Source organism: Variovorax monticola (assembly GCF_051216855.1).
In the GTDB taxonomy this organism is placed as follows: domain Bacteria; phylum Pseudomonadota; class Gammaproteobacteria; order Burkholderiales; family Burkholderiaceae_C; genus Variovorax.
Genome location: NZ_JBPJZP010000008.1, coordinates 56928 through 283379, shown reverse-complemented (window position 1 = coordinate 283379; position 226452 = coordinate 56928). Strand labels below are relative to the sequence as shown.

Here is a 226452-nt window from a genome sequence, read left to right as displayed (position 1 = left end):
TACTCCACCACCGCGCCAGAACTCTTCACGATCGCGGCCCACTTCCCGCTCTCCCGGGCAATGAGCGCCGCATATTCAGCCGGCCCGCCCAGCAGCGGCACGGCCCCTTCCACGTCCAGCCGCGACTGAAACTCCTTTTCCCCCGCCACCTTCAGCATCTGCGCCGCCAGGTCGTTGACGAACGCGGCAGGCGTGCCGCGCGGCGCGAGGATGCCGTAGGTCAGCGTGCTCTCGAAATCCGCAAGCGCGGGCAAGCCCGACTCCATCACGGTCGGCACGTCGGGCAACGAAGGCAGCCGCTTGGCGCTGGTGACGGCAATGGCGCGCAGCCGGCCGCCCTTCACCAAGGCCAGCGCGGGCGGGATCACGCTGAACATCATGTGCACCTGCCCGCCCGCGAGGTCGGTCAACGCGGGGTTGGTGCCCTTGTAGGGAATGTGGGTGAGCCTGGTGCCGGTGCGCTCGGCGAAGAACTCGCCGCTCAGGTGGCCGCCGGTGCCGCTTCCGCTCGATGCGTAGTCGATGGCGCCGGGCTTCGTCTTCGCCTCGTTCACCAGGTCGGCGAGGGTGCGGATCTTCGAGCTGGCGGGCACCACCAGCACCAGGGCCGACGACGCGAACATGGCGACCGGCGCCAGGTCTTTGCGGGGGTCGAACTTCAGGCCCTTGTAGAGCGCGGGGTTGATCGACACGGTGCCGGTGTGGCCCAGCAGCAAGGTGGCGCCGTCGGCGGCGCTGCGCACCACTTCGCCGGTGCCCAGGTTACCGCCGGCACCGGGCTTGTTGTCGACGACGACGGCCTGCTTGCGCAGTTCGCCCAGGCCCTTGGCCATCTGGCGCGCGAACACGTCGTTGCCGCCGCCGGGGGCGAAGGGAACGACGATGCGGATGGGTTTGGTGGCGTCGCCCTGCGGCCCCTGCGCGAAGGCCGGCAGGGCTGCTGCGGACAGCATGCCCAGCAGCATCTCGCGCCGGGTGGTTGAAGAAGCAACAACGACGCGGCGCGAGGGGAAGGTCATGCCTTGCGCGTCAGACGCGTTCGAGAATCAGCGCAATGCCCTGCCCCACGCCGATGCACATGGTGCACAGCGCATAGCGCCCGCCGCTCTTGTGCAGCTGGTTGATGGCGGTGGTGGCCAGGCGCGCACCGCTGGCGCCCAGCGGATGGCCCAGCGCAATGGCGCCGCCGTTGATGTTCACGCGGGCGTCGTCGTCCTTCAGGCCCAGCAGGCGCAGCACGGCCAGGCCTTGGGCGGCGAAGGCTTCGTTCAGCTCGATGACGTCGATCTGGTCGATGGTCAGGCCGGTCAGCGCCAGCACCTTCTGCGTGGCCGGCGCGGGGCCGATGCCCATCACGCGCGGCGCGACGCCGGCCGTGGCCATGCCGACCACGCGGGCGCGCGGCGTGAGGCCATGCCTGGCGGCGCTGGCTTCGTCGGCCAGCAGCAGCGCGCAGGCGCCGTCGTTCACGCCGCTGGCGTTGCCGGCGGTCACGGTGCCGTCGGGGCGCACGATGGGCTTGAGCTTGGCCAGCGCCTCCAGCGTGGTGTCACGCGGATGCTCGTCCTTGTCGACGACGAGGGCGTCGCCCTTCTTTTGCGGCACCGACACGGGCACGATTTCAGCGTCGAAGAAGCCCGACTTCTGCGAGGCCACGGCGCGCAGCTGCGAGTTGAGCGCCATCAGGTCTTGCGCCTCGCGGCCGATCTTGTAGTCGGTGGCCACGTTCTCGGCCGTCTCGGGCATGGAGTCGACGCCGTACTGCGCCTTCATGAGCTTGTTGACGAAGCGCCAGCCGATGGTGGTGTCGTACACGGCGTTGTTGCGGCTGAAGGCGCTCTCGGCCTTGGGCATGACGAAGGGCGCGCGGCTCATGCTTTCGACGCCGCCGGCGATCATGAGGCCGGCTTCACCGGCGCGAATGGCGCGTGCGGCGGTGCCCACGGCGTCCAGGCCCGAGCCGCACAGGCGGTTGATGGTGGCGCCGCCGAGTTCGATCGGCAGGCCGGCCAGCAGCGCGGACATGCGCGCGACGTTGCGGTTGTCTTCGCCGGCCTGGTTGGCGCAGCCGTAGAGCACGTCGCCCACGGCCTGCCAGTCGACGTTCTTGTTGCGTTCCATCAGCGCGCGCAGCGGCACGGCGCCCAGGTCGTCGGTGCGCACGCTGCTGAGCGAACCGCCGTAGCGACCGAAGGGGGTGCGAACGGCGTCGCAGATGAAGGCTTGATTGGTCATGGTGTGTCTCTGTGATGTCTTGAAATGGAATCAGGCTGCGATCGGCAGGCCGACGAGCTTCTCGAGTTCTTCGCGGGTGAGGCCTTCGACGAGGTCGACGAGCTTCAAACCTTGCGGCGTGCATTCGAGCGTCGCGAGGTCGGAGTACACGCGCTTCACGCAGCCGATGCCGGTCAGCGGGTAGGTGCATTCCTTCACCAGCTTGCTTGCGCCCTGCTTGGTGAGCAAATCCATCATCACCCAGGTCTGCTTGGCGCCGATGGCGAGGTCCATCGCGCCGCCGACGGCGGGAATGGCGTCTTTCTCGCCGGTGTGCCAGTTGGCAAGGTCGCCGGTGGCCGAGACCTGGAACGCGCCGAGCACGCAGATGTCGAGGTGGCCGCCGCGCATCATCGCGAAGCTGTCGGCGTGGTGAAAGAACGAGCCGCCCGGCAGCAGCGTGACGGGTTGCTTGCCGGCGTTGATGAGGTCGTAGTCTTCTTCGCCGGCCTCGGGCGCGGGGCCCATGCCGAGAATGCCGTTCTCGCTCTGCAAGATGACCTCGCGGCCCTGGGGCAGGTGGTTGGCCACCAGCGTGGGCTGGCCGATGCCGAGGTTGACGACGGCGCCGTCGAAGATGTCCTGCGCGACGCGGGCAGCCAGTTGGTCCTTGGTGCGACGGGTGTAAGTCATGGTCATGCTGCCTTCTTGAAACCGCCGGCCTGGGTCGCCACGCGTTCGATGCGCACCACCTGGTGCACGAAGATGCCCGGGGTCACGATGGTCTCGGGGTCGAGGGTGCCGAGCTCGGCAATGTCGTGCACGGTGGCAACCGTCTTCTTCGAGGCCATGGCCATCACCGGGCCGAAGTTGCGCGCGGCCTTGCGATACACGAGGTTGCCCCAGCGGTCGCCGCGCTCGGCCTTGATGAGCGCCACGTCGCCGTGAATGGGGTACTCCAGCACGTACTGCTTGCCGTCGATCTCGCGGGTCTCGCGGTTGCCCGCCAGTTGCGTGCCGTAGCCGGTGGGGCAGAAGAAGGCGCCGATGCCGGCGCCCGCGGCGCGAATGCGCTCGGCCAGGTTGCCCTGGGGCACGAGCTCCAGCTCGAGCTTGCCGCTGCGGTAGAGCCCGTCGAACACCTGGCTGTCGGCCTGGCGCGGAAAGCTGCAGATGATCTTGCGCACGCGGCCCGCCTTCAGCAGCGCCGCGAGGCCGGTCTCGCCGTTGCCCGCGTTGTTGTTGACGACGGTGAGGTCGCGGGCGCCCTGCTCGACGAGGCCGTCGATGAGTTCGTTGGGAATGCCGGCGGTGCCGAAGCCGCCGATGAGAACCGTGGCGCCGTCTGGAATGCCTGCCAGGGCATCCGCGACCGAGCGCGCGATCTTGTTGATCATGAAGCTTGTCTCCGGGTGAGGGGAAAGAAGAAGAAACCCAACCGCAGCCTGCGAACTGCCAGATTCTGCGAAGGCTCGATTTGTTCGTCTAAAGAACATTTGTTCGTATAATGAATTCTAGAGAGGAACGCTCACCATGGCAACCCACGCGACACGACCCGGAACCATCGGCAAAGCCGACACACCCGCCCCCGGCGACACCTACGTGCAGTCGTTCGCGCGCGGCCTGCAGGTCATTCGTTCGTTCAGCGCCAGTGCGCCGCACCAGACGCTCAGCGAGGTGGCGGCCGGCAGCGGGCTCACCCGCGCCGGCGCGCGCCGCATCCTGCTGACCTTGCAGACGCTGGGCTACGTGGTGACCGACGGCAAGCTGTTCACGCTCACGCCGCGCATCCTCGACCTGGGGTTCGCGTACCTGTCGTCCATGCCCATCTGGAACCGCGCCGAGCCGGTGATGGAGGCGCTGGTGCAGCAGGTGCAGGAGTCTTGCTCGGCGGCCGTGCTGGACGCGACCGACATCGTCTACGTGCTGCGCGTGCCCACGCAGAAGATCATGCGCATGAGCCTGGGCGTGGGCTCGCGCCTGCCGGCCTACTGCACGTCGCTGGGCCGCCTGCTGCTGGCCGACCTTGAAGACGACGAGGTGCGCGCGCGCCTCGAAGCCTCGAACATCGAGGCCATGACCAAGCACACCGTGACCGACGTCGACGCGCTCATGGCCAAGGTGGCGCAGGCCCGCAGGCAGCAGTGGTGCCTGGTGAACCAGGAACTGGAAGAAGGCCTCATCTCCGTGGCCGCGCCCATCGTCAACAAGCAGGGCCGCATGGTGGCGGCGCTGAACATCAGCGGGCAGGCCAACCGCACCAGCGCGAAGGTGATGCAGGAGACGATGCTGCCCGCGCTGGTGAGCGCGGCGCAGCGGGTGTCGCAGCTGCTGTAGCTGCGGTACACCGCTCAGCTGTTCGAGTGAATGCCCTTCATGATGATCACGCCGCCCAGGCGCGTGGTGTCGGCGCGCATGCGCTTGGCCAGCGTGTCGGGTGAACCGGGCTGCGCCTGCCAGCCGGTCTTGAGCAGGGCCTGGCTCACGTCGCTGGAGCTGATCACTTCGACCAGCGCCGCGTTGAGCCTGGCAACGGCGGCGGGCTTCATGCCGGCGGGCGCGGCCAGCGCGGTCCAGATCTCCAGGTCGGCGCCGCGCACGTCGGCGTCGCGAAGGGTGGGCAGCTCTTGCGCCAGCGCGCTGCGCTCGGGCGATGTCACGCCGATGGCCTTCACCTTGCCCGACTTGATGTGCGGCAGGGCCAGGCCCGGCGGCAGCAGCGCCAGCTGGACCTCGTTGGCCAGCAGGCCGGCAATGACCTGCGGGTTGCCGGTGTAGGGCTTGTGCTGCGCCGTGATGGCGGCGCGGCTCTTGATGAGCTCCATGCCCAGATGGCCCACAGTGCCCACGCCCGGCGTGCCGTACTTGCCGGCGCTGCCGAGGTTGCGCACCCACAGCAACTGGTCGGCCGCGGTCTTGCCTTCGGCGCTGCCCGACACCACCAGCACCAGCGGCGCGGTGCCGATGAGGCCGACGGGGGCGAAGTCTTTCTCGGGGTCGAAGGGCAGCGACGGGTTGAGCAGCTTGGCGATGGTGAGGTTGCCGTTGATCAGCGCGCCGATGGTGTGATCGTCGGTGGCCTTGGCCACCAGGTTGGCCACGGTGTTGCCGCTGGCGCCGGGCTTGTTCTCGACCACCACCGGCTGGCGCAGCAGTTTCGACAGCGGTTCGGCCACGGCGCGGGCAGCGAGGTCGGGCGATGCACCAGCGGGAAAGCCCACGAGGATGCGCACGGGCTTGGTCGGCCAGGCGATGTCGCCGCTGGAAGACGAGGGCAAAGAAGCGGAAGAGGAAGCGGCGCGCTGCGCCCAGGAGGCCTTCGCCAGCAGCGAGGCGGCAACGGCTGCCGCGCCGCCTTCGAGCAGGCGGCGTTTGGTGATCGTCAAGATGACTCCAGAGAGTGAAACACCGGCGAATGCCGGTGCGTAGGCTGACGGCGAACTGACCGCAGCACTTACAAGACGTTACGGGATCGGGCGGCGCCGCGCAAGTCAGGCAGAAGGCTTCAACGCAGCTCTCACAGAGGCCGGGCGTGCTGCAGCAATTTGCGCTGCGTGGGAAACAGCGACCAGCCCCAGCGCTGCTGCGCGTAGCCCCACAGGCCCTGCTTGAAGAACAGCGTCACCAGGATGGCGAGCAGGCCCAGGCCCAGCAAATACCACGTGCCGTAGTCGCTCAGGAACTTGTTGAGCGCCCAGAAGATGAGCGCGCCCACCAGCGGCCCCTCGATGCGGCCGATGCCGCCTATCACCACCATGAAGATGGCGAAGGCCGTCCAGTTGACGCTGAAAGCCGCGTCGGGGCTGATGCGCAGGTTGCCCACGAAGTACAGCGCGCCCGCCAGGCCCGCGCCGAAGGCCGCGACCACGTACACCGCGAGCTTCATGCGCGCGACCGGAATGCCCTGCGATTCGGCCGCCACCTCGTTGTCGCGAATGGCCAGCAACGCCAGCCCGCGCTTGCTGCGCAGGAACAGGTACACCAGCGCGACGGCCGCGACCACGCAGGCCAGCGCCATCCAGTAGGTGGTGCTTTCGCGCGTGGCCTTGTCGATGCCGCGCAGCGCGGTGAGCGTGGTGCCCGAGCCGCCGCCCACCGCCGACACGTTGGCGAAGCTCAGTCGGAACACCTCGGCGATCACCCAGGTGCCGATGGCGAAGTAGCCGCCCGACAGGCGAAAGGCGACGAATGACACGGGTATGGCAACGAGCCCCGCGGCCAGTGCGCCCAGCGGTATCGCCACGAAAGGGTTGAGGCCCGCGAAGTTGCCGAGCATCAGCATCACGTAGCCGCCGAAGCCGAAGAAGGCCTGCTGCCCGATGCTGACCATGCCGCCGTAGCCGGCGAGCAGGTTCCACATCATCGCGAAGATGAAGTAGCAGGCAATTTCGACGAACTCGCGCATCCAGCTCGACTCGCTCCAGAACGGCAGGCTGGCCGCGACGAGCACCAGGGCGATGCCCACGACCAGCGCGGCGCGGCTCGCGGCGGTGGCACGTTCGACGGCGATGAGGGGCGGGGGCATGTTCGTCATCGGGTTCTTCCGCGTGTTCATCCACGTGTCTTGGGAAACAGCCCCTGCGGGCGCAGCACCAGCACCACCAGGAACACGATGTGCCCGGCCCAGATGCCCCAGCCCGGGTCGAGCCGAAAGCCGATCTGCTGCGTGACACCGAGGATCATCGCGCCGGCCAGCGTGCCCCAGAAGGAGCCCATGCCGCCGATGATCACGGCCTCGAAGGCGAAGAGCAGCAGCAGCGGGCCGTCCGAAGGCGACACGGTGGTGCGCATGCCCTGCAGGGCGCCTGCGATGGCGATGAGCACGAACGCGATGGCCGTGGCAAAGGCGTAGACCTTCTTCGCGTCGAGCCCCATGAGCTCGGCGATCTCGCGGTCGTCGGACACCGCGCGAAATGACCGACCCAGCGCCGTGCGCGCGAAAAGCCATTGCAGCGCGCCCGTTGCGACGACCGCGATGGCCAGCACGATGAGCGGCAGCACGCCGAGCGAGAGCGAATCGCCGAGCGCCACGCCCTGCGTGTTGAGCCCGCCGGTCTCGATAGCGCGCGGGTCGGCCGAGAACAGCTCGAGCAGCAGGTTCTGGATGACGATCGACAGCCCGAAAGTAACGACCAGCGAGGGCAATGGGTCTTTGCCCAGCGTGCCGTTGAGCACGTAGCGCTGCAGCGCGTAGCCGAAGCCGAAGGCCACCGGCAACACCGCGAGCGCGACCAGCCAGGGCGCCACGTCGCCGCCGAGCGACACACCCGCGATGACCGCGAACGCCCCGAGGATGATGAAGTCGCCCTGCGCGGTGTTGGTGAGCCGCATGACGCCGAACATCAGCGACTGGCCCAGCGCGAACAGCGTGTAGAGGCCGCCGAGCAGCACGCCTTGCACGAGGGTTTCAAGCATGGGCGGCCTCGATGCCGAAGTAGGCCTGCGAGATCTGCTCGCGCGTGAGCTCGCTCGACTTTCCTTCGAGCGACACGCGGCCTTCCTGCAAGCAGTAGATGCGCTGCGAGACCTGGCGCGCCATGGTCACGTCCTGCTCGACGATGACGACGGTCATGCCTTCGCCGGTGATGGTGGGCATGGCGGCGTAGATCTCGCGGATGACGATGGGCGCGAGGCCGAGCGACAGCTCGTCGCACAGCAGCACCTCGGGGTTGCTCATGAGCGCGCGGCCGAGTGCGACCATCTGCTGCTGGCCGCCCGACAGCGACGTGCCCGGCTGCTGGCGCTTCTCGGCAAGGATCGGGAACAGGGCATACAGGCGCTGCAGGTTCCACGGGCCCTTGCGCTTCGCGGTGGCGCCCATGAGCAGGTTCTCCTCGACGCTGAGGCTGGGGAACAGGCGGCGGCCCTCGGGGACCATGGCGAGGCCACGGCGCACGATGTCGCCCGGTGCGAGACCGCCGATGGGTTCGCCCTTGAAGCGGATCGCTTCAAGGGGGGCGCGCACCAGGCCCGTGAGGCTCTTGAGGAAGGTGGACTTGCCCGCGCCGTTGGCGCCGATGATGGCGACGAGCTCGCCCTGCGTCAGGGTGAAGTCGATGCCGAACAGGGCCTGGGCGTCGCCGTAGAAGGCCTTGAGGGTGTGGGTGTCGAGCAGCGGCGAGTTCATCTGTACGGCCCCTCCCTTCTTGCTCCCTCTCCCCTTGGGGAGAGGGTTGGGGTGAGGGTCGGCGGCACTGGCAAGGCACGCAGCACGTCGAACGCCGCCGCCCTCACCCTGGGCCTCTCCCGCAAGCGGGAGAGGGAACAACACCGGAGGCAAGACGGCGCGCTCATGCCTCCATCCCCATGTACACCCGCCGCACTTCCGCATCGTTCATCACCGCACGCGGCTCCCCCTCCGCCAGCTTCTGCCCGAAGTTGATGACGAACAACCGGTCCGCCAGCGACAGCAGCGCATGCACCACATGCTCGATCCAGATCATGGTCACGCCCCGCGCCTTGATGCGCTTGAGTTCGTCGACAAGCACCGCCGCCTCGGGCTCCGTGAGCCCCCCCGCGATCTCGTCGAGCAGCAGCAGTTGCGGCCGCGTCGCCAGCGCGCGCGCCAGCTCGAGCCGCTTGCGGTCCAGCAGCGTGAGCCCGCCGGCCGGCTTGTTGGCATGCGCCATCAGCCCCGTCTGCTCCAGCACTTCATGCGCGGTCTTCCACGCCTCGCGCTCGGTCTGCTGCCCGCCGAAGCAGGCGGCCGTCACGAGGTTCTCGAACACGCTCATGTTGCCGAAGGGCTGCGGCACCTGGTAGCTGCGGCCGATGCCCGCGTGGCAGCGCTGGTGCGGCTTGAGCCGCGTCACGTCGCGCCCCGCGTACTCGACGCGCCCCGCATCGACGCGCGCATCGCCCGAGATCAGGTTGAACAGCGTGGTCTTCCCCGCGCCGTTGGGCCCGAGAATGCCCAGCGTCTCGCCCTCGGCGACCGCGAGCGTGATGCCGTCGGTGACCTTGAGCGCGCCGTAGGACTTGCTCACGCCATGCAGTGCCAGCAGTGCCATGGCGTTCTTTTCAGAGCAGCCGCAGCGTGCCGCCGGTGGGAATGTTCGTGGCCGCCTCGTTGTTCACGATGGTGAGCTCGACCTTGTACTTCTTGCCCTTGCCCCACTGGCCGAGCACCAGCGGCGTCTTGCTGACGTTCTTGAAGGGTCCTTGCCCGCCCCACTTCACCGGGCCGACAACGGAATTGATCGACGTCGAGGCCACGGCGTCGCGCACGTCGCTTGCCTTGAGCGACTTCGACCGCGACAGCGCATTCGCCGCCACCTCGAACAGCGCATGCGCGAAGCCGATGGGCTGCGTCCACTGCTTCTTCACGCCGGCCTCATAGGCCTCGGCCAGCGCCTTGGCGCTCTGCTGCGTGAGGCTGGACGTGAACGGGTGCGACGGGCTCCACCACACCTCGGTCGACAGGCCGTCGCCCAGCTCGCCCAGCGCCTCGATCGCGCCGGGGAACAGCAGCGCCTTGCCCAGCGTGATGATCTTCGGCTTGAAGCCCTGCTGCCGCGCCTGGGTGAGGAAGGTCTTGGCGTCGGGCGGAATCACCACGCCGGTGACGATTTCCACGCCCGCGCTCTTGAACGCCGCGATCTGCGCGCTGAAGTCCTGCGTGCCGTTCTGGAAGCGCCCCGGGTCGGTCAGCGTGAAGCCCATCGCCGCGAGCGGCTTGGGAAAGCCCAGCTCCTTGTCGCCCCACGCGTTGCCGTCGCCGTCGTTCGGGAACAGGCCGCCCACCTTCTTGTTGGTGGCCAGCGTCTTCCAGCCGTTGGTGTAGCTGGCGATGACGTCTTCCAGGCCCCAGAACATGTGGTACGTCCAGTTGAAGCCCTTGGCCGGATCGCCCTTGCGGCCGAAGAACCACGGCTGCCACGGCACCACGCTGGAGATGCAGGGCACCTCGTTGAGCTCGCAGGCGTCGCTCACCGGGTTGGCGGTTTCGGGCGTGCCGGCCGTGAGCACCAGCGCGACCTTGTCTTTCAGGATGAGGTCGTTCGCCACCTCGCCCGCGCGGTTGGGGTTCGACTGGCTGTCCTTCAGCACGATCTGCACCGCGTACTTTTTTCCGCCCACGCTGATGCCGTCCTTGAACGCGCTCTTCATCTGCTCGATGACCCATTTGTCGGCCTCGCCGAAGGGCGCGAGCGGGCCGGTCTGCGGCGACACGTAGCCGATCTTGAGCGTGTCGGCCGCGAACACCAGCGGTGCCGTGCCCGATGCCACCAGCGCGGCCGTGGCCTGAGTGAACTGTCTGCGATTGAATGTCATGGTTGTCTCCGTCTCTTGTGTTTGTGGTGCCGCCCGACAGGGGTGGTCAGCGTGCGAAGTGCGGCGGTATCTGCGCGTCGACGTTCACCCACACGCTTTTGACCTGCGTGTATTCGCGCATCGCGTCGAACCCCATCTCGCGGCCGTAGCCGCTCTGGCCGACGCCGCCGAAGGGCGAGCCGGGGTTCACGCGCTTGTAGCTGTTGATCCAGACCATGCCGGCGTGCAGGTCGCGCGCCACTTTGTGGGCGCGTTGCAGGTTGTTGGTCCACAGGCCGCTACCCAGGCCGTAGTCGGTGCCGTTGGCGATCTGCATCGCCTCTTCGTCGTTCTTGAAGGTGAGCACGGTGACGAAGGGGCCGAAGACTTCTTCCTGCGCCACGCGGTCCTTGTACGACCTGGCGCGCATCACGGTCGGCTCGACGTAGCAGCCCTTGGCCAGGTCGCCACCCGGTGACTTGCCACCCGCGAGCAGTTCACCGCCCTCGCCTTTCGCCACCTCCACGTAGCCCAGCACGCGCTCCTGGTGCTGGGCACTGGTGAGCGGCCCCATTTCGGTGGTGTCGTCGAGCGGGTTGCCCAGGCGAATGGATTGGGCGAGCGGAATGAACTGCTCCAAAAACGCATCGGCGATCTTCTCGTGCAACATGAGCCGCGAGCCCGCGATGCACGCCTGCCCCTGGTTGTGGAAGATGGCCCACGCGCTGCCGTTCACGGCGGCTTGCAGGTTCGCATCTTCGAACACGATGTTGGGGCCCTTGCCGCCGAGCTCGAGCTGCACCTTCTTCAGGTTGCCCGCGCTGGCCTGCACGATGCGCCGGCCGGTGGCGGTGCTGCCGGTGAAGGCGATCTTGGCGATCTCCGGGTGCTCGGCGATGTACTGGCCCGCCACGCTGCCCAGGCCCGGCAGCATGTTGACCACGCCGGGCGGCAGGCCCGCCTCGGCCATCAGCTCGGCGATGCGCAGCGAGCTGAGCGGCGTGATTTCGGCCGGCTTCATCACGATGCAGTTGCCGGCCGCGAGCGCGGGCGCCATCTTCCAGCTGGTGAACATCAGCGGAAAGTTCCACGGCACGATCTGCCCGACGACGCCCACGGGCTCGCGCAGCGTGTAGTTGAGAAAGCCTTCTTCCACCGGAATGGTCTCGCCCTGGAACTTGTCGGCCATGCCGCCGAAGTAGCGAAAGCATGCGGCGGTGCGCGGCACGTCGAGGCGGCGCGAGTCGCGAATGGGGTGGCCGGTGTCGAGCGACTCCAGTCGGGCGAGTTCTTCTGCGTTGGCCTCGATGAGGTCGGCGAGCTTCAGCAGGATGCGGCCGCGGTCTGCGGCGGCCATGCGGCTCCACTTGGGGAAGGCACGCTTCGCCGCGGCCACGGCTTTGTCGACGTCGGCCTTGCCGGCCAGCGCGACATGGGCGATCGGCGTGTTGTCGTGCGGGTTGAGCGTGGCCAGGGTCTCGCCGGATTCGGCGTCGACGAAGCGGCCGTCGATGAAGAGTTGGTGGCGGATGGATGGAGCAGGCATGGGCGTTCCTCTCCCTCCCCCTTTGGGGGAGGGCTGGGGTGGGGGCTTCTTCAAAGAGGGCGCGGGCCTGGAGAGCCCCCACCCCGACCCTCCCCCGGAAGGGGAGGGAGAAAGGCAGTTCAGAACTGCACGGGAATCTCCGGCGACTCGCCCTTCTGGATCTCATGCACCAGGCTCGGCGACCCGTTCTCCCACACCAGCAGCATCGAGCGCTTGGGGCTGAAGCCCTGGTGCCGGCAGTAGGCGGGCATGGCGGCCATGTCGCCCGCCTTCATGATCACGCGGGCCATCGGGCGGCCGGTGTTCTTGTCGCCGCAATCCCAGTGGATCTCGTCGGTCATCTGGAAGAACCACTCGACGCGGTCGTTGCCGTGAATGATCGGCAGGATGTGCTCCTCGGTCGTCGGGCACATGTAGCTGTGCTTGACCACCGAGGTGAAGCTCGGGTTCCACGTGACCTGCGAGCGGCTCAGGAAGCCGAAGAGGTTGAAGCCGTGCACCTCGTTCTCGAAACCGGGCTCGGGGTGCAGCTCGGGCTGGCCTTGCGGCACGTCGGCGAAGGCGCGGTTCACCGGTGCGCCGCGTTCGTCGCTGCGCAGGTCGAGGTCGCCCTTCAGGCCCACGCAGCGCTTGGCGAGTTCGCGGGCGCGGGTGATCCTGGCGGTGTTGTTGCCGCTCTTGCGGCCGTAGGGCGAGCCTGTTTCCTGCGGCGCGGCGAAGGGGTCGAAGGCTTCGTTGGTCCAGTCGTCGAGCATGGCCTCGAAGGTGGCGCGGATCTGCGCGGTCGGAAAGTTCTCCAGCAGGTCGATGCCCGCGTCCTTCATGGTGCCGTTGAAGCTCCCGGCGTACAGGTCGACCGACTCGTAGTGGTTGACGGTACCGAACACGTCGTCGAAGTTGACCCAGCCGTAGAAGAAGCCCCAGGCCACGTCGCGCATCAGTGCGCGCAGGTAGCTGCCGGCGTCCATGGTGTGGCTCATGGGTCGGCCGTCGCGGGTCTTCCAGCCGATGTGCACGAAGTATTCGTCGCGGCGAAAGCTGAAGCTGCCGAGCGAAAAGTCCTTGTAGCCGAGCGTGGCGTCGGGCTGCGACGCGATCACGCGGGCGAGTTCTGCGGGGGCGTTCATGGTGCGGGGCTCCTGTTCGATGCGGTCAATGGGTCTGGCAGATGTCGGCCCACTTCTCCACCGAGAGCTCGCCCTTGCAGCTCTGCAGCACGATCACGCCCGGCTCGCCGGCGCTGCGGAACTGGTAGGCGGTGTTCTTCGGCAGCAGGCCCTGGTGGCCGCGCGAGAGCTTCATCCAGCCCATCTTCCTGCCCTGCGGTTCGCCCTTCACGAGCACGGCGCCGTTCTTTTCCTTGTCGGCCACGGTCTGCGCCGCGTCGAGCTGCACCAGGTGCACCTCGACATCGCCGTCCATCACCAGCGCGAACTCGTCGTGCGCGCAGGTGAACCAGGGCGAGGCGCCTTCGGCGCGCAGGGTTTCCAGCACGTAGATCTGGTTCTGGCCGAACACGACCTTCTCGTAGGGCTTGCTGAGGCTGGCGATCTCGAAGCAGTTGGAAAACGCGTAGTGGCGCACGTCGTCGTCGATGGGTTCGACGTGGCCTTTCTCGAAGTGCTTGAGCGACCCGAAGCGGGTCTTGTAGGCAGTGGACGGGGTGGAAGGGGCGGAAGCGGCGGCTGTCATGGGGGTGTCTCCTGTTGTCTCCAGCGATGGGCGAACTCTAGGAGTCATCCGGCCCCGCCGGTAGGGACCAGTTTGGAAGAGGATTGTTCGGCGTCTCCGAACAATCGGCCGGGTTTACCCCCGTTCGCGGCTCAGCCGCTGGAGCGGCTGAACTCGATCAGTTCGGCCGGGATCAGGCCGCGCTCGATCAGCGTGGCGTCCCACGGCGGCACCCGCGTGAAGCGCGTGGCGATGTGCTCGATGAACAGGCGCAGCTTCAGCGCATTGCGCGAGGTGGCGGCGTACACGGCGCTCAGCGAGAACGACGACAGCTGGTGCTCCGGCAGCACCACGCGCAGTTCGCCGCGTGCAATGGCGTCGCCCGCCACCAGCGTCGGCAGGCACACGATGCCCGCGTGCTCCAGCGCGTACTCGCGCAGCAGGTGCACGCTGTTGGTCAGCAGCGCGGCGGCCAGGTAGATGGTGATCTGCTCGCCCTGGTGATGAAAGGTCCAGCGGTCGCGCGTGGGGTAGCCCGAGTACAGGCCCAGCTTGTGGCGGTGCAGCTCGCGCGGCGAGGCCGGCGTGCCGTGGGCCTCCAGGTAGGCCGGCGTGGCGCACAGCACGCGCCGCACCGGGAACAGCGGGCGCGACACCAGCTCCTGCGAGGTCGCCGGGAAGATCTGCAACGCGCAGTCGACACCGGCCTTGACCGGGTCGGCCACCGCGTCGCTCACGATCAGCTCGAGGTGGATGTCGGGGTAGGTGGTCTGGAACTCGCGCAGCAGCGAGGCGAAACGCCCCAGCACCATGCCCGTGAGCGCATGCACGCGCAGTGTGCCCGACGGCGTGCCGCGCGCGTCGCGCATCTGGTCGACGATGTCGTTGGCACGGCCCACCAGCTCGGTGCAGTCGCGCAGGAAGGCCTGGCCCATGTCGCTGAGGCGGACCACGCGCGTGCTGCGGTGGAACAGCGGCGCGCCCAGGAACTCCTCGAGCTGCTTGACGCGGGTGGTGACGACCGAGTTGGCCACGCGCAGCTGGCGTGCGGCTTCCGCAAAGCTCTGGGTCTGCGCGACACGAACGAAAGTTTCAATGCTTTGGAGGCGATCCACGGCGCCACTGTACTGCGGGGGCGGGCAATGCGGCACTGGGGGCATCGCGTAGAGGCGAAACGCCACCAAAGGAAGTTATCCCTGTGTCTGAAGGTTAACCACCCCACTTACAATGCCTGCCGCATCACCACCCCCCTACGAGGTCTCGTCCGCAATGCCCAAGAGCCCCTGGCCGCGCGCCCGTTTCAGCTTCTCCCCCACCGTGCGTGCCCTCGTGCTGGCCGCCGCGGCCTGCGGCATGTCGGTTTCCGCCCTGGCGGCCGTCGAGCATGAAGACGTCGACAAACTCATGCAGGCCGGCAAGCTCGACGAGGCCATGACCCGCGCCGACGCCTTCCTCAAGGACAAGCCGCGCGACCCGCAAATGCGCTTCCTGAAGGCCGTGATCCAGCTCGACACCGGCAAGCGCGCCGAGGCCATCGCCGCCTTCACGCAGCTCACGCAGGACGCGCCCGAGCTGCCCGAGCCGTACAACAACCTGGCGGTGATCTACGCGAGCCAGAACCAGTTCGACAAGGCGCGCGCCGCGCTCGAAAGCGCCATTCGCACCAACCCCAGCTACGCCACCGCCCAGGAAAACCTCGGCGACGTGTATGCACGGCTGGCCAGCCAGGCCTACAGCAAGGCGCTGCAGCTCGACCAGAACAACACGGCCGTGCAGCCCAAGCTGGCGGTGATCCGCACGCTCTTCACGCCGACCCCGCCGGGCGGCAAGCCGACGACGCTGGTCGCCTCTGCGGCGCCTGTACCTGCTCCCGCACCCGCGCCGGCGGCCAAAGCTGCGCCGGCACCTGCGCCCGCCCCTGCCGTACCTGCAGCACCGCCGCCGGCCAAGGTCGCGGCCGCACCCGCGCCGGTCGCCGCCGCGCCCAAGGCACCCGAGGCCACGCCAGCGCCGGCACCCGCGCCGGCGGCCAGCGCGGCAGCAAACGCGGAAGTCGAATCGGCCGTGCGTGCCTGGGCCGCGGCCTGGGCCGGGCAGGACATGGACCGCTACCTCGCCGCCTACGGGCCCGACTTCGCGCCCGCCGGCGGCCAGGGCCGCAAGGGCTGGGAAGAAGACCGTCGCGCGCGCATCGTGGGCAAGAGCAGCATCAGCGTGAACATCGAGAACCTCGTCATCAAGGTCGACGAGCAGTCGGCCACCGCCAAGTTCCGCCAGATCTATCGCGCCGACAACCTCAACGTTTCCAGCCGCAAGACGCTGGACCTGCAGCGCTCGGGCAATCATTGGCACATTCGCAAGGAAAGCGTCGGCGGCTAGTGGCAGACATCGTCCGGCATGGCCGGCTTCAGAATCCTTTGTTCCGTCCGCGCAGCGGACACCTGCTCGCAGCGCTGATGACCGCGTCGGCGCTGATGCTGGCGACGCCCGGCGCGGCGCTGGCATCGGGCACCGCGAAGCCGAACAGCGCGAAGACCGGCGCCGCCGCCAAGGCCAGGCCCGCGAGCAGCGCCGCAGCGGGCGCACGGTCTTCCGCCAAGGAAGCCAAGGGCAAGGGTGCCTCGGCAAAGGCCCAGGCCCAGATCAAAGGCAGAAAAAACTCAGCCGCCGACACCCGGTCGGCCGCAGCAAAACCGGCGCGACGGAGCGCACCCGCCGCCATCCAGGAAGCCAGCGGCGCCGAAGCACGCCTGATCGCGGTCTACGAGATGTTCGGTCGCGGCCAGGCCCGCCCCGCGCTGGCCAAGGCCCGCGACCTCGTGCGCGACTACCCGAACTTCCAGCTGGCGCAACTCGTCTACGGCGACCTGCTCGCCGCGCAGGTGCCGCCGACGAACGCGCTGCCCGACACCGCCAGCATCGCCAAAATGCGCGGCAACCCCGCCATGAGCGACCTGCACGAGGAATCGAAGCGCCGCCTGCAGGCGCTGCGCGACAGGCCGCCGCCGAACACCGTGCCGTCGCAGTTTTTGGCGCTCTCCACGCGCAGCCGCTACGCCATCGCGGTCGACGCCTCGCGCTCGCGGCTGTACCTGTTCGAGAACACCGACAAGGGCCTGAAGCTCACGGCCGACTACTACATCTCGGTGGGCAAGTCGGGCACCGACAAGCTCGCCGAGGGCGATGCGCGCACGCCGCTGGGCGTGTACTACATCACCAGCAGCCTCGACCCGAAGTCGCTGAAAGACTTCTACGGCGCCGGCGCCTTGCCCATCAACTACCCCAACCCGTACGACGCGCGGCGCGGGCGCACCGGCGGGGGCATCTGGCTGCACGGCACCCCGCCCCAGCAGTTCGCCCGGGCGCCGCTGGCCAGCGACGGCTGCGTGGTCATGGCCAACCCCGACCTGAAGCAGCTTTTGCGCAAGGTGCAAATCGGCGCCACCCCGGTGGTGACCGCGCGCAGCCTGCAATGGATTTCGCAGCCGCAGGCCGAAAAAGAAACCCAGTCGATTGCCAGCGCAATCAATGGCTGGAAAGAAGCCCGGGCTGCCGGAAATGAAGCGCAATTGAAGAAATTCTATTTGCCCGAATTCCAGCGCAGCAGCAAAAAGGCGACCGAAGGCATTTCGGCCATCGACGACGAAGTCAAATACGCGCAGGGCAAGCGCGTGCAGCTCAAGGACCTGTCGTACCTTCACTGGCGCGACGGGGACGACACCATGGTGGTTACCTTTGGTGAGGTTTTCGAAGGCGACAGGAGCGGGCGCTCACGGCGCCAGTACTGGCTGCGCCAAGGCAGCGAGTGGAAACTCTTCCACGAAGAAATCCTGGGCTGAGGCCCGGCTGACGCCCCGTTGAAGCCCTGTAGACGACGCGGGCACCCGCCGAATTCGTGACTTTTTGCGCATGATTTTTGGCTTTCTCAGCTGTTACATCTCGCCCTTTGTGGCCCCGTGCTACGTAACACGTAACACGTTTACCCCGTAACACGACCCTTCTGGACGTTCCGTGTGACGTAACGTGCCCTCCCATCTTCATGGGAGGTGGGACATCGCCTACAGAGGGAAGATTTCGTTTCAGAACTGTCAACCAGCTGACCAGGCGTGCCCTGGCTCCGGCTGGCAAGAGCCTTGCGATCGGCCGTTTGGTCTCTCCCCGTACCACGGCAAGTGGGTGCAACTTAGGGGTAAGTGGTGTTGATACACAGAGTTACTGGGGATAACATTCACATCGCCAGCCTTTGTTAACACTTCCGAAAGGGGAAATCATGCTCAGCTCTATTACTCGTTTTTTGCGCGATGAAGAAGGTGCGACCGCAATTGAATATGGAATTATTGCCGGACTCATTTCGGTCGTGATGATCACCGCGATCACCGGTGCCGGCGGGATCGGAGCAAAACTGACCACTATCTGGACCAACATCAAGACGGCCATTGCTGCCACATAAGGTGCGCGTTCAAGCAATAGCATCGGTGTATTTGATGTGGTTGCTCCTCATAGCCACCTATGACTTCAGACAACGCCGTGTTCCCAACTGGCTCGCGCTTGCAGGCGCCGTCTTGGCGCTCGCAACGCTTGCTTCGGGGGGTGGGCCATTCGAGAACGGCTGGAAGACCGCCTTGCTCGGAGCGGGCGTCGCATTTGGCACGTTGCTGCTTTTTTATGCCTTCGGGCTCATGGGCGCCGGAGACGTGAAATTCGCCGGTGCCCTTGGACTTTGGGTAGGCCTCGGGGCGCTCCTGCCCATCTGGATCATCGGCAGCATCCTGGCCGGCCTGCATGCCGTGCTCTGGCTGGTTCTTCAACGTTGGCCCGTTTTCCCGAGGCTTTCGCAAATGCTTTTCAGCTCGCAGTTATCGGCGGCTGTCCATCCGTCGTCAACGCGGGTGCGCTTCATTCCCTATGCGGCCTATCTCGCGCTGGCCGCAGTGGTCTGGATGGTTTGGGGTCGACAGAGCGGGTAGTCGCGCTGTCACCACGAGTTGCTCATTGAGAGCTCACCCGATCCTTCACCCTCGACACGCCGTTCATGATCAATCTCACCAAAATCATCGCAGCCATCCTTGTGCTCCTGGCCCTGGCGCTCGGCGGCTACGCATGGCTGCTGAGCCGCCAAGCCCCGCCGCCCGTTGCAGCCGTTCCTGCGTCTGGGACCGCTCCCGCGGCAAAAGCAGCGCAGAGCGAAACCTTCGCCGTGGTTATCGCGGCCAAGCCGCTGTACGCCGGCCAGCCGATTCCAGCCGATGCGCTCCGTGTGGAGCGTTTGACGATCAACCCTGCGGGTGCTTTTCAAGAAGCAACGCCTGTTGTCGGGCGTGTGCCGGTGATCGACCTGGGCGAAGGTGCGCCGCTTCTGGAGGCCCAACTGGTCTCGGGCCTGGCTCTTCGCATTTCCGAAGGAGAACGTGCCGTGGCCATCAAGGCCGATGAGACGATGGGCGTCGGAAACAGAGTGCAACCGGGCGACTTCGTCGACGTCTTCCTGATGCTCAAATCCGACGGCAAGGACATTGATCGCAGCCAAGCCCGTTTGCTTCTGTCGCGCAAGCGCGTACTGGCCTACGGCAGCGTATCGGTGGATGGTCTTGCGTCGAAGACAGACAAGAACGCTGCGACGCAAGCCCAGCGTGTGGAGCCGGCCCGTACCGCCGTGCTCGCAGTGCCAGTGGACGACATCAACCGCCTGACGCTCGCCGAGAGCAGCGGCCGACTGGTGCTGGCGCTGCGCAATCCCACCGACATGTCGGAACCCGATCCGAAGCTCTTCGCCCAGTTGCCCACGGCCCTGCAACCGGCGCCGCAAAAGGCGGGCGAGCAGCGTCGATCGCCGCTCGAAGGTCTGGACCGCGCGCAAGCCGGCGTCACTGCAGCCGACTTCGTGACGGGTGGTCAGCCGAGCGCCGTACGCGTGCCTTCCATCGCTGGGGCGCGAGCGCCAACGACCAGTACCGGCAGCGCCCGACGCGGACTCCAGGTCGAAGTCATTCGCGGCGATCGCAGCGAAACCGTCAATTACTGATCAGCGCAAACCATGCATGCCATGCAGGAAACGAACAAGATGAAGCTCGCACCTCGCGCGAAAGCAACCGCTCCGGCACGCCCTCTGCGCTCCACACTCGCAGTGCTGTGTCTGCTGGCACCGGGCGCATGGCCCATGGTGTCCACGGCGGCCGACGCGGAAACAGTGGCTTCGCGTCCTGCGCTTCAACTGCGGGTCGATGCAGGCACGCAGAAAGAACTTCTGATTGCCAAGGGCATCGAGCGCATGGCCCTCGCCGATGAAACGGTTGCCGGTGTTTCGCTCACCCGCCAATCGCCCAACTCCCCGGCCGCGCGCCTCATCGTCACAGGCAAGGCCGCGGGCAGGACAACGCTCATGGTCTGGGAAAAAGGCCAGTCGAACGCTACGGTGTATGCACTCGAAGTGCGGCGCCGTGTCTCCGCGCTGACCGGCTCACTCAGCAGCATGGAAGCGCACCAGGACGCCCGCGAAGCAGCCATGGCTGCAGGCGGCGAGAAAACAGCACTCGTCGACCGGTCCGTCGTCAACGTACGAAGCAACACCGTGCAGGTCGAGGTCAAGATCGTCGAGTTCAACCGCAGCGTGCTCAAGCAGGCCGGCCTCAACATCTTCAGCACCCGTGCCAACTCCAACGGCTTCAGCTTCGGTGTCTTCACGCCGTCGTCGCTGGGCTCCGTGTCTTTCGCCTCAAACGGCGCAATCACTGGTGAATACAACAACCCGCTCGCACAGGCCTTCAGCCTGCTGTTCAACTTCGGCAAGGCCGGCCTCGGCCTGAACGTAGGCTTCCTCGAAGGCAACGGCATGGCACGCGTGCTCGCCGAGCCCACGTTGGTCGCCCTGTCCGGCCAGAGCGCAAGCTTCCTGGCCGGTGGCGAGTTGCCAGTGCCGGCACCGCAAGGCCTGGGCACGACGAGCATCGAATACAAGCCGTTCGGCATCGGCCTCACGCTCACGCCCACCGTGCTGTCGAACGACCGCATCGTGCTCAAGGTGGCGCCCGAGGCCAGCGACCTCGACTACACCAACTCGCTGAGCATTGGCGGGGTCGCGGTCCCGGCCATCAGCACGCGGCGCGCCGACACCACCGTGGAGCTCGGCGACGGCGAAAGCTTCATCATCGGCGGCCTCGTGAGCCGCACCACCACCTCGAATGCCGACAAGGTTCCGCTGCTCGGCGACATCCCTGTGCTCGGCGCCTTCTTCAAGCAGAACAAGTACCAGATGAGCGAGAAGGAACTGGTGATCCTCGTCACGCCGCACCTGGTGAAGCCGATCGCGCGCGGCACCGATCTCGCACCGTACCTGCCGGGCGGCGCGGAGCAGCGCGACGGCCCTGTATGGCGCGCGCACCTGCTGGGGCCGGCCTCGGGCACGACCGTGCCGGGCTTTTCGCGTTGACCACCAAGAACGAGCACAGCCGGTGTCCGACACCATGAACGCTCCACGCGACAACCTTCCCGAGACGGGCACGGAGACCTATCTTTTCGCCTCGTCCAGCGGCAGCCACATCACGTGGATGACCGACGCGCTCAGCCGGCTGGGGACCGTGGTCGTGCTCGCGCCCGACACCAAGTCCATCGACGAACGCATCGCGCTGCTCGGCCCGGTGGCGGTCTTTCTCGACTTCTCGGGGAACAACGCCGGCGCCGCCAGCGAACTCCACCAGCGCCTGAAACGCGACTGGCCGACGCTGCCCGTGCTGGCCGCGGGCGTCTCGGCCGAGCCGGCTTCCATGCTTGCCGCACTGCGCGCCGGCGTGGACGATTTCATCGACATGGGCGAACCGCCGGCCGAAGCCGTCAGCACGCTGCGCAAGCTGCTGGACCGACGCAGCACCATTCAGGGCGGCACGCGCGGATGCACGCTCTCCCTGCTCGGCGCGCGGTCGGGCATCGGCGTGACCACGCTCGCTGCCAGCCTGTCGCTGATGCTCAACGACATGTTGTCGCAGGCACCGCCGCGCCCGCAGGGTCGCAGCGCACGCCGCGGGGTCGCGTTGCTCGATCTCGGCTTGCCGGCCCGCGACGGGCTTCTTTATCTGGACACCCAGAGCGGCTTCAGCTTCGTCGACGGCGTGCGCAACCTGCGGCGGCTGGACCAGACGCTGCTGCACACCGCGCTGGCCCATCACACGAGCGGCGTTGCCGTTCTTCCCTTGCCCGCCAGCCTCGCGCAAGTGCGCGAGATCTCGCATGCCGACTCGGTGTCCCTGATCAAGCGGCTCGGCGACTTCTTCGACTTCCAGGTCGCCGACCTCGGCGGCTTCTCGACGATCGACTTCATCGCGCAGACCGTTCAGGCCGCACAGCGCAGCTGGGTCGTCTGCGACCAGAGCATCGGCGCGATCGTCTCCACGGCCAACATGCTCAAGGAACTGCGCGCGCGCGGTATCGAGACGGAACGGCTGTCGCTCGTGGTCAACAAGTTCGACAGCCACGTCGGCCTGTCCGCCAAGGACATTGCCGACCGGCTCGAGCTGCCGCTGCGCCATGTGCTGCCCGCGCGCAGCACCCAGCTGCTGGCGGCCGCAAGCCGCGGAGAGATGCTGGTGCGCACCTCGCGCAGCGACGCGTACTCGCAGGCCGTGACCGGTCTGGCGCGCGGGCTGCACCAGGAGTACATGTCGGAGTCGGGCCAACCACCGGCCAAGGATCCACGCTGGGTTGCGCTCATGTCGCAAGTCACCGGCCTGTGGAAGAGTTCACACGAAGGTTGAGGCCCATGTCCACAGATATCGAATTTGCCGACGACGACCAGGCGTTCATCAACTCCCAGCAGTTCCAGGACATCAAGAGCTGGACGCATGACCATCTGCTGAGCCGCATCGAAGAACTGGGCGCGGAGTTCGGGCGCTGGTCGCGTGCCTCTATCCAGCAGTTCGTCGAACTGGAAGTCGACAGCTTCGTGCGCCTTCGCCGCGTGCCGATCAACGACCGCGAGATGCAGCTCATCTCCGACGCGCTGACGAAGGAGCTCGCGGGCTTCGGCCCGCTGGAAGACCTGCTGAACGACCCGGCGGTCGAAGACATCCTGATCAACGGCTACCAGAACGTGTACGTGTCGCGCCACGGCATGCTGGAGCGCGAGACGGTGCGCTTCGCCGACTCCGAGCACGTGATGCGCATCGTGCGGCGCATCCTCGCGCCGCTCGGGCGTCGGCTGGACGAGTCGAACCCGATGGTCGACGCGCGGCTGCCGGACGGCGGGCGCATCAACGTGATCATCGAGCCGCTGGCCATCGACGGGCTGTCGGTGTCGATCCGCAAGTTCCGCAAGGAGCCGCTCACGCCGGCCGACCTGGTGAAGCTGGGCACCTTCGACGCAGGCATGGCGCAATTGCTGGAAATTGCCGTGCGCGCGCGCTGCAACATTCTTGTGAGCGGGGGCACCAGCTCGGGCAAGACCTCCTTGCTCAACGCGCTTGCCAGCTTCATTCCGGCGCGCGAACGTGTGATCACCATCGAAGACACGGCCGAACTGTCGCTGGGCACCAGCCACGTGGTGCGGCTCGAAAGCCGCCCTGGCGGCTTCGACGGCACGGGCGTGGTGTCCATCCGCGACCTGCTGCGCAACAGCTTGCGCATGCGCCCCGACCGCATCGTGGTGGGCGAAGTGCGCGGCGCCGAAGTGATCGAAATGATGCAGGCCATGAACACGGGCCACGAAGGCTCGATGGGCACCATCCATGCCAGCTCGCCGCGCGAGTGCCTCTACCGTCTGGAGATGCTTGCGGGCTTCGCGGGCTACCAGGGCAGCGAAGTGAGCCTGCGCAGGCAGATTGCCAACGCCATCGATTTCATCGTGCAGATCGGGCGCCTTTCCAACGGACAGCGCCGCATCATTTCGCTGAGCGAGGTGACGGGCGTGAACGACAACGTGGTGGCCATGCAGGAGCTGTATCGCTACGAGCCTGTTGCATCGCCCGACGGTGAAGAGCGTGACCGCTGGGTGTCGCTGGGCATTGCGCCGCACTCGCCGAAGATCACGCGCTTCAGGCAGTCGCTGGCGCGCGCGCAACAGGGAGAAAACCGTGCGTGAAGGCCTGCTCGTCGTTGGTTGCGTTGCGCTGGTGCTTGCGGCTGCGGGCCTGATGCTGTGGCAATGGGCGAAGGCGCGACAGGTACGTCAAGCGACGGAGCGGCACCTGAACCAGCAGATTCTGGCCAGTGGAGCAGGCGCAGCGGCGGCAGCAAAACCATTGCGAGATATGCCGAACGAGGGCTTTGTCGCTGGCGTGATGAAAGACCCATGGCTGGAAAGCGAGGCCAACGCGGCGGCAAAATCTGCACCCACCGGACTTCTGGAACGGGCCCTCCCTGACCGGCTGGTCGGAGTGATCGAGCCGCGCTCGGCTGCCTTGACCATCGGCGCCATCTTGGCGCTTGCGTCATTGGCCGGCCTTTTCGGCGGCTGGTTGGCCGCGTTGAGTGCGCTCTTCGCTCTGGTGCTCGCCGCGGCCTTTGTCGTATGGCTCAAGCTCCAGAAGTTCCGCCGCAAGCTGGTCAGCCAGCTGCCCGCCTACATCGACGCAATGGTGCGGTTGATCACGATCGGCAACTCCACGCAAGCGGCATTCCAGCTGGCGATCGCCACCACGTCCGCACCCCTGCGAGGTCAACTTGAACGCTCGGCATCGCTGGTTCGCGCGGGCGTGGATCTGGACCGTGCCCTGCATCAAACTGCCAGCAATGTGCGCGTCGAAGAGATGTTCCTTCTCGCGTCGATCCTCGGTCTTGGCGTGCGCTACGGCGGCCGCGCCGACCTGCTGCTGGAGCGCGTTGGCAACTTCATGCGCGACCGCGAACAAGCCGAACATGAACTGATTGCAATGTCGTCCGAGACGCGGCTCTCGGCGTGGATTCTGGGTTTGATGCCGGTGGGCGTCGGCGCGTTCTTCATCATTACCAACCCCAGTTATTTCATGGGAATGTGGAACGACGAGACCGGCCGCAACATGGTTCTTTTTGCAGCAGGGTTTCAGTTGTTCGGCGCCGCACTTCTCTACCGCCTGGCGAGATTGACATGACATTCACGTCCAATCAACTGGCAGCCCTGAGCCTTGGACTTCTCGCTCTGGGCCTGATGGCCGGTGCGGGCGCGCTGATAGCGGCCGAGTTCCGGCGTGCGCGCAGCGGAAAGGTCATTGGCCGGGCAATTGACCAAGCTGTGTCGGTGACAACGCCCAACGTCGCTACCGACGAGCCAGCGTCGACGAAATCGGATGTCGACCTCCCTTTTCACTGGCTCAACTCCAGGTTCGGCCGTGCGCTGGTCGCGGACGAGGACCGAAATCTCATTGACCAGTGCGGGCTGTCCTCAAAGCGCACACAGTTGATTTTTTTGGTGACCCGCGTTCTGTTCGCCTTCCTGCTCCCTTCGCTGACCTATGCAGTGTGGAGCGAAGGGCATCCGCAACGCACCGTGATCATGGTGCTGGCCGCCGCATTCGTGATCGGCTTCATGGCACCCAAATGGATACTCGGTCGCGTCGCTGCAAAACGCAGAGACCGCGCGGCACAGGAACTGCCGCTGTTCATCGACCTGCTGCGTCTTCTGCAAGGCGTAGGGCTCAGCCTGGACCAAAGCCTGCAGATCATGTCCAGCGACTTCTCGCATGTTCTGCGTGTTCTGGGCTACGAGCTGTCGTTGGCGAACGCCCAATACAGCCAAGGCCGCAGCCGCGAACACTCCTTGCAACGACTCGCCACGCTGCACAAGAACGAGAACCTCAATGGCCTCGTGTCGCTTCTGGTGCAAGTCGACAAGCACGGCGGCGCCGTCCAGGAACCGCTGCGCGTCTTCAGCGATCGACTTCGCGAACACCGGCGCTCCGAGATGAAAGAACGCATAGGAAAGATCACCGTGAAGATGACCGCGGTCATGGTGAGCACGTTGCTGCCGGCACTCATCATCGTCACGGCAGGACCTGCTTTTCTTTCTGTCTTCCGCTCACTGGGAATCGCCGCCAAATGAAAAACTTCACTGTTTTCGCCATTGCGCGCCTCACCCTGGTTTCAACATGTCTGTCGGGTGCCGCATTGGTCATCTCAGGTTGTGCCAGCGTCAAAGACCAATATGCAGCCAGTGCCGACGCGCAACAGCGCATGGCTGCGGAAGCCGCTGCAGACACAAAAGCGGGGGCAGCCGTCGACACCCAAGCCACCTATCTGCGACTCGTGGAGCAAATGCAGCAGCAAGCGCTCTGGTTTGCTTCGCTTGCACACATCGATGCCCTTGAACAGCGCTGGGGCGTGTCGCCGGATTCGACGCGCGTGCGCGCAGAAGCGCTGCGGCAGACGGGTCAGGCAGCCCCGGCGGAAGCTGCGTACAAACGCCTGATCGGTACGCCGCTGGAGAGCGCAGGCTACCGAGGCCTGGGACTGCTGGCAGGAATGCGCGGTGACTACGCTGAAGCAGCACGCAACCTTTCCCAGGCACAACGTCGTACCCCGACCGATCCATTGCTGCTCAGCGATCTGGGCTACGCAAACCTGCGCGCCGGTCTGGTCGAGGAAGCACGGTTGCCGCTCATGCAGGCGCTGCAACTGAAACCCGACAGCACCCAAGCACAGGCCAATCTCGCGCTCTACCTGGAAGTGACCCAGCAACGGGAGCAAGCCACGGCGCTGATGGACGCAAATCGCATGTCCGAAACCACACGCCTCGCGATACGAGAAGCCGCGCAGCAGATGCGCCTGCCTGGCCGCCCGGCCGCCCCTGTTGCCGCTGGAGTGCCTGCTGGTTCGCTGGCATCCAGTCGTGACGAACCGATCATTTCGCCCCTCGCGCTCAAGCCGTCCCGTTGGTCGGAAACCATCAGCATCAGGACTGCCAGCCAGGCTGGTTCACCGAGCTTGTCCGCGGACCCACCTCTTTCATTGAACTCGACCTCACGAGGTATCCCATGAGCAAAACATTTTTGTGCGCATTCTTGAGCTTGCCTGTCAGCGCTCTGACCGCTGTGCTCTTGCTCGCCACCACAAGCGCGGCTGCACAGGTGCAACAGAAGGCCAGCGAGCCAGACGTCAAATCCATCGCGACGACACAGGCGCCGGAGCCTTCGAGCAGAAGTGCTGACTCGGAAATGCAATCCAGCGAGCTGGAAGAGTTCGACTTGGAGCCGCTTCGGGTCGGCGATGCCACGCAGAGTTTGCTTGCATGGCAACGCAGCGGCGAGATTGCTTCAGCGTCGCCCCGTCCCATCGCCGGGACTGTCGCCAACCGGAGCTATGAGCGTTATCTCAAGAGCTTTGAATTTTCGATCCCTGAGCGCCTCGGCTCGACAGTGACGAAGTCCAACAGCGGCGCGGGCGGAGCTTCGTCCGGGTCTCGCTGACTGCGCAATCCCTGCCGTATCGCGAACCCAATGTCATACATGCGCAAGCCCGTGAATCACCGGCGCCGCCAACGCGGCGTCTATGCGATCGAGTTCGCGTTTGTGTTCGTCATCGTCTTCACGCTGCTCTATGCGGTCATTTGCTATGGGTTTCTGTTGACGGCACGTATGGGGTTGCAGAACGCGGCAGAGGAAGGCGCAAGAGCCGGATTGCGTTATCAAGTCGATTTGGAGGCACGCAAGGCAGCAGCAAGTGCGGTAGCAACTCAGCGTGCGAGTTGGTTGCCCGTGGCCTTGAAAGCAAGATTGAACATCCAAACCACCGTATGCATGGCGGGGGCAGATGACTGCCTCCAAGCTGCGACCTGCGGTCCCGACTGGAACAACCGCTGTCAGATGGTGGTCACAGTCACGGTAAGTGACATCGGAACGCTGCTCCCCCCTCTACCAAGCTTCGCCTTGCCCGGCCAGATCGCCGGCAAGGCCGGCATGTTGCTTGATGGAAGGTCACTATGAAAACCGATCGTTTCAAGTGGGGCAGCAATGTCAGGCAACGGCGACAGCGAGGCGTCGCCGCGATCGAGTTCGCCGTAGTCTTCAGTGTGCTATTTCTGGGCGTTTACGGTCTCATTACGTTTTGTGGTGTTCTCTACGTTCAGCAAGTTGTCTCCAGGGCAGCGGAGGACGGAGCGCGCGCCGTCCAACTCGCCAACAACAACACGGCGCCTGCTGACCTGCAGAAAAATATACAGACAGCGGTTTACCGTTCACTGGCACTGTCGATGATCACGCCTGCCTCTGCTGGCAGCGCGTCTTCCTCGAAAGAGGCATGGCTCCGAGCGACGTTGATCGCAACCCCGCCGGACGTAGATCTTTCACCCGGGCTGGTCACGGTGAAGGTGACTTACCCCTACCGCGCGAATCCGGTGCTCCCACCTCTTCCTCTCACCGGGAGTTGGATGCCGGACCGTTTGTCAGGCAAAGCGACAGCTGCCAGACCCTCTTTCTAGGGACAAGAAATGCGTCCTTCAAATCAAAGAACTGCACGGCGGCAATTCGGGTCTGTGGTCATCAATGCGACCATTGCTTTGAGTCTTCTGGTGATTGTTTTGGTAGGAACCGAACTCGGCTACCTCTTCTTCATGAAGAGAGAGCTCCAGAAGACAGCAGACCTCGCAGCGATCGCGGGTGCCCAGTCCCTGGGACCAGCCGATTGCGGCGCTGCCCAACAGGCTGCGGTCATCAATGGAAATTCGAACATTCCTATCGGTCTCGATGCAGTGACGACACAAGAGGTAGTCTGCGGACACTGGGATTCCGAAAAGCGCGACCCGCCTCTGCACTTCGGCACCCCCGGGATCGGACAGAAGCTCAATGCCGTTCATGTCACCCTTACCCGGCGGCCGGCGCTCCTGCTTCCGTCGCTACCTGGCAATGAGCAACGCCCCATCACAGTGGAAGCACTTGCTGCTCAGCAACAGCCAATGGCGTCGCTCACCATTCGCAACACGCTCGTGGCCGTCGACGACACCAAGTCCCCGCTTCTGAACGCGATTTTTGGAGGACTTCTCGGGGGCAGCCTCAACGTGTCGGCGCTCGGCTGGAATGGTCTGCTCACCAGCGACATCAAACTCCTCGATTTCCTCGATCAACTGAAGATTGCCCTCACCATCAGTGCGGGTGGCTACGACCAGGTTCTGAACACCCAGGCTGACGTCGGGACGCTTCTTCAGGCCATGGTCGTCGCGCTTCAGAAAAGCGGGCAAACCGCGCAGGCAACGATCACGGCACTGCAGCAGCTACAGGCTGCAGCACAGATTTCAGCGATCAAGCCGATGCTTAAGGTTGCCGATCTGCTCAACATCGAAACCGGGACGACCGCTGCAGGATTGAAAGGCGATCTGCAACTGTTTCAGTTGGTCAGCGGTGTTGTCCAACTTGCCAATGGAAAGAATGCCGCCGCCATCGCACTCGATATCCCTTCATTGGCCGGCATTACCGCAAGCGTCAAAATAAAAATTGTCGAACCTCCACAGGTCTCCGCCGTGGGCAATCCGAACCTTATCGACCCCGGCGCCGGAATCACCGACCCCAACAAGATCTATGTGCGTACTTCGCAGATCCGCACGCTGATCTCGGTGAACCTTAGCAGCCTCACCAATGTCATCAGTCAAATTACATCGGCGGTCACTGCTGCGCTATCTCCGATCATCAGTTTCCTGAACTCGGTGGCCACACTCAATCTTGGAACCATCGTGACCAATCTTGTAGGGGGGATCATCTGCGCCGGCAATTGCCCGATTTCTCAAGTGATCTACACCAGCGTCCTGCCAGCGCCCATTGACATAAGCGTCAGTTCGGGCAACGGCGCGGCCTACGTGACGGACCACTCCTGTGCCGAAGACAACAGCAAGTCGCTCAGCGTGCAAGCCACCACCAGCATCGCCCAGTTGAACATCGGCAAAGTCTCCGACACGGTGTTTTCGTCCTCCGACCCAGTCATTACCGCCGCGCCGGTTCCTGTCGTCGAGATTGGCTATCAAGAAGCGCGCTATGACGTCTGCATCCTCAACATACTTCTCGGTTCAATTGGATGCTCCAGTCCAAAGTGGAAAGATGCAAGCGGCACGTTCGTCGCTGGGCAGGCCAACGGTGCAAAGCACGTCATATCTGGACTCGGCTTGCAGATCAACTCGTCTGTCGGCGGCACCAGTACCAGCACCCCCCTCATCTACCGCGCTCCTGCGCCTGAAAACCTGCCGGAGATAGACGCGCCCCCTTTCGATGGCGCAGTTGATCCGTCATATAAAGCCATAACGTCCCAGTCCATCGTGGGAAGCCTGGGGGCCACATTGGGTGGCATTCAGTTGCAGCCTTACGCGAGCAACAACAGCGGCGTCCTCGGAACCCTTCTGAGCGGCACGTTCAGTCTCATCAGCGGCCTGCTCAACACTTTGCAGACCGTCATCAAGAACGCACTCTCGCCACTGCTCGACCCAGCGCTCAATTCGTTGCTGAACTTGCTGGGTATCGACCTTTCGAAAACTGAAGTTTCTGCCCGGCTTTCGTGCAGCAGAGGTGCCGTCCTTGTCTACTGACAAACACCAGTTGATGCGACATCTTCGAAGAGTTTTTTTCTCGCCCCTGCCCGCCATCTACTAGCATGAGTTCCCCGCCAAATTTCGACGAACTCGACCTCTTCGTCTACGAAGGCAAAGCCGACATCCTCGAGCGCATCGCGCGGTGCATGGCGAGCTTCGACGTGGAGGTGATCCGGGCCGACGGCCTGGCCACCCCCGAACCGGAGCGCGGCGTGGCGCTTCGCCCCTGCGTCGCAGTCATCAGCGTCACCGTCATCGACGGCGGTGGCCTTGCACAGGCCAGCGAACGGCTGCAGGGCATGCCCGTGATCTGGGTGGCCGCGGGTTCGCGTGAGCGCGACTCGCGCACGTATCCGCCCGAATACCTGCACGTGCTGCCCTACGACTTCACCTGCGCCGAACTGCGCACGATGGTCGCCAAGCTGGTGCGCCAGCTGCGCGCGCGGGACGTGGCGCCGCAGGCGCCCGACGTGCTGGTCGCGCACTCCGAAGCGATGAAGTCGCTGCTGTCCGAAGTGGGCGCCTTCGCCGACTGCAACCACCCGGTGCTGGTGCGCGGCGAAACCGGGGTGGGCAAGGAGCGCATCGCGCAGCAGCTGCACCTGGGGCACCAGCACTACTGCAAGGGCGCGTTCGTGGCCGTGAACTGCGGCGCGATTCCCGACGGGCTGTTCGAGTCTCTGTTCTTCGGCCACAACAAGGGCTCGTTCACGGGCGCGGTGCACGCGCACCGCGGCTACTTCGAGCAGGCCACGGGCGGCACGCTGTTCCTCGACGAGATCGGCGACCTGCCGCGCTACCAGCAGGTGAAGCTGCTGCGCGTGCTGGAAGACAGCGCGGTGACGCGGCTCGGCGCCACGGCGCCGATACGGGTCGACTTCCGCCTGGTGGCGGCCACCAACCGCAACCTTCGCGAGATGGTGGCCAGCGGCGAGTTTCGCGCCGACCTGTTCTACCGGCTCGCGGTGATCGAGCTGCACGTGCCCAGCCTCGAGGAGCGCGGCGAGGTCGACAAGATCGCGATCTTCAAGGCGCTGCTGACCAACGTGCTCGGCGACGAGCTCGAGGCGCTCGGCGAAACCCCGCACTGGCTGAGCGACGCGGTGGCCGAGACCTACTTTCCGGGCAACGTGCGCCAGCTGCGCAACCTCGCGGAGCGCGTGGGCGTGATCGCGCGGCAGCTGCACAGCTGGGACCAGAACCTGATCCAACGCGCGATTGCGCTGACGCGCGGCACGCCCGCGGTGGCCATCTCGGCGGAGCGCAACGGCGCGGGCGGCGGCGGCGTCGCGCTCGACGGCAGCAGCGAGCGCAAGGGCTGGAACAGCAGCGAGCGCAACCGCATCATCGCGGCGCTGGAGATCAACGACTGGAAGCGCCAGGACACCGCGCAGCACCTGGGCATCAGCCGCAAGGTGCTATGGGAAAAAATGCGCAAGTACCAGATCCTGGACGGCGAACCCGGCATCCCCGAAGACGCCTGACCTCAGGGCGTCGACAGTCGCAAGGTCCTGCGCAGCGGCGCGCTGGCGTCGCCCACGCCGACCGTGCGCTCGGCCACCGGCTCGCTTGCGCACGCCGTGTTGCTCGAGATGCACAGCGCGCCCAGCAAGCCGTCTTCGGTCAGCACCTGGCGGCTCGGCGCGCCGAAGAGGCGGTCGATCCAGCCGTTGGTGCCGGCGGGGTCGATGCGCAGTTCACCGGTGGTGCGCGCCAGGCGCAGCTCGGACACGCGCAGGTCGAACACGCCGTCGATGTAGTCGAACAGCAGCGTGTAGTAGTCCAGCTGCGCGTCGAGCACCTTGGGCAGGGTCTCGCGGCCGAACTCCATCAGGCGGCGGCGCCCGCGAAAGGCCTGGCCGGAGGTGCTGACGGCTTCCATCAGCTGCCGCTCGCGTTCGCGCCCGGCCACGGTGCGCGACCATGACGCCGAGGTGAGCTCGAACAGGTTGAGCTTCACGCCTTCGAGCTTGGCCTCCTGGCTGGCGATTTCGGACAGCGCAGACTTCAGGCGCAGCTGCCGGTCGAAGCCGTTGCCGAAGTTCCAGTTGAGCTCGAAGGCGGCGCGCGTCGGGTCTTGCGGCGACACGCCGCGCGGGTCCTTGCTTTTGACGAGCACGGCGTCGAGCGTCGGGTAGAGGCTGGCGTCCTGCTGGTCGGCCAGCGCCCTGGCGCGCTCGATGCGGCCCTGGGCCTCGGCAATTTCGGTGCTGCGCGCCTCGGCGCGGCGCAGCGCCTCTTCCTGCGAGGGAATGCGCCACTGCGCGGGCGCGGCAAGCACGGGCAGCGACTCGGGGTTGGGCGAGAACTTGAAGTAGTTGCGGAACTTGGCGAGCGCCTCGTCGCGCTGGGCCGCAAAGTCCGACTCGCGCGCAGCCACCAGGGCGCGCCGCGAGGCGGCCATGTTGAGGTCGTTGTCGCCGGTCACGCCCAGCGCCACGCGGCGGGCCTCGGCCTTCGACAGCTCGGCCACCACCTCGGTGGCGCGGTGTGCAATCTGCTTCTTCAGATCGAAGCGCTGCACCTGCAGGTAGGCCGTGAGCGCGTCCAGCACCACCTTCTGCGAGGTGGTGACCACGGCCTCGTCGTCGGCCTGGTTGGCGGCTTCGGCGGCGCGCTGCGCGGCGTTCATGGCGCCGCCGTCGAGCAGGCTCACGCGGGCCTCGGCGGTGAGCACGGTGTAGCCCTGCGTCTTGGCGTTGTCCGCGCCGCTGTTGTAGTTGCCCGACGAAGTGCCGAGCTTGAAGCGCGGGTAGCGTGCCTGCCTGGCGGCGTCCACGCTGTAGCTGCTGGTGTTGGCGGTGGCCTGCGCGGTCTGCACCTCGGGGTAGTCTTGCGACAGCAGGATGAGCGCCTGCTTCACCTGCTGGGTGTAGGTGGTGGCGCCCAGCGAGGGTGGCGACAGCCGTCGCGCGAGCATGAGCGCGGGGCCGGCTTCCTGCAGCGCCGGTTGCTCCTGCGCCAGGGCAGCGGGAGGCAGCGCGAAGCTCACGCACAGCACTGCGCAGACAACACCGGGGCCTGCGCGGCGCCGGTCGATCGATGGGCGTTGCTTCATGGTTCGCGGAAGGCTTCGCGCCGCAGCTTGAGCACGGGCCGCAGGATGTACCAGATGAACGGGTCGGTGCCCACGCGCAGGTCCACCTCCGACTCCATGCCCGCGGTGATGCGGTTCTCGTTGCGGCCCACGTGCGACTGCGACATGCTGATGAGCAGCCGGTAGTAAGGCGCACCGCTGGAAACGGCCGGGTCGCGGTCGGCGTCGGCCGCCACCAGTTTCACCTTGCCGTCGACGGCGCCGTAGCGCAGGTAGTCGTAGGCGGTGATCTTCACGCGCGCCAGCTGGCCCACCTCGATGAAGCCGCGGTCGTTCGGGTTGAGCCGCGCCTCGACCATGATCTCGTCCTCGTCGGGCACCACTTCCAGAATGGCCTCGCCGGGCTTCACGACCCAGCCCGGGCTGGAGTTGCGCAGGCCCTTGACGATGCCGTCCGACGGCGCCTTCACCACCGTGCGCGAACGCTGGGTGCGCGCGCGCGCCAGGTCTTCGCTCAGGCTGGCGAACTGGCGCTCCACGGTGGCCAGTTCGTCCGACGCGCGGCGGCGGTAGCGGCCTTCGGCCTCGGCCATCTTGGCCTGCGCCTCGGTGATGGCGGCGTTGGCCGAAATCACGCCCTGGCGCGTCACCGCGAGCTCGCTGCGCACGCCCTCGGCCTGGCGCCGCTTCTCGAGCACCTCGACCTGGCCGACGAGTTTTTCGCTGAGCAGCTGCTCGGAGATTTCGAGCTCCTTCTGCATCAGCACGAGCCGGTCGCCCAGGCCCTTGACCTTGGCTTCCTGCTCCAGCTTCTTGCTGCGCGCCTGCTCCAGGCCCGACACGGCGCCGGCCATCACGCCGCGCTGTTCGAGCGCGCGCGCCTGGTAGGCCCCGCTCTCACCTTCGAACACATCCTTGTCGATGTCGGTGGCGAACGAATCGCGGCTGAGCGGCTGGCCCCGGCTCTCGGCGATGAGACGCACGCGCGTGGCCTGCGTGGCCGAATAGCGCGCCGTGAGTTCTTCGAGGTTGAGCCCGCTGCCGCCCAGGTCGATCTCGACCAGCGACTGGCCCGCCTTGACCTTGTCGCCCTCCTTCACCAGCACGTTGCTGACGATGCCGCCCTCCAGATGCTGGATGGACTTGACGCGGTCCGACGGGATCACGCGGCCCGGCGCCACCACCACGGTTTCCATGGGAAAGCCGAGGCCGACCAGGGCCAGCACGCCCACGAGGCCGCCGACGATCCACTGTCGGCGCCGACCTTGCGGTGAGTTGCGCGCCGCGCGCTTCTCGTTCTCGTCCTGAAGAATCTGCGGCAGGTCTGATTTCAAGTCTCGTCCTCGATCGCTCGTCATGTGCCGAGCGCTGTCACGCGATGGAGCGGGAGGCCGCGGCCGCCGCACCGTCTTCCGAATCGCCCACCGCCACCAGCGGCTTGCGCACGCCGAACAGCTTGGGCACCATCTCCGCGGCCGAGCCCTGCTCCACATTGCCCTGGCCGGTCACGTGGTAGACCACGCTGGCGGCCGAGACGATGCGCAGCGAGTGCGTGACCACCACCACGGTGCGCACCTTGGCCACCGCGAGCAGCGTGGCGAGCAGGTTGCGCTCGCTTTGAAAGTCCAGGTCGTTGCTGGGCTCGTCGAGCACCAGCACCGAGGGCTTGCGCAGGAAGCTCATGGCCAGCGCGAGCTTGCGCCGCTCGCCCACCGACACGCCCGTGCCGCCCTCGCCCACGATGGTGCGATAGCCGTCGGGCAACCGCGAAATGAAGTCGTGCGCGCCCGAGAGCCTGCAGGCCGCGACGATCTGCTCGTCGCTCTGGCCCGGCGCCGTGCGGCGCATGACGTCGATGAGCGGACCGCCGAACCAGTAGACCTCTTGCGACAGGTAGCTGATCCAGCGCGACAGCTCTTCGCGGCCGAACTGCGACAGGTCGTACTCGCCGATGCTGATGATGCCGCGCGTGGGGCTGTACAGGCCCGACAGCAGCTTCACCAGCGTGGACTTGCCCGCGCCGTTGCGTCCGACGATCACGTGCAGCCCGCCGGGCCCGATGTCGAGGTCGACGTTTTCCAGCACCGGCTGCTGCGCGGTCTCGGTGAAGCTGAAGCTCACGTCCCTCAGCGTGATGCGGCCCAGCGGCTGCGGCAGGGTCATGCCGGTGGGCGGCTTTTCGACCGGCTCGCCCAGCACGGTTTCGAGCCGCTTGGCGGCTTCCTTCGCGGTGGCCAGCGAACGCCAGTTCGACACCAGCCCGGCCACCGGCTGCAGCGCCTTCAACGCCAGCATGTTCGAGGCGACGAGGCCGCCCACGGTCATCCATTGCTCCATGACCGAGATGGCGCCAACGGTCACCACGACCACCGAGAACACGGTGAGCAGCACGGTGGTGCCGTCGCGCGCGGTTTCGATCTGGCCGTTCTTGCTGAAGCTCTCGGTGAGCCAGGCGTTGTAGGTCTGGCGCCACATCTCGACGGTCGGGCCGTCGTTGGCCTGCGTCTTGAGGGTTTCGCGCGCGTTGCAGATCTCCGACGTCATGCGCTCCAGGCCGCGGCCGCGCTGCACTTCCTCCACGCGGCCGGAGCGCACCTCGTCGGCCCACCACCACGCCAGGAACGACATCACGGCCAGGAACAGCGCCACCACCGGCAGCACCGGCAGCGCGACGATGCCGATCACGATGAGCGCGAAGATGGCCATCGGCAGGTCGAAGATCGATTGCGCGAGGCCGCCTGTGACGGTGCCGCGCACCGAGGCCACGTCGCGAAAGTACAGGTGCCAGGCCGAGGCCGGTCGCGCTTCCAGCGCACGCAGCGGACGCCCGAGCATGGAGTGCAGCAACGCACCGGACACCCCGTGGTCGATGATGGCGCCGGCATTGCGCAGCATGCGCGAGCGGCGCGTGCGCAGCCAGAACTCGATGCACAGGAAGAACAGGATGCCGCTCACCAGCGCGGCGAGCGTGGAGAAGCCGCTGCGCGAGAGCACGCGGTCATACACCTGCAGCAGGAAGATCGACGGCAGCAGTCCGAACAGGCTGATGGGCAGCGAGCGCCACGCGGCGCTCTTCACGAGCGGATACGCATCGCGAAACGCCGCGTTCAAAGCACCGGCATAAGGACTGGCTCCGGGCTCTTCGGGTTTGTCGGCGACCAGCTGGCTGGGCAAGAGAAACTTGATCATGGGAAAGGGCCGATCCGTCGGGCAATGACGCCTGCGTCATTATTAACTGTTACCCGATTGTTACAAGGCAAAATTTCACATCTTGTGCACTTCAGCACGGCGATGTGTGCCCCTTCACCGGACCGGCCCGCTCCGCGCGCACCGGTCCGTGTTGCGCGGGGCTTCCCGTGACCGCGCAACCGACCGGTTTCCCTGACCTGACTGCTTTCGTTGACTGGGGCAGACCCTCGGCGAACGCCAACGCGATGTTGGCGCACAGCAGCATGCAGAGCACCCATGCGAACAGCAGCTGGAGCCAGCCCAGCCACCAGCGGTTCGGCTGCTGAAGCGGCGCCGCGGCCTCATGTTCGACGCGATGTTCGAAGCTGTGTTCGAAGGTCGGTTGCGCAAGCGCGTTCCATCTCATGGCAGTGCTTTCAAAACCCGGGCGAGCCGGGACAGGCCGATGCCGGCGGAACTCTTCGCGAGCACCCAGTCGCCTGGCTGCAGGAGTCCACCGAGCGCGGTCGACAGATCGGACACATCGACGAACCAGTGCGAGCGCACCTTGGTGCGAATGCGCGCATGCAGCGCGCGCATCATCGGACCGCACAGCAGCACGCGGTCGGGCTGCGAGGCCAGCAGTTCGGCCTCCAGGTCGAGGTGATGGCGTTGGGCGGCGGGGCCGAGCTCCTGCATGTCGCCCAGGATCGCCACGCGGCGCGCCGGCTCGCAGGGCGCCTGCGACAGCATCTCGAGCGCCGCGCGCATCGAGCTCGGGTTGGCGTCGTAGGTCTCGTCGATCAGCTTGAAGCTGCCGCCGCCGATGTGAATGGTGTGCAGCGCACCGCGTCCGCCCGGCGGTTCGAAGTGCGCGAAGGGTTCGACCGCGGCGCCCAGCGGCAGGCGCAGCGCCTGCAAGGCCGCGAGCGCGGCGACGGCGCTCGCGCCCATGTGGCGCCCCGGCGCGTTCAGCCGCAGCTGAAAGGGCTCGCCCGCCACCAGCGCCTGCACCTCGCCATGGTCGAACGCGAGCAGGCGCACGTCGGCGTCCCTGTGCTCGCCGTAGGTGAGGACCTGCAGTTGCCGCACCGCCGCTGCTTCGGCGAAGGTCGCGAACTCGGGCATGTCGCGGTTCAGCACCACGCTGTCGCCCGGGGCCATCGACTGGAAGACGCGGGCGTCCATGCGCGCGGCCGCGTCCGAAGGGGCGCGCAGTTTCTGCGACGCCACCGACAACCCCGTCACCACCATCAGCGAAGGCCGCACGAGCTGGGCCGAAGCAGGCATTTGCGCGCTGCCCATCTCCAGCACCCAGTAGGCGGCGTGCCGCGGCATGCAGGTCATGTTCCATGCAATGCCCGAAGGCAGGCTGACGTTGCCCTCGGGCAGGCCGACTTCGCCCCATACGGTGAGCGCGCCGGCCAGCATTGCGGCCACGGTGCCGCTCGATGCGCCGCTGGATGTTGCGCTCGATGCCCCGCCCGCCGTGCCGCTTCCGAGCACACCGCACACGCGGCCCGTGAACTCGGCGCGCGCATGGTCGCCCAGTTGCAGCACGGCCTGCAGCACGTTGTCGACCTTGAGCACCGGCACGCGCTTGTCCAGGTGCGGCTTGGGGTCGGTGCACAGCACGGCGGCGGCCGGCTGCAGCACGCCCTTGAGCGTGACGGCCGCCAGCGGCGTCTTCGACGCGCGCGTCTGGTGGTCGAACACGACGCGGCCCTTGCGCATGTAGGAACGCTGCGCCACGCCGGTGGCGCGCCAGCCGTCGTCGGGCCTGACCACCCATTCGCCGCCGGTGACGCGCGCCATCTCGCTCGCGGTCCATGCGGGGCCGTCGTCGCGTCCGCCGCCGATGCCGCCCATGCCGGCATTCACGCCACCGCCCCCGCTGCCGTTCGCCGCCGGCAACGCGCGGCGCTCGACCAGGTAGCGGTGGTACGCCGCAAGGCCGGACACGTACTGCTCGACGTCGTCGATGCGCACGCGAAACGAGTGATGGCGGATGAAGAACGCGCCCACCACGCTCGACGGCCGGCGGAAGTACATCGCCACCTCGGGCCAGAAGAAGCCGTTGAGCAGGTAGTGCGCGCGGTAGTCGAGCGCGCGATAGAACTTCTCGATGTCGAGCTCGTCGAGCAGGTGCCGCATCGCGGGCATGCCTTCGAGCCGCTGCAGCATCTGCTGAGCGGCCAGCATGAGCTCGAGCAGCGTCGGGAAGGTGGTCTTGCGGTCGAGCACGAAGTCGAGGTACCCCGCCACGTTCTGCATCCCGAAGCGAAAGTACTTCTCCTGCGGGCTCCAGCGCGTGAGTTCGTTGACGCAGCAGCTCAGCCAGTGGTCGTGCGCCTGCCAGTGCTGGCTGGCAATGAAGTGGTCGAAGGCCTTCTCCACCGCGGCCAGCCATTGCGGCTCGCGCGTGAGGCCGTACAGCCGCATGAGCCCGAAGGCCGCCTCGCCGTCGTAGTAGATGGTGCGCGAGGCCTGCTTGACCGTGAGGTCGTTCGCATGCAGCACGTGGTTGAAGCGGCCGGTGGCCGGGTCTTGCAGCGACACCATGCCCAGGGCGAGCTTCTCCAGCAGCGCCAGCCAGTGGCGCGTGTCCATCAGCTCGCAGTACTTCACCAGCGCGAGCACGCAGGCCGCGTTGCCGCCGAGCTTGATCTCGCCGCCGGTGTCGACCAGGAACGCCACGGCGCGCCCGTCCGCCAGCGTGTAGTCGCGGATCAGCGCGGTGGTGAGATGGTCGAGCGCGCGGTCGATGGCCGCGCGCAGCGTTTCGTCGCGCGTGAGCTCCCACGCCTCGAGCATGGCGTGGAGCGCGCTGGCATGGCGCATCGCGTCGTAGGTCGGAATGCGGCGGTCGAAGCATGGGAAGTAGCCGTACACGAAGAGGCCGTCGCTGTGCACCTGGCGCGCCAGGTACGACGAGCCGCTGCGCACCAGGTCGAGCACGGCCTGCGGGCTCAACGCCGGCAACTGCCGGCGCCCCGCGTCGAGCCCCGTGCCGACGAGCTTGTGCACCACGCCGTCGGGCTGGCAAAACACGCCCACCGTGGCCAGCAGGTACACCGGCTGGTCCGGCGGCATGTCCAGCGGCGGCATGCCTTCGAAGCGGGTCTGGCTGTAGACCTCGAAGTTGCGCGGGTTCACCACCGAATGCGGAATGGTCGAGTCGCCGCACAGCATGGCGTTGGCGTTGAGCTCCTGCTCGGTGAAGGCGAGCGCGAAGTCCTTGTCGAAGGCCAGGCCGAGGCGAAAGTAGTTGCGCTTGACGGCGGTGAGCTGGGTCTTGAACTGGGCCCAGTCCATCGGGCTCGCGCCCTCGACCCAGTCGATGCGCAGCCACGGCGCGACGATGCCGCGCTCGCGCACCCATCGCTCCACGCGCCCGGCGCCTTCGCGCCAGGCGGTTTCGAATTCGGCGGCTCTCGCGTGCACCACGTGCGCACGCTGCGAGCCGTCGCCGATCGAGAAGAACAGCGTGAACGCCGGGTACGGCGCCGGCAGCGCCGCGCACACCGACACCAGGCGTTCGTGGCAGGCGTGGAGCTGGTCTGTGAAGGACATCATTCGGCCCCGGTCGAGTGCGGGAGTCCGGCCGCGCCCGTCATCTGCTCTCGCTTTGATGGCGTGCGCGCGGTGCGGAAACGGCCGTCGAAGTCATCGCGTGCGTCCGGTTCAGCGGTAGCTGAATTCGGCGCGGCGATTGAGCTGATAGCCCTCCTCGGTGGTGGCGAGCGACGCGGGTTTTTCCGTGCCCCAGCTGATGGCCTCGACGCGCTCTGCAGGCACGCCGAGCTGCGTGAGCGCGCGCTGCACCGACTCGGCACGGCGCTGGCCGAGCGCGAGGTTGTATTCGCGTCCGCCGCGCTGGTCGGTGTTGCCTTCGATCACCACCCGGCTGGCCGAGCGGTTCCTCATGTAGCTCGCGTGGGCCTCGACGATCTGCCGGTCCTGCGGCCTGATGTTGTATTTGTCGAAGTCGAAGTACACGATCTTCGACACGCCGGCCGGGCCGTTCTGCGCCGGCGGCGGCGGTGCAGGCTCCACCTTTGCCACGGCCGATTTGGCCTTGTTGGAGTAGTAGTAGGTCGCGTCGTCGCGGCCGCTCTTCGGGGCCACGCAGCCCACGAGGGCTGCGCCGAGGGCGACGATGGCCAGTGCCTGGAAATTCTTTTTCATATCGATCCTTTGCGGGGCAGGCCGGTGGTGGCCTGCCCCTGGTGCTGCAACTCCCTCACCCTTCCTGCGATGTTCTGGTTCAGCCCAGCAGGCCGTGCAGGATGTTCGTCACGGGCGACACGGTGCTGCCGGCCGGGCTGTGGTCGACCAGGCTCGTGATGGGCGTCACGACATCGGTCAGCAGCGGTGCGACTGCGTGCTGGACGCTGCCCACCAGGTCGGTCACCGGAGACGACGCACCCGAGGAGCCGGCCAGGATGTCGGTCACCGGCGCAAGCGCTTCGGACGCCGCGTGCGTCACGGTGGAAACAACCGGCGAGACCGCATCGGTCCCGCCCGTGACGGGCGCCAGGATGTTGGCCACCGGGCTGGCGCCGCCGGTCAGGCCGCCGAGCAGGCTGCCGACGAGGCCTTCATTGCCGAGCACGCCGTCGAGCAGGCCGCCGGTGCCGCCACCGGTCGCGCCGCCGAGCAGGTTGCCGACGAGGCCTTCGTTGCCGAGCACGCCGTCGAGCAGGCCACCGGTGCCGCCACCGGTCGCGCCGCCGAGCAAGCCACCGACGAGGCCTTCATTGCCGAGCACGCCGCCGAGGAGACCACCGTCGCCGCCGAGCACGCCGCCGAGCAGGCCACCCGTGTCGCCACCGGTCACGCCACCGAGCAAGCTGCCGACGAGGCCGTCGTTGCCGAGGACGCCGCCGAGCAGACCGCCGTCACCGCCAAGCACGCCGCCGAGCAGACCACCATCGCCGCCCAGCACGCCGCCGAGGAGACCACCATCGCCGCCCAGCACGCCGCCGAGCAGACCACCGTCGCCGCCCAGCACGCCGCCGAGCAGACCGCCGTCGCCGCCGAGCACGCCGCCGAGCAGACCACCGTCGCCGCCCAGCACGCCGCCGAGCAGACCACCGTCGCCGCCGAGCGCGCCGCCGAGCAGACCGCCGTCGCCGCCCAGCACGCCGCCGAGCAGACCGCCGTCGCCGCCCAGCACGCCGCCGAGCAGACCGCCGTCGCCGCCGAGGACGCCGCCGAGCAGACCGCCGTCACCGGTCAGGCCACCGAGCAGGTCGCCACCGAGCAGGCCACCGACGAGGCCGTCGCTGCCGAGCACACCACCCAGAAGGCCGCCGTCGCCGCCGAGCACACCACCCAGCAGACCACCGTCGCCGCCAAGCACGCCGCCGAGGAGACCGCCGTCGCCGGTCAGGCCACCGAGCAGGTCGCCACCAAGCAGGCCGCCGACGAGGCCGTCGCTGCCGAGCACACCGCCCAGGAGGCCGCCGTCGCCGCCGAGCACGCCGCCCAGGAGGCCACCGTCACCACCGAGCACGCCGCCCAGGAGGCCACCGTCGCCGCCGAGCACGCCGCCCAGGAGGCCACCGTCGCCGCCGAGCACGCCGCCCAGGAGGCCACCGTCGCCGCCGAGCACACCACCCAGCACGCCGTCGCCGGACACGAGATTGGCCACGCCGTCCGTCAGATAGTCGACCTGCGTCGTGACGCCATTCAGCAGCGCGCTCGTCGTTCCCGTGCCGAGCAGCTGGTCGGTCAGCGGGCTCACCAGGCCGCCCGCGCCGCTCGTCACCTGGCCCACGAGGCCGTCGACCGGGTCGAGCACGTTGGGGTCGTTCGGCGTGAAGCTGGTGCCGAGCACCGGGCCCAGCAGGCCGTCGACCGTGTCGGTCACGCTGTCGGTGAGGCCGACCACCGGGCCGAGCACGTTGCCCAGGCCGAGGCCGCCCAGCACGCCGGTGTTCAGGCCGTCGACCAGGTTGCCGACCACGCCATCGACCGGATCGAGCAGCGCCGCGCCGGTGCCGGGGGTGCCGCCACCGCCGATGCCGCCCACCACACCGCCGAGCAGGCCACCCAGCAGGCCGTCGTCACCCAGCAGGCCGCCGACCGGGCCTTCGTTGCCCAGCACGCCGCCCACGAGACCGTCGGGGCCGAGCAGGCCGCTGCCGCTGCCGCCGAGCACGCTGCCCAGCGGGCCGTCGCCGCCCAGCAAACCGCCGAGCAGGCCGTTGTCGCCCAACAGGCCACCCACGGGGCCGTCGCTGCCGAGCAGGCCGCCGACCGGGCCGTTGTCGCCCAGCAGGCCGCCCAGCAAGCCGCCGTTGCCGAGCAGGCCGCCGACGGGACCTTCATTGCCCAGGAGACCGCCGACCGGGCCGTTGTCCCCCAGCAGGCCGCCCAGCACGCCGTCGTTGCTCAGCAGGCCGCCGAGCGCGCCGTCGTCGCCGAGCAAGCCGCCCACGATGCCGTTGTCACCCAGCAGGCCACCGACCGCGCCGCCCAGCAGCCCGTCGTCGCCGCCGAGCAGGCCGCCCAGCGGGCTGCCGGCGATGAGGCCGGAGATCGCACCGTCCTGGCCGAGCAGGCTGTCGACCAGGCCGCCGTGACCGAGCAACTGGCCCGTGAGGCCGTCGCTGCCGAGCACGCTGGCCAGGGCGCCGTCGCCGCCGAGCAGGCCGCCCACGAGGCCGTCGTCACCCAGCAGGCCGCCTAGGGCGCTGTCGTCGCCGAGCAGGCCGCCCAGCAGGCCGCCTTCACCCAGTGCGCCACCCACCAGGCCGCCCAGCGCACCGTCGTCGCCAAGCAGGCCGCCCACGACGCCGTCATGGCCCAGCACGTTGCCCAGCAAGCCGCCCAGCGCGCCGTCTTCGGCGAGCAGACCGCCGACGAGGCCGTCTTCACCCAGCAGGCCGCCGACCAGGCCGTTGTCGGCCAGCAGGCCGGCCACGAGGCTGTTCTGGCCCAGCGCGTTGTTCAGCAGGCCGCCAAGGGCGCCGTTCTCGCCGACCAGCTGGTCGGTGACGCCGCCGAGGCCGAGCGCATCGGTCAGGCCGCTGACGATGCCGTGGTCGCCGACCAGGTTGGTCAGGCCGTTGTCCAGCGCGTCGGTCAGGTAGTCGACCTGATGCAGCGCCGAGCCGAGGATGGCGGCGGTGCCGCCGGCGCCCAGCAGGTTGTCGAGCGCGGGGCTCAGGGCGCCGCCCAGCAGATGAGTGACGCTGCCGACGGTGTTGTCGATCGGGTCGAACTGGTTGGGGTTGTTCTCGGTAAAGGTCTCGCCGAGCAGCGGGGCCAGCACGTCGTCGACCACATCGGTCAGGCCGTCGACCACGTGGGTGACCGGCGTGAGCGCACCGCCGAGGCCGAGCGCGGCGCTGACGTCGTCGATGACGTGATGGACGAGGCCGTCGCCTGGATCGAGGAGGTGGTCGCCGTCTGCGTCTGCGTCGGCATCTGCATCTGCATCTGCATCTGCATCTGCATCTGCATCTGCATCTGCATCTGCATCTGCATCTGCATCTGCGTCAGCGTCAGCGTCAGCGTCAGCGTCGGCATCTGCATCGGCATCGGCATCGGCATCGGCATCGGCATCTGCATCGGCATCGGCATCGGCATCGGCATCGGCATCGGCATCGGCATCTGCGTCTGCATCTGCGTCGGCATCGGCATCGGCATCGGCATCGGCGTCGGCGTCTGCATCGGCATCGGCGTCTGCATCACCATCTGCGTCTGCATCCGCATCGGCGTCCGCATCCGAATCGGCGTCCGCATCGGACTCCGGCGTGGTCGGTGTCGTCGGGACCGTGGGCGTGGTCGGATCGCCCGAGCCGACGAGCACGGGGAACGCGCTGTCGCTGCCGCCACCGCCGCCGCCGCCGAGCGCGGCGCCCAGGGCGGCCGCGCCCAGGGCGCCCAGTGCGAATTCACCCAGCCCGATGCCGCTGCCGGCCGCGAGCTTCTTGGTGACGGCCAGGGCGGCGGCGTCGGCGTCGCTGTCCGGCGGGGTCACCTGCAGGTCGCCCGAGGCGACGTCCACGTTCACTTGTTCGAGGCCGCCGGGCAGCTTGGTCGAGCCGATGGTGGCGTCGGTGCCGCCGGTGAACACACCGGCCAGCGGTGCCTTGTTGGTGGCCGAGCCGGGGAAGAGCACGTTGGCATGGCCGTCCTGCGGCACGATCACGCGGTCGCCGGGCAACAGCGTCTGATTGCCATCGACGGGAATGCTGACACCGTCGCGCATCACTGCAACGCCGGGCGTGGCATTCGATAATGTGCCGACGCTGGTCGGGCCAGCTGCGGCGGGTGCCGCCGAACTCAGCGAGGCGGGGGCGCCCAGCGGAGTGACGGTGGCTTGAGCGAGAACCACAGGAGCTGCGCCAGCGGCGGCAAATCCTTCGGTCGAAAGGGTCGATGCTTGTTGAGCGGTCATGGCAGCCTCTGTGAGAAAAGATGTCTCTACAGGGGCAACATGCGTGCCTCGTTTTTCCGGCCTTTTTCCAGCCGCGTGGCCTCGCTTTCAAGTTGTTGATTTTTATAGGTATTTTTGAAAAAACACGGGTTTACACGGGGCCGTGAAAAGAGGCTGGAAGTACCTCATTCAGCGTTTCGTTACGTAACGATGTAACGCTCTGTACCCGGAACGTCCGACACATCCTGCGGCCCTGAAGCGGCTTGCGACGCGGCTGACAAGGCGGCTTTTCCGGCGCCACTTTTTTCCGCACGCCGCACACCCTCTTCGTCGCTTCTTCGCTTTTTCTCTTCTTTCTTTATCTCCACATGTTCAATCCCTCCCAGGAAGACGTACGCCGCTTCTTCTGCGACGTGTACGCCAAGCACCGCCAGGGCCTGCCGATGGAAGCCCTCGAGACCATCGCCGCCGGCTGGATCGACGCGCACCCCGAGTACCACGAGGACCTGGCCGACGCCGACGCGGCGGTGGCGCGGGTGTACGACGGCGCGAACGGCCGCGAGAACCCGTTCCTCCATCTTTCGATGCACCTGTCGATCAGCGAGCAGTGCTCCATCGATCAGCCGCGCGGCATCCGCCAGGCCGTCGAGCTGCTGTCCGCGCGCCGCGGCTCGCTGCTGCATGCGCACCACGAGGCGATGGAATGCCTGGGCCAGATGATGTGGGAGAGCCAGCGCGCGGGCCGCCCGCCCGATGGCGACGGCTACGTGGCCTGCGTGCAGCGCCGGGCCACCAAAGACTAGCTACCCCCGAGGCGGCTTGCGGGCCTTCGGCGGCAACGCCCCCTGCTGCTTCGCCGTCTCGCGCAACAGCGCGGCCATGGCCAGACGCAGCGCCGAAGGCTCCGCATCGCTGCGCTGCAACAAGCCCACCGGCTCCTCGGTGCCGGCGGTATCGATGCGCAGGCGCACCATGCGCCCTTCCACCAGCTCGCCGCGCGCGGCGCCCAGCGGCGTGATCCACACCGCGTCGGACACCGCCACCAGCGCGCGCGCCACGGCCACGTCGAGCGTCTGCAGCGCGTTGGTCGGCAGCACGAGGCCGCGCGCCGACAAGAAGCTCTCGGTGTTGTGGCGCGGGATGGTGCCCTCGCCGTACACCACCAGCGGGTAGCCCAGCACCGCCTGCACCGACGCGGCTTTCAGCGCCAGCGGGTGGCCCGCGCGCACGGCGAACACCAGCGGCTCGGTCTGCAGCAGCTCGAAGCTCAGGCCGCCCATGAGGCGCGGGTCGCTCATGCGACCGACCACCAGGTCGAGCTCGCCGGCGCGCAGTTCGTCCAGCAGTGCGGCGTTGGCCGCGCTCTTCACCACGATCTGCGCCTGCGGCCAGCCGTGGCGCAGCCGGACCAGCGCCAGCGGCAGCAGGGCCGGGGCCACGCTGGGCAGCGCGCCGATGCGCAGGCGCTCGATGCGGCCGCCCTCGGCCGGCGCCACCGCCTGCGCGCTGGCGTCGAGCGCCTCCAGCACCCGCAAGGCGTGGGCCAGCAGCTGCTCGCCGGCGGCCGTGAGCCCCTGCACGCCGCGACGGCCGGCGTTGCTGCGCTCCACCAGCCGCGTGCCGACGATGCCCTCCAGCTCCGAAAGCGTCTTGGACACCGCCGGCTGGCTCAGCGCCAGCCGCTCGGCGGCGCGCGCCAGGTGGCGCTCCTGCGCCACGGCCACGAAGCAGCGCAGGTGGCGCAGCTGCACGTTGCGCAGGAAGTCCTGGCGGAGGTCGCGAATGGCGGTAGGGGTCTTCAATTACTTCTGGTTATGGAGAACGCATCAATCTTCAATTTACATCATCGAACGGCGCTTCTAAAGTGGCGGTTTCCGGATTCGTCCCACGACAGGAGACAACGTTCATGCTGACCAAGACCCAAGATCTCGCGGGCCCCACGCCCGTCCTCACCCCGCGCGACTGGGAAGCCCACCCCAGCTACGTCTACCCGGGCTACAAGTCCACCATGAAGCGCGGCCCGCAGAAGCCGCTGATTCCGCTGAAGGCCTCGCTCGGCGAACTGCAGCAGCCGGTGTACGGCCACGACAGCATCGGTGAACTCGACCACGACCTCACGCGCAACGCGCGCAAGAACGGCGAGCCGCTGGGCGAACGCATGATCCTCACCGGCCAGGTGCTCGACGAGCACCGCCGCCCCGTGGCCCACACGCTGGTCGAGCTGTGGCAGGCCAATGCGTCGGGCCGCTACGTGCACAAGGTCGACCAGCACGACGCCCCGCTGGACCCCAACTTCCTGGGCGCGGGCCGTTGCCTGACCGACAGCGAAGGCCGCTACCGCTTCCTCACCATCAAGCCCGGCGCGTACCCGTGGGGCAATCACCCGAACGCCTGGCGTCCGCAGCACATCCACATGTCGCTGTTCGGCCAGAGCTTTGCGAGCCGGCTGGTCACGCAGATGTACTTTCCCGGCGACCCGCTGCTGCAGTACGACCCGATGGTCACCGGCACGCCCGAGCGCTACCGCAACCGGCTGATTGCCGACTTCAGCCTCGACATCACCGAAGAGGGCTACGCGCTGGGCTACCAGTTCGACATCGTGCTGCGCGGCGCCGACGAAACCCCTTTCGAAAACCGCTGAGCACAAGAACGGAAGAAGGACACACACCATGTCATTGATGACCGCACAGGAAGCCGACTTCGGCCAGACCCCCTCGCAGACCGTGGGCCCCTACTTCGCCTACGGGCTCACCGCCACGCAGTACGGCTACGACTTCGACCAGCCCTTCGACGCGGTGCTCGCGCTGGACAACGCCAGCGGCGAGCGCATTCGCCTGGAAGGCCGCGTGATCGACGGCGACGGCAACCCGATCAACGACGCGCTGGTCGAAATCAGCCAGCCCGACGGCGAAGGCCGCTACCCGCAGACGCCCGAAGAGGCACGCGCCATCGGCTTTCGCGCGTTCGGGCGTGCAGGCACCGGCACCACCGAAGGCAACCGCTTCGTGTTCCACACCGTCAAGCCCGGCGCGCAGTCGCACGGCGAGGCGCCGCACATCAACGTGATCGTGCTGATGCGCGGCCTGCTGCTGCATGCGTTCACGCGCGTGTACTTCGGCGACGAGGCCGCGGCCAACGCGACCGACGACGTGCTGCAGAGCGTGCCGGCCGATCGTCGCCACACGCTGATTGCAGAACGCGTGGTGCAAGGCGGCGCGGTGAGCTACCGCTTCGACATCCGCATGCAGGGCGCGGACGAGACGGCGTTCTTCGACGTCTGATTCGCGCAGGACTCGGGGAAAACCCGAGGCACAAAAAAACCCGCTGCGAGCGGGCTTTTTGATGTGCGTTGGAACGCGTGGTCAGTCGACGCGGTGGTGAATGCGCGATTCGGGCACCGTCTTCAGTTCGCCGGGCAGCGAGCTGATGTAGGTGGCCAGCGTCTTCAGCTCGGCGGTGGTGAACTTCTTCTCTTCGACCTGCTGGCCCATCACCGCGTTGGAGCGGCCCAGGTGCGCGTTGTTCTTCACGCGGTACGACTTGAGCGCGACGAACAGGTAGTCGGCATGCTGGCCGGCCAGCTTGGGCACGGTGCCGTCGTTGGGCGTGTTGAAGTTGGCGCCGTGGCACTTGGTGCAGCTGTTGTCGGCGTTGCGGGTGATGAGCCCCTCGACGTTGGCCGGCGTGGCCTTGGCCAGCGCGGCGGGCGGGGCGCCGCCGTCCTTCAGGCCGAGCTGGCTGTAGTAGGCCGCGAGGTCGGCAATGTCCTGCTCGGTGAGCGAGTCGGCAATGGCGCGCATGGTGGGGTGCTTGCGGTCGCCGCCCTTGTACGCGGTGAGCGCGGACGTGATGTACGTGGCGCTTTGCCCCGCGATCATGGGCACCTTGTGAATCTCGGGGAAGCTGGCCTGGTAGCCGATGATGCCGTGGCAGCCCACGCACATTTGCACCTTCTTCGCCCCGTCCTGGGCCTTGCCAGCGACTTGCTGGGCTTGGGCCGAGAGCGTCACGCAAGCGACACCAAGGGCAAACATCGTGGTCAACAACTTGTTCATTTTGCGCGCACAATCTCGTGGAGAGTACAGTTTTTCGAATCAGCGTTCGATTATATGCAGGGGTCCCCCGGATCCCTGTGCAGGCCAACCCTGAGGCTGCACAACGCGTGTCGAGTGTGTTCTTTTCTCCACCCCCAGCTTCCGTCTCACTCATGAAATTCCAGGGCTCAGACAACTACGTCGCCACGCGGGACCTGATGCTCGCGGTCAACGCGGCCATCACCCTCCAACGTCCGCTGCTCGTCAAGGGCGAGCCCGGCACGGGCAAGACCATGCTGGCCGAGGAAGTGGCCCAGTCGCTCGGCCTGCCGCTGCTGCAGTGGCACATCAAGTCGACCACCAAGGCGCAGCAGGGCCTGTACGAATACGACGCCGTGAGCCGCCTGCGCGACTCGCAACTGAAAGACGTCGACGGCGGCGAGCGCGTGAAGGACATCCAGAACTACATCATCAAGGGCGTGCTGTGGCAGGCCTTCACGGCCGAGCAGCCGGTGGCGTTGCTGATCGACGAGATCGACAAGGCCGACATCGAATTCCCGAACGACCTGCTGCGCGAAATCGACCGCATGGAGTTCTACTGCTACGAAACGCGCGAACTCATCCGCGCCAAGCACCGCCCGGTGGTGTTCATCACCTCCAACAACGAGAAGGAACTGCCCGACGCCTTCCTGCGCCGCTGCTTCTTTCACTACATCAAGTTCCCCGACGCCGAGACGATGAAGAGCATCGTCGCCGTGCACTTCCCCGGCCTGAAGCAGGAACTGCTCACCGCCGCCATGAAGACCTTCTATGACGTGCGCAACCTGCCGGGCCTGAAGAAGAAGCCCTCGACCTCCGAGCTGCTCGACTGGCTCAAGCTGCTGGTGGCCGAAGACATTCCGCTCGAGGCGCTGCAAAGCAAGGAAGACAAGGTCGCCGTGCCGCCTCTGGTGGGTGCGCTGCTGAAGAACGAACAGGACGTGACGCTCTTCGAGAAGCTCGTCTTCATGCAACGCAACAACCGCTGAGCCACCGAGCCCATGAGCCGCACGCCGCACCCCACCGGGCAACTGATGAAGCTGGGCATCGCCCAGGCCGTGCTGTTCGTGGTGGGTGCGCTGCTCGGCCGCGGGCTGGGCCTGCTGCTGGGGCTCGATGCCTTCGGCGCCGCCGGCTACGGCAACCGCGAGATCTTCGGCATCCTGCTGATCGGCCTGGGCGGCGGCGGCGGGGTGCAACTGGCACGCGCCTGGTACGTGCGCAAGTACGGCAACCCGCGCGGCTGAAGAGTGCACGGCTGAAAAATCACCCAAAGAGTTTTGAAGATGGCTTTCGTCGAACCCGTCACGCTGAAGGCCCTCGGCATTGCGCTGGTGCCACTGTCCCTCGCGCATGAAGAAGGCCTGGGCGCCGCGGCCGCCGACGGCGAGCTTTGGAGGCTGCGCGTCACCTCCGTGCCCGAGCCGCAGGACACGCGCGCCTACATAGACACCGCGCTGAAAACCGCCGACCGCTTCGCCTTCGCCGTGACCGACGAAGCCACCGGCACCGTGCTCGGCAGCACCAGCTTCCACGACATGCTGCCCGCGGTGAAGCGCGTGGAAATCGGCTACACGTGGTACGCCGCGCGCTGCCAGCGCACGCACGTCAACACCACCTGCAAGCTGCTGATGCTCACGCATGCGTTCGACGCGCTGGGCTGCCACGTGGTGGGCTGGCGCACCGACAACTTCAACTTCGCCTCGCAGCGCGCCATCGAGCGGCTGGGCGCGAAGAAGGACGGCGTGATCCGCGGCAACGCGATGCGCCGCGACGGCACCATCCGCGACACCGTCATGTACAGCCTGCGCGCGGGCGAGTGGCCCGAGGTGCGCGCCCAACTGCTGTACCTGCTCGACAAGCACGCTGGCGCGCCCTCGCGCTCCTGAGCAAAATCGCGCTCATCGCCTCGGAGAGAACCCGTGAACGCCGTACTGAACGATCTGAGCCATCTTGGCACGCACGAAAAACTGCAGCTCGTCGAAGATCTGTGGGACAGCATCGACCAGGCACTCGTCCCCGCCATCAGCGATGAAGTCCATGCCGAGCTGCAGCATCGTGCCGCCTGGAACGACGCCAATCCAGGTCACGAACTCACGCTGCAGCAGATCGCCGACAAGCTGGGCGTGCGCTTGTGAGTTTCGGCCTCAAGTTCGAGCCAGCCGCCGCACGAGAAATCGAACTGGCTTTCGAATGGTATGAATCCCGTCGTACCGGCCTTGGCGCCGAGTTTCTTTCCGTTGTCGCAGCAGCGCAGGAAATCCTGATGCGCGACCCACTTCAATTTCCCGAGACGCGCGCGCCCTTTCGGTGGTTCAAGCTGCGCAAGTTCCCCTATGGCCTGCACTATCGGATCCGGAACGACGAAGTCATGATCGTCGCCTGTCTGCACTTTCGCCAGAGCCCCGCGCACTGGCCGGGAATCTGACCATGCTCATCGACTTCTTCTACACCCTGCGCTCGGCCAAGCTGCCCGTGTCCGTCAAGGAATACCTCGTGCTGCTGGAGGCCCTGAAGGCCGACGTGGTGGGGCCCAACTCCGACGGCGCCTACGGCATCGACGACTTCTACTACCTCTCGCGCACCGCGCTCGTGAAGGACGAGAAGCACTACGACAAGTTCGACCGCGCCTTCGCCGCCTACTTCAAGGGCGTGGAGATGCTCACCGACTTCACCAAGGACGTGCCGCTCGACTGGCTCAAGAAGACGCTGGAGCGCGAGTTCACGGCCGAGGAAAAAGCCAAGATCGAGAAGATGGGCTGGGACGAGCTCATGGAAACGCTCAAGAAGCGCTTCGAGGAGCAGAAGGAACGCCACGAGGGCGGCAGCAAGTGGATCGGCACCGGGGGCACCTCGCCCTTCGGCAACGGCGGCTACAACCCGCAGGGCATCCGCATCGGCGGCGCGGGCAAGAACAAGAGCGCGGTGAAGGTGTGGGACCAGCGCGCCTACAAGGACTACGACGACACGCAGGAGCTGGGCACGCGCAACATCAAGGTGGCGCTGCGCCGCCTGCGCAAGTTCGCGCGCGAAGGCAACGTCGAAGAACTGGACCTGGACGACACCATCCACTCGACCGCGGCCAACGCCGGCTACCTCGACATCAAGATGCGGCCCGAGCGCCACAACAACGTGAAGGTGCTGCTGCTGATGGACGTGGGCGGCACCATGGACGAGCACATCGCACGGGTAGAAGAGCTGTTCTCGGCCGTGAAGACCGAGTTCAAGCACCTGGAGTTCTTCTACTTCCACAACTGCGTGTACGACTTCATGTGGAAGAACAACAAGCGCCGCTTCTCCGAGAAGTTCGCCACCTGGGACATCCTGCGCAAGTACAACAAGGACTACAAGCTCATCTTCGTGGGCGACGCCACGATGAGCCCTTACGAAATATTGCAACCGGGCGGCAGCGTCGAATACAACAACGAAGAGGCCGGCGCCGAGTGGATCCAGCGCCTCACGCACACCTTCCCCAAGTTCGCGTGGATCAACCCCGAACCGCAGGGCGTGTGGCAGTACCGCCAGAGCATCGCGGTGATGCAGCAGCTCATGTCCAACCGCATGTACCCGCTGACCTTGCGCGGCCTCGAAGAGGCTATGCGGATGCTCTCCAAGTAACGCCCTTCGGGTAGGACGAAGCCGGCGATCTGCCAGGGCCTTCGGGAACGGCCGGTGCTTGCTGTCAGAATCCGCCCATGGTCAGGGCGGTATCCGTTTCTTCGCCGGCGTGGTGGCCGGCTTTGTTTTTTTCAGGCGTCCTGCTTTTGCAAGGCTGCAGCCTGCTGCCGAAAAAAGACAAGGACCCGGCCGAGGGCCAGCCCGTGGCGGGCCTCGTGCGCAGCGATTCGGCCGCCGACGACGAGGGCAAGGACGAAAAGGCCAAGGCGGACAAGCGCGACGCCTTCACCGTCGACGTGCGGGGCCCCGAAGACGTGCGCGACTACCTCAAGCTGCACCTCGAAATCCAGCGCTACCGCGAGCTCGACGACCTGGGCGCCACCGAAATCTCCCGCCTCATGGTGGCCGCGGAGGCCAATGCGCGCGAACTGCTCGGCACCCTGGGCTACTTCACGCCCACGCTGACGCTCGATCTCGTCGAGACGCCGCAAGGCACCAAGGCCCCGCGCGAGATCGTCATCACCGTGGCGCCGGGCGACATCGCCCAGGTGAGCAACGTGCAGATCAGCTATGCCGGCCCCATCGCCGATGACGCGAGCGCCGAGGCGCAGCGCGACGCCATTCGCACCAACTGGGCCCTGCGCGCAGGCCTGCCCTTCACCCAGGGCGCCTGGGACGAGGCCAAGACCACCGCGCTGCGCAGCCTCACGGCCAAGCGTTTCCCCACCGGCAACATCGAGGTCAGCCGCGCCGAGGTCGATGCCGACCGCCACGAGGCGCGCCTGAGCGCCACCTACCAGTCCGGCCCGGCCTACAAGTTCGGCCCGCTGGTGCTGCGCGGCATCCAGCGCTACGACCCCGACGGCGCACGCCGCATCGCGCGCCTGCCCAGCGGCCAGGACTACGACCAGCAGAAGCTGCTCGACGCGCAGCAGCGCCTGGCCAGCAGCGGCTACTACGACTCGGTGTTCCTCACGCTCGACACCGAAAGCGGCAACCCGCTGGCCGCGCCCGTCATCGCGCAGCTGCGCGAAGCGCCGCTGCAGAAGGTGGTGGCCGGCGTGGGCTTCACCACCGACAACGGCCCGCGCCTGTCGCTGGACCACATTCACAACCAGGTGCCGCTGCTGGGCTGGCGCGCCGTCTCGCGGCTGTCGGTCGACAGCGACATCAAGTCGCTGAGCACCGAGCTCAAGGCCATTCCCGATGACCGCGGCTGGCAATGGTTCACCGGCGCCGAGCTCAAGAGCGAGCAGTCGGGCAGCTACGTGGTCGACAGCGGCCGCTTGCGCGGCGGGCGCAGCAAGTCGAGCGACCACATCGACCGCAGCTACTTCCTGCAGTACGACTACGCGCAGAACCGCGGCATCGACGCGCCGCCCTCGGCCTCGGCCGTCACCGCCAACTGGGGCTGGACCGGGCGCTACTTCGACGACAACGCGGCCCCCTCGCGCGGCTACGGCCTGGCGCTGGAAGTGGCCGCGGGCTACACCCTCACCGGCGAGCAGGTGCCGTTCACGCGCACCTACGCGCGCTGGCTCGGTGTGGTGCCGCTGGGCGGGGCCGAAGACAAGGAAAGCCGCGCGCGCCGCAGCCGGCTGCAGCTGCGCGTGGAAGCCGGTGCCGTGTCCGCGAAAGACAGCGCGCAGATTCCCTCCACGCTGATGTTCCTGACCGGCGGCGACACCACCGTGCGCGGCTACAGCTACAAGCAGATCGGCACCGTGCGCGCCGACGGCCAGACCGTGGCGGGCCGCTACCTGGGCGTGGCCAGCGTCGAGTGGCAGCGCCCCTTCGTCTACAACAACAAGCTCACCGCCTGGGAGAGCGTGATGTTCGTCGACGCCGGCGCCGTGGCCGACAAGCCCGGCGAGCTCAAGCCCAAGGTGGGCGTGGGCGTGGGCGCGCGCTGGCGCAGCCCCGTGGGGCCGGTGCAGGCCGACCTGGCCTACGGCGTGGACACGAAGAAGTTCCGCCTGCACTTTCGCCTCGGCTTCACCTTCTGATTTTTCCGATGCAGACAGACGCCGACCCCACGCCGATGCCGACGCCCCCGCCCGTGCCGCCCGCCGTGCGCCGCTCGCGCGCGCGCCGCGCGATGCGCGCCCTGGGCTGGACCGTGGCCGGCTTGCTGCTGTTGGTGATGCTGCTGGCCGCGGGCGCGTGGTGGTACCTGGGCTCCAACACCTCGTTGGCCTTCGCGCTCGCGCAGGCCGCGCAACGGCTGCCGGCCGGCCAGACCCTGGAGAGCCGCGACGTGAGCGGCTCGCTGCGCACCGGCGGCCACATCGGCTGGCTCAAGTACCAGAGCGAGAGCATCGCCGTCGAGGTGAACGACGCCACCATCGGCTGGCAACTGGCCCCGCTGTTCCGGCGCAAGGTGCAGCTCGGCGAAGTGCATGCGAAGCAGGTGCTCATCGAGAAGCGCGGCGCGCCGAGCACCGAGCCCGCGAAGCCGCTCGAACAGATCGTGCTGCCGGTGGAGGTCGAACTGCCCTTTCGCATCGACGAAGTGCGCTGGGCCGGGCCGCCCGTGCTGCAGGCGCTCAACCTGTCGGGCACCTATAGCTACAACAAGGCCTCCGAGCACGCGCTGGAGATCAAGGGCGTGGACATTGCCGACGGCCACTACGGCGCCCGCGTGAAGCTGCAGGGCCCCGCGCCCATGGCCATCGACGCTTCGCTCGACGGCCGCGTGAAGGCGCCGCTGGCCGAGGACCACCACATCGACGTGGTGGCCACAGCCACCGTGAAGGGCACGCTCGCCGGCACCGGCGCGCGGCTGCAGGTGGCGGCCGAACTCAAGCCCGCCGAAGAGAACGCCGACGCGCCGATGGAAGCCACGCTGCAGGCACAGATCGCCCCGTGGCTGCCGCAGCCGGTGATCGACGCCAAGGCCGACCTGCGCAACGTCGATGCATCGAGCCTGTGGCCCGGCGCGCCGCAGACGCAGCTGACCGGCACCGTCGCGCTGCAACCCGACGCCGACACCGGCCCCGCCGCATGGAAGGCCTCGGCCGACATCCGCAACGCCCTGCCCGGCCCGTGGGACGAACAGAAACTGCCCGTCGAACAGGTGCAGGCCAAGGTCGGCTTCGACGGCACCCACTGGACCCTTCCCGAAGCCACCGTGCGCGCGGGCGGCGGGCGCATCGACGCGGCCGGCCAGTGGAGCCCCGCGCCCTTGCCCTGGCAGGCCCAGGCCACCGTGCGCGGCGTGCGGCCCGGCGCGCTGTACACCGAGCTTTCGGGCGCGCCGGTCAGCGGCACGCTCAAGGCCGAACAGAAGGAAAGCACCATCACCTTCGACGCCGCGCTGCGCGCCGAAGGCGGCGCGGGCAGCAAGGCCCTGCCCGGCTTCGCGCTCGACCGCGCGCTGGCCCAGGGCCAGTGGAAAGACCAGGTGCTCGACCTGCGCACGCTGCGCATCGAAGCCCAGCGCGCCAGCATCGACGGCAAGCTGCAGGTGCGCGTGGCCGAGCAGGCCGCCAGCGGCAAGCTCGCCCTGGTGCTGCCCGGCGGCAGCGCGCAGGTGGAAGGCCGCATCGCCCAGACATCGGGCGGCGGCGACATCAAGGCCAGCATCGACGACGCCGACACCATGCAGCGCTGGGTGCAAGGCCTGCCGGGGCTGTCGGGCGTGTTCGCCGGCGCCAGCGCCAAGGGCTCGGCCAGGCTGGACGCCAGCTGGCAAGGCGGCTGGCAGACCATTCAGCGCCGGCTGGAGAACGCCAACGCCCCCGCGCAGCGCGGCATCACCGAACCGAGCCTGAAGGCCGTGCTCGGCGTCCCGCGTCTCGACCTGACGTTGCCTGCGGCCCCCTCTGCAGGCACATCCGCGGGCCCATCTGCCGGCACCGGCGGCACCAGCGGCACGGCCACCAACGTGCAACTGCGCGACCTGCGCGCCGACCTTTCCGGCAGCCTGGCGCAGGCCACGCTCACCCTGAAGGGCGAAGCCGCCACCGGCACGCAGAAGATCAACATCGACACCCGCGCCAGCGGCGGCATTTCGGGCCCCGGCCAATGGCGTGCCGCGCTGGCCAGCCTGAAGCTGCAGGCACAAGACAGCGCCCGCCCCGGCGACCCGTGGGTGGTGGAACTGAGCCGCGAAGTGACGGCCACCATCCGCAGCACCAGCGGCAACGCGCCCCGCCTGGACGTGGAGGCCTCCGCCGCCGCGGCCACGCTGCGCGGCCCCGTGCCCGGCACCGTGCGCATCGACTGGCAGCCGCTGCGCTTCAGCCAGAGCGGCGCGGCGCCCAACCGCGTGTTCCGCCTGCAGTCGAAGGGCGAACTCAAGGGCCTGCCCATGGCCTGGGCCGGCGCGCTGGGCGCCAACACCACGCTGGGCGAATACGGCATCAGCGGCGACCTGATGTTCGACGGCGACTGGGACATCGACGCCGCCGACGCCCTGCGCGCCAAGGTGCGCATCGCGCGCCAGAGCGGCGACATCCGTGTGCAGGCCGGCGAGGCCGCGCTGGTGACGCACATCGTCAGCACCGGCACGGGCACCGCCAGCGAACGCACCATGAACGCGGCCACCGCCAATGGCGAGGCGCCCAGCACCCCGGCCGGCCTGCGCCAGGCCGAGCTGCGGCTCGACGCCGAGGGCGACGCCGTGCGCGCCACCCTCGCCTGGGACAGCGAGCGCGCCGGCAAGATCAACGCCGACATCAACACCCGCGTGCAGCAGCGCGCGGGCGGCTGGCAGTGGGCGCCCGACGCACCGCTGGGCGGCACCATCAAGGCCGCGCTGCCCAACCTGGGCGTGTGGTCGATGCTGGCGCCGCCGGGCTGGCGCATAGCCGGCACGCTGGACGCCAGCGCCACCCTGTCGGGCAACCGCGCCGTGCCGCGCTGGAACGGCACGCTGGGCGCCGACAAGCTCGCGCTGCGCGCACCGGTCGAAGGGCTGGACCTGCGCGACGGCCGGCTGCGCGCCACGCTGAACGGCGACAGCGTGCAGATCACCGAATTCACCCTGAAGGGCGGCGCCGGCAGTTCCGCGCGCATCGCCGGCCAAAGCGGCAACCGCAGCACCGCGGCCAGCGAGGCCCGCGCCGACGGCGGCACCCTCTCGGCCAGCGGTAGCATGAACTGGGGCCCCGCCAGCGGCACCGCGTCGGGCATTCGCATGGCCCTGCAAGGCCAGTTGCGCGCGCTGCGCGTGCTGGTGCGCACCGACAGGCAGGTCACGCTCTCGGGCGACCTGCAGGCCAGGCTGGACAACGGCCAGTTCAGCGTGCGCGGCAAGCTGCGCACCGACCGCGCCGTCATCATCCTGCCCGACGAGACCGCGCCCAGCCTGGGCAGCGACGTGGTCGTGCGTTCCGCCGCCAAGGACCGCGAGGCCGCCGAGGCGGCAAAGCGCGAAGCCGCCCGCGCCGACGCACAGGCGGCCCAGGACGCCAAGGCACCGACCGCGCAGACCCTGAAGCCGCCGGACATCGTCGTCAACTTCGACCTGGGCGACGACTTCGCGGTGCAGGGCCGCGGCATCACCACGCGGCTGGAAGGCGACCTGGAAATCCGCAGCACCAAGCTCAATGCCCCGCCGCGCATCACCGGCGAGGTGAAGACCGTGAAGGGCCAGTACCGTGCCTACGGCCAGCAGCTCGACGTGGAGACCGGCGTGGCGCGCTTCAACGGGCCGTTCGACAACCCGGCGCTCGACATCCTGGCGATTCGCCCGAACCTGTCGCAGCGCGCGGGCGTGCAGATCACGGGCAGTGCGCAGTCGCCGCGCGTGAAGCTGTATTCGGAGCCCGCGCTGTCGGACGCCGAAACGCTGTCATGGGTGATCCTGGGCCGCGCGTCGGCCACCAGCGGCGGCGAGTCGGCGCTGCTGCAGCAGGCCGCGCTGTCGCTCATCGGCAAGATCGGCGGCAGTGGCAGCGGCGGCAGCCTGGCCAGCCGCTTCGGGCTGGACGAACTCGGCTTCAAGGGCCCGGGCAGCGGCGGCGACCTGAAAGAGTCCGCCGTGACGCTGGGCAAGCGGCTGTCGAAGGATTTCTACCTGACCTACGAACGCAGCCTGGGCGGTGCCTTCGGCACGATCTTCATCTTCTACGACCTGACGACGCGGCTCACGCTGCGGGGGCAGGCGGGGCAGACGAGCGGCGTGGACTTGATCTACACGGTCAAGTACGACTGAAGCGCGGGGAAGACAGCCTCAAGCTGGTAAAGTGCGGGCCGCTGTCTGCCCCAATACGTCTTCGTCCATGGGGCAACGCCTGCCACCGCAGGCCACACACCGCGTCCATAGTTCAACGGATAGAACGGGCCCCTCCTAAGGGCCAGATGGGGGTTCGATTCCCTCTGGACGCACCAGGAACAAACGCTCCCGCGGGAGCCTTCACGCTGCCCAGCCGCCGTCTCGCCTGGCTGCTGTTTCAGCAAAGTGTTTCACGAGCGCGTCACGCCACCCTTGCCGCCTGAGCAGGGATAGTTCGCCGCTGCGGCAGGACAAGCGCCAGGCGCATGGCGAATTCTTTCTCGCGGCGAGTTGCCGGAAACACAAACCCTGCGGCCGCAGCATGCGCAACAACGGCCTCGTTCCGTCTACAAAAGTCAGGCTTTGTGACCCCGCCCGATCACGCGGCACTTACCCGCGCATTTCGAGAACTACTGGGCATTTCCATTTTCCGCATCGCGCCGTTCGTCTCTACAGTGAATGCCCTCATCACCCGAAGCCTCACTACGAGGGCAAGGAGCGCATCACCCTCGAGAGCACATCAACGAACGAACCGCCTGCCTCGCAGCGCGTCGTCGATTGCCCACCGGCAAAGACGCAAATGCGAGGTATCAAAAGGCGACGGCCGGGGTGATACGAACACCCCAGCCGTCTAACCAGTGAAGTGCCCAAACCTCTAACGGAAGCACCCCATGGCTACCCCAAATATAGCCCGCCCCTCCACGCCCGTACCTCCCGCCGCAGACCCCCCCGACCCCTGGACCGCGCTCGAGGAAAAGAGCACCCAGCTCCATTCGCTGCTGTGCTACTGCCACGGCAACGGCACGCCGGGCGGAGAAGACGCGGGCCCCGTGCACCGCGACAACGTGTTCTGGCTGGCGTCCGAACTCGCGAAGGAAGTGGTGGACCTGATTCAGGTCTGCATGCCGCGACAGCGGTAGGTGCCCCGGCAGCCTTCACGCGCCTTGGTTCATGGCCCTGAAGGCTCTCCCCGTCCCGTCTCGAAAAACGAGGGGTCGGGGAGTTTCAGAACCCGAAGTTCATCGACCGCAAAAGGCTCGCACAAGGCCGCAGAGGCCCGCAGAGCCCCGCATTCAAGCCCGCTGCCGCCACGGCTTGTGTGCCCCGTTTTCAGACCGCACACTCACGAACTGGCTGGCCCGCAGCTTCACGCGCGCCACGGCGGCGTCGAGCGAGGGCTGCGCCATGATCACCAGCTCCCCGTGCCGAAAACCATTCAGCGCGATCTCGGCCACGCCGGCATAGCCGCCGCTGGCGCCCTGCTTGAAGTGGAACGAACAAGACCAGCCGCCCTGCAGGTCGACGGAAATGGGGGGTGAAGTCAAAACGTGGGAAAGGCTCGGGGACCGCCCGCCGCAAGGGGCGTGGGCGAGCCCATGGGTTGATTTTTTTCTCGGCCCAGTGTCGCTGCGGCACATGCAGCGTCAATCCCATGAACGGGCTATTCGCGGAGGCGGCCGCCCCCGCGGCGCCGAGCCCTAGTCGATGGCTGCCGCCGTCTCGCGCGCCCCGAGCCGGAACACAAAACGCTGCTCCCGCGGCTTGCTCAGCTGGGGCCTGGCGACGCGGTCCGCGTGTTCGTGCGCGTAGAGCCATCGCTTGGCCGACTCCAGCTGTTCGTCGCTCATAGGGCCCGGGCCATCGGCGGCCTCGGCCATGGCGGCCCTGAACGACGAGATCAGGTCGAGCGCGTTGTCGAACTGCTCTTCGAGCAGCGACAGGTAGACCTGGGCGGCAACCATGTAGTCGCGCACGGTGGCGGCCTCGCCCTCCACCAGAACAAAAAAAATCCGTCCCGCGGACGTGATCGCAGCTCTCATGTTTTTCGGATCGTTGAAATTTGCGCTTGCTTTTCAATGGCTTCGACCCGCCTGGGCTGGCCTTGCGCGGTCACGCCGTGCCGCACTGCTTCCCGGCATGTCGCACGCCTCTTGCAAAACTACGTGCGGGCCGGGGAAATGGATGTGATGGTTTGAAGAAATTTATCAAACTCGGGTCGCCACCCACATCGCTCGGCTGTGGCCGTCGGCTGCTTCGCCCTCCCCTGTTCCAGCGATGTCCCGACAGCGCCAAAGCCGCTCCAATCGGCCCGCACACGCTGTGGTGCCAACCCACGCGGTTCCCTGCTTCGCCTTTTCCTCATTCACGGAGACGGCATCGTTCGCGCTCGCCGCTTCGGCGCGCCGCGATGGAGCCGCCGTCGAAAAATCAACGAGGAGATGGATCATGGACCGAAGACGATTTGCGCTCACGGCAGTGGGCGTGGCGGTAGTGAGCGGCTGCGGAGGTAGCGGGGGCGGCGGCGCCGGGGGCGTGTTTTTTCCGCCGATCGACGCAGCCCCGCCGCCACCCGGTGCCCTTCCTGCGGCACCTGCGGCACCTTCCGCGCCGGCGCCCGACGCACCCGTGCCCAACCCGCCCGCAGTGAACCCGCCCGTGCCCGCGCCACCGGCGCCGCCCGCCGGCCCCGAGCTGGCAACGCCCACATCGCTGCCCGCCTCGACGACCTTTGCGCAGTGCATCGCCAACCGCGACAACGACCGCAGCGTCGGTCCCGGGCAGGCCAACTTCTGGGACCTGAACCCCTACTTCGGCATCCAGTCGGGCTCGAACGACCAGTTCGCAGGCGCCCTGTCGCTGAGCGTGAAGGTGGGCAGCCGCTCCGCAGGTTTCAACGGTGACCAGACCTTCGCCGAGCTGACGGCGCTGGGCCCGGAGATGACCGCAGCCGACGGCCTGAAGGTGGTGTCGATCACCACGGACCCGCCGTTCATGGCGAACGACGACACGGCGTTCCTGCACGCCGTGCCGGACGCGCGCCTGCAGCAGACCATCGACCTGAGACTGGCCACGGGCCGGGTGAACGCCAGCTGGAGCGGCATGTACGGCAGCACGCTGCTGCGCAACTTCAACGACGAGGACACTTTCATGCAGGTGGTCTTGCGCGACACAGGCGGCACCCTGCTCAGCACGCTCTACAGGGTCGACAGCAACGGCCCGGTGGGCACCTGGGGCTTCGCCTGGATCACGGCCTACACGGGCCGGGTGATCGTGCTGTCGTTCGAGCAATCGGGCCGCGGCATCGGCACCAGCATCGACGACGTGACCGTGAGCGACTCCGCGCCGCGCGCCAGGGAGTTCATCGTCAACGGCGACTTCAGCGCGGGCCTTGCGGGCTGGACGGTGTCGCAGGCCAGGGTCGCGCAGAACATCCGCTCGGGCATGCGCACGTTGCGCGGGCTGGAGGTTCAGCGCACGTTCTACGCGCAGCCCAACCTGCTGTGGGCGCGGCTGACGGACACGTTCCACAACCCCGGCGCATCGTCCGTCACGGCGGTGGCGACGTACACCAGCTTCCTGGGCTCGTACGGCGCGGGCGTCATCTACCCGACGCCGGGCGCGCCGCAGAAGGGGCTGACGGTGTGGGACGGCATGGGCGGGGGCCGCGACGCAGGCTTTGTCTTCGGCTCGGCGGACGCGGTCGACTTCACGTCCGCGTCGGCACTCAACACCTCGGACGGCAGCAACAGGGTCGACATGCGGTTCAACATCACGGTGCCGGCCGGCGGCACGGTCACGCTGGCCAACTTCGTGATCCTGACGGGAGCGAACACGTGGATCGGCGCCACCGACACCACGGCCCGCGCCACCGACGTGGACACACAGGCCGCAGCCATCGCGGCCAGTTTTCGCACCGACGTCGTGTACCAGCGCGGGCTGACGCAGGTGCAGCTGGACACCTTGCAGAACTTCTGAGAGCAAGGTGGCGCCGCGGCGCCGCAGCGGGGCGGTGAACGCAACCCAACGCACGGGGCCGAAGCAGTCAATGCCCGGTCACACGGCGCCGCTGTAATGCGTGGCGGGAAACCTCCCTGCTTCATCACTGCCCCCGGTCAACGCCGCGGGGTCCTGCCCGTGACCATCGACACCCGCACTCCCCGCCCCCGCCCCCGCAACACGCTCGGCCGCCGCCTGCTGGGCACATTCGGCGTGGTGCTGCTGCTGACCCTGGCGGGTTCGGGCATCGGCATCTGGTCGCTGGCCAAGGTGGACGAGGCCACGCGCGTGGCCATTCAGGAGCACGGCGTGTCCGAGCGGCTGGTGGTCGACGCCTACCGGCTGCAGGCCATCAACGCCGAGCGCTACAAGGCCATGGCGCTGAGCTCCGAGCCCGAGGTGGGCGAGATTCTCTCGGCCGACATCCAGGCGACGGCGCAGAAGTACGACGCGCTGCTGCAGCAGGTGGGCCAGCGCCTGCAGACCGACGCCGACCGCGCACTGCTCGCGCAGGCCGACGCCGCGGCCAAGGACTTTGCGGCGGCCGTGAAAGAACTGGTGGCCGCGCGCGACTCGGGCCTGACCGAGCGCATCCGCAACGTGTATGCGCAGCGCTTCCAGCCCAGCTCGGCCGCGCTGCTGGCCGCGGTGGCCGGCCTGGCGCAGGCCCAGCGCGAGGCCATCGACGCGGCCGGCGCGCACATCGCCGAACTGAGCGCCTCGGCGCGGCTGGCGCTGGTGCTGTTCAGCGCCGCCGCCCTGCTGCTGGGCGCGGCGCTGGCCCAGTGGCTGGTGCGCAGCATCAGCCGGCCCATTCGCGCCGCCAACGAAACCGCCGAACGCGTGGCCAGCCTCGACCTGCGCCAGAACATCGAGGGCCACACGCGCGACGAGGCCGGCCAGATGCTGCTGGCGCTGGGCGCGATGCAAGGCGCGCTGCGCGAGCTGGTGCTGCGCGTGCGCGAGTCGGTGCACAACGTGCGCATGGCCGCCGGCGAAATGGCGCAGGGCAACGCAGACCTGTCGGTGCGCACCGAAGACGCCGCCACCAGCCTGCAGCAGACGGCCGCGGCACTGGAGCAGGTGATGCGCAACGTGCAGCACTCGAGCGAGGCCGCCCACCGCGCCGAACAGCTGGCCGCCACGGCGGCCGCGGTGGCGGCGCAGGGCGGCGAGGTGGTGTCGCAGGTGGTGAGCACCATGCAGGACATTCACCGCGCATCGCACGAGGTGGCGGACATCACGGGCGTGATCGACGGCATCGCGTTCCAGACGAACATCCTGGCGCTCAACGCCGCGGTCGAGGCGGCGCGCGCGGGCGACGCGGGGCGCGGCTTCGCGGTGGTGGCGTCGGAGGTGCGGATGCTGGCCACGCGCTCGGCGGCGGCGGCGCGCGAGATCAAGGCCCTGATCGACAACTCGGTGCAGCGCATCGAGGCCGGCACGGTGCTGGCCGACAGCGCGGGCCGGACCATGGGCCGCATCGTGGCGTCGATCGGCCAAGTCGCGGACACGGTGGGCGCCATCACGGCGGCCACGCAGTCGCAGATGCAGGACATCGGGCAGATCAACACCGCCGTCACCCGGCTGGACCAGATGACGCAGCAGAACTCGGCCATGGTCGAGGAATCGGCCGCCGCGTCGCAAGGGCTGCGCGAGCAGGCGCGCAACCTGGACACGCTCATCAGCCAGTTCGTGCTGCCCGACGATGCGGGCGCGCAGGCCGAGCGGGTGCCCCAACGCCACGGCCCCGGCACGGGCCCGCAGGCTCGCGCGGTGCGCCTGCGGCAAACCCCCTGGTTGCCGGCCTGAAGAGGCCCACGGACTGCCCAGAGAGAAGACTCGGGCCTTGCGCGCCTCGGTGTTGTCGAGCCCCGACGGCAGGGGCGTCGCTACACCACGCGGTGCTCGTCCACCACGAAGGCCGTGATCTCCGCCAGGAAGGTGCGCGCATGCGCCATGGTCACCTGCCCCGGCAGCGAGGCGAACGCGGCGTTCAGCGTGTCGGTGTTCTCGAACCACAGCTCGACGATGCCGTCGATCGGCAGCTCGGCGTGGCCGCAGGGCGTGCCCTTGTCGAACTCGCGCGCGGTCACCACGTTCTGCCGGTAGCCGCTCACGCCGGGCATGCGGCGCACATGGTCGGCATGCACCTTCCATTCGCGGCGAAAGTCTTCTTCGGTTTGCGCGACCGGGCGGCGCAGCAGCGAGATGCGCTTGAGCAGGCCTTCGGGCTTCGGCGGCAGCGCGATGACTTCGGTCTGCGCGACGCTCACGATGTGCAGGCCGCCCAGAAAATGCGCTTCATCGGCGCGGATGGCCGCGGCAAGCTCGCCGTGGTCGAAAGCGTCGCCGGCCTGGGCTGCCGCATCGAAGCGCAGCTGCGAGAAGCCGTCGAAGTCCCAAGGCCCGCGCGCAAAGTCGATGCCGCGCTGCAGGCGGTCGACCACCAGGTTCTGCCGGTAGGCGCGCAACGTGGGCAGTCGCGCGACCAGCGGGCCGTGGCTGTCGCGCCAGTGCTTGCGAAAGGCCTCCCCGGTCCACGCGGGTTTCTTGCGGATCAGGCCCATGCGCAGGGTCGTCGGTTCGGTCATTCGCCTGTCTCCTTGTTGCGCAGTGCCTCGGTCTCGGCCTCGGCGCGTGCGCGTGCCAGGCCCGGCGCGCGCTTGGCCAGCCATACGCCGTGGCGCACGGGCCAGCGCTCGAAGCCGGGGTCGGCGCCGAGCGCGGCGGCCGCGTGGTGCGCCCAGTAGGGGTCGAACAGCGCCTCGCGGCCCAGCGCGATCAGGTCGGCCTGCCCTGCCGCCAGCACGGCCTCGGCCTGTTGCGCATCGACGATCATTCCGACCGCCTGCGTGGGCACCTGCGCCTCGCGCCGGATGCGCTCCGAAAACGGCACCTGAAAGCCCAGCCCGCGCGGCACGGGCAAGGCGCGTGTCTCTTCGGTGAGGCCGCCCGACGAACAGTCGATCACGTCCACGCCGCAGCGCTGGAGTTCGCGCGCCAGCACCACCGAGTCGTCGAGGTTCCAGCCGTCGGGCGTGCCGTCGACCGCCGACAGCCGGCAGAACAGCGGCTTGCCCGCGGGCCAGGCTGCACGCACGCGCCGCGCGATCTGCAGCGCGAGCCGCATGCGGTTCTCGCGGCTGCCGCCGTGCGCATCGTCGCGGTGGTTGGCGTTGGGCGACAAAAAGCTGGCAACCAGGTAGCCGTGGCCGAAGTGCAGCTCGACCACGTCGAAGCCCGCCTGGTCCGCGCGCACCGTCGCATCGACGAAGTGCTGCACGACCGCGTCGATGCCCTCGGCGTCGAGCGCGCGCGGCGCCGACCAGCCGGGGCCGGCCGCCAGCGCGCTCGGGCCCAGGCGCTCCCACGGCTCTTCGTCGGCGGCCATGCGCGCATCGCCCAAGGCCGCCCCGCCCTCCCACAGCGGCTCACTGCCCGACTTGCGCCCCGCGTGCGCAAGCTGCACGCCGATGGCGCCGCCCTGCGCATGCACGAAATCGACCACGGCTTTCAGCGGCGCGATCTGGCTGTCTTTCCACAGCCCGAGGTCGGCCGTGCCGATGCGCCCGCGCGGATCGACGGCGGTGCTCTCGGTGAGGATGAGCCCCGCGCCGCCCAGCGCGAACTTGCCCAGGTGCACCATGTGCCACGGCGTGGCGTGGCCGCGCTCGGCGGCGTGCTGGCACATCGGCGAAATGACGACGCGGTTGGCGAGCGTGAGCGCGCGCAGTTGCAGGGGCCGGAACAGCAGGGGAAGGGAGTCGGACATCTTCGAAGCCATCAGGATCAGGTCGGATCAAGGATTGGGCCGGGTGCCGAGCCAAGTGCCCGTCATCACCGCGGCAAAGCCGAACAGGTGCCACCACGTCAGCGTTTCGCCGAGCAGCAATGCCGCGAAGCCCACGCCGAACACCGGCACCCAGTAAAGAAACACGGCGGTGCGCGCCACGCCGATGACGGAGATGGCGCGGTTCCAGATCAGGTTGCCCGCCGCGGTGGCGGCAATGCCCGAAAACAGCACCAGCGCCCACGGCCATGCGCCGGGAAACAGCTGCGCGGTGCCCAGCCGCGACGGCCCGAGCAGGGCGTGCACCACCAGCATGAGCGTGCCGATCACGTAGATGAACCAGCTGATCGACAGCGGATCGACCTGCCGCGCCAGCCGCTGCACGCCGACGCCGCCGACCGCGAAGCTCGCGACCGACAGCGCAAGCATCAGGTCGCCGACACCCGCGCTCGACAGGCCCGCGCCGGGGTGGCTCAGCACCACCGCGACCACACCCGCGAAGCCCAGCGCCACGCCCAGCATGCGGCGCGGCGTGAAGCGCTCGCCGAACACCAGCGCGGCCATCAGCGCCGACACCAGCGGGCTCAGCGCCATGATGAGCGCGCCGTTGGTGGCGGTGGAGCGCTGCAGCCCCTGCGCGAACAGGATCTGGTTGACGTACACCATCAGGAACGCGCAACCCGTGAGCGCCGCGAACTGCCGCGCGCCGATCGCGGGCAGGCCGCCGCGCCGCCACAGCACGACGGCGCTGAGCGCCACGCAGGCCACCGCCATGCGCAGCGCGGCGAGCGTCAGCGGCTCGAAGGACGCGGTGAGCGCCTTCACGGCCGACACGTTCACGCCCCACAGCACCATCGCCAGCAGCATCCAGCCCTGCACCGCGGCGGGCGTGGCGCCCGATGCGGGCGCAGGGCGGTTCACCTCAGCTTTCGAGGGCGTTCCACATCTCGATGTCGCGCTCCGCCGTCCAGATGCGCGGGTTCACATGGCCGGTGGCCTCGTCGTAGGCACGGGTCACGTCGAAGGGCATGCAGTGGTCGAAGATGACCCAGTGGCCATACGTGGGGCGCAGCGCGGCCACGGTTTCCTTGTAGATCACGTTCAGCGTCTTGCCTTGGGCCACGCCGTTGTTGACCAGCGTGTACACGTCGGAGATGAAGGCGCGTGTCGATGCAATGGCCTTGCGCACGTCGCTCGCGTTCTCCAGCGCGGCGCCGCGGCCGGGCACCAGCTTCTCGAAGCCGAAGCCCGCGAGACGGTCCAGCGTGGTGGGCCAGTCGCGGAAGTAGCAGTCGCCCGCGTACGCCGTGCTCTGGTATTCGACGAGGTCGCCCGCGAAGCAGATCTTCTGGTCTTCGAGGTAGGCGATGGTGTCGCCCTTGGTGTGGCCGCGGCCCACCTGCGCGATCTTCACTTCGAGCTTCTTGCCCAGCCACACGCTCAGGGTGCCGTCGAAGGTCATGGTGGGCCAGGTGAGGCCGGCGGGCACCGACTCGACGTTGCGGAACAGGCGCGGGAAGCGGCCGATTTCGCTGGCCTTGTCCTGCTCGCCGCGCTCCACGATCAGGTCGTAGGTGTCGCGGCTGGCAATGATCTGCTCGGCGCCTTCCTTGAAGTACGCCGACGCGCCCAGCACGCGCACCGCGTGGTAATGGCTCAGCAGCACGTACTTGATGGGCAGCGGCGTGACTTCGCGGATGCGGCGGATCACGTCCTGCGCCATGGCGGGCGTGGCCTGCGTGTCGACCACCATCACGGCCTCGTCGCCGATGAAGATGCCGGTGTTGGGGTCGCCTTCGGCCGTGTAGGCGTAGGCGTTTTCGGAAAGGCGGGTGAAGGAGACCTTCTTTTCTTCGAGGTCGGCCTGGCTGGCGAATTTCTTGGTGGCGGGTGCGGTCATGTGCGTGTCCTTTGAAAGTTGAATGGCAGGCGATGGGTCAGTGCGTGCCGAGGTACGCGGCCTTCACCTTGGGGTTGTCGAGCAGCTCGCGGCCGGAGCCTTCGAGCGTGATGCGGCCGGTTTCGAGCACGTAGGCGCGGTCGGCCACGCCCAGCGCCTGCTTGGCCATCTGCTCCACCAGCAGGATGGTGAGGCCCGAGCTGCGCAGCTGGCGGATGGCGTCGAAGATGTCCTTGATGATGAGCGGCGCCAGGCCCAGCGAGGGTTCGTCCAGCAGCAGCAGGCGCGGCTCGCTCATGAGCGCGCGGGCAATGGCCAGCATCTGCTGCTCGCCGCCCGACAGCGTGCCCGAGGGCTGGTGCTGGCGCTCCTTCAGGCGCGGAAAGCGCGCGAACTCGCGCTCGATGGCGCGGTCGACAAAGGCCTTGTCGCCGCGGCGCGAGTAGGCGCCGAGCATGAGGTTCTCGCGCACCGTCTGGTCGGGAAACACGCCCCGGCCTTCGGGCGACAGCGCCACGCCCAGGCCCACGCGCTGGTGCGCGGGCACGCGGGTGCAGTCGTTGCCGTCGATGAGCACGCGGCCTTCGGCCACGGGCTCCAGGCCGACGATGCTTTTCAGCAGCGTGCTCTTGCCGGCGCCGTTGGCGCCGATGATGGTGACGACCTCGCCCGCGCGCACTTCCAGGCTCACGCCCTTGACGGCCTCGATGGCGCCGTAGGAGACCTTCACCGATTCGATTTTCAACATGATGGTTTCGGTCCTTCGCTCAGGCGGGCACGGCGTGTGGGGCTTGCGGCGTTTGCGCCTGCGGCTCTTCGTCGTCGACACCCAGGTAGGCCTCGACCACGCGCGGGTTCGACTGCACTTCGGCGGGCTTGCCCTCGGCGATCTTGATGCCGTAGTCGAGCACGATCACGTGGTCCGATATCGACATCACCAGGTCCATGTGGTGCTCCACCATCAGGATCGACACGCCGCACTTGCCCACGCGCAGCAGCAGCACGCCCAGCTCGGCGGTTTCCTGCGGGTTCAGGCCGGCGGCCGGTTCGTCCAGCAGCAGCAGCTGCGGCTCGGTGGCCAGCGCGCGCGCCAGTTCCACGCGGCGCTGCAGGCCGTAGGGCAGGCTGCCGGCGGGCCAGTGCGCCAGGTGGCCGAGGTCGACCAGGTCGAGCAATTGCAATGCGCGCTCGCGCGTGGCGCGCTCCTGCCTGCCCGCCGTGGGCCATGCCAGCAGCGACGAGAGAAAGCCGTTGCTCATGCGGCTGTGCCGGCCCAGCATCACGTTGTCGAGCACCGACAGGTCGGCGAACAGCCGCAGGTTCTGGAAGGTGCGGCCCATGCCCATGCAGCAGATGGTGTGCGCAGGGCGGCCCACGATGTCCTGGCCCAGGAAACGGATGGAGCCCGCGTCGGGCGCAATCACGCCGGTGAGCATGTTGATCATGGTGCTCTTGCCCGCACCGTTGGGCCCGATGAGCGCATGGATGTGGCCGCGCTGCAGGCGGAACGACACGTCCTGCGCGGGCTTCACGCCGCCGTACGACTTGGTCACGCCCTGCACCACCAGCAGCTCGCCTTCGCCGCCGGGGCCGATCTGCCCGGGCACGCCGTGCGCGCCCGCGTCCTCGCCGCGGTGGCGCGAGCGCATGAACCACTTGTCGAACAGGCCCACCACGCCGCCCGGCATGACGTACAGCGCGAACAGCAGCAAGAAGCCGTAGAGAAAGTGCTGCGCCGACGGCCAGCGCGCCAGCAGCGCGTCGGTCAGCGTGAGCAGCACCGCGCCCACCAGCGGCCCGTACATCGAGCCCGCGCCGCCGAACAGCACCAGCAGCAGGATGAAGATCGACAGGTGGAAGGTGATGAAGTCGGAGTTGATGTACTGGTTCTGCTGCGCCACCAGCGCCCCCGCGATGCCGCAGGTGACGGCCGCGACCACGAAGGCCATGACCTTGGCGCGGTACACGCGCACGCCCACCGACGAAGACGCGATCTCGTCCGCCTGCAGCGACAGCAGCGCGCGCCCGAAGCGCCCGCCCAGCAGGTTGCGCAGCAGCAGGTGCAGGGCCGCGCACAGCACGATGCCCAGGATGACCCACTGCGTGGTGTCCAGCGGCGCGCCCTTCCAGGTGAGCGGGCGAATGCCGTAGATGCCCTGTGCGCCGCCGAACACGTCGGTCCATTCGCCCACGAGCTTTTCCACCACGATGCCGAAAGCCAGCGTGACCATGGCCAGGTACGGGCCCTTCACGCGCAGCGACGGCAGCGCGATGAGCACGCCGCACACGCCCGAGATGACGGCGGCCAGCGCGAGCGCGAGCCACGGGTTCATGTCGGTGCGCGAGGTCAGCAGCGCCACGCCGTAGGCGCCCGCCGCGAAGAGGCCCGCCTGCCCGAGCGACTTCTGCCCCGCGTAGCCGACCAGCACGTTCATGCCGGCGGCGCACAGGTAGTAGACGCACATCATGAAGGCGATGCGCAGGTAGTAGTCGTTGCCGAGCAGCGAGGCGCCGCCGCACAGGGCGGCGGCCACCAGCACCACGCCGGCGGGGTGGGCGAAGCGATTCATGCCTGTCGGGCCCGTGGTTCCCGTCGTGCCGCTCATACCTTCTCCACCGTCGAGCGGCCGAACAGGCCCGTGGGCCTGAAGGCCAGCACCAGGATGACCAGCGCGAACACCGCCACCTCGCGCCACTGCGCCTGCCACAGGTTGACCATCGACTCCAGCACGCCGAGCAGGAAGCCGCCGATGACGCAGCCGCGCGGATTGCTCAAGCCCCCGATCATCGCGCCGGAGAAGCCCTTGAGCCCCACGGTCAGCCCCATGAAGAGCGAGGCCTGCGCAATGGGCGCCAGCAGAAAGCCCGACAGCCCCGCCAGCGCCGAGCTGACGACGAAGGCGCCGATCATCATGGCGTTGGTGTTGATGCCCATCAGGCTGGCGACGTTGCCGTTCTGCGCGACCGCGCGCATGGCCTTGCCGACCATGGTGCGGTTCATGACGCGGTCGAAGCCGAACATCACGACCACCGCCACGCCCAGCGTGAGCAGCTCCTGCGGGCGCACGCCCACGCCGAACATGCGGATCACGGCGTCGCCCACGGGCGCGGGCACCACCACGGGCTTGGGGCCCCAGATGGCCAGGCCCACGCTCTGCAGGATCACGCCGAAGCCCAGCGTGCTCATGACCCAGGCCATGCCGGGGCGGCCCGCGAAGGGGCGCACGCCCAGCACATAGAGCAGCCAGCCCAGAAAGCCCATCACGCCCAGCGCCGCCACCAGCGCGAACAGCTGTGCGCCCGCGCCGGGCACGGCGTCGCCGAAGGTGGTGGAGTCGAAGGGCTTGCCCAGCACCAGGAACAGTGCGCTCATGCCGATGAACGCGCCGGCCGAGACGAACTCGCCGTGCGAAAAGTTCAGCGTCTTGGTCGTCGTGAACGTGATGCTGAAACCCAGCGCCACCAGCGCATAGGCACCGCCGACGGCGAGCCCGCTGATGAGCGCCTGCAGGAGCGCTACAACCATGGTGTGTGTCTCTTCTCGAATCTTCTTGGGGCGGCCTTACTGCTTGAAGTCGGCGGCGTTGAGGCCGCCGATCAGCGCGTCGGTGTAGGGCAGCAGCTTGCCGTCCTTCCAGCGGATCCACACCAGGTCTTTCGCGGTCAGGGCTTCGTGGTTGGTCTTGCTGAAGGGCTTGTCGTAGGTCTTCAGCACGCCCTGCACGGGCGTCTTCAGGTCTTCGAGCGCCACGCGCACGGCCGAGCCTTCGGTGCTGTTGGCCTGCTTCATGGCCTGCGCGAGGATCTGCATCGAGTCGTAGCCGTGCAGCGCGAACGAGAACGAGCCCGGGGCCTTCAGCTTGCTGCCGATGCGGTCGAACAGCTTCTGCTGCGCGGGCGTGCGGGTTTCGCTCACGGTGCGCATGAAGATCGGCTTTTCGGCCAGCGCCTTGCCGGCCGCGTCGTAGAAGGTGATGTTGTCGGCCGCCCACGAGGTGAGCGTCAGCGGGAAGTAGTTGATCTTCTCCATGCTGCGCACCAGCTGCGCGATGGGCGTGCCCTGGGCCCACACCACCACGGTGTCGACGTTGGCGGCCTTCATCTTGCTGAGCTGCGAGGTCATGTCGGTGTCGCCGACGCCGAAGCGCTCGGTGGCCGCGATCTTGATGTCCTGCAGCTTGGCGATTTCTTCCATGTCCTTCAGGCCGCCCTGGCCGTAGCCGGTGGTCTCGGCCATCAGGCCCACCACCTTGGAGGCGGCGGCGTTCTTCTTCACGTAGGCCATGAGCGCGGCGACCTGCTCGCGGTCGACCATGGACACGCGGAACATGTAGTTGTCGGCGCCCGGGCTCATGGGCTTGGTGATGTCGGTGCCCGAGCCCACGTTGCCCAGCACGGGAATCTTCTTCTGGTTGGCGATGTGCTTCCACGCCATGGCGTTGCCCGAGTTGGTGGGGCCGAACACCGCGACCACCTTCTCGTTGTCGACCAGGTCGCTCATGTTCTGGATCGACTTGGGCGGCGCCGACACGTCGTCGCGCGTGACCAGCGCCAGCTTCTTGCCGAGCACGCCGCCGGCGGCGTTGATGTCGGCAATGGCCGCTTCCATGCCCAGCACCGCGGCCTGGCCGCTCTGCGCCGAGGGCGAGGCGGACAGGTCGCCGTTGTAGCCGACCTTGATGTCCTGCGCCGCGGCACCGGCGGTGAAGGCGGCGAATGCAGCAGCTGCGAACAGCGTCTTGTACGGACGGATGGTTTTCATTTTTTGTCTCCTGAGGTTGACTGACGGGGAAGCGAAAGCGAAAGCGGACGCGCAAAGGTGCGGGCGAGCTCAGACGGCGAGAAAGCCGCCGTCCACCGGCAGCACGATGCCGGTGACGTAGCGCGACATGTCGCTGGCCAGGAAGATCACCGGGCCCACGAGGTCTTCGGTCTGGCCGACGCGGCCCATGGGAATGCGCGTCATGAACGATTCGAGGCGCGCCGGGTTCTCGCGCGTGGCGGCGGTCATGGGCGTCTCGATGACGCCGGGGGCCAGCGCATTCACGCGCACGCCGGCCGGGGCCAGCTCTTGCGCGAGCGACTGGGTGAGCATCTTGATGGCGCCCTTCGAGGGCGCGTAGCCCAGGCTGGCGGCCTGCCCCGCGTAGGCCGCGATGGAGGCGATGTTGACGATCGAGCCCTTCGTCTGCTTGAGCACCGGAATGAAGGCCAGCGTGGTGTTGAAGGTGCCGTGCACGTTCACGTCGATGGTCTTCTTCCAGTTGGCCGCGGCGTTCGGGCTGCTGGTGTTCTCGCGAATGATGATGCCGGCGTTGTTGACCAGCAGATCGACGTGGCCGATCTCCCGGGCCACGCGCTCGGCGAGCGCATGGCAGGCCTCGGGCACGGTGACGTCGAGCACGAACGACCAGGCCTCGCCGCCTTCAGCGCGCACCAACTGCGCGGTCTCGCGCACGGTGGCGTCGTTCATGTCGGTGACGACCACCCGGGCGCCGGCCTGCGCCAGGCCCAGCGCCAGGGCGCGGCCGTTGCCCTGGCCGGCACCGGTGATGAAGGCGAGACGGCCTTCGAGCAGGCGGGGGGCGACGTTTGCGGGAAAGGCCATCGGCGGCTCCTGTATCTGATGGATGTGAACGAAAAGGCGTCAGGCCTTGCGGGCCAGCGGCACGGCTTCGCGCTGTTCGACCTGCAGCTGCACCGTCGCCAGCGCTTCGGCCTGCGCGAGCTCCAGGCCCGCGACGTAGCCGAAGGTCAGCGCCGGGCCGAGCGTGATGCCCGCGCCGGGGTAGTTGCCGCCCATGACGCTGGCCGCGTCGTTGCCCACGGCGTACAGGCCCTTGATGGGTTGGCGGTCAGCGTCGAGCACGCGGGTCTTCTCGTCGGTGACCAGGCCGGCGAAGGTGCCGATGTCGCCGACCACCAGCCTGATGGCGTAGTACGGGCCGTTGTCCAGCGGCGCCACGCACGGGTTGGGCGTGACGTTGGCGTCGCCCTGGTAGCGGTTGTAGGCCTTGCTGCCCTTGCCGAAGATCGGGTCGTCGCCGGTGGCCGCGGCCTTGTTGAACTCGCTCACCGTGGCCTCGAGCACGCCGGGCGCGATTCCGATCTGCTTCGCCAGCTCGGTGATGCTCGCGCCGCGCTTCAGGTACCCGCTCTTCAGGTGGCGCCCGATGGGCAGCGGTGCCGGCGCGACGCAGCCCAAGCCGTAGTTGCGCAGCGCCTTGTGGTCGCACAGCAGCCAGGCGGTGACCTCGGGCTCGCCGTCGGTTTCACAGGCCTTGACCATCGATTGCACGAAGTCGTGGTACGAGTTGCCTTCGTTCGCAAAGCGCTTGCCCTTGGGCGTGACCGCGATCACGCCGGGCTTGGCGCGGTCGATGAAGTGGGGCATCACGCCCTGGGTGCCGTCGGGGCGCGTGGTGACCGAGGCCGGCACCCACGCGGCGGCGTGCGGAATGGTGCCGTCGACGCGGCCGCCCACGGCCTCGGCCAGCCGCAGGCCGTCGCCGGTGTTGGTGGAAGGCGAAGGCGAGTAGTGCTCCTTGCCGGTGGGCGCATGCGGGAACAGCTGCTTGCGGCGCTCCACGTCGAACGGAAAGCCGCCGCAGGCCAGCACCACGCCGCGCCTGGCCACGATGCGCATCGTCTTGCCCTCGTGCTCCACCACGGCGCCCGAAACGCCGTCGTACTCGACCACGAGCTTCTTCACGGGCGAGGAGAGCCACACGGGAATGTCCAGGTCCATGGCGGCCTTGGCCAGCCGGCCGGCCAGCGCGTTGCCGTTGGTCAGCGTCATGCCGCGGCCGTGGCCGAGCACGTCCAGGAAGTGGCGGGTCAGCCGCTTGGTGACGTACCAGAACGAGGTGGGCGACTTGAAGGCCCGCATGAAGTGTTTGATCTCGGGGCCCGAGCCCAACATCATTCCGAACACGGTGAGCTCGGGCAGCGGCGGCGCGAGCTGCTTGACGCGCGCGCCGAGCTCGCGGCCGTCGAACGGGCGCGTGACCATCGAGCGGCCGCCCGGCTGGCCGCCGGGCGCCTCGGCGTGGTAGTCGGGGAACACGGGCGGCATGTCGAACTGCACGCAGGTGTTGCGCGTGAAGAAGTCGATGGCCTTGGGCCCCATGTCGAGGAAGGCGCCGACGCGCGCCGCGTCGAAGTGCGTGGTGGTCTCGTGCCGCATGTAGGCGAGCGCGGCGCCCTCGGGCTCATGAATGCCCTGCTCCGTGGCCAGGCGCGTGCCCGGAATCCACAGCCAGCCGCCCGAGCGCGCGGTGGTGCCGCCGAAGCGCGGCTCCTTGTCGACGACCAGCACCTTCAACCCCTGCGACGCCGCCGTGATGGCGGTGGACATGCCCGACGCGCCGCTGCCGACCACCAGCACGTCGCATTCAAAAGTGTTCTGTTCCATCTGCCTGTCTTGCCTCTGTTGGTGTACGTCTTAAGTTGCGGCGGAGTGTAGGCAGCGACATTGATATGGTCAAGTCGTTTAGTTACTATCAGACGATCAGTCATCGTCGATTGATCGTGACAATATCAGTAGAAACCCTGATGGCTATACTCGCCCCCACTCTCATTCCCCACGCCGGGCGCCCCATGGAAAAGCCAAGACGTGGCATTCAGTCGATCGAAATCGGAACCCAGCTGCTGGTCGCCCTCGGGCGGCATGTGGCGCCCATGGCGCTGCGCGACCTGGGCAAGTCGGCGGGCGTTCCGGTGGGCAAGGCGCACCCGTACCTGGTCAGCTTCCTGAAGGTCGGCTTCGTCGTTCAGGACAGCGCCGGGCGCTACGAACTCGGCCCGCTGGCCCTGCAACTGGGGCTGGCCAAGCTGCAGCGGCTCGACCCGATCAAGGAAGCCTCGCCGCTCATCGAGGCGCTCGCCTCGGAAACCGAACAAAGCATTGCGGTGGCCGTCTGGGGCAACTTCGGCCCGACCGTGGTGCGGCTGGAAGAGCCCATTCATCCGCTGCACGTGAACCTGCGCACGGGCACCGTGATGTCGCTGGCCTACACGGCCACGGGGCGGCTGTTTGCCGCTTATCTGCCGCCGAAGGTGGTCGAGAAAATGATGCTCGACGACCTGGCGCGCGCGCGCCCGGCGGACGGCCGGGGCTCCACCACCGAGCTATCGCGCGCGGAAATCGAGGCGCTGCTGGCCGAGACGCGGCTGCACGGCATGTCGCGCACCCTGGGCCAGCCGATTCCGGGCATCGACGCCTTCTGCGCGCCGGTGTTCGACTCCACCAACAACCTGGTGCTGGGCATCACGGCCATGGGGCCCGAGGCGACGTTCGACCGTGAATGGGAAGGCCGCGTGGCGGCGCCGCTGAAGGCCTGCGCGCTGGAAATCTCGCGCCGCCTGGGCTTCGTGCCGACAGGCGAGCAGGCCTGAGCGCACAGCCATGTAGGCACGCGCTCACGCGCGTGGTTTGCCTTATCTTGCACGCGGCGGCCGCCGGCGAGGTGAACCTGAAGGCTCACTACTTCAGGAGACCTCGATCATGAAAAGCATCATTCTTTGGCTGTGCGGCGTGCCGTTGATCGTGATCATCGCCCTGAAGGTCTTCGGCGTTTTCTGACCCACCGGTTTTTGCTCGAACTGCAATTGCGGTTCCTCCTCACGGCGCCTCGGCGTCGTTCAGCGCCTCTTCGGAGGCGCTTTTTTTATGCCGGCGGGGGTCAGCCGTATCAGTGCGGCTCGCGGCGCAGCTGCTGCACGTCTTCATGCAGCGACTGCGCCCAGACGCGGCGCTCGCGGCCGAGCGATTCCTGCGGTTCGCCGAAGCGCACGATGGCCAGCAGCGGCGGCGCGCGCAGCGTGTTCCACAGCGAGCCGGCCAGGCTGTCGTCGTCGATGTAGCGCGGGGCCTGGCTGGTCTCGCCGGTGGAGGCGTCGGCAAAGCGCAGCGCCGCGGGCAGCACGGGCGCGCCGGAAGAAATGGCGGCCTGCAGCAGGTTGGCGTGGAACGGCAGCAGGCCGCGGCCGTCGCTGGTGGTGCCTTCGGGGAACACGCCGATCAGGTCGCCGTTGCGCAGCGCCTCGGTCATGTGGTGCACCACGCGCAGCGCGTCGCGGCGGCGCTCACGCTCGATGTAGAGCGTGCCCGAGCCGGTGGAGAGCGTGCCGATCAGCGGCCAGCCCTTGACGTCGGACTTCGACACGAAGCGCACATGGCGCGCCGCGTGGATGCAGGTGATGTCGAGCCACGACAGGTGGTTGCAGATGAGCAGCACCGGCCCCTCGGGCGGCGGCGTGCCCTGCACCTTGAGCGTGATGCCCATGATCTCGAGCATGCGCCTGGACCACGCCTGCACGCGCGCATTGCGCTCCTGCTGCGGCAGGCCGGGAAAGGCGAAGCGGATCGTCCACCACCCCGCCAGCGCATGCACCACCGCATGCAACAGGCGCCAGCAGGCTTTCAGTGAATGGACCATGGGGCGTCGTGCGTGCCTGTGGGTGGGTGGTGGGTGGGCGTGTGTCTAGCCGTGCACCACGCGCCCGGCCACCAGCGTGTGGCGCGCGCGGCCCTGCAGCGGATAGCCGGCGAACGGCGTGTGCTTGCCCTGGCTCTTGAGCGCGTCGGGCTGCACCTGCCATTCGAGTGCGGGGTCGAAGATGCACAGGTCGGCCACGCCACCCTCGGCCAGCCGGCCGATGCCGGTGCCCGCGTCGGCCGCGGCGAGCAGGCGTGCCGGCGCCGAGGTGATGACCTCGATGGCGCGCGCCACGCCGGCACCGCTGCGCTCGCCCCACTGCAGCGCCAGCGGCAGCAGCAGTTCGAGCCCGGTCGCGCCCGGCTCTGCTTCGGCGAACGGCAGGGTCTTGGCGTCGGCCTCGACCGGCGTGTGGTCGGACACCAGCGCGTCGATGGTGCCGTCGGCCAGGCCGGCAGAGAGCGCATCGCGGTCGCCCTGCTGGCGCAGCGGCGGGTTCAGGCGCGCGCGGCTGTCGAAGTAGCCGATGTCGGTGTCCACCAGATGCAGCGAGTTGATGCTGACGTCGCACGTGAGCGGCAGGCCCTGCGCCTTGGCTTCGCGCACCAGCGCCACGCCGCGGGCACTCGATATGCGGCACAGGTGCACGCGCGCGCCGGTGCTCTTCATGAGCTCGACGATGGTGAAGATGGCAATGGTTTCCGCCGACACCGGCACGCCGCCCAGGCCCAGCCGCGTGGCCAGCGGGCCGCTGGCCGCGACGCCCTTGCCCAGGTCGCGGTCCTGCGGGCGCAGCCACACGGTGTAGCCGAAGGTGCTGGCGTAAGACAGCGCGCGCTGCAGCACCTGCGTGTCGGCCAGCGGCACGTCGGCCTGGCTGAAGCCGATGCAGCCGGCCTCGGTGAGCTCGGCCATTTCGGTGAGCACGCCGCCGGCCAGGTTGCGCGTGAGCGCGCCCAGCGGGAACAGGCGCGCGCCCTGCAGCTTCTCGGCGCGGAACTTGAGCATCTCGACCAGGCCGGGCTCGTCGAGCACGGGGTCGGTGTCGGGCGGGCACACCAGGCTGGTGACGCCGCCGGCAATGGCCGCGGCCATTTCGCTCTCCAGCATTCCTTCGTGTTCGTAGCCGGGTTCGCGCAGGCGCGCGGCCAGGTCGACCAGGCCGGGGGCGACGATGCAGCCCGTGGCATCGATGGTGCGATCTGCCTTGAAGCCGGCCGGCGTGTTGCCGACGCCGACGATCTTTCCGTCGGCCAGGGCGATGTCGGCCTGCTTGTCGATGCCGGATGCGGGATCGACGACGCGGCCGTGGGTGATCAGTGTGGTTTTCATGCTTCGTTGCCCGCCACGATGCTCATTACTGCCATGCGGACCGCGATGCCGAAGGTGACCTGCGGAAGGATCACGCTCTGCTTGCCGTCGACCACGGCGGAGTCGATCTCCACGCCGCGGTTGATGGGGCCGGGGTGCATCACGATGGCATCGGGCTTGGCTAGTTGCAGCTTCTCCGGCGTGAGGCCGAAGGTCTTGAAGAACTCCTGCGAGGACGGCAGCAGCGCGCCGCTCATGCGCTCGTTCTGCAGGCGCAGCATGATGACGACGTCGCAGTCCTTGATGCCCTCTTCGAGCGTGTGGCACACGCGCACGCCCATGCCGGCCATGTCGGCGGGCACCAGCGTCTTGGGGCCGACCACGCGCACTTCGGCGCAGCCCAGCGTGGTGAGCGCATGGATGTCGGAGCGCGCCACGCGCGAATGCAGCACGTCGCCGACGATGGCGACCGTGAGGTTCGCAAAGTCTTTCTTGTAGTGGCGGATGGTGTACATGTCGAGCAGCCCCTGCGTGGGGTGCGCGTGGCGGCCGTCGCCCGCGTTCACCACGTGCACGTGCGGCGCCACGTGCTGCGCGATGAGGTAGGGCGCGCCCGACTCGCTGTGGCGCACCACGAACAGGTCGGCGGCCATGGCGCTCAGGTTGGCGATGGTGTCCAGCAGCGACTCGCCCTTGGTGGCCGAGGAGCGCGCGATGTCGAGGTTGATGACGTCGGCGCTCAGGCGCTTGGCCGCGATCTCGAAGGTGGTGCGGGTGCGCGTGCTGTTCTCGAAGAACAGGTTGAACACGCTCTTGCCGCGCAGGAGCGGCACCTTCTTCACCTCGCGGTCGCTCACGCTGGTGAAGTTGGCGGCGGTGTCCAGGATGTGCGTGACGATGTCCTTGGGCAGGCCTTCGATGGACAGCAGGTGGATCAGCTCGCCGTGCTTGTTGAGCTGCGGGTTTCGCTTGTAGAGCATCAGTTGTTGTCCTCCACTTTCAGGCTGAAGGCGCCGTCTTCGGCGCGGGCCAGGGCCAGCAGTTGGGTGTCGGGGAGCGTGAGCGTGGTGGCCGCGAAATCGGCCGCTACCGGCAGTTCGCGACCGCCGCGGTCGACCAGCACGGCCAGGCGCACGCAGGCGGGGCGGCCGAAGTCGAACAGCTCGTTGAGCACCGCGCGGATGGTGCGCCCGGTGTAGAGCACGTCGTCGAGCAGCAGCACGTCGCATCCGTTCACGTCGAAGGGCAGCGCGGTCTGCGCGCTGGCCGAGAGGCCGCGGCGCGCGAAGTCGTCGCGGTGCATGGCCGAGGAGATGACGCCGGGCACGCCGGGCAGGCCCAGGTCCTTCTGCATCCGCTCGACCAGCCAGGCACCGCCGGAGGTGATGCCGACCAGCCTGGTCTCGGGGCGCATGAGCGTCTTCACGCCGTTCAGCAACTCTTTGTAGAGGGCTTCGGCATCGGGGATCGCGGAAATGGAACTCAAGGGAGACTCCTCAAAAATTGCTCCAGGATGATGCAGGCAGAGGCGGCATCGGCATCTCGCGCGCCGGAGGACAGGGCCTCGGTGGTGCTGTAGCGCTCGTCGACCTCGAACACCTGGAGATTGAAACGCCCGCGCAACTGGCGCGCGAACTTCTGCGCGCGGCGGGTGTTCTCGTGCGGGGCGCCGTCGGGGTGGCAGGGCACGCCGATCACCAGGGCGTCGGGCTGCCATTCCTTGATGCGCGCCTCGACGTGCGCGAAGCGGGCATCGCCCTCGGCCTTGATGGTGGCCTGCGGCGTGGCGCTTTGCAGCAGCCGGTTGCCGCTGGCCACGCCGGTGCGCTTCAGGCCGAAGTCGAAGGCCAGGAAGGTCTGGAAATGGGCGGGAACGACGGCGGGGGCGGGAACGGCGGAGGCAACGGGAACGGGATCGGGCACGTCAGGCATGACCACGGCGCTCAAGCGTGCCCCGCGTCGGGCGAGAGCTTCCAGGCCTCCAGGCCCAGCAGCAGCAGCGCCCTGTCGTAGCGCTGCTCGACCGGGGTGTCGAAGATCACGGCCGGGTCGGCGCCCACGGTGAGCCAGCTGTTCTCGGCCAGTTCGGACTCCAGCTGGCCCTCGCCCCAGGCCGAATAGCCCAGCGAGACCAGCACCTTGCGCGGGCCGGCGCCGGTGGCCAGGGCCTCCAGCACGTCCTTGGAGGTGGTCATCTCGAGCCCGCCGGGAATGGTCATGGTCGAGGCGTAGACCGACTCCTCGGGCTTCTCGGCCTGCGTGAAGACCGGCTCGTGCAGCACGAAGCCGCGCTCGGTCTGCACCGGGCCGCCCTGGAAGACGGGGGCCTCGCCCAGCTCGGGGCGGGACAGGTGCAGCTCGATTTTTTCGAACAGCACCTTGAGGTTGATGTCGCTGGGTTTGTTGATCACCAGGCCGAGCGCGCCGCGCTCGCTGTGTTCGCAGAGATAGACGACGCTGCGGTTGAAAGTTTTGTCTTCCATCCCGGGCATCGCTATCAAAAAGTGATGCGTGAGGTTCATCGGGGCAGAATCGGTAGCCATATGCCTCCGATTTTACTGGCCGTCGACAAGACTTACCCCAAAGGGCTCATGTGGTTCCGCCGCGATCTGCGCGTGGACGACAACGCCGCCCTCTACCGTGCCCTTCGCGCCTGCCGCCAGGTGGTGTGCGTTTTCGTCTTCGACAAGACGATCCTGGACCTGCTGCCCAGCGCCGACCGGCGGGTCGAGTTCATCCGCGAATCGCTGGTGGCGCTCGAAGCCGAGCTGCGCGCCCTCGGCGGCGGGCTGATCGTGCGGCACGCCGTGGCGGCGCAGGAGATTCCAGCGCTGGCCCGCGAACTCGACGTGCAGGCCGTGTTCGCGAACCGCGACGACGAGCCCGATGCGCTGGAGCGCGACGCCAAGGTGTTCGGCGCGCTGGCCAATGCCGGCGTGACCTTCCACACCTACAAGGACGCCACCGTCTTCGACCGCGACGAGGTCATGACCAAGACCGGCCAGCCGTACACGGTGTTCACGCCGTACAAGCGGGCCTGGCTGGCCAAGGTCGACTCCTTCTTCCTCAAGCCGTACCCGGTGCGCAGCCACGCCGACGCGCTGGTGCCCTCCCCCCAGGCCTACGGAGAGCCGGTGCCCGCGCTGCGCGACATCGGCTTCGAGAAGACCAACCTCTCGGCGCTGGAGATTCCCACCGGCACCCAGGGCGCGGGCGCGCTGTTCGAAGATTTTTTCGAGCGCATCGACCGCTACGAAGACGCGCGCAACTTCCCGGCGGTGCGCGGGCCCAGCTACATGGGCGTTCACCTGCGCTTCGGCACGGTGTCGATACGCCAGCTGGCCAGCGTGGCGCACCAGCTCTCGCTGCAGGGCAACCCGGGCGCGGCGACCTGGCTGAGCGAGCTGATCTGGCGCGACTTCTATTTCCAGATCCTCATGCACTTTCCGCATGTGCACAAAGAGGGCGAATCGAAGAGTTTTCGCCCCGAGTACGACAAGATCCAATGGCACCACGGCAAGCACGCCGACCAGCTGTTCGAGGCCTGGTGCGAGGGCCGCACCGGCTATCCGCTGGTGGACGCGGCCATGCTGCAGATCAACCAGAGCGGCTACATGCACAACCGCCTGCGCATGGTGGTGGCAAGCTTCCTGTGCAAGGACCTGGGGCTGGACTGGCGGCGCGGCGAGGCCTACTTCGCCACGCACCTGAACGACTTCGAGCTGGCCTCCAACAACGGCGGCTGGCAATGGGCCAGCTCCAGCGGCTGCGACGCGCAGCCCTACTTCCGCATCTTCAATCCGGTGACGCAGAGCGAGCGCTTCGACCCCGAGGGCAAGTTCATCCGCCGCTACCTGCCGCAGCTGGCAGGGCTGTCGAACGCGGCCATCCATTCGCCATGGACGGCCTCGCCGGTGGAGCTGGCAGCCGCCGGCATCAAGCTGGGCGACACCTATCCGACCCCGGTGGTGGACCACCCCGAGGCCCGCGAGAAGACGCTGCAGCGCTACGGGGTGGCGCGGGCAAAAGCCGTGCAGAAGTAAGCCCGCGGAAGCCATCGCCGCAGCAATGACAAAGGGGCCTCGCGGCCCCTTTTGTCTGGTCGATGCTCGCCGGCCGGCGTCAGGCCGCGGCGGCCAGCGCCGGCTCGCTCGTGTACGCACGCACCAGTCGCAGCAGTTCCTCTTCCGAGTAAGGCTTGCCCAGGTAGTGGTTCACGCCCAGCGTGCGCGCGTAGTCGCGGTGCTTCTCGGCGATGCGCGAGGTGATCATGATGATCGGCAGCTCGGCCAGGGCCGCGTCGGCGCGGATGTTGCGGGCCAGGTCGAAGCCGTCCATGCGCGGCATCTCGATGTCCGACAGCACCACCGCCGGGCGCTCCTGCTGGAGCCGCTCGAGCGCCTGCAGGCCGTCGGCCGCGAGCGACACGCGATAGCCTTCGCGCTGCAGCAGGCGCTGCGTGACGCGGCGCACGGTGATGGAGTCGTCCACCACCAGCACCAGCGGCACCTGCGGCACCACCGGCGCCAGGGCCACCGGCGCTTGCGGCGCATCGCCCTCGGCATGGGCCGGCGCAGCGAGCGCAGCGGCCTGGCGCTCGCGCGCCAACTCGCCGTGCACCGCGGCCAGCGCCACCGGGTTGTAGATCAGCGCCACCGCGCCCGAGGCCAGCACCGAGATGCCGGCCAGGCCGGGCAGCCGCGCAAGCTGCGGGCCGAGGTTCTTCACCACGACTTCCTGGTTGCCCAGCACTTCGTCCACGTGCAGCGCCACGCGTTGCGCCGCGCTTCGCACCACGACCAGGGTGTTGCTCCTGCTGGCCACCTGTTCGCTGCGGGTGGAGTGCTGCAGCAGCGCGCCGGCCCAGTAGAACGGCACCTGTTCGCTGCCGAACGGATGGCTGTTCTGCCGGTAGGCCGACTGCAGGTCGGTGGCGTTCACACGCTGAACCAGTTCGACCAGGTTCGACGGCACGCCGATCGACACCTCGCCCGCGCGCAGCATCACCACGTGCGTCACCGCGGTGGTCAGCGGCAGCACCAGCTTGAAGGTGGTGCCCTGGCCGGCAGTGCTGTGCGTTTCGATGCGTCCGCCGATGGCCGCGATCTGCGAGCGCACCACGTCCATGCCGATGCCGCGCCCGGCCAGCTCGGACACCTGGCCGGCGGTCGAGAAGCCGGGCTTGAAGATCAGCTCGGTGGCCTCTTCGGGCGACAGTTCCTGGTCGTGGCCGAGCAGGCCCAGCGTGCGGGCACGCTCGGCAATGCGTTGGTGGTCGAGGCCGGCGCCGTCGTCGCGGAAGCTCACCGAGACGTCGTTGCCCTCATGGTGCAGCTCGATGACGATCAGGCCGCTGGCATCCTTGCCGGCCTGCTCGCGTGCCTGCGCGCTCTCGATGCCGTGCGCCACGCAGTTGCGCAGCAGGTGCTCGAAGGCGGGCGTCATGCGTTCCAGCACGCCGCGGTCCATCTCGATGGAGCCGCCGACGATGTCCAGGCGCACCTGCTTGCCGGTGTCCTTGGAGGCCTGGCGCACCACGCGGTACAGGCGGTCGGAAATGCCTTCGAACTCCACCATGCGCGTGCGCAGCAGGCCGCGCTGCAGTTCGCGCGTCTGGCGCGCCTGCACGCTCAGGTCGTCTTCCGTGGCCTGCACCGTCTTTTGCAGCGTGCGCTGCACGGTGGCCACGTCGTTCACCGACTCGGCCATCATGCGCGTGAGTTCCTGCACGCGGGTGAAGCGGTCGAACTCCAGCGGGTCGAAGCTCTGCTGCGAGTCCTTGGCTTGCGCCAGGCGGGACTGCATCTGGCTTTCGGCCTGCACTTCGATGTCGCGCAGCTGCTGGCGCAGGCGGTCCAGGTTGCCCGTGAGGTCGGCGAGCGAGCCGCGCAGCTGGCCCAGTTCGGCCTCCAGGCGCGAGCGCGTGATGATGACCTCGCCGGTCTGCGCGACCAGGCGGTCGAGCAGCTGGGTGCGGATGCGCACGGCCTGGCCGGTCGCGGTGCGCAGGGGCTGCAGCATGGCCGGCGCCGGGCGCGGTTGCAGCATGGCCGGCGCGGTGGCGTCGGTGCCGGCGGCATCGCCTGCATCGGCCGCCGGCGCAGCGGCCGTTTCGTCGTTGGCCGGTACCGGCGCGTCGTGCGCCACCTGCACCAGCTGGGCGGCCGGTACGGAAGCGGTTGCGGAGGCGACGATCTGCGCCAGCTCGACCTGCGTGGCGTCGTCCGCCTCGCGCAGCGCATCGAAGGTGGCCTGCAGGGCGTCGAGGCGCGCGAGCAGTTTCTCGATGTCGGCGCGTTCGGCGCCCTGGGAACCCAGCACTTCGATCTCGGACTCCATGCGGTGGGCGCGCTCGCCCAGACGCATGGCGCCGGCCAGCCGCGCACTGCCCTTGAGCGTGTGCAGCGTGCGCAGCACCGACGCGCGCGGCGCGCTGTCGTCGGGGTGGTGCGCCCACTGGCGCAGGGCTTCGCCCAATTGCGGCAGCAGATCGGCGGCCTCTTCCTCGAAGATCGGGAACAGGTCGATGTCGACCGCGTCGGCCAGGTCGATGGCGTCTTCGGAATCGTCCAGCGCCACGTCGGCCACGCTGTCGTGCACCACCACCTGTTGCGGCGGCCGGACTTCGGCGCGCATGGCGACTTCGGTGGGCATGGGCGCGGCGGCAATGTCGCGCAGCGCCTGCAGCGTGCCTTCGGCCGGGTCGCGCAGGAAGCCGACCGCGAACTGGTGCAGCAGGCGACGCAGCTCGTCGGCCGCGGCGACCAGCACCAGGCCCTGTTCACGCGTGCCGCTGCCTTGCATCTGCAGGTGCTGCAGCGCGGCTTCGAGCAGGCGGGCCATGCCCGACAGGCTGTGGAAACCCACGGTGGCCGAACTGCCGGCCAGCGAATGGGCCATCGCCACGGTCGAGTCGGGCAGGCGTTCGTGCGATTCGAGCGCCCACTCGCCCACGTCGGTGGCCAATTGGCGCGACCACTCGTCGGCCTCGTTGAGGTAGACGTTGTAGAGCGCGATGCCGATGCGCAGCGGGCCGATGACCTTGACCTGGTCTTCGGCGCCGGATGCCACGGCGATTTCTTGCGTGACCGGCTCGACAGGCGTGGCGGGCACGGCCGCAAGCAACGGTTCAGGCGCTTCTTCGGCGGCGAGGATCTGCGCTTCGACGGGTTCTGGCGGCACCTTGAGGATGGGCACGGCCACTTCGGCGACCGCCGGTGCGGCCTCGGGTTCGGATTCCGGCTCGGGTTCTGGCTCGATGGCCAGCAACGGTTCGGGCGCTTCGACAGGCGCTTCGTCGATCGGCTCGACGGACGCTTGCGCTTGCGCGGGCTCGTCGCCCGGCGGCTGGGCGGCCTCGGTGACTTCGGGCTCGGCGGCCTGGACCGTCAGCGACTCGGGCTCCCAGTCGAAGTCGGGCAGGGCCGTCTCGGCCGGGAGGGTCGCTTCGATGACCTCGGGCGCCGCGTCGATGAGCTCGGGCTCGGGTTCGGGCTCGGATTCCGGAACGGGCTGAACCACGGGCTGGACGGCCACGGGCTCAGAGCGCGCGGGCTTCCTTGCGTGCGCCAGGAAATCGAACTCGTCGCCGCTGGGCAGGCTGAGCAGCGGTGCAGGTTCGGTCGTCTGCTTCGAATCGAAGTCCAGGAAGTCGGTCGAGGCAAAGTCGTCGTCGGCTTCGAGGGCGGCGGGCTTCTCGGGCTCGTCCCAGGCGACGGTCTCGAACGCTTCAGGTTCTGCGGGAGCGGCCGGTGCGGCAACCGGGGCGGACGCAGGCGCGTCCTCGGTCAGCGACAGATCGGGCAGGTCTGGCAGGGTGGTGGGCAGCGGCGGCAACGAGGCCACAGGTGGCAACGAGGGCGCAGGCGCGGGCGTTTCCGCCGCGATATGGCGCGCGGCGACCGCCAGGGCCTGCGCATCGGCCAGGCGCACCGGCGGCGGCACGGGCTCGCCCGCCAGCAGCGCGTTGGCCACGCGGCTGAACTGCGAGGCCTGCCAGCCGTGGGCTTCGCCCGCAGCAATGGATTCGACCCACTGGCTGAACTCCTTCAGCGTTCTTTCGGTGCCCGACAGCAGCTCGGGCGTGGCGGCGCGCTGCTCGGCCAGCCAGGTGTTGACCACCTGTTCGAGCGACCAGGCGGCGTCGCCGAAGTCGGTGAGGCCGACCATGCGCGAGCTGCCCTTGAGCGTGTGGAAAGCGCGACGCAGGATCGTGAGTTCTTCGGTGTCGTCCGGGTAGCTGGCGAGTTCGGCAATGGCGGCCAGACCGGCCTCGACCACTTCGCGGGCTTCGTCCAGGAAGATGTTCTGCAGGTCGTCTTCTTCGAGCTCGGTGACCTCGGTGTCGGGCAGCGCCGAGGGGCCGGATATCTTGTTCGTCCAGCTGTCGGCCTTGTTGCTGAATTCCTCGATCGGCGAGACCTTGGCCTTGCGGTTGGGCGTGGCCAGCGCAGCGAGCTTCGACGCGATCTGGGCGTCGACTTCCTCGATGCTGAGCACGGCTTCGGCTGCCGGGGGCTGGCTGGGCGCGGCGCTGTCGGTGGCCGTGCTGTCGGTGGCCTGGCGGCCCATGAGCGGCTTGAGTTCGCCGGCTTGCGCGTCGAACACGAACAGGCGCTTGGCCAGCGCGGGCTGGTAGCCCAGCATGTCGATCAGGAAGCCCAGCGCGCCCAGGTTGTTGCCCAGCGCGTCGAAGCCGGCCATTTCCTCGGCGGGCGAAGTGCTGACGAGCATCGCCTCGACGTCGTCGCGCATGCGCTGCACGGTGAGCGCGGCCTGGTCGAGGCCGAGCACGGAGAACACGCCGCGCATCTGCATGAGTTGCGTGGGCACGGTGCGCAGCAGGCCCTTTTCGGCGGGCCGGCGGAAATACTGGTCGAGCGACTTCTCGAGTTCGCTCAGGTGGCTGCGCAGCTCGTCGACCACGGTGCCCATGGTCTGGCGGTCGCTCACGCGGCGGTACAGGTCTTCCATCCACGGCTCGAGCGGCTCGGAATGGCCGCCTTCGCGCACGCGTTCGATGCGCCCGGCGAGCAGCAGGGTGCGGGAGGTGAGCTGCGGGTCGCTCGGGTCGAGGTCTTCGAGCGCGGCTTCCAGGTACAGCACCGAGGTGGCGACTTCCATCGCGAGTTCGGTGCCGGGCGCCTGGCCCGAGCGCAGGGACGCTTCGACCGCGTGGGTCAGCGCCTGCACCATCGGCTGGCTCGGCGGATGCAGCTTGTGCAGCGACTCGCCCAGTTGCGCGAAGGTGTCGGCCACCTGGCGGGTGCGGGTGATGTCGCCGCCCGAGAGCGCCGACCACATTTCCTTGGCGGTCTCGATGCGCTTGCGCGCCTGTTGCAGCACCAGCGGATCGAAGCGGCCGAACTGTTCGGCGTTGTAGTCGATGTGCGGCTCGCCGGCGATACCCCAGGCGCTGCGCACGGCGCGCAGCGTGGCGGTGTCGTCGCCGTCGGCGGGCACGGCCTGCGCGCAGAAGAACAGCAGGTCCTGGCCCAGGCGGTCGGACACCACGCTGTCGCCGCGCGCGAGCGTGGCGTACTGCAGCAGCACGCGCGAAGCGGCGCGCTTGACGTAGGAATCGGGGACGATCAGGCCGGCGGCCAGGGCCTCGAAGAAGGCCGCGGCCAGGGTCCAGAAGCTGGCGACGCGGGGCAGCAGCGCACCGCGCCCGAGCCCCAGGCACAGCGCATGCAACCGCCGCGCGGCGTGCACGTCGCCGGTCTTGACGAGCTGCAGCACCTCGCGGTCCAGCCGCGAGCGCACGGACGGTTCATACGCGATCGCGGCCTGCGTCAGTGCGGGCTTGACCTCGACCCAGCGCCATGCGGTGCTCCAGAGGTCGGCCGGGTGCACACGCTCGTTGCCGACCAGTTCCAGCACGTCCCGGTACTGCGGGAACAGCGCCACCGACGACACCGACTTGCCGCCCAGCAGGGCGTTGAGGAAATCGGTGACGGCGAAGCCGGCGCGTTCGATCTTGAGCACGGCGGCGTCGGTGCAACGCTGCGGTTCGGCAATGAAGCCCTGCACCGCGAACTCGATGGCGCCGAGCACCAGCGCGGGCGAGGGGTGGCCCACCATCTGCAGCGCGCCGACGGCCTGGTGCAGTTGCAGGCGGGCCATTTGCAGCGGGCCGCTCTCGGGCTCGGCGGCGGTGCCCACGTCGCGCACGAAGCGCCGCAACGACTTGCTCACACCGTCGAGGGATTTCTGGATTTCTCCCAGCACCCAGGCCAGCGGCCCCAGGTCTTCGGTGGCCGGCAAGGTGCCGGCAAGAGGGGCCGTGGCAGGGGTTTGGATCGACACGTTGGGTGCTCGCCGTTCTTATCTATCTGAGGTCAGGCAATCTTGAAACGGGCAACGGAGCGGCGCAGTTCTTCCGCCATCTGCGAGAGCTCGCGCACCTGCTGGGCCGTGGTACGCGTGCCTTCGCCGGTCTGTTCCGTCACCGCAAAAATGTGCTGGATGTTCGCTGCCACCACGTTGGCCGAATCGGCTTCGCGGGAGGCGGATTGCGAAATCTGCTCGATCAGGTCGGCCAGGCGGCGCGACACGCGGTCAATCTCGGTCAGCGCGGTACCGGCGTTGTCGGACAGCTTGGCCCCTTCGACCACACCCTGCGTGGAGCGCTCCATGGCGCCCACCGCATCCTGGGTGTCGGTCTGAATGGCTTTCACCAGTGCGGAAATCTGGCGCGTGGCGTCGGCGGAGCGTTCGGCCAGACGCTGCACTTCTTCGGCCACCACCGAGAAGCCGCGGCCGGCTTCACCGGCGGACGCGGCCTGGATGGCGGCGTTCAGCGCCAGCACGTTGGTCTGTTCGGTAATGTCCGAGATCAGCTCGGTGATTTCGCCAATCTCTTGCGACGACTCGCCCAGGCGCTTGATGCGCTTGGAGGTTTCCTGGATCTGGTCGCGGATGGAGTTCATGCCGCCGATGGCGTTCTGCACGGCCTGCAGACCCGAGGACGCGGCTTGCAGCGACTGGCGCGCCACCGTGGCGGACTCTTGCGCCTGCGAAGACACGCCGTTGATTCGCTCGGCCATGGTCAGCACCGACTGGCCGGTTTCGCGAATCTCGCGCAGCTGTTCGGTCGAGGCGGCGAGCAGTTCGGTCGAGGTGCTTTCCACCTGCGACGTCGTCTGCGCCACGCGGGTGGCCGTGTTCTGCACGTTGCCCACCAGCAGGCGCAATTCTTCCACCGTGTAGTTCACCGAGTCGGCGATGGCGCCGGTGATGTCCTCGGTCACGGTGGCTTCCTGCGTCAGGTCGCCTTCGGCCACTGTCTGCAGTTCGTTCATCAGCCGAAGAATGGCGGCCTGGTTGGCGTTGTTCACGCGGCCGGCTTCGTCGGAGGCCTGTTCCGCCGCCAGACGTTCGCGTTCGGCGACGACGGCACGTTCGCGGCCTTCGCGCACCTGCACGAAACCGATGGCACCGGCCAGGGCCAGGGCGGCCAGCGACAGCACGAACAGCAGCACGATGGTGCCGGCGCCCAGGCCGGTGCGTGCGGAGAGCTTGTCCTGCAGGTCGCCGAGCGATTTGCGCAGGGGTTCGCTGTCGGTCAGGATCGACGCCTGCGCTTCGCGCGCGGCCACCAGGCCCTGCAGGTTGCCCAGAATGGCCGAGGCCTGCGTGCGCATCTGCTCGTAGGTCTTCAGGATGGCTTCGAGCTGCTCGCGCGTCTGCGGGTCGCGCGAGCCGGGGAAGCGCTGCTGCGCATTGCCGTCGAGCAGGCCGCGGGTGGTTTCCTGGAAGGTGTTCAGGTCCTTGCCGAGCAGGAACACGGCGTCGGGGTTCACACCCTCGACCGTGAAGAACTCGTTGGTCGACTTGCCGATGCGCTGCGTGAGCATCACCAGCTGGCCGGCGGCCGAGATTTCGGGCAGCGTGGCGTTCTGCTGCATCTTCAGCGAGGCGACGGTTTCCGTCATTTCAAGCAGCGTGGACGACTGCTGGTTGATGTCGCGCAAGGCGGCACCGACCTGCGTCAGGATCTGGCGCTGGGCCAGCACGGCCTTGGCGCTGGCATCGGCGCGGGTGACGAGAGGGTTGATCTTGTTCATCTCCTCGTCGTACTGGTTGCCCACGCGTTCGAGGCGCAGCGAGTCGTCGCCGTTGGTCAGGCCCGCCACGCGGCGGGACAGGTCGTCCGAGCTTTCCTTCACTTCGACGAACGCCGAGGCGCTGCCGACCAAGGCCTGCGAGATCGACTTGGCAAGGCGCTGCGACTGCATCAGCGACTGGCCGGTGGCCGCCACCTGCTGGGCGAGGCGTTCCGCGCGAAGAATGGCGGAGCCGGCCACCAGCAGCAGCAGCAGCACGACCACGGCCAGCAGGATGGCCAGGATGCGCTGTTGCTTCGCCGGGTTGGCACCCGCGCTGCCACCCGAGGCGGCGGGCGCGGGGTCGATCACTGCGGCCGCTGGCTCGTTGGCGGCGTTGCCGCCACCCGGCAGGTCGAGGTCGCCGAAGCTGGTGTCCGTGGGCGCGGAGGAGCTGCCCTTGCTGGCGAGGCGCACGGTTTTCTCGTCCGGCACCTGGACCGTATCGACGTTGTCGATCGACAGCGTGGAGCCGGAGCCGTCGACGCCGGCCTTGTCGTTGCCGTTGTTGGCGGGCAGTAATTTCTTGAACTTGTCGGCGATCGAGCTCACGGTCGGTCCTTCAGGTGGTTTCGGGTGCGGTGTGCCGAGGCACTACGCACCAATACTCAAAAACTGGGGTTGCTGCGAAAGCGCCTGCAGGTTGATTTCCTGCCAGCGCTCTCCTGCCGCATCGGTGTACAGATGCCCGTGCCAGGCAGGTGCGTCTGCGCCGGGGGCTTCGGAAGCCGTGAAGGCCTCCGCGCCACGCAACCCCGCCAGTCGATCGACCAGCAAAGCGCAGTTGACTTCGAGCAGCTCGTTGAATGCAACGAGCCGCGACTGGATGCGCGCCGCCTCGGTGGGGGCCTGCGTGAGCGGGCCGCCGGTGGCGAAGGCCGCCAGCTGCACCACGCCGTACAGGCCGCCGCGCAGGTTGGCCACGCCGAGGAACCAGGGTTCCGTGTAGGGCACGGGCTGGGGCGGCGTCCAGGGAAAGATTTCGCCGGCGTGTCCCAGCGGGAAGAGGTACTTGCCCTCCCCCGCCTCGACCGCCAGCCACGTGGCCGCCACGCCCGTCGTGCGAGCAGCCTGCAGGCGGCTCGCCAGCCGGGACTGGAAGGCTCTCAGAGCATCGCGATTCGCCATGGACTCGACGGTCTCTCGCTCAGACCAGCGCGCTGATCTTGGACATCAGGTCGGCCGCGTTGACCGGCTTCACGATGTAGTCGCGCGCGCCTTGGCGCATGCCCCAGACGCGGTCGGTTTCCTGGTTCTTGCTCGTGCACAGGATGATCGGAATGGCGGCGTACTTGGGGTCGCGGGCAATGGCGCGCGTGAGCTGGAAGCCGTTCTGGCCGGGCATGACGACGTCCATGAGGATCAGGTCGGGCTGCTCCTCCTCGAGGCGGCGCATGGCATCGTCGGCGTTTTCGGCGGTCTTGACGGCAAAGCCGTTCTTCTGGAGGAGGTCGGACAGGAACATCAGTTCCGTCTTGGAGTCGTCGACGACGAGGATTTTTCGAATCGGCATTACTGCGCTTCCTGTTGAACGATGCCAAACTGCTGCACGGCCTGCAGCAGCTGGTCTTTGGTGAAGGGCTTGGTCAGGTAATCCTGGGAGCCGACCATGCGGCCGCGCGCCTTGTCGAACACGCCGTCCTTGGACGACAGCATGACGACCGGCACGTTGGAAAAATGGGCGTTGCGCTTGATGATGGCGCAGGTCTGGTAGCCGTCGAGCCGCGGCATCAGGATGTCGCAGAAAATCAGATGCGGCTTGTGGTCGTTCACCTTGGAGAGCGCATCGAAGCCGTCTTCCGCGAGAAGAACCTCGTGCCCGCCCTGCTTCAGAAAAATCTCGGCACTGCGCCGGATGGTGTTGCTGTCATCGATGACAAGCACCTTGTAACCGGATCCATTCGGGCCCATAGCAAAAGCTCCTGCTCATGAGACTTGGGAGCCCGCCGCGCCGAACATCGACGCAGACCGCGTAGCTCTATCTATGCCATGCTTTCAGATTTCAACCATTTCGAAGTCTTCCTTGCGCGCACCGCACTCAGGACAGGTCCAGTTCATCGGAACATCGGCCCAGGCCGTGCCTGCCGCGATGCCGTCTTCTGGCACACCAACCGCTTCGTCATAGATCCACCCACAAATCAGGCACATCCAAGTTTTCGTGTTCATCGGAGCTTAAAGTCCTTGTTCATTAAATGCAACGAGTGTATCTATGCGTATCTCACTGGCCGACCGTAAACGTCGCGCCTATGCCACCATCCAGGGGATTCAGCACGGCGTATGACCATCTACTTACTTCCAGCAGAGAACGCCCGCAAACCGGGCGATCTTAACGACCCCTCGCAGGACGACGACGAGGTGTCCGAACGTGACCTGAATCCCCCCTGCGTGCTGGTGTTCAATGCCAGCGACCCGAGCGGCGCGGGCGGCCTGGGCGCAGACGCGCTGGCCATGGCGTCGGTGGGCGCACACGTCCTGCCCGTCGTGACAGGCGCCTATGCCCGGGACACGGCCGAGATCTTCGACCACTTTCCTTTCGACGAAGAGGCCATCGCCGAGCAGGCACGCGCCATCCTGGAGGACGTGGAGGTCCAGCTGATCAAGGTCGGCTTTGTCGGCTCCCCCGAGGCGCTGAGCACCATCGCCGAGACCGCCGCCGACTACCCCGAGGTGCCGGTGGTGGCCTACATGCCCAACCTGTCGTGGTGGGACGAGAACCTGATCGAGCCCTACCTGGACGCATTTCGCGAGCTGGTTTTGCCTCAGACAACGGTGTTGGTCGGAAACCACAGCACCCTGTGGCGCTGGCTGCTGCCGGACTGGAGCGGCGAGCGCCCGCCCGGCGCGCGCGACATCGCCAAGGCCGCCGGCGAGTTCGGCGTGCCCTATACGCTGGTGACCGGCATGGTGCTGCCCGAGCAGTTCATCGACAACGTGCTGGCCTCGCCGCAGTCGGTGATGGTCAGTGAAAAGTACGAACGGCTCGAAGCCGTCTTCGCCGGCGCCGGCGACACCCTGTCGGCCGCGCTGGCCGCGCTGCTGGCCAGCGGCACCGACCTGGTGGCCGCCACGTCCGAAGCGCTGGCCTACATGGACCGCTGCCTGGACGCGGGCTTTCGCCCCGGCATGGGCCACGTGCTGCCCGACCGGCTGTTCTGGGCCGAGCCCGAGGACGACGAAGACGAGGACGACGAACCCGATGTGCCGCAGGACTTCGCCCTGCCCCCTCACGACACCCGACACTGATACCGATGACTGACCAAAACGACATTCTTTTCGAGCGCGCCCGCGCCGTGATTCCCGGGGGCGTGAACTCGCCCGTGCGCGCCTTCAAGGCCGTGGGCGGCACGCCCCGCTTCATCAAGCGGGCGCAAGGCGCCTACTTCTGGGACGCCAACGACAAGCGCTACATCGACTACATCGGCTCCTGGGGCCCGATGATCCTGGGCCACGGCCACCCCGCGGTGGTCGAGGCGGTGCAAAAGGCAGTGCTCGAAGGCTTCTCGTACGGAGCGCCGACCGAACGCGAGATCGAACTGGCCGAAGCCATCCTCGCGCTGGTGCCGTCCATGGAGATGGTGCGGCTCGTGAGCTCCGGCACCGAGGCCGCCATGAGCGCGCTGCGCCTGGCGCGCGGTGCCACCGGGCGCAAGAGCATCATCAAGTTCGAAGGCTGCTACCACGGCCACGCCGACGCGCTGCTGGTGAAGGCCGGCTCCGGCCTCGCCACCTTCGGCAACCCGACCTCGGCCGGCGTGCCGCCCGAGGTGGTGCAGCACACGATCGTGCTCGAATACAACAACCTGCAGCAGCTCGAAGAGGCCTTCTCGCTGCACGGCAACGACATCGCCTGCCTGATGATCGAAGCCATTGCCGGCAACATGAACTTCGTGCGCGCCACGCCCGAATTCGCCAAGCGTTGCCGCGACCTTTGCACACAGCACGGCGCGCTGCTGATCTTCGACGAAGTGATGACCGGCTTTCGCGTGGGCCTGCACGGCGCGCAGGGCGTGCTGGGCGTCAAGCCCGACCTCACGGTGCTGGGCAAGGTCATCGGCGGCGGCATGCCGCTGGCGGCGTTCGGCGGCCCACGCGCCGTGATGGAGCAGCTCGCGCCGCAGGGCCCGGTCTACCAGGCCGGCACGCTGTCGGGTAACCCGGTGGCCACGGCCTGCGGCCTGGCCACGCTGAAGGAGATTGCCAAGCCCGGCTTCTACGAAGCGCTCGGCAAGAAGACGCGCTCGCTGGTCGACGGCCTGAAGGCCGCGGCGGCCGCCGAAGGCCAGCCCTTCAACGCCGACAGCGAAGGCGGCATGTTCGGCTTCTTCCTCATGAACGAGCTGCCGCAGAACTACGCGACCGTGATGACCACCGACAACGCACAGTTCAATGCGCTGTTCCACGGCCTGCTCGACCGCGGCGTCTACATCGCGCCGGCACTCTACGAAGCAGGCTTCGTGAGCGCCGCGCACAGCGAGGACGACATCGCAGCCACCATCGCGGCGGCGCGCGAGATCTTCAGCAAGCGCTGACGCGCTCCCCGCTCAGGCGGGGTCGGTCGCGGCCAACGTGCCGGCCTCGGCTTCGAGCACGTCGGCCGCGGCCCGGCACAGGTCTACAGGTCTTCCCGGAAGCGGTCGCTCACGAGTTGCACACCCGTGGGCAGCCCGTGGCGCAAGCCCATGGGCACCGACAACTCCGGCAATCCCGGGATCGCGGTGGACAGGAGCGGGCTCTGCGCATCCTCAGCCAGGGAAGTACCTGGCGCGGCCCGCCTGAACGATGTCATCGTTTTCGCGATTGCGGCATGTACATTGGCCCGGCGCTCTGCGAAGCAGGCTTCGTGAGCGCACCGCACGGGGAGGAAGATATCGCAGCCACCATAGAAGCGGCACGAGAGATTTTCAGAATGCTTAGTCCATGAACGCCCAGCGCCTGCTGCCGGTAGCGAGTGTTGCCCTTTCCGCTTTTCTCGCTCTTCTTCTACCCGGCCTGACGCTTGCGCAGTCCGCCTTCGACCCGAAGAACATCTGGGTCAACCCGGGTTTCTATTCGGCGCACTTCGACGGCGGCAAGGGCCTGGAGAACGTCAACCAGGGCTTCGGCTTCGAGTACCCGCTGAGCGACACCTACCGCGTCACGGCGGGCACCTTCCGCAACAGCGACCGCCGGCAGTCGAACTCCGTCGGGCTGTACGTGCTGCCCTTCGAGTTCTACGGCGTGAAGTTCGGCGCGGTGGTGGGCGGCTTCGACGGCTACCCCAACTACCGCAACGGCAACTGGTTTCCGGCCATCCTTCCGACGGCGGCCATCGAAGGCAGGAACTGGGGCCTGAACATCGCCTACGTGCCGACGATAAAAAACCGGCTGTACGGTGCCATCACCTTCCAGCTGAAGTACCGGTTCGGCAGCCACGAATAAGCAGGCACCGAACCGCACTTCCGTTCAATGACGGAAGTGACGCACGCCCGACAGCACCATCACCACGCCGCGCTCGTCGGCCGCGTCGATCACTTCCTGGTCGCGCATCGAGCCGCCCGGCTGGATGACGCAGCTCGCGCCCGCATCCACCACCACGTCGAGGCCGTCGCGGAACGGGAAGAAGGCGTCGCTGGCCACGGCCGTGTCCTTCAGCGACAGGCCCGCGTGCTCGGCCTTGATGCTGGCGATGCGCGCGGAGTCGAGGCGGCTCATCTGCCCGGCGCCCACGCCCATCGTCATGCCGTTGGCGCAAAACACGATCGCGTTGCTCTTCACGTACTTGGCCACCTTCCATGCGAACAGCAGGTCTTGCAGCTGCTGCGGCGTGGGCTGCTTCTTGCTGACCACCTTCAGGTCGCTGGCCGCGAGCTCGTGGTTGTCGGCGGTCTGGATCAGCAGGCCCGAGCCGACGCGCTTCACGTCCATGGCGTTGCGGCCGTTGTCCCAATCGCTTGCGCCGCCCTTGGGCAATGCGATTTCGAGCACGCGCACATTGAGCTTCGCCTTGGTGGCCTGGAACACCTCGAGCGCCTCGGGCGTGTAGCCCGGCGCCATCAGCACTTCGACGAACTGCTTGGCGATTTCTTGCGCGGTGGCGCCGTCCACCGGGCGGTTGAAGGCGATGATGCCGCCGAAGGCCGAGGTCGGGTCGGTCTTGAAGGCCTTGCCGTAGGCCTCGGCCGCGTCCTTGCCCACCGCCACGCCGCACGGATTGGCGTGCTTGACGATCACGCAGGCCGCGGACTGGGCCAGTCCGCCTTCGGCGTACGTGTCGAAGCTCTTCACGCATTCCCACGCGGCGTCCGCGTCGGCGATGTTGTTGTAGCTGAGCTCCTTGCCCTGCAATTGCCTGGCCGACACCAGCGAACCCGGCGCAGGGTACAGGTCGCGGTAGAACGCGGCCTGCTGGTGCGGGTTCTCGCCGTAGCGCAGGTCTTGAACCTTCACGAAGCGGCCGTTGCTTTGCGCCGGGAACAGCGAGCGCGTGGGCGCGGCCTGGCCGATGCTGGCGTCGAAGTCGATGGCCGAGAGGTAGTCGCTGATGGCGCCGTCGTAGTCCGCGATGCGGTTGAACGCAGCCACAGCGAACGCGAACTTGGTCTTGTCGCTGAGCTTGCCCCCGGCCTTCAGTTCCGCAAGCGCCACCGCGTACTGCGACGCGTCGGTCAGCACGCCCACGTCCTTCCAGTTCTTGGCCGCGCTGCGCACCATGGCCGGACCACCGATGTCGATGTTCTCGATGGCGTCTTCCAGCGTGCAGCCGGGTTGGGCCACGGTGGCTTCGAACGGGTACAGGTTGACCACCAGCAGGTCGATGGTGTCGATGCCGTGTTCCTTGATGGCCGCCACGTGTGCGGGCAGGTCGCGGCGCGCCAGCAGGCCGCCGTGGATCTTCGGGTGCAGCGTCTTCACGCGGCCGTCGAGCATTTCGGGAAAGCCGGTGTGGTCGGCGACTTCGGTCACCGGAAGGCCCGCATCGGCCAGCAGCCTGGCGGTGCCGCCGGTGGACAGCAGCTTGATGCCCAGCGCATGCAGCGCCTGGGCGAATTCGAGAACGCCGGTCTTGTCGGAAACGGAGATGAGTGCAGTCTGAGCCATGGATGTGCCGTGGAGTTATTTCAAAAGTTTGTGTTCGACCAGCTTCTTGCGAAGGGTGTTGCGATTCAGGCCCAACCATTGCGCGGCCTTCGACTGGTTGCCCTCGGCGCGCGTCATGACGACGTCGAGCAGGGGTTTCTCGACCACGCGCACGAGCATCTCGTACATGCCGTCGGGTTCGGTGCCGCGCAGATCGCGAAAGTAGCTGTCAAGACTGGTGCGCACGCAGTCCTCGATGTGTTTCTTGCTCATTGCTTTTCTTCTCTTCTCTCTCTCAATCGACGGCGCAAGCCGCCTCCTCTTCACCGGACAGTTCCTCGTCCGCCTCGTCTTGTACGGGCATGCGTTCCATGCGGTCCGCCAGCCCGTCGAAATAGTCGCCGACCGCGCGCAGCTGTTTGGCGCAGTCCTCGATGGTGTTCATTCGCGCGCGGAACGACTCGCCGTCGGGCAAGGTCTTCACGTACCAGCCGATGTGCTTGCGCGCGGTGCGCACGCCGCTGTAGTCGCCGTACAGCGCATAGTGCTCCACGAGGTGGTCGAGCAGCAAGCGGCGCACTTCCGCCACCAGCGGCGGTGCACGGTGCGTGCCCGTTTCCAGGAAGTGCGCGATCTCGCGGAAGATCCATGGCCGGCCTTGCGCGGCGCGCCCGATCATCACCGCGTCGGCGCCGGTGGCCGCGAGCACGTCGCGCGCCTTTTCGGGCGAACGGATGTCGCCGTTGGCCACCACCGGCACGCGCACCGCGGCCTTCACTGCCGCGATGGTGTCGTACTCGGCATGGCCCTTGTAGCCCTGCTCGCGCGTGCGGCCGTGCACGGTGAGCATCTGCACGCCGGCCGATTCGAAGTCGCGCGCCAGCTTCACCGCGTTGCGCTGGTCGTGGCTCCAGCCGGTGCGCATCTTCAGCGTGACCGGCACGTTGAAAGGCCGCGCCGCATCGACCACGGCCTGAACGATCTCCAGCGCCAGCGGCTCGTCGCGCATCAGCGCCGAACCCGCCCACTTGTTGCAGACCTTCTTGGCCGGGCAACCCATGTTGATGTCGATGATCTGCGCACCGCGCTCGATGTTGTAGACCGTGGCCTCGGCCATCATGGCCGCGTCGGTGCCGGCGATCTGCACCGCGATGGGGCCGGGCTCGCCGTCGTGGTTGGCGCGGCGCGAGGTCTTCAGCGTGCCCCAGAGCTCCTTGCGCGAGGTGACCATCTCGCTGACCGCATAGCCCGCGCCGAGTTCGCGGCACAGCATGCGGAAGGGCCGGTCCGTCACGCCGGCCATGGGCGCGACGAACAGGCGGTTTTCCAGCGTGTGGGTGCCGATCTGCAAGGTCATTTGGAAGGGGAGCGGTGCGCGTTCGGCTGCTGAAAAATGAGGCACGATTGTAGCCACGCCGCATTTCAGCGACTGAAACGATTTGCGCCCTGGGTACCCGTGTAAATACGGGTGCTTCGCGGGGCTTTCTCCGACGCGGGTGCGACGTGAGCGCTGCCTATACTGCGCGGGCTCTACCCCACCTTATGCAAGCCTGGCTCGACTCCCTCATGGCGCTGCTGGCGCTGCCGCAGTACGGTCTCTCGACGTTGTTCGTGGCCGCGTTCGTCTCTGCCACGCTGCTGCCGGTGGGCTCGGAGCCGTTTCTGTTCGGGCTGCTCAAGCTCAACCCCGACATGTTCTGGCCGGCCATCGCGGTGGCGACCGTCGGCAACACGCTGGGCGGTGCGGTCGACTGGTGGATGGGCTACGGCGCGCACAAGGTGGCGGACAAATACTCGCATTCGAAACACCATGTGCGAGTTTTGGGCTGGCTGGAGCGGCTGGGCCCGAAGGCCTGCCTGCTCAGCTGGCTGCCGCTGGTGGGCGATCCGCTGTGCGCGGTGGCGGGCTGGCTCAAGCTACCGTTCTGGCCCTGCGTGGCCTACATGGCCATCGGCAAGTTCCTGCGCTACATCACCATGACGCTGGCGCTGATGCAGATCTTCTGATCAGCTCAGCAGCCCGTAGGGGCCGCCGCGTTCGAGCGCGCGCTTGTATGCGGGACGCGCATGAATGCGCTCCAAGTACGCCATCAGCTTCGGCCGCTTCGCATCGAGCCCGCCGCGCGCCTGCGAGGCTTCCACCGGGAAGCTCATCTGGATGTCGGCGCCGCTGAACTCGTTGCCGGCAAACCATTCGCTCTTGCCGAGTTCGGCCTCCATGAAGTTCAGCTGGCCCGCGATGTTCGGGTTGATGAACGCGCCCTTGGCCTTGGCCGCGATGGCCTTGGCGATCGGCTTCGCGAAGAACGGCATCCTGGCGGTCTCGATGCGGTCGAACACCAGCTTCAGCAGCAGCGGCGACATGGCCGTGCCTTCGGCGAAGTGCAGCCAGTAGCGGTAGCGCAGCGCCTCGGGCGTGCCGGCGGCAGGCGCGAGACGGCCATTGCCGTAGCGCTCGATGACCGTCTCGACGATCGCGCCCGATTCCGCGAGCGTGAGTCCGTCGTCCGTCGTGACCACAGGCGATTTGCCCAGCGGATGCACGGCCCGCAGCGAAGCGGGCGCCAACATGGTTTGCGAATCGCGCTCGTAATGAACGATTTCGTAGGGCAGGTTCAGCTCTTCGAGCAGCCAGAGCACGCGCTGCGAGCGCGAGTTGTTGAGGTGGTGGACGGTGAGCATGGAGGGCGGGCCTTGTGGAGGAGGAATCGTGAGATTCGGGCGCGCGCAGTCTACCCAACAAACAAGCGTGGGCGCCTCCTCGAGCGCCCGCAACGGCGTTACTTCACGCCGGCCTTGCGCAGTTCTTCGGCGGTGATGCGAACCGGCTTCCCGCCACGCTGCACGACGATGGCGGTGTTGGTACGCACCGCGGCTTCGCGCGCCTGCTGCGCTGCGCGCCGGATCGCGATCAGTGAAGCGGCCAGATCCTTGTCCTTGGCTTGCACGAATTGTTCATCGGTCACGGTGTTTCTCCCCATTCAATGAGCGCCGGCTCTTCGCCGGCGTTGTCGTACAGCGCCCAGGCATCTACGGCACCGCGGTAACGTTCGTCGAAGTTTCGACGTCCCGCTTCGAAGCGCCGGCGAATTACATCCTCAGGGATGCGGTGGCCGCCCTGCCGTACACGTTCGGCCACGCGCGCAACAGCAAATTCCGCGGTCGGAAGCGCCAGAAAGAAAAGGCTCACGTGGTAGCCGGCCTTGCGCCATTCGCCGATGTGGCGCAAATAGCCCAGCCCTGACAGCGTGGTCTCGAAGGCGAAGCTCTCCCTGCGCCGAACGCATGCAGCAATCTCGTCCAGCATCAGCCGGCCAGCCTTGATCGCTTCGGCCTCCGGCGCGAAGGGCGACAGCCCCGCAGCGATGAGGTCGGCATTGATGAATCGCTGGGTCTGCGCTTCCTGCGGGAGAAAAGCGCGGGCAAAAGTGGTTTTTCCAGCGCCGTTGGGGCCCGCGATGACGACGATCTTCGGATAGCTCATCGGCGGGGCATTTCGTTCAGGATCTCAGGAGCTGAACAGGAAGTTCATCACGTCGCCATCCTTCACGACGTATTCCTTGCCTTCCGAACGCATCTTCCCCGCGTCCTTGGCGCCCTGCTCGCCCTTGAAGGCGATGTAGTCCTCGAAAGCGATGGTCTGGGCGCGGATGTAGCCCTTCTCGAAGTCGCCGTGGATCACGCCGGCGGCTTGCGGGCCGGTGTCGCCGATGTGGATGGTCCAGGCGCGCACTTCCTTCACGCCGGCGGTGAAGTAGGTCTGCAGGCCCAGCAGCTTGTAGGCCGCGCGGATCAGGCGGTTCAGGCCCGGTTCGTCCTGGCCGATTTCGGCGAGGAACATCTTCTTGTCCTCGTCGTCCATCTCGGACAGGTCGGCTTCGATCTTGGCGCAGATGGCGACCACGGGCGCGCCCTGCTTGGTGGCGTATTCGCGAAGGCGGTCGAGGTAGGGGTTGTTCTCGAAGCCGTCTTCGGCCACGTTGCCCACGAACATCGCGGGCTTGGCGGTGATCAGCGTAAAGGTCTTCACCAGCGGCTGCTCTTCCTTGGTGAAAGAAAGCGCGCGCACCGGAATGTTCTCGTTCAGCGAGGCCTGGCAACGCTCGAGCAGCGCGACGAGCTTCTGTGCTTCCTTGTCGCCCGAACGCGCGACCTTGGTGTGGCGGTGCAGTGCCTTCTCGACCGTGGCCAGGTCGGCCAGGCAAAGCTCGGTCTGGATCACTTCGATGTCCGAAATGGGGTCGACCTTGCCGGCCACGTGGATCACGTTGTCGTCGTCGAAGCAGCGCACCACGTTCACCGTGGCGTCGGTTTCGCGGATGTGCGCGAGAAACTTGTTGCCCAGGCCTTCGCCGGTGCTGGCACCGGCCACCAGGCCGGCGATGTCGACGAACTCGACGATGGCGGGCACCACACGCTCGGGCGTCACGATCTCGCTCAGAGCGGCCAGCCGCGGATCGGGCACTTCCACCACGCCCACATTGGGCTCGATGGTGCAAAACGGATAGTTTTCCGCCGCAATGCCGGCCTTGGTCAGCGCGTTGAAAAGGGTGGATTTACCGACGTTGGGCAGGCCGACGATGCCGCATTGCAAACTCATGGGGGGTCCTCTTGGGTAGCCGGGCATTTTAGGCCGTCCCGGTTCTCCCCCAGGCTGCGCGCACTTCGTGTCGCTTCTCCCACCCCCTTCCGGGGGCAGGGCGGCCGCTTCGGGCGGCCGTGCGCGGCGCCCTAACTCATGGAGAACACCGAGCGAGGGTTAAACCCGATTAGCAAACGTTTGCGCAAACGTTTTCGTTGGGTAATATCGACATCCCCGGCACAGACCGGCGTACCGCTCAACCCCCTCAGGAGACACACCATGAAGTTCACCCGTCGCACCCTGCAAAGCGCCGCCGCGCTCACCCTTCTGGGCGCCATCGCCGCCACGCCCGCCTTCGCGCAGGACAAGCCCAAGGTCGCGCTGGTCATGAAGTCGCTGGCCAATGAATTCTTCCGCACCATGGAAGACGGCGCCAAGGCGCACCAGAAGGCGCATGCCTCGGAATACACGCTTGTCGCCAACGGCATCAAGGACGAGACCGACACCGCCGCCCAGATCAAGATGGTCGAGCAGATGGTGGCGCAGAAAATCAACGCGCTGGTCATCGCGCCGGCCGATTCGAAGGCGCTGGTGCCCGTCATCAAGGCGGCCATCGACAAGGGCATCCTGGTAGTCAACATCGACAACCAGCTCGACGCCGCCGCGCTGAAGGAAAAGGGCATCCAGGTGCCCTTCGTCGGCCCCGACAACCGCACCGGCGCCAAGCTGGTGGGCGACGCACTCGCCAAGGACCTGAAGGCGGGCGACAAGGTCGGCATCATCGAAGGCGTGTCGACCACCTTCAATGCGCAGCAGCGCACCCTGGGCTATCAAGACGCCATGAAGGCCGCCGGCGTGACGGTGGTGGGCGTGCAGTCCGGCCAGTGGGAAATCGACAAGGGCAACACGGTGGCCGCCGGCATGATGCGCGAGCACCCCGACCTGAAGGCGCTGCTGGCCGGCAACGACAGCATGGCGCTGGGGGCAGTGGCTGCCGTCAAGGCCGCGGGCAAGACCGGCAAGGTGCTGGTGGTGGGCTACGACAACATCGGCGCCATCAAGCCGATGCTGGCCGACGGGCGCGTGCTCGCCACGGCCGACCAGTTCGCCGCCAAGCAGGCCGTGTTCGGCATCGAGACCGCGCTGAAGGCCATCGCCGACAAGAAGAAGCAGTCGGAAATGCCCGCTGCGGTGAAGACCGACGTGGTGCTGGTCACCAAAGACGCCAAGTAAAGCGAGAGAGCGAAGACGTTGAACGCGCCTGCCATCCAATCCGGTCCACCCGCTCCCGTGCTCTCGCTGAGTGCGCTCGGCAAGGACTACGCGGCGCCGGTGCTGGACGACGTCTCGCTCGTGCTGCACGCTGGCGAAGTGCTGGCCCTCACGGGCGAGAACGGCGCCGGCAAGAGCACGCTGTCGAAGATGGTGTGCGGCCTGGTGCAGCCCACGCGCGGGCAGATGCTGCTCGACGGCCAACCCTTCGCGCCCGCCTCGCGGCGCGACGCCGAGCGCCTGGGCGTTCGCATGGTCATGCAGGAGCTCGGCCTCGTCACCACGCTGTCGGTGGCCGAGAACCTGCTGCTCGACCGCCTGCCCCACAAGACCGGCTGGATCCGCCGCGGCAAGCTGCACGAGCTGGCCGCGCGGCAACTGGCCAAGATCGGCATGCAGAACATCGACCCGGCCACGCCCGTGGCGCGGCTGGGCATCGGCCAGCAGCAGATGGTCGAGATTGCCCGCAACCTGCAGGACGACACGCGCGTGCTGGTGCTCGACGAGCCCACCGCCATGCTCACCCCGCGCGAAACCTCGCACCTGTTCGAGCAGATCGACCTGCTGAAGGCGCGCGGCGTGGCCATCGTCTACGTGTCGCACCGGCTCGAGGAACTGCAGCGCATCGCCGACCGCGTGGCGGTGCTGCGCGACGGCCGGCTGGTCGATGTGCGCGCGATGGCCGGCGTGCGCGAATCCGAGCTGGTGCAGCGCATGGTCGGGCGCGCGGTGCACGAGCACGAAGGCCGGGCCCGCCGCACGGCCGGACCCGTGCTGCTGAGCGCGCGCGGCCTCGGCCGGGCGCAGGTGGTGCGCGATGTCGACATCGATCTGCGCGCGGGCGAAGTCATGGGCCTGGCCGGCCTGGTCGGCTCGGGCCGGACCGAACTGGTGCGCCTGCTGTTCGGCGCCGACCGCGCGGACCGCGGCGAGATCACGCTGCATGAGAAGGGCCAGCCCACGCAGCATGTGCGCAAAGGCTGGCGCTCGCCGATGCAGGCCATACGCGCCGGCATCGGCCTGGTCACCGAAGACCGTAAATCGCAGGGGCTGCTGCTGACGCAGCCGATCCGCGTCAACGCCACCTTGAGCGACCTGGGCGCCGTCTCGCGCTGCGGCTGGCTGCTGCGCGCCAAGGAGCGCGGCATGGCGCAGCGCCTGGTGGAACTGCTGCGCATTCGCTCGCGCAGCATCGAGCAACCAGTGGCCACGCTCAGCGGCGGCAACCAGCAGAAGGTGGTGTTCGCGCGCTGGCTGCACCGCGAATGCAAGGTGCTGCTGCTGGACGAGCCCACGCGTGGCGTGGACGTGGGCGCGCGCGCCGACCTCTATGCCGAACTCGACCGCATGACCGACGCCGGCCGCGCGCTGCTCATGGTGTCCAGCGACCTGCGCGAACTGATGGCCATGTGCGACCGCATCGGCGTGATGAGCGCGGGCCGGCTGGTCGCGGTGTTCGAACGCGGCGAATGGAGCGAGCAGTCGCTGCTGGCCGCCGCATTCAGCGACGCCACCGGGCGCGCCGCCGCCCCCGCCACCGCTGCTTCAGCCCCCACCGACAACGTCCAGGCCACCGCCCCCACACCATGACCGCTGCCGCTTCCCCGACTCCCGCCAAGCCTTCCGCGCAGTCCGCCCTCAAGGGCCAGCTGGGCACCTACCTGGGCCTCACGGTCGTGCTCGTCGGCATGATCGCGCTGTTCGGCTCGATGAGCGAATACTTCCTCACACGCGACACCTTCGTCTCGATCGCCAACGAGATTCCGGCGCTGGCCGTGATGGCGGTGGGCATGACCTTCGTGCTGATCATCGCGGGCATCGACCTCTCGGTTGGCTCGGTGCTGGCGCTCAGCGCGGCGGTCACCGCCGCCGCCATCCTCGAATGGAAGCTCTCGGTGCCTGTCGCCGCGGTGCTCGGCCTCGTCACCGGCCTGCTGTGCGGCACGGTCACGGGCGCGGTGTCGGTGGCCTGGCGGCTGCCGAGCTTCATCGTCTCGCTGGGCATGCTCGAAGCGGTGCGCGGCGGCGCCTACCTGGTGACCGACTCGCGCACGCAGTACGTGGGCGACGCCATCTCGGGCCTGGCCGCGCCTTGGATCGGCGGCATCTCGGCGGCCTTCGTGCTGGCGGTGGTGCTGGTGGCGGTCGGGCAGCTGGTGCTCACGCGCACGGTGTTCGGCCGGTACGTGGTGGGCATAGGCACCAACGAGGAAGCGATGCGCCTGGCGGGCGTGGACCCGCGCCCCATCCGCATCATCGTGTTCGCCGTCACCGGCCTGCTGGCCGGGCTCGCGGGGCTGATGCAGTCGGCGCGGCTCGAGGCGGCCGACCCGAATGCCGGCGTCGGCATCGAGTTGCAGGTGATCGCGGCCGTGGTCATCGGCGGCACCAGCCTCATGGGCGGGCGCGGCTCGGTGATCAACACCTTCTTCGGCGTGCTGATCATCGCGGTGCTCGAAGCCGGGCTGGCGCAAGTGGGCGCGAGCGAGCCGAGCAAACGCATCATCACGGGCGCCGTGATCGTGGTGGCCGTCATCATCGACACCCTGCGCCAGCGCCGGGCCGACCGCCGCCTGGCCTGACGACGCCCTACCCCTCACCACCCAGGAACCCGACACAGCCATGGCCACCATCAAGGACGTCGCACTGCAGGCGGAAGTCTCCGTCACCACCGTGTCGCACGTGGTCAACGACACGCGCCACGTGAGCCCCAAGGTGCGCGAGCGCGTGGAACTGGCCATTCGCGAGCTGGGCTACGTGCCCAACGCCATGGCGCGCAGCCTGAAGAGCAACACCACCTCGACGCTGGGCATGCTGATTCCCAACAGCTCGAACCCCTACTTCGCGGAGATCGTGCGCATCGTGGAAGACCGCTGCTTCGGCGCGGGCTACACGCTGGTGCTGTGCAACACCGACGACGAGCCGCAGCGCCAGAGCATGTACCTGAAGGTGCTGGCCGAGCGCCGCATTGACGGGCTGATCGTGGTGTCGACCGGCGCGGGCACCGGCACCGACGACAGCGACTCCCTGGCCAAGCAGCTGCACGGCCTGCGCATGCCGACCGTGCTGGTCGACCGCGAGATCGACGACCCGGCCTGCGACCTGGTGGAAACCGCGCACATGCAGGGCGGCCTGCTCGCGGTGCGGCACCTGCTGTCGCTGGGCCACAGGCGCATCGCCTGCATCGGCGGGCCGGTGGGCGTTATGCCGAGCGAGCAGCGCGTCGAAGGCTGGCGCATGGCGCTGGCCGAGAGCGGCGCCACCCCCGACATCGCCGATGCCGACGCGCTGCTGTGGCGCGGCGGCTTCACCAGCCAGGGCGGCTACGAGGCCATGCACGCCATTCTTCGCACCGAGCGCAAGCCCTCGGCCGTGTTCGTCTGCAACGACCTGATGGCCATCGGCGCGCTGCGCGCGGCGCATGAAAGCGGTGTGCGCGTGCCCGACGAGCTGTCGATCGTGGGCTTCGACGACATCGAACTCTCGGCCTACATGAGCCCCCCGCTCACCACCGTGGCGCAGCCCAAGGAGCGCATCGGCGCGCTGGCGGTCGACATGCTGCTCGAACGCGTGAGCGGCAAGCGGCGCGACGCGCGCAAGGTGGTGCTGCAGCCCGAGCTGCGCGTGCGCGCCTCCACGGCACGCCACGCGAGCTTTCGCGAAGCGACCGTGCCGGCGGACAACACGCCTTCCTCGTCGTCCACCTCTTCAACCTCTTCCACGCCCAGCCGAAAGTCCCGCACCCCGTGACCCCAGTGCCTTCGAAGCCTTCCTCCCGCAGCAACCCGCCGCCGCGCATCGTGGTGCTCGGCAGCCTCAACATGGACCTGGTGCTGCGCGTGCCGCACGCGCCGGCCGCGGGCGAAACCCTGCTGGGCCATTCGATCGCCACCATTCCCGGCGGCAAGGGCGCCAACCAGGCCGTGAGCTGCGCGCGCGAAGGCGCCCGGGTGCAGATGATCGGCTGCGTGGGCGACGACGCGCACGGCGCGGCCCTGCGCGACGCCTTGCGCAGCGACGGCATCGACACCACGGCGCTGCGCACGGTGGCCGGTGAGCCGACCGGCACCGCGCTGATCCTGGTGGAGGACAGCGGCCAGAACCGCATCGTGATGATTCCCGGCGCCAACGCCCACGTCGCGCTCGACGAGACCGCCCTGAAGCAGCAGGTGCAGGGCGCCGCCTTCCTGGTGACGCAGTTCGAGACGCCGATGGACCAGGTCTCGCGCGCCATCGCGGTGGCGCACGGCGCGGGCTGCAAGGTGCTGCTGAACCCGTCGCCGGTGCAGCCGATCGCGCAGCCGCTGTGGCCGCAGATCGACACGCTGGTGGTCAACGAGATCGAGGCGCACGCGCTGTGCGGCGAGTCCGCCGACACGCCGCAGCAAGCCGCGCAAGCCGGCCGGGCGCTGCGCGCCAAGGGCATCGCGCGCGTGGTCGTGACGCTGGGTGCGCGCGGCGCGGTGGCGGTCGATGCCGACGGGGCGCGCCACCATCCCGCGCCGAAAGTGCAGGCGGTCGACACCACGGCCGCCGGCGACACCTTCCTGGGCGCGCTGGCCGTGGCGCTGGGCGAAGGCCAGTCCTTCGACGAGGCCGTGCGCCTGGGCATCCGCGCCGCGGCGCTGTGCATCCAGCAGCCCGGCGCCCAACCCTCCATTCCGCGGCGCGACGCCGTGCTGCAAAGCCCCCTGCCGCCCGACTGGACCGCGCTGTGAAACGCACCGCCCTGCTGCATGCCGAACTGTCCCAGGTGATCGCCTCGCTCGGCCATGGCGACATGCTGGTGCTCGGCGACGCCGGCCTGCCCATTCCCGACGGCCCGCGCCGCATCGACCTGGCCGTGGCGCGCGGCGTGCCGCGGCTCGACGACGTGCTGACGGCCGTGCTGTCCGAGATGCAGGTCGAAGGCATCGTGGTGGCCGGCGAGGCGCTGGGCGACGCCGGGCAGTTGCCTGGCTGGTACCCGCGCTCGCTCGGCATCGCGCCGCAAGCGGTGTCGCACGAAGAATTCAAGCGCCGCAGCGCCAAGGCCCGCGCCGTGGTGCGCACGGGCGAATGCACGCCCTACGCCAACATCATCCTGATCGCCGGCGTGAGCTTCTGAGGCGCCCGCCGGGGGCGATTTACTCGAACCTGTAGTTCGCGCCCACGGCCTGCCCCACCTTGAGCGTGTACTCCACGCCCTGGATCACGATGCAGTTCATGCCGAAGGTGATGGCGCCGTCCACGCGCGGGTCCTTGCGGTAGCTGCGCAGCATGTCGCCCACTTCGGGGCTGCTCAGGGCGGTGGCCGGGTCGATGTCCGGAATCGGGCAGCGGGTGCAGGGCTTGACGGGGCGCAGCTCGGCCTCGCCTTCGCTGGTGGCGATGTGCAGCGCGTCGACGCGGTCCTCGTCGTGCGACTCCATGCCCGCGAGCACGATGTTCGGGCGAAAGCGCTCGATGCCGACAGCATCGTGGCCGGCCGCGGCGAGCCGCTCGTTCAGGTCCGCCAGCGAGCCCTCGCTGGCCACCAGCACTGGAAAGCCGTCGGCGAACTGGTTCTCCGCCTCGACGCCGCCGGTCCACTTCAGGCTCGACAGGCGCTTGTGCTCGGGGTCGAAGCGCACCAGGCGCAGCGTCTGCGGCTTGCCGGGTTCCGAGAGAAAGTCGCTGAACCATTGGGCCGCGATGTCGCCCATGTCGTAGGCCGCCACCTCGTCCTTCCACACGCGCACGCGCACCGGTTGCTCGACCCGGTCGAAGGCCAGGTGCAGCGCCAGCATGCCGGGCGCGCGCAGCACCACTTCCATGAACTTCATCTGCGGACGGACCAGCGCCATGCGCGGCAGCTGCCGCTGGGTGACGAAGTCGCCCTGGGCGTCGACCACCATCCAGGCGCGGTCGAACTCCAGGCCGGTCTCGGTCAGCAGCATTTCGGGGAGCTCGACGCCGGCACAGGACTTGACCGGGTAGATGAACAGGCGCGCGATGGTGGCTTCGAGGTCGAAAGCGGGCTGGGACACGGTGGGGGTTCCTTGGAATGCGGCGGCAATTGTCCCGCATCGTGGCAGCCGGAAGACCTTCACTGCTCCGGGGAAAGACACCGGGCATGGCCGGGCGGCCATGTTCTTACAATGATTTCATGGCCCTCCCCCCAGAAGTTTGCATTCGTGGCGCCGGCATCGTCGGCCGCACGCTGGCCCTGCTGCTCGCGCGCGAGCGTGTGCGCGTCGCGCTGGTCGTGCCCCCGGCCGCGCAGGGCAAGCAGGACATCCGCGCCTACGCGCTCAACACCGCTTCCCGCGCGCTGCTCGAATCGCTGCGTGCCTGGCCCGACGCCGTGCACGCCACGGCCGTGCGCGAAATGCTGGTGCACGGCGACGAAGGCGGCCGCGTGCAGTTCAGCGCCGCGCGCCAGAAGGTCGATGCGCTGGCGTGGATCGTCGACGTGCCCGCGCTCGAGCAGCAACTGAGCGACGCGGTGCGCTTCCAGCCCCTGATCGAGATCGTCACCGAGCCCGTGGCCGCCCCGCTCACCGTGGTGTGCGAAGGCAAGGCCAGCACCACGCGCGAGGCGCTGGGCGTGAGCTACGAGGTCACGTGCTACCCGCAGCACGCGATCGCGGCGCGCATGGAGGGCGAGCAGTCGCACGACGGCATCGCGCGCCAGTGGTTCAGCGACAAGGGCGAGGTGCTCGCGCTGCTGCCGCTGGGCGGCACGCACGGCAAGACGGTCGCGCTGGTGTGGTCGGTCGACCAGTTGCGCGCCCCGGCCCTGCTGGCCCAGGGCGACGAGGAATTCAACGCCGCCGTGACCGAGGCCAGCCACAACGCGCTCGGCCCCCTGCGGCTCACGAGCGAACGCGGCGCCTGGCCGCTGGCCCGCGCCATTGCCGACCGCTGGACCGGCGCCATGCCCGGGCAGCCGACCCGCTCCTGGGCGCTGGCCGGCGACGCCGCCCACACCGTGCACCCGCTCGCGGGCCAGGGCCTGAACCTGGGCCTGGCCGATGCGGCTGCGCTGGCCGAGGTGATCAAGAACCGCGACTACTGGCGCAGCGTGGGCGACGCGCGCCTGCTGCGCCGCTACGAGCGCGAGCGCCGCGCCGACGTGCTGCAGATGAGCCTGGCCACCGACGGGTTGCAGCAACTTTTCTCGCACAACCTGGGTCCACTTCCTGCATTGCGCAACTGGGGCATGCGCGGTTTCGACCGCACGCGCCTGGTGAAGCACTGGATCACGGCGCAAGCCATGGGCCTGAAGGCCTGACCCTCTTTTCGAATCGAACCAACGGACTTCCCCGATGACACTCGCACGCAACCTCCTTCTCGCCGCCTGCACGCTGGGCGCGGTCGTGGCCGCCACCGCCGGCGAAGCCGAGATCCGCAAGAACCTGCCCTTGCGCATTCCGCAGTTCCCGGCCATCGACGAGGTGTCGAAGGCGCCGGTGCCGGGCCTGTACGAAGTGCGCGTGAACGGCTCGCAGATCTTCTACACCGACGAGCAGGGCAACTACCTGATACAGGGCAACCTGATCGACGTGAAGACGCGCAAGAACCTCACCGAGGAGCGCGTCGAGAAGCTCACCGCCGTCGCCTTCGACCAGTTGCCGCTGAAAGACTCGATCAAGATCGTGCGCGGCAACGGCAAGCGCAAGCTGGCGGTGTTCGAAGACCCGAACTGCGGCTACTGCAAGCGCTTCGAGAAGGACATGAAGACGGTCGACAACGTCACCGTGTACCTGTTCCTGTACCCGGTGCTCGGCCCCGATTCGACCGCCAAGTCGCGCGACATCTGGTGCGCCAAGGACAAGGGCAAGGCCTGGGGCGACTGGATGGAAGCCAGCGCCAAGCCCGCCGCCGCGGCGAACAGCTGCGACGTGACGGCGCTGCAGCGCAACGTCGAGTTCGGCCGCAAGTACAACATCACCGGCACGCCCACGCTGATCTTCAGCGACGGCACGCGCACCCCCGGCGCCATTCCCGCAGAGCAGGTCGAGAAGCAACTCGCCGCCTCGTCCAGCTGATGGCGACGAAGACCGTATCGCGGCGCGCGGCCGTTGCAGCGCCCGGGGCAGGCGTGCCGCCCGGGGCGGGCGTGCACTACCGCGTCGAATGCGCCGACCTGCACGCGCACCTGTTCAGCGTCACGCTGACCATCGACGCCCCCGCCGCCCAGCAGCGCCTGACACTGCCGGTGTGGATTCCGGGCAGCTACCTGGTGCGCGAGTTCTCCAAGAACCTGCAGGGCCTGCGCGCCACGCAGGGCCGCCGCAAGCCCGCGCTGACGCAGCTGGACAAATGCAGCTGGCGGGTCGAATGCACGCCCGGCCAGCCGCTGGTGCTGCACTACCAGGTCTGCGCATACGACAACTCGGTGCGCACCGCCTGGCTCGACGCCGAGCGCGGCTTCTTCAACGGCACCAGCCTGTGCCTGCGCGTGGAGGGCCAGACCGATGCGCCGCACGCGCTGGACATCGTCGCACCCGCGCTGGCCGCCGACGCCACGCGCTGGTCTTGCGCCACCGCGCTCGTGCCGGTCAAGACCGACAGGCACGGCTTCGGCAGCTACCGGGCCGCGGGCTACGACGAACTGGCCGACAGCCCGGTCGAGCTGGGCGCCTTCTGGAGCGCCGAGTTCGAGGCCTGCGGCGTGCCGCACCGCTTCGTGATCGCGGGCGCCGCCGCCTCGTTCGACGGCGAGAAACTCATTGCCGACACCCTGGCCATCTGCGAAGCCGAAATGCGCTTCTGGCACGGCGACAAGGCCGGCAAGCGGGGCGGGCCCAAGCTGCCGATCGACCGGTACGTGTTCATGCTCAACGCGGTGGACGACGGATACGGCGGGCTCGAACACCGCCATTCCACCGCGCTCATCTGCAACCGCCGCGACCTGCCGCAGCGCGGCGCCAAGAAGCAGCCCGAGGGCTACACCGTGCTGATGGGCCTGATCAGCCACGAGTACTTTCACACCTGGAACGTCAAGCGCCTGCGGCCGGCCGAGTTCGCGCGCTACGACTACGGCGGCGAGAACTACACGCAGCTGCTGTGGTTCTTCGAGGGCTTCACCAGCTACTACGACGACCTGCTGCTGCGCCGCGCCGGGCGCATCGACGACGCCGCCTACCTGCGCCTGCTGAACAAGACGCTCAACCAGGTCATGCAGACGCCGGGCCGGCTGGTGCAGCCGGTGGCCGACGCCAGCTTCGACGCCTGGGTCAAGTACTACCGCCAGGACGAGCAGACGCCCAACAGCACGGTGAGCTACTACACCAAGGGCGCACTGGTGGCGTTGTGCTTCGACCTCACGCTGCGCCACGAAGGCAAGGGCACGCTGGACGACGTCATGCGCCACCTGTGGACGCACAGCGGCAACGGCGGCCCGATCAGCGAGGCGGACATCGCCGCCGCGCTGGAGGCAGTGGGCGGCCGCTCATACGCCGCCGAGCTGGCGCGCTGGGTGCATTCGACCGAGGAGCTTCCGCTCGCGCCGCTGCTGCGCACGCACGGCGTGGCCACGCTGGAAGACCCTTCGCAGCAGGCCCAGGTGCTCGGCCTGCGCGTGGCCGAAGCCGGCGGCAGCGTGCAGGTGAAGGTGGTGCTGCGCGGCGGCGCGGCCGAGAAGGCGGGCTTTTCCGCGAACGACGAGTGGATCGGCATCGAGCTGCCCGCCGTCGCGAAGCGGGGCCAGCAGCGCCCGGCGCAGGCCTGGCGCATCGCCAAGCTCGACGACCTGGCGCTGTACCTGGGAGATACGACGAAGTTCACGGCCATCGTGGCGCGCGACCGCAAGCTGATCAGGCTGCCGCTGGTGCTGCCGGCCGGCGTGACCACCTGGCGCCTGTTTGCGCACGACGCCACGAAGGTGGCGGGCTGGCTGAAGGGACAGGGCTAGGCGTTTTCTGCGGCGGCAGGGTGCCGCACAAAGCGCATCGGCTGCGGCTCGCCGACCAGCACGCAAGGCTTGCCGGTGCGCCGGCAGTGGTCCTGCACACGCCAGTAGGCGCCGTGGCTCACGCAGCCGGTCTGGCAGATCACGAGGTCGGCCGCGCGCAGGCTGGCTTCCAGCGCGGGGTCGTCCGCGTTGTCGCCGCCGTTGTGGTGCAGGTAGCGGCCGCCGGCAATCTCGACCAGTTGCCGTGCGAGCGACGGCGCCTCGTCTTCCTGGCCCACACACAGCACCGCCTTTTCGCGCAGGTCGGCCGGCATCTGCGGCGGCGGCGGCGCCATCACACGGCGGCGCCTGCCCGGCGACAGCAAGGTGTTCAGCCGCTTGGGCAGCGCCCCGCCCACGGCAGCGCGCACGGCCAGCTCCTCGCGCACGATGGCAATGGCCGAGTCGCGCGCCACCAGCGCGCCGCGCAGCCGGACGATCTGCGCCTCGAGCCTTTCGACCCGCGCGGCCTGCTCGACCAGCAGGCGCGAGCATCGCTCCTGCACGCGGGCATAGGCCCGCAGCAACACGGCATGTTCTTGCATCGGCAACTCCATGGCGGGCATTCTAGATGAGAATAATTCTCAACTGATGGCTGAATGCCGGTCAGTGCGAAACCGACTTGGAGAACACGTTGACCACCACGACGCCCGCGATGATCATCGCCAGCCCCGCAATGGCCGGCCCGTCGAGCTTCTGGCCGAACCACAGCCAGCCGACCAGCGAAACCAGCACGATGCCCACACCCGACCAGATCGCATAGGCGATGCCCGTTGGAATGGTGCGCAGCGTCAGCGAGAGAAAGAAGAAGGCGACCGCGTAGCCGGCCACTGCAGCCAGCGAGGGCCAGAGCTTCGAAAAACCGTCGGAGCCCTTCAGGAAACTGGTGGCGATCACTTCGGCCACGATGGCCACGAACAGGTAGGCGTAGTTGGATGTCATGGGCGCGGACTCTAGGGAAAGTCGGCGCGCGACGCCACCTGTGCGAAGGGAGTCCCTGCGGCTCAGGCAGGGCATCGCTGCGAAATTTGACGCCCTCTCGCGGCTGTGCGCACACGTGCGGCCCGCCGGCATGCTGGGTATAGTGAAGCGCGCTTTTTACCCCGTTCCACCGATCCCCAGACACCCACTCCCGGAGACACCATGAGCTACGAAAACATCGAAGTACGCACCGAAGCAGGCAAGGTCGGCATCATCACCCTCAACCGCCCCAAGGCCCTGAACGCGCTGAACGACGCGCTCATGACCGAGCTGGGCCAGGCCCTGAAGGCCTTCGACGCGGACGACGCCATCGGCTGCATCATCCTCACGGGCAGCGAGCGCGCGTTCGCCGCGGGCGCCGACATCGCCGCCATGGCCAAGTACAGCTTCATCGACACGTACAAGGGCGACTACATCACGCGCAACTGGGAAAGCATCCGCTCCATCCGCAAGCCGGTGATCGGCGCGGTGGCCGGCTTCGCACTGGGCGGCGGCTGCGAGCTGGCGATGATGTGCGACTTCATCATCGCGGCCGACAACGCCAAGTTCGGCCAGCCCGAAATCAAGATCGGCGTGATTCCCGGCGCCGGCGGCACGCAGCGCCTGCCGCGCGCGGTGGGCAAGAGCAAGGCCATGGACATGGTGCTCACCGCCCGCATGATGGACGCCGCCGAAGCCGAGCGCGCCGGCCTCGTGAGCCGCGTGGTGCCGTTCGAGAAGCTCGCCGACGAGGCGCTGGGCGCGGCGCTGATCATCTGCGGCTACTCGCAGGTGTCGGTGATGGCGGCCAAGGAGTCGGTCAACCGCGCCTTCGAGAGCGGCCTGAGCGACGGCGTGATGTTCGAGCGCCGGCTGTTCCACGCGCTGTTCGCCACCCTCGACCAGAAGGAAGGCATGGACGCCTTCCTGAACAAGCGCGCACCGGACTTCAAGAACGCCTGATCGAAGCGTCGGACGGCGCGTCGTTCAGCGCGTCAGTACCGATCTCAATGCATCGAGCGCCTGGGCGGGCGGCGTGCCGACCCGCGCGGCGCCGCCGGGCTGCGGCGTCCAGCGCACCTGGTCTCCGGCGATCTCGAGCACGGCGATGAGTGCGTCGCCTCGGTAGAGCGCCAGGCGCGCCTCGACCGGTGCGTCCATCGATGCGCCGGGTGCCGTGGCTGAACGCGCCACCGCGCCCACCAGTGCGGGCAACCCTTCGACATCACCACGTTCGCGACGCACCTCGGCGCCCGAGCGTGTGAAGCTCAACGACGTCCATCGCTCCAGTGCGGCGAACGGCGGCGCAGCGGCGCGGGACGGCGCGGCCTTGGCGGCTGCGCGCGGCGCGGCGTCGCGCAAGGCACCGGTGGCATCCGCATCGGCGCCGCCCCGGGCGAGGGCCGAAGCATCCTGCGACGGGCGCGAGAGCGGCGCAGCAGCGATGGCAGGCGGCGGCGCGACGGATGCAGCGGGCGCGGGCGGCGCGAAGGCGCGGCGGCGTTCGCTTTCCACGCGCTCCTCACGACGTTCGTCTTGTGCAGGTGCGGACACGGAGGGCTCGGCCACGACGGGGGGGGGCGCAGAAGGCGCGACAGGTGCCGGTACGACGGGCGCCGGAGCCGCCTGTTTGCGCGCCGGCTGGGCACGAGCGGTTTCCTTGGCGGAAGATGAATCACGCAGCACGTCGGCGCGCTGTTCGGCCGCGGGCGCAGCCTGGGCCGGAGCGGCCGGCGCCTGCTGTGCCTCCACCGGCGGCGGCGGCACGGGTTCGGGCGTGACAGGTGCTACAGGTACCGCAGGTGCTTTGGCCGCGGGCGCCGCGGCCCCGCCGACACGCGCCTCGCCATCGAGCCGCGCATCGGGCACGGGCTCGCTGCGCCACATCACCGTGACGAACGCGGCCACCAGCACCGTGGCGAAGGCCGCATTCCACGGCATGCGCGAACGCGGCGCTCCATCGCCGCCGAACAGGCGACGCCACCACGGCGCCGCACGCGCGCTGTTGGCGGCGGCGCCCGTTGCCGAGACCGGTGCCGCGGCCAGGTTGTGCGCCATCTTCAGGATCGCGTCGCGCGTGCGCGGGTGCGGCGCCGCATCGCGGTCGGGGGCGTGGTCGAGCGCGCGGCGCAAGGCCGGGTCGCGCAGGTCGCCGTCTTCGTCGAACCCGGTGCGGTTGCCGCTCATGCCCGTTGCTCCAGCACCGACAGGTAGCGCGCCATGCAGCCGCGCAGTTTCTGCAACCCGTAGCGCAGCCGGCTGCGCACGGTCTCGAAGCCGATCTCCAGGCTCGCGGCCAGCGCCTCGACGGTCAGCCCGTCTTCATGGTGCAGCAGGAAGGCCGCGCGCTGGTCGGCCGGCAGTTCGTCGAGGCAGGCCAGCAGGCGGCGGCCGGCGGCGCGCCAGAACGCGAGCTCTTCGGCCGACGGGTGCGCGGCCGCATCGAGCGCGCCACGCACGCCGCGCTCCAGCGTGGGCACGGCGTCGCCGTCGTCGTCCGCATGCGCGTCGAGCGTCACTTCGCGCCCGCTCACGCGCAGGCGGTCCATGGCCAGGTTGTGGGCGATGGTGAAGGCCCAGGTGCGCCAGGTCGCGCCCTGCGGCGAGAAGCTCTCGCGCGCCGAGATGATGCGCACCCAGGTGTCCTGGAACACCTCGTCGGCCTGCGCCACGAGCCGCGCACCCAGCAGCCGCTTGACGAAGCGGAACAGCCCGCCTTCGTGGCGCGCGTAGAGCACGTCGAACGCGGCGGCGTCGCCTTGCGCGTAGGCCAGCATCAGCTGGTCGTCGGGCATGGCCTGGCGCTCGGGGGCGTTGTTGGCGGAAGGGGCGCGGAAAAGCGCGGACATCGAGGGATTCTCACCCGGGCTTGTACGGGCGGCCGAAGGCATCGGGGTTCGGGCGGGCAAAAAAAGATGACACGGGTCTAACCCCGTTGCCGATGGGCCGCCGTATCAGCCTGCATCCAACCACCCGGAGTCCTTCCATGACCCAGCCTTTCGCTCCCCGATTTCGCCGCCCGCTCGTCGTGCTGCTGTGCGCCCAGCTGCTGCTCACGGCCTGCGGTGCCACCGAGCCCCTCGCGGTTTCGACCGCTCCCTCCGGCGTGCGGTGGCCAACGCCAGCGCCAGACAGCCGCGTGCAGGTGACGCAGGCCGTGCCGAACTTCGAGGCGCCGTCCGCCACGAACTGCGCGCGGCCGATCCAGACGCACGAGACGCCGGGCCTGCCGCGCGCCGCGCGGCTTGAAAGAAGCGAAAGCCGCGAAAGACGGGCGCTCGCCGATGAGGCGCCCGCGCCGCATGCATTGCGCAAGTCGTCGCCTTCGGCGGCCTACACCGGCGCCCGCGGCGAATTGCCTGCGTCCGTGGCGCCCGCCGCGCCGATCGCCGAAGCTGGGCCCGCCGCCGTCGCCTTGCCCGCTCCTGCCTCCCCTGCCGCGCCGCGCATCGCCCTCCAACCGCCGGCCCAGGCCCCGCGCACTGCCAACGAACCCGTCACCGCCGGCATGGTCGACGACAACGCCGACTTCGGCGAGTACCTCGCCTTTCGCAACCGCACGCAGGTCGTGCACCGCGAGCGCGACATCAGCGCGCGCTACCTGCTGCAGGTGCGCGACGCGCGCGGCGCGGTCGTGCCCGACGCCGAAGTGGCCGTGCAGGCTGCGAGCGGCGCCGCCATGTGGGCCCGCACCGATGCGGGCGGGCGGGCCTGGCTGCATCCCAACGCCTTCGACACCGCGCGCAGCCCGGTGTACGAAGTCACCGTGCGCAAGAACGGCCGCCAGAGCACCGCCTTTTTGCAGCGCGGCCAGAAGAACGCGCTCGACGTGGTGCTCGAACAGCCCGGCGCCCTGCCGAAGCGCGCGCAGCTCGACCTGGTCTTTCTCATCGACGCCACCGGCTCCATGGACGACGAGATCGCCCGGCTCAAGACCACGCTGCGCACCATCGCCGACCAGGTCGCGCGCCTGCCGAGCCGCCCCGACACCTGCTTCGGCCTGGTGGCGTACCGCGACCGCAACGACGACTTCCTGGTGCGCCGCCACGACTTCACCAACGACCTCGACGCCTTCCAGGGCGTGCTCGACAAGCTGCAGGCCGCGGGCGGCGGCGACTACCCCGAGGCCATGAACGAGGCGTTGAACGAAACCGTCCACCAACTCAGCTGGCGCGGCAACGGCACCACCCGCCTCGTGGTGCTGCTGGCCGACGCGCCGCCGCACCTGGACTACGGCGGCCCCCAGTACGACGACGACATGGTGGCCGCGCTGGGCAAGGGCATCAAGGTGCTGGGCGTGGGTGCGTCGGGGCTCGACAGGCAGGGCGAATACATCCAGCGGCAGATTGCACAGTACACCGGCGGACGCTTCGTTTTCCTGACGTACAAGGAGGCGGCGAACCCTGCGAGCGGCCCCGGAACGCAGACCGCGCACGACGTCGGCAACTACTCGCTGCAGACGCTGGACACGCTGATCGTGCGCCTGGTTTCCGAGGAATTGGGCAAGTTGCCCGCGGGTGGTTGAAATGAGCCCGAATGCTGGGCTATAATTTTGGGCTTGGTGCTGAACAGCACCGAACGGCTCTTTAGCTCAGTCGGTTAGAGCGATGGAATCATAATCCACAGGTCCGCGGTTCGAATCCGTGAAGAGCCACCAACAATAAAAGCCTTGCAGGTCAACGACTTGCAAGGCTTTTTTCATTGCCGGACGGCCGCTGGCCGATAATCCGCGCCGATGCCCCCACACGCCGCACCAAACCCCACAGCGCCCCATGCCGGCCTGCGGCGTCCGGGTGCGAGCCTGATCCGTTGGGTCTTGCTGTGGTTCGCGCTGTCGCTCGGCGCGGCCATCGCCTCGCCGGTGGTGCATCCGCAGACCCTGGAACTGGTGTGCTCGGCCTCCGGCTCGGTCAAGGCCGTCGTGCACACCGACGACGGCGCGCAAGAGCTGGGCGCCGGCCACATGGACTGCCCGTTGTGCGTGCTCGCAGGCGCCCCGCCCGCGACGCCCACCGTCACGCTGCCCACGCCCCTGCCGCTGTCCCACGCGGTGCAGCCGATTCCGTCCGCGCGCATCGCCGCGGCCACCGCGGCGCCCATGCCGGCGCGCGGACCTCCTTCGCTCTCCTGACGCTTCTTCGGTTCGTGCGCATGCGATGCGGCCTCGGGGCGAGGCGCATCGCGCGCGCTCCTGTCATGCGACGGCGCCCGCAGCGGTGCCGCAAAGAGAGTTTTCCTTCAATGACCCCCACACCCCACTCCACGCGGCGCCGTTGGCTGCTGGCCGGCGGCGGCCTCGCCGCGCTCACCCTCGCAGCCTGCGACAAGGTGCTGCCCGCCAGCTACAACGGCGTCGACATCACCGGCGCCAGCTACGCGCAGGACTTCCGCCTGACCGACCCCGATGGCCGCGAGCGCACGCTCGCCGACTTCAAGGGCAAGGCCGTGATGATGTTCTTCGGCTTCACCCAATGTCCCGACGTGTGCCCCACCGCGCTCGTGCGCGCGGCCGAGATCAAGCGGCTGCTCGGCGCGGACGGTGAGCGCCTGCAGGTGATCTTCGTCACCGTCGACCCCGAGCGCGACCTGCCCGTGGTGCTCAAGGCCTACACCCAGGCCTTCGACGCGAGCTTCATCGGCCTGTACGGCGACCTGCAAAGAACCGCGGAGACCGCCAAGGCCTTCAAGGTCTTCTACAAGAAAGTGCCCACCGGCTCGTCGTACACCATGGACCACTCGGCCTTCAGCTACGTGTTCGACCCGAAGGGAAAAATCCGCCTCGTGCTGCGCCACGAGCAGAGCGCGCAAGAGTGCGCGCAAGACCTTCGCCAGATCCTCGAGGCCGCATCGGCCTGACCTTCATTTCAAAACCAAGGAGCCTCCTTCATGAAACCCATCACACGCATCCTCATCGCTTCGGCCGCCCTGCTCGCTGCCAATGCCCACGCCCAGGTCACCGTCAAGGACGCCTGGGTGCGCGCCACCGTGCCGCAGCAAAAGGCCACCGGCGCGTTCATGCAGATCAGTGCCGCGAAAGACACGCGGCTGGTGTCGGCCAGCTCGAGCGTCACGCCCCTCGTCGAAGTGCACGAGATGGCCATGCAGGACAACGTGATGCGCATGCGGCAGATTCCCGCGCTCGACGTGCCCGCCGGCAAGGCCGTCGAGCTCAAGCCCGGCGGCTATCACGTGATGCTGCTCGACCTCAAGCAGCAGGTGAAGGAAGGCGACACCGTGCCGCTCACGCTGGTGTTCGAAGGCAAGGACGGCAAGCGCGAAACCGTCGAGGTGAAGGCGCCGGTGCGCGCGCTCAATGCGTCCGCGCAGCCGGCGACCGGGCACGGCGAGCACAAGCACTGAGCCGGCGACGCCAAGGACCCACCCGCTGGCCATGACCGAGAGGTCACAAGACCATGCGAATGAAGCACTGAAAGCGTGCAAAGGTACCTGGATATACCCAGTTCTGGGGATAGCGGTGAATCAATTTGCCTACAAAATAGGCAATTGATAACAAATATACACAATTCACGCCTACTCGGCAGCCGCCCCTTGCGGGGTGGTTTCGACCAGGCGCATGGGTTGTCCGGGGGAGGAGCGGGCGGTCTCGTGGATGGAGGCCTTGCTTCGGCTGGGCGGCTCAGAGCGGGATCGACGCAGAGTGGAGGCGCAGACAGGGATCTCAGGTGCCGCTTACTTACCTTCTCCGTTTGGAGCATGTCCGCTTGCCCATGCACGTGACCGACGCGCAAGACGTCAGGCGCGTGTCCGTGCTGAAAGCGACCGGCCTCATCGAGGCCGCCATCGACCCCGCGTTCGACCCGGGGGGCAACTACCGGCTCGCGCAGGCGGCGCTGATCATCTGCATCACCGACGACGGGCATACCGAGATCGAGAAGATGCGCGCAGGTCGCAGCGAAGCACCGACGCAGACGATCGACAACAAGAGCATGGAGCCGCTCGACTACCTGCGCCGCATCAAAGGCGCGGCGTTCCCGCTTCGCGTGGAAGACCACGAGGAGATCAACTGCGTCGAGGCATTGAAGCAGGCCGGCTATGTCGATGCGTCGATCAGCGCCGCGTTGATCTGGAAGGGGAGCGGCACGCCGCAGGAACTGGCGATCGTGAAGCGCATCACGCCGCTGGGGCGCGCGCAACTGGGGCGGGGCAAATAGTTCGGGCACTGCGCTTCGATGTCGGCTGCAACTTGTCGATCAACGCAACCGGAAGCCGCCAGCGCACTAACACGCTTTCTTGCATTCCTCACGCCGCGATAACCGTCTTTTCGACCCTTGCCGGGGTACTGCCTATTCAACAGGCAACGTGGTGGAAACCCACGCCAGCCGTGGCTTCGCCGGCTCGCCTCCCCGCACAACCCACAGAGTTGTCCACAGAAAAATCGAACAAGTCATTGAACTGTCAAAGAGACGTCGCAGCCACGTAACCCTTGAACTGCTCGCGCAACTTCGTCTTCAGCAACTTGCCGGTGGCTGTATGCGGCAGGCTGTCGACGAAAGCCACGTCGTCGGGCAGCCACCACTTCGCCACGCGCGCTGAAAGAAAAGCGAGCAGTTCCTCGCGCGTCACTTCGGCGCCCGCACGCTTCACCACGATGAGCAGCGGCCGCTCCTGCCACTTCGGATGCGCGATGCCGATCACCGCCGCCTCGGCCACCGCCGGGTGCGCGCTCGCGGCGTTCTCCAGGTCGATGGAAGAAATCCATTCGCCGCCCGACTTGATCACGTCCTTCGCGCGGTCGACCAGCTGCACATAGCCGTCCTCGTCGATGTTGGCGACGTCGCCGGTCGGAAAAAACCCCTCTGCGTCGAGCACCGAGCCGCCCTCGCCCTTGAAGTAGCCGCTCGCGATCCAGGGCCCGCGCACGTGCAAGTGGCCGAAGGCCTTGCCGTCGTGCGGCAGGCGCTGGCCGTCCTCGCCGACGATCTTCAGCGCCACGCCCCACACGCCGCGGCCCTGGCGCATCTTCACGCGCAGTTGCTCTTCCTTCGGCATCGACAGGTGCTTGGGCAGCAGGTTGCCGATCACGCCGATGGGGCTGGTCTCGGTCATGCCCCAGCCCTGCACGAAGTCGGCGCCGAAGTCGCGCTCGAAGCGCTCGATCATGCTGCGCGGCGTGGCCGCGCCGCCCACGCCGATGCGCTTCAGGCCGATGGCACGCGTGTCGATCTCGGGGTGCGCATCGAAATACTGGAACAGCATCAGCCAGATGGTGGGCACCGCCTGCGAGAAGCCGACCTTCTCATCGCGCATCAGCTCGTACAGGCTCTGGCCGTCCATGTGCGGGCCGGGCATGACCAGCTTGGCGCCGGCCATGGCCGCCGCATACGGCATGCCCCATGCATTGGCGTGGAACATGGGCACGGCGAGCAACAGCGTCATCTGCGAGTTGACGCCGAAGGTGTCGGGCGCGCATTCCATCAGCGAGTGCAGCACGGTCGAGCGGTGCGAATACAGCACGCCCTTCGGGTTGCCGGTGGTGCCCGAGGTGTAGCAAAGCGAGGAGGCCGTGCGCTCGTCGAATTCGGGCCACGCGTACATCTCGCTCTGCGTGCCCACCAGTTCGTCGTAGCACAGCAGGTTGGGCACGTTGATGGCGGGCATGTGCGCGCGGTCGGTCATGGCGATGAAGGCGCGCACCGTCTTCAGCTGCGGCGCGAGCTTCTCGACCAGGGGTGCGAAATTGGCGTCGAAGAACAGCACCTTGTCTTCGGCGTGGTTGACGATGTAGTCGATCTGCTCCGGAAAGAGCCGCGGGTTCACGGTGTGCAGCACCGCGCCCGCACCAGAGACACCGAAGTACAGCGCCAGGTGGCGCCAGGTGTTCCATGCGAGCGTGCCCACGCGGTCGCCGGGCTGGATGTCGAGCGCCTTCATCGCGTGGGCCACCTGTTTGGCGCGGCGCTGTATCTCGCCGTAGTTTGTGCGGTGCAGCGGGCCTTCGACGGAGCGGCCCACGACCTCGGCGTGCGGGTGGAAGGTGGCCGCATGGTCGATGAGCGACGAAATCAGCAGCGGGCGGTCTTGCATCAATCCAAACATGGCCTGTCTCCTTTTTTGGGCGCGAAACGCGCTGCATCGTAGGCAGCGGCCGCCGCGCGCCGCATCGTCGGAACGGACGATTGAGCGCGGTCGAACGCGTGAAGGGAACGAAACCTGCTTGCCGCACTGAAAACCCGAGGCGTCCATGCTCATTGCCCACATCTCCGACCCCCATGTCCGCCCCGCCGGTCAGCTCTACCAGGGCGTGGCCGATTCGAACCGCATGTTCGAAGACGCCATCGACCACCTGCACGCGCTCGACCACCGGCCCGACCTGGTGCTGCTCACGGGCGACCTGGTCGACGAAGGCCGGCCCGCCGAATACGCGCAGGTGCGGCGCCTGCTGGCGAAGCTGACCCTTCCCTACCTCGTGATTCCCGGCAACCACGACCACCGCGAGAACTTTCGCGCGGCCTTCGCGGACCACGCGTACCTGCCGGGCGAAGGCGCGCTGCACTACTGCATCGACGATTACCCGGTGCGCATCGTGGCGCTCGATTCCTGCGTGCCGGGGCTTCACCATGGCGATGTCGATGCGCAAGGGCTCGCGTGGCTGCAGCGCACGCTGGAGGCCGACCGCGCGAAGCCCACGCTGCTGATGCTGCACCACCCGCCGTTCGTCAGCGGCATTCCGTACATGGACACCTACCGCTACATGAACCCCGCGCCGCTTGCGGCCGTGCTGCGCGCGTTCGACAACATCGAACTGGTGCTGTGCGGCCATGTGCACCGCACGATGCTGCGGCGCTGGGCAGGCACGGTCGTGTGCACGTGCCCGAGCAGCACGACTGAAATTGCGCTGCGGCTGGCCCCCGATGCCGCACCGGCGTCCTGCATGGGCCGCCCGGGGTGCATGCTGCATCTGTGGAGCGAAGCGCACGGCATGGTGAGCCATGTGAGCCACATCGGAACGATGGCAGGCCCGTTTCCATTTGCTTGACGACACGGCTGGCCTGCGGGCTTTCGGGCGCGCAAAATGCGGCCGAACACCGCACGCCCCATGCCGCAGGAACGCGCCCTTCTCTACACCGGACACGAATTCACCGTGGAGCACGTGCGCGCCCATGCGCACGAAGGGGCCGACTGGAGCGCGCCCTACACCCTGGCATCGCGCCGCATCATCTTTCCGACGGGGCGCACGCTGCTCGACGTGCGTTCGGGCGAAAGCACCTGGCTCGTCGACGGCCTGACCGCCATGCACTTCGGCGACGCCACGGTCTACCAACTGCGCCAAGCAGCGCGCGAGGCGCGGCGCAGCATGGTGGTCAGCGGGCACCCCGTGCCTCGCGCGAACGCGGCGCCCCTGTTCTGCCTGCTGTCGCCCGGTGTGCTGTACCGGGTGCATGCGGCGCAACGCCTGCTTCGCGCGGGCGGCGCGGGTCCGGGCGCCATCGCCGCGCTGGTCGATGAACTCGGCATGTCGCGCCGACAGGGGCCATCGACGGGTGCCGTCGCACGCGCGAAGCGGCTGCTCGCGGAGACCGCCGACAGGGAGGTGCGGCTGTCCCTCCACGAGGTGGCCGACGCCGTCTCCCGCTCGCCGTTTCATTTGGCGCGCAGCTTCCGGCAGCAGACCGGGCTGAGCCTGCACCAGTACCGCCAGCATCTGCGGCTCGCCGCGGCCATGGAGCGGCTGGTGGAAGGCGACGCCGACCTCGCGGGCATCGCGCACGACCTCGGCTATTGCAGCCAGAGCCACCTGGGCGCGGTGTTCCGGCGCGAGGTGGGTGTCACGTTGGGCGAGGCCCGGCGCACGCTGGCCGCACGAATTTGATAGCCGCCGCGCGGCGCGGTCGCGAGACTCGCCGCGATGGATCGCACTCTCTCCACCGGCCTGCTCGCCGCGCTGGCCGCTGCCCTTGTCGGCAGCGCATGGCAACTCGTCTCGCGCCACGGCGTGACCACCACGCTCGGGCCGATGGAACTGGCGCTGATGCGCTACGGCATTCCGGCGTTGCTGCTGGCGCCGCTCTGGTTCGGCATCAGGCGCATCGCGCCCAAGGCCCCGCGCCTGGCGCGCGTGCTGCTGGTCGTCGGCGGCGGCCTGCCCTTCGGGTTGCTGGTGCTGGCCGGCGCGCAATGGGCGCCGGCCAGCCACATGGGCATCTTCATGGCGGGCAGCCTGCCGCTGTTCACGGCCGTCGGCGCGTGGCTTCACAAGGGGCAGAAGGTCGGCGGCATCCGCTTGCTGGGGCTGGGCTGCATCGCGCTGGGCATGGTGCTGTTCGCGGCGGGCAGCTTCCAAGGAAGCTCGCCCGGCTGGCGCGGTGACCTGCTCTTTCTGGCGGCGGCCATGCTGTGGGCGATGCACTCGCTCGCGTTCGCGCACTGCGGGCTCACGCCGTGGCAGGGCGCCGCATTCGTGAACGGCTGGTCGGCGCTGCTCCTGCTGCCGGTGCTGGCGTTCGCCGGTGCGCCGCGCCTGCTCACCGCGCCATGGGCCGACGTGGCGCTGCAGGCCACGGCGCAAGGCGTGGTCGCGGGCTTGCTGGGGCTGGTGGTCTACATGGTGGCGGTCGCGCGGCTGGGTGCGTCGCGCGCCTCGCTGTCGGCCGCGGCGGTGCCGGTGCTGACCACGCTGGGCGCGGCGTGCTGGATGAACGAGCCGGTCACCGGTGCGGTGCTGGCGGCATTGGCGCTGGTGGTGCCGGGGATCGTGCTGGCGAGCGACGCGGTGCGGGTCGGCGCGAAGAGGTCGCTGCCATCGACGTGAAGGAAGATCGCCCCCGGGAGCGCCTCAGGCCGCCGCCATCACCTGGTCCCGCCCCATGGCCTTCGCGCGGTACAGCGCGGCGTCGGCGCGGGCCAGCACGTCGTCTACGCGCGTACCGTCTTCGCTCGCCGCCACGCCGATGCTGACGGCGATGGTGCCGACCACGGCCATCTGCGAGTCGGCCGCGAACGGCTCGTCGATGGCCTGCTTGAGCCGCGCGGCGATGGCCATCGCCTCGGCTTTGCCGGCGTCGGGCAGCAGCACGACAAACTCCTCGCCGCCGTAGCGCCCGAGCACGCCCGCATCGCCGACGGCACGCTGCATGCGGCTCACGGCCTCGCGCAGCACGGCGTCGCCCATCAGGTGGCCGAAGCGGTCGTTCACCTCCTTGAAGTGGTCCAGGTCCACCATCAGCAAGGCCACCCGCCGCCGGCCCGAGGCAAAGGCCGCGCTGCAGGCGTCGAGCAGCGCGCGGCGGTTGAGCGCGCCCGTGAGCGGGTCGCGCGAGGCCAGGTACTCGAACTCGGTGTGCACGCGGTCCGTGGCCATCAGGATGACGGAGATGGACAGCAGCAGCACGGTGAACGAGTACATGCTGATGTAGAGCGACTGGATCCAGCTGCCCTCCATGAGCGTGCTGCCCGCCATGCCCACCACGGCCGACACGAAGCGCAACGCGGCCACGAGCGACTGCACGAGCAGCAGGCCGGTCATCAGCTGCTTGCCGAACACCCGGCCCTTGTGGCGGATATACAGCCGCGCATGAAAGAAGAACAGCGCGGACACCGACAGCGTGACCAGCAGCAGGCGCGCCTGGAAGTCGGGCTTGATGGCGCTGAACCAGAACATGGCCAGCCCGAGAAAGCCGTTCAACAGCGTCCAGCCCCGGGTGTCGCTGCGCCCCAGCAGGAACTTCTGGCTGCCTGCGTAGTAAAGGATGCAGGCCTGGAACAGCACGAAGTTGGCGACGACGACGGTGACGAAGTCCGGCAGGAAGTCGCGCGCCGCGAACAGCAGGGTGCTTGCGAAGGCCACCAGCGGCGCCAGCGCCCACTCACCCAGCCCGCGAATGCTCGGCGGGTAGCTGCGGCGCATGAAGAACACCACGAGCGCCATCATCAGGCCCATGACGCCGGCCAGCACGATGACGGAGCGGGGGTCGAGGATGGACGGCGATGCTTCCATGAGGGCCGATTATGTTGGCATTGCCCCTTCGTGTTGCACGACGCCCGCCAGCGCCTGCCGGACACAGCCCGCGGTCAAACTCCAGGCTCTCAGCGCGGCGCCATGCGAATGCCGCCGTCCAGCCGCACGCTCTCGCCGTTGAAGTAGCCGTTGGTGATCATCAGCTCCGCCAGCGTCGCGTACTCCGCCGGGTTGCCCAGCCGCTTGGGGAAGGGCACCGACGCAGCCAGCGCGGCCTTCACGTTGTCGGGCGCGCCCTGCAGCAGCGGCGTGTCGAAGATGCCCGGCAGGATGGTGTTCACGCGAATGCCTTCGCCCATGAGGTCGCGCGCAATGGGCAGCGTCATGCCGACGATGCCGGCCTTCGACGCGGTGTAGGCCGCCTGGCCCATCTGCCCGTCCTGCGCGGCAACGGACGCCGTGTTGACGATGGCGCCGCGCTCGCCGTCTTCCAGCGCATCGAGCGTGAGCATGCCGGCGGCCGACTTGGCGATGCAGCGAAAGGTGCCCACCAGGTTGATCTGGATGATGCGGTCGAAGTTGGCGAGCGGAAAGTGCTTGATCTCGCCCGTGGCCTTGTCGCGGCTCGCGGTCTTCACCGCGTTGCCGGTGCCCGCGCAGTTGACCAGCACGCGCTCCTGCCCGTGCGCCGCGCGGGCCTTGGCGAAGGCGGCGTCCACCTGTTCGTCGGAGGTGACGTCGACCTTGCAGAACACCCCGCCGAGTTCTTTCGCCAGGGCCTCGCCCTGTTGCGAATTCAGGTCGAACAGCGCGACCTTCACGCCGTGGCTGGCCAGGCGGCGTGCGGTGGCGGCGCCCAGGCCCGAGGCGCCGCCGGTGACGACGGCGGCAATGCTGGAATCGAGTTGCATCTGTGAATGTCCTTGGGGAGTCTGGCGGGGTTTGTGCGGGTTCGTCCAGGTCAGTTTAGGAAGCAGAATCGCCCGCACGCATCGTCGGAAACGACGGGATTTCAGCCGCCCCGCATGCAGTCCCCCACACCCCTCACCGCCGCCACGCCCCCCATTCCCCGGGTGCTTGAAACCAAGCTCAACCCGCCCGCCTTCGTCGCCGCGCAGGTGCCGCGCAACGCGCTCGGCGACGGCATGGCCGCGGCGGCCGTGAAGCTGGTGCTGGTGCGCGCGCCGGCCGGCTTCGGCAAGACCACCGCCATGGCGCAGATGCGCGGGCGCATGGAGGCGCAGGGCATCGCCACCGCATGGCTCACGCTCGACCTGGCCGACAACGATGTCTCACGTTTCCTCCACTGCCTGGCCGAGGCCGTGCAGCGGCTGGGCGTGGAAGCACCGCGCACGCCCGGCCCGCACGGGCCGTTCGACGCGGTGGCGGCGCTGGCCGCGCACGACTCGCCCTTCACCCTGTTCCTGGACGACTTCGAGCGCGTGCAGGAGCCGGCCGTGCTGGGCCTGGTGCGCGAGATCGTCGAGCACCTGCCGCGGCGCGGGCAGATCGTGATCGGCTCGCGCAGCCTGCCCGACCTGGGCCTGGGGCGGCTGCGCGCGCGCGGGCAGCTGATGGAGATCGACACCGACCGCCTGCGCTTCAGCCTCGAGGAAACCAGCGCCTTCTTCAGCCTGCGCATGGCACAAGCAGCAGGCGCGCTGCCCGCCGACATGCTCGCGCAGCTGCACCGCAAGACCGAAGGCTGGGTGGCCGCGCTGTGGCTCGCGTCGATGGCACTGGAACGCCACGGCACCGAGACCGGCTTTGTCGAACGCTTCTCGGGCTCCGACCGCGCCGTGGCCGACTACCTGGCCGAAGACGTGCTCGCGCACCAGCCGCAGGACGTGCGCGACTTCCTGCTGCGCACCAGCGTGCTGCGGCAGCTCGATGCATCGGTGTGCCAGGCGCTGTGCCCGCGCGCCGATTGCGCGGCCATCCTCGAGCGGCTGGCCGCGTCGAACCTGTTCGTCACGCGCGTGGTTGGCAGCGACAACGAAGGCAAGGGTGATGGCAAGGGCGGCGGCGATGCTTGGCGCTATCACAGCCTGTTCGCCGACTTTTTGCGCGCGCAGCTGTTGCGCGAGCAACCCGGCGAACTGGCGCGCCTGCACCTGGCGGCCTCGGGCTGGTACGAATCGAACGGCCGCCCCGTGCCGGCCATCGACCACGCCATCGAAGGCGGCGACCACCCGTATGCGCTGAGCCTGCTCGACAGCCATGCCGCGCGGTTCCTCGAACAGGGCCGCATGCGCATGCTGGCGCGCTGGTTCGCGGCCATTGCGGAACACCAGCTGCGCGAACACCCGTTCCTGCAGCCCATCGCGCTGTGGGCCACCTGCTTCACGCACGGCCCGTGGGACGCGATGCGCCAGCTCGACGCGTCGGGCTGCCTCGACAGCCCCATCGCCGCGGTGCGCGCGAGCGCCCACACGCTGGTGCCGCTGCTGCTGGCCATGCAGGACCGGCACGACGAGGCCTACGAGGCCGGGCGCGCTGCCATGGCGCGCCTGCCCACCGGCCTGGCCTTTGCCGACAGCGTGCTGCTCAACGCCATGGCCCACATCCTGGCCGTGCGCGGCGACCCGCACGAGGCGCGCCGCATGCTCGAGGTGGCGCGGCGCGAACAGGGCGACAGCGCCTTCAACCGCATGTACACCGAGTCGCTGGCCGGCCTGTTCGACCTGCAGGAAGGCCGACTGCGGCAAGCCACCGCGCGGCTGCGCATGGCCGTGGATTCGACCCATGCCGTGTCTTACAACCACAGCCACGGCAACGCCTGGGCGGGCGTGCTGTACGCGGGCGCCGTGTACGAGACCAACCAGCTCGTGCAGGCCGAGCACCTGCTGAACGTGTACCTGCCGCTGGCGCGCGACGTGGGCCTGCCCGACCACATGATCCTGAGCCACGTGATGCGCTCGCGCATTGCGTTCCATGCCGGCGACATCGACGCGGCCTTCCAGGCCCTGACCGAGCTCGAATACCTGGGCCACCACCGCCAGCTGCCGCGCGTGGTGGCCGGTGCCAAGCTGGAGCGCTCGCGCATGCTGCTGCTGCAGGGCAACGGGCCCGCGTCGCACGACGAACTGCTGCGCGCCGACGACCCCGCGCTGTGGTCGCGCGAACGGCGCCAGCGCCTGCCCGCGCACGACCTCGACTACCTGGCGCTGGCCCGCGCGCGCTGGAACATCGCGTTCGGCGACGCGTGCGCCGCGCTGGGCGTGATCGACGCCGAGCTGCACGCCGCGCTGGCCTCGGCCCGCAACCGGCGCGCGCTGTCGCTGAAGGTGCTGCGCGCGCTGGCGCTGCAACGCACCGGCGACATGGCCGCGGCCATCGACGAAATCGGCGAGGTGCTGCAGACCGCGAGCCAGGAAGGCTTCATGCGGCTGATATTGGACGAGGGGCCGGCGGTCGGGCCGCTGGTGCACCGGTATGCGGCGGCGCAGCATGAAGGCTCGCGCGGCGGCAGCAACGATCCGATCCTGGCAGACTGCCTGCAGCGACTGCTGCAGGCCGTGGGGCCGCTGGCCGCCGGCGATGCCGAGGCGCCCAGCGGCGACACGATGGCGGAGCCGCTCACGCGAAAGGAAATCCGCGTGCTGCAGCTGCTGGCCGAGGGCTACTCGAACAACGCGATGGCCGAGAAACTTTTCGTGTCGGACAGCACGGTGCGCACGCACCTGCGCAACATCAACATGAAGCTGGACGCGAAGAGCCGGACGCAGGCGGTGGCCATTGCGCGCAAGCTGGGTGTGATCCGATAGCGCACCCCGGGAATTCCCTTAGGCCTCACTCACAGGCAAGCCCCACGACTACGGATTCCGGTGATACCGCCCGCACGGCGCAATCCCTAGCATTCCCTCAAGAGATCAGAGACTTCCAACAGCCGCGATAGCCCCTGGCACACGGCGTTGGAGGAGCGTTGCGCCCGGCCAGGTTCCAGAGCCGCCGGGAAGGGAGCCACCTCAACAGAGAGCGCCGTCGAGCGCAAGCCACCATGCCCAAAGGAATGCCCAACCCGGCCGCCATGTATGGCATCTACCCTCGTTCCTGGGGGTTCGAGGTGTCGATCGTGCGCAACGGCAACCGCTACTTCAAGCAGTTCGGCCGCGCCAGCTACGGCAGCGAGGAGCAGGCCCTGCTGCAGGCACAGGACTGGCGCGACGGCATCGTGCGCAGCGTGCCGCCCCTGCCGCGGCGCACGCGGGCGGAGAAGCTTCGCATCAACAACACCACGGGCGTGTCCGGCGTGTTCGCCCAGGTCGCGTCCAGCGGCAAGGTCCGCGCATGGGTGGCGAAGACTTACCTCGGCCAGGAAGAGATCCTGCGCACCGACTTTGCCGTGAACATGGTGGGCGAGGCCGCGCAGGCGCTGGCCATCGAGGAACGGCAACGCCAGCTGGAGCGCATGGCGGGGCTGGCCAGGCTGCACCCGGCGGAAGAGATGATCCGCACGACGCCGGCGGCCGCCGGCGGCGAGCAGCGCTCGCCCAAGCGCTCGAAGTCCGAAATCAAGCGCAGCACCAACTCCAGCGGCGTGAGCGGCGTGCATTTCAAGTCGCCCAACGTCGGCCACCCGGGCTACTGGCTGGCCATCACCTACACGGCCGGCAAGGGCAGCGTGAGCAAGGCGTTCTCCATCAAGGAGCACGGCCCCGAAGGGTCCAAGCAAATGGCCATCGAGGAGCGCGAGCGCCAGCTCGAGCAGAAGCTGATGTACACCCGCAACGCCGTTGACGCACTCGCTATTCCCTTCCACAAGGAACGCCGCCCGCATGGGGCGACACCCTCCGAGGCGAGGCCCGGGCAGTGAGGCGGGTGGACCACGGGAACGCCGTGGCGGGAGGGTCATGCGTCTCGGGCCGGAATGGCTGCAGGACACGGGTGCCAACGCGCCTCGAACGCGTCAGGGAGCCCACTGACATCGGCAGCCGCAGCGCTGCCGACGTGCAACGCAGTACGTCGAACATGCCCCACGGTGTTGGCCGCACCGCACGCGGGCGCTCCGACGCCAGTTCCACCCCCGGCGCCAAGCGCGCCCACTGACCATGGCGATGTACAGCCCCGGCTTCGCCGACCCGGCGAAGCCGGGCAGCCATCGCCTGCCCGACTCCCATTTCAAGCCCGCCCCGGTGGCGGGTCTTCCATGACCCACAAGTCCCTTCACCAATTGCTGCGCGTGGCGTCGCACCTGCTCGACCAGGCGGCGGCGGAAGTCCGCACGTCGGACCTCGACCCCGTGCCGCAGAACATCCAGCGCATCGGCCGCGCGCTGATCGAGGTGCTCGAAGTGCAGCGGCAGCTCTATGCGCAAGCGCCCGAGCTGCAACCCAGAGCGCTGGCCGCTTCGGCGCGCGAGGACGATGCCAACCGGCTCTTCACGCAGGTCAGCATCGAGGCGCTGGCGCTGGAAGACGCGGGCGACACCGGCGCCGCGCGCGAGAAGTACACGCAGTTCATCGGCCTGTCGCCGTCGTACCCGCACCGCGAGATTGCGCGCTCGGAGATCCGCCGGCTGTCTTGAAGCACCCGGTACGCGGGTTCACAGCGCCCGCGAAATCACCTCTTTCATGATCTCGTTGGTGCCGCCGTAGATGCGCTGCACCCGCGCGTCGGCGTACATGCGCGCCACCATGTACTCGCTCATGAAACCGTAGCCGCCGAAGAGCTGCAGGCACTCGTCGAGCACGCGGCCCTGCGTTTCCGAGCCCCACAGCTTGGCCATCGATGCGGTGGCGGTGTCGAGCCGGCCGGCCACCAGGTCTTGCACGCAGCGGTCGATGAAGGCGCGGCCCACCTTGATCTGCGTGGCGATTTCGGCCAGCTTGAACTCGGTGTTCTGGAACTCGCCGATCGGCTTGCCGAAGGCCTTGCGGTCGCGCACGTAGTCCAGCGTGGCCTGGTAGGCGCCTTCCATGGTGGCCAGCGCGCTCAGGCCGATGATGGTGCGCTCGTACGGCAGGTCGCTCATGAGCTGGAAGAAGCCCTGCCCTTCCTGGCCGCCCAGCAGCGCGTCGTCGTTCACGCGCACGTCGTCGAAGAAGAGTTCGGACGTGTCCTGCGCCTTCATGCCGATCTTGTCGAGCACGCGGCCCACGCGAAAGCCCTTGCACCCTTCGGTCTTCACGATGAGGATCGACGTGCCCTTGGCACCCTGCGCCGGGTCGGTCTTGCACACCACCAGCACCACGCCGGCCAGGAAGCCGTTGGTGATGAAGGTCTTGGAGCCGTTGATGCGATAGCCCCCGTCGTCTTTCTCCGCACGGGTGCGCACGCCCTGCAGGTCGGAGCCGGCGCCGGGCTCGGTCATGGCGATGGCGCCGACCAGCTCGCCGCGCGCCAGCCGCGGCAGGTAGCGGCGCTTCTGCGCGTCGGTGCCGTGGTTCAGGAAGTAATGCGCCACGATGGAATGCACCGAGGTGCTCATCCCGTTCAGCCCGCGGCGCGCGGCCTCCTCGTAGAACACGGCCTCGTGGCGGAAGTCGCCGCCGCCGCCGCCGAATTCTTCGGGGATGTCCGCGCACAGCAGGCCGAGCGAGCCGGCCTTGCGCCAGATCTCGTGGCCGACATGGCCGCGCTTGCGCGCCGCCTCGTCGGTGGGGACCATCTCGGTCTCGATGAAGCGCACCACGTTGTCGCGGTACAGGTCGAGGTCTTCGTCGCTCCAGGAGCGGCGCAAATCGAGGGCCATGTTGTCGTCCTTGCTTGTATTCGTGGAAAGAGAAATTCGAAGTAAAGGTCAGCCGACGCGGCGTTCCCTGCCCGCCCAGAAGGGCTCGCGCAGCTGAAACTTCTGCAGCTTGCCGGCCGCCGACAGCGGCAGCGCATCGCGAAACTCCACGCTGCGCGGGCACTTGTAGCTGGCGATGAATTCGCGGCAGTGCGCCATGACCTGCGCGGCCTCCAGCGCCATGCCTTCGCGCCGCACGATCACCGCGTGCACCCGCTCGCCCCAGGTGTCGTCGGGCACGCCGATCACGGCGGACATCAGCACCTGCGGCAGCTGCGCGATGGCGTTCTCGACCTCGGCCGAATACACGTTCTCCCCGCCGCTGACGATCATGTCCTTCATGCGGTCGACCACGTAGACGAAGCCGTCTTCGTCCATGCGCCCGCCGTCGCCGGTGTGCATCCAGCCGCCGCGCAGCGCCGCCTCGGTCTCTTGCGGCTTGTTCCAGTAGCCCTTCATGACCATGGGACCGCGCGCGACGATCTCGCCGACCTGGCCGACCGGCACCTCGTTGTCTTCGCCGTCCACGATGCGTACCTCGGCGATCGAGATGGGCACGCCGGCCGAGCGCAGCAGGCGCTCGCGGTCGGGGCCGGGCAGGTGGCAGTGCGGCGGCAGCGCGGTGACCACCGGCGACAGCTCGGTCATGCCGTACACCTGCGCGAACGCGGTGCCCGGAAAGGCGCGCATGGCCTGGTCGAGCAGCGCGGCGTCGATGGGCGCCGCGCCGTAGGACAGCAGGCGCAGGGCCGACAGGTCGAACTCGGCGAAGCGCGGGTGCTCGATCACGCGCTTGATCATGGTCGGCACCAGGAACATCTCGGTCACGCGGGCCGACTGCAGGGTCTGCAGCACCGCGAGCTCGTCGAACATCGGCACCACGTGCATGGGCACCAGCCGCAGCACGCTCTGCAGCGCGATGCCGCAGCCGGCCACATGGAACATGGGTGCGGCGACGATGGCGACGGCGTCCTGCGTGTCGCGGGGCAGCGCGGCCACCGTGCCCAGCGCGTTGATGCACAGGCTGCCGTGCGTGAGCATCACGCCCTTGGGCTGGCCGGTGGTGCCGCCGGTGTACATGATGGCGGCAAGCTCGTCGCCGCCGTGCGGCGCATCGTCGATGGGGGAGGTGGCGGCCAGCAGGGCCTCGTAGCCCTGCATGCCATCGGGCACCGGGCCGTTGCCGCAGTACACCACCGTGCGCAGCGACTTGGACAGCCCGCGCAGCGCGGGCACCATGGGCGCGAACAGGTCGTCCACCAGAAGGATGCGGGTGTCGCAGTCGTCCAGCGAGTACGCGACCTCCTTCGGGTTCCAGCGGATGTTGACGGGGTTGATGACGCCGCCGCCCCACCAGGTGCCGAAGAAGTATTCGACGAAGCGGTGCGAGTTGAGGCTCATCATGCCGACCCGGTCGCCGGGGGCCATGCCGAGCTGCTTCAGCGCCGCGCCCAGGCGCGCCACGCGGTCGGTGAAAGCGGTGTAGTCGAGCCGCGTGCCGCCGCAGACCACGGCGGTGGCCTTGGCCTTTTCTCGGCGTCCCTTGTGCAGCGCTTGGGTGAGGAACATGGGGGTCGTCTCCGTCTTTGTCGTGGTTCAGGCAGCGCCCAGCGGCGCCACGGCGTGCGCCGCCACGCCCCAGCGGCGCAGCATGGTGGGGCCGTCGTCGCTTGCCGTGGCCGGCGGCACCACGGGCGCGGTGCGGCTGAAGCGCGGCGCGGGCGCGGGCTGCACCACGCCGCCCACGGTGGCGAAGGTGCCGCGCGCCACGTTGTGCGGGTGCGCGGGGGCCTCGTCCCAGTCGAGCACGGGCGCGAAGCAGGCATCGCTGCCTTCGAGCAGCACGCACCATTCGTCGCGCGTGCGGGTGCGGAACACGTCGGCCATGCGCAGCTTGAGCACCGGCCAGCGGTCCGCGTCCATCTGGGCGTCGAAAGCGGGGTCGTCGGCGATGCCGCAGCGCTCGCGCAGGAGCGCGTAGAACTGCGGCTCGATGGCGCCCACGGCCACGTACTTGCCGTCGGCGCAGGCATAGGTGTCGTAGAAGTGCGCGCCGCCGTCGAGCATGTTCTCGCCGCGCTGGTTGCTCCACCTGCCGGCCGACTTCAGGCTGTACATCATGGCCGACTGCAGCGCCGCGCCGTCGGTCATGGCGGCGTCGATCACCTGGCCCTGGCCCGACTGCTTCGCCTCGTGCAGCGCGGCCAGGATGCCGAAGGCCAGCAGCATCGCGCCGCCGCCGAAGTCGCCCACGTAGTTCAGCGGCGGCACCGGTGGCTCGCCCGCGCGGCCGATGGCGTGCAGCGCGCCGCTCAGCGCGATGTAGTTGATGTCGTGGCCCGCGGCGTGCGCCAGCGGCCCATGCTGGCCCCAGCCGGTCATGCGGCCGTACACCAGGCGCGGGTTGCGCGCATGGCACGGAGCGGGGCCCAGGCCCAGGCGCTCCATGACGCCGGGCCGAAAGCCCTCGATCAGCACGTCGGCCTTCTCGATGGCGTCCAGCACCGAGGCCGAGGCGCCCTGCGCGCGCAGGTCGACCTGCAGCGTGCTGCGCCCGCGCGCCAGGATGTCGTGCGCGTCAGGCGGCGTGCCGGGGCGCTCGATGCGAATGACGTCCGCGCCCATGTCGGCGAACAGCATCGCGCAGAACGGCCCGGGGCCGATGCCCGCCATCTCGATCACCCGCAACCCCTGCAACGGACCTGGCATGTGTGTCTCCTTGGGCACCGCAACGGCGGCCACTGTAGGGAGGCATCTTGGCGCGCGGGCGCCGGGGGTGCATCGTCGAAAGCGACGAATGCGCGGGCCCGGGGGCCGCTCAGGCCGTGCGAAGCTGCGCCACGCGGCGCAGGTGCCAGGCAGCGGAGCCGAACTGGCCTTCGATGAGCGTCGCACGGCGCACATAGTGGCCCACCGCCAGTTCCTCGGTCATGCCCATGCCGCCGTGCAGTTGCACCGCACCCTGCCCCACGGCCTTGCAGGCCTTGGCGACGGCCACCTTGGCGGACGAGACAGCGCGCGCGCGCTCGACCGGCGATGCGGCATCGACCCCCTCGCCCACGCTGGCGGTGAGCGCGGCGGCCAGCTCCAGCGCCATGTGCATGTCGGCCAGGCGGTGCTGCAGCACCTGGAAGCTGGAGATCGGCACGCCGAACTGCTTGCGCTGGCGCACGTAGGCCAGCGTGTCGCGCATCAGGCGGCGCATGACGCCGATGGCCTCGGCGCAGATGGCGAGCGTGGCCTCGTCGTGGGCCTGCTCGATCTGCGGCAGCGCGCCGCCCTCGTCGCCCAGCAGGGCGTCCACGGGCAGGCGCACGCGCTCGAAGGCGATGTCGGCGGCGCGGCCGCCGTCGCGGGTGGGGTAGGCGCGCAGGCGCACGCCGGGCGTGCCGCTGGGCACCACGAGCAGCGACAGGCCGGCGCCGCTGCGCGCGCTCACGACCAGGTGGCTGGCCCACGGCGCGGCATGCACCACGGACTTGCGGCCGGTCAGGACGAAGCCATCGCCCTCTCGCGCGAGTTCGGCCTGCACATCGGCGCGGTCGTGCCGGCTTTGCGGCTCGCTGTGCGCGAAGGCCAGCACGGCCTGGCCGGCGACGATGCGCGCGAGCAGCGCATCGGCCTGCGCGCCGGGGTGGCGCTGCAGCAGGCCCGCGCCGATCACCATGGTCGACAGGTAGGGCTCGGCCGCGAGCGCGCCGCCCAGCGTTTCCATCAGGGCCAGGTGCGCCGGCATGCCGCCGCCGAGACCGCCGTGCGCTTCGGGCAATGCGGCGCCCAGCAGGTCGAGCTCTCGCGCCAGGCCTTGCCAGAACGGCGGCGGTGCGTGCTCGGCGTGGCGCAGCGCATGCAGCCGTTGCTCGAAGCCGTGGCGGTCGTCGAGGTAACGCGCGAGGCTGTCGCGCAGCATCGCGAGGGTGTCGTCCTGTTCGGTGAGGATGTTCATGGCTGAAATCTCAGTTCGCCAGCAGGCTGCTGGCGATGATGTTGCGCTGCACCTCGTTGGAGCCCGCATAGATGGATGCAGCGCGGTCGTTCAGGTACGCCGACATGGAGAACACGGCCTCTTCGGGAATCGCCAGCTCGCCCCGCAGGCTGTCGTCCAGTGGCAGGTCGGCGGCGGCGTAGTGCGCGGCGATTTCCACGCCGAGCTCGGTCAGGCGCTGGCGCAGCTCGGAGCCCAGCACCTTGCCCATGGAGGGGCGAATGCCCGGCGCCTCGCCGCGGGCCTGCGCGCGCAGCGATTGCAGCTCGGTCGCCTCGATGGCGTCGATGGCGCAGGCCGCGTCGGCCAGGCGCAGCGCCATGTCGTGGGCCTCGTGTGCGTCGTGTGCCGCCGCGCCGAAGGCCGCATCGGCCGCTGCCTCCAGCCGGCGCAGGCGCGCACGCAGCATGGGCGCCCAGGCCCCGCCGCGCTCGTGCTGCAGCAGGTACTTGGCGATGGTCCAGCCCTGGTTCTCTTCGCCGATGAGCCCTTCGGCCGGCACGCGCACGTCGTCGAAGAACACCTGGTTGAGCTCGTGGTCGCCCGAGATGCTGATGATCGGACGGATGGTGACGCCAGGCGCCGGCAGGTCGAAGCACAGGAAGCTGATGCCCTGCTGCGGCTTGCCGCCCGAGGTGGTGCGCACCAGGCAGAACATCTTGTTGGCGTACTGCGCGTGGGTGGTCCAGATCTTGGTGCCGTTCAGCACGTAGTGTTCACCGTCGCGCACGGCCTTGCACTGCAGCGAGGCCAGGTCGGAGCCCGACTGCGGCTCCGAGTAGCCCTGGCACCAGTAGTCCTCGCCCGAGCGGATGCCGGGCAGCCAGGCGCGCTTCTGCGCCTCGGTGCCGAAGGCGATGATCACCGGCGCGACCATGCCGGGGCCCATGGGCGCGCGGGGCGGTGCGTCGGCGGCGGCCAGTTCGCTGGCGAAGAGGTAGTGCTGCATCGGCGTCCAGCCGGTGCCGCCGTGCGCCACCGGCCAGTTCGGCACGCTCCAGCCGCGCGTGGCGAGGATGCGGTGCCAGCGGTTGCCGAATTCGTGGTCGGTGAAGATGCCCGAGCAGCGCCTGCCCGCGGCGCGCAGTTCGGGCGTGAGTTCACGCGCCAGGAAGTCGCGAACCTCGTCGCGGAATGCGGTCTCCGCCGCCGTGAGTGCCCAGGCCATGGTGTTGAGGTCTCCGTTGTCCGCAGTTGAAATCCGGCGACCAGTGTGCCGCCGGAACGTGCTTGCGGCATCGTCGGATCGGACGAAGACACCAAGACGCGCCCTCCGGTACGTACCAACCTGCGCGCATCGCTTGTTTATGGGGGGCACAGCGAGGCCGATTCCTCTACCGTCGCGCTCCAACGACTTGGAGGTGGGATCGTGAACATGAAAAGCTCGGCGGGCCGGATCGGCCTTCTATCGGCGATGGTGGTTCTTTTGCCCGCGTGCACGGGCATGTCCCCTGGCTACCAATCCTTCGCGGGCACTGGCGGAGTCGCTCCTGTGGCGGTGACTGGCAAAGATCCCGGCTCAGAGCCGGATCGCAACAAGCTCGCCTACCTGGATGTCACCCCACTGTCTGCCTACAGCGACGAATGGGACGAGTCGAAAGGCGCCGGCAAGGATTTTGCGGGCGCCTACACGCGGCTTGTCATTCGCAGCGAAGTCCTGGCGAACGCAACCGCGGACGCCTCGGACAACCTGACACAGGCGCCGGGAGCGCGGCCCCTTGGCTACAAATCGCGCCCTTGGCCGGTGCGTGCTCTGGTCGGCAAGGAGTTTTCCGCCAACTTTTCCGCGGCGGTGAAGGTCGGCTCTTTCGACCAAGTGATTCCTTTGCTCACCATCGGCCACCAGAGCAACTCGAGCGGCGAAAAATGGACCCGCAAGGTCTATCACGATGCCTTGAACTTCCCGCTCTTCCTGGTCAAGCGCGACGGTAGCGCGTCTGTTCCCCAGATCCATTTTCAGGTGAAGGTGGACAACACCTACGCTTCGCGCGGCGCTGCCGCCGCCTTGGGCGTTGCAGTGCAGATCTCAAAGGCGCTGGCCAATCCGCCACTGGTCATGACGCGCTTGACTGCAGACAGCGCCAGGAACGAAGCCAGGGCACTCGACAGCGCGATCTCCCAGCTGTTCTCGAACTCGATCACCGAGGAACATTGGACCGACCGCGACCTGCGGCTGTGGCGGCCCAAGGATGTCGCGAGCATCGCGTCTTCCGGGGTGCTGGTTCGCTTCAACCTGCCTGAAAACGAAGACGACTACGCCAACGCCGTCCGAGTCGGCAATTGGCGAATCACTTTCGAGAACCCACGCCCCTCGATATTTGCGGATTGGCGCGTGTGCGGCAGCGCGGTCCAGCCGCGCTGTGCGGCAGACATGAACGCAGCGAAAAATGAAGTTGTCAAAGAGGTGACGATGGGAGAGATTCTCAACTACAGATTGGTGCCGTCCAACCCCGACATCTCCAGCATAGAGACCTACCTTGGGAGCCGCTCCTGGTACAAGACGTCACTGGTAGCGCTCTCGACGAAAACTGGTTCGGAGCGCCAGGCGGCGCTGAACAGCTTCTGCAACAGTGTCATCAACGAAGTCACGCGCCTGGACCTGAGCGCCTTCGACGCGCAGGCGGTGCTTTGGGCCGTATACAAAGGAACGCAGGATGCAATTCCGAACATGGACCAAGCGCCGGGTTGCACCAGCGCGCTCGGCCTGTTTCGCAACAAGAGCTAGCGCCAGGCCGGCTCAGGCCGCGACAGCTTCCCGCGGCACCGCCTTCGCCGCCACCGGCATGTGCTGCGCCCAGTCGATGATTTCCAGCGTGCCGTCCGCATGCTCGGCCAGCGCCGTCAGGCTTTCCACCCAGTCGCCGTCGTTGCAGTAAAGAATGCCGTCGATGTCGCGCATCTCGGCGTGGTGGATGTGGCCGCACACCACGCCCTGCGCGCCGCGGTTGCGGGCCTCGCGTGCCACCGCGGCCTCGAAGTCGCCCACGTAGCTCACGGCGCGCTTGACCTTGCCCTTGAGGTACTTCGACAGCGACCAGTACGGCAGCCCCATGCGCGCGCGCAGCGAGTTGAGGTGGCGGTTGAGCTTGAGCGTGAACTCGTAGAGCGAGTCGCCCACATAGGCCAGCCACTTGGCGCATTGAATGACGCCGTCGAACAGGTCGCCGTGGATGATCCACAGCTTGCGGCCGTCGGCCGTTTCGTGGATCCACTCGTCGGCCACGTCGATGCCGCCGAAGTTGTGGTGCAGGTACTTGCGGGCGAACTCGTCGTGGTTGCCCGGAATGAAGATCACGCGCGTGCCCTTGCGCGCCTTGCGCAGCAGCTTCTGGATCACGTCGTTGTGCGCCTGCGGCCAGTACCAGTGCCGCTTGAGCTGCCAGCCGTCGATGATGTCGCCGACCAGGAACAGGGTCTCGCACTCGGTGTGCTTCAAGAAGTCGAGCACGGCCCGCGCCTGGCAGCCGGGCGTGCCCAGGTGCAGGTCGGAGATCCACAGCGTGCGGAACCGCAGCGGCTCGCGTGCCGGATCATCGTCCTCGGGATCGAGGGCCCGGGTCGCGGTGTCGCGCCATGCGCGAAGGAAAGCGTCGTCGCGTTGCATGGACCAGTAGGCTCCCACTGACGCATGACGGCGCAATGGCATACCCGTGACATCCCGGTGACGCGTGGCCGGCGGGCAACGCCACAATGCCGCGATGCGTCCCGGCCAGATCATCGTTCTTGCAACGCCCGTGTTCTTTCTTCTCATCGCGATCGAGTTCGCGGTGGGGCGCGTGCGAGCGCGGCGCGGCACCGGGCAGAACACCTACCGCCTGGCCGACGCGGTCAACAGCATCGGCCTGGGCATGCTCAGCCAGATCAGCGCGGTGCTCACGGGGCTGCTGCGCATCGGCATCTACACGGCGGTGTATGCGGCGGTGGCGCTGTTTCCGCAGGAGGCGGCGCGCGACTTCTGGACCACCTGGTACGGCTGGCTGCTGGCGCTGGTGTTCTACGACTTCTGCTACTACTGGCTGCACCGCATGGGGCACGAGTCGGCGGTGCTGTGGGCGGCGCACGTGGTGCACCACCAGAGCCAGCACTACAACCTGTCGACGGCGCTGCGGCAAACGTCGAGCGGCGCGCTGTTCGGCTGGCTCTTCTACCTGCCGATGGCGGTGGCGGGCGTGCCGCCGCTGGTCTTCGGCGTGGTGGCGCTCATCGACCTGCTCTACCAGTTCTGGGTGCACACCGAGCAGGTGGGCAAGCTGGGCTGGTTCGACCGCTGGTTCTGCTCGCCGTCGAACCACAGGGTGCATCACGCGGTGAACGACAGCTACCTCGACCGCAACTATGGCGGCGTGCTGATCGTGTGGGACCGGCTGTTCGGCACCTTTCGCGAGGAAGACGAGCGCTGTGTGTACGGCACGCGCGGTGCGCTGCGCAGCTGGGACCCGCTGTGGGCCAACGCCGAGGTGTACTGGGCGCTGGCGAAGGATTCATGGCATGCGCGCAACTGGGGTGACAAGCTGCGCGTGTGGTTCAAGCCGCCCGGCTGGCGGCCGGCGGACGTGGCGGCGCGGTTTCCGAAGCCGGCCTTCGACATCGCGCAGGTGACGCGCTACGAACCCCAGGTGAGCCGGGGCGTGCAGTGGTTTGCCGGCGGGCAGTTCGTGCTGTTGCTGGCGGGCGTCGCGGTGTTCCTGTGGTTTTCCGATGCCGTTCCACTCCCTCAGGCTGCTGTGTGGCTGGCTGCGCTGACAGCCAGCCTGTGGGCCATCGGCGCGGTGTTGCAGGGGCGCATGTCGGTCACCGAGGTGCTGCTGGTCGAGGCGGCCGTGCTGGCCACGGCGAGTGCGGCGCTGGGCATCGAAGGGCTGCATCACGTCTGCAAGCCGCTGGCGCTGGCCATCGCCATCTTCTTCGCCGCGCGGCGGGCGAAGGCGAGCGGTGGAGTGAAGACGTTCGACGGCCTGCTGCTGGCGGGGCTGGCCGGCTCGCTGGCGGGCGACGTGCTGCTGATGGGTCCAGCGAAGCTGTTCGTGCCGGGGCTGGTGTGCTTCCTGCTGGCGCACCTGGCCTACATCGCGCTGTTCCGCATCGGCGTGGGCACGTTGCCGCGGCGCAGGGTGCTGGCGGCGACGCTGCTGATCGGCGCCGGGATGTACGCGTTTCTCTGGCAGGGCGGGCTGCCCGCAGCCTTGCGGATGCCGGTCGGGGTGTATGTGCTGGTGATCGCCTGCATGGCGGCGCAGGCCGTCGGGCGCGCGGCGGTGCTGCGCGATGCGCCCTCCCGCTGGGTGGCGGTGGGCGCGTGTTTCTTCATGCTGAGCGATGCGCTGCTGGCGACGAATCGGTTCGTGTCACCGCTGCCGCTGGCGCCGCTGTGGGTGCTGGGGACGTATTACGCGGCGCAGATACTGATCGTGCGGCACGCGCGTCCGGCCGCCTGACTTTGCTTTGCTCCCTCCCCCAAAGGAGGAAGGAGCAAAAACCAAGACCTAATCGACGCAGCGCTGGATCTCGACCGTCGAGTGGCGGATTTCCTCGTGCATCGAGAAGCACGCCCGCACCTCGTCCGCCGTCAGCGTGAGCGAGTGCGTCACCACCGTCAGCGCGCAGGCGTAGGCGCCGCGCCCCACGCGCCACACGTGCAGGTCGGCCACGCGGGTTTCCGACGCCGCCAGCATCGTCTCGACGCCTTCGCGAATTTCTTCGGTGACGGGGTGGTCCATCTCGCGGTCCAGCAGCACCTTGCCCGTTTCCTTCAGCAGCCCCTTGGCCCACACCGCCACCAGCACCGCGCCGACGATGCCCATCGCCGGGTCGAGCCAGGCCCAGCCGTAGAACCAGCCGCCCAGCAACGCCGCGATGGCCAGCACCGAGGTGGCGGCATCGGCCACGACGTGGATGTAGGCGGAGCGCAGGTTCAGGTCGTGCCCGTGGTCGTCGTGCCCGTGGGCGTGATCGTGGCCATGGTCGTGGTCATGCCCGTGGGGGTGGTGATGCGCCCCGCCCAGCAGCCGCGCGCAGACCAGGTTCACCACGAGCCCCAGCACCGCGACCGAAATCGCCTCGGGGTAATGGATGGCCGAGGGCGACCACAGCCGCTCCAGCGAGCCCACCACCATCAGCGCCGCGATGCCCAGCAGCACCAGCGCACTGGCAAAGCCGCCCAGCACCTCGATCTTCCAGGTGCCGAAGGCGAAGCGCGGGTCGCGTGCGTAGCGCCGCGCGGCGGCATAGGCGAAGGCGCTCAGGCCGATGGCCAGCGCGTGCGAACTCATGTGCCAGCCGTCGGCCAGCAGCGCCATCGAGTTGAACCACCAGCCCGCGCCGATTTCGATCACCATCATCACGGCGGTGATCCACATCACCAGGCGCGTGCTGCGTTCGGCGGAGGCGGTGTCGGCGCCGAAGTGGTGCTCGTGCTTCCAGTCGCTCAGGTCATGGGTGTGCATGGTTTGTTCAGACTCCGAAAAGATCCTGCCCCTCGGCGCGGCTCGACGGCGGCGTCACGCCCAGGTGGCGGTATGCCGCCAGCGTGGCGATGCGACCGCGCGGGGTGCGCTGCAGGTAGCCCTGTTGAATGAGGTAGGGCTCGATCACGTCCTCGATGGTGTCGCGCTCCTCGCCGATGCTGGCGGCCACGTTGTCCAGGCCCACCGGGCCGCCGTCGAAGCGGTGGATCACGGCCTCGAGCAGCTTGCGGTCCATCAGGTCGAAGCCCTGCGGATCGACGTCCAGCATGGCCAGCGCCTTGTGCGCGATGTCTTCGGTGATGCGGCCGTCGCCCTTCACTTCGGCGTAGTCGCGCACGCGGCGCAGCAGCCGGTTGGCGATGCGGGGCGTGCCGCGCGAACGCCGGGCAATCTCGAAGCCGCCGGTGGCGTCGGTTTCCACCTTGAGCAGGCGCGCGCTGCGGGTGACGATGAGCGCGAGCTCTTCGGGCGTGTAGAACTCCAGCCGCGCCACGATGCCGAAGCGGTCGCGCAGCGGGTTGGTCAGCATGCCGGCGCGGGTGGTGGCGCCCACCAGCGTGAAGGGCTGCAGGTCGAGCTTGATGCTGCGCGCCGCGGGGCCCTCGCCGATCATGATGTCGATCTGGTAGTCCTCCAGCGCGGGGTACAAGATTTCTTCGACGACCGGGCTCAGCCGGTGGATCTCGTCGATGAAGAGCACGTCGTTGGGCTCCAGGTTGGTCAAGAGCGCCGCCAGGTCCTTGGGCTTCTCCAGCACCGGGCCGGAGGTCTGGCGCAGGTTCACGCCCAGTTCGGCCGCGATGATGTGCGACAGCGTGGTCTTGCCCAGGCCGGGCGGGCCGAACAGCAGCACGTGGTCGAGGGCTTCCTTGCGCTTGCGCGCCGCGCCGATGAAGATCTCGAGCTGCTCGCGCACCTTGGCCTGGCCGACGTATTCGTCGAGCAGCTTGGGACGCAAGGCCCGCTCGATCGCCTCTTCATTGGGCGAGGCGGGCGCGGCGGACACCACACGTTGGGGGGCGGGCGCGAAATCGTCGGTCTGGATGGTCATTGAGAGGGGTTCTTCGACTACGAGTTTAGTGCCTGCCACACTGGCAGAATGCTCCGGCCATATAACAAACGAGGGGAAGCCAGCACGTGTCGATCTACGAAGTGAAGCCGCGTTTCCAGGCCCTGCTGCGCCCGATGGTGGTCCGCCTGCATGCGATGGGCGTCACCGCCAACCAGGTGACGATGGCGGCATGCGTCGTGTCGGTCGCGCTCGGGCTCTGGCTCTTCTTCGCGGCACCCTCCTTTTCATCTCCGGCCGCCTTCGCGCTCATTCCCTTGTGGATGTTCCTGCGCATGGCCTTCAACGCCATCGACGGCATGCTGGCGCGCGAGCACCATCAGCAGAGCAAGCTGGGCGCCTTCCTCAACGAACTGACCGACGTGGTCTCCGACGCCTCGCTGTACCTGCCCTTCGCGCTGGTGGCGCCGTTCGGCGGCTTCTGGGTCGGCACGGTGATCGTGCTGGCGGGCCTGAGCGAATTCGCCGGCGCGCTGGGCCCGACGGTGGGCGCCTCGCGCCGCTACGACGGCCCGCTGGGCAAGAGCGACCGGGCCTTCGTGTTCGGCGCGCTCGGCCTCTATGTGGCGCTGGGCTGGCCGCTGCCGGGCTGGACCGCCTGGCTGATGCCGCTGCTGGCCGTGCTGGTGGCCTGGACCGTCGTCAACCGCATCCGCCGGGCGCTGGCGGAAGCCGAAGCCACGCCGGCCGCGCCGCGCTGACCCGACGCCATCCGGCACAAACCAATAAAAAAACTCACAGGGATTCAATGACCGACATCACTTCACGCGTTCCCGAAGAACGTCAGTTCCAGACACACGACGGCGAATCGCTGTTCTACCGGCGCTGGCCCGCCACCGGCGCCACGCGCCGCGGCGCCGTGCTGCTGTTCCACCGCGGCCACGAGCACGGCGCGCGCATGGCGCACCTGGTCGACGAGCTGAACCTGCCCGACTTCGACTTCTACGCCTGGGACGCCCGCGGCCACGGCCGCTCGCCCGGGCAGCGCGGCCACAGCCCGAGCTTCGGTACCTCGGTGCGCGACGTGCAGACCTTCGTGCAGCACATCGCCACCGCGCACGGCGTGCCCGAACAAGACATGCACGTGGTCGCGCAGAGCGTGGGCGCGGTGCTGATCGCGACCTGGGCGCACGACTACGCGCCCAAGGTGCGCGGCCTCACGCTGGCCTCGCCGGCCTTCAAGGTGAAGCTGTACGTGCCGTTCGCGCGCGCCGGGCTCGGGTTGATGCACAAGCTGCGCGGCCTGTTCTTCGTCAACAGCTACGTGAAGGCGAAGTTCCTCACGCACGACCCCGCGCGCATCGCCAGCTACGAGAGCGACCCGCTCATCTCGCGCCCCATCGCGGTCAACATCCTGCTGGGCCTGTACGAGGCGGCCGACCGCGTGGTGGCCGACGCCAACGCCATCACGCTGCCGGTGCAGCTGCTCATTTCGGGTGCCGACTGGGTGGTGCACCACAAGCCGCAGCACCGGTTCTTCGAGCGCCTGGGCAGCGCGGTGAAGACAAAAACCGAGCTGCCGGGCTTCTTCCACGACACGCTCGGCGAAAAAGACCGCGCGCCCGCCGTGGCGCAGATCCGCGAGTTCATCCTGCAGCGTTTCGACGAACCGGCCGTGCCGGTCGACCGCCGCGAGGCGCACCTGAGCGGCGACACGGCCGACGAGTCGCGCGCGCTGGCCGAGCCGCTGTCGCCCCTGTCGCCGCGCGGCGCCTACTGGGCCGTGACGCGCGCCAGCCTGAAGCTGGGCGGCACGATGTCGGACGGCATCAAGCTGGGGCATGACACCGGCTTCGACTCGGGCAGCACGCTCGACTACGTGTACCGCAACCAGCCCAAGGGCAGCTCGGCCATCGGCCGCTCCATCGACAACACCTACCTGAACTCCATCGGCTGGCGCGGCATTCGCCAGCGCAAGGTCCATGTCGAGGAGCTGCTGCGCATCGCCATGGAACGCCTGGCCGAAATGCACCGTGAGGTGCGCGTGATGGACATCGCCGCCGGCCACGGCCGCTACGTGCTCGACGCGGTGCTGGCCAGCCCGGTGAAGGCCGCCTCGATCCTGCTGCGCGACTACAGCGACATCAATGTGCGCGACGGCCGCGCGCTCATCGCCGAGAAGGGCCTGGAAGACATCGCGCAGTTCGTGCAGGCCGACGCCTTCGACCGCATCAACCTGGCCAGCGTCATGCCGCGGCCCACGCTGGCCGTGGTGTCGGGCCTGTACGAGCTGTTCCCCGACAACGAGATGGTGCGCCGCTCGCTCGCGGGCGTGGGCGACGCGGTGGAAGACGGGGGCTACCTCGTCTACACCGGGCAGCCGTGGCATCCGCAGCTCGAAATGATCGCGCGCGCCCTCACCAGCCACCGCCAGGGCGAGGCCTGGGTCATGCGCCGCCGCACCCAGGTCGAGATGGACCAGCTGGTGGAAGAAGCGGGCTTCCGCAAGATCGACCAGCGGGTCGACGAGTGGGGCATCTTCACGGTATCGCTGGCGGTGCGCACGGGCAGATGAAAGCGTGGTTCAGGCAGCGCCCCTGGAAACGCGCCGCCGCATGGCTGGTGTTTCTCGGGCCGCTGTTCTACGCAACCTATGGCTTCGCCAACTGGTGGGCCACCACACGCGCGAACGTGCCGTCGATGGCCTTCGACTGGGAGCGGCAGATACCGTTCTGGCCGTGGACCATCTTTCCGTACTGGACCATCAACGTCTTCTACGCACTGTCGCTGTTCCTGGCGCGCAGCCGGCACACGCTCGACCGGCATGCGCTGCGGCTGGTCACGGCCACGCTCGTGGCCTGCACCTGCTTCATCGCGTGGCCGCTGCACTTCAGCTTCGGGCAGCCGCCGGTCGAGGGCGCGCCGGCCTTTTTGTTCAACGCGCTGCGCGGCTTCGACCAGCCGTTCAACCAGGCGCCCTCGCTGCACATCGCGCTGGCCGTGATCCTGTGGGACTGGTACCGGCAGTTCATCCGGCCGCTGTGGGCGCGGCTGGTGCTGCATGTGTGGGCCTTCGCGATCTGCGCGTCGGTGCTCACGACGTGGCAGCACCACTTCATCGACATTCCGACCGGCGCGCTGCTCGGCCTGTTCTGCGTGTGGCTGTGGCCGCTGGAGCGCGTGGTGTCGATGCCGCGCGCCTGGCAGCGCACGCACGACGCCCGGCGCTGGAAGCTGGCCGGGTTCTATGCGGCGGGCGCGGCGCTGTGCCTGGCGGGCGCGCTGTACGGCGGCGGCATCGCGCTGTGGCTGTGCTGGCCAGCCGCATCGCTCGCGCTGGTGGCGCTCAACTACATCGGTTTCGGCGCGCGCGGCTTCCAGATGAACCGTCACGGCCGCATGGGCTGGGCGGCGCGCTGGCTGTTCGCGCCCTACCGGCTCGGCGCGGCCGTCAACGCCTGGCTGTGGACGCGCAAGCTGCCGGCCTCGGTCGAGGTGGTGCCCGGCCTGCGGCTGGGCCGCCGGCCGACCCGCGCCGAATGGCTGGCCGCCGGCCGGCCCCGGCTGGTGAGCCTGTGCGCCGAACTGCAATTGCCGGCCGGCGTGCCGCAGGCGCGCTGCGTGCCGCTGCTCGACCTGGCGGTGCCGCCGACGGTGCGGCTGCAGCGCGCGGCGGCCGTCATCGAGGGCCAGCGGCGCAACGCCGACGGCGCGCCGGTGTGGGTGTGCTGCGCGCTCGGCTTCTCGCGCAGCGCGGCGGCGGTGATCGCCTGGCTGGGCCGCTACGGCGCGGTCGGCGATGTCGTGCAAGCCGAAGCCGCCGTTCGGCGCGTGAGGCCGCAGATCGTGCTGCGCGGCGCATGGCCGGCTGCGCTGGCGCCGATGGAGCCTCTTTCGAAACTGCCGGAGGTACCGCGCCATGACTGACACCGAACGCACCACCTGCGCCGCACTGCACAGCCTGCTGCGCGCCGCGGCGGTGCTGGCCCTGTGGGGCTTCGCGCTCACGTGCATCGCGGCGCTGGTGCTCGCGCTGACCTTGCGCTCGCTGTCGAGCACCTCGGCCATGGCATTCGGCGCGGTCGTCGTGCTGGGTGCGCTGGAGCGCTACTTCGCCTTCCGCCTGCGCTTCGACGAGGCGCTGTTCGACGGGCTCGCGCGCAGCACCGTCACGTCGCTGGACGCGCTCGACACGGCGCTTTCTTCGCTGGGGCTGCGCGAACCGGCACCCCAGCAGCAAGCCACGCGACCGCTCGACGACCGCGTGCAGGGCACCCGCCAGCTCCTGCAGCGCCACGCCATCGTGGTCGCCTGCCAGAGCGCCATGTTTCTCCTCGCCTTGATGACACAGGACCTCTCGTGACCGACGACGACAACAAGAACAACGACAAGCCGCACAGCACCGTGCTGCGGCGCGGGCTCGCCATCGTGGCGGGCAAGCTCATCATCGGCGCGGCCGGACTGCTGACCGGCGTGCGCGCCATCTGGTCGGGCACGAGCCCCAAAGCCGAGCAGACGCTGTACTTCGCCAACCACACCAGCCACGGCGACTTCGTGCTGCTGTGGGCCACGCTGCCGCCCGACCTGCGTGCGCTCACGCGGCCGGTCGCGGGGCAGGACTACTGGGAGGCCTCGAAGCTGCGCAACTTCATCGGCCGCGACGTGTTCAACGCGCTGATGATCCGGCGCGACGGTTCGGGCCAGGGCGGCAACCCGGTCGACCAGATGAAGGAGGCGCTGGAGGGCGGCGACTCGCTCATCATGTTTCCCGAGGGCACGCGCAACACGGGCGACGACATCCTGCTGCCGCTGAAGAGCGGGCTCTTTCACCTGGCGCGCGCCTGCCCCCAGGTGCGGCTGGTGCCGGTATGGATCGAGAACCTCAAGCGCGTGCTGCCCAAGGGCGTGCTGGTGCCGATTCCGCTGGCCTGCACGGTGCGCTTCGGCGCGCCGATCACGCTGGCCGAGGGCGAAGACAAGGTGTCGTTCCTGGCCCGCGCGCGCGCCGCCATGCTCGACATGCGGCCCGAATACGACCGCACCGAGCAGAACGGAGGGACCGCCGCATGATCGACCTCTCTCCCTTCGCGCTGACCACGCTCGAGCTCTTCGGCGGCGTCTTCGGCGTGCTGGTGCTGGCCTCGGCCATCGGCGCGGTGCTGAAGTGGCGCGTGGCGCACGGCCAGCCGCACTCGGTCATCGACAACCTCAACTCGCGCGTCAACGCGTGGTGGGTGATGGTGGCGGTCATCGGCCTGGCCTTCGCCTTCGGCAAGGGCGGCGTGATCGTGCTGTTCTATCTGATTTCTTTCTACGCGCTGCGCGAGTTCATCAGCCTGGCCTACACGCGGCGCGGCGACCACGGGGCGATTGCGCTGGCCTTCTTCGTGGCGCTGCCGGGGCAGTACTTCCTGATCTGGATCGACTGGTACGGCCTGTACTCGATCTACATCCCGGTGTACGCCTTCCTGATCCTGCCCATCCTGGCGGCCGTGGGCGGCGACACGCAGCGCTTTCTGGAGCGCACCTCCAAGATCCAGTGGGGCCTGATGGTGTGCGTGTTCTGCATCAGCCACGTGCCCGCGCTGCTCACGCTGCAGATTCCGGGCTTCGAAGGCCGCAACCTGCTGCTGATCGCGTTCCTCGTCATCGTGGTGCAGGGCAGCGACGTGCTGCAGTACGTGTGGGGCAAGCTCTTCGGCAAGCGCAAGGTGGCGCCCGAGCTGTCGCCCTCCAAGACCTGGGAAGGCCTGATCGGCGGCGTGGCGAGCGCCACCGCGCTGGGCGCCGCGCTCTACTGGGCCACGCCTTTCAACCCGTGGCAGGCCGCGCTGATGGCGCTGACCATCTGCCTGATGGGCTTCTTCGGCGGGCTCGTGATGTCGGCCATCAAGCGCGACCGCGGCGTGAAGGACTGGGGTTCGATGATCGAAGGCCACGGCGGCATGCTCGACCGGCTGGACTCGGTGATCTTCGCGGCGCCGATCTACTTTCACGCGCTGCGCTACTGGTGGGTGCCGTAGCCAAGCCCGCGAAGATTCACTTGGCCAGCGCCTTCAGCGCCAGCTTGATGCCGTCGCTCACCGTCGCGTCCTTCGGCAGCGCCTTGAGCGCGAGCGCGGCTTCCTTGTCGCTGTAGCCCAGCGCGACCAGCGCCTGCAGGATGTCGGCCTGCGCGTCGGAGGCCGCATGCGCGGGCATGCCGATGTCGGCGCCCAGCTTGCCCTTGAGCTCGAGCAGCAGGCGCTCGGCCGTCTTCTTGCCGATGCCCGGGATCTTCACCAGCCGGCCCAGCTCCTGCAGCGTGATGGCCTGTGCCAGCTCGCCCACGCTCATGCCCGAGAGCACCCCGAGCGCCATGCGCGGGCCCACGCCGGTGATCTTGATGAGCTGGCGGAACGCCGCCCGCTCCTCGGCGCTGCCGAAGCCGTAGAGAATCTGCGCGTCCTCGCGCACGACGAAGTGCGTGAGCAGCGACACCTTCGCGCCGAGGTTCGGCAGGTTGTAGAACGTGCTCATCGGCACGTCGACCTCATAGCCGACCCCGTTGCAGTCGACCACCACCTGCGGCGGATTGCGTTCGGCCAGGATGCCGGTGAGTTTGCCTATCATGGGTGCCCTTTTTCCTTGAAATGTCCGGCGTGATTCTGCGACACACCTTTACCCCCCTGAACAACGCGCGCCTGGGCCACCTGTGCGGCCCGCTGGACGCGCACCTGCGCCGCATCGAGGAAGCCCTGGGCGTGAAGATCGCCCACCGCCACGAGCAGTTCAAGGTCGACGGCCCCAAGGCACCGGCGCGCCGCGCCATGGACGTGCTGCAGGCGCTCTACGAAATAGCCCAGCGCGCGATCGACCCGGCCGTGGTGCAGCTCACGCTGGCGGGCGACGGCTCCATGACCGAGGGCGACGACGACGCGGCCATGCTGGTCACCCGCCGCGCCGACCTGCGGGCGCGCACGCCCACGCAGGCGCTGTACCTGGACAATATCGCCAGGCACGACATCACCTTCGGCATCGGTCCGGCCGGCACCGGCAAGACCTACCTGGCGGTGGCCTGCGCGGTCGATGCGCTGGAGCGCGCGTCGGTGCAGCGCATCGTGCTGACGCGCCCGGCGGTGGAAGCGGGCGAGCGGCTGGGCTTCCTGCCGGGCGACCTGACACAGAAGATCGACCCGTACCTGCGCCCGCTGTACGACGCGCTGTACGACCTGATGGGCTACGAGAAGGTGCAGAAGGCCTTCGAGCGCAACGCACTCGAAATTGCCCCGCTGGCCTTCATGCGCGGGCGCACGCTGAACAACGCCTTCGTGATCCTGGACGAGGCGCAGAACACCACGCCCGAGCAGATGAAGATGTTCCTCACGCGCATCGGCTTCGGCGCGCGCGCGGTGGTGACGGGCGACGTGAGCCAGATCGACCTGCCCAAGCAGCAGCTGAGCGGGCTGATCGACGCCGAGCGCGTGCTCAAGCGGGTGAGCGGCATCGCCATCACGCACTTCACGAGCGCGGACGTGGTGCGGCATCCGCTGGTGGCGAAGATCGTCGACGCCTACGACGGGCAGCGCAAGCGCTCGGGCGCCGACACCGGCACGCACTGAAATGGCGCTGCCCGCACTTTCCCTGTCGCTGCAGTTCGGCCGTTTCAAGGGCGTGGAGCGCCACCGCATCGCCCTGCCGCGCCACAGCGTGACGCGCTGGATCCGCCATGCGCTGGACATCGACGGCGAGATCACCGTGCGCATCGTCGATACCGACGAAGGCCAGCGCCTGAACCGCGAGTTTCGCGGCAAGGACTACGCGACCAACGTGCTCACCTTCGACTACGCGCAAAGCCCGCTGGTGATGGCCGACCTGGTGCTGTGCGCGCCGGTGGTGGCGCGCGAGGCGAAGGAAAACCGCAAGACCCTGGCCCACCACTACGCGCACCTGCTGGTGCACGGCACGCTGCATGCGCAGGGCTGGGACCACGAGACCAGCGAGGCCGACGCCGACGAGATGGAAGCCTACGAAGTCGAGATCCTTGCGGAGATGGGCATTCGCAGCCCGTACGGCAAATAGGCAGGTGAATCGACAGCTACGCCGTCATCTGCAGCGGGATGGTGACGGGGCCGTCGTTGAGCAGGTGCACCTGCATGTCGGCGCCGAACTCGCCGGTGGCCACCACCGGGTGCGCGGCGCGCGCCCGGGCCACGAAGCAGTCGTAGAGCCGGCGCCCTTCGTCGGGCGGCGCGGCTTGGGTGAAGCTGGGGCGGTTGCCGCCGCTCACGTCGGCCGCCAGCGTGAACTGGCTCACCACCAGCAGGCCGCCGCCGATGTCCTGCACGCTGCGGTTCATCTTGCCGGCGTCGTCGGAAAAGATGCGCAGCTTGAGGATCTTGGCGAGCATGCGGTCGGCCAGCGCGTCGGTGTCGCCGTGCTCGGCGCACAGCAGCACGAGCAGGCCCGCGTCGATGGCGCCGACGGTGCGCCCGGCAATGTCGACGCGTGCGTTCGACACGCGTTGCAGAACAGCTTTCATGAAGGGTGATGTTCCCCGGCCTGGGTGGCGCGGGCTTCCATGGTGAGGGGCAGCAGCTGGATGGTGACGCGCAGGCCGGGCACGGCGTCCATCAGGGCCTGCTCGAGCTGGTCGCGCATGTGGGCTGCGTGCAGCAGGGTCCAGTCGCCGGGCACGTGCATGTGCAGGTCGGCAAAACGGCGCTGGCCGGCGCTGCGGGTCACCATGTCGTCGAAGCGCAGCCGCGGGCCTTCGGGCACGCGGGCAACGAAGGTGTCGAGCGTGGCGCGCACGGTGGCGAGGGTTTCGGGGTCGAGGGCTTCGTCCATCAGGCCCTGCGACGAGCGCCACACCAGCTTGACGCCCTCGCGCACGATGTTCAGCGCCACGCCGATGGCCAGCAGCGGGTCGAGCCAGAGCCAGCCGCTGAGCTGCACGCCGACGATGCCGATCACCACCGCCGCGGACGTCCACACGTCGGTCATCAGGTGGCGCCCGTCGGCCTCCAGCGCGATCGAGCGGTGCACGCGGGCCGCGCGGAACAGCACGAAGGCCAGCCCCGCGTTGAAGCCCGAGCTGACCACCGACAGCGCCAGGCCCCAGCCCACCTGCTCGAGCGGTTGCGGGGCCAGCAGGCGCTGCACCGAGACCCAGAGGATCGCGATGGCCGCGCCCACGATCAGGATGCCTTCGAAGCCCGAAGAGAAGTACTCTGCCTTGTGGTGGCCGTAGGGGTGGTCGTCGTCGGCGGGACGCTCCGCGATGGTCACCATGGCCAGCGCGAACATGGCGCTGGCCAGGTTGACGAAGGACTCCATCGCGTCGGAGATGAGGCCCATCGAGTTGGTCAGGTAGCCCGCGTAGCCCTTGAGCAGGATGGTGAGCAGTGCGACCGCCACAGATACACGAAGCAGTGCCTTGGGTGAGAACGTCATGCGAAATCCATCGGGAAATTGGGCAATACGCCACGCGAAAAGCGGTAAAAGGCCGCAGGAGGCGACTGAATTATTGGCTCCGTGTCCATATGTAACGCCTTCGCCTTAATATTTCTGACTATTGCGACACATTCTTTCGCAAAGGAACCAGGTTCAGATGATCAAAAACTTGCTGGCCGCCCTGTGCGGTCTTGCCATTGTCGGCTCGGCCGCGATGGCCCGAGCGCAGACACCGCCGCCGGCGGCGCCCGCGGAGGTTTCAACGGCAGCCGCCCCTGTGCCGGCAGCTGCAAAGGCAGACATCCAGGCGGGCTTCGTGAAGTCCGTGCGCGGCAATGTGCAACTGCTCAACGGTTCGGGCGCCACGCGCCCCGCCAACCCCGGTGACGCCATCGGCGCCGTCGACCGCATCGTGACCGGCCCCGATTCCTCGGCTTCCGTGGTGCTGCGCGACGACACCACGCTGGTGGTCGGCCCGTCGTCGCGGCTGGACCTGAAGGAGTTCCACTTCGACGGCACGACGCACGAAGGCGGCATGCTGCTGTCGCTGCTGCGCGGCTCCATGCGCATGATCACGGGCCTGATCGGCAAGACGAACCCCGACGCCGTGCGGGTCGAGACGCAGACGGCCACGATCGGCATCCGCGGCACCGACTTCATCGTGCAGGCGGACGGACAGCCATGAACGCGATGCCCCCGAAGTCCCGCCGCGCATTCCAGTCCCTGCTCACGACCGCACTGGTGGCCATGCTGGCCGCCTGCTCCACGCCCGGCACCCGGGTAGTGCTGCTGCCCCAGGCCGACGGCAAGCCCTCCGCCGTGGTCGTGCGCGCCAGGGACGGGGAGGAGGTGCTCTCCACCCCCTACCAGCGCGCCACGGCTGCCGTGGGGGCACGTGGCGCCCCGGTCGTCGACCAGGCCGATCCGGCCAAGGTCCAGGCCGACAACAAGCCGCTGTTCGACATGCGCCCGCCGCTTCCGCAGCGCTACACGGTGTACTTCGAGCTCGGGGGCACCACGCTGACGGCCGCCTCGCAGCAGGTCATGACCGAGGCCATGGCCGCGGCGCTGGCGCGCAGCGGCAGCGACATCGTGGTCACGGGCCACACCGACACCAAGGGCACCGGCGAGCAGAACGACCAGTTGTCGCGCCGCCGGGCGCAGGAAGTGGCGCAGCTCTTCGTCGAGCGCCAGTTCCCGGCCAACCGCATCGAGGCCGTGGGCCGCGGTGAACGCGAACTGGCCGTGCCGACCGCCGACGAGGTGGACGAGCCGCGCAACCGGCGCGTCACCATCGAGGTGCGTTGACCGGTCTGTCGACCGCCCGGGTCAGCTGAGCGTCACGCGCGCGAACTTGCGCTTGCCGACCTGCACCACATAGGTACCGGCCGGCAGCTTCAGCGCCTTGTCGCTGACCACGACCGAATCGACCCGGACGCCGCCGCCTTCGATCAGGCGGTTGCCGTCACCCGCCGAAGCCGCCAGGTTGGCCTGCTTCAGCAATTGGGCAATGCCCAGCGGGGCGCCCGACAGCGACACCTCGGCGATCTCGTCCGGCACGCCGCCCTTGCTGCGGTTGATGAAGTCCTGCTCTGCGGTTTCGGCGGCCGCGGCGCTGTGGAAGCGCGCGGTGATTTCCTTGGCCAGCGCCACCTTGGCGTCCTTCGGGTTGCGCCCGCCCGCGATCTCGGCCTTCAGCGCCGCGATCTGCGCCAGCGACTGGAAGCTCAGCAGCGTGTACCAGCGCCACATCAGGTCGTCGGAAATCGACAGCACCTTGGCGAACATGGTGTTGGCGTCTTCGCTGATGCCGATGTAGTTGTTCTTGCTCTTGGACATCTTCTCGACGCCGTCGAGGCCTTCCAGCAGCGGCATGGTGAGGATGCACTGCGGCTCCTGGCCGTACTCCTGCTGGAGATGGCGCCCGACCAGCAGGTTGAACTTCTGGTCCGTGCCGCCGAGTTCGAGGTCGCTCTTGAGCGCCACCGAGTCGTAGCCCTGCATCAGCGGGTAGAGGAATTCGTGCACCGAGATCGACTGCCCGGCCTTGAAGCGCTTGTTGAAGTCGTCGCGCTCCATCATGCGGGCCACGGTGTACTTGGCGGCCAGCTGGATCATGCCGCGGGCGCCCAGCGGGTCGCTCCATTCGGAGTTGTAGCGGATCTCGGTCTTCTCGGGGTCCAGCACCAGGCTGGCCTGCTTGTAGTACGTCTGGGCGTTGGCCTCGATCTGCTCGCGGGTGAGCGGCGGGCGGGTGTTGTTACGGCCGGAGGGGTCGCCGATGGTGCTGGTGAAGTCGCCGATCAGGAAGATCACCCGGTGGCCCAGGTCTTGCAGCTGGCGCATCTTGTTGAGCACCACCGTGTGGCCGATGTGGATGTCGGGCGCCGTCGGGTCCAGCCCCAGCTTGATGCGCAGAGGGGTTGCGGTGGCTTCCGAGCGCTGCAGCTTGCGCACCCACTCGTCCTGCGGCAAGAGCTCATAAGCGCCCCGGAGGGATATTTCGAGCGCGCGTCCTACACTATTCGAGAGGGCTTTGGATGTAACAAATTCGGCGTTCATGGGCTTTTTTAGCTGACTTTGGGGGTGCCGAAGCTATACTCAGCCCGACTTTTCAAGCGCCGGATTCTAAGCGGCGCTTCTTCCGCACCGTCTGCTGCCGCCCTGAACGTACTGGGCCTTGCAGCACGGTTTTGCAGAACCTGAGCTGGAATTCAAAGTTTGATCAACGGCATTCTTGCCGCCGAGGAGCTCCTTGCTTCTCGCGTGGCCTATACATTCCGGACGTACCCCAAGCAGATCATCGCGGTCATCGCGGCGGCCCTGCTGAGCGCCGGCACCCTGGCAGTGGCATCGCTCGGTCCGGACGCGTCCGACCTCCCGGTGAAACAGATCCTCGAAGCCACGGCACCCGTGTCGTTCGCCGACCAGGGCGCGTCGCTGGAAAACTTCAGCTTCACGCTGTTCCGCACGGACATCACCCGTTCGAGCGACACGGCCGAGGCGCTGCTGAAGCGCCTGGGCATCTCCGACCCCACCGCCACCGCCTTCGTGCGGGGCAACGCCGAAGCCCGCAATGCCCTGTTCTCACGCGCCGGGCGCACCGTGACGGCCGAAGCCACGCAGGAAAACCAGCTCAAGAAGCTCAGCGCCCGCTGGATTCCCGATGGCGACGGCGGCTTCAAGCGCTTCGTCATCGAGCGCACGCCCACCGGCTTCGCCGGCGTGACGGAGCGCGACGCCCTCACCCCCGGCACGCGCCTGGCCAGCGGCACCATCCGCACCTCGCTGTTTGCAGCCACCGACGATTCGCGCATTCCCGATGCGGTGGCGAGCCAGCTGGCCGACATCTTCGCGGGCGACGTCGACGTGCGCGCCCTGCGCAAGGGCGACCGCTTTGCCGTGGTCTACGAAACCTTCGAGGCCGACGGACAGGCGCTGCGCAGCGGCCGCGTGCTGTCGGCCGAGTTCGAGAACAACGGGCGAATCCATCAGGCCGTCTGGTTCCAGCCCTCGGGCGCCAACCAGAAGGGCAGCTACTACCGCCCGAACGGCGACAGCCTGCGCAAGGCCTACCTGGCGACGCCGGTCGAGTTTTCGCGCGTGTCCAGCGGTTTCGCGATGCGCATGCACCCCATTTTGAACAGCTGGCGCCAGCACAACGGCATCGACTACGCAGCGCCCACGGGCACCTCGGTGCGTTCGGTCGGCGACGGCACGGTCGACTTTGCCGGCACGCAGAACGGCTACGGCAACATCGTCATCATCAACCACCGCAACAACCAGCAGACGGCGTATGCGCACCTGAGCCGCATCGACGTCAAGGCAGGCCAGAGCATCGGCCAGGGCCAGGCCATCGGCGCGGTGGGTTCCACGGGCTGGGCCACCGGCCCGCACCTGCACTTCGAGTTCCGCGTGGGCGGCGTCTACCAGGACCCGGCTTCCATTGCGCAGGAAGGCGGCGCGCCGATCACCGCGGCGCTGCGTCCGGCCTTCGAGCGCATCGCCGTGGGCGCGCGCACCGAGCTGGCGGCGGCTTTCTCCGTCATCCAGGCCAGCGCCGACTGAGCCTTTTCAGCACCGATCTACGGATGGCCGCCGAACTCTTCATCGGCCTGATGTCGGGCACCTCGCTCGACGGCGTGGACGGCGTGCTCGCCGACTTCGCAGGCGGCCGCATCGCGGTGAAGGCCTACGCCACGGCCGGGTTTCCCGTGTCGCTGCGCGCGGAACTCATGGCGCTGAACACGCCCGGTGACAACGAACTGCACCGCGCAGCATTGGCCGGCAACGGGCTGGCCAAGGCCTATGCCGGCGTGGTCGAGCAACTGCTGGCGGACAGCGGCGTCGCCGCCGGTGCCGTCGCCGCCATCGGCGCGCACGGCCAGACCGTGCGACACCGGCCGCTCGAGTTCGACGAGGTCGGCTACACGACCCAGCTCAACAACCCCTCCCTGCTCGCCGAACTGACCGGCATCGACGTGGTCGGCGATTTCCGCAGCCGCGACCTTGCCGCCGGCGGCCAAGGCGCGCCGCTGGTGCCGGCCTTTCACCGCGCCCTGTTCGCCCGCCCGGACGAGACCGTCGCGGTGCTGAACATCGGCGGCATCTCCAACCTGAGCCTGCTGCCGGCCGCCAACGCGCCCGAAGGCGCCGTCGTGCGCGGCTTCGACTGCGGCCCCGGCAACGCGCTGATGGACCACTGGTGCCAGACCTACCAGGGCCAGCCCTTCGACCGTGGCGGCCAGTGGGCCGCCAGCGGGCAGGTGCTGCCCGAGCTGCTCGCGCTGCTGCTGGCCGACGCGTACTTCGCCAGGACGCCGCCCAAGAGCACCGGGCGCGACCTGTTCAACCCGACCTGGCTGGCCGCGCAGCTCGGCACCACGGCGATGGACCCCGCGGATGTGCAGGCGACATTGGCCGAATTGACCGCTCACGCTTGTTCAGCGGACGTATTGCGCTACGGAAAAGATAGCAAACTGCTGATCGTCTGCGGCGGCGGCGCACTGAACGACCACCTGCTCGGCCGCTTGCGCGCGCTGCTGCCAGGCGTGGACGTGGTGGCGTCGACCGACCATGGACTGCCGCCCCAGCAGGTCGAGGCCGCGGCCTTTGCTTGGCTGGCGCGCGCCACGGTGCGGCGCGAGCCCGGCAACCTCGCCAGCGTGACCGGCGCGCGCGGCGCGCGGGTGCTGGGCGCGATCTACCCCGCCTGAACCGCTGGCTTCAGCCCTGGCCGGACACTTCCGGCTGCGCCGGGTGCGCCGCCCGCGATTCCGACGGCAGGTGCCAGAAGATCAACGCCGAGGCCACTGTGATCAGCCCCATGCTCGCGAAGGTCGCCTGGAACGCGTCCAGCGTGTGCGCCGCCGAGTCGGTGCCGAAGATGCCGTTGTAGCCAGCCAGCGTGGCGCCCGCGGCGGCCACGCCCAGGCTCATGGCAAGCATCTGCACCATCGACAGCAGGCTGTTGCCGCTGCTGGCCATGCTGCCGTCCAGGTCCTTCAGCGTGATGGTGTTCATGGCGGTGAACTGCAGCGAATTGACCGCGCCGAAGGCCAGCAGCTGCAGTATGTGCAGCGCCATCGGCTGGCCCGGCGCCGTCAGGCCGAAGCTGGCCATGGTGCAGCCCACGAGGATGGTGTTGACCACCAGCACGCGACGGTAGCCGTGGCGCGTGATCAGCGGCGTGGCGAAGCGCTTCATGGCCATGCCGGCCAGCGCGATCGGCAACATCATCAGCCCGGCGCGCACCGGCGAGTAGCCCATCGACACCTGCAGCAGCAGCGGCACCAGGAACGGCATGCAGCTGCTGCCCAGGCGCGAGAACAGGTTGCCGATGAGCCCGATGCTGAGCGTCTGCACATGGAACAGCGACGGTGCGAACAGCGGCTCGGGCGTGCGCGAGGCGCGCAGCCAGTAGGCGACGATGCTGGCGAAGCCGAAGATCAGCACCACCATCACACCGCCCTGGCGCAGGCCCAGCTCTGAAACGCCGTCCAGCGCCAGCGAGATCGCCACCATGCCGAAGGCCAGCAAGGCGTAGCCCACGCTGTCGAAGCGCTTCTGCACCACGCCGCGCAGGTCGGGCATGTACTTGAGCGTGGCCAGGCAGCCCAGCAGCCCCACGGGCACGTTGATCAGGAAGATCCAGTGCCACGAGGCGTACTGCACCAGCCAGCCGCCCAGCGTGGGGCCCAGCAAGGGACCTATGAGGCCCGGAATGGCCACGAAGCTCATCGCCTGGAGGAACTCCCCGCGCGGCACCGTGCGCAGCAGCGCCAGGCGCCCCACGGGCAGCAGCAGCGCGCCGCCCAGGCCCTGCACCACCCGCGCCGCCACCAGCTGGCCCAGGCCGTGCGACAGCGCGCACAGCACCGAGCCGGCGGCGAACAGCACGATGGCGCAGAAGAAGATGCGCCGCGTGCCGAAGCGGTCGGCGATCCAGCCCGAGGCCGGGATCAGCATCGCCATGGTGAGCGCGTAGGCCACCACCACCGACTGCATGCGCAGCGGGCTCTCGCCGAGGCTCGCGGCCATCGCCGGCAGCGCCGTGTTGATGATGGTGGCGTCCAGCGTCTGCATGAAGAAGCCGACGGCGACGAGCCACAGCAGGCTCTTGCGCACGGGGTCCACGGGCGCGGCGGCGGTTTCAGCCTCGGAGGTCATAGGCAAGCGGAGGAAAAGAAGCGGGAACGAAAAAGCCGCCCGGAGGCGGCTTTCTGGGGAGGCTGGATCAGCAGCATCCGGGCATCAGGCCGAGAAGCTCGATCCGCAGCCGCAGGTGCTGGTGGCGTTCGGGTTCTTGATGACGAACTGGGCGCCCTGCAGGTCTTCCTTGTAGTCGATCTCGGCGCCCACCAGGTACTGGTAGCTCATGGCGTCGATCAGCAGCGAGACGCCGTTCTTGGTCATGGTGGTGTCGTCTTCGTTCGTGATTTCATCGAACGTGAAACCGTACTGGAAGCCGGAGCAGCCGCCACCCTGCACGAACACGCGCAGCTTCAGGTCGGGATTGCCTTCTTCGGCGATCAGGTCGGCCACCTTGGCTGCCGCACTGTCGGTGAAGACGATGGGCTCTGGCATCTGGGTCTGGATGTTTTCGGCTACGGCGCTCATGGTGTGATAACTCCTTGGGGCCGAACAAGCGGCCAATGACTTCGATGCTACTGCAATGACGCAGTTTCGGCAGGTGGGGTGTGGCGTGCACCCCAACGCAAGTGGGGTCGAAGACGCCCCAGGGCGCCTCTGCAACGAAAAAGCCGCCCGAAGGCGGCCCTTCTAATAAAAAAGCCGCCCGGAGGCGGCTTTGTGTTCGCAGTGAACAGATCAGCGCTTGCTGAACTGCTTGCGGCGACGGGCGGAGTGCAGACCGACCTTCTTGCGCTCGACTTCACGCGCATCGCGCGTCACGAAGCCGGCTTGGCTCAGCACGGGCTTGAGCGTTGCGTCGTAGTCGATCAGCGCACGGGTGATGCCGTGGCGCGTGGCGCCGGCTTGACCCGATTCGCCGCCGCCGTTCACGTTGACCATCACGTCGAAAGCTTCGAGGTTGTTGGTCAGCGCGAGAGGCTGCTTGGCGATCATGATCGAGGTTTCACGGCCGAAGAACTCTTGGATGTCCTTGCCGTTGACCGTGATCTTGCCGGTGCCTTTTTTCAGAAACACACGGGCGACGCTGGATTTGCGACGGCCGGTGCCATTGTTCCATTCACCAATCATTCTCAAGGCTCCTTACAGTTCCAGCACTTTGGGCTGTTGGGCGGTATGCGGGTGCTCAGCGCCACCGTAGACCTTGAGTTTCTTGATCATCGCGTAGCCAAGCGGACCCTTGGGCAGCATGCCCTTGACGGCCTTTTCCAGGGCACGGCCCGGGAACTTGGATTGCATGTCGCGGAAGTTGGTGGCACTGATGCCGCCCGGGTAGCCCGAGTGACGGTAGTACACCTTGTCGATCGACTTGGCGCCGGTGACGCGCAGTTGCGCGGCGTTGATGATGACGATGAAGTCACCGGTATCGACGTGAGGCGTGTAAATGGCCTTGTGTTTGCCGCGCAAACGGAGAGCAACTTCGCTGGCTACTCGTCCGAGGACCTTGTCGGTCGCGTCAATCACAAACCACTCGTGCGTCACGTCAGCGGGCTTGGCGCTGAACGTTTTGGTCATGAGTTTTTCTCTTTGAAAAGAGGGTTTGGCGAGCCCTTTTCCACGGTCGGCGTTCCTCTGATGGGAATCTCTTAGGTGGGTGACCCCCGCGCCGCAAGACGGTTCGGGAGACTTCGCCGCGGGGCTACAAAAACGCTGCGAAGCCCTCGATTATATAAAGAATGGCCTTGCGCTGGCAAATTTGCATATGTGCCCCCCAACACCGTTACCATTCCCACCCTATGTTCAGTTACCGCCACGCCTTCCATGCCGGCAACCACGCCGACGTGCTCAAGCACACGGTGCTGATTGCCACGCTCGATCACCTGCTTGAGAAAGAGGCAGCCCTGACGGTCGTCGACACCCACGCCGGCGCCGGCCTGTACCGCCTCGACGGCGACTACGCGGGCACCAGCGGCGAGGCTGCCGAAGGCATCCTGCGCCTTCTTTCGAGCAAAAAAGAGCCTGCAACGCGCGCGCCTGCTGCGAAGTCTGCTACCAAAAAAGTAGCACCCGAGGCAGAAGCCCCGCTCGCCGACGCCATCGCCCGCTACCTGAGCGTGATCAGCGACTTCAACCCCAACGGCGGCGCCCGCGTCTACCCCGGCTCGCCGTTCATCGTGCAGCACCTGCTGCGCGACCACGACAAGCTCAAGCTGTTCGAGCTGCACCCGACCGACTCGCGCACGCTGGACGCCAACATCGCCCAGCTCGAAGCCGGCCGGCAGATCGCCGTGATGAACGAAGACGGTTTCGGCAGCGCCACCAAGTTCCTGCCGCCGCCCTCGCGCCGCGCACTGGTGCTGATGGACCCGAGCTACGAGATGAAGACCGACTACGGCCGCGTGCTCGACTTCGCTGCCGAGGCGCTCAAGCGCTTCGCCACCGGCACCTACGCGGTCTGGTACCCGATCATTCCGCGCCCCGAGGCGCACGATCTGCCGCGCCGCCTCAAGACGATGGCGACCAAGGCCGGCAAGTCGTGGCTGCACGCCACGCTGACGGTCAAGTCGAGCAAGATCACCAAAGATGCCGCATCTGGCGAAACGCAGCGCCCGGGCCTGCCGGCCAGCGGCATGTTCCTGATCAATCCGCCCTTCACGCTGAAGCCGCTGCTCGCGGCGGCGCTGCCCCAGCTGGCGGAGCGCCTGGGACAGGACCGCAACGCGACCTTCTCGCTCGAGTCGGGCGGCTGAGCCCCAACCCCGCAGGCTTCGTTCCCTGAGCTACCTGCGCTGGCGCGCCGGCACGATCGCCTTGCGCCGCGCGGGCACCTGCACCCTGGCACGCTGCGGCGGCTCGGCCGCCGACGCCACCGGCGCCTGCGCGTCGCCCGCCTCCACCGGCAAGCCGCCGCAGCGCATGCCGTCGCGATCGACCACGGTCAGCGCCACCTGCTTGATGCCCAGGCCGGTCAGGCCGATGCGGTCGGCCGCGGCGCGGCTCAGGTCGATCACGCGGCCCAGCGCATAGGGGCCGCGGTCGTTGATGCGCACCAGCACCTCGCTGCCGTTGACGAGGCTGCGCACGCACACGCGCGTATTGAAAGGCAGGGTCTTGTGCGCCGCCGTCATGGCGGTCATGTCGAAGCGCTCGCCGCTGGCGGTCTTGCGCTGATGGAACTGGATGCCGTACCACGAGGCGCCGCCGCGCTCGAAGATGTCGCGCGGGCCGGTGTCGCCGGGCACGCCGTCGTCCGGTGTCAGCTCGCCCGCGCCGGACACAGCCAGGTCATAGCGCACCGACGGCACGTTGGAGCGCGGCGCGTCGCCGGGCGGCACGGCCAGCGCGCGCGGCAGCGGCTGCAGCTTGCCGCCTTCGGCATCGGTGGCTGGCGGCATCGCACAGCCTGCGAGCGCGCAGCTTGCCGCCACGAAGACGAGGCGAAGCGCCCCGCGCAACGAGGCGGCCGCGCCTGCCGAGCCCCCTCTCAATCGAGGCGCTCCAGCACAGCCAGCGTCGCCGCCGACTGGTTCATCGTGTAGAAATGCAGCGACGGCGCACCGCCGTCGCGCAGGCGCGTGCACAGGTCGGTCACCACGTCCAGGCCGAAGGCCTTGATCGATGCGATGTCGTCGCCGTAGGCCTGCAGCCGCAGGCGCACCCAGCGCGGGATCTCGGCGCCGCAGGCGTCCGAAAAGCGCATGAGCTGCGTCGAACTGGTGATCGGCATGATGCCCGGCACGATCGGGGTGTCGAGCCCCAGCTTGCGGGCGTCGTCGACGAAGCGGAAGTACGCGTCGGCCGTGAAGAAGTACTGAGTGATCGCCGAATCGGCGCCCGCCTTCACCTTCGCGGCAAAGGCCTGCAGGTCGGATTCGGGCGTGCGGGCCTGCGGATGGATCTCGGGGTAGCAGGCCACCTCGATGTGGAAGTCGCGCCCGGTTTCCTCGCGGATGAAGGCCACGAGGTCGCTCGCGTACTGAAATTCGCCGCCGATGCCGTAGCCGCTGGGAAGGTCGCCGCGCAGCGCCACCAGGCGCCTCACGCCCATGGCCTTCAGCTCGCCGAGCTGCTCGCGCACCGTGGCGCGCGTGGCGCCGATGCACGAGAAGTGGCTCGCCGCGTCCACACCTTCGGACAGGATCTCCTGCACCGCGGCGAAAGTACCCTGGTGCGTGGAGCCGCCCGCGCCGTAGGTGACCGAGCAGAACTGCGGCTTGCGCACATACAGCTGCTGGCGCGCGGCGCGCAGCTTGACCGCGCCTTCGGGCGTCTTGGTCGGAAAGAATTCGAAACTCAGCGGAAGGCGCACCTGCGTCTCCTTAAGAACCGTCGCTCGCCTTGGCAGCGCGCACGGCGTGAATGAAAAACTCGCGGTTGCCGTCGCCCCCGGCGATCGGGCTGTCGAACCAGCGCAGCACGCGCAGGCCGAGCGCCTCGCAGGCGTCGTGCAGGCGCTTCTCGACCACCGCATACATCGATTCGTCGCGCACGATGCCGCCCTTGCCGACCTGCCCTGGCTGCAGTTCGAACTGCGGCTTGACCAGCATCAGCAACTGGCCGTCGTCGGCCAGGAACTCGACCACGGCCGGCAGCACCAGCGTGAGCGAAATGAACGACAGGTCGCCCACGATCAGGTCGAAGCGCAGGTCGGCGGAGGCTTCACTCGACTCGCTCGCCTCGGCCTCGACGCTCTCGTCACCCTCTTCCTGCTCTTCCCGCAGGTCGTCCGCCGACAGCGCACGCGCATTGACGCCTTCGATGGCCACCACGCGCTCGTCCTCGCGCAACTTCGCATGCAGTTGCCCATGGCCGACGTCCACGCCGACCACCTTCGCAGCGCCGCGCTGCAGCAGGCAATCGGTGAAGCCGCCGGTCGACTGGCCGACGTCCAGGCACAGCTTGCCGGCCGGATCGACACCGCTCACCGCCAGCGCGCCTTCGAGCTTGAGCCCGCCGCGCGACACGTACCGGGCCTCGGCCGCATCGGCCAGCTCGAGCTCGGCCGATTCGGGCACTTCGTCCTTGTTCTTGACGACCGGGCGCCATGCGTCGCTCGTGCCCGCGTCGCGCCAGCGCATGCCGCCGGCAATGAGCCGCACGGCCTGCGAACGTGACGCGGCCATGCCGCGCTCTACCAACAGTTGATCAGCGCGCATGAGCGAAGCGCCGGGCCGCCCCAAGCAAGCTCGCACCGCAGTGCGAAGCACGAAGGTTTTTCATCGTGCGATCAGTACCGGTACGTGTCTGGCTTGTACGGGCCGTTCTTGCTCACGCCGATGTAGGCGGCCTGCGAGTCGGTCAGCTCGGTCAGCATGGCGCCGACCTTCTTCAGGTGCAGGCGCGCCACCTTTTCGTCCAGGTGCTTGGGCAGCACGTAGACCTTGCCGGCCTCGTAGGCTTCGGGCTTGGTGAACAGCTCGATCTGGGCGATGGTCTGGTTGGCGAACGACGACGACATCACGAAGCTCGGGTGGCCCGTGCCACAGCCCAGGTTCACCAGGCGGCCCTTGGCCAGCAGGATGATCTTCTTGCCGTCCGGGAAGGTGATGTGGTCGACCTGGGGCTTGATTTCTTCCCACTCGTACTTCTCGATCGACGCGACGTCGATCTCGTTGTCGAAGTGGCCGATGTTGCAGACGATGGCCTGGTCCTTCATGGCGGCCATGGTGTCGTGCGTGATGACGTCCTTGTTGCCGGTGGTCGTCACGAAGATGTCGGCCTTGTCGGCGGCGTATTCCATCGTCACGACCTTGTAGCCTTCCATGGCGGCCTGCAGGGCGTTGATCGGGTCGATTTCGGTGACCCACACCTGGGCGCTCAGTGCGCGCAGGGCCTGGGCCGAGCCCTTGCCCACGTCGCCGTAACCGGCCACGCAAGCCACCTTGCCGGCGATCATCACGTCGGTCGCGCGCTTGATGCCGTCCACCAGCGATTCGCGGCAGCCGTACAGGTTGTCGAACTTGCTCTTGGTGACCGAGTCGTTCACGTTGATGGCGCGGAACTGCAGCGTGCCCTTGGCGGACATTTCGTTCAGGCGGTGCACGCCGGTGGTGGTCTCTTCGGTCACGCCGATGATCTCGGCGGCCTTGCGGGTGTACCAGGTGCTGTCCACGGCCAGCTTGGCCTTGATGGCGGCGTAGAGGATGCGTTCTTCTTCGCTGGTCGGGTTGTCGAGCACGCCCAGGTCCTTCTCGGCGCGCTGGCCCAGGTGCATCAGCAGCGTGGCGTCGCCGCCGTCGTCCAGGATCATGTTCGGGCCTTCGCCCTTCGAACCCTTGGGGCCGAAGTCGAAGATGGCGTGCGTGTAGTCCCAGTAGTCGGTCAGCGACTCGCCCTTGATCGCGAACACCGGCGTGCCGGCGGCGGCAATGGCGGCGGCGGCATGGTCCTGCGTCGAGAAGATGTTGCACGAGGCCCAGCGCACTTCGGCGCCCAGGGCTTGCAGCGTCTCGATCAGCACGGCCGTTTGAATGGTCATGTGGATCGAGCCCGTGATGCGCGCGCCCTTGAGCGCCTGGCCCTTGGCGAACTCCTGGCGGATGGCCATCAGGCCGGGCATTTCGGTTTCCGCGATGCGGATTTCCTTGCGGCCCCAGGCGGCGAGAGACAGGTCGGCAATCGCCTGGTCGGCGGTGAAAACGGGGGCGGGCTTGAGAACAGCGCTCATGAGAACTCCAAAACTGGTTTGAAAGATGCCACTGCGCTCGAGGGGTCTGACAGAAAAATGACTCACCGCGAGAACAGCGGATGAGCGTGGTTGCGATGTGGTCCGAGCCTCACGCCTGACGGCGCTGCAACGCTCCTCGGAACGGCGGATTGTAGACGCGGCGCCCCGGCCCGCCAATCGCTCGGGTATCCCACATCACGGAAAGCGCGTTCTGCCGCACAGGCGTACATTGGCGCGCACCCAACCACGGAAGCCCTGCTCATGTCGCTCACGCAATCCAGAATTTCCTCGGCCCTGCTGGCCACGGCCGCGCTCGTCGCCACGGCAGGTGCGCCGGTGCTTGCCGCCGCGCAGAACGCAGACCCGGTGCGCATCCGCGGCACCATCGTGCGCGTCGACGCCAAGACCCTCGTGGTGCAGGACCGCGGCGGCGAGGTCGTCAGCCTTGCGCGCCCGGCCGACATGCCGGTGTCGGAGGTCTACCGCATCAAGCTGTCCGACATCAAGCGCGGCAGCTTCATCGGCACCGCCGCCATGCCGCAGGCCGACGGCACGCAGAAGGCCATTGAAGTGGTGGTGTTCCCCGAGGCCGCGCGCGGCACGGGCGAAGGCCACAGGCCCTGGGACCTGCTGCCCGACAGCACCATGACCAACGCCACCGTCGCCGACCTGGCCGCGGCGCCGAAGTCGGTGCGCGGCGGGCAGCAACTGCGCCTGACCTACAAGGGCGGCGAGAAGACCGTCATCGTGCCGCCGGACGCACCGGTGGTCACCTTCCGCCCCGGCACCGACGCACTGCTCGTGCCCGGCGCCAAGGTCATGGTGAATGCGCAGGACAAGAACGGCACGCCCACGGCGCTGCGCGTCACGGCCGGGCGCGACGGCTTCGCGCCGCCGATGTAGGCCGGGCAATCCAAGGGAAATCCCGCAGGCATTTGTGTGGCTGCGGTGGCCTCGGCCGCGCCGGTGCGGCGTATCGTGGCAAGGGACTTTCGCCGTCCGGCCGGTCCTTGCCACTCACCCGTTCACCCGCACAGGAGATTCCGCACCATGGCCACTGCCAAGAAAGCCGCCGCCAACAAGACCACTGCCAGCAGCAGCACGGCCGCGCCCAGCGCTGCCGACATGCTCAACCCGCTGAAGAATCTCAAGGGCATGACCGATCGCCTGCAGGAACTCAACCTGACCGGCGGCGCGGGCAAGCTGCTCGACAGCGGCCGCAAAGACCTGCAGGCGCTGATGCAGGCGAACGAAAAGTCCTACCAGGGCCTGCAGACGGTGGTGCAGCGGCAGACCGAGATGATCAAGAGCGCCATCACCGAGTGGCAGGCCGCCGCCAAGGAAATGCCGGGCAAGGACCCCAAGGCCAACCTCGCCAAGCTCGACGAACTCGGCCGCCAGTCGTTTCAGCGCGCCGTCGACGACATCAAGGAGCTGGCCAACCTGGCCGCCAAGTCGCAGGCCGACGCGTTCGACGTGGTGCGCCAGCGCATCCAGTCCAACGTGGACGAAGTGACCCAGCTGCTGCAGCGCAAGTAAGCCGGACCCGCCTCATGCCCGCAGCAGCCGCCCCGCAGCCCATCGAGCGGCGCACGCGCGTCAACGGCATCGAGCTCGCCTGGGACAGCTTCGGCGACCCGGCCGCCCCGCCGCTGCTGCTGGTCATGGGCCTCGGCGCCCAGATGGTGGCGTGGGACGACGATTTTTGCGCCCTGCTCGCCGAAGCCGGCGGCCATCGCGTGATCCGCTTCGACAACCGCGACATCGGCCACTCGAGCTACCTGACCGAGCTCGGCGTCCCCGACATCCAGCTGCTGATGCACCAGGCCATGGCCGGCCGGCCGCTGCAGGTGCCCTACACCCTGCGCGACATGGCCGGCGACTGCGTCGGGTTGCTCGACGCGCTGGGCATCGCGCGCGCCCACGTCGTGGGCGCCTCCATGGGCGGCGCCATCGGGCAGGAGCTGTGCATTCACCATGCGCACCGGATGCTGTCGTTCACCAGCATCATGTCGACCACCGGCAATCCGGCCCTGCCGCCACCCACGCCCGAGGCGATGGCGGTGCTGTTCTCGCCCTCGCCGACCACCTTCGAGGCCTATTTGCCGCACCACGCCAAGGTGTGGCGCGTGCTGCGGGGGACAGCGGACTTTCCGCTCGACGAGGCCCGCGACACCGAGCGGGCACAGCTCGTGTTCCTGCGCGGACTCAACCCGCCCGGCGTGGCGCGCCAGTTCGCGGCCATCCTGGCATCGGGCAACCGCAAGCCCGCGCTGGCCGGGGTGGACGTGCCCACCCTGGTGATCCACGGCGAGGCCGATCCGCTGGTGCCGGTGGCCTGCGGCGTCGACGTGGCCGATGCGATTCCCGGCGCAACGCTGCTGCGCATTGCGCGCATGGGCCATGCGCTGCCGATCGAGATGTGGCCGCAGATCGTCGAGGCGATTGCCGCGCACACGGCGCGGCACCTGGACGCCTGACGCGAACGTCACTCCGTCAGGGCGCGCCTCACGTCGTCCTGCAGGCTTCGCAGGTGCTCGCGCATGGCCGTGCGGGCGCGCTCGGCGTCCCGCGCGCGCAACGCGCGAACGATCTCGCCGTGCTCGTCGTGGTTCTCCGGCTGCCTGTGCAACGGGCTGTGCAGGCGGAACAGCCGCGCATTGACGCGCAGCTCTTCCACCAGCCGCGGAAACACCACGTTGCCGCTGGCCGTGGCGATCAGCAGGTGGAAACGATCGTCGAAGTGCCAGTGCTCGGTCTCGGTGTGCTCGCCGGCGTCCAGCGCCTGGATGTCTGTTTCGAGCGTGTCGATCTCGGCGTCGGTGATCTTGCCGACGGCCAGCGCGATGCCCTCGCATTCGATCACCTCGCGCGCACGCATGCAGTCGAAATATTCCTTGGTTCCGAGCGCGCGCACGGCGTAGGAACGCGCGTCGCGCCGCACCAGCAGCCCCTCGCCTGCCAGCCGCACCAGCGCTTCGCGCATCGGCGTGCGCGAGATGCGCAGGTCTTCGGCCAGACGCGCCTCCTGCAGCGGGCTGCCGGCCGAGATCTGGCGGTCGAGGATCAGCGTGCGCAGCCGCTCGTAGGCCTGCTCTGCCAGGCTGGCGGAGCGCACCTCCAGGGGAGCGATAGTGATGGTGGCGGGCTGCGTGGGGCTGGGAAGGCTGGGCATGCGAAAAAGGGCGAAGGCCGCAAGGAAGGCCACGAAAAAAGCCAAGGGGCCACAGGGGCGGCAGAGCTTATCAGGGCCGCATCGCGGCGCTGCCCTGCAGGCTCAGAGCCACTTGTCCAGCGGATTGCCGTCGTTCGGCGCGCGCGGCCGCAGGCAAGGCAAAAACTGGCCCGAGCCCGGCTCGGCCAGGAATGCGCCGTCCTGCCACACCACGCGGCCGCGGGACACGGTCACGCCCGGCCAGGCGCGAAGCTTCATGCCTTCGTACGGGGTGTAGTCCACGGCATGGTGGAGCATGGCGTTGGTGAGCAGCTTTTCCTGGCCCGGGGCGAACACGTCCCACACCACGAAGTCGGCGTCGCTGCCCACGGCGATGGTGCCCTTGCGCGGGTACAGCCCGTACAGCCGCGCGGGGTTGGTGGACGTGAGCTCGACGAAGCGGTGGATGTCGATGCGCCCCTTGAGCACGCCCTCGCTCATCAGCAGCGGCAGGCGCGTTTCCACGCCGGGAATGCCGTTCGGAATGCGGTCGAAGGAGGCATCGTCGCCGGCCACGCGCTTGCCGTCGGTGCCGCCCATGTTGAACGGCGCATGGTCGGACGAGAAGATGGTGAAAAGCCCGCTCGACAGCCCGTTCCAGATGAACTGCTGGTTGGCCTTGTCGCGCGGCGGCGGGCTGCAGATGCAGCGCGCGCCGTGCATCGGGTCGTCGGGGTCGATGCCCAGGTCCTCGGCGCTCAGGAACAGGTACTGCGGGCAGGTCTCCGCATGGATCGGAAGGCCGCGCCCGCGCGCCCAGTGGATCTGCTCGATCGCCTCGCGGCCCGAGACGTGGACGATCAGGATGGGCGTGTCGACCAGCTCGGCCAGCGCGATGGCCCGGTGCGTGGCCTCGCGCTCCACCGCCATGGGGCGCGAACTGCTGTGGTAGCGCGGCGCCGTGAGCCCCGCGTCGAGCAGTTGCTCGGTGAGCCAGGCGATGCAGTCGCTGTTCTCGGCGTGGATCATGGTCATGGCGCCATGCCGGCGCGCGGTGGCCAGCACCTCGATGATCTGGCGGTCGTCCAGCTTGAGATCGTCGTAGGTCATGTAGATCTTGAAGGAGGTGTAGCCCTTCTCGATCAGCGCAGGCAGCTCGCGCTGCGTCACGTCGCGCGTGGCGTCGGCCACGATCAGGTGGAAGGCGTAGTCGATCACGGCCTTGCCCTCGGCGCGGCGGTGGTAGTCGTCCACCGCCTCCTGGATGCTGCGGCCCTTCTGCTGCGCGGCGAAGGGCAGCACGGTGGTGGTACCGCCGCAGGCCGCCGACCGCGTGCCGGAGAGAAAGTCGTCCGCAAAGCGCGAGCCGTCGCCGGTCGGCTGGTCGAAGTGGCAGTGGCCGTCCACGCCGCCCGGCGTGACCAGCCGGCCGGCCGCGTCGATCTCGCGCGCGGCGCTCGCGCCCAGGTCTTGCGCGATGGCGCAGATGCGCCCGTCGTGCACGCCGATGTCGGCGGTGTAGCGGTCGCCTGCGGTGGCGATGTCGGCGTTGCGCAGGATCAGGTCGTAGGTGCTCATGGGACTCTCGCGGGGTTGCGTCAGCGCTGCTCGAGCGCGGGGTCGGCGGGCACGACCGGCGCGCTCGCATTGCCGTAGGCGCGGCCGTAGTGGCGCTCGATGCGCCGCTGGATGAAGTCCCAGGCCGTGGTCATCAGCAGGTAGTAGATGGCCGCGACCACGAACAGCTCGAGCACCATGAACTTCTCCTGGATCAGCACCTGGGTGCGGCGCAGCAACTCTTCCATGGAGATCACCGAGGTGATCGAGGTGGTCTTGAGCAGCCCGTTGATGCTGTTGCCCAGCGTCGGCACGATCAGGCGCATGGCCTGCGGCATGACGACGTAGCGCATGGTCTGCGCGCTGCTGAAGCCCACGGCGCGCGCCGCGTTGGTCTGCCCGGCGGAAATCGACTGGATGCCGCCGCGCACGATCTCCGCCAGGTAGGCGGCCTCATTGAGGATCAGGCCCAGCAACGCCGACTCGACCACCGACAGCTTCAGGCCGAACTGTGGCAGCCCGGTGTAGATGATGATCAGCTGTACCAGCAGCGGCGTGCCGCGGAACACCCAGATGTAGAAGTGCGCCGGCCCCGCCACCCAGTTGCGGCTGGACAGCCGGGCCAGCGCCAGCGCGCACCCCACGACCAGGCCGCCCGCGATCGCCGCGAGCGTGAGCCACAGCGTGGTCACCGCGCCGCTGAGGATGTACGGATTGAACAGGTAGTCGAAGAACCCCGACCAGCTCCAGCCTTGTCCCATTAACGTTCCTTGGTGTGCCCGATGTCGTTGCAGCCGGGGCTCAGCCCGCCGGGCCCTTGACGGTCACGGCGCCGTCGACCGCCTTCACGCCGTACTGGTCGAACAGCTTCTGGAAGCTGCCGTCGGCCTTCATGTCGTTCATGGCCTTGGCCACCGCGGCGGCCAGGTCCTTGTTGCGCGCGGCCAGCGCCACCGGGGTGGGGAACAGACCGTTCAGCACGCGGTCGAAGTCGCCACGCTTCTGGTACTCAGCGCCGGTGGAGTCGATCGACAGGGCCACCTCGACCTGGCCGGCGCGCAGCGCCTGGAAGGCCATGGCGAAGTTCTCGAAGGTGCGGATGGTCATGCCCTTCATGCCCTTGTCGGTGAGCGCCTTGTCGAGCTCGCGCGCCTTGCGCTCCTCGAAGCCGCCGAGTTCCACGCCGATGCTCTTGCCCGACAGGTCGTCCGTCCTGGCGATCTTCAGCGGGTTGCCCTTGGCCGTGCTGATGCTGATGGCCTGGTCTTCGTAGATGAGCATCTGCATCAGCTTGGCGCGCTCTTCCGTGTAGAAGATGCCGGTGTTGATGACGTCCCAGCGGCCGGCCTGCAGGCCCGGGATCATGGCCGAGAACTCGATGCGCACGTACTCCGGCGTGAGGCACAGGCGCTTGGCGATGGCCTCGCCGAGCTCCACCCGCATGCCCTTGAGCGCACCGGTCTGGTCGACGAACTGCATCGGCGGCAGGGTCGGGTTGACCGACATGGTCAGCGTGCCCTTCTTCACGAGGGCCGAGTCGGGCACGGGCGACTTGCACGCCTGCGCGTTCGCGGCGCCCGCGCAGAAGATGAAGAGTGCCGTTGCCGACGCGAGAGCGGGGAGCAGTTTCATGGGGTGGTCCTTGGGGGAATGAACGAGGCGACGAAGTGGAAAGGCAGGAAACAAGATTCAGCGATGCCGGCGCTCAGACGCCGATCGAGTCCAGCAGATCGAGGCGGGCCAGCTCGCGGCGCAGGTCCGCGGCGTCGGCCTCGGGCAGCGGCAGGCGCGGCGCGCGCGGCTTGCCGACCGGCAGGCCCATCATCGTCAGGCCGTCCTTGGAGGCCGCGACGTAGCGGTGGCCGCCGACCTGGCGCACGATCGGCAGCATCTGCCTGTAGAGCGCCAGCGCCGCGGGCATGTCGCGCTCGTCGGCCACCAGTTCGAACAGGCGCGCCGACATCTTCGGAATGAGGTTGGAGCACACGGCCACCCAGCCCTGCGCGCCGAGCCAGAACGACTCGTAGCCGAGGATGCCGGCGAACACCGTCATGCGGTCGCCGCACAGCTCGATGATGTCGCGCACGCGCGTGACCTCCAGCGTCGACTCCTTGATGTACCTGCAGTTGTCGATGCGCGAGAGGCGCGCCACCAGCTCGGGCTTGAGGTCGACGTTGGCCGTGGCCGGGTTGTTGTAGACCATGATCGGAATGCCGATGGCCTCGCCCACCTTGCGGTAGTGGGCGAACAGCTCGTCGTCGGTGGGCGTGCTGTAGTAGGGCGGAATGATCATGACGCCGTCGGCGCCCATGGTTTCGGCCTCGCGGCTCAGCCGCACGCACTCGTCGGTCCACTCCGCGCCGGTGCCGATCAGCACGGGCACGCGTTTTGCAGCGGTGCTGACGCAGGTCTCGATCACCAACTGGCGCTCACCGGGCGTCAGCGACAGGAATTCCCCGGTGCTCCCCAGAGGAATCAGCCCGTGGATTCCCTCTTCGATTTGCCAGTCGACCAGTTTCTTCAGGGCGGGCACGTCCACGTGCAGGCCGTCGTCGGTCATGGGGGTGATGAGCACCGTGTAGGTGCCGCGGAACGCTGTCATGGGGCAGTCCTCGGGAAAATTCGGATGACGAAGTATACGTATACATGTAGTATACGTATACATTCAATCGCGTCAAAGCGGTTTTCCGTTTCCCCTCGCACCTGCCCATGAGCGCCAGACTGACCCACCCTTCCATCGCCCCGGCCGGGCGCCCCGTGCGCTTCTGGTACGACGGGCAGCCTGTAGAAGGCCTGGAAGGCGAGACCATCGCAGCCTCGCTGGCGGCCGGCGGCATCAAGGCCCTGCGCCATGCGCGCGGCGGCGAGCGCCGGGGTCTCTATTGCGGCATGGGCGCATGTTTCGAGTGCCTGGTTACGGTCGACGGGCGCGCCAGCCAGCGCGCCTGCCTCACCAAGGTGGCCGACGGGCAGCAGGTGCGCTCCGTCCAGCCGGCCGGCACGCCGGAAGACCCGTTGCGCCCGCTCGTGCCCGAGGCCGCAGCGCAACCCGCGCGGCTGCAGGTCGACGTGCTGGTCGTCGGCGCGGGCCCGGCCGGCCTGTCGGCGGCGCTGGCCGCGCGCCGGGCTGGCGCCGAGGTGCTGGTGCTCGACGAGCGCCTGGAGCCGGGCGGCCAGTTCTACAAGCCGCTCGCGCCGTCGCACCGGGCGGCCACGCCGGCCGACCGCCAGTTCGCGCAGGGCCTGGCGCTGGCGCACGACGTCCGCGCCGCGGGCGTCACGATCGTCCAGGACGCGCAGGTGTGGGCGGCCTTCTCGCCGACCGAGGTCGCGGCGCTCATCGACGGGCGCGCCCATGTCATCGGCTGCCGCCAGCTCGTGATCGCCCCCGGTGCCTACGAGCGCCCGGTGCCCTTTCCCGGCTGGACCCTGCCGGGCGTGATGACCACCGGCGCCGGCCAGACGCTGGCGCGCGCCTACCGCGTCGCCCCGGGCCGCCGAGTCGTGATCGCCGGCAACGGGCCGCTCAACCTGCAGCTGGCGGCGGAGCTGCTCGCCGGCGGCGCTCAGGTCGTCGCCGTGCTCGAATCGGCGGCCCGCCCGTCCCTGCGCCAATGGCGCCAGGTGCTCGCCGCGGCGCGCACCGCCCCCGACCTGCTGCGCGACGGTTGGCGCTACCTGCGGCAGCTGCGTGCGCATGGCGTGCCGGTGCTGTGGGGCCACACGGTCGTGGCGGCTGAAGGCGAAGCCGAGGACACGGGCGCGGGCGGACTGCGGTCCGTGCAGGTCGCGCGCATCGATGCCCAAGGCCACGCAGTGGCGGGAACGGCGCGGCGCCTCGAGGCCGACACGCTGTGCCTGTGCTACGGCTTCATCCCCTCCACCGAACTCGCGCGCATGCTGGGCTGCGCGCACCGGCTAGCCCCGCGCCATCTGGGGCACCTTGCGACCGTCACGCAGGAAGACGGCGCCACCAGCGTGAGCGGCGTGTACGTGGTGGGCGATGGCGCCGACCTGGGCGGCTCGCGCGTCGCCCTGGCGCGCGGCACGCTGGCGGGCGAAGCCGCGGCGCGCAATCTCGGCCTGCGCGTTGCGGCGTCCACCGAGGTGCTCGGCCAGCTGCACCGCGCCGAGTGCTTCCAGCAGGCCCTGTGGTCGCTCTACGCGCCGCCGCCCGTCACGCTGGCCGCGGTGCCCGACGACACGCTGCTGTGCCGCTGCGAGGAGATCAGCTTCGGCTCGGTGCGCGCGCAGATCCGCGCCGGCAGCGACACCCTGGCCGCGCTCAAGCGCAACACCCGCCTGGGCATGGGCCGCTGCCAGGCGCGCTACTGCGCCGTCACCGCGGGCCGGCTGGTGGCCGAGCTCACGGGCAGGCCGCCGGAGGTCGAGCAGTACTTCGCCCCGCGCCCGCCAGCCAGGCCGGTGCCGGCCGGCGCACTCGGCTTCGAGAAACCCGAGTGGGGTGGTCACAAGCCGGCCATCACGCCCAATCTCGCGCGGCCGGTGGAGCACGCGCCTTTCGCGCCGGTGCGCACCGACGTGCTGGTGATCGGTGCCGGCGTGCTCGGCGCCTGCCTGGGCTACTACCTGTCGAAGGCCGGCCAGGACGTGACCGTGGTCGACCGCGACGACATCAACCTGCAGGCCTCCGGCGCCAACGCGGGCAGCCTGCATGTGCAGCTGCTGTCGTTCGACTTCGGCGCCAAGGCGCAGGAAGGCGGTGGCCCTGCGGCGGCCACCTTGCCACTGGGGCCGATGTCGGTGCGCCTGTGGCAACAGATAGAAGCCGATTGCGGCGAGGACCTGGAGATCAAGATCACCGGCGGCCTCATGGTCGCCGACAGCGAGGCCGGCATGCGCTTCCTGGAAGCCAAGTCCGCGCTGGAGCGCCGCCACGGCATCGACGCCCAGGTGATCGACGGCGCCGACCTGCGGCGCCTGTCGCCGGCGCTCTCCGACGCACTGCTCGGCGCCGAGCTCTGCACCATGGAGGGAAAGATCAACCCGCTGCGCGCCACCTACGCAGTGGCGCGGCGCGCGCAGCAGCAAGGCGCACGCATGCTGCGCGGCTGCGACGTGCAGACCATCGAAGCGCTGCCCGGCGTCGGCGCGGGCTTCGTGGTGCGCACCTCGCGCGGCACCATCCATGCCGGGCGCATCGTGAATGCGAGCGGGGCCTGGTCGAGCGCCATCGGCCGCATGCTGGGCGTGGCCGTTCCCGTCAAGGGCGCGCCGCTGCAGATGATCGTGACGGAGCCCGCGCCGCCGCTGGTCGACCACCTGGTCGCGCATGCCGACCGCCACCTGAGCCTGAAGCAGGCGGCCAGCGGCGGCCTGATCGTCGGCGGCGGCTGGACGGCCGCCTTTCACGAAGACATGCGGCTGAACCGCGCCGAGCGCGACAGCATCGAAGGCAACCTCTGGGTCGCGCGCCACGTGCTGCCCGCCGTGAGCGGCCTGCACATGGTGCGTTGCTGGGCCGGCATGAACGTGAACATCGACGGCGCGCCGATCCTCGGCGAGGTGCCCGGGCGCCCCGGCTTCTACAACGCGGTGACCTCCAACGGCTACACCCTCGCGCCCGTCGTCGCGCGGCTCGTTACCGACCTGGTCGTGCACGGGCGCACCGCCATCGACATCACCCCCTTTCTCATCGACCGTTTCCTCTGAGAGCCATGACAGACACCGCCCTCCCCCGCGACACGCTGCGCCGCTTCATCGACACCCACTTCGACGAGCAGGTGCGCACCCTGGCCGAGCTGGTGCGCTGCCCCTCCGACAACCCGCCCGGCGACTGCGCGCCGCATGCCGAGCTCACGGCCCGGCTGCTGGAGGCCATGGGCTTCGAGGTCGAGCGCCATGCGATACCGCCCGACCACGCGGCCGCGCACGGCATGCGCAGCGTGACCAACCTGATCGTGCGCGAGCGCTTCGGCGACGGCCCGGTGGTGGCCCTCAACGCGCACGGCGACGTGGTGCCGCCGGGCGCGGGCTGGAGCGTCGACCCCTACGGCGGCGAAGTGCGCGACGGCTGGCTCTACGGCCGCGGCGCGGCGGTGTCGAAGTCGGACTTCACCACCTATGCCTTCGCGATGCGTGCGCTCAAGCACCTGGCGGCCTCGGGCACTCCGCTGGGCGGCACGGTCGAACTGCACCTGACCTACGACGAGGAAACCGGCGGCGCGACCGGCCCCGGATGGATCCTGTCGCAGGGCCTGAGCCGGCCCGACTTCGTGCTGTCGGCCGCCTTCTCGCACCACGTCGTGGTGGCGCACAACGGCTGCCTGCACCTCGAAGTGACGGTGCGCGGCACTTCGGCGCACGCCGCCCGGCCCGACACCGGGCACGACGCGATCGAGGCCGCCGCCACGCTGTTGCCCGCGCTCTACCGCTACCGCGACGGCCTGGCCGGGCGCCCCTCGCTCACGCCGGGCATCAGCCACCCCACGATGGTGGTGGGCCTGATCGGCGGCGGCATCAACACCAACGTGGTGGCCGACCAACTGATCCTTCGCATCGACCGGCGCATCGTGCCCGAAGAGTCGCCCGAGGCCGTCGAGGCCGAGTTGCGCGAGGTGATCGAGGCGGCCTGCCGCGCGCTGCCGGGCATCTCGGTGGACATTCGCCAGATCCTGCTGGCCCGCCCGTTCGCGCCGGCACCGGGCGCCGACGCCCTGGCGGCGCTGGTGTGCCGCGAGGCCAGCGAGGTGATGGGCAAGCCGGTGACGCCCATCGGTGTACCGCTGTACACCGACGCGCGCCTGTACAGCGAAGCGGGCATTCCCACGGTGATGTACGGCGCCGGCCCCGAGTCGCTGCTCGAGGCCAACGGGCACCGCGCCGACGAGCGCGTGCCGCTGGACGAGCTGCGCAAGGCCACCCGGGTGGTCGCCAACACCGTGCACCACCTGCTGACGCGCTGAGCGGCGCCGGAGCCACGCGATGATCGACATCAGCCATGTGACCAAGAGCTACGGCGCCTTCCAGGTGCTGACCGACTGCAACACCCAGGTCCGCAAGGGCGAGGTGGTGGTGGTCTGCGGGCCTTCGGGCTCGGGCAAGTCCACGCTCATCAAGTGCGTGAACGCGCTGGAGCCCTTCCAGCAGGGCCGCATCACCGTGGACGGCGTGTCCGTCGGCGATCCGAAGACCGACCTGAACAGGCTGCGCGCCCGCGTCGGCATGGTGTTCCAGCACTTCGAACTGTTTCCGCACCTGTCGATCGAGCAGAACCTGTCGATCGCGCAGCGCAAGGTGCTCAAGCGCTCGTCCGCCGAAGCCCGCGCCACCTCGATGGCGCTGCTGGAGCGCGTCGGCATGCACGCGCATTCGCACAAGTTCCCCAGCCAGCTGTCGGGCGGCCAGCAGCAGCGCGTGGCCATTGCCCGCGCGCTCGCCATGAACCCGGTGGCCATGCTGTTCGACGAGCCCACCTCGGCGCTGGACCCGGAGATGGTCAACGAGGTGCTCGACGTGATGGTCGGCCTGGCGCGCGACGGCATGACGATGATGTGCGTCACCCACGAGATGGGCTTCGCGCGCAAGGTGGCGAACCGGGTGATCTTCATGGACCGGGGCTGCATCGTGGAGGACTGCCCCAAGGAGGAGTTCTTCGGCAATCCGTCGGCGCGCTCGGACCGCGCGCAGCAGTTCCTGTCGAAGATCCTGCAGCACTGAACACGGCACGGAAGCCGCCGCGGCGGGGAGGGTCGGGCGCGCCCTTCTAAAATCGCGGCATTCCCCCGCAGATTGCCCACCTTGTCTTTTCTCGCCGAAACCCGCCGCCGTCGCACCTTCGCGATCATTTCCCACCCTGACGCCGGCAAGACCACGCTGACCGAGAAGCTGCTGCTTTTCTCCGGCGCGATCCAGATCGCCGGCTCGGTGAAGGCGCGCAAGGCCTCGCGCCATGCCACCTCCGACTGGATGGAAATCGAAAAGCAGCGCGGCATTTCGGTGGCCTCGTCGGTCATGCAGATGCTGTACCGCGACCACGTCATCAACCTGCTCGACACGCCCGGCCACAAGGACTTCTCGGAAGACACCTACCGCGTGCTCACCGCCGTCGACTCGGCGCTGATGGTGATCGACGCGGCCAACGGCGTGGAAGCGCAGACGCGCCGCCTCATCGAGGTCTGCCGCCAGCGCGACACGCCCATCATCACCTTCGTCAACAAGATGGACCGCGAAGTGCGCGAGCCGCTCGACATCCTGGACGAAGTGGAGCGCGAGCTGGGCATGCCGTGCGTGCCCATGACCTGGCCCGTGGGCCAGGGCAAGAGCTTTCGTGGGATCATGAACCTGCGCACGCACACCATGACGGTGTTCGAGTCGGGCAGCGAACGGCTGCCGCACGACTTCGAGACCATTGCACTCACCGACCGCGAAGCGCTCACCAAGCGCTTCGGTGCCGACTTCGAGAGCGCCATGGACAGCATGGAACTGGCCACCGGCGCCTCGCCCACCTGGGACCGCGAGGCCTTCCTGGCGGGCAAGCAGACGCCCGTGTTCTTCGGTTCGGGCGTGAACAACTTCGGCGTGATGGAAGTGCTCGACGCGCTGGTCGACCTGGCGCCGCAGCCGCAGTCGCGCACCAGCACCACCATGGTCAACCGCCAGCCCGTGGTGAAGGAGATCCAGCCCGAGGACAAGGACTTCGCAGGCGTCGTCTTCAAGGTGCAGGCCAACATGGACGCCAACCACCGCGACCGCATCGCCTTCGTGCGCATGGCCTCGGGCAAGTACACGCCGGGCATGAAGCTCAAGGTGCAGCGCACGTCGAAGGAGCTGCGCCCCACCAGCGTGGTGACCTTCATGAGCCAGCGCCGCGAGGCGGTGGAAGAGGCCTACGCCGGCGACATCGTGGGCTTCACCACGCACGGCGGCGTGCAGCTGGGCGACACCATCACCGACGGCGCGAGCCTGCAGTTCACCGGCCTGCCCTTCTTCGCGCCCGAGCTGTTCATGACGGTGATCCTGAGGAACCCGCTGCGCACCAAGCAGCTGCAGCAGGGCCTGGCCCAGCTGGGTGAAGAGGGCGCGATCCAGGTGTTCCGTCCCGAAATCGGCGGACCGATGCTGCTGGGCGCCGTCGGCCAGCTGCAGTTCGAAGTGGTGCAGCACCGCCTGAAGGCCGAGTACGACGCCGACGTGCGGCTCGAGGGCTGCCAGTACACGGGCGCGCGCTGGATCACGGCCGACACCCCGGCCGAGCTGCGCGAGTTCCTCAACGCCTACCCGGTGCGCATGGCCAAGGACGCGGCCGACACGCTGGCCTTTTTATGCACCTCGCCGTACGACGTGCGGCTGGCGCAGGAGCGGTTTCCGAAGATTCATTTCCATCCGCTGCGCGAGCACGCGGGGCTGGCCTTGCAGAGCGCGGGCTGACAGAAACCGACGGGGCTCAGCTCCCCGTCGACGCGTAGTGGCGCAGCCCGAAGCGCCACGCCCCGAAAGCCGCCGCGAGAAACACGAAGCCCGCGAGCGGCGACACCCAGCCCACCCACCCGGGCGCCCCCAGCGGATCGGCCTTGCCCAAAATCGCGAGCACCGGGTAATAGGCCACGCAGGCCAGCGGCACGATGAAGGTCAGCACGCGGCGAAACCACTGCGCGTAGAGCGCCAGCGGGTACTGCGCCGCCTGCACGCCGCCGTAGGTGAGGACGTTGGCGATCTCCAGGCTCTCCACGGTCCAGAACGACAGCGTGCCCTGCAGCACCAAAATGCCGAGGAACAACGCCACGCCGCCGGCCAGTGCAAACAGCGCGATGGCCACCGCGCCGGGCGACCACACCACGCCCGCCTGCACCGTGCCGAAGGCCAGCACCGCCACCCCCTGCAGCAGCCGGCCCGCGCGGCTGATGCGAAAGTCGTTGCCCATCAACTGCAGCGCCAGCGGGCGCGGGCGCAGAAGCAGCCGGTCGAACGCGCCGGTGCGAAGAAACTCGGTGCCGAGCACGTCGAAGCCGCGCCCCAGCGCATCGGCAATCGCGAACATGCAGTTGACCAGGCCGTAGAACAGCGCCACCTCGCCGATGCGCCAGCCCTGCACTTCACCGAAACGATGGAACAGCGCCCAGACGGCGACCACCTCGATGCCGGTGCCCAGGAACTGGCCCAGCGTCAGCATCAGCGCGGAAGCCGGGTAGCGCGCCTGGCCGCCAATGGAGGCCCGGACCAGCCTGAAGAAAAGGGGGAGCGTGCCCATCAGCCCCCCTGAATCTGAAGACTGCGCATGGTGCGACCCATGGCGTACCGCCCCGCCGTCACCAGCACGACGGTCCAGAAGCACTGCAGCCCCAACCCGCCCAGCGCCTGCCAACCGCTCAGCTGCCCGAAATACAGCCGCGCCGGAATGTCCATCAGCCCGGCCAACGGCTGGATCAACAGCGCGCCCTGCCAGGCGTCCGGCAGCAGCGCGAGCGGCAGCACGTTGCCCGAGAACACGATGACCACCGGCGTCGCCACCGCGTTGATGCCGCGCTCGTTCAGCGCGGCCGTCATCGCCACGTTGAGCAGCATCACCATTGCCGTCGAGAGCAGCAGCGCGAGCGCGGCGGACAGCAGGAACGCGAGCCCCGCCGCCACGCCCGCGGGCGGCTGCCAGGCCCATTCGTTCAGGCCGATCAGCGGCAAGGCGACCGCCGCGAACGCCGCCATCAACGCCACGCGCGGCAGCAGGCGCGCGGCGATCCAGCCGGCGCTGCGCGCGAACCACAACGCATAGGCGTCCACCGGACGCAGCCGGTCGTAGGCGACCGAGCCGGTGCGCACCGCCTGCGCCACCTCGGGGTCGCCCAGCCAGGGCAGCAGAACGAGCAGTCCCTGCGCCAGCCAGGTGTAGGTGATGGCCTGGGCGAGCGACATCGGCGAACTTGCGCCCGCGATGGCGGTGCCGCCATAGAACGCGGCGAAGACCATCACCTTGATGCCGCCCCACCAGCACTGCGTGGCGAAGCCCGCGAGCGCGGCGGTGCGGTACTGCAGCATCTGCAGGAAGCGCGACGCGAAGGCCGCGACGTAGGGGCGCGCGAGCTGGCGCAGGGTGGCCATGGTCACGCCCTCACACCTCGCCCGCGCCGTGCAGGGCGTAGAACCGCGCGATGACCGCCTCGATCGCCAGGCCTTCCAGGCGGATGTCCTGCACCGCATGTTCGCCTGCGATGCGCGCGATCAGCGCGGGCGCCGTGGTCACGGCCGGGTCGAAGTCCAGCACCAGCGTCTGGCCGTCGCGCGAATGCACGCGGGCGCCGTCCACCTGCAGGGGCAACTCGGCGTCCTGCGCAAAGTCGACAACCAGCCGCCGCTCGGTCATCACCTGTGCGCGCAGGGCCTCGACCGGGCTGTCGGCCAGCACGCGCCCGTGGCCGATGATGATCACGCGCCGGGCCAGCGCCTCGATGTCGTGCATGTCGTGCGTGGTCAGCAGCACCGTGGTGCCGCGCTCCCGGTTGGCGCGGCGCACGAAGTCGCGCACGGCCAGCTTCGAGGGCGCGTCCAGCCCGATGGTCGGCTCGTCGAGAAACAGGATGTCGGGCTCGTGCAGCAGCGCCGCCGCAATTTCCGCGCGCATGCGCTGGCCCAGCGAGAGCTGCCGCACGGGCTGGTCGAGCACGCGCTCCAGGTGCAGCAGCGCGACCAGTTCGTCACGCGTGCGGCGGTAGCGCTGCGGGTCGACGCGGTAGATGTCGCGCAGCAGGTCGAAGCCGTCGCCCACGGGCAGGTCCCACCACAGCTGCGTGCGCTGTCCGAAGACCACGCCGATGCGCGCCACGTGGCGCTCGCGGTCGGCGAAGGGGTCGCGCCCGTCGACTTCCACGCGACCGCCGTCGGGCCGCAGGATGCCCGCGAGGATCTTGATGGTGGTCGACTTGCCCGCGCCGTTCGGCCCGATGAAGCCCAGCAGCTCGCCGCGCTCCAGCGAGAACGACACGCCCGACAGCGCCTCCACCGTGCGATGGCGGCGGTGCACGAGCCCGCGCAACGCGCCCATCACGCCGGGGTCGCGCTCGGAAATGCGGTAGGTCTTGAGAAGGTGGTCGACGAGGATGTGGGGCATGGAAGGCGCCGCACCGGCGGGGAGCGCAAGGAGTAGCGCGCGGCGGGGGCGGGATGCTACCCGAAAGCGCCGGTAGGATCGCGGCTCCCTCCGGATTCCTTGCCATGGCTTCGCCTTCTTCCCTGCACTCGCTGCCCTCCCCGCCCCACCACCTCCTGCCCTTGACCGAGTGGAATGCGACCGCGCGCGGCGCGCTTGTCGGCGTCTTCACCGACATCGACGACACGCTGACCCACGACGGCGCGATCACGCCCGATGCGCTGCAGGCGCTCGCCGACCTCAAGGCCGCGGGCCTGTCCGTGGTGGCCATCACCGGTCGCCCCGTGGGGTGGAGCCTGCCGTTCGTGAACACCTGGCCGATCGACGCCATCGTGGCGGAGAACGGCGCGGTGGCATTGCTGCCCCAGGCCGACGGCCGCATCGAGAAACGCTATCAGCAGGACGCGGCCACGCGCGCGGCCAACTTCGCGCGCATGCAGGCCGTGCTGGCGCGCATCGAACGCGAGATTCCGGGCGCCGGCCGCGCCACCGACTCGCCGGGGCGCGAGACCGACATCGCCATCGACCACAGCGAGTTCGTGCAGCTGGGCGACGCCACCGTCGCGCAGGTGGTGGCGCTGATGCGCGGCGAAGGCATGCACGCCACGGTGAGCAGCATCCACATCAACGGCTGGTACGGCGACAACGACAAGCTCGAAGGCGCGCGCTGGATCACGCGCGAGCTGTGGGGCCGCACGCTCGGCGACGAGATGGACCGCTGGGCCTACGTGGGCGACTCCACCAACGACCAGTTGATGTTTCGCAGCTTCGCGCACAGCATCGGCGTGGCGAACGTCGCGCGCTTCGTGCCGCAGCTGGAACACCTGCCGCACTACGTGACGCTCGGCGAGCGTGGCACGGGGTTCGCCGAAGCGGCGCGCGCCATTCTCTCGGCGCGCTGAATTTATTCGCTGGCCGGCAGGCCCCGCGCGGAGCGGCGCAGCACCGCCCACTGGCGCCACAGGCCGACAGCCGCAATCAGCAGCAGCACCACGGCGTAGCCTTTCACCGTGGCCAGCAGCCCCAGCGGCGCCACCAGGAAGCCGGCCAGCATGGCGGGCAGGCTGAACGCGAGGTAGCTCACCACGAAGATGGCGGCGAACAGCTCGCCGCGCTCGTGCGAGTCGGCAAGCGGCGCGAGCGTCTGCACCAGCGCCGAGAACGCGCCGCCGAAACCCAGGCCCGCGATCGCGGTGCCGACGAAGAACAGAGCGAGGGAACCGGTGGCCAGCGATGCGAGCAACAGCACCAGCCCGACCGCGATGCTGACCATGCCCAGGATGACCGGCCGCGGCGCGGCGAAGCGGCCGAGCAGCGTGGGCGCGACGGCGCCGAAGCCCGAGAGCACCGCGATCGTGAGGCCGTTGACCACGCCGTTGTCGATGCCGAAGACGTGGTGCATCAGCGAGGGGGCGAGCGACAGATACAGCCCGCCCAACGCCCACACGACGATCAACACCGGCAGGCCGCGCACGAAGTCGGCGCGGGCCCTGGCGGGAATCGACACGCGCGGCACCAGCGACGCCCACGCGCCGGCGCGAGGCGCAACGGTTTCGGGCATCCACGCCACCACGGCCGCGCCCACTGCGAACACCGCGGCCAGCATGCCGAACACCAGCAGCACCGGCTGGTCGGTGAACTTCACCGCCACGCCGGTCAGCAGCGCCCCCACCGCCAGGCCCGCCAGCGGCGACACGCTGGTGATCAGCGCGCCCAGCCGCTTGCGCGAGGCCGGCGCGGCCTCGACCACTGCCGCGCTCAACGCGCCGCTGGCGATGCCCGTGGCCACGCCCTGCACCACCCGCGCCACGATCAGCCCGCCGATGTCGTGCGCCAGCACGAAGAGCCCCATGGCCACCGCCTGCAGCACCAGCGCCCCCAGCACCACCGGCTTGCGCCCGATGTGGTCCGACAGCGAACCTGCCACCAACAGCGAGATCAGCAGCGCAATCGCATAGATCGCGAACGCCACCGTGAGCATCGACGCCGAGAAACCCCAGGCGTGCTGGAACACCACGAACAGCGGCGACGGCGCGGCGGCCGCGAAGAAGAACGCGAACAGCACGGCCGCCAACAGTGCAAAGGTCACGCCGGCCGGCAGGCGCCATGGCTTGGCGCGCACGGGGGTGGCGAGTTCCGGGCAGGTGGATGGCATGTTCGAATCTTTAATGCAACTTTTTTTGCTTTTGTGATTCTAGACCTAGGAAGCATCTAAAGCAAATATCTTTGCGTTAAAGTTCGAAACATGAACGACGTCGTCCTGCCCACCCCCTCCAACAAACGCCCCGGCGGCCGCAGCGCGCAGGTGCAGGCGCTGGTGCGCACCGCGCTCGAGGAGCTCATGGCCGAGCAGGGGCGCGAGCGCATCACCGTGCCCGCCGTGGCCGAGCGCGCGGGCGTCAGCGCGTCCAGCATCTACCGGCGCTGGGGCGACCTGGACAGTTTGTTGGCCGAGACCGCCACCCACCGGCTGGACCCGAACCGGCCGCTGCCGAACACCGGCGCACTGCGCGCTGATCTGGAAGCCTGGGCGCGCGAGCTCATCGAGCATCTGGCCAAGCCGTGCAACACCTCGCTGCTGAAAGCCGCGGCTTCGCTGGCCAACGGCGATTCGGACACCGACTGCCTGCGCAATCGCCGCAAGGAAGCGCTGACGCTGGTGGAACAGGCGCACGCCCGCGGGGAGCCTGCGCCGCAGCCGCAGCAGGTGATCGATCACCTGATTGCGCCGATCGTGTTTCGGCTGGTGTTCGGGGGCGAGCCGGTGAAGGCCGAGCTGGCGGGGCGGTTGGTGGGGGAGCTGTTTGCGATCGCGTCGGCCGAGCGTTGAGCAAGATCAGCGGGTGAGCAACGCGATGTACGACTGGTAGCTGAAGCTGCGGTTCTTCCGCTGCCCGGTCACTTCCGACACGATGCCCAGGCTCTCGAGCAACTTCACCGCGGCGTTGGCCGTGGGAAAACTGGTATCGAGCTTTTCCCGGGCCCGCTCCACCGTGAAGCGCGGCATCAGCGGCAGGAGTTCGAAGAGCTTGTAGCTGGCCGGCCCCGCGCACGCCGTCCAGCAGGAGCCGTGTGCGTCGGAAAGCAATCGAACGCTGGTCGGCAATCCCTTGGGATCGAGCAGGTTGTCTTGCACCAGACGAAAGGCGCGGAGGTCGAATGAAAGCCGTCTTGAATTGGCGACCGACGTATCAAAGCCTTCTTTAATATCCGATGCCGTCGAGAAGCGTTGGCGAGCGTCTGCGATGTGCAGAAATGCGCGGGAATCAGCCGCCAGGCAACCCGCTCACTTCTCCTTCGCCAACCCCAGCTTCTCGATCACCACCTTCTCCTTCACCACCGTGTCTTGCGCGAACTTGGTGTACGTCGCCGAACTCATGTAGTTCGGCAGCATGTCGTAGCGCCCGAGCGACGCCACGTAGCTCGGCTCTTCCATGGCCTGCTTGAACGCGTCGTGCAGCTTCTTCACCACCTCGGGCGGCGTGCCCTTGGGGGCGCCGATGCCGAAGGGCGAGTTCTGCACGATGTCGTAGCCCAGCTCCTTCAGCGTGGGTGCGTCGGGGAACTTGGCCAGGCGCTTGTCGCCCCAGGTGTTCAGCACGCGCAGCTTGCCGGCCTCGACCTGAGGGGCGAAGCCGGTGCTGTCGGCGGCGGCCATCAGCTGGCCGCTGACCACGGCGAGCATCAGGTCGGCGCTGCCCTTGTAGGGCACGTGCTGCAGCTCGATGCCGGCCTTCTGCGCAATGATTTCGGTCGTCAGGTGCGGGCTCGTCAGGTTGCCGGTCGAGCCGTAGGTCAGCTTGCCGGGGTTGGCCTTGGCGTAGGCGACGAAGTCGGCCCAGGTCTTGAAGGGACTGTTGGCCGGCACCACGATGCCGAAGGCGTAGCCCGTCACGTTCAGCACGTACGTGATGTCCTTCAGCGGGTCCCAGTTGATCTTGGTGGTGTAGCCCAGGCGGAACACGCCCAGCGGGATCTGCGCGACGGTGTAGCCGTCGGGCTGCGAGGTCTGCAGCGCCTGCGCGGGCAGCGTGCCGCCGGCGCCGGGCTTGTTGTCGATGATCACCGGCTGGCCGAGGATCTTGCTCACGTTGTCCGCCAGCTGGCGCATGGTGATGTCGGTCGGGCCGCCGGCCGGGAAGGCGATGACCAGCTTGATGGGCTTGGCGGGAAAAGCTTGAGCGAAAGCCGCCAGCGGAGAAACGAGACCGCACGCGGCAAGCGTGGCGGCACGGAGAAAAGAAGAGCGGCGCAGCATGGCTGACTGGATCCTGACTTGAAGAAGCGCCGATTGGGCCTCGCCGGGTCGGCAAAGGCAATCGGGGAGCCCCCGATTGCCCGCCAGAAACAAGGCCATTGGCGCGATCCGAGTCGCCTGTGCGTCAGCTACGCCTGCGCAGCGAAGCCTTCCAGCACGTTCACCGCATTGACGCCCACCTCGGCCACCGCGTAGCCGCCCTCGAACACGAACACCGTGGGCAAGCCCGCTCGCGCGAGGTCTTCGCCCATGCGCAGGTAGTCGTCGCTCTTCAGCTTGAAGCCCGAGATCGGGTCGCCCTCGAAGGTGTCGACGCCCAGCGAGACCACGAGGGCGCCGGCCTTCACGGCCGCGATGCGCGCAAGCGCGGCCTTCAGCGCCGCGCGCCAGGCCGCGAAATCGGTGCCGCGCGGCAGCGGCAGGTTGTGGTTGAAGCCCTCGCCCCGGCCCGCGCCGCGTTCGTCGGCGTGGCCCAGGTAGTACGGGTAGTCGGTCAGCGGGTCGCCGTGCAGGCTGGCGAAGTGCACGTCGTCGCGCGCGTAGAAGATGGCCTGCGTGCCGTTGCCGTGGTGGTAGTCCACGTCGAGCACCGCGACGCGTTCCACGCCCGCGTCGCGCAGCGCCTGCGCCGCGACGGCCGCGTGGTTGATGAAGCAGTAGCCGCCGAAGAAGTCGAGGCCCGCGTGGTGCCCCGGCGGCCGCGTGAGCGCAAAGGCCGCGCGCTCGCCGCCGACCACGCGCTGCGCCGCCGTCCATGCACAGGCCGCGCCGTGCCGTGCGGCCTGCCAGCTGCCGGCCGTCAGCGGCGTGCCCGCGTCGAAAGAGAACAGCCCCAAGCGTGCCGGAAAGCTCCTGGGCAGCACGTCGGTGCGCATGCCGCGCGTGGGCCAATAGGAAGGCAGCGCGTCGCGCGCCGCGTTGGCCGGGTCCAGCGCCACCCACTCGTCCCACGCGTGCGCGATGAAGTCCAGGTAGCGCGGCGCATGCACCTGGGCCAGCAGCGTGTCGTCGAAGGCGTCGGGCAACTGCAGCGGGCCCAGGCCCCGGCGCGCCAGCTCATGTTTCACATGGTCGACGCGGGCGGGCACCTCGAAGCACGGCACCAGCTCGCCGCGGAACATCTCGACTTTGCCCTGGTGAAGAACGTGCTGGTCGTTGTAGATGGTGAGCATGGAGAAGTGCGGCGGCGGTGATGAGGCCGGCCATCATGCCGCACGCCGCAGCACCGCCCGGCGCCTGCCCGAGGCCGTGAGGCCGAACAGGTCCTTCGGGTCGTCCAGCTCCGGCACCAGCGCAATCTGCTGGCCGATGCCGCGCTCGCTGGCCATGCGCTGGATGTAGCGCAGCGCGGTGTAGTCCTCCAGCGCGAAGCCGACCGAGTCGAACAGCGTGACCTGCCGCGGGCTCTCGCGGCCCGGCACTTCGCCGAGCAGCACGCGCCACAGCTCCTGCACCGGAAAGTCGGCCGCCACCTGCTGGATCTCGCCCTCCACGCGGGTCTGCGGCTCGTACTCGACGAACACGCGCGCCAGGGCCAGCACGTCGGGGTGCAGCTCGGTCTTGCCGGGCGAGTCGCCGCCCACGGCGTTGATGTGCATGCCGGGCTCGATCATGTCGGGCGTGAGCACGGCCGCATGCCCCTGGCAGGCGGTGATGGTGGTGACGATGTCGGCGCCGCGCACCGCGTCGGCCACGCAAGCGGCGCGCACGATCTCCAGCGGCGTGCAGGCCGACAGGTGGCGCACCAGCTTGTCGGTGGCGTGCGGGTCGGTGTCGAACACGCGCACCTCCTCGATGCCCAGCAGCGCATGGAACGCCAGCGCCTGGAACTCGCTCTGCGAGCCGTTGCCGATGAGCGCGAGGCTGCGCGAATCGGGCCGCGCCAGTGCCTTGGCGGCCATGGCCGACGTGGCGGCGGTGCGCAAGGCGGTGGTGAGCGTGAGCTCCGACAGCAGCACGGGGTAGCCCGTGTCCACCTCGGCCAGCACGCCGAATGCCATGACGGTGGGCAGCCCGACTGCCGTGTTGTGGGGGTGCCCGTTGACGTACTTGAAGGCGTAGGCGCCGTCGTCGGCCACGGGCATCAGCTCGATCACGCCCAGGTGCGAGTGGCTGGCCACGCGCGCCTTCTTGTCGAACTCGCGCCAGCGCAGGAAGTCGTCGCGCAGCGCGTCGGCCAGCGCCTCCAGGAATTGCGGAACGCCGGTCTCGTCCACCAGGCGGACCAGGCTGTGAACATCGATGAAGCGGGTCATGACATGGCTCCTTGCGTAGCCCTGCCGCGGCGCTTCATCCCCTCGCATGTTCACTCCACCATGGCTGATTCAGGATGCGCCTGCGCCAAGGGTTCGAGTCATTCTGCGCCCGCTTGCGTCACCGCGCCAGCACCGGTGCCAAGGCCACGCCGGTGTGCGTGCCAAGCCGCACCACTTCTTCCGGCGGCGCCGCCGCGACGATGCGCCCGCCCGCGTTCCCGCCGTCGGGCCCGAGGTCGATGACCCAGTCGGCCTCGGCGATCACGTCGAGGTCGTGCTCGATCACCACCACGCTGTGGCCGCCGTTCACCAGCCGGTGCAGCACGTGGATCAGCTTCTCGACGTCGGCCATGTGCAGGCCCACGGTCGGCTCGTCGAGCACGTACAGCGTGTGCGGCGCCTTCTGGCCGCGGCGGGTGATGTCGTCGCGCACCTTGCTGAGCTCGGTCACCAGCTTGATGCGCTGCGCCTCGCCGCCCGACAGCGTGGGTGAGGGCTGCCCCAGCGTGAGGTAGCCGAGCCCCACGTCCTTCAGCAGCTGCAGCGGGTGGGCGATGTTGGGCATGGCCACGAAGAACTCGACCGCCTCGTCGACTTCCATCTTCAGCACGTCGCCGATGCTCTTGCCCCGCCAGCTCACGGCCAGCGTCTCGGGGTTGAAGCGCGCGCCGTGGCACACCTCGCAGGGCACCTTCACGTCGGGCAGGAAGCTCATCTCGATGGTGCGCACGCCCGCGCCTTCGCAGCCCGGGCAGCGGCCTTCGCCGGTGTTGAAGCTGAAGCGCGCCGGGCCGTAGCCGCGCGCCTTGGCCTCGAGCGTGTCGGCGAACAGCTTGCGGATGGTGTCCCAGAAGCCGATGTACGTGGCCGGGCAGCTGCGCGGCGTCTTGCCGATGGGCGTCTGGTCGACCTCGAGCACGCGGTCGATGACCTCGTACCCGTCGACGCTGCTGCAGCCCGTCCAGGCCGGGCGCTTGCCCGCGGCGTCCGCGTCGCGGCCCGCCTTGGTCATGCGCTGGATGACGACGGCCTGCACGTTGGCCAGCAACACGTCGCGCGCGAGCGTCGACTTGCCCGAGCCGCTGACGCCGGTGACCACCACCAGGCGGTGCAGCGGCAGCGTGGCGGTCACGTCCTGCAGGTTGTGCAGGTCGGCGCCGTGCACGGTGAGCCATTCGCCGTTGTGCTCGGCCGTGGGGTCGGGCGCGGGGACAAGGCGGCGCGCCTGCAACGGATGCCGGATGGCATCGCGCAGGTAGCGCCCGGTCTGCGAATCGGCGGCGTTCTGAATGTCGGCCACCGAACCTTCGGCCACCAGCCGCCCGCCACGCTTGCCCGCGCTCGGCCCGATGTCGATGATGTGATCTGCACGGCGGATGGTGTCTTCGTCGTGCTCCACCACCACCAGCGTGTTGCCCTTCTCGCCCAGCTTGTGCAGCGCGTTCAGCAATATCTGGTTGTCGCGCGCATGCAGGCCGATGGTCGGCTCGTCGAGCACGTAGCACACGCCCTGCAGGTTGCTGCCCAGCTGCGCCGCCAGGCGGATGCGCTGCGCCTCGCCGCCGCTGAGCGTGGGCGCGCCGCGGTCGAGCGTCAGATAGCCCAGGCCCACCTCTTCGAGGAACTCGAGCCGGCTCTTGATTTCCGGCACCAGGTCGCGCGCGATCTCGGCTTCGCGGCCCGAGAGCGACAGCCCTTCGAACCACTGCCGCACCTCGGTCACGCTCATGCGCGCGAGCTGCGTGATGCCGATGCCGCTCAGGCCGTCGGCCGGCGATGCGCCGAAGCTCACGGCGCGTGCGGTGGCGTTCAGCCGCGTGCCCTGGCAGGTCGGGCAGGCGGTGTCGGCCAGGTCTTCGATCTCGGGCTCGGCGAAGGTCTGTTCGCGGCCCTTGGTGTCGTCGTCGCGCACGGAGTCGTCGAACACCTTGCGCTGGTCCTTGCTGAGCTTCACGCCCGTGCCCACGCAGTCGGGGCACCAGCCGTGCTTGCTGTTGTAGCTGAACAGGCGCGGGTCGAGCTCGGCATAGCTGGTGCTGCACACCGGGCAGGCGCGCAGCGTGGAGAACACCTGCACGCGGCCGATGCCCACCGCGGACACGCCGGCCATCATGGCGGCGCGCAGGCCGTCCAGGTCGCTCAGCACGTGCACCACGCCCTTGCCGTGCTCCAGCGCCTTGGTCAGCGCCTCGCGCAGCTCGGTTTCCTTCGAGGGCAGCACGTCGAGGCTGGCCACCGGCAGCTCGATGCTGTGCTCCTTGAAGCGGTCGATGCGCGGAAAGCCGGTGGTCGGCAGAAAGTCGCCGTCCACGCGCAGGTGGGTGAAGCCGCGCGGGCGCGCCCAGTCGGCCAGCTCGGTGTACACGCCCTTGCGGTTGCTCACCAGCGGCGCGAGCAGGCCGATGTGCTGGCCCTTGAAGTGGCGCATCAGCTGCGCGGCGATGCTGTCGGGGTTTTGCGGCTGCACGGCGGCGCCGTCGTGGATGCAATGCTGGATGCCCAGCTTCACGTACAGCAGCCGCAGGAAGTGCCACACCTCGGTGGTCGTGCCCACGGTGCTCTTGCGCCCGCCGCGCGACAGGCGCTGCTCGATGGCCACGGTCGGCGGAATGCCGTACACCGCGTCCACCTCCGGCCGGCCGGCCGGCTGCACGATGCTGCGCGCATAGGCGTTGAGCGACTCGAGGTAGCGGCGTTGCCCTTCGTTGAAAAGAATGTCGAAGGCCAGCGTCGACTTGCCCGAGCCGCTCACGCCCGTCACCACGCTGAACTTGCCGCGCGGAATATTCACGCTGAGGTTCTTCAGGTTGTGCTCGCGCGCGTTGACGATCTCGATGGCGTTGGCGCCCGGCGCCGTCTTGGCGTTGGCGACATAGCGGCGCGCGGCGCGCTCGGCCACCTTGTAGGCGTCGGGGCCGATGGCCAGCTCGTAGTCCGCCAGCGCGGCGCCGGTGAGCGAGGCGCGGTTCTCGCGCATCTGCTCGGGCGTGCCTTCGGCCACCACCTCGCCGCCGCCCTCGCCGCCTTCGGGGCCCAGGTCGATCAGCCAGTCGCTGGCGCGGATCACGTCCAGGTTGTGCTCGATGACGATCAGCGAATGCCCCGCGTCCAGCAGCTTGCGCAGCGCGCGCATGAGGCGCGCGATGTCGTCGAAGTGCAGGCCGGTGGTCGGTTCGTCGAACAGGAACAGCGTGCCCTTGCGCGCCAGCAACTGCTTGCTCGACGTGGCGTTCTTCGCCGCCTCGGCCAGGAAGCCGGCGAGCTTCAGGCGCTGCGCCTCGCCGCCGGAGAGCGTGGGCACGGGCTGGCCGAGCTTCACGTAGTCGAGCCCCACGTCGGAGATGGGCTGCAGCACGCGCAGCACGTCGCGGTCGGTGTCGAACACCGTGGCGGCTTCGGCCACGGTCAGGTCGAGCACGTCGGCCACGTTGTAGGTCTTGCCCTTGCGCTCCACGCGCACTTCGAGAATTTCGGGGCGGTAGCGCTTGCCGTCGCAGTCGGGGCAGCGCAGGTACACGTCCGACAAGAACTGCATCTCCACGTGCTCGAAGCCCGAACCGCCGCAGGTCGGGCAGCGCCCGTCGCCGGAGTTGAAGCTGAACTTGCTCGCGGTGTAGCCGCGCTGGCGCGACAAGGCCGCTGTGGCGAAGATTTCGCGAATGGCGTCCCACGCACCCACGTAGCTCGCGGGGTTGGAGCGCGCGGTCTTGCCGATGGGAGACTGGTCGACGAACACCACGTCGCCCAGGTGGTCGGCGCCCAGCAGGCGGTCGTGCGCGCCGGGCGTTTCGGTGGCCTTGCCGAAGTGGCGCATCAGCGCGGGCGCCAGCACGTCCTGGATGAGCGTGGACTTGCCCGAGCCGCTGACGCCGGTGACGCACACCAGCCGCGCCAGCGGAAACTCGACTGTGACGTTCTTCAGGTTGTGCTCGCGCGCCCCTTCCAGGATGAGCCGGTGCGTGTTCTCGCTCACGAGCCGCTTGAAGCCCATGCCGATCTTCTTGCGCCCGCCCAGGTAGTGGCCGGTGAGCGTGTCGGCGTCGCGCAGCTGGTCGGTGGTGCCGTCGAACACGATCTGCCCGCCGCGGATGCCGGGGCCCGGGCCCATGTCGATCACGCGGTCGGCCGCCAGCATGACGGCCGGGTCGTGCTCGACCACCACCAGCGTGTTGCCCGCATCGCGCAGGCGCAGCATGGCCTCGGTGATGCGGTTCATGTCGCGCGGATGCAGGCCGATGCTGGGCTCGTCCAGCACGAACAGCGTGTTGACGAGCGAGGTGCCCAGGGCGGTGGTAAGGTTGATGCGCTGCACCTCGCCGCCGCTGAGCGTGCGGCTCTGGCGGTCGAGCGTGAGGTAGCCGATACCGACGTCGTGCAGGTAGCGCAGGCGGGTGGTGATTTCTTCGAAGAGGAGCTTCAGGGCCTGCTGGTCCCCGTTTCTGGCCCCTTCCCCCTCTGGGGGAAGGTTGGGATGGGGGCTCTCGGCCTCCACCACCGCCACAGCCACAGCCTTTGCGGAGGCCGCGTGCCCCCTCCCCTGCCCTCCCCCGGAAGGGGAGGGAGCCATTCCCTGGCCCATGCTGTCGAAGAACCGCCGCAGCCGCTCAATGGGCAACAGCATCAGGTCATGCAGGCACAACCCCGGCAGCGCCTCCAGCTGCGCCCGCGTCCACTTCGCGCCGGTCGGCATGAAGCGCTTCTCGGGCGGCAGCACCGCGTCCGCGTCTTCCTTTCTGCCGATGCGCCAGATCAGGCTGTCCAGCTTCAGGCGCGCCCCGCTGCAGGTCGGGCACTGCGTGTAGCTGCGGTACTTCGACAGCAGCACGCGAATGTGCATCTTGTAGGCCTTGCTCTCCAGATAGCCGAAGAAGCGCCGCACGCCGTACCACTGCTTGTTCCAGTTGCCTTCCTTGTAGTTGGGCGTGCCTTCGATCACCCAGTGCTTCTGCTCCTCGGTGAGCTTGTTCCACGGCGTGTCGCGCGGAATGCCGGCGGCCTCGGCGTGGCGCATGAGGTCGTCCTGCGCTTCTTTCCACGCAGGCGTCTGGATGGTCTTGATCGCGCCGGCGCGCAGCGTGAGCTTGTCGTTCGGAATCACCAGGCCCAGGTCGACCCCGATGACCCGGCCGAAGCCGCGGCAGGTGTCGCAGGCGCCCACGGCCGAGTTGAACGAGAACATCGACGGGATCGGGTCGGCGTAGCGGATGTCGCTCTCGGGGCAGTGAAGACCGGTGGAGAACTTCCACACGTCCGTCGGTGCGCCTTCATCGGCGCCCGTGGCGTGCACCGTGACCCGCCCGCTGCCGCGCTTGAGCGCCACCTCGATGGCCTCGACCACCCGTGCGCGCTCGGCGCTGGAGGCGCGAAAGCGGTCGGCCACCACGTCGAGCACCTTGCGCGGCCCGGTGGGCGTGGCCACCTCGCGCTCGGCCTGCACGCGCGTGAAGCCGCTGGCCGACAGCCATTGCGTCACTTCGTCGGCCGTGGTGCTCGCGGGCAGCTCGACCGGAAAGGTGACGACCAGGCGCGGATCGCCCGCCGCAGCGGCACGCTCGACGATCTGCGCATAGATGCTGTCTGGCGAATCGTGGCGCACCGGCAGGGCCGTTTCGCGGTCGAACAGGCTGGCTGCGCGTGCGAAGAGCAGCTTCAGGTGGTCGTTCAGCTCGGTCATCGTGCCGACCGTGGAGCGCGAGGAGCGCACCGGGTTGGTCTGGTCGATGGCGATGGCGGGCGGCACGCCCTCCACCTTGTCGACCGCCGGCTTGTCCATGCGGTCCAGGAACTGGCGCGCGTAGGCGGAGAAAGTCTCCACGTAGCGCCGCTGGCCTTCGGCATAGAGGGTGTCGAACACCAGGCTCGACTTGCCCGAGCCGCTGGGCCCGGTTACCACGGTCATCTCGCCGGTGCGGATGTCGAGGTCGAGGTTCTGGAGGTTGTGCTGGCGCGCGCCGCGAATCCGGATGGAGCCCTGTGTCATGAATGCCTTGGGGGGTGGGGCAACGATTCTAGGGAGAGAGCCATGACCGGCTTGTGCACTGCGTCACAAGCTTGGCCGTTTCGCAGGGGTTTCTCCGAATGGTGTGCAAGACACTTTCAGAAACAAATACGACGTTTGTTTGCGTCTATTCGCAACTGTTCATGTATTCCCCTGAAAGACTCTCATGACCAAGACGCGCACGCTTTGCGCCACAGCCCTGCTGGCATTGACGGCGCTGGGCGCCTCGGCCCAGATCCTGATCGGCCAGACCGCCGGCATGACCGGTTCGGTGGCCGCGAGCGTGAACGAGACCATCGGCGGCGCGCAACTGGTCATCGACGCGGTCAACGCCCAGGGCGGCATCCACGGCGAGAAGATCGAGGTGATTCGCATGGACGACGCCTTCGACGTGAAGCGCGCCGGCGAGAACGCCCGCGCGCTCATCGAGGACAAGAAGGTGCTGGCCCTCTTCATGAGCCGCGGCACCCCGCATTCGCAGGCCATCATCCCGTGGCTCGACAAGTACGACGTGGCGCTCATCGGCCCGTCCACCGGCGCCATGGTGCTGCACAAGCCGCTGCAGAGGCAGGTGTTCAACGTGCGCGCCACCTACCAGCGCGAGGCCGAGAAGGCGGTGCAGCACCTGCTGACCATCGGCCTCACGCGCATCGCGGTGGTGTACGTCACCGATTCGTTCGGCACCGACGCGCTCGAGGGCGCGATGACCGGCTTCACCAAGGGCAAGGCCAAGCCGACGGTGACCATACCGGCCGACCGCGAGAAGCCCGACTACAAGGTCATCGTGCCGGCCATCAAGGAGGCCAACGCGCAGGCCGTGGTGTGGATCGGCTCGGGCGTCGCGGTGGTCGACGGCATCAAGGCGCTGCGCGCCGCGGGCTCGGTGGCGCAGGTGGTCACGCTGTCGAACAACGCCTCGTCAGGCTTCATCAAGCAACTGGGCGAAGCGAGCAAGGGCGTGATCGTGACCCAGGTGTTCCCCAACGAGCGCGCCGCCGGCCAGCCGATGGTGAAAGAGGCCATGGCACTGGCGCAGGCCAAGGGCCAGGGGGAGCTGTCGCCGGCCGCGCTGGAAGGCTTTGCCTCGGCCAAGGTGCTGGTCGAGGCGCTGCGCCGCGCCGGCCCCAAGCCCACGCGCGCGAAGATGGTCACCGCGCTCGAGAGCATCCGGAGCTTCGACCTGGGCGGCGGGCTGGACGTGAGCTACTCGCCGCAGGACCACAGCGGCATCGACTTCGCGGACCTGTCGATCATCAGCGACGGGCGATTCAAGCGCTGAACCTTGAACAAGATTCGACCTTCACGACTTCGCCTTCCAGCGCAACGGTTGCTCGGGCCCGACACCGCGCTCGCGCCGCTCAAGCCCGCAATCGCTGCTCCATTCGTCGGGGAACTTCGGCCAATAGCAAAGCCGTTCCGCCAATGAGTGCAACGGGGCCCAAGGCGCGTTGGCCGCGTAGTTGAGCGCCGTCATTCCAGTCATGCCCTTGCCTTCGATGGCGTCACGCTGATGGCTGCCATGCATGACGTTTTCTTCGAGGTGCTCAGCTGAATCGCTGAAGCCCTTGCGCAGCCAGTTGCCCGGCCCCGGCTGGGGCACGGCCTGCATGCCTTGTTCCATGAAGGTGCGGATGTACTGCCAGAGCGGCTCTCCGCTGCCGGTGGGGCCGACCCACAAAATATCTTCGCCCTTGCGCTCGGCGTCGCTGGCATCGAACGGCGGCCAGTAGAGAACCAGGCTGCCTTCGCCTCTGAAAGCAGACAGTCGACGTTCCTCTCGGGCCTGGGGGTTCTGTGCCAGTTCTTCGGGCATCCACGACTTGGGCGGCGTCCATTGCACATGGGAGCGCACGCGAGACCAATCCAGCACGGCGTTGCCGCCAAACTGTTTTGGACGCAGCACGTAGACCTTGCCGGTGGTGCGATTGAACCGGTAGCGTGGACAGAGCGCGGTGAAGAAGATGGCGGAGAAGATGGTGCGCCAGGCGAAGTAGAGGCCGACGAGCACGACAAGGAGCATCAGAACCATTGATGCAGCCCCTGTGAGCCAATCAGAGTTCCTTGCTCCGCCGTAGGAAAAAACCAGCAAGAATGTCCCGTACAACGGCAGTCCCACCATCAGCCCAGCCATCATCAGCACCATGAACATCAGTGACCGCAACTCCTCCCCCGAATTACTCATTTCAATGAAGTGTTGATTGAAGTCGAACAACACCCTCCTGCCCGACAAACAGGGCTCGGCAAAAACAGGCTCTTGACGTTTTTCCCTGTTCGTGGGCCTGGGTGTGTTGGGCTCGCGACGCTTGGGGCCTTCATGCGCGCCGTAGAGCTGCGTGTGCTCGTTGATGTCGGCGTAGTAGACCAGCGCTTTCTGCTTGCACATGCGGCGCGCTTCCTGGGCGTAACTCAGTTCGCTTTTGAACATGGTGAGTGCTCCTATTCCATGTCCTCGATCGCATTGGAGAGACGCGCAAGCATGCTTTTTTCGCTGGTGTGCAAGTGCTCGCGGCTGCTGTCCTTGCGGAAGGGTTGAGCTTCCAGCCACACGATCCACTCCTTCTCTTTGAGATGGTCGATCACGACGGTGGCAGCAATGGTGATAGCTGCGCTGACGAGGGTCACGCGTGTGCACCAGAGCACGACATACGCCCTGTCGTACCAAATCGCGGCGGATATGCCCGCCCCGATCGTCCCGACTCCTGCGAAAGAACGGCCAACGTAAGCCAAGGTAAGTTCCCAACGTTCCTGGTCATATGCCTTCTTCGCATCCACCGCATCCCAAACCACCCCCCAGATCGAAGCCGCCGCCACATAGTGCGCCGCCCCCACCTTCAGCATCCGAATCTCGCTGATGCTGGCCCCGTTCAGCGCCGTCAGCCGCTGCACGTAGGTGGCGTGGCCCTTTGCAACGATCGGCGTCTTCGCGGCCAGCCCCAACTCGGCCTCCGCGGCCGCGAGCAGGCCCTTCTCGTAGAAGCTGTGGTTCATGGTCTGTACGTGCCCCACCACGGTGACCAACGCCGCGGCAGCCATGGAGCCGGCACGCGGGTCATCGCCGCGCCCATGGGCGTGTGCAAGAACGGGAAGCAGGCTGAAGATCTCGATCGAGGCCAGCACCGAAGGCAGGCGTCGCCCCACGGCCAGCTTGTCGGGGCCGCCGCTCCTGGCGGTCCAGCGGTTGGCGCGCTCTTCAAATTTTTCTGCGCCGCGCAGCATCTCGCGCTTCACATTTCGCGCCGCGTGTGACGGACTCTTGTTGCCCTGGTAGACGCGGTGGTCCTGCAGCTTTTCCAGTTCGAGCTGCCTGTCGGCATTGACCATCTGGGCGGCACCCTTGCCCAGCCCCGTCGCCATCGTCGCCAGTTGCGCCGCCGCCAGCTTGCGCTCCCACTCTGTAACGGGATACTTTTCGAGAAAGAGCACAACCGCAGAACACCACACGGCGTGGATGTTTTCTTCAGCCGTCTTGACGATCTTCTGCAACGCCCGCACGCGGTGCATCGCAGGAACGCTGGCATCCAGGACTTTCCTGGCGTTGTCGAGGATGCCTTGACCGGCCTTGAGGGTCTTTGGCAAGCGCCCCAGCGCGGCGGCCATGTCGACGTAGGCTTTCTGGCGCCGCAGGTTTTCTTCGACGGAGTCGATGGCCTCGGCGGTGCTGGCTGCCGGCAGGGTGTGAACCAGGCTGGTCATGGCAGCCTGCAGCTCCTGGGTCACTTCGTCGTTGTTGAGGCTCACCATGCGCCAGACAATGTTCTGGGGTCGGGCTCGAAGAGGTCGAGACTGGCGTACCACTTGCGCCCGCGCGGGCTGGAATCCATCGGCGAAAGCACGACGCACAACTGCGCGGCGCAACGCAAGCCGTCGCCCGTGTCCAGGCCGCGCTGGTCGCTGCGGTAGCGGCCCAAGGTCTGCTCGTAGAACGACTTGTGGCAAATGCAGGCGATCAGGTCTTCGGTGAGCTTGTCCATCGCATCGTTGCGCTCCTTGAGTTGCCTGGCGTGCGCGGCATCGAACTTGGCACGCTTGCCAGCGTCGTGGTTAGCCGCTGTCTTGACCACGGCATCGAGCGCCTCGGCGCTGCTGACAGTGTCGCGACGGGCCGCCCGGGCTGCAATTCGCTCGTCGATTTCCCTGATGCGGTTTTGAGCGAACACCTTGCCGAACACCTCCTTGTAGGTGCCATCCGCTTGACGCTCGTGCATCTGGGCGGGCGCGCTTCGGGAGCGGTGCTCCAGTTCGGCGCGCATGGCTTGCAGCTTCTGGGTGCTCTCGTCATACAGCCCCATGGCCCTTTTCTGGAAGGCCGCTTCCATGGTCTTGATGGACTCGGAGGCGGCCTGCTTCCACTGGTTGTTGACCTTGGGGTTTCTGCTGTCGGCGCCGTCGACCTCCTTGAGCCATGCGACGTAGGGGATGGCGGCGGTCAGGTGGTGCAGTGCCAGCTCTTGCGCGACGCCAACGGGGTCTTCGCAGGCGAGCACCGCGCCCTTGTGGGCCTTGAGGTACTTGGTTATTTTTTCAAGGCGTGGGCCGTGGGCGATGCGGTAAGGCAGATCGACGGTTTCGTGCAGGTAGGCCCCTGTGCGAGCCGGCCCCACGGGGCCGGTTCCCATGGGGTAGTGGTCGTGGGGGTCGGGGCCTATGTTGTCGGTGCGGTAGCCCTCGGAAACATGCCTGCCGTATTTCACCTCGGTGTGCGCCCCCCATTGGCGCTCGACGCCGGAGCCCATCAGTCCGTAGTGCTGCTCGCAACCCACTGTTTGCAACGTCTCGTCGGACAGGGCCTTGAACTCCATGACCATGATGTCCAGGCTGTCGGGCAGCATGGTGTCGTCCTGGTTGACCTTGCCCTTGGCCCAGCCCGCGACATCGAAGCTCTGCATGTACCGCTTCGGTTCCTTGCCGATCACCTTCTTGAGATGTTCGGGGTCGACCGGATCGGGGTGGAACATGAAATGGAGCCTGGTGATGGCATCGACATCCTTGATCCACACCAGGCTGCGGTTGGCGCCCCATTCATTGGGGCGGCAGGCCGGCTCTGCCGATGCATTCTCCGGGTGGTCGATGTCGATCCTGGTGAGGTAGCCATGCGGATGCACGGCATAGCCAAGCCATTCGGGATGTCGGATCTCCGTTTCCAGCCGGAGATACAGATAGCCGGCGCGCAGCATGCGAAGGTTGCATCTGGCGGCCTTGAGGGTGACACCACTCGGCCGGCGCTTGAGTGTGCCGTTGGTCTTGAGGGTATCGAGCGCATCCATTCCGCTCTGGCTCGCGCTGTAGGCGGCGGCATAGCGCGTGAACAGAATCGGCAGTCCCGTCTGGGAACACTGGTCGCAAGGGGTCGCGTGGGGCATGGAGTCGGCTTCGAGTTCGAACGCATGCGCAAAGCGTGTCGACGAGCAAGCGTCAGCTTGACGCTTGTGTCGAGCAGCCGGGCGGCGCAGCAACGCGCACGCATCATCGGCACGATTCTTTTGAAACCTTGGCCTTGCCCGAACGAAGAGCCGATGCCTTCGTGACTTTTGTGGCGCCAGCAGCCGAACGAAGGTTGCCGGTTTGCAAACGAGCCGAAGGGAGCGCCTTACTTCGGCGCAGCCGCAGGCGCCGGTTCGTGCGTGGCCGCATCGCCCCCATGCTTCTCGCCCGACATGTCGACCTTGTCACCGGCCTTGGAGATCACGTACAGCGCAAGGGCGGCGAAGAGGACGAAGCCGACGACGATTTTCCACATGGGGGTTGTCTCCTGAGGGGGATGGGTGAACGGATTGAAAGGCTCAAGAAAAAGGCCTCATGCGCGTGGCATGAAGCCTCTTTGTGGAGCGGAGGGCCCGCGCCCTCCTCTTCGACAGGCGATCAGTCGTTCGCGTAGATGTCCACGTCCTTGGTCTCGCGGATGAACAGCGTGCCGATCACCAGCGTGATGCCCGCGATGATGATCGGGTACCACAGGCCGTTGTACATGTTGCCGGTGGAGGCCACGATGGCGAAGGCCGTGGTCGGCAGCAGGCCGCCGAACCAGCCGTTGCCGATGTGGTACGGCAGGCTCATCGACGTGTAGCGGATGCGCGTGGGGAACATCTCGACCAGCATCGCGGCGATCGGCCCGTAGACCATCGTCACCAGCAGCACCAGCCAGAACAGCAGCAGCACCGTGAACACCTTGTTGATCTTGGCCGGGTCTGCCTTGCTGGGGTAGCCCGCGATCTTCAGGTCTTCGGCCACGCCCTTCTTGAACGCGGCGATTTCCTTGGCGGAGCCTTCGTCGAACTTGAGGTTCACGACGTTGCCGACGGGCGCCTCCACGCTCTTGTCGCCGATCTTCACGACGGCCTTCGAACCCGGCGCGCCGGCCACGTTCTCATAGCTCACCGAGTTCTGCACGAGGTAGCGCTTGGCGATGTCGCACGAGCTCTTGAAGTCGATCTCGCGGGCCACCGGGTTGCCCTGGAACGAGCACGACGCCGGGTCGGCCGTTACCGTGACGCCGGCCGTGGCTTGCGCGCGGGCGAGGTCGGGGTTGGCGGCTTCGGTCAGCATCTTGAAGACCGGAAAGTAGGTGACCACGGCCAAGAGGCAGCCGGCCATGATGATCGGCTTGCGGCCGATCTTGTCGGACAGCGTACCGAAGATCACGAAGAACGGTGTGCCCAGCAGCAGCGCCGCGGCAATCATCAGGTTGGCCGTGGTCGCATCGACCTTCAGCTGGGCCGTCAGGAAGAAGAGCGCATAGAACTGGCCGGAGTACCACACCACCGCCTGGCCGGCCGTGAGGCCGACCAGCGCAAGAATGACGATCTTCAGGTTCTTCCACTCGCCGAAGGACTCGGCCAGCGGCGCCTTCGAGGTCTTGCCCTCGGCCTTCATCTTCTGGAAGGCCGGCGACTCCGACAGCGTCAGGCGGATCCACACCGAGATGCCGAGCAGCAGGATCGACACCAGGAACGGAATGCGCCAGCCCCAGTCGTTGAACACCGCTTCGCCCAGGCCTTCGCGCACGCCCAGGATGACCAGCAGGCTCAGGAACAGGCCGAGCGTGGCCGTGGTCTGGATCCACGAGGTGTACGCACCGCGCTTGCCGTGCGGCGAGTGCTCGGCCACGTAGGTGGCGGCACCGCCGTACTCGCCGCCGAGCGCCAGGCCCTGCAGCATGCGCAGCGCGATCAGGATCACCGGCGCCGCGACGCCGATGGTCGCGTAGCTGGGCAGCAGGCCGACGATGAAGGTCGACAGGCCCATGATCAGGATCGTCACCAGGAAGGTGTACTTGCGCCCGATCATGTCGCCCAGGCGGCCGAACACGATGGCGCCGAACGGACGCACCAGGAAACCGGCCGCAAAGGCCAGCAGCGCGAAGATGAAGGCCGCGCCCGCATCCAGGCCGCTGAAGAACTGCTTGGCAATGATCGCGGCCAGCGAACCGTAGAGGTAGAAGTCGTACCACTCGAACACGGTGCCGAGCGAGGAGGCGAAGATGACTTTCTTCTCCTCCGCGGACATGGGCCGGGGGGCCGGATGCGGCACTCCCCGGGAATCTAGTGTGGCTGCCATGGATCGTCTCCTGTATGTATGCGTTCATGCGGCGCCCGGGTTCCGGGGCCGTGAAGGCATTCTTGGAGGCGCGACTGACCCGAGCCTTTCGCGAAACTGAACCGACGCTTACGAATTAGGGTGAAACCCGCGCAGTGCGTTTCAGCCTGTAAGAAATCGAAACCCTGCGCGGGTTTGTCCTCAGCCCTTTCTGCTGCGCAGCAAGGAGGGGCGCTGGTCGGCGGCGGTCCACGCAGCGCCGTCGAACCACGTATCGCCCGAAAGGTACGCGCGCAGCATCGCCAGCCCGTCGAAGCCCCAGAACAGGCGCCCGTCGACCACGTACGCCGGCGTGCCGAACACACCGAGCTGCAGCGCCTCGTCGGTGTTGCGCTTGAGCAGGGCCTTGCTCTCGTCGCTGCCGGCCTCCCGCCTGGGCGCGAGTTGCGCGGTCAGCGCGGCAAGCCGCGCGGCATCGCCCGCTTCTTCGCCCCCGCGCCACACATGGCGAAAGACGGTCTCGGCCACGAGGCGGCTGACGGTGCCGTCGTCGCTGGTCGACAGCGCGAGCCGCAGGTGCGCCAGCGGGTTGTAAGGGTGCGAGGCCGGCATCTCGATCGCAATGCCGTGCGTGTGGCCCAGCCAGAGCACGTGGCGGTAGGTCCAGCTGCGCTTGGACGGAATCTCAGCCGGCCCCAGCTGCCCGTGCTGCTTGAGCAGCGCGCCCAGCAGCACCGGCTTGTAGGCCACGCTGTAGCTCAGGCCTTCGAGCGCCTCGGGCAGGTGCTCGAAGGCGAGGTGCGCGTAGGGCGAGATGAAGTCGAGATAGAAGTCGATGTGCTTCATGCGTGGGTGTCTCCTGTGTTCGCCGTGTCCCTGGCCCGCAGCTCGATGGCGCGCCACACATGGCGCCGCGCTTCGTCGTCCATCTTGCTCCAGCCCGCGATCTCGGGAATGGTGCGCAGGCAGCCTTCGCACAAGCCGCTGAGCTTGTCCATGCGGCACACCGACGTGCAGGGCGAAGGCACCGCATTGGCCGCGCCACGCACCGCCACGGCACGTTCGGCCAGCGTCTCGGCGTCGCCGAAATTCACACCACGTCCGCCACCGGCGCGCCGGTGAGGGTCTCGAGGTCTTGCGGGCGCAGCTGGAACACCGCGTGCGGATGGCCCGCGGCGGCCCATATTTCTTCGAAGCGGAACAGCTCGCGGTCGATCAGCACCACGGGCTTGGTCACATGCCCCACCGGCGACACACCGCCGATGGTGAAGCCTGTGCGCGCCTTCACGAACTCGGCGTCGGCCCGGCCGGTTTTGCCGACCAGCGCATCGACTTTCTTCTCGTCCACGCGCTTGTCGCCCGAGGTGATGACCAGCACGGCCGCCTCGTCGCTCTTGCGGCGGAAGATGATGCTCTTGGCGATCTGCCCGAGGGCAATGCCGAGCGCGTCGGCGGCCTGCTGCGCGGTGCGGCAGGCGTCGTCGAGCATGCGTGGCGAGTGGGGGTGTCCGGCGTCCTGGAGCACGCGGGCCACGCGCTGGACACCTTCAGGGAGGGAATGAAGTTCGGAGCCGCACATCGCGTCGAATCTATCAGGCGCTGCGCTTGAACAAAAACAGGAACGCGCCCATCGCCATCAGCACGCCGCCGAAGACACGGTTCTGCGCGCGCCGGGCGCGCACGCTGCGCAGCAGGCCTTGCAGCCGCGCGGCCAGCCAAGCGTAGCCGTGCATCACGGTCACGTCGACCATCACCGTCGTGGCCAGCAGCACCAGCAGCTGCAGCCACAACGGCCGCGTCGGCTCGATGAACTGCGGCAGCACCGCGACCATGAACACGATGCCCTTCGGGTTGGTCACGTTGGTCAGGAAGCCGCGCAGCACGCGCTGCGCCACCGTCAGGTCGGGCTCGCGCGCGGACGCCGGTGCGCCACCATCCGCTTGCGCGACAGCGGCGACAGGCGCTCGCCATTGCCGCCAGCCCAGCCACAGCAGGTAGCACGCGCCGACCACCTTGACGACCGTGAACGCGGTGGCCGAGGCGGTGAGCACCGCGCCCACGCCCAGGCCGGCCACCAGCAGGACCACGGCCAGCCCCAGCTGCAGGCCGACGATGGTCGCCGTGGTGCGCCGCACGCCGTAGCTCAGGCCGTGGCTCATGCTGAGCACCGCGCCCGAACCGGGCGATACCGCGATGACGCAACTGGCCACCAGAAATGCGAGCCAGACATTCAGATCCACGAGAACTCCTGTGCGCCTGTGTGCTTGTTTCTCAACCGGCCCGCTTGGTGCGGATCGCCTTCGACGCGCGCGAGTTCGGCTCACGCCCCAGCGCCTCGCTGATGTACACGCCCGCGTCGATCAGCTTGTCGAGGTCGATGCCGGTCTCGATGCCCATGCCCTGCAGCATGTAGACCACGTCTTCCGTCGCCACGTTGCCCGTCGCGCCCTTGGCGTAGGGGCAGCCGCCCAGGCCGGCCGAGGACGACTGGAAGTTCCACACGCCCAGTTCGAGCGCCGCCAGCGTGTTGACCAGCGCCTGCCCGTAGGTGTCGTGAAAGTGGCCGGAAATGGCGTCGACCTCGAAGTGCGCCAGCGTGGCCTCCATCGCCCCGCGCACCTTGCGCGGCGTGCCCACGCCGATGGTGTCGGCCACGTCCACGCGCTGCACGCCGATGCCCTTCATCAGCTGAGCGAGGTAGCCGACCTTGGCCGGCGCGATTTCGCCTTCGTAGGGGCAGCCCACGGTGCACGACATGGCACCGCGCACGTAGATGCCTTTTTCGCGCGCCGCGGCCACCACGGGCGCGAAGCGCTCGATGCTCTCGGCGATGGAGCAGTTGATGTTCTTCTGGCTGAAGGCCTCGCTCGCGGCACCGAACACCACGATCTCGTCGGGCCACTCCTCGCGCGGCGCGGCGATGGCGGCCTCGAAGCCCTTCATGTTGGGCGTGAGCACCGAGTAGCGCACACCGGCCTTGCGCTGGATGCCGTGCATCACTTCGGCGTTGTCGGCCATCTGCGGCACCCACTTGGGCGACACGAAGCTGGTGACCTCGATTTCCTTGAGCCCGGCGTCTTGCAGGCGGTGCACGAGGCCGATCTTGACTTCGGCGGAGACGGGTTGCTTTTCGTTCTGCAGTCCGTCGCGCGGGCCGACGTCGACAAGTCTGACTTGGGTGGGGAGCTTCATGGCTGTTGTCTCTTGGCTGGTGGAAACGGCAGGACCCCGATTGTCCCCTCCCCGCACGCCCCATGCGCTGGCCGGGGCTTCGGCCGTGGCGGTGTCCGGGCCAACTGGGTCAGTACGACTTGGGCAGCCCCAGCGCCTTCTCGGCGATGAAATTCAGGATCATCTGCGGGCTCACCGGCGCGATGCGCGGGATGTAGCTCTCGCGCAGCAGGCGCTCGACGTGGTATTCCTTCGCGTAGCCCATGCCGCCCAGCGTGAGCACGGCGTTCTGGCAGGCGTCGTGCGCCGCCTCGGCCGCCAGGTACTTGGCGGCGTTGGCCTCGATGCCGCAGGGCTCGCCCGCGTCGTACAGCGTGGCGGCCTTGAACACCATCAGGTCGGCCGCCTCCAGGTTGGCCCAGGCGCGCGCGAGCGGGTGCGCCACGCCCTGGTTCTGGCCGATGGGCCGGCCGAACACGATGCGCTCCTGCGCGTACTGCGAGGCGATGCGCAACGCGGCGCGGCCGATGCCGATGGCTTCGGCCGCAATCAATATGCGCTCGGGGTTCAGCCCGTGCAGGATGTATTCGAAGCCGCGCCCTTCCTCGCCGATGCGGTCTTCTTCGGGCACTTCGAGCCCGTCGATGAACAGCATGTTCGAGTCCACCGCCGCGCGGCCGAGCTTGTGGATCTCGCGCACCTCGACCTTGCTGCGGTCCAGCGGCGTGTAGAACAGCGTGAGGCCCTGCGTGGGCTTCTTCACCTGGTCCAGCGGCGTGGTGCGCGTGAGGATCAGCATGCGGTCGGCCACCTGCGCGGTCGAGATCCAGATCTTGCGGCCGTGCAGCAGGTAGCCGCCGCCGGGCTGGCGCACCGCCTGCGTCTTCAGGCTCGTGGTATCGAGCCCCGCGTCGGGTTCGGTCACGGCGAAGCAGGCCTTCTCGGTGCCGGCGATCAGCGGCGGCAGGAAGCGCTGGCGCTGTTCCTCGCTGCCGAACACCACCACCGGGTTGAGCCCGAAGATGTTCATGTGCACCGCCGACGCGCCCGACATGCCCGCGCCCGACGCGCTGATGGCGCGCATCATCAGCGTCGCCTCGGTGATGCCCAGGCCCGCGCCGCCCTGCGCCTCGGGCATGGCGATGCCGAGCCAGCCGCTTTCGGCGATGGCGCGATGGAATTCGTGCGGGAACACGGCGCGGTCGTCGTGGTCACGCCAGTAGTCGGCGGGGAAGTCTTCGCACAGCCGTTCGATGGCCGCGACCAGCGAGCGCTGGTCTTCGTTCAGGGAGAAATTCATTCGCTGTCTTTCATTGAGTCGGGCTGCAGCGTGACGCCGCGCGCCAGCATGCTGTCGATGGCCGCTTCGTCGTAGCCGGCTTCGCGCAGCAGCTCGACGCTCTGTTCGCCGATGCGCGGCGTGGGGCGGCGGATGGCCGTGGGCGTGGCGCTGTAGCGGCCGACCGGCGCAAGGGTGCGAATGCGGCCTTCGGTCGGGTGGTCGAACTCGGGAAAAAAGTCGACCGCGCGCAGGTGCGGGTCGTCGAGCAGGCTCTCGGTGCTGTGCAGGCGTGCGACCGGAATGTCCGCGCCGGCCAGCGCGGCAAACCATGCATCGCTGCTGCGCGTGGCCATCACCTCGGCCACAAAGGCGTAGACCGCGCCGATGTTCGCGGCGCGCGCGGTGTGCGTGCCGAACATCGGCGAGGCGCGCAGTTCGGGGCGGCCGATGACGTCGAAGAAGGACTGCCAGTGCTTGTCGTTGTAGATGAGCACGCTCAGGTAGCCGTCCGACGTGGCGTAGGGCTTGCGGTGCGGCGCGAGAAGGCGCGCGTAGCCGGTGGGACCCAGCGGCGGTTCGAAGCTGTGGCCGCCGAGGTGGTCGCCCATGACGAACTGCGACAGCGCTTCGAACATGGGCACCTCCACGGCCTGGCCCTGGCCCGTGCGCTGCGCATGCAGCACGGCGGCGAGCAGTGCGATGGCGGCCTGCAGGCCCACGGCGCGGTCGGCCAGCGTGACGGGCGCGTAGCGCGGGGCGCCGCCGCTTTGCTGCGCGAACAGCGAAGCAACGCCTGCGGCGCCTTGAATGAGGTCGTCGTACGCGGGCTTGCCCGCGTAGGGGCCTTCTTCGCCGTAGCCGAAGGCGCCGAGGTAGACGATCTTCGGGTTGACCGCGGCCACTGCGTCATAGCCCAGGCCCAGGCGCGCCATCGCCTGCGGCCGCGTGTTGTAGATGAGCGCATCGCACCCCGCCGCCAGCCGGAGGCAGGCCTCGCGGCCCTCGGGCTGCTTGAGGTCGAGCACGACGGAGCGCTTGTTGCGGTTGAGGTGCATCGCCATCGCACCCATGCCGGCATGGCGCATCGGGCCGACCGCGCGCAGGTTGTCGCCAGCGGGCGGCTCGACCTTGACGATGTCGGCGCCGAGGTCGCCCAGCGTTTGCGTGGCGTAGGGTCCCATCACCACGGCCGTGAGGTCGAGGATGCGGATGCCTTCGAGGGGTCCGTTGGTAGTCATGTCTTGGTTTCGGCTCCTTCCCCCTTTGGGGGAAGGCTGGGATGGGGGCTCGCGGCGCTTGCAGCGGCAGTGCTTTTGCAAAGGCCGCTGGCCCCCACCCCAACCCTCCCCCAGAGGGGGAGGGAGAAATGCACGGAGCTCATTCGGGTTGAATGCCCGCAGCCTGAATCAGCTTCTTCCACTTCGCCAGCTCCGACACCGTGAACGCCCCCAGCGCCTCCGGCGTGCTGCCGAACGCATCGAAGCCCAGTTTGGCCACCCGCTCGCGAAACGCCGTGCCGTTGGCCATGTCCGACAGGGCCTTGTTGAGCTTGCGCACGATGTCCTTCGGCGTGCCGGCCGGCGCGAACACGCCGTTCCACGAAGTGATGTCGAAGCCCTTCAGTTCAGGCGTGTCGGCCAGCGGCGGCAGTTCGGGAAACAGCTTGGTGCGCTCCTGCGTGGTCACCGCAATCGCGCGCATCTTGCCGGCCTTCACCGTGGCCAGCCCCGCCGCCAGGTCGACCACCATCATCGACACCTGCCCGCCGATCAGGTCGGCGATGGCCGGCGGCGTGCTCTTGTACGGCACGTGCAGCATCGGGATGCCGCTCATGCGCGACAGCGTGGCGCCGCTCACGATGCCGGTGCTGTTGCCGCTCGCATAGGTCAGCTTGCCCGGATTCGCGCGGCCCCAGGCCAGCAGCTCGGCCACGCTCTTCACCGGCAGGTCGTTGTTCACCACCAGCATGAACGGCAGGTTGCCCATGCGGCTCACGGGTGCGAAGTCTTTCACCGGGTCGTAGGGCAGCGACTTCATCAGGCTCGGGTTGGCCGAATGCGTGGTGTTGGTCGTCATGAACAGCGTGTAGCCGTCGGGCGGTGCCTTGGCCACCAGCTCGGCGGCGATCACGCCGTTGGCGCCCGCGCGGTTGTCCACGATGACCGAGCCCTTGAGCGCCTCGCCGAGCATCTGCCCGGTGATGCGCGCCACCGCGTCGGTGCCGCTGCCGGCCGCGAACGGCACGACGAGCTTGATCGGCAGCCTGGGGTAATCGTCCTGCGCGAAGGCCCATGGCGCGGTGCCGGCAAGGCCTGCGGCCGCACCGATGGAAATGAAACGGCGGCGGCTCGCCACCACGACCGTTTGCTCGGTCGCGTTCTTCGTCGTCTTCATGCTTGCTTGTCTCCGGGGTTGTTGTCGGTGCAAAGCCGCGCCTGCGAACCGGGTTCGAGGCGCTTCGGTTCAGGGCCGGATCACGCGCTCCGGCAGTTCCTCGTACGGCGGGCTGTAGATCACCAGCACGCGCACCGGCTCGTCGCTCACCACCGTGAAGGTGTGCATGGCGTCGGCCGGAAAAAAGCAGCTGTCGCCCGGGCCCAGCTCCTGCCGCTGGCCGCCCACCTCGGCGACCGCGCGGCCTTCGAGCATGTAGCAGACCTGCTCGATGCCCGGGTGCGCATGCGGCAGCGCGCCCTTGCCCTTCTGGATGTGGCCGACCAGCACCTCGAGCTGCTTCGCGCCCACCGTCTCGGGGCCGATGAGGCGCTTGTTCAGCGTGCCGGTGTGGTTGGCGGGGTGGTAGCCGGCGATCTCGTCCTCGCGGACGAAGTAGCGGGGCGCGGCAGCGGCAGTCGGGGTGGCGGTCGCGGTCGTGGTCATCGGGGGCTTTCTGTCTTGGGTTCGATGGCGAGGCAGGCCGAGCGCAGCATCGCGGCGATCTCCTCGATGCGCGGCTCCACGCGATAGCGCGGGCCGGCGACGGAAATGGCGTACGCCTCGCCGCCGATGCGCAGCGGCCAGGCCAGACCGATCAGGTCGGGAATGCTTTCGCCGAGATTGCCGTACCAGCCGCGCGCGGCGGCGCTTTGCAGCTCGGTCTCGATGGCCGCGGCAGTGGTCAGCGTGACATCGGTCAACGGCGCGAGCGTCATGCCGTCGAGCAGCTTGCGGCGTGCCTCGGGGCTCAGTGTGGACAGCAGCGCGCGGCCCAGCGAATTGGCGTAGGCCGGGCGCGTTTCGCCCGATTCGGCGGAGTAGCGGATGGCCTGCGGCGCGCTCAGCACCTCCAGGTACACCACCTGGCCCGCGTCGCGGAACTTGCCGAACACCACGGTCTCTCGCGCCGCGTCGCGCAGCTCTTCGAGCGTGGCCTTCACCCGGTCGAGCACCGGGTCGTGGGCGGCGATGACCTGCGCCATCGCCAGCAGCCGGCCCGTCGGGTAGTAGCCCTGGCGGCGGCCGGTCTCGTACATGTAGCCCTGCTCCTCGAGCGTGCGAATCAGGCCCAGGCAGCTCGACACCGGCATGTCGAGAAGGCGCGCCATCTCGGACAGCGCAAGCGGCTGTTTCTCGCGAGCGAAGAGCTCGACGATCTCGATCACGCGGAACGCAGTTTTCACAGTCATGAAAAGATTTTCATACATGTGAAAAACTAACGCCTCGGGGTTTCCCCTTCCCTTGGCTGCCTGCGCCGCGTTTCAGCGCCAGGCGCCCTTGGCGCCCGCCGTCAGTAGCCGCGCGTCGGATCGACCACGCCGGCGACCGGCAACCCCTGCTCCATCGCGCGGATCTTCCCGGCGATCTGGCTGATGGACTCCTCGCGCAGCGTGCGCGCCGAGCCGTGCGGCGTGACGGTGATCTTCGGGTGGCGCCAGAAGGCGTGGTCGGCCGGCAGCGGCTCGACCTGGAACACGTCGAGCGTCGCGCCCGCGAGCTGGCCGGCGTCGAGCATCGGGATCAGGTCGTCTTCGACCAGGTGGCCGCCGCGCGCGATGCTGATCAGGTAGCCCTCGGGCCGCAGCTTGCCCAGCGTCGTGCGGTTGAGAATGCCGCGCGTGGCTTCGGTCAGCGGCAGCAGGTTGATCAGCACGCGCGTGGACGACAGGAACTCGTCGAACTGCGCCTCGCCGCTGAACACCTGCACGCCGTCGATGTCCTTGGGCGACCGGCTCCAGCCCAGCACCGGAAACTCGAACTGCGCCACGGCCTTGGCCACGCGCTCGCCGAGCACGCCCAGCCCCATGATGCCGACCGGAAAGTCGCTGCGCAGACGCGGCTTACGGTAGCTCCACCTGCCTTCGCGCGCGTCGGCCTCGTACACGTCGAACTCGCGAAAGTGGCGAATGAGCGTGTGGCACACGTACTCGGCCATCTGCACCGACATGCCGGCGTCGTCGAGCCGCACGATGCGCGTGTGCGCCGGCACCTTGAGCTTGAGCAGCGCGTCCACGCCCGCGCCGATGTTGAAGATGCCGCGCAGCCCGGGCTGCTCGTCCAGAAACGCCTGCGGCGGCGCCCACACCACGGCATGGTCGGCCTGCAGCGCGCCGGGCTTCCAGGCCTCGATGACGGCGTCGGGGAGTTCGGCCTGCAGGCCTTGGATCCAGGGGTCTGGGCGGTTGTCGGTGAGGTAGACGGTGATTCGCATGGGGACGGATCTTAGTGACAGCGCAGACGCGGCGCGCCCGGATGGCTATGCTCGAAAGCCCTTCAACCCATCCGAACCCATCAGGAGACACCCATGATCAAAGTCAGCGTGATGTACCCCTACACGGCCGACGCCCGCTTCGACCACGCCTACTACCGCGACAAGCACATGCCGCTGCTCAAGGCACGCATGGGCGATGCCTGCCTGTCGTACACCATCGACAAGGGCCTGGCCGGCGGCGTGCCCGGCACCCCGCCCACCTACATCGGCATGTGCCACGTGTTCAGCGAATCCGCCGAGGCCTTCCAGGCGGCGTTCGGGCCGCATGCGAAGGAGATCCTGGCCGACATCGCGAACTACACGGACATCGCGCCGGTCATGCAGATGAGCGAAGTGGTGGTGGGCTGACGGCTCACGCCGCCCTTGCACGCCGGCGGCGCCACAGCACCCGCACCAGCCACCCCAGCGGCAACACCACCAGCACCAGCCATGGCAGCACCGCCGCCACGAAGGTGATCAGCGCGCCCACGCTTTCCGCCAGCACCGAACCGGCATTGCGCAGCGCCTGCCCCATCGGGCTGTAGCCGTCGCCGCTGCCCACCAGCGCGCGCCGGGGCGTGAACTGGATCTGGATGTGCTGCTTGCTGGTCTGCTGCGCCAGCACCTTGCGCTGCGTGGCGATGGCGTCCAGCTCGGCCTGGGTGTCCGACAGCGTGCGCTGGATGGCCAGCAGGTCGGCCATGGTGCGCTTGGTGACGGTGTCGCGCAGCATGGTGCGCAGGCTGTCGCGGAACTCGGTGCGGTTCCTGATGCGGGCCTCGACGTCGATCACCTCGGCGGTCTTGTCCTCGCTGGTGGTGGTGTGCGAGACCACGTTCGCCACGCCGGCCAGGCCGCCGAGCAGCTTGTCGACGTCGGCCGGCTCCACGCGCACTTCGAGCATGGCGTTGCCGGGCTGCTGCGGCGTCTCGCGCAGCAGCGAGGACGACAGCAGCTCGCACTTCAGCGTGCCGCACAGGTCGCGCACCTTGCCCCAGGCATCGGCGAGTTGCTCGGCGGGCACCTCGACGTTCAGCTCCTGCCGCACGGCCAGGAAGCGCTGCAGCGGGGTGTCTTGCGACGCATCGGCTTCAACAGACGCCGTGTCCGCCTCGCGCGCGCGGCGCTGCTCCTTCATGGCCATGCCGCCGCCCATGCTGGCCGCGGCCTGCATGGGTGCGGCTGGCATGGGTGGTGCCAAAGCGGCCTCGTTGTTCTTGCGCTCGCAGCCCGCCAGCGACAACGCGGCCGCCAGGGCCACGAGGACGACGCCCGACCGGCGGCGGGCAGACAGGAAAAACGGCGAACCGGCAAGCGTGCGACTGGTCATTGGAGATCCCTTGAGTGATGACTACCGCAGCTGATACGGGCGGCCGCCCGCAACGGGGTCAACTTTTTTCAGGCCGCCGCCGCGCTCATCCGCAACAGTTCGTCACCCTCGGTCACCTGCTCGCCGGGAGCGAACATCAGTTCTTCCACCGTGCCGTCGGCCGGTGCGGCGATGGTGTGCTCCATCTTCATGGCCTCCATCACCGCCAGCGGCTGGCCGCGCGTGACCTTGTCGCCGGCCTTCACGGCAAAAGACACGACCTTGCCGGGCATCGGCGCGGTGAGCCGGCCGCCTTCGGCCTGGGTGTCGCCGGCGTGCGCGAGGCGGTCGATGGTGGTGATCTTCGTCGCGCCCTTCGAGGCGAACACATGGGCCGTGGCGCCGTCGAGGTGCACATCCAGCGTCTGGCGGTCGCTCGCGAAAGACACCTCGAACTCGCCCGTGGGGAACTGGCCGATGACCAGCACGCCCTCGACGCCTCCCGCTTCCAGCCACAGGCTGCCGTCGCGCTTGTAGGTCAGCAGGGCGACGTGCTCGGCGCCGCGAAACTCGAAGTCGAAGCGGCGCAGGTATTCACCGTGCGAGCGCCAGCCGTCGCGCCGTGCGAAGGGCGCGGGCATCTTGCCGGGCCATTCGGTGATCAGCGTGCGCGTGACGGCAGCGGCGGCGGCCAGCGGCAGGCCGAGCGGCTCGCGGTCGAACAGCACGGCGCGTTCGCGCTCGATCAGCGCGGTGTCCAGGTTGGCCTTGGCGAACGATTCGGTCGCCAGGATGCCGCGCAAAAACTGCACGTTGGTCTGCACGCCCACGATCTGCACCTGCGCCAGCGCGGCGTCGAGCCGGGCCAGCGCCTCCTCGCGCGTGGTGCCGTGCACGATGAGCTTGGCGATCATCGAGTCGTAGAACGGCGAAATCTCGCCGCCCTCGCGCACGCCGTCGTCGATGCGTACCCGGCTGCGTTGGAACGCGGTGGCTTGCGGCTTGCGGTACACGCGCAAGGTGCCAGTGGCGGGCAGGAAGTTGTTGTCGGGGTTCTCGGCGCAGATGCGCGCCTCGATGGCGTGGCCATGAATCTGCAGGTCGGCCTGCTTCGCGGGCAGCGGCTCGCCCGATGCCACGCGCAGTTGCCATTCGACCAGGTCCAGCCCGGTGATGGCTTCGGTCACCGGGTGCTCGACCTGCAGGCGCGTGTTCATCTCCATGAAGAAGAAGTTCATCTCGCCGCCCTCGCGCTGCTCGACGATGAACTCCACGGTGCCCGCGCCCACGTAGTTCACGGCGCGGGCTGCCGACACGGCCGCATCGCCCATCTGCTTGCGCATCGCCTCGGTCATGCCGGGCGCAGGCGCTTCTTCCAGCACCTTCTGGTGGCGCCGCTGCACCGAGCAGTCGCGCTCGAACAGGTACACGTAGTTGCCCTGCGTGTCGCCGAACACCTGGATCTCGATGTGGCGCGGGCGCTGCACGTACTTCTCGATCAGCACTGCGTCGTCGCCGAAGCTGTTGATGGCTTCGCGCTGGCACGAGGCCAGCGCGGCGGCGAAGTCTTGCGACTTGTCGACCGCGCGCATGCCCTTGCCACCGCCGCCGGCGCTGGCCTTGATGAGCACCGGGTAGCCGATGCGGTCGGCCTCGCGCTGCAGCAGTTGCGGGTTCTGGTCGTGGCCGTGGTATCCGGGGACCAGCGGCACGCCGGCCTTTTCCATCAGCTGTTTCGACTCGGCCTTCAGGCCCATGGCCTTGATGGCCGAGGGCGGCGGGCCGATGAACACCAGCCCGGCGTCGGCGCAGGCCCGCGCGAACTCTTCGTTCTCGCTCAGGAAGCCGTAGCCCGGGTGCACGGCCTCGGCACCCGTGGCCTTGGCGGCTTCGAGGATGCGCTCCCAGCGCAGGTAGCTGTCCTTGGGCGCGCTGCCGCCGATGTGGACCGACTCGTCGCAGGCGCGCACATGGTTGGCGTGCGCGTCGGCATCGGAATACACGGCGACGGTGCGAATCGCCATGCGGCGTGCAGTGGCCGCGACGCGGCAGGCGATTTCACCGCGATTGGCAATCAGGATCTTCTTAAACATGGAGTGCTTTCGCGGTGAAATCGCCTGCGCACGCTGCGCGTGCCACGCAATTTGGCTTCGCCGCTGCGCCGCTTCGCGGCTGGTCACCGCGATTGGCGATCAGGATCTTCTTAAACATGAGGAGTGTCTCCCGGAGGATTCTTTTTCAGTTGAAACGCGGGCACCACGCCCGGATCGGAACGGCCGCTGAAGATGCGGGCCACGCGGGCGAACAGCGCCTTGAGGAAACGCCAGCTCTGGCGAATGAGCCACACGCTCGCCACAAGCACCAGCACGAACAGCACGAAAAATATGAAGGGATGCGCCACTGCGAGCCACAGCCCCGCGGGCACCATCGTGTCTTCGACCAGCGAAGCGCCCACGTTGGAGAACGGCTCGGGCGAGGTGTTGATGGCCGCGCGCGTGGTGGCCTTGGCCGCATGGGCCGTGGCCGCGAAGCCGCCGCCGACCAGTGCCGCGACGACGGCCAGCACGCTGTGGTCGGCACCGAACACGCTGGCCGCAAGTGCCGCACCGGCCGGGATGCGGATGGCGGTGTGCACCATGTCCCACAGCGAATCGAGGCCGGGAATCTTGTCGGCGAAGAACTCGATGAACACCATGAAGCCGCTGGCCGCCATGACCACCGGATGCGCCAGCAGCTGCAGCCCGCTGGGCAGCGGCACCCAGCCGAAGTAGCCGACCACGCCGGTCAGCAGCACGACCAGGTAAAGCCGCACGCCGCTGGCCCAACCGATGGCGGCGGCCAGTGCGAGCAGTTGGGGCATGTCGAGCGCTTGCATGGTGAGAGTCCTTGCTTTTCAGTTCGCCAGCCAACCCGGCTTGCGCTTCTGCAGGAAGGCCTGCACGCCCTCGCGGCCTTCGTCGCTCGCACGGATGTCGGCGATGCCCTCGACGGTTCTGGCGATCAAGGCGTCGTCTATCTCGCGGCCGTCCACCTCGGCGATCAGTTGCTTGCAGGCGCGCACGGCGGCCGGGCTCGCGCCGGTGAGTGCCTTGACGAGTTCGCCGACCTTGGCGTCGAGCGCGTCGGCAGCGACCACTTCGTGCACGAAGCCGATGCGGTGCGCCTCGGCGGCCGTGAAGCGCTCTGCCGTGAGGAAGTAGCGCTGCGAGGCGCGCGTGCCCATCGCGCGCAGCACGTACGGGCTGATGGTCGCGGGCACGAGGCCGATCTTCACTTCGCTCAGGCAGTACCAGGCGGTGTCCACGCTCACGGCCATGTCGCATGCGGCCACGAGGCCCATGCCACCGGCATACACATCGCCCTGCACGCGCGCGATGGTCGGCTTGGGGCACTCGGCGATGACGCGCAGCATTTCGGCCAGCTTGCCCGCGTCGGCGATGTTCTCGTCGCGCGTGTAGTCGGCCATGCGACGCATCCAGTGGAGGTTGGCGCCCGCGCAGAAGGCCGGGCCGTTGGCACCGAGCACGATGGCCTTGACCTGTGGCGCGGCGCCGGCTTCGGTGAAGGCGCGTGTCAACTCGGCGATCACGATGTCGTCGAAGGCGTTGCGTGCGTCGGGCTGGTCGAGCCAGATGCGGGCCACAGGGCCTTCGAAGCTCAGTTTCAGTTTGGTGTAGTCGCTCATGTCCGTCGTGTCTTGTCTGTCTTCATTGCGCTGGCCGGGCCAGGCCCAGCTTCGCTAGGAACTGGTCCACCATGGGCACCCAGACGGTGGTGTTGTCGCGGCCTTCGAAGAACGCGTGGCCGTCGCTGCCGTAGGGCGGCACGCCCTCGAAGCGCACGTCGACGCCCTTGGCCTTGTACGCCGCCAGCAGGCGGCTCGCCAGCGCGGGCCCGAAGAAATGATCGTTCTCGGAATAGACCCACAGCATCGGCACCTTGGTGGTCGAGGCGTAGCGGCCGAAGGCATCGACCAGCTTGGCTTCGTTGCACACGTCGTCCGGCCCGCGCGAGCCGCGTCCGCCCGCGAAGTTGATGGTGCCGACCACGCCCGCCGGGTTCAGGCTCGACAGCGCCAGCACGCCGAAGCCGCCGGCCGACTTGCCCAGCAGCACCATATGCTGCGCATCGGCGTACGGCAGCGAGCGCGCGTAGTCGAGCGCCGCGCCGATGTCCTTCGCGGTTTCGAGCCCGGCCTGCACGTAGTCGGGGTTGGCGCAGCTGAAGTAGTTCTCGGCCCAAGGCCCGTCGGACTTGCCGTAGCCGCGGCGCAGCGGGTCGATGACCAGGAAGCCCCGCTTCGCGAAGAACTCGGCCTGCCGCGCATAGCGGTCCTGCATCTTCGGAAAGTCGGTGGGCGAGCGCGGCGTGCCGTGGTTGATCACCAGCACCGGAAACGGGCCGTCGCCCTCGGGCCTGTACTCGGTGGCAGCGAGCTTGATGTGCGACTCGCCGAAGAAGCCCTTGACCGCCATCGGTATCTCGACGTCGCGGCGAGCCACACTCTGCGCGTGCGCGCCCAGCGACATGCAAAGCAGGGCGGAGATGAGCCAGAGGCGGCGCAGCGTCATGACAGCGTCTCCGTGCGGTTCTCTACATCCGGAAGATGCCGAACTTCGGCTCGGGAATCGGCGCATTGCGCGAGGCCGCCAGGCCCAGCGCCAGCACGCGGCGCGTGTCGGCCGGGTCGATGATGCCGTCGTCCCAGATGCGCGCGGTGGCGTAGTAGGGGTGGCCCTGGTCTTCGTACTGCTGGCGAATGGGGGCCTTGAAGGCTTCTTCCTCTTCCTTGCTCCAGCTGCCGCCCTTCAACTCGATGCCGTCGCGCTTGACCGTGGCCAGCACGCTCGCGGCCTGCTCGCCGCCCATGACGCTGATGCGCGCGTTGGGCCACATCCACAGAAAACGCGGACTGTACGCACGCCCGCACATGCCGTAGTTGCCGGCACCGAAACTGCCGCCGATGATGATCGTGAACTTGGGCACGTTGGCGGTGGCCACGGCCGTCACCATCTTCGCGCCGTGGCGCGCAATGCCCTCGTTCTCGTACTTTCGGCCCACCATGAAACCAGTGATGTTCTGCAGAAACACCAAGGGGATCTTGCGGTGGCAGCACAGCTCGATGAAGTGCGCGCCCTTCTGTGCCGACTCGCTGAACAGGATGCCGTTGTTGGCGATGATGCCCACGGGCATGCCTTCGATCTCGGCGAAGCCGCAGACCAGCGTGGCGCCGAAGCGGGCCTTGAACTCGTGGAACTCGCTGCCGTCGACGATGCGCGCGATGATCTCGCGCACGTCGAAGGGCTTGCGCGTGTCGGTGGGGATCACGCCGTAGAGCTCTTCGCGCGGGAACGCGGGCGGGCGCACTTCGGCAGCGCCCTGGGTTGCTGCAGGCACCTCGGCCACCTTCGCATTGAGGTTCGCCACCGCGGTGCGCGCGAGCGCCAGCGCATGCAGATCGTTCTGCGCCAGGTGATCGACCACGCCCGACAGGCGCGTGTGCACGTCGCCGCCGCCCAGGTCTTCGGCCGTGACCACCTCGCCGGTGGCCGCCTTCACGAGCGGCGGCCCACCCAGAAAGATGGTGCCCTGGTTCTTCACGATGATCGACTCGTCGCTCATCGCCGGCACGTAGGCGCCGCCTGCCGTGCACGAGCCCATGACCACCGCGATCTGCGGAATGCCCTGGGCGCTCATGTTGGCCTGGTTGTAGAAGATGCGGCCGAAGTGATCGCGGTCGGGAAACACCTCGTCCTGGTTCGGCAGGTTGGCGCCGCCCGAGTCCACGAGGTAGATGCAGGGCAGGCGGTTCTGCTCGGCGATTTCCTGCGCGCGCAGGTGCTTCTTCACCGTGAGCGGGTAGTAGGTGCCGCCCTTCACCGTGGCGTCGTTGCACACGACCATGCAGTCGACGCCGTTCACCCGGCCGATGCCGGTGATGATGCCGGCGCCCGGCGCCGACTCGGCCCCCTTCGCATCGAGGTACATCGCATGCGCGGCCAGCGGCGCAATTTCGAGGAAGGGCGTGCCCGGGTCGAGCAGCTCGGCCACGCGGTCGCGCGGCAGCAGCTTGCCGCGGCCGGTGTGCTTGGCGCGCGCGGCCTCGCCGCCGCCCTGCTCCACTTTCGCGAACTGCTTGTGCAGGTCGTCGACCAGCGCGCGCATCGCTGCTGCGTTGGCCTGGAAATCTACGGAGCGGGCGTTGAGTTTGGTTTCGAGTTGGCTCATGCTGTCTTTTCTTTCGTCAGGCCGAGCTGCTCGGTCATGGCGTCGCGGATCTTGAATTTCTGGATCTTGCCGGTCACCGTCATCGGGAATTCGGTGACGAACTGGATGTACTTCGGCACCTTGTAGTGCGCGATCTGGCCCTTGCAGAAGCTGCGGATGTCTTCGTCGGTGGCGCTCTGGCCGGGCTTGACGATGATCCAGGCGCAGAGTTCTTCGCCGTACTTCCTGTCGGGCAGGCCGACGACCTGCACGTCCTGCACCTTCGGGTGGCGGTACAAGAATTCTTCGATCTCGCGCGGGTAGATGTTCTCCCCGCCGCGAATCACCAGGTCCTTGATGCGCCCGACGATGTTGACGTAGCCCTCGGCGTCCATCGTCGCCAGGTCGCCGGTGTGCATCCAGTGCTCGGCATCGATGGCTTCGCGCGTGCGCGGCTCGTCTTCCCAGTAGCCGTGCATCACCGAGTAGCCGCGGGTGCAGAGCTCGCCCGATTGGCCGACGGGCACGATGGCGCCGGTCTCGGGGTCGACGATCTTCACCTCGAGGTGCGGCTGCACCGTGCCCACGGTGGACACGCGCTTGTCGAGCGGCGTGTCGGTGCTGCTCTGGCAGCTCACGGGGCTGGTTTCGGTCATGCCGTAGGCAATGGTGATCTCATTCAGGTGCATCTGGTCGACCACGCGCTTCATCACTTCGGTGGGGCACGGCGAGCCGGCCATGATGCCGGTGCGCAGCGTCGAGAGGTCGAACTCCTTGAAGCGCGGATGGTCGAGCTCGGCGATGAACATGGTGGGCACGCCGTGCAGCCCTGTGCACTTCTCGGCCTGCACGGTCTCCAGCACCGTGAGCGGGTCGAACCCGTCGTTCGGGTACACGATGGCCGAGCCGTGCGTGAGGCACGCCAGGTTGCCCAACACCATGCCGAAGCAGTGGTACAGCGGCACGGGAATGCACAGCTTGTCGACGGGCGAGAGCTTCATGCACTCGCCGATGAAGAAGCCGTTGTTCAGGATGTTGCGGTGCGTGAGCGTCGCGCCCTTGGGAAAGCCCGTGGTGCCGCTGGTGAACTGGATGTTGATGGGGTCGGTGGCCTTGAGCGTTTTCTGGACCTGCGCGATGCGCACGTCGGTCGCGTCGCCGCTCGCGAGCAGCTGGCTGAAGCGTTGCATGCCCGGCTCTTCCACGTCGGCGGCGGCCTTGCCGTCGATCCAGAAGGTGTGCTGCAGCTGCGGCAGCTTCGCCGGGCCCAGCTCGCGCAGCATGCCGAGGTAGTCGCTGGTCTTGAACTGCGCCATCGTCACCAGCGCCTTGCAGCCGACCTTGTTGAGCGCGTACTCGAGCTCCGAGGTGCGGTAGGCCGGGTTGATGTTGACGAGAATCAGGCCGACCTTGGCGGTGGCGATCTGCATCAGCACCCACGGCACGTTGTTGTGCGACCAGATGCCGACACGGTCGCCGGGGGCGAGGCCGAGGTTCAGCAGGGCGCTGGCGAGTTGGTTGGACTGGGTCTGCAGTTCGCGGTAGGTATGGCGCTGGCCTTCGTGGCGGCTGATGAGGGCTTCGCGGTCGGGCTGCTGCGCGACCATGTCGTCGAAGAAGTCACCGATGGGTTGTTCGATGAGGGGGACGTCGGTGGCGCCCTTGCCGTAGCTCTCGGTCAACGAAACAGTCATGTTCATGTCCTTGTCTCCTTTGTCTTGCTCCTTCCCCTTCCGGGGGAAGGTTGGGATGGGGGCAAGCGGCGCTTGTTCGGCGCAATGCTTCATCGAACGCCGCTTGCCCCCACCCCTGCCCTCCCCCGGAAGGGGAGGGAGAAAAGCATCCTAGGCCGTCTCGGCGAAAAGCTCGCGACCGATCAGCATCCGGCGAATCTCGCTCGTGCCCGCGCCGATCTCGTACAGCTTGGCATCGCGCCACAGCCGCTCCACCGGAAAGTCCTTCGTGTACCCCACGCCGCCCAGCGCCTGGATCGCCTCGCCGGCCATCCACGTCGCCTTCTCGGCCGAATACAGGATGGCGCCGGCCGCGTCCTTGCGGAAAGTGCGCGCATGGTCGTTGCGGTCGCAGGCCTTGCCCACGGCGTACACATAGGCCCGCGTGGCTTGCCAGGTCGAATACATGTCCGCCAGCTTGCCCTGCATCAGCTGGAACTCGCCGATGCTTTGGCCGAACTGCTTGCGCTCGTGCACGAAGGGCAGCACCGCGTCCATGCACGCGGCCATGATGCCCAGCGGGCCGCCCGACAGCACCGCGCGCTCGTAGTCGAGGCCGCTCATCAGCACCTTGGCGCCCAGGCCTTCGCCGCCCAGCACGTTTTCTTCGGGCACTTCGCAGTTGTCGAAGAACAGCGGGTAGGTGTTGGAGCCGCGCATGCCCAGCTTGTCGAGCTTGGTGCCGGCCGAGAAGCCCTTGTAGTTCTTCTCGACGATGAAGGCCGTCATGCCGCGCGCGCCCATCTCGGGCTCGGTCTTGGCGTAGATGACCAACGTGTCGGCGTCGCCGCCGTTGGTGATCCACATCTTGCCGCCGTTGAGCACGTAGAAGCCGCTCTTCTTCTCGGCCTTGAGCTTCATGCTCACCACGTCGGAGCCGGCGTTGGGCTCGCTCATGGCCAGCGCGCCGACGTGCTCGCCGCTCACCAGCTTGGGGAGGTACTTTTTCTTTTGCGCGTCGCTGCCGTTGCGGTGGATCTGGTTCACGCACAGGTTGGAGTGCGCGCCGTACGACAGGCCCACCGACGCCGAGGCGCGCGAGACTTCTTCCATGGCCACCACGTGCGCCAGGTAGCCCAGCTCGGTGCCGCCGAACTCTTCCTTCACCGTCATGCCGTGCAGGCCCAGCTCGCCGAGCTTTTGCCAGAGGTCGTGCGGGAAGAGGTTGTCGCGGTCGATGTCCGCGGCGCGCGGGGCAATTTCGTTGGCGGCGAAGTCCTGGATGGCGCTGCGCAGCGCGTCGATGGTGTCGCCCAGGTCGAAGTTCAGGCCGGGATCGTGCATGTGTCTTGTCTCCTCTGAGGGGTCGGCGCGCAGGGCTGCCCACGCGGAATGGCGCTTGGAAGAACCGCAGCTTACGCCCGGTCGCGCCGCAATTGGCGCCACAATGGTTGCAAATTGCGCCACGCCCGGCCCTACCAAACCATGTCGTCCCCGTCGTTCCTCCGACCCGCCCGCGCCGTCACGCCGATGGCCTTTGTGAGAGCCATCGTGCAGGGCTACGCACGCTACGGCAAAGACCCGGACGAGGCATTGAAAGCGGCACAGATCACGCCGCGCGAACTGGCCCGGCCCGGTGCGCGGGTGACGGCCGCGCAGTTCGAGGCGCTGTCGGACCACGCCATGCAGGAGCTCGACGACGAGGCGCTCGGCTGGTTCTCGCGGCGCTTGCCCTGGGGCAGCTACGGCATGCTGTGCCGCGCTTCGCTGAGCTCGCCCGACCTGGGCGTGGCCATCAAGCGCTGGTGCCGACACCACCGGTTGTTGACGGAAGACATCGGCCTGGCGCTCGATGTGGCGGGCGGCGTGGCCACCTTGCGCATCACCGAGAACCGCCCGCTGGACGATGCCTTTCGCGAGTTCTGCCTGGTGACCAGCCTGCGTTTCATGCACGGCTACATGTGTTGGGCGATCGACTCGCGCATTTCGCTGCGCCATGCGAGCTTTCCCTTCGCCGCGCCGCCGCATGCCGACGCCTATGCGCCGATGTTCACGCCGGACGTGAGTTTCGACGCGCCGCAGGCGAGCATCAGTTTCGACGAGCGCTACCTCGCCCTGCCGCTGCAGCGCGACGAGCGCGCGCTGCGCACCATGCTCAAGCGCGCGTTGCCGCTGACGATCCTGCAGTACCGGCGCGACCGGCTGCTGGGCCGGCGGGTGCGCGAGTTGCTGCGTTCACGCGCCAGCGACGCGACCACGGCGGAGGCGCTCGCCGGTTTGCTCAACGTATCGAGCCGCACGCTGCACCGGCAATTGCACGAGGAAGGCACGTCGCTGCAGGTGCTGAAGAACGAGGTGCGTCACGAGATGGCGGTCGACCAACTGCGGCGCACGACGCGGCCGATCAAGCAGGTGGCGCTGGCGGTGGGGTTTCGCAACGAGAAGAGTTTTTCGCGGGCGTTCCTGCAATGGACGGGGCATGCGCCGCGGGACTTTCGGGCGCAGGGGTTGTAGCGGGACTCGGCTTTCGCAATGACAGAGGCATTCAGGGCGCGTGCACAGGACGCCGGGTACTCCCCTCCGCGAATGTCCCCCGGGCTTCGCCCTCCTCCTTTATTTCGCTGCGGGGAGCACCCGACGCCCTGCGCACGATGAGTGCGGCGGGGGCGTTGGGCGTTCAGCCGCTACGTTCAC

Annotated in this window: 204 protein-coding genes, 2 tRNA genes, 1 pseudogene and 1 riboswitch (1 of these 208 cut by a window edge); of the genes and pseudogenes, 87 read left to right on the top strand and 120 right to left on the bottom strand. The window is 68.1% G+C overall.

Going from position 1 to position 226452, the window contains the following annotated elements:
- The 4 genes in view from ACSFA5_RS27980 to ACSFA5_RS27965 are tightly spaced (at most 30 nt apart) and all read right to left on the bottom strand, a layout consistent with a single transcriptional unit that may run on beyond the window.
- Window positions 1-1019 carry the 5' portion of a Bug family tripartite tricarboxylate transporter substrate binding protein gene (locus ACSFA5_RS27980; RefSeq protein ID WP_435447309.1) on the bottom strand. It extends 1 nt beyond the left edge of the window, so the window shows 1019 of its 1020 coding nt (coding positions 1-1019); it begins with the start codon at window positions 1017-1019; only part of the stop codon is in view: it crosses the left edge, with 2 bases visible at window positions 1-2.
- 10 nt (window positions 1020-1029) lie between these two features.
- Window positions 1030-2235 (bottom strand): 3-oxoadipyl-CoA thiolase, encoded by a 1206-nt coding sequence (gene pcaF / locus ACSFA5_RS27975; RefSeq protein ID WP_435447308.1) that lies wholly within the window; start codon window positions 2233-2235, stop codon window positions 1030-1032.
- Between the two features lie 30 nt (window positions 2236-2265).
- Complete coding sequence (locus ACSFA5_RS27970; RefSeq protein ID WP_435447307.1) at window positions 2266-2913, bottom strand: 3-oxoacid CoA-transferase subunit B; 648 nt, start codon at window positions 2911-2913, stop codon at window positions 2266-2268.
- Window positions 2910-3611, bottom strand: coding sequence for a 3-oxoacid CoA-transferase subunit A (locus tag ACSFA5_RS27965; protein ID WP_435447306.1), 702 nt, complete (start codon window positions 3609-3611; stop codon window positions 2910-2912). The genes ACSFA5_RS27970 and ACSFA5_RS27965 overlap by 4 nt, the downstream gene beginning before the upstream one ends.
- Before the next feature lie 136 nt (window positions 3612-3747).
- On the opposite strand from ACSFA5_RS27965, the gene ACSFA5_RS27960 reads away from it, so the two are divergent.
- On the top strand, window positions 3748-4551 hold the full coding sequence (locus tag ACSFA5_RS27960) for an IclR family transcriptional regulator domain-containing protein (protein WP_435447305.1): 804 nt from the start codon (window positions 3748-3750) through the stop codon (window positions 4549-4551).
- A 14-nt stretch (window positions 4552-4565) separates the two neighbouring features.
- On the opposite strand, the gene ACSFA5_RS27955 is transcribed toward ACSFA5_RS27960, so the two are convergent.
- From ACSFA5_RS27955 to ACSFA5_RS27910, 10 genes are all read right to left on the bottom strand, one after another.
- A complete protein-coding gene (locus ACSFA5_RS27955; protein ID WP_435447304.1) occupies window positions 4566-5600 on the bottom strand; it encodes a Bug family tripartite tricarboxylate transporter substrate binding protein in 1035 nt (344 codons plus the stop codon).
- Window positions 5601-5731: 131 nt separating this feature from the next.
- Entirely contained in the window at window positions 5732-6748 is a 1017-nt protein-coding gene (locus ACSFA5_RS27950; protein ID WP_435447303.1) for a branched-chain amino acid ABC transporter permease, read from the bottom strand.
- Window positions 6749-6765: 17 nt separating this feature from the next.
- Window positions 6766-7629 (bottom strand): branched-chain amino acid ABC transporter permease, encoded by an 864-nt coding sequence (locus tag ACSFA5_RS27945; RefSeq protein ID WP_435447302.1) that lies wholly within the window; start codon window positions 7627-7629, stop codon window positions 6766-6768.
- The gene (locus ACSFA5_RS27940) at window positions 7622-8341 is read right to left on the bottom strand and encodes an ABC transporter ATP-binding protein (protein WP_435447301.1); all 720 of its coding nucleotides are present in this window, start codon (window positions 8339-8341) and stop codon (window positions 7622-7624) included. The genes ACSFA5_RS27945 and ACSFA5_RS27940 overlap by 8 nt, the downstream gene beginning before the upstream one ends.
- A gap of 163 nt (window positions 8342-8504) precedes the next feature.
- Window positions 8505-9224 (bottom strand): ABC transporter ATP-binding protein, encoded by a 720-nt coding sequence (locus ACSFA5_RS27935; RefSeq protein ID WP_435447300.1) that lies wholly within the window; start codon window positions 9222-9224, stop codon window positions 8505-8507.
- Between the two features lie 10 nt (window positions 9225-9234).
- Entirely contained in the window at window positions 9235-10488 is a 1254-nt protein-coding gene (locus ACSFA5_RS27930; protein WP_435447299.1) for an ABC transporter substrate-binding protein, read from the bottom strand.
- Between the two features lie 46 nt (window positions 10489-10534).
- Window positions 10535-11998 (bottom strand): aldehyde dehydrogenase family protein, encoded by a 1464-nt coding sequence (locus ACSFA5_RS27925; protein WP_435447584.1) that lies wholly within the window; start codon window positions 11996-11998, stop codon window positions 10535-10537.
- Between the two features lie 134 nt (window positions 11999-12132).
- Complete coding sequence (locus tag ACSFA5_RS27920; RefSeq protein ID WP_435447298.1) at window positions 12133-13140, bottom strand: hydroxyquinol 1,2-dioxygenase; 1008 nt, start codon at window positions 13138-13140, stop codon at window positions 12133-12135.
- A gap of 25 nt (window positions 13141-13165) precedes the next feature.
- Entirely contained in the window at window positions 13166-13705 is a 540-nt protein-coding gene (locus tag ACSFA5_RS27915; protein WP_435447297.1) for a cupin domain-containing protein, read from the bottom strand.
- Window positions 13706-13836: 131 nt separating this feature from the next.
- On the bottom strand, window positions 13837-14799 hold the full coding sequence (locus ACSFA5_RS27910; RefSeq protein WP_435447296.1) for a LysR family transcriptional regulator: 963 nt from the start codon (window positions 14797-14799) through the stop codon (window positions 13837-13839).
- Between the two features lie 154 nt (window positions 14800-14953).
- Here ACSFA5_RS27910 and ACSFA5_RS27905 point away from each other — a divergent pair, with 154 nt between their 5' ends.
- The 16 genes from ACSFA5_RS27905 to ACSFA5_RS27830 all read left to right on the top strand — a co-directional run bounded on the left by ACSFA5_RS27905 (window position 14954) and on the right by ACSFA5_RS27830 (window position 31633).
- A complete protein-coding gene (locus tag ACSFA5_RS27905; protein WP_435447295.1) occupies window positions 14954-16063 on the top strand; it encodes a tetratricopeptide repeat protein in 1110 nt (369 codons plus the stop codon).
- A complete protein-coding gene (locus ACSFA5_RS27900) occupies window positions 16063-17523 on the top strand; it encodes a L,D-transpeptidase family protein (RefSeq protein ID WP_435447294.1) in 1461 nt (486 codons plus the stop codon). Before ACSFA5_RS27905 ends, ACSFA5_RS27900 begins: the two co-directional genes overlap by 1 nt.
- A 431-nt stretch (window positions 17524-17954) precedes the next feature.
- Window positions 17955-18134, top strand: a complete 180-nt coding sequence (locus tag ACSFA5_RS27895) for a Flp family type IVb pilin (protein WP_435447293.1) — start codon at window positions 17955-17957, stop codon at window positions 18132-18134.
- Window positions 18135-18168: 34 nt separating this feature from the next.
- Window positions 18169-18651: an A24 family peptidase gene (locus ACSFA5_RS27890; protein ID WP_435447292.1), complete on the top strand. Its 483-nt coding sequence runs from the start codon at window positions 18169-18171 to the stop codon at window positions 18649-18651.
- Window positions 18652-18716: 65 nt separating this feature from the next.
- Window positions 18717-19706 carry a Flp pilus assembly protein CpaB gene (gene cpaB / locus ACSFA5_RS27885; protein ID WP_435447291.1) on the top strand — a complete coding sequence of 330 codons (990 nt, stop codon included), beginning with the start codon at window positions 18717-18719 and terminating at the stop codon, window positions 19704-19706.
- A gap of 39 nt (window positions 19707-19745) precedes the next feature.
- A complete protein-coding gene (locus tag ACSFA5_RS27880) occupies window positions 19746-21110 on the top strand; it encodes a type II and III secretion system protein family protein (RefSeq protein WP_435447290.1) in 1365 nt (454 codons plus the stop codon).
- Between the two features lie 34 nt (window positions 21111-21144).
- Complete coding sequence (locus ACSFA5_RS27875; RefSeq protein ID WP_435447289.1) at window positions 21145-22428, top strand: CpaE/TadZ family protein; 1284 nt, start codon at window positions 21145-21147, stop codon at window positions 22426-22428.
- Between the two features lie 5 nt (window positions 22429-22433).
- Window positions 22434-23750: a TadA family conjugal transfer-associated ATPase gene (locus tag ACSFA5_RS27870; RefSeq protein WP_435447288.1), complete on the top strand. Its 1317-nt coding sequence runs from the start codon at window positions 22434-22436 to the stop codon at window positions 23748-23750.
- Window positions 23743-24738 (top strand): type II secretion system F family protein, encoded by a 996-nt coding sequence (locus tag ACSFA5_RS27865; RefSeq protein ID WP_435447287.1) that lies wholly within the window; start codon window positions 23743-23745, stop codon window positions 24736-24738. Before ACSFA5_RS27870 ends, ACSFA5_RS27865 begins: the two co-directional genes overlap by 8 nt.
- Entirely contained in the window at window positions 24735-25685 is a 951-nt protein-coding gene (locus ACSFA5_RS27860; protein WP_435447286.1) for a type II secretion system F family protein, read from the top strand. The genes ACSFA5_RS27865 and ACSFA5_RS27860 overlap by 4 nt, the downstream gene beginning before the upstream one ends.
- Window positions 25682-26620: a tetratricopeptide repeat protein gene (locus ACSFA5_RS27855; RefSeq protein ID WP_435447285.1), complete on the top strand. Its 939-nt coding sequence runs from the start codon at window positions 25682-25684 to the stop codon at window positions 26618-26620. The genes ACSFA5_RS27860 and ACSFA5_RS27855 overlap by 4 nt, the downstream gene beginning before the upstream one ends.
- Window positions 26617-27048, top strand: a complete 432-nt coding sequence (locus tag ACSFA5_RS27850) for a DUF3613 domain-containing protein (protein ID WP_435447284.1) — start codon at window positions 26617-26619, stop codon at window positions 27046-27048. The genes ACSFA5_RS27855 and ACSFA5_RS27850 overlap by 4 nt, the downstream gene beginning before the upstream one ends.
- A gap of 39 nt (window positions 27049-27087) precedes the next feature.
- Window positions 27088-27564: a TadE/TadG family type IV pilus assembly protein gene (locus tag ACSFA5_RS27845; RefSeq protein WP_435447283.1), complete on the top strand. Its 477-nt coding sequence runs from the start codon at window positions 27088-27090 to the stop codon at window positions 27562-27564.
- Window positions 27561-28058, top strand: a complete 498-nt coding sequence (locus tag ACSFA5_RS27840; RefSeq protein WP_435447282.1) for a TadE/TadG family type IV pilus assembly protein — start codon at window positions 27561-27563, stop codon at window positions 28056-28058. Before ACSFA5_RS27845 ends, ACSFA5_RS27840 begins: the two co-directional genes overlap by 4 nt.
- Before the next feature lie 9 nt (window positions 28059-28067).
- Complete coding sequence (locus ACSFA5_RS27835) at window positions 28068-30146, top strand: TadG family pilus assembly protein (RefSeq protein WP_435447281.1); 2079 nt, start codon at window positions 28068-28070, stop codon at window positions 30144-30146.
- 65 nt (window positions 30147-30211) lie between these two features.
- Complete coding sequence (locus ACSFA5_RS27830; protein ID WP_435447280.1) at window positions 30212-31633, top strand: sigma 54-interacting transcriptional regulator; 1422 nt, start codon at window positions 30212-30214, stop codon at window positions 31631-31633.
- Window positions 31634-31635: 2 nt separating this feature from the next.
- Here the strand turns inward: ACSFA5_RS27830 and ACSFA5_RS27825 are convergent, their stop codons facing one another.
- The 7 genes from ACSFA5_RS27825 to ACSFA5_RS27795 form a co-directional block, all read right to left on the bottom strand.
- Window positions 31636-33207 (bottom strand): TolC family protein, encoded by a 1572-nt coding sequence (locus ACSFA5_RS27825; protein ID WP_435447279.1) that lies wholly within the window; start codon window positions 33205-33207, stop codon window positions 31636-31638.
- On the bottom strand, window positions 33204-34520 hold the full coding sequence (locus ACSFA5_RS27820; protein WP_435447278.1) for an HlyD family type I secretion periplasmic adaptor subunit: 1317 nt from the start codon (window positions 34518-34520) through the stop codon (window positions 33204-33206). The genes ACSFA5_RS27825 and ACSFA5_RS27820 overlap by 4 nt, the downstream gene beginning before the upstream one ends.
- A 37-nt stretch (window positions 34521-34557) precedes the next feature.
- Window positions 34558-36375, bottom strand: coding sequence for a peptidase domain-containing ABC transporter (locus ACSFA5_RS27815; RefSeq protein ID WP_435447277.1), 1818 nt, complete (start codon window positions 36373-36375; stop codon window positions 34558-34560).
- 91 nt (window positions 36376-36466) lie between these two features.
- Window positions 36467-36781: a hypothetical protein gene (locus ACSFA5_RS27810; RefSeq protein ID WP_435447276.1), complete on the bottom strand. Its 315-nt coding sequence runs from the start codon at window positions 36779-36781 to the stop codon at window positions 36467-36469.
- A complete protein-coding gene (locus ACSFA5_RS27805) occupies window positions 36778-39930 on the bottom strand; it encodes a glutamate ligase domain-containing protein (protein ID WP_435447275.1) in 3153 nt (1050 codons plus the stop codon). Before ACSFA5_RS27805 ends, ACSFA5_RS27810 begins: the two co-directional genes overlap by 4 nt.
- Window positions 39931-40038: 108 nt before the next feature.
- On the bottom strand, window positions 40039-40542 hold the full coding sequence (gene pal, locus ACSFA5_RS27800; RefSeq protein WP_435447274.1) for a peptidoglycan-associated lipoprotein Pal: 504 nt from the start codon (window positions 40540-40542) through the stop codon (window positions 40039-40041).
- Between the two features lie 79 nt (window positions 40543-40621).
- Window positions 40622-44767 carry a hypothetical protein gene (locus tag ACSFA5_RS27795; RefSeq protein ID WP_435447273.1) on the bottom strand — a complete coding sequence of 1382 codons (4146 nt, stop codon included), beginning with the start codon at window positions 44765-44767 and terminating at the stop codon, window positions 40622-40624.
- A gap of 347 nt (window positions 44768-45114) precedes the next feature.
- Between ACSFA5_RS27795 and ACSFA5_RS27790 the strand changes: the two genes are divergently transcribed.
- Window positions 45115-45549: a DUF1841 family protein gene (locus tag ACSFA5_RS27790; protein ID WP_435447272.1), complete on the top strand. Its 435-nt coding sequence runs from the start codon at window positions 45115-45117 to the stop codon at window positions 45547-45549.
- Here the strand turns inward: ACSFA5_RS27790 and ACSFA5_RS27785 are convergent, their stop codons facing one another.
- The gene (locus ACSFA5_RS27785) at window positions 45550-46548 is read right to left on the bottom strand and encodes a LysR substrate-binding domain-containing protein (RefSeq protein WP_435447271.1); all 999 of its coding nucleotides are present in this window, start codon (window positions 46546-46548) and stop codon (window positions 45550-45552) included. It abuts the gene before it with no gap.
- Between the two features lie 104 nt (window positions 46549-46652).
- On the opposite strand from ACSFA5_RS27785, the gene pcaH reads away from it, so the two are divergent.
- Both pcaH and pcaG read left to right on the top strand, forming a co-directional pair.
- Window positions 46653-47387, top strand: coding sequence for a protocatechuate 3,4-dioxygenase subunit beta (gene pcaH / locus ACSFA5_RS27780; RefSeq protein WP_435447270.1), 735 nt, complete (start codon window positions 46653-46655; stop codon window positions 47385-47387).
- A gap of 28 nt (window positions 47388-47415) precedes the next feature.
- Window positions 47416-48027, top strand: a complete 612-nt coding sequence (gene pcaG / locus ACSFA5_RS27775) for a protocatechuate 3,4-dioxygenase subunit alpha (protein ID WP_435447269.1) — start codon at window positions 47416-47418, stop codon at window positions 48025-48027.
- A gap of 81 nt (window positions 48028-48108) precedes the next feature.
- Here pcaG and ACSFA5_RS27770 read toward each other — a convergent pair whose 3' ends face one another.
- The gene (locus ACSFA5_RS27770; RefSeq protein ID WP_435447268.1) at window positions 48109-48801 is read right to left on the bottom strand and encodes a c-type cytochrome; all 693 of its coding nucleotides are present in this window, start codon (window positions 48799-48801) and stop codon (window positions 48109-48111) included.
- 152 nt (window positions 48802-48953) lie between these two features.
- Between ACSFA5_RS27770 and ACSFA5_RS27765 the strand changes: the two genes are divergently transcribed.
- The 10 genes from ACSFA5_RS27765 to ACSFA5_RS27720 all read left to right on the top strand — a co-directional run bounded on the left by ACSFA5_RS27765 (window position 48954) and on the right by ACSFA5_RS27720 (window position 59577).
- Window positions 48954-49808, top strand: coding sequence for an AAA family ATPase (locus ACSFA5_RS27765; protein ID WP_435447267.1), 855 nt, complete (start codon window positions 48954-48956; stop codon window positions 49806-49808).
- A gap of 12 nt (window positions 49809-49820) precedes the next feature.
- Window positions 49821-50066 carry a hypothetical protein gene (locus tag ACSFA5_RS27760; protein WP_435447266.1) on the top strand — a complete coding sequence of 82 codons (246 nt, stop codon included), beginning with the start codon at window positions 49821-49823 and terminating at the stop codon, window positions 50064-50066.
- 39 nt (window positions 50067-50105) lie between these two features.
- Window positions 50106-50708, top strand: a complete 603-nt coding sequence (locus ACSFA5_RS27755; RefSeq protein ID WP_435447265.1) for a GNAT family N-acetyltransferase — start codon at window positions 50106-50108, stop codon at window positions 50706-50708.
- Window positions 50709-50741: 33 nt separating this feature from the next.
- Window positions 50742-50957 carry an addiction module protein gene (locus ACSFA5_RS27750; protein ID WP_435447264.1) on the top strand — a complete coding sequence of 72 codons (216 nt, stop codon included), beginning with the start codon at window positions 50742-50744 and terminating at the stop codon, window positions 50955-50957.
- Window positions 50954-51247 (top strand): type II toxin-antitoxin system RelE/ParE family toxin, encoded by a 294-nt coding sequence (locus tag ACSFA5_RS27745; RefSeq protein WP_435447263.1) that lies wholly within the window; start codon window positions 50954-50956, stop codon window positions 51245-51247. The genes ACSFA5_RS27750 and ACSFA5_RS27745 overlap by 4 nt, the downstream gene beginning before the upstream one ends.
- Window positions 51248-51249: 2 nt before the next feature.
- Window positions 51250-52437, top strand: a complete 1188-nt coding sequence (locus ACSFA5_RS27740; RefSeq protein ID WP_435447262.1) for a vWA domain-containing protein — start codon at window positions 51250-51252, stop codon at window positions 52435-52437.
- A gap of 77 nt (window positions 52438-52514) precedes the next feature.
- Window positions 52515-54443, top strand: a complete 1929-nt coding sequence (locus ACSFA5_RS27735) for an autotransporter assembly complex protein TamA (protein ID WP_435447261.1) — start codon at window positions 52515-52517, stop codon at window positions 54441-54443.
- An 8-nt stretch (window positions 54444-54451) separates the two neighbouring features.
- Window positions 54452-58597 (top strand): translocation/assembly module TamB domain-containing protein, encoded by a 4146-nt coding sequence (locus ACSFA5_RS27730; RefSeq protein ID WP_435447260.1) that lies wholly within the window; start codon window positions 54452-54454, stop codon window positions 58595-58597.
- A 101-nt stretch (window positions 58598-58698) separates the two neighbouring features.
- Window positions 58699-58773 (top strand) — tRNA-Arg (locus ACSFA5_RS27725).
- A gap of 555 nt (window positions 58774-59328) precedes the next feature.
- Window positions 59329-59577: a hypothetical protein gene (locus ACSFA5_RS27720; protein WP_435447259.1), complete on the top strand. Its 249-nt coding sequence runs from the start codon at window positions 59329-59331 to the stop codon at window positions 59575-59577.
- A 153-nt stretch (window positions 59578-59730) separates the two neighbouring features.
- On the opposite strand, the gene ACSFA5_RS27715 is transcribed toward ACSFA5_RS27720, so the two are convergent.
- Together ACSFA5_RS27715 and ACSFA5_RS27710 are read right to left on the bottom strand one after the other, a co-directional pair.
- Window positions 59731-59982 carry a hypothetical protein gene (locus ACSFA5_RS27715; RefSeq protein ID WP_435447258.1) on the bottom strand — a complete coding sequence of 84 codons (252 nt, stop codon included), beginning with the start codon at window positions 59980-59982 and terminating at the stop codon, window positions 59731-59733.
- 153 nt (window positions 59983-60135) lie between these two features.
- Window positions 60136-60477 carry a hypothetical protein gene (locus ACSFA5_RS27710; protein ID WP_435447257.1) on the bottom strand — a complete coding sequence of 114 codons (342 nt, stop codon included), beginning with the start codon at window positions 60475-60477 and terminating at the stop codon, window positions 60136-60138.
- 406 nt (window positions 60478-60883) lie between these two features.
- Here ACSFA5_RS27710 and ACSFA5_RS27705 point away from each other — a divergent pair, with 406 nt between their 5' ends.
- Together ACSFA5_RS27705 and ACSFA5_RS27700 are read left to right on the top strand one after the other, a co-directional pair.
- Window positions 60884-62413 carry a hypothetical protein gene (locus ACSFA5_RS27705; RefSeq protein WP_435447256.1) on the top strand — a complete coding sequence of 510 codons (1530 nt, stop codon included), beginning with the start codon at window positions 60884-60886 and terminating at the stop codon, window positions 62411-62413.
- Between the two features lie 159 nt (window positions 62414-62572).
- Entirely contained in the window at window positions 62573-64246 is a 1674-nt protein-coding gene (locus tag ACSFA5_RS27700) for a methyl-accepting chemotaxis protein (protein WP_435447255.1), read from the top strand.
- 80 nt (window positions 64247-64326) lie between these two features.
- Here ACSFA5_RS27700 and ACSFA5_RS27695 read toward each other — a convergent pair whose 3' ends face one another.
- From ACSFA5_RS27695 to ACSFA5_RS27650, 10 genes are all read right to left on the bottom strand, one after another.
- Complete coding sequence (locus ACSFA5_RS27695; RefSeq protein ID WP_435447254.1) at window positions 64327-65028, bottom strand: EthD domain-containing protein; 702 nt, start codon at window positions 65026-65028, stop codon at window positions 64327-64329.
- On the bottom strand, window positions 65025-66209 hold the full coding sequence (locus tag ACSFA5_RS27690; protein WP_435447253.1) for an NADH:flavin oxidoreductase/NADH oxidase: 1185 nt from the start codon (window positions 66207-66209) through the stop codon (window positions 65025-65027). Before ACSFA5_RS27690 ends, ACSFA5_RS27695 begins: the two co-directional genes overlap by 4 nt.
- Before the next feature lie 27 nt (window positions 66210-66236).
- Window positions 66237-67148: a DMT family transporter gene (locus ACSFA5_RS27685; RefSeq protein ID WP_435447252.1), complete on the bottom strand. Its 912-nt coding sequence runs from the start codon at window positions 67146-67148 to the stop codon at window positions 66237-66239.
- Between the two features lies 1 nt (window position 67149).
- Entirely contained in the window at window positions 67150-68127 is a 978-nt protein-coding gene (locus tag ACSFA5_RS27680; protein WP_435447251.1) for an MBL fold metallo-hydrolase, read from the bottom strand.
- 37 nt (window positions 68128-68164) lie between these two features.
- Window positions 68165-68875 (bottom strand): ABC transporter ATP-binding protein, encoded by a 711-nt coding sequence (locus ACSFA5_RS27675; RefSeq protein ID WP_435447250.1) that lies wholly within the window; start codon window positions 68873-68875, stop codon window positions 68165-68167.
- 19 nt (window positions 68876-68894) lie between these two features.
- Window positions 68895-70697, bottom strand: coding sequence for a branched-chain amino acid ABC transporter ATP-binding protein/permease (locus ACSFA5_RS27670; protein ID WP_435447249.1), 1803 nt, complete (start codon window positions 70695-70697; stop codon window positions 68895-68897).
- A gap of 32 nt (window positions 70698-70729) precedes the next feature.
- The gene (locus ACSFA5_RS27665; RefSeq protein WP_435436886.1) at window positions 70730-71653 is read right to left on the bottom strand and encodes a branched-chain amino acid ABC transporter permease; all 924 of its coding nucleotides are present in this window, start codon (window positions 71651-71653) and stop codon (window positions 70730-70732) included.
- 36 nt (window positions 71654-71689) lie between these two features.
- Window positions 71690-72889: an ABC transporter substrate-binding protein gene (locus ACSFA5_RS27660; protein WP_435447248.1), complete on the bottom strand. Its 1200-nt coding sequence runs from the start codon at window positions 72887-72889 to the stop codon at window positions 71690-71692.
- A gap of 69 nt (window positions 72890-72958) precedes the next feature.
- Window positions 72959-73735, bottom strand: coding sequence for an SDR family NAD(P)-dependent oxidoreductase (locus tag ACSFA5_RS27655; protein WP_435447247.1), 777 nt, complete (start codon window positions 73733-73735; stop codon window positions 72959-72961).
- A gap of 39 nt (window positions 73736-73774) precedes the next feature.
- A complete protein-coding gene (locus tag ACSFA5_RS27650; protein ID WP_435447246.1) occupies window positions 73775-75541 on the bottom strand; it encodes an FAD-dependent oxidoreductase in 1767 nt (588 codons plus the stop codon).
- 185 nt (window positions 75542-75726) lie between these two features.
- Between ACSFA5_RS27650 and ACSFA5_RS27645 the strand changes: the two genes are divergently transcribed.
- Complete coding sequence (locus ACSFA5_RS27645; protein WP_435447245.1) at window positions 75727-76524, top strand: IclR family transcriptional regulator; 798 nt, start codon at window positions 75727-75729, stop codon at window positions 76522-76524.
- 296 nt (window positions 76525-76820) lie between these two features.
- Here the strand turns inward: ACSFA5_RS27645 and ACSFA5_RS27640 are convergent, their stop codons facing one another.
- Genes ACSFA5_RS27640 through ACSFA5_RS27615 form a run of 6 tightly spaced genes read right to left on the bottom strand, consistent with a single transcriptional unit; the run spans window position 76821 to window position 81421 of the window.
- Window positions 76821-77567 (bottom strand): lysophospholipid acyltransferase family protein, encoded by a 747-nt coding sequence (locus tag ACSFA5_RS27640; RefSeq protein ID WP_435447244.1) that lies wholly within the window; start codon window positions 77565-77567, stop codon window positions 76821-76823.
- Window positions 77568-77612: 45 nt separating this feature from the next.
- Window positions 77613-78899, bottom strand: a complete 1287-nt coding sequence (locus ACSFA5_RS27635) for a dihydroorotase (protein ID WP_435447243.1) — start codon at window positions 78897-78899, stop codon at window positions 77613-77615.
- Window positions 78896-79858 carry an aspartate carbamoyltransferase catalytic subunit gene (locus ACSFA5_RS27630; protein ID WP_435447242.1) on the bottom strand — a complete coding sequence of 321 codons (963 nt, stop codon included), beginning with the start codon at window positions 79856-79858 and terminating at the stop codon, window positions 78896-78898. Before ACSFA5_RS27630 ends, ACSFA5_RS27635 begins: the two co-directional genes overlap by 4 nt.
- Window positions 79858-80355: a bifunctional pyr operon transcriptional regulator/uracil phosphoribosyltransferase PyrR gene (gene pyrR / locus ACSFA5_RS27625; protein WP_435447583.1), complete on the bottom strand. Its 498-nt coding sequence runs from the start codon at window positions 80353-80355 to the stop codon at window positions 79858-79860. Before pyrR ends, ACSFA5_RS27630 begins: the two co-directional genes overlap by 1 nt.
- Before the next feature lie 5 nt (window positions 80356-80360).
- Complete coding sequence (gene ruvX / locus ACSFA5_RS27620) at window positions 80361-80810, bottom strand: Holliday junction resolvase RuvX (RefSeq protein ID WP_435447241.1); 450 nt, start codon at window positions 80808-80810, stop codon at window positions 80361-80363.
- A gap of 11 nt (window positions 80811-80821) precedes the next feature.
- Window positions 80822-81421, bottom strand: coding sequence for a YqgE/AlgH family protein (locus ACSFA5_RS27615; RefSeq protein WP_435447240.1), 600 nt, complete (start codon window positions 81419-81421; stop codon window positions 80822-80824).
- Here ACSFA5_RS27615 and ACSFA5_RS27610 point away from each other — a divergent pair, their 5' ends adjacent.
- Window positions 81422-82921, top strand: coding sequence for a cryptochrome/photolyase family protein (locus ACSFA5_RS27610; protein ID WP_435447239.1), 1500 nt, complete (start codon window positions 81422-81424; stop codon window positions 82919-82921). It abuts the gene before it with no gap.
- Window positions 82922-83000: 79 nt separating this feature from the next.
- Here ACSFA5_RS27610 and ACSFA5_RS27605 read toward each other — a convergent pair whose 3' ends face one another.
- From ACSFA5_RS27605 to ACSFA5_RS27580, 6 genes are all read right to left on the bottom strand, one after another.
- Window positions 83001-89186 carry a hybrid sensor histidine kinase/response regulator gene (locus ACSFA5_RS27605; RefSeq protein ID WP_435447238.1) on the bottom strand — a complete coding sequence of 2062 codons (6186 nt, stop codon included), beginning with the start codon at window positions 89184-89186 and terminating at the stop codon, window positions 83001-83003.
- A gap of 32 nt (window positions 89187-89218) precedes the next feature.
- Complete coding sequence (locus ACSFA5_RS27600) at window positions 89219-91537, bottom strand: methyl-accepting chemotaxis protein (RefSeq protein ID WP_435447237.1); 2319 nt, start codon at window positions 91535-91537, stop codon at window positions 89219-89221.
- 42 nt (window positions 91538-91579) lie between these two features.
- Entirely contained in the window at window positions 91580-92113 is a 534-nt protein-coding gene (locus tag ACSFA5_RS27595; protein WP_435447236.1) for a chemotaxis protein CheW, read from the bottom strand.
- Window positions 92114-92132: 19 nt separating this feature from the next.
- Window positions 92133-92498: a response regulator gene (locus ACSFA5_RS27590; protein WP_435436872.1), complete on the bottom strand. Its 366-nt coding sequence runs from the start codon at window positions 92496-92498 to the stop codon at window positions 92133-92135.
- The gene (locus ACSFA5_RS27585; RefSeq protein ID WP_081271091.1) at window positions 92498-92896 is read right to left on the bottom strand and encodes a response regulator; all 399 of its coding nucleotides are present in this window, start codon (window positions 92894-92896) and stop codon (window positions 92498-92500) included. Before ACSFA5_RS27585 ends, ACSFA5_RS27590 begins: the two co-directional genes overlap by 1 nt.
- A gap of 84 nt (window positions 92897-92980) precedes the next feature.
- Entirely contained in the window at window positions 92981-93151 is a 171-nt protein-coding gene (locus tag ACSFA5_RS27580; RefSeq protein WP_007838397.1) for a rubredoxin, read from the bottom strand.
- Between the two features lie 111 nt (window positions 93152-93262).
- Between ACSFA5_RS27580 and thiD the strand changes: the two genes are divergently transcribed.
- The 3 genes from thiD (at window position 93263) to ACSFA5_RS27565 (ending at window position 96403) form a co-directional block, all read left to right on the top strand.
- On the top strand, window positions 93263-94228 hold the full coding sequence (thiD, locus tag ACSFA5_RS27575) for a bifunctional hydroxymethylpyrimidine kinase/phosphomethylpyrimidine kinase (RefSeq protein WP_435447235.1): 966 nt from the start codon (window positions 93263-93265) through the stop codon (window positions 94226-94228).
- A 5-nt stretch (window positions 94229-94233) separates the two neighbouring features.
- Window positions 94234-95514, top strand: coding sequence for a glutamate-1-semialdehyde 2,1-aminomutase (hemL, locus tag ACSFA5_RS27570; protein WP_435447234.1), 1281 nt, complete (start codon window positions 94234-94236; stop codon window positions 95512-95514).
- A gap of 388 nt (window positions 95515-95902) precedes the next feature.
- The gene (locus ACSFA5_RS27565) at window positions 95903-96403 is read left to right on the top strand and encodes a hypothetical protein (protein WP_435447233.1); all 501 of its coding nucleotides are present in this window, start codon (window positions 95903-95905) and stop codon (window positions 96401-96403) included.
- A 24-nt stretch (window positions 96404-96427) separates the two neighbouring features.
- On the opposite strand, the gene purH is transcribed toward ACSFA5_RS27565, so the two are convergent.
- Genes purH through dusB form a run of 3 tightly spaced genes read right to left on the bottom strand, consistent with a single transcriptional unit; the run spans window position 96428 to window position 99398 of the window.
- Entirely contained in the window at window positions 96428-98062 is a 1635-nt protein-coding gene (gene purH / locus ACSFA5_RS27560; protein ID WP_435447232.1) for a bifunctional phosphoribosylaminoimidazolecarboxamide formyltransferase/IMP cyclohydrolase, read from the bottom strand.
- A gap of 15 nt (window positions 98063-98077) precedes the next feature.
- The gene (locus ACSFA5_RS27555) at window positions 98078-98314 is read right to left on the bottom strand and encodes a Fis family transcriptional regulator (RefSeq protein ID WP_007838304.1); all 237 of its coding nucleotides are present in this window, start codon (window positions 98312-98314) and stop codon (window positions 98078-98080) included.
- A 22-nt stretch (window positions 98315-98336) separates the two neighbouring features.
- Entirely contained in the window at window positions 98337-99398 is a 1062-nt protein-coding gene (dusB, locus tag ACSFA5_RS27550; RefSeq protein ID WP_435447231.1) for a tRNA dihydrouridine synthase DusB, read from the bottom strand.
- Between the two features lie 185 nt (window positions 99399-99583).
- On the opposite strand from dusB, the gene ACSFA5_RS27545 reads away from it, so the two are divergent.
- Window positions 99584-100048 carry a YqaA family protein gene (locus tag ACSFA5_RS27545; protein ID WP_435447230.1) on the top strand — a complete coding sequence of 155 codons (465 nt, stop codon included), beginning with the start codon at window positions 99584-99586 and terminating at the stop codon, window positions 100046-100048.
- Here ACSFA5_RS27545 and ACSFA5_RS27540 read toward each other — a convergent pair whose 3' ends face one another.
- The 4 genes from ACSFA5_RS27540 to ychF all read right to left on the bottom strand — a co-directional run bounded on the left by ACSFA5_RS27540 (window position 100049) and on the right by ychF (window position 102641).
- Window positions 100049-100723 (bottom strand): glutathione S-transferase family protein, encoded by a 675-nt coding sequence (locus ACSFA5_RS27540; protein WP_435447229.1) that lies wholly within the window; start codon window positions 100721-100723, stop codon window positions 100049-100051.
- A 98-nt stretch (window positions 100724-100821) separates the two neighbouring features.
- Entirely contained in the window at window positions 100822-101007 is a 186-nt protein-coding gene (locus ACSFA5_RS27535) for a hypothetical protein (RefSeq protein ID WP_435447228.1), read from the bottom strand.
- Window positions 101004-101525 carry an ATPase gene (locus tag ACSFA5_RS27530; RefSeq protein WP_435447227.1) on the bottom strand — a complete coding sequence of 174 codons (522 nt, stop codon included), beginning with the start codon at window positions 101523-101525 and terminating at the stop codon, window positions 101004-101006. Before ACSFA5_RS27530 ends, ACSFA5_RS27535 begins: the two co-directional genes overlap by 4 nt.
- 24 nt (window positions 101526-101549) lie before the next feature.
- Complete coding sequence (gene ychF / locus ACSFA5_RS27525; protein WP_435447226.1) at window positions 101550-102641, bottom strand: redox-regulated ATPase YchF; 1092 nt, start codon at window positions 102639-102641, stop codon at window positions 101550-101552.
- Between the two features lie 261 nt (window positions 102642-102902).
- Here ychF and ACSFA5_RS27520 point away from each other — a divergent pair, with 261 nt between their 5' ends.
- From ACSFA5_RS27520 to rbsD, 6 genes are read left to right on the top strand one after another with little or no spacing between them, the layout of a single operon-like run.
- The gene (locus ACSFA5_RS27520) at window positions 102903-103856 is read left to right on the top strand and encodes a sugar ABC transporter substrate-binding protein (protein WP_435447225.1); all 954 of its coding nucleotides are present in this window, start codon (window positions 102903-102905) and stop codon (window positions 103854-103856) included.
- 57 nt (window positions 103857-103913) lie between these two features.
- The gene (locus tag ACSFA5_RS27515; protein WP_435447224.1) at window positions 103914-105485 is read left to right on the top strand and encodes a sugar ABC transporter ATP-binding protein; all 1572 of its coding nucleotides are present in this window, start codon (window positions 103914-103916) and stop codon (window positions 105483-105485) included.
- Window positions 105482-106477, top strand: a complete 996-nt coding sequence (locus ACSFA5_RS27510) for an ABC transporter permease (RefSeq protein ID WP_435447223.1) — start codon at window positions 105482-105484, stop codon at window positions 106475-106477. Before ACSFA5_RS27515 ends, ACSFA5_RS27510 begins: the two co-directional genes overlap by 4 nt.
- 40 nt (window positions 106478-106517) lie before the next feature.
- Window positions 106518-107645, top strand: coding sequence for a LacI family DNA-binding transcriptional regulator (locus tag ACSFA5_RS27505; protein WP_435447222.1), 1128 nt, complete (start codon window positions 106518-106520; stop codon window positions 107643-107645).
- Window positions 107646-107650: 5 nt separating this feature from the next.
- Window positions 107651-108613: a ribokinase gene (gene rbsK, locus ACSFA5_RS27500; protein ID WP_435447582.1), complete on the top strand. Its 963-nt coding sequence runs from the start codon at window positions 107651-107653 to the stop codon at window positions 108611-108613.
- Complete coding sequence (gene rbsD, locus ACSFA5_RS27495; protein ID WP_435447221.1) at window positions 108610-109002, top strand: D-ribose pyranase; 393 nt, start codon at window positions 108610-108612, stop codon at window positions 109000-109002. The genes rbsK and rbsD overlap by 4 nt, the downstream gene beginning before the upstream one ends.
- 19 nt (window positions 109003-109021) lie before the next feature.
- On the opposite strand, the gene ACSFA5_RS27490 is transcribed toward rbsD, so the two are convergent.
- Window positions 109022-109903 (bottom strand): MOSC domain-containing protein, encoded by an 882-nt coding sequence (locus tag ACSFA5_RS27490; RefSeq protein ID WP_435447220.1) that lies wholly within the window; start codon window positions 109901-109903, stop codon window positions 109022-109024.
- 119 nt (window positions 109904-110022) lie between these two features.
- Between ACSFA5_RS27490 and ACSFA5_RS27485 the strand changes: the two genes are divergently transcribed.
- Genes ACSFA5_RS27485 through ACSFA5_RS27475 form a run of 3 tightly spaced genes read left to right on the top strand, consistent with a single transcriptional unit; the run spans window position 110023 to window position 113775 of the window.
- A complete protein-coding gene (locus ACSFA5_RS27485) occupies window positions 110023-111150 on the top strand; it encodes an FAD-dependent monooxygenase (protein ID WP_435447219.1) in 1128 nt (375 codons plus the stop codon).
- A 34-nt stretch (window positions 111151-111184) separates the two neighbouring features.
- Entirely contained in the window at window positions 111185-111907 is a 723-nt protein-coding gene (locus ACSFA5_RS27480; RefSeq protein ID WP_435447218.1) for a DsbC family protein, read from the top strand.
- Window positions 111907-113775 carry a M61 family metallopeptidase gene (locus tag ACSFA5_RS27475; protein ID WP_435447217.1) on the top strand — a complete coding sequence of 623 codons (1869 nt, stop codon included), beginning with the start codon at window positions 111907-111909 and terminating at the stop codon, window positions 113773-113775. Before ACSFA5_RS27480 ends, ACSFA5_RS27475 begins: the two co-directional genes overlap by 1 nt.
- Here ACSFA5_RS27475 and ACSFA5_RS27470 read toward each other — a convergent pair.
- Window positions 113772-114359, bottom strand: coding sequence for a DUF2325 domain-containing protein (locus ACSFA5_RS27470; RefSeq protein ID WP_435447216.1), 588 nt, complete (start codon window positions 114357-114359; stop codon window positions 113772-113774). The two genes, ACSFA5_RS27475 and ACSFA5_RS27470, sit on opposite strands and share 4 nt — an antisense overlap.
- A gap of 61 nt (window positions 114360-114420) precedes the next feature.
- Window positions 114421-114756, bottom strand: coding sequence for an SMR family transporter (locus ACSFA5_RS27465; RefSeq protein WP_435447215.1), 336 nt, complete (start codon window positions 114754-114756; stop codon window positions 114421-114423).
- A 201-nt stretch (window positions 114757-114957) separates the two neighbouring features.
- Between ACSFA5_RS27465 and ACSFA5_RS27460 the strand changes: the two genes are divergently transcribed.
- The gene (locus ACSFA5_RS27460; protein WP_435447214.1) at window positions 114958-115737 is read left to right on the top strand and encodes an enoyl-CoA hydratase; all 780 of its coding nucleotides are present in this window, start codon (window positions 114958-114960) and stop codon (window positions 115735-115737) included.
- A gap of 24 nt (window positions 115738-115761) precedes the next feature.
- On the opposite strand, the gene ACSFA5_RS27455 is transcribed toward ACSFA5_RS27460, so the two are convergent.
- Entirely contained in the window at window positions 115762-116961 is a 1200-nt protein-coding gene (locus ACSFA5_RS27455) for a hypothetical protein (protein ID WP_435447213.1), read from the bottom strand.
- Entirely contained in the window at window positions 116958-117623 is a 666-nt protein-coding gene (locus ACSFA5_RS27450; RefSeq protein WP_435447212.1) for a sigma-70 family RNA polymerase sigma factor, read from the bottom strand. The genes ACSFA5_RS27455 and ACSFA5_RS27450 overlap by 4 nt, the downstream gene beginning before the upstream one ends.
- 137 nt (window positions 117624-117760) lie before the next feature.
- On the opposite strand from ACSFA5_RS27450, the gene ACSFA5_RS27445 reads away from it, so the two are divergent.
- From ACSFA5_RS27445 to ACSFA5_RS27420, 6 genes are all read left to right on the top strand, one after another.
- Window positions 117761-119299 (top strand): vWA domain-containing protein, encoded by a 1539-nt coding sequence (locus ACSFA5_RS27445; RefSeq protein WP_435447211.1) that lies wholly within the window; start codon window positions 117761-117763, stop codon window positions 119297-119299.
- A gap of 55 nt (window positions 119300-119354) precedes the next feature.
- Window positions 119355-119431 (top strand) — tRNA-Met (locus ACSFA5_RS27440).
- A 78-nt stretch (window positions 119432-119509) separates the two neighbouring features.
- Window positions 119510-119905 carry a DUF2946 family protein gene (locus ACSFA5_RS27435; RefSeq protein WP_435447210.1) on the top strand — a complete coding sequence of 132 codons (396 nt, stop codon included), beginning with the start codon at window positions 119510-119512 and terminating at the stop codon, window positions 119903-119905.
- 110 nt (window positions 119906-120015) lie between these two features.
- Complete coding sequence (locus ACSFA5_RS27430; RefSeq protein WP_435447209.1) at window positions 120016-120630, top strand: SCO family protein; 615 nt, start codon at window positions 120016-120018, stop codon at window positions 120628-120630.
- 30 nt (window positions 120631-120660) lie between these two features.
- Window positions 120661-121134, top strand: coding sequence for a copper chaperone PCu(A)C (locus tag ACSFA5_RS27425; RefSeq protein WP_435447208.1), 474 nt, complete (start codon window positions 120661-120663; stop codon window positions 121132-121134).
- A 368-nt stretch (window positions 121135-121502) separates the two neighbouring features.
- Window positions 121503-121946: a hypothetical protein gene (locus ACSFA5_RS27420; RefSeq protein WP_435447581.1), complete on the top strand. Its 444-nt coding sequence runs from the start codon at window positions 121503-121505 to the stop codon at window positions 121944-121946.
- Window positions 121947-122190: 244 nt separating this feature from the next.
- On the opposite strand, the gene ACSFA5_RS27415 is transcribed toward ACSFA5_RS27420, so the two are convergent.
- Complete coding sequence (locus tag ACSFA5_RS27415) at window positions 122191-123831, bottom strand: 3-(methylthio)propionyl-CoA ligase (RefSeq protein ID WP_435447207.1); 1641 nt, start codon at window positions 123829-123831, stop codon at window positions 122191-122193.
- A gap of 145 nt (window positions 123832-123976) precedes the next feature.
- Here ACSFA5_RS27415 and ACSFA5_RS27410 point away from each other — a divergent pair, with 145 nt between their 5' ends.
- Genes ACSFA5_RS27410 through ACSFA5_RS27400 form a run of 3 tightly spaced genes read left to right on the top strand, consistent with a single transcriptional unit; the run spans window position 123977 to window position 126544 of the window.
- Window positions 123977-124771, top strand: a complete 795-nt coding sequence (locus ACSFA5_RS27410; protein WP_435447206.1) for a phosphodiesterase — start codon at window positions 123977-123979, stop codon at window positions 124769-124771.
- Window positions 124772-124831: 60 nt separating this feature from the next.
- Window positions 124832-125605: a helix-turn-helix domain-containing protein gene (locus tag ACSFA5_RS27405; protein WP_435447205.1), complete on the top strand. Its 774-nt coding sequence runs from the start codon at window positions 124832-124834 to the stop codon at window positions 125603-125605.
- Between the two features lie 36 nt (window positions 125606-125641).
- Window positions 125642-126544 (top strand): DMT family transporter, encoded by a 903-nt coding sequence (locus ACSFA5_RS27400; protein ID WP_435447204.1) that lies wholly within the window; start codon window positions 125642-125644, stop codon window positions 126542-126544.
- Window positions 126545-126568: 24 nt separating this feature from the next.
- Here ACSFA5_RS27400 and ACSFA5_RS27395 read toward each other — a convergent pair whose 3' ends face one another.
- Together ACSFA5_RS27395 and ACSFA5_RS27390 are read right to left on the bottom strand one after the other, a co-directional pair.
- Entirely contained in the window at window positions 126569-127729 is a 1161-nt protein-coding gene (locus tag ACSFA5_RS27395) for a GGDEF domain-containing protein (protein WP_435447203.1), read from the bottom strand.
- Window positions 127730-127818: 89 nt separating this feature from the next.
- On the bottom strand, window positions 127819-128601 hold the full coding sequence (locus ACSFA5_RS27390; protein WP_435447202.1) for an SDR family NAD(P)-dependent oxidoreductase: 783 nt from the start codon (window positions 128599-128601) through the stop codon (window positions 127819-127821).
- Window positions 128602-128715: 114 nt separating this feature from the next.
- Here ACSFA5_RS27390 and ACSFA5_RS27385 point away from each other — a divergent pair, with 114 nt between their 5' ends.
- From ACSFA5_RS27385 to ACSFA5_RS27375, 3 genes are all read left to right on the top strand, one after another.
- On the top strand, window positions 128716-131457 hold the full coding sequence (locus tag ACSFA5_RS27385; protein ID WP_435447201.1) for a winged helix-turn-helix domain-containing protein: 2742 nt from the start codon (window positions 128716-128718) through the stop codon (window positions 131455-131457).
- Window positions 131458-131690: 233 nt separating this feature from the next.
- Entirely contained in the window at window positions 131691-132506 is an 816-nt protein-coding gene (locus tag ACSFA5_RS27380) for an AP2 domain-containing protein (protein ID WP_435447200.1), read from the top strand.
- Window positions 132507-132839: 333 nt separating this feature from the next.
- Window positions 132840-133217, top strand: coding sequence for a hypothetical protein (locus tag ACSFA5_RS27375; RefSeq protein ID WP_435447199.1), 378 nt, complete (start codon window positions 132840-132842; stop codon window positions 133215-133217).
- Between the two features lie 18 nt (window positions 133218-133235).
- Here ACSFA5_RS27375 and ACSFA5_RS27370 read toward each other — a convergent pair whose 3' ends face one another.
- From ACSFA5_RS27370 to ACSFA5_RS27350, 5 genes are all read right to left on the bottom strand, one after another.
- Window positions 133236-134384, bottom strand: coding sequence for an acyl-CoA dehydrogenase family protein (locus tag ACSFA5_RS27370; RefSeq protein ID WP_435447198.1), 1149 nt, complete (start codon window positions 134382-134384; stop codon window positions 133236-133238).
- Window positions 134385-134432: 48 nt separating this feature from the next.
- Window positions 134433-135992, bottom strand: a complete 1560-nt coding sequence (locus ACSFA5_RS27365; protein ID WP_435447197.1) for a long-chain-fatty-acid--CoA ligase — start codon at window positions 135990-135992, stop codon at window positions 134433-134435.
- Window positions 135993-136019: 27 nt separating this feature from the next.
- Window positions 136020-137132 carry a CaiB/BaiF CoA transferase family protein gene (locus tag ACSFA5_RS27360; RefSeq protein WP_435447196.1) on the bottom strand — a complete coding sequence of 371 codons (1113 nt, stop codon included), beginning with the start codon at window positions 137130-137132 and terminating at the stop codon, window positions 136020-136022.
- A gap of 109 nt (window positions 137133-137241) precedes the next feature.
- Window positions 137242-138369 carry an acyl-CoA dehydrogenase family protein gene (locus tag ACSFA5_RS27355; protein WP_435447195.1) on the bottom strand — a complete coding sequence of 376 codons (1128 nt, stop codon included), beginning with the start codon at window positions 138367-138369 and terminating at the stop codon, window positions 137242-137244.
- 10 nt (window positions 138370-138379) lie between these two features.
- On the bottom strand, window positions 138380-139576 hold the full coding sequence (locus tag ACSFA5_RS27350) for an acyl-CoA dehydrogenase family protein (protein WP_435447194.1): 1197 nt from the start codon (window positions 139574-139576) through the stop codon (window positions 138380-138382).
- A gap of 201 nt (window positions 139577-139777) precedes the next feature.
- On the opposite strand from ACSFA5_RS27350, the gene ACSFA5_RS27345 reads away from it, so the two are divergent.
- Entirely contained in the window at window positions 139778-141133 is a 1356-nt protein-coding gene (locus ACSFA5_RS27345; protein WP_435447193.1) for a hypothetical protein, read from the top strand.
- 12 nt (window positions 141134-141145) lie between these two features.
- Here ACSFA5_RS27345 and ACSFA5_RS27340 read toward each other — a convergent pair whose 3' ends face one another.
- The gene (locus tag ACSFA5_RS27340; protein WP_435447192.1) at window positions 141146-142012 is read right to left on the bottom strand and encodes a UDP-2,3-diacylglucosamine diphosphatase; all 867 of its coding nucleotides are present in this window, start codon (window positions 142010-142012) and stop codon (window positions 141146-141148) included.
- Window positions 142013-142106: 94 nt separating this feature from the next.
- Here ACSFA5_RS27340 and ACSFA5_RS27335 point away from each other — a divergent pair, with 94 nt between their 5' ends.
- Window positions 142107-143843, top strand: coding sequence for a lysoplasmalogenase family protein (locus ACSFA5_RS27335; RefSeq protein WP_435447191.1), 1737 nt, complete (start codon window positions 142107-142109; stop codon window positions 143841-143843).
- 48 nt (window positions 143844-143891) lie between these two features.
- Here ACSFA5_RS27335 and dmeF read toward each other — a convergent pair whose 3' ends face one another.
- Window positions 143892-144851: a CDF family Co(II)/Ni(II) efflux transporter DmeF gene (dmeF, locus tag ACSFA5_RS27330; RefSeq protein WP_435447190.1), complete on the bottom strand. Its 960-nt coding sequence runs from the start codon at window positions 144849-144851 to the stop codon at window positions 143892-143894.
- A 7-nt stretch (window positions 144852-144858) separates the two neighbouring features.
- A complete protein-coding gene (gene ruvB, locus ACSFA5_RS27325; RefSeq protein WP_435447189.1) occupies window positions 144859-145923 on the bottom strand; it encodes a Holliday junction branch migration DNA helicase RuvB in 1065 nt (354 codons plus the stop codon).
- 86 nt (window positions 145924-146009) lie between these two features.
- On the opposite strand from ruvB, the gene ACSFA5_RS27320 reads away from it, so the two are divergent.
- The 6 genes from ACSFA5_RS27320 to ACSFA5_RS27295 are packed head-to-tail and all read left to right on the top strand — an operon-like array spanning window position 146010 to window position 151904.
- Window positions 146010-146642, top strand: coding sequence for a CDP-alcohol phosphatidyltransferase family protein (locus ACSFA5_RS27320; protein ID WP_435447188.1), 633 nt, complete (start codon window positions 146010-146012; stop codon window positions 146640-146642).
- Window positions 146643-146689: 47 nt separating this feature from the next.
- On the top strand, window positions 146690-148456 hold the full coding sequence (locus ACSFA5_RS27315; protein WP_435447187.1) for a bifunctional alpha/beta hydrolase/class I SAM-dependent methyltransferase: 1767 nt from the start codon (window positions 146690-146692) through the stop codon (window positions 148454-148456).
- Window positions 148453-149808 carry a phosphatase PAP2/dual specificity phosphatase family protein gene (locus ACSFA5_RS27310; RefSeq protein WP_435447186.1) on the top strand — a complete coding sequence of 452 codons (1356 nt, stop codon included), beginning with the start codon at window positions 148453-148455 and terminating at the stop codon, window positions 149806-149808. Before ACSFA5_RS27315 ends, ACSFA5_RS27310 begins: the two co-directional genes overlap by 4 nt.
- A complete protein-coding gene (locus ACSFA5_RS27305) occupies window positions 149801-150244 on the top strand; it encodes a hypothetical protein (RefSeq protein WP_435447185.1) in 444 nt (147 codons plus the stop codon). Before ACSFA5_RS27310 ends, ACSFA5_RS27305 begins: the two co-directional genes overlap by 8 nt.
- Entirely contained in the window at window positions 150241-150951 is a 711-nt protein-coding gene (locus ACSFA5_RS27300; protein WP_435447184.1) for a lysophospholipid acyltransferase family protein, read from the top strand. The genes ACSFA5_RS27305 and ACSFA5_RS27300 overlap by 4 nt, the downstream gene beginning before the upstream one ends.
- Complete coding sequence (locus ACSFA5_RS27295) at window positions 150948-151904, top strand: phosphatidate cytidylyltransferase (protein ID WP_435447183.1); 957 nt, start codon at window positions 150948-150950, stop codon at window positions 151902-151904. The genes ACSFA5_RS27300 and ACSFA5_RS27295 overlap by 4 nt, the downstream gene beginning before the upstream one ends.
- A gap of 16 nt (window positions 151905-151920) precedes the next feature.
- Here ACSFA5_RS27295 and ruvA read toward each other — a convergent pair whose 3' ends face one another.
- Window positions 151921-152493, bottom strand: coding sequence for a Holliday junction branch migration protein RuvA (gene ruvA / locus ACSFA5_RS27290; protein ID WP_435447182.1), 573 nt, complete (start codon window positions 152491-152493; stop codon window positions 151921-151923).
- A 20-nt stretch (window positions 152494-152513) separates the two neighbouring features.
- On the opposite strand from ruvA, the gene ACSFA5_RS27285 reads away from it, so the two are divergent.
- Window positions 152514-153482 carry a PhoH family protein gene (locus tag ACSFA5_RS27285; RefSeq protein ID WP_435447181.1) on the top strand — a complete coding sequence of 323 codons (969 nt, stop codon included), beginning with the start codon at window positions 152514-152516 and terminating at the stop codon, window positions 153480-153482.
- 1 nt (window position 153483) lies between these two features.
- Window positions 153484-153942, top strand: coding sequence for an rRNA maturation RNase YbeY (gene ybeY / locus ACSFA5_RS27280; RefSeq protein WP_435447180.1), 459 nt, complete (start codon window positions 153484-153486; stop codon window positions 153940-153942).
- Between the two features lie 16 nt (window positions 153943-153958).
- On the opposite strand, the gene dtd is transcribed toward ybeY, so the two are convergent.
- Together dtd and ACSFA5_RS27270 are read right to left on the bottom strand one after the other, a co-directional pair.
- Entirely contained in the window at window positions 153959-154402 is a 444-nt protein-coding gene (dtd, locus tag ACSFA5_RS27275; RefSeq protein ID WP_435447179.1) for a D-aminoacyl-tRNA deacylase, read from the bottom strand.
- Window positions 154399-155316 (bottom strand): cation diffusion facilitator family transporter, encoded by a 918-nt coding sequence (locus ACSFA5_RS27270; protein ID WP_435447178.1) that lies wholly within the window; start codon window positions 155314-155316, stop codon window positions 154399-154401. The genes dtd and ACSFA5_RS27270 overlap by 4 nt, the downstream gene beginning before the upstream one ends.
- Before the next feature lie 157 nt (window positions 155317-155473).
- On the opposite strand from ACSFA5_RS27270, the gene ACSFA5_RS27265 reads away from it, so the two are divergent.
- Window positions 155474-156001 carry a FecR family protein gene (locus tag ACSFA5_RS27265; RefSeq protein ID WP_435447177.1) on the top strand — a complete coding sequence of 176 codons (528 nt, stop codon included), beginning with the start codon at window positions 155474-155476 and terminating at the stop codon, window positions 155999-156001.
- A gap of 5 nt (window positions 156002-156006) precedes the next feature.
- Window positions 156007-156624, top strand: coding sequence for an OmpA family protein (locus ACSFA5_RS27260; protein WP_435447580.1), 618 nt, complete (start codon window positions 156007-156009; stop codon window positions 156622-156624).
- A gap of 21 nt (window positions 156625-156645) precedes the next feature.
- Here the strand turns inward: ACSFA5_RS27260 and tyrS are convergent, their stop codons facing one another.
- Window positions 156646-157878: a tyrosine--tRNA ligase gene (gene tyrS / locus ACSFA5_RS27255; RefSeq protein WP_435447176.1), complete on the bottom strand. Its 1233-nt coding sequence runs from the start codon at window positions 157876-157878 to the stop codon at window positions 156646-156648.
- Between the two features lie 159 nt (window positions 157879-158037).
- Here tyrS and ACSFA5_RS27250 point away from each other — a divergent pair, with 159 nt between their 5' ends.
- Entirely contained in the window at window positions 158038-159384 is a 1347-nt protein-coding gene (locus tag ACSFA5_RS27250) for a M23 family metallopeptidase (protein WP_435447175.1), read from the top strand.
- A gap of 23 nt (window positions 159385-159407) precedes the next feature.
- Window positions 159408-160532: an anhydro-N-acetylmuramic acid kinase gene (locus ACSFA5_RS27245; RefSeq protein WP_435447174.1), complete on the top strand. Its 1125-nt coding sequence runs from the start codon at window positions 159408-159410 to the stop codon at window positions 160530-160532.
- 10 nt (window positions 160533-160542) lie between these two features.
- Here ACSFA5_RS27245 and mdtD read toward each other — a convergent pair.
- The 4 genes and pseudogenes from mdtD to rplM all read right to left on the bottom strand — a co-directional run.
- A pseudogene (gene mdtD, locus ACSFA5_RS27240) lies at window positions 160543-161994 on the bottom strand (multidrug transporter subunit MdtD); the annotation flags it as partial.
- 75 nt (window positions 161995-162069) lie between these two features.
- The gene (erpA, locus tag ACSFA5_RS27235; protein ID WP_007827949.1) at window positions 162070-162435 is read right to left on the bottom strand and encodes an iron-sulfur cluster insertion protein ErpA; all 366 of its coding nucleotides are present in this window, start codon (window positions 162433-162435) and stop codon (window positions 162070-162072) included.
- 210 nt (window positions 162436-162645) lie between these two features.
- Window positions 162646-163038 (bottom strand): 30S ribosomal protein S9, encoded by a 393-nt coding sequence (gene rpsI, locus ACSFA5_RS27230; RefSeq protein WP_007827948.1) that lies wholly within the window; start codon window positions 163036-163038, stop codon window positions 162646-162648.
- Between the two features lie 12 nt (window positions 163039-163050).
- Complete coding sequence (rplM, locus tag ACSFA5_RS27225; RefSeq protein WP_013543664.1) at window positions 163051-163482, bottom strand: 50S ribosomal protein L13; 432 nt, start codon at window positions 163480-163482, stop codon at window positions 163051-163053.
- 221 nt (window positions 163483-163703) lie between these two features.
- Between rplM and ACSFA5_RS27220 the strand changes: the two genes are divergently transcribed.
- Window positions 163704-164657: a 23S rRNA (adenine(2030)-N(6))-methyltransferase RlmJ gene (locus tag ACSFA5_RS27220; RefSeq protein ID WP_435447173.1), complete on the top strand. Its 954-nt coding sequence runs from the start codon at window positions 163704-163706 to the stop codon at window positions 164655-164657.
- Window positions 164658-164687: 30 nt separating this feature from the next.
- Here the strand turns inward: ACSFA5_RS27220 and ACSFA5_RS27215 are convergent, their stop codons facing one another.
- The 4 genes from ACSFA5_RS27215 to ahcY form a co-directional block, all read right to left on the bottom strand.
- A complete protein-coding gene (locus ACSFA5_RS27215; protein ID WP_435447172.1) occupies window positions 164688-165302 on the bottom strand; it encodes a septal ring lytic transglycosylase RlpA family protein in 615 nt (204 codons plus the stop codon).
- Window positions 165303-165391: 89 nt separating this feature from the next.
- Complete coding sequence (gene metF / locus ACSFA5_RS27210) at window positions 165392-166216, bottom strand: methylenetetrahydrofolate reductase [NAD(P)H] (protein ID WP_435447171.1); 825 nt, start codon at window positions 166214-166216, stop codon at window positions 165392-165394.
- Between the two features lie 10 nt (window positions 166217-166226).
- Entirely contained in the window at window positions 166227-167063 is an 837-nt protein-coding gene (locus ACSFA5_RS27205) for a TlyA family RNA methyltransferase (protein WP_435447170.1), read from the bottom strand.
- Window positions 167064-167134: 71 nt separating this feature from the next.
- Entirely contained in the window at window positions 167135-168574 is a 1440-nt protein-coding gene (gene ahcY / locus ACSFA5_RS27200; protein WP_435447169.1) for an adenosylhomocysteinase, read from the bottom strand.
- Between the two features lie 75 nt (window positions 168575-168649).
- A riboswitch (S-adenosyl-L-homocysteine riboswitch) is annotated at window positions 168650-168718 on the bottom strand.
- A gap of 117 nt (window positions 168719-168835) precedes the next feature.
- On the opposite strand from ahcY, the gene ACSFA5_RS27195 reads away from it, so the two are divergent.
- The 3 genes from ACSFA5_RS27195 (at window position 168836) to ACSFA5_RS27185 (ending at window position 171054) form a co-directional block, all read left to right on the top strand.
- On the top strand, window positions 168836-169477 hold the full coding sequence (locus tag ACSFA5_RS27195) for a hypothetical protein (protein WP_435447168.1): 642 nt from the start codon (window positions 168836-168838) through the stop codon (window positions 169475-169477).
- 147 nt (window positions 169478-169624) lie between these two features.
- Entirely contained in the window at window positions 169625-170113 is a 489-nt protein-coding gene (phaP, locus tag ACSFA5_RS27190) for a TIGR01841 family phasin (protein ID WP_435447167.1), read from the top strand.
- A gap of 14 nt (window positions 170114-170127) precedes the next feature.
- Window positions 170128-171054 carry an alpha/beta fold hydrolase gene (locus tag ACSFA5_RS27185; protein WP_435447166.1) on the top strand — a complete coding sequence of 309 codons (927 nt, stop codon included), beginning with the start codon at window positions 170128-170130 and terminating at the stop codon, window positions 171052-171054.
- 8 nt (window positions 171055-171062) lie between these two features.
- Here ACSFA5_RS27185 and ACSFA5_RS27180 read toward each other — a convergent pair whose 3' ends face one another.
- The 5 genes from ACSFA5_RS27180 to ACSFA5_RS27160 form a co-directional block, all read right to left on the bottom strand.
- The gene (locus tag ACSFA5_RS27180; protein ID WP_435447165.1) at window positions 171063-171749 is read right to left on the bottom strand and encodes a GntR family transcriptional regulator; all 687 of its coding nucleotides are present in this window, start codon (window positions 171747-171749) and stop codon (window positions 171063-171065) included.
- Window positions 171750-171851: 102 nt separating this feature from the next.
- Window positions 171852-173306 (bottom strand): dihydropyrimidinase, encoded by a 1455-nt coding sequence (gene hydA / locus ACSFA5_RS27175; RefSeq protein ID WP_435447164.1) that lies wholly within the window; start codon window positions 173304-173306, stop codon window positions 171852-171854.
- A gap of 20 nt (window positions 173307-173326) precedes the next feature.
- Window positions 173327-174046: an amino acid ABC transporter permease gene (locus tag ACSFA5_RS27170; protein WP_435447163.1), complete on the bottom strand. Its 720-nt coding sequence runs from the start codon at window positions 174044-174046 to the stop codon at window positions 173327-173329.
- Window positions 174047-174086: 40 nt separating this feature from the next.
- Window positions 174087-174917 carry an ABC transporter substrate-binding protein gene (locus tag ACSFA5_RS27165; RefSeq protein ID WP_435447162.1) on the bottom strand — a complete coding sequence of 277 codons (831 nt, stop codon included), beginning with the start codon at window positions 174915-174917 and terminating at the stop codon, window positions 174087-174089.
- Window positions 174918-174990: 73 nt separating this feature from the next.
- Window positions 174991-175887 (bottom strand): dihydrodipicolinate synthase family protein, encoded by an 897-nt coding sequence (locus ACSFA5_RS27160; protein ID WP_435447161.1) that lies wholly within the window; start codon window positions 175885-175887, stop codon window positions 174991-174993.
- 107 nt (window positions 175888-175994) lie between these two features.
- On the opposite strand from ACSFA5_RS27160, the gene ACSFA5_RS27155 reads away from it, so the two are divergent.
- The 4 genes from ACSFA5_RS27155 (at window position 175995) to ACSFA5_RS27140 (ending at window position 182675) form a co-directional block, all read left to right on the top strand.
- Complete coding sequence (locus ACSFA5_RS27155; protein ID WP_435447160.1) at window positions 175995-178958, top strand: FAD-dependent oxidoreductase; 2964 nt, start codon at window positions 175995-175997, stop codon at window positions 178956-178958.
- Window positions 178959-178963: 5 nt separating this feature from the next.
- Window positions 178964-180211, top strand: a complete 1248-nt coding sequence (locus ACSFA5_RS27150) for a M20/M25/M40 family metallo-hydrolase (RefSeq protein WP_435447159.1) — start codon at window positions 178964-178966, stop codon at window positions 180209-180211.
- A 19-nt stretch (window positions 180212-180230) separates the two neighbouring features.
- On the top strand, window positions 180231-180965 hold the full coding sequence (locus ACSFA5_RS27145; protein WP_435447158.1) for an amino acid ABC transporter ATP-binding protein: 735 nt from the start codon (window positions 180231-180233) through the stop codon (window positions 180963-180965).
- 81 nt (window positions 180966-181046) lie between these two features.
- Complete coding sequence (locus tag ACSFA5_RS27140) at window positions 181047-182675, top strand: peptide chain release factor 3 (RefSeq protein ID WP_435447157.1); 1629 nt, start codon at window positions 181047-181049, stop codon at window positions 182673-182675.
- A 16-nt stretch (window positions 182676-182691) separates the two neighbouring features.
- On the opposite strand, the gene ACSFA5_RS27135 is transcribed toward ACSFA5_RS27140, so the two are convergent.
- The 3 genes from ACSFA5_RS27135 to ACSFA5_RS27125 are packed head-to-tail and all read right to left on the bottom strand — an operon-like array spanning window position 182692 to window position 185346.
- A complete protein-coding gene (locus tag ACSFA5_RS27135) occupies window positions 182692-183495 on the bottom strand; it encodes an ABC transporter permease (protein ID WP_435447156.1) in 804 nt (267 codons plus the stop codon).
- A complete protein-coding gene (locus tag ACSFA5_RS27130; protein WP_435447579.1) occupies window positions 183495-184340 on the bottom strand; it encodes an ABC transporter permease in 846 nt (281 codons plus the stop codon). Before ACSFA5_RS27130 ends, ACSFA5_RS27135 begins: the two co-directional genes overlap by 1 nt.
- Window positions 184341-184350: 10 nt before the next feature.
- Complete coding sequence (locus tag ACSFA5_RS27125) at window positions 184351-185346, bottom strand: ABC transporter ATP-binding protein (protein ID WP_435447155.1); 996 nt, start codon at window positions 185344-185346, stop codon at window positions 184351-184353.
- A gap of 104 nt (window positions 185347-185450) precedes the next feature.
- Between ACSFA5_RS27125 and ACSFA5_RS27120 the strand changes: the two genes are divergently transcribed.
- Window positions 185451-186287 (top strand): HAD-IIB family hydrolase, encoded by an 837-nt coding sequence (locus ACSFA5_RS27120; protein WP_435447154.1) that lies wholly within the window; start codon window positions 185451-185453, stop codon window positions 186285-186287.
- A gap of 2 nt (window positions 186288-186289) precedes the next feature.
- Here ACSFA5_RS27120 and ACSFA5_RS27115 read toward each other — a convergent pair whose 3' ends face one another.
- Window positions 186290-187540, bottom strand: a complete 1251-nt coding sequence (locus tag ACSFA5_RS27115) for an MFS transporter (protein WP_435447153.1) — start codon at window positions 187538-187540, stop codon at window positions 186290-186292.
- Window positions 187541-187630: 90 nt separating this feature from the next.
- On the opposite strand from ACSFA5_RS27115, the gene ACSFA5_RS27110 reads away from it, so the two are divergent.
- Window positions 187631-188215 (top strand): TetR/AcrR family transcriptional regulator, encoded by a 585-nt coding sequence (locus ACSFA5_RS27110; protein ID WP_435447152.1) that lies wholly within the window; start codon window positions 187631-187633, stop codon window positions 188213-188215.
- A 6-nt stretch (window positions 188216-188221) separates the two neighbouring features.
- On the opposite strand, the gene ACSFA5_RS27105 is transcribed toward ACSFA5_RS27110, so the two are convergent.
- The 5 genes from ACSFA5_RS27105 to uvrA form a co-directional block, all read right to left on the bottom strand.
- Window positions 188222-188521 (bottom strand): hypothetical protein, encoded by a 300-nt coding sequence (locus ACSFA5_RS27105; protein ID WP_435447151.1) that lies wholly within the window; start codon window positions 188519-188521, stop codon window positions 188222-188224.
- A gap of 150 nt (window positions 188522-188671) precedes the next feature.
- The gene (locus ACSFA5_RS27100) at window positions 188672-189643 is read right to left on the bottom strand and encodes a Bug family tripartite tricarboxylate transporter substrate binding protein (RefSeq protein ID WP_435447150.1); all 972 of its coding nucleotides are present in this window, start codon (window positions 189641-189643) and stop codon (window positions 188672-188674) included.
- A gap of 128 nt (window positions 189644-189771) precedes the next feature.
- Complete coding sequence (locus ACSFA5_RS27095) at window positions 189772-190815, bottom strand: histone deacetylase family protein (RefSeq protein ID WP_435447149.1); 1044 nt, start codon at window positions 190813-190815, stop codon at window positions 189772-189774.
- Between the two features lie 33 nt (window positions 190816-190848).
- Window positions 190849-191898 carry an ornithine cyclodeaminase gene (locus ACSFA5_RS27090; RefSeq protein ID WP_435447148.1) on the bottom strand — a complete coding sequence of 350 codons (1050 nt, stop codon included), beginning with the start codon at window positions 191896-191898 and terminating at the stop codon, window positions 190849-190851.
- A 118-nt stretch (window positions 191899-192016) separates the two neighbouring features.
- Window positions 192017-197878 carry an excinuclease ABC subunit UvrA gene (uvrA, locus tag ACSFA5_RS27085; protein ID WP_435447147.1) on the bottom strand — a complete coding sequence of 1954 codons (5862 nt, stop codon included), beginning with the start codon at window positions 197876-197878 and terminating at the stop codon, window positions 192017-192019.
- 184 nt (window positions 197879-198062) lie between these two features.
- Between uvrA and ACSFA5_RS27080 the strand changes: the two genes are divergently transcribed.
- On the top strand, window positions 198063-199175 hold the full coding sequence (locus tag ACSFA5_RS27080; RefSeq protein ID WP_435447146.1) for an ABC transporter substrate-binding protein: 1113 nt from the start codon (window positions 198063-198065) through the stop codon (window positions 199173-199175).
- Window positions 199176-199196: 21 nt separating this feature from the next.
- On the opposite strand, the gene ACSFA5_RS27075 is transcribed toward ACSFA5_RS27080, so the two are convergent.
- The 16 genes from ACSFA5_RS27075 to ACSFA5_RS27000 form a co-directional block, all read right to left on the bottom strand.
- Window positions 199197-200321 (bottom strand): MFS transporter, encoded by a 1125-nt coding sequence (locus tag ACSFA5_RS27075; protein ID WP_435447145.1) that lies wholly within the window; start codon window positions 200319-200321, stop codon window positions 199197-199199.
- An 11-nt stretch (window positions 200322-200332) separates the two neighbouring features.
- On the bottom strand, window positions 200333-201637 hold the full coding sequence (locus tag ACSFA5_RS27070) for a hypothetical protein (RefSeq protein ID WP_435447144.1): 1305 nt from the start codon (window positions 201635-201637) through the stop codon (window positions 200333-200335).
- Window positions 201631-203256: a T6SS effector BTH_I2691 family protein gene (locus tag ACSFA5_RS27065; protein WP_435447143.1), complete on the bottom strand. Its 1626-nt coding sequence runs from the start codon at window positions 203254-203256 to the stop codon at window positions 201631-201633. Before ACSFA5_RS27065 ends, ACSFA5_RS27070 begins: the two co-directional genes overlap by 7 nt.
- Before the next feature lie 227 nt (window positions 203257-203483).
- The gene (locus tag ACSFA5_RS27060; protein WP_435447142.1) at window positions 203484-203633 is read right to left on the bottom strand and encodes a hypothetical protein; all 150 of its coding nucleotides are present in this window, start codon (window positions 203631-203633) and stop codon (window positions 203484-203486) included.
- A gap of 122 nt (window positions 203634-203755) precedes the next feature.
- Complete coding sequence (locus tag ACSFA5_RS27055) at window positions 203756-205450, bottom strand: MFS transporter (protein ID WP_435447141.1); 1695 nt, start codon at window positions 205448-205450, stop codon at window positions 203756-203758.
- 180 nt (window positions 205451-205630) lie between these two features.
- On the bottom strand, window positions 205631-206275 hold the full coding sequence (locus ACSFA5_RS27050; protein WP_435447140.1) for a 2-hydroxychromene-2-carboxylate isomerase: 645 nt from the start codon (window positions 206273-206275) through the stop codon (window positions 205631-205633).
- Complete coding sequence (locus tag ACSFA5_RS27045) at window positions 206272-206523, bottom strand: DUF1289 domain-containing protein (protein ID WP_435447139.1); 252 nt, start codon at window positions 206521-206523, stop codon at window positions 206272-206274. The genes ACSFA5_RS27050 and ACSFA5_RS27045 overlap by 4 nt, the downstream gene beginning before the upstream one ends.
- Window positions 206520-207008, bottom strand: coding sequence for a YbaK/EbsC family protein (locus ACSFA5_RS27040; RefSeq protein ID WP_435447138.1), 489 nt, complete (start codon window positions 207006-207008; stop codon window positions 206520-206522). The genes ACSFA5_RS27045 and ACSFA5_RS27040 overlap by 4 nt, the downstream gene beginning before the upstream one ends.
- Before the next feature lie 13 nt (window positions 207009-207021).
- Window positions 207022-207669, bottom strand: coding sequence for a LysE family transporter (locus tag ACSFA5_RS27035; RefSeq protein WP_435447137.1), 648 nt, complete (start codon window positions 207667-207669; stop codon window positions 207022-207024).
- A 31-nt stretch (window positions 207670-207700) separates the two neighbouring features.
- Window positions 207701-208621: a hydroxymethylglutaryl-CoA lyase gene (locus tag ACSFA5_RS27030; protein ID WP_435447136.1), complete on the bottom strand. Its 921-nt coding sequence runs from the start codon at window positions 208619-208621 to the stop codon at window positions 207701-207703.
- A 109-nt stretch (window positions 208622-208730) separates the two neighbouring features.
- Window positions 208731-209900 carry an acyl-CoA dehydrogenase family protein gene (locus ACSFA5_RS27025; RefSeq protein ID WP_435447135.1) on the bottom strand — a complete coding sequence of 390 codons (1170 nt, stop codon included), beginning with the start codon at window positions 209898-209900 and terminating at the stop codon, window positions 208731-208733.
- A complete protein-coding gene (locus ACSFA5_RS27020; RefSeq protein ID WP_435447134.1) occupies window positions 209897-211120 on the bottom strand; it encodes a CaiB/BaiF CoA transferase family protein in 1224 nt (407 codons plus the stop codon). The genes ACSFA5_RS27025 and ACSFA5_RS27020 overlap by 4 nt, the downstream gene beginning before the upstream one ends.
- A gap of 139 nt (window positions 211121-211259) precedes the next feature.
- Complete coding sequence (locus tag ACSFA5_RS27015) at window positions 211260-212276, bottom strand: Bug family tripartite tricarboxylate transporter substrate binding protein (protein WP_435447133.1); 1017 nt, start codon at window positions 212274-212276, stop codon at window positions 211260-211262.
- Between the two features lie 69 nt (window positions 212277-212345).
- Complete coding sequence (locus ACSFA5_RS27010) at window positions 212346-212762, bottom strand: cupin domain-containing protein (RefSeq protein ID WP_435447132.1); 417 nt, start codon at window positions 212760-212762, stop codon at window positions 212346-212348.
- Entirely contained in the window at window positions 212759-213508 is a 750-nt protein-coding gene (locus ACSFA5_RS27005; RefSeq protein WP_435447131.1) for an IclR family transcriptional regulator, read from the bottom strand. The genes ACSFA5_RS27010 and ACSFA5_RS27005 overlap by 4 nt, the downstream gene beginning before the upstream one ends.
- A gap of 101 nt (window positions 213509-213609) precedes the next feature.
- Window positions 213610-214530, bottom strand: coding sequence for a 2-hydroxyacid dehydrogenase (locus ACSFA5_RS27000; RefSeq protein WP_435447130.1), 921 nt, complete (start codon window positions 214528-214530; stop codon window positions 213610-213612).
- A gap of 93 nt (window positions 214531-214623) precedes the next feature.
- Between ACSFA5_RS27000 and ACSFA5_RS26995 the strand changes: the two genes are divergently transcribed.
- The gene (locus ACSFA5_RS26995; RefSeq protein WP_435447129.1) at window positions 214624-214938 is read left to right on the top strand and encodes an EthD family reductase; all 315 of its coding nucleotides are present in this window, start codon (window positions 214624-214626) and stop codon (window positions 214936-214938) included.
- A gap of 4 nt (window positions 214939-214942) precedes the next feature.
- Here the strand turns inward: ACSFA5_RS26995 and ACSFA5_RS26990 are convergent, their stop codons facing one another.
- The 8 genes from ACSFA5_RS26990 to ACSFA5_RS26955 all read right to left on the bottom strand — a co-directional run bounded on the left by ACSFA5_RS26990 (window position 214943) and on the right by ACSFA5_RS26955 (window position 225102).
- The gene (locus ACSFA5_RS26990) at window positions 214943-215899 is read right to left on the bottom strand and encodes a DUF4349 domain-containing protein (protein WP_435447128.1); all 957 of its coding nucleotides are present in this window, start codon (window positions 215897-215899) and stop codon (window positions 214943-214945) included.
- Window positions 215900-215967: 68 nt separating this feature from the next.
- Complete coding sequence (locus ACSFA5_RS26985) at window positions 215968-217971, bottom strand: acetyl/propionyl/methylcrotonyl-CoA carboxylase subunit alpha (protein ID WP_435447127.1); 2004 nt, start codon at window positions 217969-217971, stop codon at window positions 215968-215970.
- 110 nt (window positions 217972-218081) lie between these two features.
- A complete protein-coding gene (locus ACSFA5_RS26980) occupies window positions 218082-218753 on the bottom strand; it encodes a DUF4126 domain-containing protein (protein WP_435447126.1) in 672 nt (223 codons plus the stop codon).
- 18 nt (window positions 218754-218771) lie between these two features.
- Complete coding sequence (locus tag ACSFA5_RS26975) at window positions 218772-219563, bottom strand: enoyl-CoA hydratase/isomerase family protein (RefSeq protein WP_435447125.1); 792 nt, start codon at window positions 219561-219563, stop codon at window positions 218772-218774.
- Between the two features lie 22 nt (window positions 219564-219585).
- Window positions 219586-220449, bottom strand: a complete 864-nt coding sequence (locus tag ACSFA5_RS26970) for an alpha/beta hydrolase family protein (protein ID WP_435447124.1) — start codon at window positions 220447-220449, stop codon at window positions 219586-219588.
- A gap of 22 nt (window positions 220450-220471) precedes the next feature.
- Complete coding sequence (locus ACSFA5_RS26965) at window positions 220472-222106, bottom strand: carboxyl transferase domain-containing protein (protein ID WP_435447123.1); 1635 nt, start codon at window positions 222104-222106, stop codon at window positions 220472-220474.
- Window positions 222103-223785: an AMP-binding protein gene (locus ACSFA5_RS26960; protein WP_435447122.1), complete on the bottom strand. Its 1683-nt coding sequence runs from the start codon at window positions 223783-223785 to the stop codon at window positions 222103-222105. The genes ACSFA5_RS26965 and ACSFA5_RS26960 overlap by 4 nt, the downstream gene beginning before the upstream one ends.
- A 144-nt stretch (window positions 223786-223929) precedes the next feature.
- Window positions 223930-225102: an isovaleryl-CoA dehydrogenase gene (locus ACSFA5_RS26955; protein WP_435447121.1), complete on the bottom strand. Its 1173-nt coding sequence runs from the start codon at window positions 225100-225102 to the stop codon at window positions 223930-223932.
- 141 nt (window positions 225103-225243) lie between these two features.
- On the opposite strand from ACSFA5_RS26955, the gene ACSFA5_RS26950 reads away from it, so the two are divergent.
- Window positions 225244-226272: an AraC family transcriptional regulator gene (locus tag ACSFA5_RS26950; RefSeq protein ID WP_435447120.1), complete on the top strand. Its 1029-nt coding sequence runs from the start codon at window positions 225244-225246 to the stop codon at window positions 226270-226272.
- The last annotated feature ends 180 nt before the right edge of the window (window positions 226273-226452 follow it).

Coding starts and splice junctions, on each gene's coding strand:
- dtd (WP_435447179.1), bottom strand. CDS start 154,402: ATGAAAGCTGTTCTGCAACGCGTGTCGAACGCACGCGTCGACATTGCC.
- dusB (WP_435447231.1), bottom strand. CDS start 99,398: ATGACCTTGCAGATCGGCACCCACACGCTGGAAAACCGCCTGTTCGTC.
- ACSFA5_RS26985 (WP_435447127.1), bottom strand. CDS start 217,971: ATGTTTAAGAAGATCCTGATTGCCAATCGCGGTGAAATCGCCTGCCGC.
- ACSFA5_RS27875 (WP_435447289.1), top strand. CDS start 21,145: ATGAACGCTCCACGCGACAACCTTCCCGAGACGGGCACGGAGACCTAT.
- ACSFA5_RS27095 (WP_435447149.1), bottom strand. CDS start 190,815: ATGCTCACCATCTACAACGACCAGCACGTTCTTCACCAGGGCAAAGTC.
- ACSFA5_RS27630 (WP_435447242.1), bottom strand. CDS start 79,858: ATGCTCTACAAGCGAAACCCGCAGCTCAACAAGCACGGCGAGCTGATC.
- ACSFA5_RS27790 (WP_435447272.1), top strand. CDS start 45,115: ATGTTCAATCCCTCCCAGGAAGACGTACGCCGCTTCTTCTGCGACGTG.
- ruvB (WP_435447189.1), bottom strand. CDS start 145,923: ATGACCATCCAGACCGACGATTTCGCGCCCGCCCCCCAACGTGTGGTG.
- ACSFA5_RS27405 (WP_435447205.1), top strand. CDS start 124,832: ATGCCGCAGGAACGCGCCCTTCTCTACACCGGACACGAATTCACCGTG.
- ACSFA5_RS27765 (WP_435447267.1), top strand. CDS start 48,954: ATGAAATTCCAGGGCTCAGACAACTACGTCGCCACGCGGGACCTGATG.
- ACSFA5_RS26975 (WP_435447125.1), bottom strand. CDS start 219,563: ATGAGCGACTACACCAAACTGAAACTGAGCTTCGAAGGCCCTGTGGCC.
- ACSFA5_RS27350 (WP_435447194.1), bottom strand. CDS start 139,576: ATGGCCTGGGCACTCACGGCGGCGGAGACCGCATTCCGCGACGAGGTT.
- ACSFA5_RS26950 (WP_435447120.1), top strand. CDS start 225,244: ATGTCGTCCCCGTCGTTCCTCCGACCCGCCCGCGCCGTCACGCCGATG.
- ACSFA5_RS27940 (WP_435447301.1), bottom strand. CDS start 8,341: ATGAACTCGCCGCTGCTCGACACCCACACCCTCAAGGCCTTCTACGGC.
- ACSFA5_RS27435 (WP_435447210.1), top strand. CDS start 119,510: ATGCCCCCACACGCCGCACCAAACCCCACAGCGCCCCATGCCGGCCTG.
- ACSFA5_RS27215 (WP_435447172.1), bottom strand. CDS start 165,302: ATGCCGCCAGCCACCGATGCCGAAGGCGGCAAGCTGCAGCCGCTGCCG.
- ACSFA5_RS27730 (WP_435447260.1), top strand. CDS start 54,452: ATGCAGACAGACGCCGACCCCACGCCGATGCCGACGCCCCCGCCCGTG.
- ACSFA5_RS27420 (WP_435447581.1), top strand. CDS start 121,503: ATGCACGTGACCGACGCGCAAGACGTCAGGCGCGTGTCCGTGCTGAAA.
- ACSFA5_RS27395 (WP_435447203.1), bottom strand. CDS start 127,729: ATGGAAGCATCGCCGTCCATCCTCGACCCCCGCTCCGTCATCGTGCTG.
- ACSFA5_RS27640 (WP_435447244.1), bottom strand. CDS start 77,567: ATGGTCCATTCACTGAAAGCCTGCTGGCGCCTGTTGCATGCGGTGGTG.
- ACSFA5_RS27480 (WP_435447218.1), top strand. CDS start 111,185: ATGACACTCGCACGCAACCTCCTTCTCGCCGCCTGCACGCTGGGCGCG.
- ACSFA5_RS27340 (WP_435447192.1), bottom strand. CDS start 142,012: ATGCAACGCGACGACGCTTTCCTTCGCGCATGGCGCGACACCGCGACC.
- ACSFA5_RS27150 (WP_435447159.1), top strand. CDS start 178,964: ATGACAGACACCGCCCTCCCCCGCGACACGCTGCGCCGCTTCATCGAC.
- ACSFA5_RS27020 (WP_435447134.1), bottom strand. CDS start 211,120: ATGACTACCAACGGACCCCTCGAAGGCATCCGCATCCTCGACCTCACG.
- pcaF (WP_435447308.1), bottom strand. CDS start 2,235: ATGACCAATCAAGCCTTCATCTGCGACGCCGTTCGCACCCCCTTCGGT.
- ACSFA5_RS27010 (WP_435447132.1), bottom strand. CDS start 212,762: ATGACCACGACCGCGACCGCCACCCCGACTGCCGCTGCCGCGCCCCGC.
- ACSFA5_RS27760 (WP_435447266.1), top strand. CDS start 49,821: ATGAGCCGCACGCCGCACCCCACCGGGCAACTGATGAAGCTGGGCATC.
- rplM (WP_013543664.1), bottom strand. CDS start 163,482: ATGACCAAAACGTTCAGCGCCAAGCCCGCTGACGTGACGCACGAGTGG.
- ACSFA5_RS27710 (WP_435447257.1), bottom strand. CDS start 60,477: ATGAGAGCTGCGATCACGTCCGCGGGACGGATTTTTTTTGTTCTGGTG.
- ACSFA5_RS27870 (WP_435447288.1), top strand. CDS start 22,434: ATGTCCACAGATATCGAATTTGCCGACGACGACCAGGCGTTCATCAAC.
- ACSFA5_RS27540 (WP_435447229.1), bottom strand. CDS start 100,723: ATGCTCACCGTCCACCACCTCAACAACTCGCGCTCGCAGCGCGTGCTC.
- ACSFA5_RS27375 (WP_435447199.1), top strand. CDS start 132,840: ATGACCCACAAGTCCCTTCACCAATTGCTGCGCGTGGCGTCGCACCTG.
- ACSFA5_RS27735 (WP_435447261.1), top strand. CDS start 52,515: ATGGTCAGGGCGGTATCCGTTTCTTCGCCGGCGTGGTGGCCGGCTTTG.
- ACSFA5_RS27125 (WP_435447155.1), bottom strand. CDS start 185,346: ATGCCCCACATCCTCGTCGACCACCTTCTCAAGACCTACCGCATTTCC.
- ACSFA5_RS27810 (WP_435447276.1), bottom strand. CDS start 36,781: ATGAGATGGAACGCGCTTGCGCAACCGACCTTCGAACACAGCTTCGAA.
- ACSFA5_RS27450 (WP_435447212.1), bottom strand. CDS start 117,623: ATGTCCGCGCTTTTCCGCGCCCCTTCCGCCAACAACGCCCCCGAGCGC.
- dmeF (WP_435447190.1), bottom strand. CDS start 144,851: ATGCACACCCATGACCTGAGCGACTGGAAGCACGAGCACCACTTCGGC.
- ACSFA5_RS27060 (WP_435447142.1), bottom strand. CDS start 203,633: ATGTGGAAAATCGTCGTCGGCTTCGTCCTCTTCGCCGCCCTTGCGCTG.
- ACSFA5_RS26970 (WP_435447124.1), bottom strand. CDS start 220,449: ATGACGCTGCGCCGCCTCTGGCTCATCTCCGCCCTGCTTTGCATGTCG.
- ACSFA5_RS27065 (WP_435447143.1), bottom strand. CDS start 203,256: ATGCCCCACGCGACCCCTTGCGACCAGTGTTCCCAGACGGGACTGCCG.
- ACSFA5_RS27475 (WP_435447217.1), top strand. CDS start 111,907: ATGGCGACGAAGACCGTATCGCGGCGCGCGGCCGTTGCAGCGCCCGGG.
- ACSFA5_RS27425 (WP_435447208.1), top strand. CDS start 120,661: ATGAAACCCATCACACGCATCCTCATCGCTTCGGCCGCCCTGCTCGCT.
- ACSFA5_RS27130 (WP_435447579.1), bottom strand. CDS start 184,340: ATGGCCACCCTGCGCCAGCTCGCGCGCCCCTACGTCGCGGCCTTCGCG.
- ACSFA5_RS27430 (WP_435447209.1), top strand. CDS start 120,016: ATGACCCCCACACCCCACTCCACGCGGCGCCGTTGGCTGCTGGCCGGC.
- ACSFA5_RS27270 (WP_435447178.1), bottom strand. CDS start 155,316: ATGACGTTCTCACCCAAGGCACTGCTTCGTGTATCTGTGGCGGTCGCA.
- ACSFA5_RS27720 (WP_435447259.1), top strand. CDS start 59,329: ATGGCTACCCCAAATATAGCCCGCCCCTCCACGCCCGTACCTCCCGCC.
- ACSFA5_RS27835 (WP_435447281.1), top strand. CDS start 28,068: ATGCGTCCTTCAAATCAAAGAACTGCACGGCGGCAATTCGGGTCTGTG.
- ahcY (WP_435447169.1), bottom strand. CDS start 168,574: ATGAGCGCTGTTCTCAAGCCCGCCCCCGTTTTCACCGCCGACCAGGCG.
- ACSFA5_RS27370 (WP_435447198.1), bottom strand. CDS start 134,384: ATGGCCCTCGATTTGCGCCGCTCCTGGAGCGACGAAGACCTCGACCTG.
- ACSFA5_RS27930 (WP_435447299.1), bottom strand. CDS start 10,488: ATGACATTCAATCGCAGACAGTTCACTCAGGCCACGGCCGCGCTGGTG.
- ACSFA5_RS27070 (WP_435447144.1), bottom strand. CDS start 201,637: ATGGTGAGCCTCAACAACGACGAAGTGACCCAGGAGCTGCAGGCTGCC.
- phaP (WP_435447167.1), top strand. CDS start 169,625: ATGGCCACTGCCAAGAAAGCCGCCGCCAACAAGACCACTGCCAGCAGC.
- ACSFA5_RS27385 (WP_435447201.1), top strand. CDS start 128,716: ATGCAGTCCCCCACACCCCTCACCGCCGCCACGCCCCCCATTCCCCGG.
- ACSFA5_RS26980 (WP_435447126.1), bottom strand. CDS start 218,753: ATGCAAGCGCTCGACATGCCCCAACTGCTCGCACTGGCCGCCGCCATC.
- tyrS (WP_435447176.1), bottom strand. CDS start 157,878: ATGAACGCCGAATTTGTTACATCCAAAGCCCTCTCGAATAGTGTAGGA.
- ACSFA5_RS26960 (WP_435447122.1), bottom strand. CDS start 223,785: ATGAACATGACTGTTTCGTTGACCGAGAGCTACGGCAAGGGCGCCACC.
- ACSFA5_RS27155 (WP_435447160.1), top strand. CDS start 175,995: ATGAGCGCCAGACTGACCCACCCTTCCATCGCCCCGGCCGGGCGCCCC.
- ACSFA5_RS27890 (WP_435447292.1), top strand. CDS start 18,169: ATGTGGTTGCTCCTCATAGCCACCTATGACTTCAGACAACGCCGTGTT.
- ACSFA5_RS27410 (WP_435447206.1), top strand. CDS start 123,977: ATGCTCATTGCCCACATCTCCGACCCCCATGTCCGCCCCGCCGGTCAG.
- ACSFA5_RS27680 (WP_435447251.1), bottom strand. CDS start 68,127: ATGACCGCACCCGCCACCAAGAAATTCGCCAGCCAGGCCGACCTCGAA.
- ACSFA5_RS27645 (WP_435447245.1), top strand. CDS start 75,727: ATGGAAAAGCCAAGACGTGGCATTCAGTCGATCGAAATCGGAACCCAG.
- ACSFA5_RS27470 (WP_435447216.1), bottom strand. CDS start 114,359: ATGCAAGAACATGCCGTGTTGCTGCGGGCCTATGCCCGCGTGCAGGAG.
- ACSFA5_RS27590 (WP_435436872.1), bottom strand. CDS start 92,498: ATGCCGATTCGAAAAATCCTCGTCGTCGACGACTCCAAGACGGAACTG.
- ACSFA5_RS27860 (WP_435447286.1), top strand. CDS start 24,735: ATGACATTCACGTCCAATCAACTGGCAGCCCTGAGCCTTGGACTTCTC.
- ACSFA5_RS27455 (WP_435447213.1), bottom strand. CDS start 116,961: ATGAGCGGCAACCGCACCGGGTTCGACGAAGACGGCGACCTGCGCGAC.
- purH (WP_435447232.1), bottom strand. CDS start 98,062: ATGGCTCAGACTGCACTCATCTCCGTTTCCGACAAGACCGGCGTTCTC.
- ACSFA5_RS27705 (WP_435447256.1), top strand. CDS start 60,884: ATGGACCGAAGACGATTTGCGCTCACGGCAGTGGGCGTGGCGGTAGTG.
- ACSFA5_RS27025 (WP_435447135.1), bottom strand. CDS start 209,900: ATGAATTTCTCCCTGAACGAAGACCAGCGCTCGCTGGTCGCGGCCATC.
- ACSFA5_RS27445 (WP_435447211.1), top strand. CDS start 117,761: ATGACCCAGCCTTTCGCTCCCCGATTTCGCCGCCCGCTCGTCGTGCTG.
- ACSFA5_RS26990 (WP_435447128.1), bottom strand. CDS start 215,899: ATGACCAGTCGCACGCTTGCCGGTTCGCCGTTTTTCCTGTCTGCCCGC.
- ACSFA5_RS27160 (WP_435447161.1), bottom strand. CDS start 175,887: ATGACAGCGTTCCGCGGCACCTACACGGTGCTCATCACCCCCATGACC.
- rpsI (WP_007827948.1), bottom strand. CDS start 163,038: ATGATTGGTGAATGGAACAATGGCACCGGCCGTCGCAAATCCAGCGTC.
- hemL (WP_435447234.1), top strand. CDS start 94,234: ATGACTGACCAAAACGACATTCTTTTCGAGCGCGCCCGCGCCGTGATT.
- hydA (WP_435447164.1), bottom strand. CDS start 173,306: ATGAGCACCTACGACCTGATCCTGCGCAACGCCGACATCGCCACCGCA.
- ACSFA5_RS27670 (WP_435447249.1), bottom strand. CDS start 70,697: ATGAATCGCTTCGCCCACCCCGCCGGCGTGGTGCTGGTGGCCGCCGCC.
- ACSFA5_RS27090 (WP_435447148.1), bottom strand. CDS start 191,898: ATGACCCGCTTCATCGATGTTCACAGCCTGGTCCGCCTGGTGGACGAG.
- ACSFA5_RS27950 (WP_435447303.1), bottom strand. CDS start 6,748: ATGACGAACATGCCCCCGCCCCTCATCGCCGTCGAACGTGCCACCGCC.
- ychF (WP_435447226.1), bottom strand. CDS start 102,641: ATGAGTTTGCAATGCGGCATCGTCGGCCTGCCCAACGTCGGTAAATCC.
- ACSFA5_RS27305 (WP_435447185.1), top strand. CDS start 149,801: ATGACTGACACCGAACGCACCACCTGCGCCGCACTGCACAGCCTGCTG.
- ACSFA5_RS27665 (WP_435436886.1), bottom strand. CDS start 71,653: ATGGTTGTAGCGCTCCTGCAGGCGCTCATCAGCGGGCTCGCCGTCGGC.
- thiD (WP_435447235.1), top strand. CDS start 93,263: ATGACCATCTACTTACTTCCAGCAGAGAACGCCCGCAAACCGGGCGAT.
- ACSFA5_RS27510 (WP_435447223.1), top strand. CDS start 105,482: ATGACCGCTGCCGCTTCCCCGACTCCCGCCAAGCCTTCCGCGCAGTCC.
- ACSFA5_RS27145 (WP_435447158.1), top strand. CDS start 180,231: ATGATCGACATCAGCCATGTGACCAAGAGCTACGGCGCCTTCCAGGTG.
- ACSFA5_RS27390 (WP_435447202.1), bottom strand. CDS start 128,601: ATGCAACTCGATTCCAGCATTGCCGCCGTCGTCACCGGCGGCGCCTCG.
- ACSFA5_RS27015 (WP_435447133.1), bottom strand. CDS start 212,276: ATGAAGACGACGAAGAACGCGACCGAGCAAACGGTCGTGGTGGCGAGC.
- ACSFA5_RS27245 (WP_435447174.1), top strand. CDS start 159,408: ATGGCCGCCGAACTCTTCATCGGCCTGATGTCGGGCACCTCGCTCGAC.
- ACSFA5_RS27100 (WP_435447150.1), bottom strand. CDS start 189,643: ATGCTGCGCCGCTCTTCTTTTCTCCGTGCCGCCACGCTTGCCGCGTGC.
- ACSFA5_RS27115 (WP_435447153.1), bottom strand. CDS start 187,540: ATGCCATCCACCTGCCCGGAACTCGCCACCCCCGTGCGCGCCAAGCCA.
- ACSFA5_RS27970 (WP_435447307.1), bottom strand. CDS start 2,913: ATGACCATGACTTACACCCGTCGCACCAAGGACCAACTGGCTGCCCGC.
- ACSFA5_RS27635 (WP_435447243.1), bottom strand. CDS start 78,899: ATGAAAACCACACTGATCACCCACGGCCGCGTCGTCGATCCCGCATCC.
- ACSFA5_RS27005 (WP_435447131.1), bottom strand. CDS start 213,508: ATGACTGTGAAAACTGCGTTCCGCGTGATCGAGATCGTCGAGCTCTTC.
- ACSFA5_RS27815 (WP_435447277.1), bottom strand. CDS start 36,375: ATGATCAAGTTTCTCTTGCCCAGCCAGCTGGTCGCCGACAAACCCGAA.
- ACSFA5_RS26995 (WP_435447129.1), top strand. CDS start 214,624: ATGATCAAAGTCAGCGTGATGTACCCCTACACGGCCGACGCCCGCTTC.
- ACSFA5_RS27610 (WP_435447239.1), top strand. CDS start 81,422: ATGCCTCCGATTTTACTGGCCGTCGACAAGACTTACCCCAAAGGGCTC.
- ACSFA5_RS27055 (WP_435447141.1), bottom strand. CDS start 205,450: ATGGCAGCCACACTAGATTCCCGGGGAGTGCCGCATCCGGCCCCCCGG.
- ACSFA5_RS27380 (WP_435447200.1), top strand. CDS start 131,691: ATGCCCAAAGGAATGCCCAACCCGGCCGCCATGTATGGCATCTACCCT.
- ybeY (WP_435447180.1), top strand. CDS start 153,484: ATGGCGCTGCCCGCACTTTCCCTGTCGCTGCAGTTCGGCCGTTTCAAG.
- ACSFA5_RS27915 (WP_435447297.1), bottom strand. CDS start 13,705: ATGACAGCCGCCGCTTCCGCCCCTTCCACCCCGTCCACTGCCTACAAG.
- ruvX (WP_435447241.1), bottom strand. CDS start 80,810: ATGCCTGACGTGCCCGATCCCGTTCCCGTTGCCTCCGCCGTTCCCGCC.
- ACSFA5_RS27080 (WP_435447146.1), top strand. CDS start 198,063: ATGACCAAGACGCGCACGCTTTGCGCCACAGCCCTGCTGGCATTGACG.
- ACSFA5_RS27660 (WP_435447248.1), bottom strand. CDS start 72,889: ATGAAAACCATCCGTCCGTACAAGACGCTGTTCGCAGCTGCTGCATTC.
- ACSFA5_RS27365 (WP_435447197.1), bottom strand. CDS start 135,992: ATGTTCCTCACCCAAGCGCTGCACAAGGGACGCCGAGAAAAGGCCAAG.
- ACSFA5_RS27400 (WP_435447204.1), top strand. CDS start 125,642: ATGGATCGCACTCTCTCCACCGGCCTGCTCGCCGCGCTGGCCGCTGCC.
- ACSFA5_RS27825 (WP_435447279.1), bottom strand. CDS start 33,207: ATGAAGCAACGCCCATCGATCGACCGGCGCCGCGCAGGCCCCGGTGTT.
- ACSFA5_RS27905 (WP_435447295.1), top strand. CDS start 14,954: ATGCCCAAGAGCCCCTGGCCGCGCGCCCGTTTCAGCTTCTCCCCCACC.
- ACSFA5_RS27850 (WP_435447284.1), top strand. CDS start 26,617: ATGAGCAAAACATTTTTGTGCGCATTCTTGAGCTTGCCTGTCAGCGCT.
- ACSFA5_RS27415 (WP_435447207.1), bottom strand. CDS start 123,831: ATGTTTGGATTGATGCAAGACCGCCCGCTGCTGATTTCGTCGCTCATC.
- pal (WP_435447274.1), bottom strand. CDS start 40,542: ATGAAAAAGAATTTCCAGGCACTGGCCATCGTCGCCCTCGGCGCAGCC.
- ACSFA5_RS27595 (WP_435447236.1), bottom strand. CDS start 92,113: ATGGCGAATCGCGATGCTCTGAGAGCCTTCCAGTCCCGGCTGGCGAGC.
- pcaG (WP_435447269.1), top strand. CDS start 47,416: ATGTCATTGATGACCGCACAGGAAGCCGACTTCGGCCAGACCCCCTCG.
- ACSFA5_RS27040 (WP_435447138.1), bottom strand. CDS start 207,008: ATGTGCGGCTCCGAACTTCATTCCCTCCCTGAAGGTGTCCAGCGCGTG.
- ACSFA5_RS27075 (WP_435447145.1), bottom strand. CDS start 200,321: ATGTTCAAAAGCGAACTGAGTTACGCCCAGGAAGCGCGCCGCATGTGC.
- ACSFA5_RS27690 (WP_435447253.1), bottom strand. CDS start 66,209: ATGTCCGACTCCCTTCCCCTGCTGTTCCGGCCCCTGCAACTGCGCGCG.
- ruvA (WP_435447182.1), bottom strand. CDS start 152,493: ATGATAGGCAAACTCACCGGCATCCTGGCCGAACGCAATCCGCCGCAG.
- ACSFA5_RS27585 (WP_081271091.1), bottom strand. CDS start 92,896: ATGGGCCCGAATGGATCCGGTTACAAGGTGCTTGTCATCGATGACAGC.
- ACSFA5_RS27120 (WP_435447154.1), top strand. CDS start 185,451: ATGGCTTCGCCTTCTTCCCTGCACTCGCTGCCCTCCCCGCCCCACCAC.
- ACSFA5_RS27545 (WP_435447230.1), top strand. CDS start 99,584: ATGCAAGCCTGGCTCGACTCCCTCATGGCGCTGCTGGCGCTGCCGCAG.
- ACSFA5_RS27135 (WP_435447156.1), bottom strand. CDS start 183,495: ATGGGCACGCTCCCCCTTTTCTTCAGGCTGGTCCGGGCCTCCATTGGC.
- ACSFA5_RS27355 (WP_435447195.1), bottom strand. CDS start 138,369: ATGAACATCCTCACCGAACAGGACGACACCCTCGCGATGCTGCGCGAC.
- ACSFA5_RS27465 (WP_435447215.1), bottom strand. CDS start 114,756: ATGACATCCAACTACGCCTACCTGTTCGTGGCCATCGTGGCCGAAGTG.
- ACSFA5_RS27530 (WP_435447227.1), bottom strand. CDS start 101,525: ATGAGCTATCCGAAGATCGTCGTCATCGCGGGCCCCAACGGCGCTGGA.
- ACSFA5_RS26955 (WP_435447121.1), bottom strand. CDS start 225,102: ATGCACGATCCCGGCCTGAACTTCGACCTGGGCGACACCATCGACGCG.
- ACSFA5_RS27220 (WP_435447173.1), top strand. CDS start 163,704: ATGTTCAGTTACCGCCACGCCTTCCATGCCGGCAACCACGCCGACGTG.
- ACSFA5_RS27855 (WP_435447285.1), top strand. CDS start 25,682: ATGAAAAACTTCACTGTTTTCGCCATTGCGCGCCTCACCCTGGTTTCA.
- pcaH (WP_435447270.1), top strand. CDS start 46,653: ATGCTGACCAAGACCCAAGATCTCGCGGGCCCCACGCCCGTCCTCACC.
- ACSFA5_RS27755 (WP_435447265.1), top strand. CDS start 50,106: ATGGCTTTCGTCGAACCCGTCACGCTGAAGGCCCTCGGCATTGCGCTG.
- ACSFA5_RS27565 (WP_435447233.1), top strand. CDS start 95,903: ATGAACGCCCAGCGCCTGCTGCCGGTAGCGAGTGTTGCCCTTTCCGCT.
- ACSFA5_RS27335 (WP_435447191.1), top strand. CDS start 142,107: ATGCGTCCCGGCCAGATCATCGTTCTTGCAACGCCCGTGTTCTTTCTT.
- ACSFA5_RS27180 (WP_435447165.1), bottom strand. CDS start 171,749: ATGCCCAGCCTTCCCAGCCCCACGCAGCCCGCCACCATCACTATCGCT.
- cpaB (WP_435447291.1), top strand. CDS start 18,717: ATGATCAATCTCACCAAAATCATCGCAGCCATCCTTGTGCTCCTGGCC.
- ACSFA5_RS26965 (WP_435447123.1), bottom strand. CDS start 222,106: ATGAGCCAACTCGAAACCAAACTCAACGCCCGCTCCGTAGATTTCCAG.
- ACSFA5_RS27840 (WP_435447282.1), top strand. CDS start 27,561: ATGAAAACCGATCGTTTCAAGTGGGGCAGCAATGTCAGGCAACGGCGA.
- ACSFA5_RS27505 (WP_435447222.1), top strand. CDS start 106,518: ATGGCCACCATCAAGGACGTCGCACTGCAGGCGGAAGTCTCCGTCACC.
- ACSFA5_RS27695 (WP_435447254.1), bottom strand. CDS start 65,028: ATGACCGAACCGACGACCCTGCGCATGGGCCTGATCCGCAAGAAACCC.
- ACSFA5_RS27315 (WP_435447187.1), top strand. CDS start 146,690: ATGACCGACATCACTTCACGCGTTCCCGAAGAACGTCAGTTCCAGACA.
- ACSFA5_RS27265 (WP_435447177.1), top strand. CDS start 155,474: ATGATCAAAAACTTGCTGGCCGCCCTGTGCGGTCTTGCCATTGTCGGC.
- ACSFA5_RS27740 (WP_435447262.1), top strand. CDS start 51,250: ATGCTCATCGACTTCTTCTACACCCTGCGCTCGGCCAAGCTGCCCGTG.
- ACSFA5_RS27520 (WP_435447225.1), top strand. CDS start 102,903: ATGAAGTTCACCCGTCGCACCCTGCAAAGCGCCGCCGCGCTCACCCTT.
- ACSFA5_RS27555 (WP_007838304.1), bottom strand. CDS start 98,314: ATGAGCAAGAAACACATCGAGGACTGCGTGCGCACCAGTCTTGACAGC.
- ACSFA5_RS27920 (WP_435447298.1), bottom strand. CDS start 13,140: ATGAACGCCCCCGCAGAACTCGCCCGCGTGATCGCGTCGCAGCCCGAC.
- ACSFA5_RS27485 (WP_435447219.1), top strand. CDS start 110,023: ATGGCCCTCCCCCCAGAAGTTTGCATTCGTGGCGCCGGCATCGTCGGC.
- ACSFA5_RS27830 (WP_435447280.1), top strand. CDS start 30,212: ATGAGTTCCCCGCCAAATTTCGACGAACTCGACCTCTTCGTCTACGAA.
- ACSFA5_RS27960 (WP_435447305.1), top strand. CDS start 3,748: ATGGCAACCCACGCGACACGACCCGGAACCATCGGCAAAGCCGACACA.
- ACSFA5_RS27110 (WP_435447152.1), top strand. CDS start 187,631: ATGAACGACGTCGTCCTGCCCACCCCCTCCAACAAACGCCCCGGCGGC.
- ACSFA5_RS27185 (WP_435447166.1), top strand. CDS start 170,128: ATGCCCGCAGCAGCCGCCCCGCAGCCCATCGAGCGGCGCACGCGCGTC.
- ACSFA5_RS27650 (WP_435447246.1), bottom strand. CDS start 75,541: ATGGAACAGAACACTTTTGAATGCGACGTGCTGGTGGTCGGCAGCGGC.
- ACSFA5_RS27170 (WP_435447163.1), bottom strand. CDS start 174,046: ATGGGACAAGGCTGGAGCTGGTCGGGGTTCTTCGACTACCTGTTCAAT.
- ACSFA5_RS27205 (WP_435447170.1), bottom strand. CDS start 167,063: ATGCGCGCTGATCAACTGTTGGTAGAGCGCGGCATGGCCGCGTCACGT.
- ACSFA5_RS27615 (WP_435447240.1), bottom strand. CDS start 81,421: ATGGCTACCGATTCTGCCCCGATGAACCTCACGCATCACTTTTTGATA.
- ACSFA5_RS27195 (WP_435447168.1), top strand. CDS start 168,836: ATGTCGCTCACGCAATCCAGAATTTCCTCGGCCCTGCTGGCCACGGCC.
- ACSFA5_RS27880 (WP_435447290.1), top strand. CDS start 19,746: ATGAAGCTCGCACCTCGCGCGAAAGCAACCGCTCCGGCACGCCCTCTG.
- ACSFA5_RS27310 (WP_435447186.1), top strand. CDS start 148,453: ATGAAAGCGTGGTTCAGGCAGCGCCCCTGGAAACGCGCCGCCGCATGG.
- ACSFA5_RS27770 (WP_435447268.1), bottom strand. CDS start 48,801: ATGAACAAGTTGTTGACCACGATGTTTGCCCTTGGTGTCGCTTGCGTG.
- ACSFA5_RS27000 (WP_435447130.1), bottom strand. CDS start 214,530: ATGCGAATCACCGTCTACCTCACCGACAACCGCCCAGACCCCTGGATC.
- erpA (WP_007827949.1), bottom strand. CDS start 162,435: ATGAGCGCCGTAGCCGAAAACATCCAGACCCAGATGCCAGAGCCCATC.
- ACSFA5_RS27805 (WP_435447275.1), bottom strand. CDS start 39,930: ATGATGTCCTTCACAGACCAGCTCCACGCCTGCCACGAACGCCTGGTG.
- ACSFA5_RS27845 (WP_435447283.1), top strand. CDS start 27,088: ATGCGCAAGCCCGTGAATCACCGGCGCCGCCAACGCGGCGTCTATGCG.
- ACSFA5_RS27285 (WP_435447181.1), top strand. CDS start 152,514: ATGTCCGGCGTGATTCTGCGACACACCTTTACCCCCCTGAACAACGCG.
- ACSFA5_RS27945 (WP_435447302.1), bottom strand. CDS start 7,629: ATGCTTGAAACCCTCGTGCAAGGCGTGCTGCTCGGCGGCCTCTACACG.
- ACSFA5_RS27050 (WP_435447140.1), bottom strand. CDS start 206,275: ATGAAGCACATCGACTTCTATCTCGACTTCATCTCGCCCTACGCGCAC.
- ACSFA5_RS27935 (WP_435447300.1), bottom strand. CDS start 9,224: ATGGCACTGCTGGCACTGCATGGCGTGAGCAAGTCCTACGGCGCGCTC.
- ACSFA5_RS27030 (WP_435447136.1), bottom strand. CDS start 208,621: ATGAAGCTCCCCACCCAAGTCAGACTTGTCGACGTCGGCCCGCGCGAC.
- ACSFA5_RS27675 (WP_435447250.1), bottom strand. CDS start 68,875: ATGTTGAAAATCGAATCGGTGAAGGTCTCCTACGGCGCCATCGAGGCC.
- ACSFA5_RS27295 (WP_435447183.1), top strand. CDS start 150,948: ATGATCGACCTCTCTCCCTTCGCGCTGACCACGCTCGAGCTCTTCGGC.
- ACSFA5_RS27580 (WP_007838397.1), bottom strand. CDS start 93,151: ATGAACACGAAAACTTGGATGTGCCTGATTTGTGGGTGGATCTATGAC.
- uvrA (WP_435447147.1), bottom strand. CDS start 197,878: ATGACACAGGGCTCCATCCGGATTCGCGGCGCGCGCCAGCACAACCTC.
- ACSFA5_RS27460 (WP_435447214.1), top strand. CDS start 114,958: ATGAGCTACGAAAACATCGAAGTACGCACCGAAGCAGGCAAGGTCGGC.
- ACSFA5_RS27655 (WP_435447247.1), bottom strand. CDS start 73,735: ATGGCCTTTCCCGCAAACGTCGCCCCCCGCCTGCTCGAAGGCCGTCTC.
- ACSFA5_RS27360 (WP_435447196.1), bottom strand. CDS start 137,132: ATGCCAGGTCCGTTGCAGGGGTTGCGGGTGATCGAGATGGCGGGCATC.
- ACSFA5_RS27895 (WP_435447293.1), top strand. CDS start 17,955: ATGCTCAGCTCTATTACTCGTTTTTTGCGCGATGAAGAAGGTGCGACC.
- ACSFA5_RS27260 (WP_435447580.1), top strand. CDS start 156,007: ATGCCCCCGAAGTCCCGCCGCGCATTCCAGTCCCTGCTCACGACCGCA.
- ACSFA5_RS27165 (WP_435447162.1), bottom strand. CDS start 174,917: ATGAAACTGCTCCCCGCTCTCGCGTCGGCAACGGCACTCTTCATCTTC.
- ACSFA5_RS27965 (WP_435447306.1), bottom strand. CDS start 3,611: ATGATCAACAAGATCGCGCGCTCGGTCGCGGATGCCCTGGCAGGCATT.
- ACSFA5_RS27795 (WP_435447273.1), bottom strand. CDS start 44,767: ATGACCGCTCAACAAGCATCGACCCTTTCGACCGAAGGATTTGCCGCC.